This window comes from Rhizobium atlanticum, assembly GCF_030182485.1.
Lineage (GTDB): Bacteria > Pseudomonadota > Alphaproteobacteria > Rhizobiales > Rhizobiaceae > Rhizobium.
In genome coordinates, this window is sequence record NZ_JAQJCJ010000001.1 from 1 (window position 1) to 226300 (window position 226300).

210 protein-coding genes, 1 tRNA gene and 7 pseudogenes (1 of these 218 cut by a window edge) are annotated in these 226300 nt (G+C 61.2%); 119 read left to right on the forward strand and 99 right to left on the reverse strand.

Features of this window, described 5'->3' with window-relative positions:
* Positions 1-34 precede the first annotated feature (34 nt).
* The 3 genes from xdhB to PH551_RS00015 form a co-directional block, all read right to left on the reverse strand.
* Positions 35-2374 carry a xanthine dehydrogenase molybdopterin binding subunit gene (xdhB, locus tag PH551_RS00005; protein ID WP_285191376.1) on the reverse strand — a complete coding sequence of 780 codons (2340 nt, stop codon included), beginning with the start codon at positions 2372-2374 and terminating at the stop codon, positions 35-37.
* Between the two features lie 196 nt (positions 2375-2570).
* Positions 2571-4034, reverse strand: coding sequence for a xanthine dehydrogenase small subunit (gene xdhA / locus PH551_RS00010; protein ID WP_085778985.1), 1464 nt, complete (start codon positions 4032-4034; stop codon positions 2571-2573).
* Positions 4035-4062: 28 nt separating this feature from the next.
* Positions 4063-4839, reverse strand: coding sequence for a 3-hydroxybutyrate dehydrogenase (locus tag PH551_RS00015; RefSeq protein WP_285191377.1), 777 nt, complete (start codon positions 4837-4839; stop codon positions 4063-4065).
* Between the two features lie 249 nt (positions 4840-5088).
* Between PH551_RS00015 and glpK the strand changes: the two genes are divergently transcribed.
* The 9 genes and pseudogenes from glpK (at position 5089) to sbmA (ending at position 14376) form a co-directional block, all read left to right on the forward strand.
* Entirely contained in the window at positions 5089-6582 is a 1494-nt protein-coding gene (glpK, locus tag PH551_RS00020; protein ID WP_285191378.1) for a glycerol kinase GlpK, read from the forward strand.
* Positions 6583-6692: 110 nt separating this feature from the next.
* Positions 6693-7067, forward strand: a complete 375-nt coding sequence (locus tag PH551_RS00025; RefSeq protein ID WP_008530596.1) for a YciI family protein — start codon at positions 6693-6695, stop codon at positions 7065-7067.
* On the forward strand, positions 7064-8323 hold the full coding sequence (locus PH551_RS00030) for an RNA polymerase sigma factor (RefSeq protein WP_285191379.1): 1260 nt from the start codon (positions 7064-7066) through the stop codon (positions 8321-8323). The genes PH551_RS00025 and PH551_RS00030 overlap by 4 nt, the downstream gene beginning before the upstream one ends.
* A 90-nt stretch (positions 8324-8413) precedes the next feature.
* A complete protein-coding gene (locus PH551_RS00035; RefSeq protein ID WP_085778981.1) occupies positions 8414-8881 on the forward strand; it encodes an SRPBCC family protein in 468 nt (155 codons plus the stop codon).
* 177 nt (positions 8882-9058) lie between these two features.
* Positions 9059-9344 (forward strand): annotated as a pseudogene (locus tag PH551_RS00040) (GIY-YIG nuclease family protein).
* Between the two features lie 258 nt (positions 9345-9602).
* On the forward strand, positions 9603-10664 hold the full coding sequence (locus PH551_RS00045; RefSeq protein ID WP_285191380.1) for an LLM class flavin-dependent oxidoreductase: 1062 nt from the start codon (positions 9603-9605) through the stop codon (positions 10662-10664).
* Between the two features lie 81 nt (positions 10665-10745).
* Positions 10746-11504 carry a type I methionyl aminopeptidase gene (gene map / locus PH551_RS00050; protein WP_285191381.1) on the forward strand — a complete coding sequence of 253 codons (759 nt, stop codon included), beginning with the start codon at positions 10746-10748 and terminating at the stop codon, positions 11502-11504.
* A 268-nt stretch (positions 11505-11772) separates the two neighbouring features.
* Positions 11773-12987, forward strand: coding sequence for a YbfB/YjiJ family MFS transporter (locus PH551_RS00055; RefSeq protein ID WP_285191382.1), 1215 nt, complete (start codon positions 11773-11775; stop codon positions 12985-12987).
* 123 nt (positions 12988-13110) lie between these two features.
* Positions 13111-14376: a peptide antibiotic transporter SbmA gene (gene sbmA / locus PH551_RS00060; protein ID WP_085778978.1), complete on the forward strand. Its 1266-nt coding sequence runs from the start codon at positions 13111-13113 to the stop codon at positions 14374-14376.
* A gap of 235 nt (positions 14377-14611) precedes the next feature.
* On the opposite strand, the gene PH551_RS00065 is transcribed toward sbmA, so the two are convergent.
* The gene (locus tag PH551_RS00065; protein ID WP_285191383.1) at positions 14612-15598 is read right to left on the reverse strand and encodes a polysaccharide deacetylase family protein; all 987 of its coding nucleotides are present in this window, start codon (positions 15596-15598) and stop codon (positions 14612-14614) included.
* 121 nt (positions 15599-15719) lie between these two features.
* Between PH551_RS00065 and PH551_RS00070 the strand changes: the two genes are divergently transcribed.
* From PH551_RS00070 to der, 3 genes are all read left to right on the forward strand, one after another.
* Complete coding sequence (locus tag PH551_RS00070; RefSeq protein WP_285191384.1) at positions 15720-16304, forward strand: NnrU family protein; 585 nt, start codon at positions 15720-15722, stop codon at positions 16302-16304.
* A gap of 104 nt (positions 16305-16408) precedes the next feature.
* Positions 16409-17092, forward strand: coding sequence for a tetratricopeptide repeat protein (locus PH551_RS00075; protein ID WP_221112107.1), 684 nt, complete (start codon positions 16409-16411; stop codon positions 17090-17092).
* A 16-nt stretch (positions 17093-17108) separates the two neighbouring features.
* On the forward strand, positions 17109-18530 hold the full coding sequence (gene der / locus PH551_RS00080; RefSeq protein WP_064804199.1) for a ribosome biogenesis GTPase Der: 1422 nt from the start codon (positions 17109-17111) through the stop codon (positions 18528-18530).
* Positions 18531-18961: 431 nt separating this feature from the next.
* Here the strand turns inward: der and PH551_RS00085 are convergent, their stop codons facing one another.
* The gene (locus PH551_RS00085; RefSeq protein WP_285191385.1) at positions 18962-20143 is read right to left on the reverse strand and encodes a glycosyltransferase family 4 protein; all 1182 of its coding nucleotides are present in this window, start codon (positions 20141-20143) and stop codon (positions 18962-18964) included.
* A 236-nt stretch (positions 20144-20379) separates the two neighbouring features.
* Positions 20380-21420, reverse strand: a complete 1041-nt coding sequence (locus PH551_RS00090; RefSeq protein WP_011426340.1) for a glutamine synthetase beta-grasp domain-containing protein — start codon at positions 21418-21420, stop codon at positions 20380-20382.
* A 432-nt stretch (positions 21421-21852) separates the two neighbouring features.
* On the opposite strand from PH551_RS00090, the gene gstI reads away from it, so the two are divergent.
* Positions 21853-22044, forward strand: a complete 192-nt coding sequence (gstI, locus tag PH551_RS00095; RefSeq protein WP_285191386.1) for a glutamine synthetase translation inhibitor GstI — start codon at positions 21853-21855, stop codon at positions 22042-22044.
* 83 nt (positions 22045-22127) lie between these two features.
* Here gstI and PH551_RS00100 read toward each other — a convergent pair whose 3' ends face one another.
* From PH551_RS00100 to PH551_RS00130, 7 genes are all read right to left on the reverse strand, one after another.
* A complete protein-coding gene (locus tag PH551_RS00100; protein WP_285191387.1) occupies positions 22128-23051 on the reverse strand; it encodes a sugar kinase in 924 nt (307 codons plus the stop codon).
* Positions 23052-23235: 184 nt separating this feature from the next.
* Complete coding sequence (locus tag PH551_RS00105; RefSeq protein ID WP_011426337.1) at positions 23236-23577, reverse strand: hypothetical protein; 342 nt, start codon at positions 23575-23577, stop codon at positions 23236-23238.
* Between the two features lie 167 nt (positions 23578-23744).
* Complete coding sequence (locus PH551_RS00110) at positions 23745-24731, reverse strand: ABC transporter ATP-binding protein (protein WP_285191388.1); 987 nt, start codon at positions 24729-24731, stop codon at positions 23745-23747.
* Positions 24724-25725 (reverse strand): ABC transporter ATP-binding protein, encoded by a 1002-nt coding sequence (locus PH551_RS00115; protein ID WP_285191389.1) that lies wholly within the window; start codon positions 25723-25725, stop codon positions 24724-24726. The genes PH551_RS00110 and PH551_RS00115 overlap by 8 nt, the downstream gene beginning before the upstream one ends.
* A 1-nt stretch (position 25726) precedes the next feature.
* Positions 25727-26644 (reverse strand): ABC transporter permease, encoded by a 918-nt coding sequence (locus PH551_RS00120; RefSeq protein WP_085778968.1) that lies wholly within the window; start codon positions 26642-26644, stop codon positions 25727-25729.
* Positions 26641-27564: an oligopeptide ABC transporter permease OppB gene (oppB, locus tag PH551_RS00125; RefSeq protein WP_285191390.1), complete on the reverse strand. Its 924-nt coding sequence runs from the start codon at positions 27562-27564 to the stop codon at positions 26641-26643. Before oppB ends, PH551_RS00120 begins: the two co-directional genes overlap by 4 nt.
* Before the next feature lie 48 nt (positions 27565-27612).
* Positions 27613-29193, reverse strand: coding sequence for a peptide ABC transporter substrate-binding protein (locus PH551_RS00130; protein WP_285191697.1), 1581 nt, complete (start codon positions 29191-29193; stop codon positions 27613-27615).
* 286 nt (positions 29194-29479) lie between these two features.
* Here PH551_RS00130 and bglA point away from each other — a divergent pair, with 286 nt between their 5' ends.
* Positions 29480-31201, forward strand: a complete 1722-nt coding sequence (bglA, locus tag PH551_RS00135; protein ID WP_285191391.1) for a beta-galactosidase BglA — start codon at positions 29480-29482, stop codon at positions 31199-31201.
* A 21-nt stretch (positions 31202-31222) separates the two neighbouring features.
* Here bglA and ade read toward each other — a convergent pair whose 3' ends face one another.
* Positions 31223-32920, reverse strand: coding sequence for an adenine deaminase (ade, locus tag PH551_RS00140; RefSeq protein ID WP_285191392.1), 1698 nt, complete (start codon positions 32918-32920; stop codon positions 31223-31225).
* A gap of 116 nt (positions 32921-33036) precedes the next feature.
* The gene (locus PH551_RS00145) at positions 33037-34140 is read right to left on the reverse strand and encodes a branched-chain amino acid ABC transporter substrate-binding protein (protein ID WP_285191393.1); all 1104 of its coding nucleotides are present in this window, start codon (positions 34138-34140) and stop codon (positions 33037-33039) included.
* Between the two features lie 174 nt (positions 34141-34314).
* Here PH551_RS00145 and PH551_RS00150 point away from each other — a divergent pair, with 174 nt between their 5' ends.
* Together PH551_RS00150 and PH551_RS00155 are read left to right on the forward strand one after the other, a co-directional pair.
* Positions 34315-34599, forward strand: a complete 285-nt coding sequence (locus tag PH551_RS00150; RefSeq protein ID WP_285191394.1) for a hypothetical protein — start codon at positions 34315-34317, stop codon at positions 34597-34599.
* A complete protein-coding gene (locus PH551_RS00155) occupies positions 34599-35513 on the forward strand; it encodes an HD-GYP domain-containing protein (protein WP_285191395.1) in 915 nt (304 codons plus the stop codon). The genes PH551_RS00150 and PH551_RS00155 overlap by 1 nt, the downstream gene beginning before the upstream one ends.
* Positions 35514-35591: 78 nt before the next feature.
* Here the strand turns inward: PH551_RS00155 and aptA are convergent, their stop codons facing one another.
* The 6 genes from aptA to PH551_RS00185 all read right to left on the reverse strand — a co-directional run bounded on the left by aptA (position 35592) and on the right by PH551_RS00185 (position 41389).
* Complete coding sequence (aptA, locus tag PH551_RS00160) at positions 35592-36917, reverse strand: omega-aminotransferase AptA (RefSeq protein WP_285191396.1); 1326 nt, start codon at positions 36915-36917, stop codon at positions 35592-35594.
* Positions 36918-37257: 340 nt separating this feature from the next.
* Positions 37258-37575, reverse strand: a complete 318-nt coding sequence (locus PH551_RS00165; RefSeq protein WP_085778959.1) for an ArsR/SmtB family transcription factor — start codon at positions 37573-37575, stop codon at positions 37258-37260.
* A 107-nt stretch (positions 37576-37682) separates the two neighbouring features.
* A complete protein-coding gene (locus tag PH551_RS00170) occupies positions 37683-38432 on the reverse strand; it encodes a HugZ family pyridoxamine 5'-phosphate oxidase (protein ID WP_221156114.1) in 750 nt (249 codons plus the stop codon).
* A gap of 31 nt (positions 38433-38463) precedes the next feature.
* Positions 38464-39516, reverse strand: coding sequence for a choline ABC transporter ATP-binding protein (gene choV / locus PH551_RS00175; protein ID WP_064804161.1), 1053 nt, complete (start codon positions 39514-39516; stop codon positions 38464-38466).
* On the reverse strand, positions 39513-40358 hold the full coding sequence (gene choW / locus PH551_RS00180; protein WP_085778957.1) for a choline ABC transporter permease subunit: 846 nt from the start codon (positions 40356-40358) through the stop codon (positions 39513-39515). Before choW ends, choV begins: the two co-directional genes overlap by 4 nt.
* Before the next feature lie 74 nt (positions 40359-40432).
* On the reverse strand, positions 40433-41389 hold the full coding sequence (locus PH551_RS00185; RefSeq protein WP_285191397.1) for a choline ABC transporter substrate-binding protein: 957 nt from the start codon (positions 41387-41389) through the stop codon (positions 40433-40435).
* Between the two features lie 234 nt (positions 41390-41623).
* Between PH551_RS00185 and PH551_RS00190 the strand changes: the two genes are divergently transcribed.
* The 3 genes from PH551_RS00190 to PH551_RS00200 all read left to right on the forward strand — a co-directional run bounded on the left by PH551_RS00190 (position 41624) and on the right by PH551_RS00200 (position 44889).
* Positions 41624-42226, forward strand: coding sequence for a thymidine kinase (locus PH551_RS00190; RefSeq protein ID WP_285191398.1), 603 nt, complete (start codon positions 41624-41626; stop codon positions 42224-42226).
* A gap of 227 nt (positions 42227-42453) precedes the next feature.
* On the forward strand, positions 42454-43527 hold the full coding sequence (locus PH551_RS00195; protein WP_285191399.1) for a hypothetical protein: 1074 nt from the start codon (positions 42454-42456) through the stop codon (positions 43525-43527).
* A 231-nt stretch (positions 43528-43758) separates the two neighbouring features.
* On the forward strand, positions 43759-44889 hold the full coding sequence (locus PH551_RS00200; protein ID WP_285191400.1) for a DUF2333 family protein: 1131 nt from the start codon (positions 43759-43761) through the stop codon (positions 44887-44889).
* Between the two features lie 11 nt (positions 44890-44900).
* Here PH551_RS00200 and PH551_RS00205 read toward each other — a convergent pair.
* A pseudogene (locus tag PH551_RS00205) lies at positions 44901-45359 on the reverse strand (PAS domain-containing protein).
* Positions 45360-45404: 45 nt separating this feature from the next.
* On the reverse strand, positions 45405-46130 hold the full coding sequence (locus tag PH551_RS00210; protein ID WP_085778952.1) for a helix-turn-helix transcriptional regulator: 726 nt from the start codon (positions 46128-46130) through the stop codon (positions 45405-45407).
* A gap of 332 nt (positions 46131-46462) precedes the next feature.
* On the opposite strand from PH551_RS00210, the gene PH551_RS00215 reads away from it, so the two are divergent.
* Entirely contained in the window at positions 46463-48088 is a 1626-nt protein-coding gene (locus PH551_RS00215; RefSeq protein WP_285191401.1) for a COG3904 family protein, read from the forward strand.
* Between the two features lie 67 nt (positions 48089-48155).
* Here PH551_RS00215 and PH551_RS00220 read toward each other — a convergent pair whose 3' ends face one another.
* Complete coding sequence (locus PH551_RS00220) at positions 48156-48686, reverse strand: TIGR00645 family protein (RefSeq protein ID WP_097596981.1); 531 nt, start codon at positions 48684-48686, stop codon at positions 48156-48158.
* Positions 48687-48841: 155 nt separating this feature from the next.
* On the opposite strand from PH551_RS00220, the gene PH551_RS00225 reads away from it, so the two are divergent.
* Positions 48842-50521 carry a formate--tetrahydrofolate ligase gene (locus PH551_RS00225; RefSeq protein WP_285191402.1) on the forward strand — a complete coding sequence of 560 codons (1680 nt, stop codon included), beginning with the start codon at positions 48842-48844 and terminating at the stop codon, positions 50519-50521.
* Positions 50522-50703: 182 nt separating this feature from the next.
* On the opposite strand, the gene PH551_RS00230 is transcribed toward PH551_RS00225, so the two are convergent.
* Positions 50704-51654, reverse strand: coding sequence for an extensin-like domain-containing protein (locus PH551_RS00230; protein WP_285191403.1), 951 nt, complete (start codon positions 51652-51654; stop codon positions 50704-50706).
* 96 nt (positions 51655-51750) lie between these two features.
* On the opposite strand from PH551_RS00230, the pseudogene PH551_RS00235 reads away from it, so the two are divergent.
* The 6 genes and pseudogenes from PH551_RS00235 to queF form a co-directional block, all read left to right on the forward strand.
* Positions 51751-53270, forward strand: a pseudogene (locus PH551_RS00235) (TonB-dependent receptor domain-containing protein); the annotation flags it as partial.
* Positions 53271-53536: 266 nt separating this feature from the next.
* Positions 53537-55726: an anthranilate synthase gene (locus tag PH551_RS00240; protein ID WP_285191404.1), complete on the forward strand. Its 2190-nt coding sequence runs from the start codon at positions 53537-53539 to the stop codon at positions 55724-55726.
* A gap of 103 nt (positions 55727-55829) precedes the next feature.
* Entirely contained in the window at positions 55830-56069 is a 240-nt protein-coding gene (locus tag PH551_RS00245; protein WP_085778946.1) for a hypothetical protein, read from the forward strand.
* 14 nt (positions 56070-56083) lie between these two features.
* The gene (locus PH551_RS00250; protein WP_183704779.1) at positions 56084-56740 is read left to right on the forward strand and encodes a DUF2161 domain-containing phosphodiesterase; all 657 of its coding nucleotides are present in this window, start codon (positions 56084-56086) and stop codon (positions 56738-56740) included.
* A 225-nt stretch (positions 56741-56965) separates the two neighbouring features.
* The gene (gene emfA / locus PH551_RS00255) at positions 56966-57880 is read left to right on the forward strand and encodes a CDF family cation efflux transporter EmfA (protein ID WP_285191405.1); all 915 of its coding nucleotides are present in this window, start codon (positions 56966-56968) and stop codon (positions 57878-57880) included.
* Complete coding sequence (gene queF, locus PH551_RS00260; RefSeq protein WP_285191406.1) at positions 57880-58344, forward strand: preQ(1) synthase; 465 nt, start codon at positions 57880-57882, stop codon at positions 58342-58344. Before emfA ends, queF begins: the two co-directional genes overlap by 1 nt.
* A gap of 135 nt (positions 58345-58479) precedes the next feature.
* On the opposite strand, the gene PH551_RS00265 is transcribed toward queF, so the two are convergent.
* A complete protein-coding gene (locus tag PH551_RS00265) occupies positions 58480-59235 on the reverse strand; it encodes a DUF2076 domain-containing protein (protein ID WP_285191407.1) in 756 nt (251 codons plus the stop codon).
* A 231-nt stretch (positions 59236-59466) separates the two neighbouring features.
* On the opposite strand from PH551_RS00265, the gene PH551_RS00270 reads away from it, so the two are divergent.
* The 3 genes from PH551_RS00270 (at position 59467) to leuA (ending at position 63491) form a co-directional block, all read left to right on the forward strand.
* Positions 59467-60051, forward strand: coding sequence for an ATP-dependent Clp protease proteolytic subunit (locus tag PH551_RS00270; RefSeq protein ID WP_011426306.1), 585 nt, complete (start codon positions 59467-59469; stop codon positions 60049-60051).
* Between the two features lie 148 nt (positions 60052-60199).
* Positions 60200-61429: a benzoate/H(+) symporter BenE family transporter gene (locus PH551_RS00275; RefSeq protein WP_285191408.1), complete on the forward strand. Its 1230-nt coding sequence runs from the start codon at positions 60200-60202 to the stop codon at positions 61427-61429.
* Between the two features lie 343 nt (positions 61430-61772).
* The gene (gene leuA, locus PH551_RS00280) at positions 61773-63491 is read left to right on the forward strand and encodes a 2-isopropylmalate synthase (RefSeq protein ID WP_285191409.1); all 1719 of its coding nucleotides are present in this window, start codon (positions 61773-61775) and stop codon (positions 63489-63491) included.
* Positions 63492-63836: 345 nt separating this feature from the next.
* On the opposite strand, the gene PH551_RS00285 is transcribed toward leuA, so the two are convergent.
* The 4 genes from PH551_RS00285 to PH551_RS00300 all read right to left on the reverse strand — a co-directional run bounded on the left by PH551_RS00285 (position 63837) and on the right by PH551_RS00300 (position 67000).
* Positions 63837-64676, reverse strand: coding sequence for an anti-sigma factor family protein (locus tag PH551_RS00285; RefSeq protein ID WP_285191410.1), 840 nt, complete (start codon positions 64674-64676; stop codon positions 63837-63839).
* 1 nt (position 64677) lies between these two features.
* Positions 64678-65187 carry an RNA polymerase sigma factor gene (locus tag PH551_RS00290; RefSeq protein ID WP_285191411.1) on the reverse strand — a complete coding sequence of 170 codons (510 nt, stop codon included), beginning with the start codon at positions 65185-65187 and terminating at the stop codon, positions 64678-64680.
* 185 nt (positions 65188-65372) lie between these two features.
* Positions 65373-65933 carry a tetratricopeptide repeat protein gene (locus PH551_RS00295; protein WP_285191412.1) on the reverse strand — a complete coding sequence of 187 codons (561 nt, stop codon included), beginning with the start codon at positions 65931-65933 and terminating at the stop codon, positions 65373-65375.
* Positions 65934-66091: 158 nt separating this feature from the next.
* Complete coding sequence (locus tag PH551_RS00300; protein ID WP_285191698.1) at positions 66092-67000, reverse strand: metallophosphoesterase family protein; 909 nt, start codon at positions 66998-67000, stop codon at positions 66092-66094.
* 70 nt (positions 67001-67070) lie between these two features.
* Here PH551_RS00300 and PH551_RS00305 point away from each other — a divergent pair, with 70 nt between their 5' ends.
* Positions 67071-67550, forward strand: a complete 480-nt coding sequence (locus tag PH551_RS00305; protein ID WP_085778936.1) for an NUDIX domain-containing protein — start codon at positions 67071-67073, stop codon at positions 67548-67550.
* Between the two features lie 84 nt (positions 67551-67634).
* On the opposite strand, the gene PH551_RS00310 is transcribed toward PH551_RS00305, so the two are convergent.
* Entirely contained in the window at positions 67635-68645 is a 1011-nt protein-coding gene (locus tag PH551_RS00310) for a glutathione S-transferase family protein (RefSeq protein ID WP_285191413.1), read from the reverse strand.
* A gap of 277 nt (positions 68646-68922) precedes the next feature.
* On the opposite strand from PH551_RS00310, the gene PH551_RS00315 reads away from it, so the two are divergent.
* Positions 68923-69423: a GNAT family N-acetyltransferase gene (locus PH551_RS00315; RefSeq protein ID WP_285191414.1), complete on the forward strand. Its 501-nt coding sequence runs from the start codon at positions 68923-68925 to the stop codon at positions 69421-69423.
* On the opposite strand, the gene PH551_RS00320 is transcribed toward PH551_RS00315, so the two are convergent.
* The 5 genes from PH551_RS00320 to PH551_RS00340 are packed head-to-tail and all read right to left on the reverse strand — an operon-like array spanning position 69424 to position 76673.
* Positions 69424-69840: a GNAT family N-acetyltransferase gene (locus PH551_RS00320; protein WP_285191415.1), complete on the reverse strand. Its 417-nt coding sequence runs from the start codon at positions 69838-69840 to the stop codon at positions 69424-69426.
* A 4-nt stretch (positions 69841-69844) separates the two neighbouring features.
* The gene (locus PH551_RS00325) at positions 69845-71917 is read right to left on the reverse strand and encodes a hypothetical protein (protein WP_285191416.1); all 2073 of its coding nucleotides are present in this window, start codon (positions 71915-71917) and stop codon (positions 69845-69847) included.
* Position 71918: 1 nt separating this feature from the next.
* Positions 71919-74732, reverse strand: coding sequence for a DUF4159 domain-containing protein (locus PH551_RS00330; protein WP_285191417.1), 2814 nt, complete (start codon positions 74730-74732; stop codon positions 71919-71921).
* On the reverse strand, positions 74729-75649 hold the full coding sequence (locus tag PH551_RS00335; RefSeq protein ID WP_285191418.1) for a DUF58 domain-containing protein: 921 nt from the start codon (positions 75647-75649) through the stop codon (positions 74729-74731). Before PH551_RS00335 ends, PH551_RS00330 begins: the two co-directional genes overlap by 4 nt.
* A gap of 13 nt (positions 75650-75662) precedes the next feature.
* The gene (locus PH551_RS00340; protein WP_183704720.1) at positions 75663-76673 is read right to left on the reverse strand and encodes an AAA family ATPase; all 1011 of its coding nucleotides are present in this window, start codon (positions 76671-76673) and stop codon (positions 75663-75665) included.
* Positions 76674-76831: 158 nt separating this feature from the next.
* Here PH551_RS00340 and PH551_RS00345 point away from each other — a divergent pair, with 158 nt between their 5' ends.
* From PH551_RS00345 to PH551_RS00355, 3 genes are read left to right on the forward strand one after another with little or no spacing between them, the layout of a single operon-like run.
* Complete coding sequence (locus tag PH551_RS00345) at positions 76832-77455, forward strand: DUF1285 domain-containing protein (RefSeq protein WP_285191419.1); 624 nt, start codon at positions 76832-76834, stop codon at positions 77453-77455.
* Positions 77452-78102 (forward strand): CoA pyrophosphatase, encoded by a 651-nt coding sequence (locus PH551_RS00350; RefSeq protein ID WP_097596961.1) that lies wholly within the window; start codon positions 77452-77454, stop codon positions 78100-78102. The genes PH551_RS00345 and PH551_RS00350 overlap by 4 nt, the downstream gene beginning before the upstream one ends.
* Positions 78099-79352: a CCA tRNA nucleotidyltransferase gene (locus PH551_RS00355; protein WP_285191420.1), complete on the forward strand. Its 1254-nt coding sequence runs from the start codon at positions 78099-78101 to the stop codon at positions 79350-79352. The genes PH551_RS00350 and PH551_RS00355 overlap by 4 nt, the downstream gene beginning before the upstream one ends.
* Positions 79353-79423: 71 nt before the next feature.
* Here the strand turns inward: PH551_RS00355 and PH551_RS00360 are convergent, their stop codons facing one another.
* From PH551_RS00360 to hemF, 3 genes are all read right to left on the reverse strand, one after another.
* Entirely contained in the window at positions 79424-79609 is a 186-nt protein-coding gene (locus tag PH551_RS00360; protein ID WP_064806262.1) for a DUF1059 domain-containing protein, read from the reverse strand.
* A gap of 113 nt (positions 79610-79722) precedes the next feature.
* The gene (locus tag PH551_RS00365) at positions 79723-79986 is read right to left on the reverse strand and encodes a hypothetical protein (protein WP_085778925.1); all 264 of its coding nucleotides are present in this window, start codon (positions 79984-79986) and stop codon (positions 79723-79725) included.
* 102 nt (positions 79987-80088) lie between these two features.
* Complete coding sequence (gene hemF / locus PH551_RS00370; RefSeq protein WP_285191421.1) at positions 80089-81000, reverse strand: oxygen-dependent coproporphyrinogen oxidase; 912 nt, start codon at positions 80998-81000, stop codon at positions 80089-80091.
* 177 nt (positions 81001-81177) lie between these two features.
* Here hemF and PH551_RS00375 point away from each other — a divergent pair, with 177 nt between their 5' ends.
* Positions 81178-81438, forward strand: a complete 261-nt coding sequence (locus PH551_RS00375) for a hypothetical protein (RefSeq protein ID WP_085778923.1) — start codon at positions 81178-81180, stop codon at positions 81436-81438.
* Between the two features lie 3 nt (positions 81439-81441).
* Here the strand turns inward: PH551_RS00375 and PH551_RS00380 are convergent, their stop codons facing one another.
* Together PH551_RS00380 and PH551_RS00385 are read right to left on the reverse strand one after the other, a co-directional pair.
* Positions 81442-83088, reverse strand: a complete 1647-nt coding sequence (locus PH551_RS00380) for a Na/Pi cotransporter family protein (RefSeq protein WP_285191422.1) — start codon at positions 83086-83088, stop codon at positions 81442-81444.
* Between the two features lie 200 nt (positions 83089-83288).
* Positions 83289-83750: a tRNA (cytidine(34)-2'-O)-methyltransferase gene (locus PH551_RS00385; protein WP_285191423.1), complete on the reverse strand. Its 462-nt coding sequence runs from the start codon at positions 83748-83750 to the stop codon at positions 83289-83291.
* 384 nt (positions 83751-84134) lie between these two features.
* Here PH551_RS00385 and PH551_RS00390 point away from each other — a divergent pair, with 384 nt between their 5' ends.
* On the forward strand, positions 84135-85991 hold the full coding sequence (locus PH551_RS00390) for an ABC transporter ATP-binding protein (RefSeq protein WP_097597124.1): 1857 nt from the start codon (positions 84135-84137) through the stop codon (positions 85989-85991).
* Positions 85992-86092: 101 nt separating this feature from the next.
* Here PH551_RS00390 and PH551_RS00395 read toward each other — a convergent pair whose 3' ends face one another.
* The gene (locus tag PH551_RS00395) at positions 86093-86323 is read right to left on the reverse strand and encodes a CopG family transcriptional regulator (protein ID WP_085778920.1); all 231 of its coding nucleotides are present in this window, start codon (positions 86321-86323) and stop codon (positions 86093-86095) included.
* Between the two features lie 120 nt (positions 86324-86443).
* Between PH551_RS00395 and PH551_RS00400 the strand changes: the two genes are divergently transcribed.
* Entirely contained in the window at positions 86444-88357 is a 1914-nt protein-coding gene (locus PH551_RS00400) for an ABC transporter ATP-binding protein (RefSeq protein ID WP_285191424.1), read from the forward strand.
* Here PH551_RS00400 and PH551_RS00405 read toward each other — a convergent pair.
* Positions 88313-89245, reverse strand: a complete 933-nt coding sequence (locus PH551_RS00405; protein ID WP_285191425.1) for an endonuclease/exonuclease/phosphatase family protein — start codon at positions 89243-89245, stop codon at positions 88313-88315. The two genes, PH551_RS00400 and PH551_RS00405, sit on opposite strands and share 45 nt — an antisense overlap.
* A gap of 286 nt (positions 89246-89531) precedes the next feature.
* Here PH551_RS00405 and petA point away from each other — a divergent pair, with 286 nt between their 5' ends.
* The 4 genes from petA to PH551_RS00425 all read left to right on the forward strand — a co-directional run bounded on the left by petA (position 89532) and on the right by PH551_RS00425 (position 92973).
* Positions 89532-90110, forward strand: coding sequence for a ubiquinol-cytochrome c reductase iron-sulfur subunit (gene petA / locus PH551_RS00410; protein ID WP_011426278.1), 579 nt, complete (start codon positions 89532-89534; stop codon positions 90108-90110).
* A 14-nt stretch (positions 90111-90124) separates the two neighbouring features.
* Positions 90125-91405: a cytochrome b gene (locus PH551_RS00415; protein WP_085778917.1), complete on the forward strand. Its 1281-nt coding sequence runs from the start codon at positions 90125-90127 to the stop codon at positions 91403-91405.
* Positions 91406-91430: 25 nt separating this feature from the next.
* Entirely contained in the window at positions 91431-92315 is an 885-nt protein-coding gene (locus PH551_RS00420; RefSeq protein ID WP_020921913.1) for a cytochrome c1, read from the forward strand.
* Between the two features lie 115 nt (positions 92316-92430).
* A complete protein-coding gene (locus PH551_RS00425; protein WP_020921912.1) occupies positions 92431-92973 on the forward strand; it encodes an adenine phosphoribosyltransferase in 543 nt (180 codons plus the stop codon).
* Between the two features lie 18 nt (positions 92974-92991).
* Here the strand turns inward: PH551_RS00425 and PH551_RS00430 are convergent, their stop codons facing one another.
* Both PH551_RS00430 and PH551_RS00435 read right to left on the reverse strand, forming a co-directional pair.
* A complete protein-coding gene (locus PH551_RS00430; RefSeq protein ID WP_285191426.1) occupies positions 92992-93459 on the reverse strand; it encodes a MaoC family dehydratase in 468 nt (155 codons plus the stop codon).
* Positions 93456-93947: a MaoC family dehydratase gene (locus tag PH551_RS00435; protein ID WP_285191427.1), complete on the reverse strand. Its 492-nt coding sequence runs from the start codon at positions 93945-93947 to the stop codon at positions 93456-93458. The genes PH551_RS00430 and PH551_RS00435 overlap by 4 nt, the downstream gene beginning before the upstream one ends.
* Positions 93948-94139: 192 nt before the next feature.
* Between PH551_RS00435 and PH551_RS00440 the strand changes: the two genes are divergently transcribed.
* Complete coding sequence (locus PH551_RS00440; RefSeq protein ID WP_285191428.1) at positions 94140-95213, forward strand: hypothetical protein; 1074 nt, start codon at positions 94140-94142, stop codon at positions 95211-95213.
* Between the two features lie 16 nt (positions 95214-95229).
* On the opposite strand, the gene ychF is transcribed toward PH551_RS00440, so the two are convergent.
* Positions 95230-96333: a redox-regulated ATPase YchF gene (gene ychF / locus PH551_RS00445; protein ID WP_285191429.1), complete on the reverse strand. Its 1104-nt coding sequence runs from the start codon at positions 96331-96333 to the stop codon at positions 95230-95232.
* Positions 96334-96487: 154 nt separating this feature from the next.
* Between ychF and PH551_RS00450 the strand changes: the two genes are divergently transcribed.
* From PH551_RS00450 to clpS, 3 genes are all read left to right on the forward strand, one after another.
* The gene (locus PH551_RS00450) at positions 96488-96766 is read left to right on the forward strand and encodes an AbrB/MazE/SpoVT family DNA-binding domain-containing protein (protein ID WP_285191430.1); all 279 of its coding nucleotides are present in this window, start codon (positions 96488-96490) and stop codon (positions 96764-96766) included.
* Positions 96756-97154, forward strand: a complete 399-nt coding sequence (locus tag PH551_RS00455) for a type II toxin-antitoxin system VapC family toxin (RefSeq protein ID WP_285191431.1) — start codon at positions 96756-96758, stop codon at positions 97152-97154. The genes PH551_RS00450 and PH551_RS00455 overlap by 11 nt, the downstream gene beginning before the upstream one ends.
* Positions 97155-97246: 92 nt before the next feature.
* On the forward strand, positions 97247-97558 hold the full coding sequence (gene clpS / locus PH551_RS00460) for an ATP-dependent Clp protease adapter ClpS (protein WP_085780144.1): 312 nt from the start codon (positions 97247-97249) through the stop codon (positions 97556-97558).
* A 9-nt stretch (positions 97559-97567) separates the two neighbouring features.
* On the opposite strand, the gene PH551_RS00465 is transcribed toward clpS, so the two are convergent.
* The 5 genes from PH551_RS00465 to PH551_RS00485 all read right to left on the reverse strand — a co-directional run bounded on the left by PH551_RS00465 (position 97568) and on the right by PH551_RS00485 (position 102788).
* On the reverse strand, positions 97568-98029 hold the full coding sequence (locus tag PH551_RS00465; protein ID WP_285191432.1) for a GNAT family N-acetyltransferase: 462 nt from the start codon (positions 98027-98029) through the stop codon (positions 97568-97570).
* Entirely contained in the window at positions 98026-98757 is a 732-nt protein-coding gene (gene pth, locus PH551_RS00470; RefSeq protein ID WP_285191433.1) for an aminoacyl-tRNA hydrolase, read from the reverse strand. The genes PH551_RS00465 and pth overlap by 4 nt, the downstream gene beginning before the upstream one ends.
* Before the next feature lie 92 nt (positions 98758-98849).
* Entirely contained in the window at positions 98850-99563 is a 714-nt protein-coding gene (locus tag PH551_RS00475; RefSeq protein WP_097596947.1) for a substrate-binding periplasmic protein, read from the reverse strand.
* A gap of 24 nt (positions 99564-99587) precedes the next feature.
* Positions 99588-101939, reverse strand: coding sequence for an EAL domain-containing protein (locus PH551_RS00480; RefSeq protein WP_285191434.1), 2352 nt, complete (start codon positions 101937-101939; stop codon positions 99588-99590).
* A 234-nt stretch (positions 101940-102173) separates the two neighbouring features.
* The gene (locus PH551_RS00485) at positions 102174-102788 is read right to left on the reverse strand and encodes a 50S ribosomal protein L25/general stress protein Ctc (RefSeq protein ID WP_085778907.1); all 615 of its coding nucleotides are present in this window, start codon (positions 102786-102788) and stop codon (positions 102174-102176) included.
* A gap of 402 nt (positions 102789-103190) precedes the next feature.
* Between PH551_RS00485 and PH551_RS00490 the strand changes: the two genes are divergently transcribed.
* Complete coding sequence (locus PH551_RS00490; protein WP_285191435.1) at positions 103191-104729, forward strand: hypothetical protein; 1539 nt, start codon at positions 103191-103193, stop codon at positions 104727-104729.
* A gap of 212 nt (positions 104730-104941) precedes the next feature.
* On the opposite strand, the gene PH551_RS00495 is transcribed toward PH551_RS00490, so the two are convergent.
* The 6 genes from PH551_RS00495 to lgt all read right to left on the reverse strand — a co-directional run bounded on the left by PH551_RS00495 (position 104942) and on the right by lgt (position 110933).
* Positions 104942-105874, reverse strand: a complete 933-nt coding sequence (locus tag PH551_RS00495) for a ribose-phosphate pyrophosphokinase (protein ID WP_011426263.1) — start codon at positions 105872-105874, stop codon at positions 104942-104944.
* Between the two features lie 105 nt (positions 105875-105979).
* A complete protein-coding gene (locus PH551_RS00500) occupies positions 105980-106801 on the reverse strand; it encodes a hypothetical protein (protein ID WP_285191436.1) in 822 nt (273 codons plus the stop codon).
* Positions 106802-106903: 102 nt separating this feature from the next.
* Positions 106904-108055 (reverse strand): M24 family metallopeptidase, encoded by a 1152-nt coding sequence (locus PH551_RS00505; RefSeq protein ID WP_285191437.1) that lies wholly within the window; start codon positions 108053-108055, stop codon positions 106904-106906.
* 5 nt (positions 108056-108060) lie between these two features.
* Positions 108061-108855 (reverse strand): peptidoglycan editing factor PgeF, encoded by a 795-nt coding sequence (gene pgeF / locus PH551_RS00510; RefSeq protein ID WP_285191438.1) that lies wholly within the window; start codon positions 108853-108855, stop codon positions 108061-108063.
* 110 nt (positions 108856-108965) lie between these two features.
* Positions 108966-110066, reverse strand: a complete 1101-nt coding sequence (locus PH551_RS00515) for a class I SAM-dependent methyltransferase (RefSeq protein WP_285191439.1) — start codon at positions 110064-110066, stop codon at positions 108966-108968.
* An 18-nt stretch (positions 110067-110084) separates the two neighbouring features.
* A complete protein-coding gene (lgt, locus tag PH551_RS00520) occupies positions 110085-110933 on the reverse strand; it encodes a prolipoprotein diacylglyceryl transferase (protein WP_285191440.1) in 849 nt (282 codons plus the stop codon).
* Positions 110934-111137: 204 nt separating this feature from the next.
* Here lgt and PH551_RS00525 point away from each other — a divergent pair, with 204 nt between their 5' ends.
* The 4 genes from PH551_RS00525 (at position 111138) to PH551_RS00540 (ending at position 113468) form a co-directional block, all read left to right on the forward strand.
* Positions 111138-111398 carry an accessory factor UbiK family protein gene (locus tag PH551_RS00525; RefSeq protein ID WP_285191441.1) on the forward strand — a complete coding sequence of 87 codons (261 nt, stop codon included), beginning with the start codon at positions 111138-111140 and terminating at the stop codon, positions 111396-111398.
* Positions 111399-111785: 387 nt separating this feature from the next.
* Positions 111786-112286 (forward strand): type III secretion system chaperone family protein, encoded by a 501-nt coding sequence (locus tag PH551_RS00530; RefSeq protein ID WP_004680153.1) that lies wholly within the window; start codon positions 111786-111788, stop codon positions 112284-112286.
* A 1-nt stretch (position 112287) separates the two neighbouring features.
* On the forward strand, positions 112288-113115 hold the full coding sequence (gene proC, locus PH551_RS00535; RefSeq protein ID WP_085778899.1) for a pyrroline-5-carboxylate reductase: 828 nt from the start codon (positions 112288-112290) through the stop codon (positions 113113-113115).
* 11 nt (positions 113116-113126) lie between these two features.
* Complete coding sequence (locus PH551_RS00540; RefSeq protein WP_085778898.1) at positions 113127-113468, forward strand: tRNA-binding protein; 342 nt, start codon at positions 113127-113129, stop codon at positions 113466-113468.
* 51 nt (positions 113469-113519) lie between these two features.
* Here the strand turns inward: PH551_RS00540 and PH551_RS00545 are convergent, their stop codons facing one another.
* On the reverse strand, positions 113520-114173 hold the full coding sequence (locus PH551_RS00545; RefSeq protein ID WP_097596936.1) for an MBL fold metallo-hydrolase: 654 nt from the start codon (positions 114171-114173) through the stop codon (positions 113520-113522).
* Between the two features lie 288 nt (positions 114174-114461).
* On the opposite strand from PH551_RS00545, the gene PH551_RS00550 reads away from it, so the two are divergent.
* The 4 genes from PH551_RS00550 (at position 114462) to PH551_RS00565 (ending at position 118068) form a co-directional block, all read left to right on the forward strand.
* Complete coding sequence (locus tag PH551_RS00550) at positions 114462-115079, forward strand: DUF1236 domain-containing protein (protein ID WP_011426253.1); 618 nt, start codon at positions 114462-114464, stop codon at positions 115077-115079.
* 343 nt (positions 115080-115422) lie between these two features.
* On the forward strand, positions 115423-115914 hold the full coding sequence (locus PH551_RS00555; RefSeq protein ID WP_085778896.1) for a MarR family winged helix-turn-helix transcriptional regulator: 492 nt from the start codon (positions 115423-115425) through the stop codon (positions 115912-115914).
* Complete coding sequence (locus PH551_RS00560) at positions 115915-116616, forward strand: response regulator (protein WP_285191443.1); 702 nt, start codon at positions 115915-115917, stop codon at positions 116614-116616.
* A 75-nt stretch (positions 116617-116691) separates the two neighbouring features.
* A complete protein-coding gene (locus tag PH551_RS00565) occupies positions 116692-118068 on the forward strand; it encodes an ATP-binding protein (protein ID WP_085778895.1) in 1377 nt (458 codons plus the stop codon).
* Here PH551_RS00565 and PH551_RS00570 read toward each other — a convergent pair.
* Positions 118065-118487 carry a winged helix-turn-helix transcriptional regulator gene (locus PH551_RS00570; RefSeq protein ID WP_285191444.1) on the reverse strand — a complete coding sequence of 141 codons (423 nt, stop codon included), beginning with the start codon at positions 118485-118487 and terminating at the stop codon, positions 118065-118067. The two genes, PH551_RS00565 and PH551_RS00570, sit on opposite strands and share 4 nt — an antisense overlap.
* A gap of 71 nt (positions 118488-118558) precedes the next feature.
* On the opposite strand from PH551_RS00570, the gene PH551_RS00575 reads away from it, so the two are divergent.
* Positions 118559-119431 carry an oxidoreductase gene (locus PH551_RS00575; protein WP_285191445.1) on the forward strand — a complete coding sequence of 291 codons (873 nt, stop codon included), beginning with the start codon at positions 118559-118561 and terminating at the stop codon, positions 119429-119431.
* 59 nt (positions 119432-119490) lie between these two features.
* On the opposite strand, the gene PH551_RS00580 is transcribed toward PH551_RS00575, so the two are convergent.
* The 3 genes from PH551_RS00580 to PH551_RS00590 all read right to left on the reverse strand — a co-directional run bounded on the left by PH551_RS00580 (position 119491) and on the right by PH551_RS00590 (position 121691).
* Entirely contained in the window at positions 119491-119952 is a 462-nt protein-coding gene (locus PH551_RS00580; RefSeq protein WP_285191446.1) for a BA14K family protein, read from the reverse strand.
* A gap of 147 nt (positions 119953-120099) precedes the next feature.
* Positions 120100-120315, reverse strand: coding sequence for a cold-shock protein (locus PH551_RS00585; RefSeq protein WP_003561293.1), 216 nt, complete (start codon positions 120313-120315; stop codon positions 120100-120102).
* 485 nt (positions 120316-120800) lie between these two features.
* Complete coding sequence (locus PH551_RS00590; RefSeq protein WP_285191457.1) at positions 120801-121691, reverse strand: DMT family transporter; 891 nt, start codon at positions 121689-121691, stop codon at positions 120801-120803.
* Positions 121692-121790: 99 nt separating this feature from the next.
* On the opposite strand from PH551_RS00590, the gene PH551_RS00595 reads away from it, so the two are divergent.
* Positions 121791-122261: a DUF3052 domain-containing protein gene (locus PH551_RS00595; RefSeq protein ID WP_285191458.1), complete on the forward strand. Its 471-nt coding sequence runs from the start codon at positions 121791-121793 to the stop codon at positions 122259-122261.
* 4 nt (positions 122262-122265) lie between these two features.
* On the opposite strand, the gene PH551_RS00600 is transcribed toward PH551_RS00595, so the two are convergent.
* Genes PH551_RS00600 through PH551_RS00610 form a run of 3 tightly spaced genes read right to left on the reverse strand, consistent with a single transcriptional unit; the run spans position 122266 to position 126599 of the window.
* Positions 122266-123408 carry a PQQ-dependent sugar dehydrogenase gene (locus tag PH551_RS00600; RefSeq protein ID WP_285191459.1) on the reverse strand — a complete coding sequence of 381 codons (1143 nt, stop codon included), beginning with the start codon at positions 123406-123408 and terminating at the stop codon, positions 122266-122268.
* A gap of 58 nt (positions 123409-123466) precedes the next feature.
* Positions 123467-124228: a class GN sortase gene (locus tag PH551_RS00605; RefSeq protein ID WP_285191460.1), complete on the reverse strand. Its 762-nt coding sequence runs from the start codon at positions 124226-124228 to the stop codon at positions 123467-123469.
* Positions 124218-126599: a marine proteobacterial sortase target protein gene (locus PH551_RS00610; RefSeq protein ID WP_285191461.1), complete on the reverse strand. Its 2382-nt coding sequence runs from the start codon at positions 126597-126599 to the stop codon at positions 124218-124220. The genes PH551_RS00605 and PH551_RS00610 overlap by 11 nt, the downstream gene beginning before the upstream one ends.
* A gap of 517 nt (positions 126600-127116) precedes the next feature.
* Here PH551_RS00610 and PH551_RS00615 point away from each other — a divergent pair.
* From PH551_RS00615 to PH551_RS00635, 5 genes and pseudogenes are all read left to right on the forward strand, one after another.
* Positions 127117-128319, forward strand: a complete 1203-nt coding sequence (locus tag PH551_RS00615) for a pyridoxal phosphate-dependent aminotransferase (protein ID WP_285191462.1) — start codon at positions 127117-127119, stop codon at positions 128317-128319.
* Between the two features lie 100 nt (positions 128320-128419).
* Positions 128420-128506 (forward strand): annotated as a pseudogene (locus PH551_RS33010) (type II toxin-antitoxin system Phd/YefM family antitoxin); the annotation flags it as partial.
* Positions 128507-128899: 393 nt separating this feature from the next.
* Complete coding sequence (locus tag PH551_RS00625) at positions 128900-129805, forward strand: glycosyltransferase family 8 protein (protein WP_285191464.1); 906 nt, start codon at positions 128900-128902, stop codon at positions 129803-129805.
* Between the two features lie 47 nt (positions 129806-129852).
* Positions 129853-130722, forward strand: a complete 870-nt coding sequence (locus PH551_RS00630) for a 3-deoxy-manno-octulosonate cytidylyltransferase (protein ID WP_285191465.1) — start codon at positions 129853-129855, stop codon at positions 130720-130722.
* A gap of 73 nt (positions 130723-130795) precedes the next feature.
* A complete protein-coding gene (locus tag PH551_RS00635; protein ID WP_285191466.1) occupies positions 130796-131485 on the forward strand; it encodes a glycosyltransferase family protein in 690 nt (229 codons plus the stop codon).
* A gap of 38 nt (positions 131486-131523) precedes the next feature.
* On the opposite strand, the gene PH551_RS00640 is transcribed toward PH551_RS00635, so the two are convergent.
* Positions 131524-132621, reverse strand: a complete 1098-nt coding sequence (locus tag PH551_RS00640) for a calcium:cation antiporter (protein ID WP_285191467.1) — start codon at positions 132619-132621, stop codon at positions 131524-131526.
* Between the two features lie 229 nt (positions 132622-132850).
* Here PH551_RS00640 and PH551_RS00645 point away from each other — a divergent pair, with 229 nt between their 5' ends.
* Positions 132851-133144 (forward strand): DUF2188 domain-containing protein, encoded by a 294-nt coding sequence (locus tag PH551_RS00645; protein WP_085778883.1) that lies wholly within the window; start codon positions 132851-132853, stop codon positions 133142-133144.
* 98 nt (positions 133145-133242) lie between these two features.
* Here the strand turns inward: PH551_RS00645 and PH551_RS00650 are convergent.
* Both PH551_RS00650 and PH551_RS00655 read right to left on the reverse strand, forming a co-directional pair.
* Positions 133243-133735, reverse strand: a pseudogene (locus tag PH551_RS00650) (GrpB family protein).
* A 60-nt stretch (positions 133736-133795) separates the two neighbouring features.
* Complete coding sequence (locus tag PH551_RS00655; RefSeq protein ID WP_285191468.1) at positions 133796-134698, reverse strand: LysR family transcriptional regulator; 903 nt, start codon at positions 134696-134698, stop codon at positions 133796-133798.
* Between the two features lie 94 nt (positions 134699-134792).
* On the opposite strand from PH551_RS00655, the gene PH551_RS00660 reads away from it, so the two are divergent.
* Complete coding sequence (locus PH551_RS00660; protein WP_285191469.1) at positions 134793-135815, forward strand: NAD-dependent epimerase/dehydratase family protein; 1023 nt, start codon at positions 134793-134795, stop codon at positions 135813-135815.
* On the opposite strand, the gene PH551_RS00665 is transcribed toward PH551_RS00660, so the two are convergent.
* From PH551_RS00665 to trxB, 5 genes are all read right to left on the reverse strand, one after another.
* The gene (locus tag PH551_RS00665) at positions 135812-136612 is read right to left on the reverse strand and encodes an aminoglycoside phosphotransferase family protein (protein ID WP_285191470.1); all 801 of its coding nucleotides are present in this window, start codon (positions 136610-136612) and stop codon (positions 135812-135814) included. The two genes, PH551_RS00660 and PH551_RS00665, sit on opposite strands and share 4 nt — an antisense overlap.
* Positions 136613-136882: 270 nt before the next feature.
* Positions 136883-138007: an alkene reductase gene (locus tag PH551_RS00670; RefSeq protein WP_285191471.1), complete on the reverse strand. Its 1125-nt coding sequence runs from the start codon at positions 138005-138007 to the stop codon at positions 136883-136885.
* A gap of 147 nt (positions 138008-138154) precedes the next feature.
* Positions 138155-138448, reverse strand: a complete 294-nt coding sequence (locus tag PH551_RS00675; protein WP_097596912.1) for an ArsR/SmtB family transcription factor — start codon at positions 138446-138448, stop codon at positions 138155-138157.
* Positions 138449-139001: 553 nt separating this feature from the next.
* A complete protein-coding gene (locus PH551_RS00680) occupies positions 139002-139898 on the reverse strand; it encodes a LysR family transcriptional regulator VtlR (RefSeq protein ID WP_285191472.1) in 897 nt (298 codons plus the stop codon).
* A 22-nt stretch (positions 139899-139920) separates the two neighbouring features.
* Positions 139921-140895 carry a thioredoxin-disulfide reductase gene (gene trxB / locus PH551_RS00685; protein WP_285191473.1) on the reverse strand — a complete coding sequence of 325 codons (975 nt, stop codon included), beginning with the start codon at positions 140893-140895 and terminating at the stop codon, positions 139921-139923.
* 231 nt (positions 140896-141126) lie between these two features.
* Between trxB and PH551_RS00690 the strand changes: the two genes are divergently transcribed.
* Positions 141127-141594, forward strand: a complete 468-nt coding sequence (locus PH551_RS00690; protein WP_285191474.1) for an Lrp/AsnC family transcriptional regulator — start codon at positions 141127-141129, stop codon at positions 141592-141594.
* A 6-nt stretch (positions 141595-141600) separates the two neighbouring features.
* On the opposite strand, the gene PH551_RS00695 is transcribed toward PH551_RS00690, so the two are convergent.
* Both PH551_RS00695 and PH551_RS00700 read right to left on the reverse strand, forming a co-directional pair.
* Positions 141601-142947 carry a sigma-54-dependent transcriptional regulator gene (locus tag PH551_RS00695; protein ID WP_285191475.1) on the reverse strand — a complete coding sequence of 449 codons (1347 nt, stop codon included), beginning with the start codon at positions 142945-142947 and terminating at the stop codon, positions 141601-141603.
* A 3-nt stretch (positions 142948-142950) separates the two neighbouring features.
* Complete coding sequence (locus tag PH551_RS00700; RefSeq protein WP_285191476.1) at positions 142951-144825, reverse strand: sensor histidine kinase; 1875 nt, start codon at positions 144823-144825, stop codon at positions 142951-142953.
* A 225-nt stretch (positions 144826-145050) separates the two neighbouring features.
* On the opposite strand from PH551_RS00700, the gene PH551_RS00705 reads away from it, so the two are divergent.
* The gene (locus PH551_RS00705; RefSeq protein WP_285191477.1) at positions 145051-146385 is read left to right on the forward strand and encodes a dicarboxylate/amino acid:cation symporter; all 1335 of its coding nucleotides are present in this window, start codon (positions 145051-145053) and stop codon (positions 146383-146385) included.
* A 243-nt stretch (positions 146386-146628) separates the two neighbouring features.
* Here PH551_RS00705 and PH551_RS00710 read toward each other — a convergent pair whose 3' ends face one another.
* The gene (locus PH551_RS00710; protein WP_285191478.1) at positions 146629-147687 is read right to left on the reverse strand and encodes a glycosyltransferase family 4 protein; all 1059 of its coding nucleotides are present in this window, start codon (positions 147685-147687) and stop codon (positions 146629-146631) included.
* Positions 147688-147713: 26 nt separating this feature from the next.
* A complete protein-coding gene (greA, locus tag PH551_RS00715) occupies positions 147714-148190 on the reverse strand; it encodes a transcription elongation factor GreA (RefSeq protein ID WP_085778873.1) in 477 nt (158 codons plus the stop codon).
* 266 nt (positions 148191-148456) lie between these two features.
* On the opposite strand from greA, the gene PH551_RS00720 reads away from it, so the two are divergent.
* Together PH551_RS00720 and PH551_RS00725 are read left to right on the forward strand one after the other, a co-directional pair.
* Positions 148457-149689, forward strand: a complete 1233-nt coding sequence (locus PH551_RS00720) for a putative DNA modification/repair radical SAM protein (protein ID WP_285191479.1) — start codon at positions 148457-148459, stop codon at positions 149687-149689.
* The gene (locus PH551_RS00725; RefSeq protein WP_285191480.1) at positions 149689-151143 is read left to right on the forward strand and encodes a UdgX family uracil-DNA binding protein; all 1455 of its coding nucleotides are present in this window, start codon (positions 149689-149691) and stop codon (positions 151141-151143) included. Before PH551_RS00720 ends, PH551_RS00725 begins: the two co-directional genes overlap by 1 nt.
* 109 nt (positions 151144-151252) lie before the next feature.
* On the opposite strand, the gene carB is transcribed toward PH551_RS00725, so the two are convergent.
* Together carB and PH551_RS00735 are read right to left on the reverse strand one after the other, a co-directional pair.
* A complete protein-coding gene (carB, locus tag PH551_RS00730) occupies positions 151253-154741 on the reverse strand; it encodes a carbamoyl-phosphate synthase large subunit (RefSeq protein ID WP_285191481.1) in 3489 nt (1162 codons plus the stop codon).
* A 169-nt stretch (positions 154742-154910) separates the two neighbouring features.
* Entirely contained in the window at positions 154911-155939 is a 1029-nt protein-coding gene (locus PH551_RS00735; RefSeq protein ID WP_285191699.1) for a zinc-dependent alcohol dehydrogenase family protein, read from the reverse strand.
* A gap of 265 nt (positions 155940-156204) precedes the next feature.
* Between PH551_RS00735 and ypfJ the strand changes: the two genes are divergently transcribed.
* A complete protein-coding gene (gene ypfJ, locus PH551_RS00740) occupies positions 156205-157122 on the forward strand; it encodes a KPN_02809 family neutral zinc metallopeptidase (protein ID WP_285191482.1) in 918 nt (305 codons plus the stop codon).
* Positions 157123-157306: 184 nt separating this feature from the next.
* On the opposite strand, the pseudogene PH551_RS00745 reads toward ypfJ, so the two are convergent.
* A pseudogene (locus tag PH551_RS00745) lies at positions 157307-157489 on the reverse strand (aldo/keto reductase); the annotation flags it as partial.
* 220 nt (positions 157490-157709) lie between these two features.
* On the opposite strand from PH551_RS00745, the gene PH551_RS00750 reads away from it, so the two are divergent.
* Positions 157710-158954, forward strand: coding sequence for a TCR/Tet family MFS transporter (locus tag PH551_RS00750; RefSeq protein ID WP_285191483.1), 1245 nt, complete (start codon positions 157710-157712; stop codon positions 158952-158954).
* 145 nt (positions 158955-159099) lie between these two features.
* The gene (locus tag PH551_RS00755; RefSeq protein ID WP_285191484.1) at positions 159100-160503 is read left to right on the forward strand and encodes an MATE family efflux transporter; all 1404 of its coding nucleotides are present in this window, start codon (positions 159100-159102) and stop codon (positions 160501-160503) included.
* A 16-nt stretch (positions 160504-160519) separates the two neighbouring features.
* Here PH551_RS00755 and PH551_RS00760 read toward each other — a convergent pair whose 3' ends face one another.
* A complete protein-coding gene (locus tag PH551_RS00760) occupies positions 160520-160840 on the reverse strand; it encodes an antibiotic biosynthesis monooxygenase family protein (RefSeq protein ID WP_285191485.1) in 321 nt (106 codons plus the stop codon).
* Positions 160841-160882: 42 nt separating this feature from the next.
* Positions 160883-161089, reverse strand: a complete 207-nt coding sequence (locus PH551_RS00765) for a hypothetical protein (protein ID WP_285191486.1) — start codon at positions 161087-161089, stop codon at positions 160883-160885.
* Between the two features lie 77 nt (positions 161090-161166).
* Here PH551_RS00765 and PH551_RS00770 point away from each other — a divergent pair, with 77 nt between their 5' ends.
* Positions 161167-162939 (forward strand): adenylate/guanylate cyclase domain-containing protein, encoded by a 1773-nt coding sequence (locus tag PH551_RS00770; RefSeq protein ID WP_285191487.1) that lies wholly within the window; start codon positions 161167-161169, stop codon positions 162937-162939.
* A 302-nt stretch (positions 162940-163241) separates the two neighbouring features.
* Here PH551_RS00770 and carA read toward each other — a convergent pair whose 3' ends face one another.
* The gene (gene carA, locus PH551_RS00775) at positions 163242-164447 is read right to left on the reverse strand and encodes a glutamine-hydrolyzing carbamoyl-phosphate synthase small subunit (protein WP_085780136.1); all 1206 of its coding nucleotides are present in this window, start codon (positions 164445-164447) and stop codon (positions 163242-163244) included.
* Between the two features lie 269 nt (positions 164448-164716).
* Between carA and PH551_RS00780 the strand changes: the two genes are divergently transcribed.
* Positions 164717-165172, forward strand: a complete 456-nt coding sequence (locus PH551_RS00780) for a GatB/YqeY domain-containing protein (RefSeq protein WP_285191488.1) — start codon at positions 164717-164719, stop codon at positions 165170-165172.
* A 3-nt stretch (positions 165173-165175) separates the two neighbouring features.
* Here PH551_RS00780 and PH551_RS00785 read toward each other — a convergent pair whose 3' ends face one another.
* Complete coding sequence (locus tag PH551_RS00785; protein ID WP_285191489.1) at positions 165176-166066, reverse strand: hypothetical protein; 891 nt, start codon at positions 166064-166066, stop codon at positions 165176-165178.
* 667 nt (positions 166067-166733) lie between these two features.
* Here PH551_RS00785 and dnaG point away from each other — a divergent pair.
* From dnaG to PH551_RS00860, 15 genes and pseudogenes are all read left to right on the forward strand, one after another.
* The gene (dnaG, locus tag PH551_RS00790; RefSeq protein ID WP_285191490.1) at positions 166734-168731 is read left to right on the forward strand and encodes a DNA primase; all 1998 of its coding nucleotides are present in this window, start codon (positions 166734-166736) and stop codon (positions 168729-168731) included.
* Positions 168731-170599, forward strand: coding sequence for a DNA helicase RecQ (gene recQ / locus PH551_RS00795; RefSeq protein WP_285191491.1), 1869 nt, complete (start codon positions 168731-168733; stop codon positions 170597-170599). The genes dnaG and recQ overlap by 1 nt, the downstream gene beginning before the upstream one ends.
* Positions 170600-170689: 90 nt before the next feature.
* Entirely contained in the window at positions 170690-171877 is a 1188-nt protein-coding gene (locus PH551_RS00800; protein WP_285191492.1) for a glycine C-acetyltransferase, read from the forward strand.
* A 216-nt stretch (positions 171878-172093) separates the two neighbouring features.
* Positions 172094-173131, forward strand: a complete 1038-nt coding sequence (tdh, locus tag PH551_RS00805) for an L-threonine 3-dehydrogenase (protein WP_183706160.1) — start codon at positions 172094-172096, stop codon at positions 173129-173131.
* A 25-nt stretch (positions 173132-173156) separates the two neighbouring features.
* Positions 173157-173300, forward strand: a pseudogene (locus PH551_RS00810) (GFA family protein); the annotation flags it as partial.
* A 468-nt stretch (positions 173301-173768) separates the two neighbouring features.
* Positions 173769-175826: an RNA polymerase sigma factor RpoD gene (rpoD, locus tag PH551_RS00815; protein WP_011426193.1), complete on the forward strand. Its 2058-nt coding sequence runs from the start codon at positions 173769-173771 to the stop codon at positions 175824-175826.
* Between the two features lie 243 nt (positions 175827-176069).
* The gene (locus tag PH551_RS00820) at positions 176070-176363 is read left to right on the forward strand and encodes a GYD domain-containing protein (RefSeq protein WP_011426192.1); all 294 of its coding nucleotides are present in this window, start codon (positions 176070-176072) and stop codon (positions 176361-176363) included.
* Between the two features lie 144 nt (positions 176364-176507).
* Positions 176508-177626, forward strand: a complete 1119-nt coding sequence (locus tag PH551_RS00825) for a DUF930 domain-containing protein (RefSeq protein ID WP_285191700.1) — start codon at positions 176508-176510, stop codon at positions 177624-177626.
* 96 nt (positions 177627-177722) lie between these two features.
* The gene (locus PH551_RS00830; protein WP_198175456.1) at positions 177723-177884 is read left to right on the forward strand and encodes a hypothetical protein; all 162 of its coding nucleotides are present in this window, start codon (positions 177723-177725) and stop codon (positions 177882-177884) included.
* On the forward strand, positions 177881-178669 hold the full coding sequence (locus tag PH551_RS00835) for an APH(3')-II family aminoglycoside O-phosphotransferase (RefSeq protein WP_285191493.1): 789 nt from the start codon (positions 177881-177883) through the stop codon (positions 178667-178669). The genes PH551_RS00830 and PH551_RS00835 overlap by 4 nt, the downstream gene beginning before the upstream one ends.
* A 60-nt stretch (positions 178670-178729) precedes the next feature.
* A complete protein-coding gene (locus PH551_RS00840) occupies positions 178730-179524 on the forward strand; it encodes an AraC family transcriptional regulator (RefSeq protein WP_285191494.1) in 795 nt (264 codons plus the stop codon).
* Positions 179525-179711: 187 nt separating this feature from the next.
* Complete coding sequence (locus PH551_RS00845; RefSeq protein WP_285191495.1) at positions 179712-180605, forward strand: DMT family transporter; 894 nt, start codon at positions 179712-179714, stop codon at positions 180603-180605.
* A 2-nt stretch (positions 180606-180607) separates the two neighbouring features.
* The gene (locus PH551_RS00850; RefSeq protein WP_285191496.1) at positions 180608-181306 is read left to right on the forward strand and encodes a B3/B4 domain-containing protein; all 699 of its coding nucleotides are present in this window, start codon (positions 180608-180610) and stop codon (positions 181304-181306) included.
* Between the two features lie 79 nt (positions 181307-181385).
* Positions 181386-181784 carry a DUF427 domain-containing protein gene (locus PH551_RS00855; protein ID WP_285191497.1) on the forward strand — a complete coding sequence of 133 codons (399 nt, stop codon included), beginning with the start codon at positions 181386-181388 and terminating at the stop codon, positions 181782-181784.
* Between the two features lie 87 nt (positions 181785-181871).
* Complete coding sequence (locus PH551_RS00860) at positions 181872-182102, forward strand: DUF6894 family protein (protein WP_020921849.1); 231 nt, start codon at positions 181872-181874, stop codon at positions 182100-182102.
* A gap of 215 nt (positions 182103-182317) precedes the next feature.
* Here the strand turns inward: PH551_RS00860 and PH551_RS00865 are convergent, their stop codons facing one another.
* A complete protein-coding gene (locus PH551_RS00865; protein ID WP_285191498.1) occupies positions 182318-182563 on the reverse strand; it encodes a DUF6894 family protein in 246 nt (81 codons plus the stop codon).
* Between the two features lie 132 nt (positions 182564-182695).
* On the opposite strand from PH551_RS00865, the gene PH551_RS00870 reads away from it, so the two are divergent.
* The 5 genes from PH551_RS00870 to PH551_RS00890 all read left to right on the forward strand — a co-directional run bounded on the left by PH551_RS00870 (position 182696) and on the right by PH551_RS00890 (position 185664).
* Positions 182696-183415, forward strand: coding sequence for a Crp/Fnr family transcriptional regulator (locus tag PH551_RS00870; protein WP_285191499.1), 720 nt, complete (start codon positions 182696-182698; stop codon positions 183413-183415).
* A gap of 78 nt (positions 183416-183493) precedes the next feature.
* The gene (locus PH551_RS00875) at positions 183494-184093 is read left to right on the forward strand and encodes a DUF922 domain-containing Zn-dependent protease (RefSeq protein WP_210630543.1); all 600 of its coding nucleotides are present in this window, start codon (positions 183494-183496) and stop codon (positions 184091-184093) included.
* Positions 184094-184191: 98 nt separating this feature from the next.
* Entirely contained in the window at positions 184192-184614 is a 423-nt protein-coding gene (locus PH551_RS00880; RefSeq protein ID WP_285191500.1) for a secondary thiamine-phosphate synthase enzyme YjbQ, read from the forward strand.
* Positions 184615-184838: 224 nt separating this feature from the next.
* Positions 184839-185144: a hypothetical protein gene (locus tag PH551_RS00885; protein WP_285191501.1), complete on the forward strand. Its 306-nt coding sequence runs from the start codon at positions 184839-184841 to the stop codon at positions 185142-185144.
* A 175-nt stretch (positions 185145-185319) separates the two neighbouring features.
* The gene (locus tag PH551_RS00890; RefSeq protein ID WP_285191502.1) at positions 185320-185664 is read left to right on the forward strand and encodes a hypothetical protein; all 345 of its coding nucleotides are present in this window, start codon (positions 185320-185322) and stop codon (positions 185662-185664) included.
* A 362-nt stretch (positions 185665-186026) separates the two neighbouring features.
* On the opposite strand, the gene PH551_RS00895 is transcribed toward PH551_RS00890, so the two are convergent.
* Positions 186027-186764 carry an SIMPL domain-containing protein gene (locus PH551_RS00895; RefSeq protein WP_285191503.1) on the reverse strand — a complete coding sequence of 246 codons (738 nt, stop codon included), beginning with the start codon at positions 186762-186764 and terminating at the stop codon, positions 186027-186029.
* A 420-nt stretch (positions 186765-187184) separates the two neighbouring features.
* On the opposite strand from PH551_RS00895, the gene PH551_RS00900 reads away from it, so the two are divergent.
* Positions 187185-187736, forward strand: a complete 552-nt coding sequence (locus PH551_RS00900; RefSeq protein ID WP_285191504.1) for a hypothetical protein — start codon at positions 187185-187187, stop codon at positions 187734-187736.
* A 157-nt stretch (positions 187737-187893) separates the two neighbouring features.
* Here PH551_RS00900 and PH551_RS00905 read toward each other — a convergent pair whose 3' ends face one another.
* Positions 187894-188037, reverse strand: a complete 144-nt coding sequence (locus PH551_RS00905; protein WP_168296739.1) for a hypothetical protein — start codon at positions 188035-188037, stop codon at positions 187894-187896.
* Positions 188038-188286: 249 nt separating this feature from the next.
* Here PH551_RS00905 and PH551_RS00910 point away from each other — a divergent pair, with 249 nt between their 5' ends.
* The 3 genes from PH551_RS00910 (at position 188287) to PH551_RS00920 (ending at position 190599) form a co-directional block, all read left to right on the forward strand.
* Positions 188287-188481 carry a hypothetical protein gene (locus tag PH551_RS00910; RefSeq protein ID WP_085778846.1) on the forward strand — a complete coding sequence of 65 codons (195 nt, stop codon included), beginning with the start codon at positions 188287-188289 and terminating at the stop codon, positions 188479-188481.
* Positions 188482-188620: 139 nt separating this feature from the next.
* Complete coding sequence (locus PH551_RS00915; RefSeq protein ID WP_285191505.1) at positions 188621-189247, forward strand: outer membrane protein; 627 nt, start codon at positions 188621-188623, stop codon at positions 189245-189247.
* A 146-nt stretch (positions 189248-189393) separates the two neighbouring features.
* On the forward strand, positions 189394-190599 hold the full coding sequence (locus PH551_RS00920) for a trypsin-like peptidase domain-containing protein (protein ID WP_285191506.1): 1206 nt from the start codon (positions 189394-189396) through the stop codon (positions 190597-190599).
* An 84-nt stretch (positions 190600-190683) separates the two neighbouring features.
* Here PH551_RS00920 and PH551_RS00925 read toward each other — a convergent pair.
* Positions 190684-190759, reverse strand: a tRNA-Ile gene (locus tag PH551_RS00925).
* Between the two features lie 221 nt (positions 190760-190980).
* On the opposite strand from PH551_RS00925, the gene PH551_RS00930 reads away from it, so the two are divergent.
* Positions 190981-191349 carry a response regulator gene (locus PH551_RS00930; protein WP_285191507.1) on the forward strand — a complete coding sequence of 123 codons (369 nt, stop codon included), beginning with the start codon at positions 190981-190983 and terminating at the stop codon, positions 191347-191349.
* A gap of 132 nt (positions 191350-191481) precedes the next feature.
* Here PH551_RS00930 and PH551_RS00935 read toward each other — a convergent pair whose 3' ends face one another.
* Together PH551_RS00935 and PH551_RS00940 are read right to left on the reverse strand one after the other, a co-directional pair.
* Positions 191482-191673: a hypothetical protein gene (locus tag PH551_RS00935; protein WP_020921840.1), complete on the reverse strand. Its 192-nt coding sequence runs from the start codon at positions 191671-191673 to the stop codon at positions 191482-191484.
* Positions 191670-192410 carry an acyl-homoserine-lactone synthase gene (locus tag PH551_RS00940; RefSeq protein ID WP_285191508.1) on the reverse strand — a complete coding sequence of 247 codons (741 nt, stop codon included), beginning with the start codon at positions 192408-192410 and terminating at the stop codon, positions 191670-191672. The genes PH551_RS00935 and PH551_RS00940 overlap by 4 nt, the downstream gene beginning before the upstream one ends.
* Before the next feature lie 349 nt (positions 192411-192759).
* On the opposite strand from PH551_RS00940, the gene PH551_RS00945 reads away from it, so the two are divergent.
* Both PH551_RS00945 and PH551_RS00950 read left to right on the forward strand, forming a co-directional pair.
* Entirely contained in the window at positions 192760-193143 is a 384-nt protein-coding gene (locus tag PH551_RS00945) for a BRA0787 family protein (protein WP_038690240.1), read from the forward strand.
* A gap of 219 nt (positions 193144-193362) precedes the next feature.
* Positions 193363-193773 carry a DUF4174 domain-containing protein gene (locus PH551_RS00950; protein ID WP_085778839.1) on the forward strand — a complete coding sequence of 137 codons (411 nt, stop codon included), beginning with the start codon at positions 193363-193365 and terminating at the stop codon, positions 193771-193773.
* A gap of 28 nt (positions 193774-193801) precedes the next feature.
* Here the strand turns inward: PH551_RS00950 and PH551_RS00955 are convergent, their stop codons facing one another.
* Positions 193802-194512 (reverse strand): GntR family transcriptional regulator, encoded by a 711-nt coding sequence (locus PH551_RS00955; protein ID WP_085778838.1) that lies wholly within the window; start codon positions 194510-194512, stop codon positions 193802-193804.
* A gap of 268 nt (positions 194513-194780) precedes the next feature.
* On the opposite strand from PH551_RS00955, the gene PH551_RS00960 reads away from it, so the two are divergent.
* The 7 genes from PH551_RS00960 to PH551_RS00990 all read left to right on the forward strand — a co-directional run bounded on the left by PH551_RS00960 (position 194781) and on the right by PH551_RS00990 (position 201193).
* Positions 194781-195869 carry an ABC transporter ATP-binding protein gene (locus PH551_RS00960; protein WP_085778837.1) on the forward strand — a complete coding sequence of 363 codons (1089 nt, stop codon included), beginning with the start codon at positions 194781-194783 and terminating at the stop codon, positions 195867-195869.
* Between the two features lie 45 nt (positions 195870-195914).
* Positions 195915-197213: an ABC transporter substrate-binding protein gene (locus PH551_RS00965; RefSeq protein WP_285191509.1), complete on the forward strand. Its 1299-nt coding sequence runs from the start codon at positions 195915-195917 to the stop codon at positions 197211-197213.
* A gap of 309 nt (positions 197214-197522) precedes the next feature.
* Positions 197523-198437 (forward strand): ABC transporter permease, encoded by a 915-nt coding sequence (locus PH551_RS00970; protein ID WP_285191510.1) that lies wholly within the window; start codon positions 197523-197525, stop codon positions 198435-198437.
* 1 nt (position 198438) lies between these two features.
* Positions 198439-199260, forward strand: coding sequence for an ABC transporter permease (locus PH551_RS00975; RefSeq protein WP_285191511.1), 822 nt, complete (start codon positions 198439-198441; stop codon positions 199258-199260).
* Position 199261: 1 nt separating this feature from the next.
* Positions 199262-200005: an aspartate/glutamate racemase family protein gene (locus tag PH551_RS00980; RefSeq protein WP_285191512.1), complete on the forward strand. Its 744-nt coding sequence runs from the start codon at positions 199262-199264 to the stop codon at positions 200003-200005.
* A gap of 3 nt (positions 200006-200008) precedes the next feature.
* Positions 200009-200620, forward strand: coding sequence for a flavin reductase family protein (locus PH551_RS00985; protein WP_285191513.1), 612 nt, complete (start codon positions 200009-200011; stop codon positions 200618-200620).
* Positions 200621-200698: 78 nt separating this feature from the next.
* The gene (locus PH551_RS00990; RefSeq protein ID WP_285191514.1) at positions 200699-201193 is read left to right on the forward strand and encodes a heme-degrading domain-containing protein; all 495 of its coding nucleotides are present in this window, start codon (positions 200699-200701) and stop codon (positions 201191-201193) included.
* A 64-nt stretch (positions 201194-201257) separates the two neighbouring features.
* Here the strand turns inward: PH551_RS00990 and PH551_RS00995 are convergent, their stop codons facing one another.
* Entirely contained in the window at positions 201258-202517 is a 1260-nt protein-coding gene (locus PH551_RS00995) for an AGE family epimerase/isomerase (RefSeq protein ID WP_285191515.1), read from the reverse strand.
* Between the two features lie 168 nt (positions 202518-202685).
* On the opposite strand from PH551_RS00995, the gene metH reads away from it, so the two are divergent.
* Positions 202686-206459, forward strand: a complete 3774-nt coding sequence (metH, locus tag PH551_RS01000) for a methionine synthase (RefSeq protein WP_285191516.1) — start codon at positions 202686-202688, stop codon at positions 206457-206459.
* A gap of 163 nt (positions 206460-206622) precedes the next feature.
* Positions 206623-206865 (forward strand): type II toxin-antitoxin system Phd/YefM family antitoxin, encoded by a 243-nt coding sequence (locus tag PH551_RS01005; RefSeq protein WP_285191517.1) that lies wholly within the window; start codon positions 206623-206625, stop codon positions 206863-206865.
* Between the two features lie 73 nt (positions 206866-206938).
* Here PH551_RS01005 and PH551_RS01010 read toward each other — a convergent pair whose 3' ends face one another.
* The gene (locus PH551_RS01010; protein WP_285191518.1) at positions 206939-207703 is read right to left on the reverse strand and encodes a GntR family transcriptional regulator; all 765 of its coding nucleotides are present in this window, start codon (positions 207701-207703) and stop codon (positions 206939-206941) included.
* Complete coding sequence (locus tag PH551_RS01015) at positions 207700-208584, reverse strand: glucosamine kinase nucleotide-binding domain-containing protein (protein WP_285191519.1); 885 nt, start codon at positions 208582-208584, stop codon at positions 207700-207702. The genes PH551_RS01010 and PH551_RS01015 overlap by 4 nt, the downstream gene beginning before the upstream one ends.
* A 519-nt stretch (positions 208585-209103) precedes the next feature.
* Between PH551_RS01015 and PH551_RS01020 the strand changes: the two genes are divergently transcribed.
* The 5 genes from PH551_RS01020 to PH551_RS01040 all read left to right on the forward strand — a co-directional run bounded on the left by PH551_RS01020 (position 209104) and on the right by PH551_RS01040 (position 214449).
* Positions 209104-210363 (forward strand): ABC transporter substrate-binding protein, encoded by a 1260-nt coding sequence (locus PH551_RS01020; protein ID WP_097597922.1) that lies wholly within the window; start codon positions 209104-209106, stop codon positions 210361-210363.
* 219 nt (positions 210364-210582) lie between these two features.
* Positions 210583-211530, forward strand: coding sequence for a carbohydrate ABC transporter permease (locus PH551_RS01025; RefSeq protein ID WP_097597923.1), 948 nt, complete (start codon positions 210583-210585; stop codon positions 211528-211530).
* Positions 211531-211539: 9 nt separating this feature from the next.
* Complete coding sequence (locus tag PH551_RS01030; protein WP_097597924.1) at positions 211540-212379, forward strand: carbohydrate ABC transporter permease; 840 nt, start codon at positions 211540-211542, stop codon at positions 212377-212379.
* Positions 212376-213437: a Gfo/Idh/MocA family protein gene (locus tag PH551_RS01035; RefSeq protein WP_285191520.1), complete on the forward strand. Its 1062-nt coding sequence runs from the start codon at positions 212376-212378 to the stop codon at positions 213435-213437. Before PH551_RS01030 ends, PH551_RS01035 begins: the two co-directional genes overlap by 4 nt.
* A 10-nt stretch (positions 213438-213447) precedes the next feature.
* Positions 213448-214449 carry an ABC transporter ATP-binding protein gene (locus PH551_RS01040; RefSeq protein WP_285191521.1) on the forward strand — a complete coding sequence of 334 codons (1002 nt, stop codon included), beginning with the start codon at positions 213448-213450 and terminating at the stop codon, positions 214447-214449.
* Positions 214450-214740: 291 nt separating this feature from the next.
* On the opposite strand, the gene PH551_RS01045 is transcribed toward PH551_RS01040, so the two are convergent.
* From PH551_RS01045 to PH551_RS01065, 5 genes are all read right to left on the reverse strand, one after another.
* Positions 214741-215802, reverse strand: a complete 1062-nt coding sequence (locus PH551_RS01045; RefSeq protein WP_085778822.1) for an ABC transporter ATP-binding protein — start codon at positions 215800-215802, stop codon at positions 214741-214743.
* Between the two features lie 12 nt (positions 215803-215814).
* Positions 215815-216603, reverse strand: coding sequence for an ABC transporter permease (locus PH551_RS01050; RefSeq protein WP_085778821.1), 789 nt, complete (start codon positions 216601-216603; stop codon positions 215815-215817).
* Complete coding sequence (locus PH551_RS01055) at positions 216600-217493, reverse strand: ABC transporter permease (RefSeq protein ID WP_285191522.1); 894 nt, start codon at positions 217491-217493, stop codon at positions 216600-216602. Before PH551_RS01055 ends, PH551_RS01050 begins: the two co-directional genes overlap by 4 nt.
* 70 nt (positions 217494-217563) lie before the next feature.
* The gene (locus PH551_RS01060; RefSeq protein ID WP_085778819.1) at positions 217564-218667 is read right to left on the reverse strand and encodes an ABC transporter substrate-binding protein; all 1104 of its coding nucleotides are present in this window, start codon (positions 218665-218667) and stop codon (positions 217564-217566) included.
* 190 nt (positions 218668-218857) lie between these two features.
* A complete protein-coding gene (locus PH551_RS01065) occupies positions 218858-219730 on the reverse strand; it encodes a MurR/RpiR family transcriptional regulator (protein ID WP_085778818.1) in 873 nt (290 codons plus the stop codon).
* Positions 219731-219907: 177 nt separating this feature from the next.
* On the opposite strand from PH551_RS01065, the gene PH551_RS01070 reads away from it, so the two are divergent.
* The 5 genes from PH551_RS01070 to PH551_RS01090 all read left to right on the forward strand — a co-directional run.
* Positions 219908-220678, forward strand: a complete 771-nt coding sequence (locus PH551_RS01070; protein WP_285191523.1) for an N-formylglutamate amidohydrolase — start codon at positions 219908-219910, stop codon at positions 220676-220678.
* 119 nt (positions 220679-220797) lie between these two features.
* Entirely contained in the window at positions 220798-222354 is a 1557-nt protein-coding gene (locus tag PH551_RS01075; protein WP_285191524.1) for an amino acid permease, read from the forward strand.
* A 148-nt stretch (positions 222355-222502) separates the two neighbouring features.
* The gene (locus PH551_RS01080; protein ID WP_285191525.1) at positions 222503-223870 is read left to right on the forward strand and encodes a glutamine synthetase family protein; all 1368 of its coding nucleotides are present in this window, start codon (positions 222503-222505) and stop codon (positions 223868-223870) included.
* Between the two features lie 205 nt (positions 223871-224075).
* The gene (locus PH551_RS01085; RefSeq protein WP_285191526.1) at positions 224076-225461 is read left to right on the forward strand and encodes an aldehyde dehydrogenase family protein; all 1386 of its coding nucleotides are present in this window, start codon (positions 224076-224078) and stop codon (positions 225459-225461) included.
* Positions 225458-226300 carry the 5' portion of an iron-containing alcohol dehydrogenase gene (locus tag PH551_RS01090; protein ID WP_085778813.1) on the forward strand. It continues 312 nt past the right edge of the window, so the window shows 843 of its 1155 coding nt (coding positions 1-843); its start codon is at positions 225458-225460; its stop codon lies beyond the right edge, outside the window. The genes PH551_RS01085 and PH551_RS01090 overlap by 4 nt, the downstream gene beginning before the upstream one ends.

Genomic DNA, 226300 nt, shown 5'->3' on the forward strand with positions numbered 1-226300 from the left:
GTCCTGCCCAAACAACAAATCAGCCGGACGCATCCTACACTCGCTTCATCCGCTCCACCGCCATCAGCACCCGTTCCGGTGTCGCCGGCGCATCGAGTCTCGGGCAGACCTTATAATCGGCGACGCTAGCGACCGCCATTGACAGGGCTTCCAGCGCTGAGATCGCCAGCATGAAGGGCGGTTCGCCGACGGCCTTGGAGCGGCCGATCGTCGCTTCGGCATTCTCCGACCATTCGGCAAGCCGCACGTTGAAGATCTTCGGGCGGTCGGAGGCGAGCGGGATCTTATAGGTCGACGGGGCATGGGTGCGCAGCCGGCCCTTATCGTCCCACCAAAGTTCTTCTGTCGTCAGCCAGCCCAGGCCCTGCACGAATCCGCCCTCGACTTGGCCCATGTCGATCGCCGGATTCAGCGAACGGCCGACATCGTGGAGAATGTCAGTGCGGTCGATCAAATATTCGCCGGTCAGCGTATCGATCGAGACCTCGGTGCAGGCGGCGCCATAGGCGAAATAGTAGAAGGGGGTGCCGCGGCCGGCCTTGCGGTCCCAGTGGATCTTCGGCGTCTTGTAGAAGCCGGCGGCGGAAAGCTGGACACGGGCGAAATAGGCCTGCTTTATGAAATCTGGGAAGGGGATCTCGCTCTCGCCGACGCGCACGCGGTTCGGCAGGAAGACGATCTCGGAAGGCGCCACTTCCCATTTCTCCGCAGCGAAGCCTACCAGACGTTCCTTGATCTGGCGGGCGGCATCGAAGGCGGCCATGCCGTTCAGATCCGAGCCGGAAGAGGCGGCGGTGGCCGAGGTATTCGGCACTTTCGCCGTTGTCGTCGCTGTGATCTTCACGCGGTCGATGTCGACCTGGAAACTGTCGGCCAGCACCTGCGCCACCTTGGTATAGAGGCCCTGGCCCATTTCGGTCCCGCCATGGTTCAGGTGGATCGAGCCGTCCTGATAGACATGGACGAGGGCGCCGGCCTGGTTGAAGGCGGTCATCGTAAAGGAGATGCCGAATTTGACCGGCGTCAGCGCGATGCCTTTTCTGATGTAGCGGCTGTCGCGGTTGAAGCCGATGATGGCGTTGCGCCGCGCCCGGTAGTCGGCCGTTTCCTCCAGCTCTTCGACGACGCGGGCGATGATATTGTCCTCGACCTCCTGATGGTAGGGGGTCAGCGTGCGCCCGGAACCCGGCTGTCCGTAGAAATTCAGCTTGCGGATATCGAGCGGATCCTTGCCGAGGGCATAGGCTATCTCCTCGATGATGCGTTCGGCGCCGAGCATGCCCTGTGGCCCGCCGAACCCGCGGAAGGCGGTGTTGGAGACAGTGTGCGTCTTCAAGGGTTTCGACTGCAGATGCACATGCGGATAGAAATAGCTGGAATCGGCGTGGAAAAGAGCTCTGTCGGTCACCGGGCCTGAGAGATCGGAGGAAAAGCCGCAGCGGGCCGCATAAGTCGCATCGACGGCGTGGATACGACCTTCGGCGTCGAAGCCCACCTCGTAATCAACGAGGAAATCGTGGCGCTTGCCGGTGGCGCTCATATCTTCGTCGCGATCCGGACGGAATTTGACGGCGCGACCGAGCTTCTTGGCGGCGATCGCCGCGAGTGCGGCGAACTGGTTGCCTTGGGTTTCCTTGCCGCCGAAGCCGCCGCCCATGCGGCGCACGTTGACGGTAACGGCGTTAGACGGGATATCCAGCACATGGCCAACGATGTGCTGGATCTCGCTCGGATGCTGTGTCGAGGACCAGACGGTGACCTCGTCATCTTCGCCGGGGATCGCCACGGCGATATGGCCTTCGAGATAAAAATGCTCCTGGCCGCCGATGCGCATCTGGCCCTTTAGCCGCATCGCGGCGTTCGACATTTCCGTTTCCGGCTCGCCGCGCTGCAGCGTCATCGGCGTGGTGACCAGCGGGCTGCCATTGGCAAGCGCGCCGTCGATATTGTGCCAGTGCGGCAGGTCACGATAGTCGATCTTGGCGAGCCGCGCGGCGCGGCGGGCGGCGTCGCGCGTTTCGGCGATGACGGCAAAGATCGGCTGGCCGTGGAACTGAACCAAAGTTTCGGCCAGCAGCGGTTCATCATGGCTGCCGTTGGAGCTGGTGTCGTTGACGCCGGGCACTTCCTTGTCGGTGAAGACCCAGACGACGCCGGGATAGGCGGCGACCGCGGAAAGATCGATGCTGAGGATTTCGGCATGCGCCCGGTCGGAGAGGCCGAGCGCGCCGTGCAGCAGGCCGGCGGGTTCGGGAATATCGTCGATGTAGTCGGCGGTTCCGGTGACGTGTTTGTGCGCGGAATCATGGCGCAGCGAGCCGTGCATGGGGCCTGAGATGACGACTTTAGGGTCCTCGAAGGTGGACTTGTCCATTAGATCAGTCCTCCGTGATCAGCCCTGTTCGCGCGGTGGACCCTCATCCGGCTGCCGCCACCTTCTCCCCGTTCTGACGGGGAGAAGGGATATGCCGCACCGCCTCTTGCTCTCGCAAACATTGCGCGAGGCACGTTCCCTCTCCCCGCAAGGGGGGAGAGGGTTAGGGCGAGGGGCCAATTTGCGAAACAACCCATCATGCCACCTCCTCGAACCGCTTCAGTTCGGCCGGCGCCCCTACCGTTTCCAGATAGAACCGCGTCAACAAATTCTTCGCCGTCAGCTGGCGATATTCCGCCGTGGCGCGCCAGTCGGTGAGCGGCTGGAAATCGGCGTCGAAGGCGGGGCGGGTCGCCTCGATCGTTGCTTCCGTCCAAGGTTTGCCGATCAGTTCTCCCTCCACGGTGCGAGCGCGTTTCGGCGTTGCAGCCATGCCACCGAAGGCGACACGGATGTCGGTGACCGTCTCGGCATCGTCAAGGGTCAGCAGGAAGGCGCCGAGAACGGCGGTGATGTCCTCGTCGCGGCGCTTGGTGATCTTGTAAGCCGCAAAGCGGCTGGCCTTGGGATAGGGCACGAAGACGCTTTCGACGAACTCGCCTGGCCTGCGGTCTTGTTTGCCATAGGCGATAAAGAAATCCTCGATCGGCATTTTGCGCTGGCCTTCCAGGGAGCGCAGCGTCAGCGTCGCACCGAGCGCGATCAGCGGCGGCGGGCTGTCGCCGATCGGCGAGCCGTTGGCGATGTTGCCGCCGATCGTGCCCATGTTGCGCACCTGCTCGCCACCGATACGGTCGATCAGCCGTCCGAGCGCCGGGATCTTTTTCGCGATCGCCGCAAAGGCGCCGGTATAGCTGACGCCGGCGCCGATGGTGACACCGTCCTCGTTTTCCGTGACCGACTGCAATTCGCTCAAGTGATTGATGAAAACGACGGGGCTCAGCCGGCGCATCTGCTTGGTCACCCAGAGGCCGACATCGGTCGAGCCGGCGACCACGATCGCATCAGGTTCCTGCGAGAGAACTTCAGCCAGCGCCTGGACCGAAGCAGGTACGATCAACCGGTCTTCGCCCTTGGCAATGCGGACGGTGTCGCTCGCCTGCATGGCCCAGAGCCGCGCGATGATTTCCGAACGCGCGCGCTCCAGCGGATCGAACAGCGCGCTCGGCCGCATCAGGCTCACCTGCTCGGCGGCCTTGACGATCGGCTCATAGCCAGTGCAGCGACAGAGATTGCCTTGCAATGCCTTTTCGATCTCGCGGCGGCTTGGTTTTTCCTTGGTCAGCCATAACCCGTAGAGCGACATGACGAAGCCCGGGGTGCAGAAGCCGCATTGCGAGCCGTGGCAATCGACCAGCGCCTGCTGCACCGGATGCAACGCGCCGTCCCGACCGGCCAGATGCTCGACCGTCACCACGTGCGTGGCGTGCAGCGAGCCGGTGAAACGGATGCAGGCATTGACGGATTCATAGGCAAGCTTGCCGTCGACGAGCCGGCCGACGAGCACGGTGCAGGCGCCGCAGTCGCCTTCCGCGCATCCCTCCTTGGTGCCGGTGAGGCGCCGCTTCAACCGCAGAAAATCGAGAAGCGTCTCGGTCGGCCCGACATCGGTGAGTTCGATGTCCTCGCCATTCAGGATGAAGCGAATGCTGTCGTTCATGGTATTCCCGGTTGTCTTTTCCAAATGGTTAGGCCGCCGTCCAGCCACCGTCAATCGAGATGTGGGTTCCCGTCACCTGGCGGGCGGCGTCACTGGCGAGGTAGAGCGACAGCGCGCCGATCTCCTCGGCCTTGACGAATTCACGCGTCGGCTGCGCCTTGAGGATGACTTCGCTTTTCACCTGCTCCTCGGTTATGCCGCGGGCCTTGGCGGTATCGGGTATCTGCTTTTCGACGAGCGGCGTCAGCACATAGCCCGGGCAGATGGCGTTGACTGTCACGCCGAATTCGGCAAGTTCCAGCGCCGCCGTCTTCGTCAGTCCCAATATACCATGTTTTGCCGCCACATAGGCGGATTTGAAGGGGGAGGCGACGAGGCCATGAGCCGAGGCGATGTTGATGATGCGGCCATGCTTCTTTCCCTTCATCAGTGGAATGGCGGCGCGCATGGTGTGAAAGGAGCTCGACAGGTTAATGGCGATGATCTGGTCCCATTTTTCGATCGGGAAATCCTCGATCTTCTCGACATGCTGAATGCCGGCATTGTTGACGAGGACATCGACGCTGCCGAAGGTTTTTGCGGCCGTTTCGATCAGCTCGGCGATCTCGGGGGGCTTGGTCATGTCGGCCGGATGATAGATCGCCCGGCCTTTCGATACCGATTCAAGTCGCTCGACGATCGCCTTGATTTCATCGGCATTTCCAAACCCGTTGATGACGACGTTGTCGCCGGTTTCGGCGAAGGCGGTGGCGATCGCAAGGCCGATGCCGCTGGTGGAACCGGTGACGACGACTGATCTGCTCATGCTGTTTCTCCCTGAATGCCGATGCTGCGTCGCAGCGTTAGCCGCGAGGTTATTCCTAAAGCCGGCTGGCTGGCAATTCCGCTTTATTGGCTTTTCTCGCCCGCATCCGTCTCCTTGTCATGATAATCAGCCTGGAGCATTTCCGTTTTTCTCCGAATCGCGGAAATGCTCTATTTCATTGTTCCACGCAATTCCGGGCGCAAAACCGCTGCGCACTTTTGCTGGAATTGCTCTAGGGAGAAGGATTTCATGAGCGGATATGTTCTGGCGATTGATCAGGGAACGACGTCGACACGGGCTATCGTTTTTGATGGCGACATGCAGGTCGTCGGCAAGGGCCAGAAGGAATTCACTCAGATCTATCCGCGCTCCGGCTGGGTGGAGCATGATCCCGAGGAGATCTGGGACTCGGTCGTCACCACCGTCACGATGGCGCTGAGCGAAGCCAAGCTGACGGCGAAGGACATCGCCGCGCTTGGCATCACGAACCAGCGCGAGACCGTGGTGGCCTGGGAGCGCGAGACCGGCCGGCCGATCCAGAACGCCATCGTCTGGCAGGACCGGCGCACGGCAAATTATTGCGACAACCTGAAACGGCAGGATCTGGAGCGGGTTTTCACAAAAAGGACCGGACTCATCCTCGATCCCTATTTCTCAGGCACCAAGCTCTCCTGGATGCTCGCCAATGTGAAGGGGGCGCGGACGCGCGCGGCCAGAGGCGATCTCTGCTTCGGTACGATCGACACCTTCCTGATCTGGCGGCTGACCGGCGGCAAGAGCTTCGTGACCGACGCCACCAACGCTTCACGCACACTGATGTACAACATTGCCGAAAATGCATGGGACGAGGATCTGCTCGACATTCTGAGAGTGCCGGCCGCTATGCTGCCGGAGGTCAAGGACTGCGCTGCCGATTTCGGCACGGTCGATCCGGAGATTTTCGGCGCGGCTATCCCGATCCTCGGCGTCGCCGGTGATCAGCAGGCGGCAACTATCGGTCAGGCCTGCTTTGCGCCCGGCATGCTGAAATCGACCTACGGCACCGGCTGTTTCGCGCTGCTCAATACCGGCGCCGATATGGTGCGTTCGAAAAACCGGCTGCTGACCACCATTGCCTACCGCCTGAACGGCGAGACGACCTATGCGCTCGAAGGTTCGATCTTCATCGCGGGTGCTGCCGTGCAATGGCTGCGGGACGGGCTTCGCATCATCGATAGTGCTGCCGAGACCAATGCGCTTGCCGAAAAGGCCGATCCCACGCAGGAGGTCTATCTCGTCCCGGCCTTCACCGGGCTTGGCGCGCCATATTGGGATGCCCAGGCGCGCGGCGCGATTTTCGGGCTGACGCGCAACAGCGGCCCTGCGGAGCTTTCCCGGGCGGCGCTCGAAGCCGTCTGTTACCAGACCCGGGACCTGCTCGATGCCATGCAGAAGGACTGGAAGAATGGTGCTGAGGATACGGTGCTCCGCGTCGACGGCGGCATGGTCGCCTCCGATTGGACGATGCAGCGCCTCGCCGACCTGCTCGACGCTCCTGTCGACCGCCCGGTGATCCTGGAGACCACCGCCTTGGGTGCGGCCTGGCTCGCCGGCAGCCGGGCGGGGGTGTGGCCGGATAGGGATGGGTTTTCGGCAACTTGGAAACGCGACCGGCGGTTCGAGCCCGACATGGACGAGAAGGTGCGGACGGCAAAGATCAAGGGCTGGAAGAATGCAGTCAGGCGGACATTGAGCGAAGGCTAGCCTTCGGTAAGAGCCGTGGTTCCTGCAATCGCCGCTGAGCTGGATAATTTTTTGATGCGGCCTGTCGGGTAAGCGGTTACTCCTTCGTCATTCGGAAAGAGGAGTGACCGATGCTTTATGCAATCCTTTGTTACGCCCATGAGGAAACCGTCTTCGCCTGGAGCAAGGAGGAAGAGGCTGCCGTCATGGAGAAGCTTTACGCTGTGCAGGAGCCGCTTGCCAAAGCCGGCAAGCTGGGCCCCGTCGGCCGGCTCATGCCGACGACGGCGGCGACGACCGTGCGCAAGGGCAAGGACGAAGCTCTGGTGATTGACGGGCCGTTCGCGGAAACGAAAGAGGCGCTTCTCGGCTTTTACGTGGTTGACTTCGATACGCTCGACGAGGCGGTCGCCTTCTCGAAACAGCTATCCTCGGTCAATCCCGGCTCCACCTCTTACGAAATTCGGCCTTTCTACGTGTTCCGGCCGGGAGATGCTGCATCATGACCGACATTGCCTGGATCGACCTCGCGCTTGCCTCTGCCCGGCCGAAGGCGCTCGGCGCGCTGCTACGCTATTTCCGCGATCTCGACACCGCGGAAGAGGCGTTCCAGGAGGCGTGCCTGAGGGCGATCCGGACCTGGCCGGAGAAAGGGCCGCCGCGCGATCCGACGGCCTGGCTCATCTTCGTCGGGCGCAACAGCGGTATCGATGCGGTGCGCAAACGCTCGAAGCTGCAGGCGCTGCCGGACGAGGACGTCATTTCCGATACCGAGGATGCCGAAAGCGACATTGTCGAGCGGCTGGATGATGCCAATTATCGCGACGATATCCTGCGGCTTCTCTTCATCTGCTGCCATCCCGATCTGCCGGCGACCCAGCAGATCGCACTGGCGCTGCGCATCGTCTCCGGCCTTTCGGTGACACAGATCGCGCGCGCATTCCTTGTCTCCGAAAGCGCCATGGAGCAGCGCATCACCCGGGCCAAGGCGCGTGTCGCGAAGGCCGGCGTGCCTTTCGAAACGCCGAGCCCTGAGGAGAGGGCCGAGCGTCTTTCGATCGTCAGCACGATGATCTATCTCATCTTCAACGAGGGCTACAGTCAGGCGGATCCCGAACATGAGGCGGCCGCCTTCAGCGACGAGGCGATCCGGTTGGGACGGCTGATGCTGCGCATCTTTCCGTCCGAACCGGAGTTGATGGGTTTGCTTGCGCTCATGCTTCTGCAGATATCGCGCCGCCCGGCGCGCTTCAGTCCCGAAGGCGAGATCGTGCTGCTCGAGGATCAGGACCGCTCTCTCTGGAACCAGCTTTTCATCAGTGAGGCCCTGGCGCTCCTCGACAAGGCGCTGCGCCATCGCCAACCTGGCCCCTACCAGCTTCAGGCTGCCATCGCCGCCATCCATTCCCGCGCGAAACGGGCCGAAGACACCGACTGGACGGAAATCGATCTGCTTTACCGCGCGCTGGAGCGTGTTCAGCCGTCGCCTGTCGTAACGCTTAATCGCGCGGTCGTCGTTTCCAAGCTGCACGGGCCGCAGGCGGCGCTGGATCTCATCGATCCGCTCGGCGAGAAACTCGGAGGCTATTTCTATTATCACGGTCTGCGGGGCGGGCTGCTGAAGCAGCTTGGCTTGAACAGCCAAGCGCGCGAAGCCTTCGACCATGCCATCGCGCTTGCCCATTCGGCGGCGGAAGCCGCCCATATCCGCCGGCAGATCGACAAGATGCAGGAAGAGGCGGCGCAGCCGATTGCAAATTAATTTCGGCGTGCTGTCGGAACGGCGAAGTTTGACACGTCCTTATAACCACCTGAGACCAAACGGGTTTCACTCAAACGGAGAGATGTTGAAATGACCGCCAGCACGCAACATGAACTCGTCCTTGTTCGCGAATTCGACGCTTCGCGCGAGAAGATTTACAAAGCCTGGACCGATCCGGACCTGCTGAAGCAATGGTTCGTGCCGCGCCCCTGGGGTGTGGCGGAAGCAACGCTCGACGTGCGGCCCGGCGGCTCCAGCGTCGTCGTCATGCAGGATCCCGAGGGCAATCAGTATCCGAACCGCGGCGTCTATCTGGAGGTGGTCGAGAACGAGAAGATCGTCTTCACCGACGCCTATAGCAGCGCCTGGGTGCCGGCTGACAAGCCTTTCTTCACCGGCGTCATCCTGCTGGAAGACCTCGGCAACGGCAGGACGAAATATACGGCCAGGGCGCTGCACTGGCGCGCCGAGGACAAGGAAGCGCACGAGAAGATGGGCTTCCATGAGGGATGGGGCAAGGCCGCGGACCAACTGGCGGAACTGCTGGCGACGATGTGATTGCTGCGGACGGCGAGGGGTAGGCCTCGCCTTTCCGACGCTTCAAGTGTGGCGTGAGGTTGCTTGGAAGATGATTCCGCTGGGGCTTAGAAGTCGTTGAATTCAGATTCGAATTGAGGATTCGGGCGCGTCGGTGTCTCTGTCGACGTGGGATCTATCCTGTGCCAATCTGCTGTTATGAAAGGGCACGTCTATATCCTCGCATCCGCACGCAACGGCACGCTCTATACCTGCGTGACGCGTTGCCGGCTGGCTATACGAGCATCAGAATGAGCTGACGCCGGGTTTTACGTCGGAGGATGGTGTCAAGACGCTGGTGTGGTTCGAAGAACATGATCTGCTGACGACAGCGATCACGCGTGAAAAGACGATTAAGAAATGGCCGCGACTGTGGAAGCTCAATCTGATCGAGCGGGAGAATCCCGAATGGGAGGACATTTCGTTTCATCTCTTGGGCTTGTGAGAGAATGAGTCTCCTGTCGCGCGGACGCGCGACTGCTGGATTCCTGTGACAAGCACAGGAATCCAGCAGCGCCGTGTCTACGGCCAAAGACTCTTTAAATCGTCCTGTCTTCACCCAATCATACCGCGCAGTTGGTGCCCGTCGAGCCCGTGAAAACTAACGCCTATCAAGATTCTCGAACGATCCGTTCCACAATTTGTGTTTGCGCTGCATCACCGCCATCCTTATCTCCGGATCGAGTTCAACAGGATGCCAATGATGGAACTGGGGCTTTACACATTCGCCGATGTCAATCCTAATCCCTCCCGCAGCAAGGGAGCTGAGGGGGCCGAGCGGCTGAAGCATCTGATCGAGGAGATCGAGCTTGCCGATCAAGTGGGGCTCGACGTCTTCGGACTCGGCGAACATCATCGGCCGGATTATGCGGTATCGGCCCCCGCCGTGGCGTTGGCGGCTGCGGCCGTCAAAACCAAAAACATCCGGCTGACCAGCGCCGTGACGGTGCTCTCCTCCGACGATCCCGTGCGGGTGTTCCAGCAGTTTTCGACACTTGATCTCATTTCCAACGGCCGTGCCGAGATCATGGCAGGGCGTGGCTCTTTCATCGAGTCCTTCCCGCTGTTCGGCTACAATCTCGAGGATTACGACCAGCTGTTCGAGGAGAAGCTCGATCTGCTGCTGGCGTTGCGCGACGACGAGACTATCACGTGGAAGGGGGAGCTTCGCGCGGCGATCAACGGACGCGGTGTCTATCCGAGGCCGCTGCAGGATCCGCTGCCGCTGTGGATCGCGGTTGGCGGCACACCGCAGTCGGTGGCGCGCGCCGGCGCGCTCGGACTGCCGGTCGCGCTCGCGATCATCGGCGGCGAGCCGCGCCGGTTTGCGCCGCTGTTCGATCTCTACCGCGAGGCGGCGCGCCGGGCGGGGCAGGATCAGGCGAAACTGAAGACCAGCATCAATGTCCATGGCTTCATCGCCGACACGACCGAGAGAGCGGCTGACCAGTTCTACGGCCCACAGGCCGAGGTAATGAACCGTATCGGCCGCGAGCGCGGCTGGGGACCGACGAGCCGTGCGCATTTCGATCTGTCGCGCGGGCCGAACGGCGCGCTCTTCGTCGGCGGTCCCGAAGCGGTTGCGGAAAAGATTATCGCCCATCGCGCGATATTCAAGAACGACCGCTTCCTGCTGCAGATGGCGATCGGCTTGATGCCGCATGATCAGATCATGCGCGGCATCGAGCTCTACGGGACAAAAGTCGCGCCGATCGTCAGAAAGGCATTGACTGAAAGGGGCGAAGGGGCGAAAGCCACGGCTTGATTAGCGCAATTCCTCAGCGCGTCCTGCCGGACGCGTGCTCTAAGGCGGCCGCGGCCGTCGCGTGCAGGCCGGATGAGACGAATGGTAATCGCAAACGACGATGAACTGACAAAGCTCAAAGAGATCGGCCGGATCTGCGCCAACGCCATCCAGGTGATGGCGGCGGCGATGGAGCCGGGCATGACGACGCTGGAGCTCGACCGGATCGGCCGCAAGGTGCTCGAGGATTCCGGCGCGCGCTCGGCGCCGGAGTACTGTTACCAGTTTCCCGGTGCCACCTGCATCAGCGTCAACGAAGAAATCGCCCACGGCATTCCAGGTGCGCGTGTCATCCAAGCCGGCGACCTGATCAATATCGACGTCTCGGCGGAAAAGGACGGCTTCTTCGCAGATACCGGCGCTTCCTTTGCGATGCCGCCGGTCAAGCCGAAGATCGAACGCCTCTGCCGCGACGGCAAGCGGGCGCTCTGGGTGGGGCTCAATCAGGTGAAAGCGGGCGAACCTTTGGCAAAGATCGGCACCGCCGTCGGCGCTTTCGCGCAGAAGAACCGCTATACGCTGGTCGCCAATCTGGCGAGCCACGGCGTCGGCCGCTCGCTGCACGAGGAGCCGGCCGAGCTCTCGACCTGGCCGGATCCGTCGGAAAAGCGAGTGACGACAGATGGCCTCGTCTTCACCGTCGAGCCGTTTCTTTCGCTCGGCGCGACCTGGGCCGAAGGCGGCGACGATGCGTGGACGCTTTATGCCGATCCGAAGGCGCCGACTGTGCAATTCGAGCACACGGTGGTTGCGACGCGGAATGGGCCGGTGATTTTGACGCTGCCGGATGGGCGGGTGTAGGGTTTCATCGTCAGCGCGCCCGCCTGGTCCTTCGAGGCCCCTGCGGGCGCTCAGGATGAGGCTCTCTTGGAGGCTGTGCCCATATTCCTGCGCCCGCGGTCATAAGCGCGGCATCCTCCAAAGCCGCTCATGCTGAGGTGCGCAGCCCATAGGGCGAAGCCTCGAAGCACGCCGCAACGCCGCTCCTTGCATTCATCGAACTCGGAGCGCTCACCTCATCCATCGACTTTCGCAGAATTGATCAATCAATCAGAAATAGTCGTTTGCGATGCCGGTGCTGCAGGGCGATAAGCGCTGCATGCTTTCTCGCCCACCCCATTCTTTACCAAACTTAGTTTCGACGGCCACCGCCGGCGCCGTAGCCATGGCGGCGGCCATGGGCTTCGGGCGCTTCTCCTACACGCCGATCCTGCCCGGCATGATGAGCGGTGTGCCGCTTTCTGCGGCCGATGCCGGTTTTATCGCGTCGGCGAATTTCGTCGGCTATCTCGTCGGCGCCGTGCTGGCGGCCTATGGCTGGGCGGCGGGGCACGAACGGCTGGTGGCGCTTGCGGCATTGCTGGCCAACGCCATCCTGCTCGCCGCAATGGCCGCCACCGATTCCGTTGCGGTCTTTGCCGTCATCCGGTTCCTCGCCGGTCTCGCCAGCGCTTTTGCGATGGTCTTCACTTCGTCGATCGTGCTGAGCCACGGTGCTGCTGCCGGCAACGACCATGTGCAGGCGGCGCATTTCGGCGGGCCTGGAGCGGGCATTGCGCTTTCGTCAGTCATGGTGCTCCTGATTGGGCTTGGCTTTCACGATGAGCCGGGCGGCTGGCGCGCCGATTGGATCGGCGGAGCGCTCTATTGCGCGGCAAGTCTCGCCGTCGTCTGGTGGCTCTTGCCCACGGCGCCGGCACAAACAGCGCGAACGGGCAAGGAACCGGCGCTCAACTGGAGCCGGCCGATGTTGCTTGTCACGCTCTCCTACGGCCTGTTCGGCTTCGGCTACGTCATCACGGCGACCTTCCTAGTCACCATCGCCCGCATGGCGGCGACGGGAGCTTTCGTCGAATTTCTCTGCTGGTTCATTGCCGGTGTGACAGCGGCGGTGGCACTGTTTGCCTGGAAGCCGCTTGTCAGGCCGATCGGGCTCGGCGGCGTCTATGTCGCGGCGCTTCTCATCGAGGCCGCCGGTGTGCTCGCCACCGTAGCGCTGCCGCCCTCGGTCGCGCCGCTGATCGGCGGGGCGCTGTTCGGGGCGACGTTCCTTGCGATCACTGCCTACGGGCTGCAGATCGGCCGCAAGCTTTCCCCGGAGAGTCCGCGGCGGATCCTGGCGATGATGACGGCTGCCTTCGGCGTCGGCCAGATCGTCGGGCCGATTGTTGCCGGCTGGATTGCCGAACGCTCGGGCAGCTTTACCCTGCCGACGGTGATCGCTGCCGCAGCACTTCTTGTCTGTGCGGCGCTCGTAATGCCCGTCGTCAGGAAAATCGCCTAACCGGTTACATCTGCGTAACAATCGGCCAAACCCATTGCTGCTTCCTTCGAACTGCCGTAGTTTCCGGCACAATCAGTGTTCCGACACTCCCGAGACTCACAGTTCAGGAAAGCAAAGCCCCCCGTGTTTCATTCCTTCTTTCCCCAGCCGAAACCTTTCTTCATTTCGCTTGTCGTCTGGACGCTGATTTCAATATTGGGCTGGTATTTCTTCGCGGCCGGTCTCGGCGCGTCGCTCGGCTTTGCGCCGGTTCCCGAAGAGCAGCAGCCGATCGATCTTTCCTTCTTCTTGCTGCCCGAAAATGTCTGGTTCTACAGCTATTTCTTTCTCTCAGCGCTGATCTTCTGCGGCGCCTGGCATCTGATAGCGCGCAATCATCCCTGGAAGCTCTGGTCGATCTGGGGTTCGGCGCTCATTATTTTCGTGACCTATTTCGGCGTGCAGATCACGGTCGTGATCAACAATTGGCGCCGGCCGTTCGGCGATCTTCTGCAGAACGCCTTGTCGAAGCAGCCGGGCATTTCAGTGGATAATTTCTACAGCCTGATGTGGGTCTTTTGTCAGATCGCGTTCCTCAGCATGTTCGTGTCGATCATGACCGACTTCTTCACGAGCCACTACATCTTCCGCTGGCGCGCCGCGATGAACGATTTCTATATGTCGAAGTGGGAAAAGCTGCGGCACATCGAAGGCGCTTCACAGCGCGTGCAGGAAGACACTATGCGTTTTTCGAGTACGCTCGAAGGTCTCGGCATCAGCCTCATCAATTCGGTGATGACGCTTGTGGTCTTCCTTCCGATCCTTCTGGCGCTGTCGCATTATGTGACCGAACTACCGGTCATCGGACCGCTGGCGAATTCGCTCTTCTGGTTGGCGCTCTTCTGGTCGGCATTCGGCACGTTGCTTCTGGCGGTCGCCGGTATCAAGCTGCCGGGCCTGAACTTCCGCAATCAGCGCGTCGAAGCCGCCTATCGCAAGGAACTCGTCTACGGCGAGGATCATGCGGACCGGGCGCAGCCGCTGACGGTGAGGGAGCTTTTCAACAACGTACGGCGCAACTATTTCCGCATGTATTTCCACTACATGTATTTCAATGTCGCCCGCTATTTCTACATTCAGGCGGACGCGCTCTTCGTGATCTTCATGCTGGTGCCGACGATCGTGGCCGGGACGATCACTTACGGTATCTTCCAGCAGATCTCGACGGCCTTCGGCCAAGTCAGCAACTCGTTCCAGTATCTGGTCAATTCTTGGACGACGATCATCGAGCTGCTCTCCATTCACAAGCGCCTCAAGGCATTCGAGGCGGCCATCGACGACGAGCCGTTGCCGGCCATCGATCGGCACTATCTGGAACGCGAGGCGGGTGTCGTGCATGCGGATGGTTGATGGGTAGAGCCTGCCCCTGATCGAAACGTCGGCGTGTGCGGCCCCCTCATCCGCCTGCCGGCACCTACTCCCCGGCGGGCAGAAGGGACTCGAGGCAGCCCCTCGTGATTATCCATTGCTTGAGAACATATCCGGCGACATCTCGATACCCCCTTCTCCCCAGCGGCGAGAAGGTGCCCGTTAGGGCGGATGAGGGGGCTACACGGCACCCCCGGTCGTTCTCAAAAGGCGCCCGTCACAGCCCCGACGTCCGCTCCAGCTTCCCGCGCGCCTCGATCGGAATCGCTTCGGAATAACTGACGCAAGCCACATCCGCCCGATGGCAGACGTCGCTGACCAGTCGGTCGAGCGCGCGCCAGTAGGCGCCGCCGTTCATTTCGACGAAATGGAAGCCGAGCTGGAGTGGGATGCGGTCGCCGTTATATTGGCGGTCGAAAGCTTGGGAGAAGGCGGCGTAGGCGCGGTCCTCGAATGCCTTCGAATCCGCGCTGTCCTCCTCACCCTTGGAATGGCGAACGAAGAGGTTGTAGTCCATGCCGATGATCGGCTTTTGGCTGGGGCCTTCGGGAATCAGGGGGAGGCCGAAGCGGAGGATGCCGTTTTCCTCGACAGGCATCGCCGGGCCTTTGGTCACGAGGCTTGCGTCATAGGTGAAGCCCGCCTTCTTTTCGGCGGCGATCATGTCGGCGCCCGCCGTCGCCGAGAGATAGGGGGCGCGAAAGCCTTTGATGCCATGGTCGACCAGATCCTGCCAGCCGGCGGGTTCTTCGAGGCCGACGCTCTTCCAGGCATTTTTCAACGTAGCATGGAAGGTCGCGTATTCGGCTGACCAGTCGGCTGCGCTCCAGAGGCGGCCGTCAAAATGGCCGCAGGCATGGCTTGCTATGTCGTGCCCTTCAAGATGTGCATGCCAGATATTGCCGAGGCGCTCGCGGATCTCGTCGTCACTCTGGGCAAAACCGACATTGGATTTTCCGCGTTTCTGGTGCGGCGCCTGGTAGGCCCTTTTCGCCGCGTCGTTCATCAGGAAGGTGCAGGAAAGGAAATAGGTGAAGTGGGCGCTGTTCTTCGCCGCCATCTCGCGGCTCTTCAGCCAGAGCGCGTTGTCGTGGGCGCCGTCGAAGGAGATGATGACGAGCTGCTTCGGCCGGTCGGCCGCCTTTGCCGCCGCGGGAAGAACGAGGGAGGCGACCAGACAGGTGGCGAGGAGAGGACGAGACATGGGCACCGCGACAATTTGTTCGCGGTTTCCCTCCGATAGAATTGCGGCGAAGCTGCGGTCACAACTGGCATTTTTTCCCGCCAGCCGCTAAGCAATGTCAAACTGCACGGAAGGGACCGGAATGGCACTGCTTATCATCGGCATCATACTTTTTCTCGGTGTGCATCTGGTGCGGGTGGTGGCTCCTGGCCTGCGCCGCTCGATGATCGCAAGCCTCGGCGACAAGGGTTGGCGGGCCGGGTATTCGATCGCGAGCATTCTCACGCTGATCCTCCTGATCTACGGTTTCGGCCAGGCGCGGCAGGTGACCGGCATGCTTTACAATCCGCCGGTGTGGACGGCGCATATCGCCGTCGCGCTGATGCTGATCGCGATGATCTGTCTCGTCGCCTCGCTGCTGCCGGCGGGGCATATAGCTACCAAGACCAAACATCCGATGGTGCTGTCGGTGAAGATCTGGGCGCTGGCGCATCTGCTCGCCAATGGCGAGACGTCGTCGGTCCTGCTGTTTGGGGCGTTTCTTGCCTGGGGCGTGATCGTGCGCATATCGCTCAAGCGCCGCGAGCGGGCGGGCGAAATCACGCTTCGGCCCTTCGTCTCGGCCAAGTACGACCTCTATGCTGCCGTCATCGGTATCCTCGTCTGGGCGCTGATCATCTGGAAGCTGCACGAATGGCTGATCGGCGTTTCACCGCTCGCTACGTGACGAATCTTTCACATCCCCCTTACAACGGCGGCAAAATGGAGTAGAAGGCCGGGCAATGCGCATTTTGCGCAAAGTTATGGGTATTTCCGCGGCCGGAGACGAGAATGGCATTTAACGACGACAGCTTCATCCGTGAGGTCAATGAGGAATTGCGGTCCGACCAGATGAAGGGCGCCTGGCGCCGGTTCGGCCGCTATATTATTGTCGTCGCCATCCTGATCGTCGCCGGCACCGCCGGCAAGGTTCTCTATGAATATTGGGACGATACCCGCTCCTCCGGCGCCGGCGACCAGTTTCTGGCGGCGATGAAGCTTGCCGACGAGAACAAGAACGACGAGGCGCTGGCCGCGCTTGAAAAGCTGGAAAAGGAAGGCCATGGCGCCTATCCGGTGCTGGCGCGCATGCGGGCTGCGACCGTCCAGGCGCAGAAGGGCGATGCTGCTGCTGCAATCGCCGCCTTCAACGAGATCGGCAAAGACAACGGCGTGCCGGCTGCCGTGCGCGATGTCGCCAAAATGCGTGCGGGCTGGCTGCTGATCGAGAACGGTTCCTATGAGCAGGTTTCAGCCGCGATCGAAGAAATGGCCGTGCCGAGTAACGCCTTCCGTCATTCGGCGCGCGAAGCACTCGGTCTGGCCGCCTACAAGGCCGGCAACATGGCGCAAGCGCGGCAATGGTTCCAATCGATCATCGACGACACCGGCAGCCCACGTCCTGTTGCCAATCGGGCTCAGATGATGCTTGATCTCATTACCGCATCCGGCAAGGCGCCCGCCGCGCAGGGCTGAGTTTTAAGGAAAAAGAATGAGTTTCACGGTCGCCATCGTCGGTCGTCCGAATGTCGGCAAGTCGACGCTTTTCAACCGTCTGGTGGGCAAGAAGCTTGCGCTCGTCGATGATACACCCGGCGTGACGCGCGACCGCCGGCCGGGTGATGCGCGGCTGATGGGGCTGACCTTTACGATTATTGACACGGCCGGTCTGGAAGAAGCCGACGAGGAGAGCCTGCAGGGCCGCATGCGCGCTCAGACCGAAGCGGCGATCGACGAGGCCGATCTATCGCTTTTCGTCGTCGACGCCAAGAACGGGCTGACGCCTGTGGATACCGCGCTTGCCGAAATGCTGCGCCGGCGCGGCAAGCCGGTCGTGCTCGTCGCCAACAAATCCGAAGCGCGCGGCTCCGATAGCGGCTTCTATGACGCCTATACGCTGGGGCTGGGCGAGCCGACGCCGATTTCGGCCGAGCACGGGCAAGGCATGCTGGATCTGCGCGACGCGATCGTCGAGGCGATTGGCAAGGACAGGGCCTATGCCAAGGAGGATGTTGCCGTCACGGACGTCGATATTCCCCACTCGGCTGATGAGGGTGAGGACGAGGACGAAGAGCCAGCTTATGACGAGACCAAGCCGCTGCGAGTGGCAATCGTCGGCCGGCCAAATGCGGGCAAATCGACGCTGATCAATCGCTTTCTCGGCGAGGATCGGCTTTTGACCGGCCCGGAAGCAGGCATCACCCGCGACTCCATCTCGGTCGAATGGGACTGGCGCGGCCGCACCATCAAGATGTTCGATACGGCTGGCATGCGCCGCAAAGCGCGGGTGACGGAGAAGCTGGAAAAACTTTCGGTCGCCGATGCGCTGCGCGCCATCCGTTTTGCCGAAACCGTCGTCATCGTTTTCGATGCGACAATCCCGTTCGAGAAGCAGGACCTGCAGATTGTCGACCTGGTGCTGCGTGAGGGCCGCGCGGCCGTGCTTGCCTTCAACAAATGGGACATGATCGAGGACCGCCAGGCGGTGCTTGCGGATCTGCGCGAAAAGACCGACCGGTTGCTGCCGCAGGCGCGCGGCATTCGCGCCGTGCCGATCTCCGGCCAGACCGGCTGGGGACTCGACAAGCTGATGCAGTCGATCATTGATACGGACAGGGTCTGGAACAAGCGTATTTCGACGGCGCGGCTCAATCGCTGGCTGGAGACGCAGCAGATCCAGCATCCGCCACCGGCTGTTTCCGGCCGCCGCATCAAGCTGAAATACATGACACAGGTCAAGGCCCGTCCGCCGGCCTTCATGATTTCCTGCACCCGCTCGGACGCGCTGCCGGAATCCTATACGCGCTACCTGATCAATGGGTTACGCGCCGATTTCGACATGCCGAGCGTGCCGATCCGCATCCATTTCCGTTCGCCTGATAATCCGTACGAGTCGAAGAAGAGGCGGACGTAGGGCGCGCTTGCAATGATTGGTGGCCCATTAGGCCTGCGCCATGCGGCAGCCATCTGCAGGTGCCAAGCCGCGCTTCTATTCAGCGCCTCGCTCAGCGCTAAGATCTCGGATAGCAGCCCGCTGAGATCGACTGCATCACGGCCGATCTCGGCGGCGATGCAGTCGGAGATGACGGCTCTTTCTTGTTGGTGCTTGCCTTCCCCGTCGGCCGAAGCGCGACCACGCGTTGGTCATCCTCGCGCCTCATGTAGCCGGCACTTTTCCAGGCGTTCGAGCAATGGGGCCCGGATGTGATTCCAGTAAGAGCTTTTCGCAGAGGCTGCCGACGCTCTGGCCGTCCTCGCCTCACAGCGCGACCCTGACGCCGCCCGTCCGCAGCACGATTGTGGTCGCGAACGATACGCTTCTAGACCTGCACAAAATGGGAACGATCAATCTCCAGAAGGGAGAGGCCCGGCGTTTTCGCCGGGCTTTCTGCTTCTTGGAAGCGACTTGGCAAATTGCCACGCCTTCTTCCATTTCGGCGTGATCACGCCGTTGGCGGCGCGAATGTTGTTGATGAACTGCTGCGTCGCCGCTTCCCAGGAATATTGCATGGCGAGCGCATGCGCCTTCTCGCGCGAAGCCGAGAGGGCAGCAAGGCAGGCGGCGCGCAGGTCCGTGTCGAGCGCGCCGACTTCGCTGTCTTCACCGATGATGTCGAGAGGGCCGGTCACCGGGTAGGCGGCGACCGGCACGCCCGAGGCCAACGCTTCGAGAATGGTGTTGCCGAAGGTGTCGGTGAGCGAGGGGAAGACGAAGACGTCGGCCTGGGCATAGGCTTGCGCCAGCTCCTCGCCGAACTTCACGCCGGCGAAGAAAACATCGGGATATTGCTTTTCGAGCTCGGCGCGCGCCGGCCCATCGCCGACGACTACCTTCGAGCCCGGCAGATCGAGCTCAAGGAAGGCCGGCAGATTCTTTTCTAATGCCACGCGACCGACGGTCATGAAGATCGGGCGCGCCAAGCCGAACGGCCTTTCCTCGAGCGCCATAGGGCGGAACTGCGCGGCGTTGATGCCGCGGCTCCAGGGCATGAGATTGCGGATGCCTTTTTCCGACAGTTCACGCGCAAGGCTCGGTGTCGCCACCATGCAGCCGGCGCCGCCATTGTGGAACCAGCGGATGAAGGAATAGAGCCAGCTCTTCGGGATCGGCAGGCGGGCCGCGACATATTCCGGGAAGCGGGTGTGGTAGCTCGTCGAAAACGGCATGCGGTTCTTCAGGCACCAGCGGCGGGCAGTGAGCCCCAGCGGCCCTTCGGTGGCGATATGCACGTAGGAGGGATTGTGCTTTGCGATCTCGCGGGCAATGCGGCGATAACTGGCGATCGACAGACGGATCTCGGGATAGGTGGGGCAGGGGATGCTGTTGAAACGCTCCGGCGTCACCATCCCAACCTCGACGCCCATCTTTGCCAGTTCGCGATTGGTGTTCTCGATCGAGCGCACCACGCCGTTGACCTGCGGATGCCAGGCATCGGTGACGATCACCAGCCGTTCCGGCAGTTTGCCGGCCGAGGTGGCATTGGCCCAGCTCTCGCCGCTGTAAGTGTTTGCCGGACGTTGCAGCATATCGCGATTTCCATCCGCGTTGCAGTGATCTGTCAACGCTCAACCCCAAAGCGGGGTTCCGGAACGGCGATTCCCGCTTGCCTATTTTGAGGCATGACCATGATGGAAATATTACAGCCGCTTGCCAGTCTTTTGAGGCGTTTAGCGGTCCGATCGGCGCGAATATGTCAGCGGCCGATCATCATTTCAGGCAGAAGAATGACGGCGCCGGTCGAGGACCGACGCCGCTTGGGAGGTTAGGCGGCAGCGGAAGCCGAACCGGCGAGCGGAACTTCCGAGATCGTCTTCAGAACCTGGGAAGCGATCTGGTAGGGGCAGCCCTGCGAGTTCGGGCGGCGATCTTCTAGATAGCCCTTGTAGTCGTTCTTGATGAAGGAGTGCGGCACGCGGATCGAAGCGCCACGATCGGCAACGCCGTAGGAGAACTTGTTCCACGGAGCCGTCTCGTGCTTGCCGGTCAGGCGCTTGTCGTTGTCAGGACCGTAAACGTTGATGTGGTCCATCAGGTTCTTTTCGAACTGCGCCATCAGCGCTTCGAAGTAGGCCTTGCCGCCGACTTCGCGCATGTACTTAGTCGAGAAGTTGCAATGCATGCCCGAGCCATTCCAGTCGGTGTCGCCGAGGGGCTTGCAGTGATACTCGATGTCGATGCCGTATTTTTCGGTCAGACGCTGCAGCAGGTAGCGTGCCATCCAGATCTGGTCGGCAGCCTTCTTGGAGCCCTTGCCGAAAATCTGGAATTCCCACTGGCCCTTGGCCACTTCGGCGTTGATGCCTTCGTGGTTGATGCCGGCAGCGAGGCAGAGATCGAGATGCTCTTCGACGATTTCACGGGCGACGTCGCCGACATTCGAATAGCCGACGCCGGTGTAGTAGGGGCCCTGCGGAGCCGGATAGCCCTGCTCGGGGAAGCCGAGCGGGCGGCCGTTCTGGTAGAAGAAATATTCCTGCTCGAAGCCGAACCAGGCATCTTCGTCGTCGAGGATGGTGGCACGGGCGTTGCTCGGGTGCGGCGTGACGCCATCGGGCATCATGACTTCGCACATGACGAGAACGCCGTTGGTGCGGGCCGGGTCGGGATAGATGGCGACGGGCTTCAGCACGCAATCGGAGCTGCGGCCTTCGGCCTGCATCGTCGACGATCCGTCAAAGCCCCAGAGCGGAAGCTGTTCCAGCGTCGGGAAGGCGTCGAATTCCTTGATCTGCGTCTTGCCACGCAGGTTCGGTACCGGGGTGTACCCATCGAGCCAAATATACTCGAGCTTATATTTTGTCATCGTGACTCTCTCAATACGACGAAGGTGAGCAAACCCGGAGACGATCTGGGCGCGCAAACGCATCCGACCGCCAGGGGATGCACCTATTTAAGCACGTAGCGTGCCAGTTTGATCGCGGGCGAAAGAAAAATTGTAAATCAGCCGGTCAATCCGCGCTTTTCCTTTCTCGAAGGAAGCCCGTTTGGACGATCGAAGATTGATTCATCAGGAGGATAGAGAGGTTTTCTGCCTCGGAACCGGATGAAAAATTGGGCGTTAGTCTGAAACGGTGAAGTGTTGAACAAATAGGCGGAAGCTTCAGCCATAAACAGCATATGGATCAATCATTAGTTAGATCATGCATTTATTTTGTGCAATTTGCATAAAGGATGTGCATCATGCTATGGTCGCGGTCCTGATGCCGATGCGCCGAACGGAATGGAGGCGAGTCTCATGCCCACCGGTTTCCATCGTGAATCCGCGACGATCTACCAGTTTCCCGTCAAGCCGACGCGGGCCGCAAGCCGGCTCGAACGCGCCAGGCTGATGGAGCGCGAGGCGGCTGATGTCTGCGACGCCGCGCTCGATAGCTGCTGGTATCATGACGAGGCCGTTCGCGAGACAGATCGGCCGACGAAGTCCTGATTTTATGCCCTTAACCGGGGAGGCATGCCGACAAGGCGGGGAGCGCCCGCCCATGGCATATGTACGGTCGTCATGCGCGGGCTTCAGGCGCCGCTCAACCCGAGCTTCTCTCTTGCAATCAACGCCCCATGCTCACTGACGACGCGAGCCGCAACGCCTGCGGCGAAGCGCGCAGCGGCCGGCGCGTCTTGACTCTCGAGATATCGTGCGAGAAAGGCACCATTGAAACTGTCGCCGGCGCTGGTGGTGTCGACGACGTTCTCGACCTTTTCGGCCGGCACGAAGGTCTCCTCGCCGCCGAAATTCAAGGTAACGCCGTCTGCGCCATTTTTGACCACGACATCGAGAGCGCCCAGCGCGCGGTACCGATGGATGGTCGCCTCGATGGAATCGTCGCCGAAATGGGCGGCCTCGTCGTCAAAGCTCGGCATGACGAACACGGAGGAGCGGGCGCCTTCGCTAATCGTCGCATGCATCACGTCGTAGCTCGACCAGAGGCGTGGACGGATGTTGGGGTCGAAAACCACGAGCTTGCCGGCTGCCTTGGCGCGACGGATTTCGGCGAGCAGCGTTGCGGCATCCTCCTGCGGCAGGATGGCAAGGGTGATGCCGGAGAAATAAACGACGTCAGCGCTTTCCACCGCCTCGCGTAGATGATCCGGATCGGCAGCCAGGCTGCGGGCGGCCGAACTGTCGCGCCAATAGCTGAAGGAGCGTTCGCCGTTCTTCAGATTGATCATGTAGAGGCCCGGCGTCTTGCCCTTGACGCGGCGGATGAGGTTCGTGCCGATACCCGCTCCGGCGATAAAAGCAGCCATCTCGTCCGACATGGCGTCGTCTCCGAGCGCGGTGAAATAATCGACCGACCAATCGGGGCCGAGGCAAGCGCGGGCATACCATGCGGTATTGAAGGTATCGCCGGCAAAACCCTTGCGCAGCAGGCCGTCGCCGGCCTGCGAGAGCTCCACCATGCATTCACCGATCGACAGAAACCGTCTTCCGTTCACCTTGTCCTCCCGGCATCGGAGCGCCGCTGATGCAACAGGCCGCTCTATCGCTTCGAATTAACGCTTCATTCGCTGATACGCGGAGCCGGGCGGAGTGACAAGCGTCGATATTGCAAGCGCCATTGCGACAAGGAACCGAAAGCCGCCTTCGCGGGCAAGCGAAGGCGGCGAGCGCGAAAGGTGTTTATTCGTGGATGGTGTAGCTGCCGAGCGCGCAAAGATCCTGCGTGTCTTCGGTGGTGTCGAGGTCCGAGTCTTCGTCGAATTCGAAGCGCATGTCGTATTTGCAGACAGTGCGGCCGTCGGCGATGGTGATGTTCACGGTCTCGCCTGGATTGAGGACATCCTCGCCGAACACGTCTTCTTCCCAGCTGTTCACGCCTGTCGGCGAACTGTAGAAGCGTGTCAGGACGGACTTGGTCCCGTTGGTGAGCTGGAATTTCAGATCTTCGGCATGTGACGATACGGCGGAGGTGGCGATGATCGCAGCGGCAAGCGCGATCAATCCTGATAGTTTCGATTTCATATTGCGTTCCCCAAGCCCATGATTGGGCGGAGGCAGGGATAGCATGCGCGCATCTAAATCTTTGTTATCGGAGATTATAGATTCCGACGCATGTGTGTTTTGGCCGATTCACCGCGAAGGGGACGTGACAAGTGTTACGAGCGAAGGCCGCTTCATGCGGCCTCCACTCACGGCCGGTCCATATGATAGCAGGCCGCCTTCTGACCGGGACGAACCTCTTCGGTCGGCGGCATTTCCGTGCGGCAGATGTCGGTCGCCTTCCAGCAGCGGGGAGAGAAGACGCAGCCTTTCGGCGGGCTGAGCGGCGAGGGCGGATCGCCCTGCAGGCGGATGCGGGTGCGCAGGCGCGCAAGCTTCGGATCCGGGATCGGTGCGGCGGAAAACAGCGCCTGTGTATAGGGGTGAGCGGGATGATCGAAGACAGTGGCGCAGTCGCCTGATTCCACCACGCGGCCGAGATAGAGTACCAGCACATCATCGGAGATCAGGCGCACGACCGAGAGGTCGTGGCTGATGAAGATCAGCGTCAGGCCGAACTCCCTACGCAGCCTGCGCAGAAGCGTGATGACCTGGCCCTGGATTGAAACGTCGAGGGCCGAAACGGGTTCGTCACAGACAATGAGCTTCGGTTTGGTGATGATCGCACGCGCAATGCCGATGCGTTGCGCCTGGCCTCCGGAGAATTCGTGCGGATAGCGGTTGATCATCTCCGGCACCAGGCCGACGGCGCCCATGATTTCGCGCACGCGCTGGGTACGCTCGGCCTTCGCAAGCTTCGGTTCGAAAACAGTGAGCGGTTCGGCGATGATGTCTCCAACCGTCATGCGCGGGTCGAGCGAGGCGATCGGATCCTGGAAGATGATCTGCATGTCGCGGCGAGCGGCACGCATTTCCTCCTCCGTGAGGTCGAGAAGATTGCGGCCCTGCCAGAGGATGCGGCCCTTCTGCGATTTCAAGAGCCGCAGAATGGACCGGCCGAGTGTGGATTTGCCGCAGCCGGATTCGCCGACAACACCGAGCGTGCCGCCTTCGGCGAGATCGAAGCTGACATTGTTGACGGCGGTGAGGAAGACCGGCGGCTTGAAGAGGCCTTTCGCCGGCAGTTCGAACTGGGTCGTCAGGTTCTCGACCCTCAGAAGCGAGCGATCAGCCATGGTTCAGCAACTCCTCACGGCGCGGAAACGGATGGTAACAGGCCGCACAGTGGCGCGGCGCCAACGGTTCGAGGGAAGGCGGACGGTCGATGCAATCATCCTGGACCTGCGAACAGCGCGGCGAAAAATTGCAGCCCTTCGGCAGGTGCTGCAGGTTCGGTGGGCGGCCGGGGATGACGACGAGATCATCGACATCCTGGTCCGGGCGCGGGATCGAGGCATGCAGCGCGGCCGTATAAGGATGGGCGGGACTATCGAAGAGTTCGTCGACCGGCGCCTCCTCGACGATGCGGCCGGCATACATGACGGCGACGCGGTCGGCGAGACCGGCAACGACGCCAAGATCGTGGGTGATCATGACAAGCGCCGTGTTCATCTCCGCCGTCAGATCGTTGAAAAGGTCGAGGATCTGCGCCTGGATGGTCACGTCGAGCGCCGTCGTCGGCTCGTCGGCGATCAGGAGCTTCGGCTTGGTGAGCAGCGCCATGGCGATGACGATGCGCTGACGCATGCCACCTGACAGTTCGTGCGGATAGAGGTGGAAGCGCCGCGTCGGGTCGGGGATGCCGACGCGTTTCAGCATGTCGAGGGCAGCGTCCGAAGCGGCGCGCGACGTCAGGCCGCGGTGAACCTCCAACTGTTCCGTCAGCTGCCGCGAAATCTTCAGCGACGGGTTCAGCGCTGTCATCGGGTCCTGAAAGACCATGGCCATGTCCTTGCCGCGGATCTGGTCGAGCTCGCGCGGTTTCAGCGACAGCACGTCCTTGCCTTCGAGCAGCGCCTGACCCGCCGTCCGGCCGTTCTTGGCAAGCAGGCCCATGATGCCGAGGAAGGTCTGGCTCTTGCCGGAGCCGGACTCGCCGACGATCGCGATGCGCTCGCCGCGCCGCACCGTGAGGTTCATGTTGGAGACCGCCTTCACCTCGCCGTCGGGAGTTGCGAAGGTGATCGAGTAATCCTTGAGTTCGAGCAGGATGTCTTTTTCTTGGAGCATTCTATCGATCCTTCGGGTCGAACGCGTCACGCAGGCCGTCTCCGATGAAGAGCAGGCTGAGCAGCAGGGCGACGAGGAAGCTTGCCGGGAAGATCAGCAGCCAGGGCATGCTTTCCATCGCATCGGTCCCTTCCGCGATCAGCGTGCCGAGCGAGGTCAGCGGTTCCTGTACGCCGAAGCCGAGATAGGAAAGGAAGCTTTCCGTGGCGATGATCTCAGGCACTGTCAGAGCCGCAAAAATGACCACCGGCCCGACGAGGTTCGGGATGATGTGCTTGACGATGATCTTGAACGGCCGCTGCCCGGATGCGCGGGCCGCTTCGATGAATTCGCGATGTTTGATCGACAGCGTCTGGCCGCGCACGATGCGGGCCATTGTCAGCCATTCCAGCGCGCCGATCGCGGCAAAGAGCAGATAGACGTTGCGGCCGAAGATCACCATCAGCAGGATGACGAAGAGGATGTAGGGAAGCGCGTACATGATGTCGACGAAGCGCATCATGATTGCATCCAGCCTCCCGCCGATATAGCCCGATATCGCGCCGTAGAGTACGCCGATGACGACCGAGACGACAGTCGCCGTCAGCGCCACGGCCAGGGAGACGCGGGTGCCGTAGAGCACGCGGGCGAGAAGGTCGCGGCCGTTCGGGTCGGTGCCGAAATAATGGCCGGTCTCGATCGAGGGCGGGATGCGGAACGCGGCCCAATCCGGGTCCTCGTAGTTGAAGGGAATGAACCAGGGACCGAGGAAGGCGGCGAGGATCAGGAGGCCGAGGACGGCGATCGACAGAACGGCCGCCTTGTTGCGCCCGAGGCGGCGAAGCGCATCCCTGGTGAGCGAACGGCCTTCGGGCGCCAGGCCTTCGGCCTGCAGAAGCTCCTCTGCGAGCAGCTCGCGTTTTGCGGGATTGAGGATCATCGGTTTCTCACTTTCGGATCGAGCCACGCATAGGCGATATCGACGAGAAGGTTCAGGAACACGATCAGCACCATGTAGAAGATGACCGTTCCGAGAACCATGCCGTAGTCGCGGTTCAACGCCGCATTGACGAAGTAGCGGCCGATGCCGGGCAATCCGAAGATGCTCTCGACAACCAGCGAGCCGGTGAGAAGGTAGCTTGCCGCCGGTCCGAGATAGGAGACGACCGGCATCATGGCGGGCTTCAGCGCGTGGCGCATCACCGTCAGCCGCGGGCCGATGCCCTTGGCCTTGGCGGTGCGGATGAAGTTCTGGTTCATCACTTCGATCATCGAGCCGCGGGTTATGCGCGAGATACGCCCGGCATGGGGAAGGGCTAGAACGACGATCGGCAGGACAAGGAATTTGAGCGAGCCGTCACCCCAGCCGCCGACCGGAAACCAGGCAAGATGGATGCCGAAGATCAATTGCAGAATCGGCGCGATCAGGAAGTTCGGCAGCACGACGCCGATCAGGATCAGGCTACCGAGAATGTAGTCCGGCGTCTTGTTCTGATAGAGCGCCCCGAGACAGCCGACGGTCACGCCGATGATGATGGCGAGCAGGAAGGCGGCCGTGCCGATCGTGAAGGTATAGGGCAGACCGATCATGATCTGCTGAGCGACGCTGAAATCCTCACTGGAGAAGGAGGGGCCGAGATCGCCCTTGAGCAGATCTCCGACGTAGAGCAGGTATTGCTGGATCAGCGGCTTGTCGAGATTGTAGTGGGCCGCAAGATTCTTGAGGATGACCGGCGGCAATGGCCTTTCGCCATCGAAGGGGCCGCCGGGAGCGAGGCGCAGGACGAAAAACGAGGCTGTCACGGCGATCCACATGACGGGGATCGTCGACAGCAGGCGACGGAGAGCGTATTTGATCATGGTCGTGGGCCGGTCCTTCCCGCAGTGTGCGGGAAGGACCGTTTTCCCTTACTCTTTCATCGACAGCCAGCGCGTGCGGTGGATGTCCTGGATGTTGTCGACGAAGCCTTCGATCTTTGGCGAAACGACATTCTTCGAGACGTAATAGTAGATCGGCAGGGCGGCGGATTCATCAAGCGCCAGCTGCTCGGCCTTCTTGAAGATTTCGGCGCGCTTGGTGAGGTCCGTCTGAGCATTGCCGTCCTTGATCAGCTTGTCATATTCAGGATTGGACCAGCGGCCGTAATTCATCTGCACGCCCGTCACCAGGAGGTTTAGGAAATTGTCCGGGTCGTTGTAATCGGCAAGCCAGCCCGCACGGCCGATTTCCACCTGGCCCCGCTGCATCTGGTCGTAATGCACCTTGGTTTCGGCGTTGACGAGCTCGACATCGACGCCGAGCGGCTTCCACATCGAAGCGATCGCGACGGCGATGCGCTTGTGGTTGTCATTGGTATTGTAGCTGAGGACCGCGTGGAGCGGCTTATCTGGGCCGAATCCGGCGTCGGCAAGCAGCTTCTTGGCCTCGGCGACCTTGTCCTTGTAAGGCAGGTCCTTCCAGCTGACATAGGCCGGCTCGCCGTAATTGGCAGTGCCTGGCGGAACCCAGGAATAGGCCGGAAGCTCGCCCGTGCCGAGGATCTGCGGGCCGATCACTTCGCGGTTGATCGCCATGGAGAGAGCCTGGCGGACGCGCTTGTCGCTGAAAGGAGGCTTCTGCGAGTTGACGACGTAATAATAGAGGCCGGAGAAGGGGGCGACATGCGCCTGGCCCGGCAGGTTCTTCTTCATCCATTCGTACTGGTCTGTGGGAAAGTCGGTGAGGATGTCGAATTCGCCGGCGCGGTAGCGTTTCAGCGCCGCTTCCTGGTCTTCGAGCACGAAGAACTTGGCGCCGTCGATCTTCAGGTCTTTGGTGCCATACCACTGGTCGTTCTTGACTGTTGTGACGTGCGAGCCGGGAACCCATTCGACCGGCTTATATGGGCCGTTGGTGACGATGTTGCCGATCTTAACCCAATCCTGGCCCTTCGCCTCGACGACATGCTTCGGCAGCGGATAGGCCGTGTAGTGCATCAGCGCATTGAGGAAATAGGGAGTCGGATTTTCCAGGGTGATTTCGAGTGTCTTGTCGTCGATCGCCTTGACGCCAAGCTGGCTGAGATCGGTGATCTCGCCCTTATTGATCTTTTCGGCGTTCTTGATGGTGAACTGCAAATAGGCGTAGTCGGCGGCGTTCTTCGGATCGACGAGGCGCTGGAAGGCGAAGACGAAGTCTCCTGCCGTTACCGGCTGGCCATCGGACCACTTGATGCCGTCGCGGAGCTTGAAGGTGTAGACCTTGCCGTCAGGCGAAATGGTCCAGCTTTCGGCCTGGCCAGGGACCGGATTGTCCTTGGCGTCTTCGGTGACGAGGCCTTCGAAAATGTCGCCGGCAATACGATTCTCCCAGTCGCCGGAAAGTTTCTGCGGATCGAGCGACTGCGGATCGCCACCATTGTGGATGTTGAGCGTCGCCGCGTGCGCCGAAAACGCCAGCAATGTGCCAAGCATTGCGGAGGCGATAAATTTTTTCGTGAACTTGTTCATCATGGGTCCACCTTTCTAGGCTTTGCGCCTTTATTAGACATCTGTTCCCGGTTTTCGACCTCTTACGTGCAGGTCAGTGCGCACCTTATCGCAAAGGCTTTGCGTTGCAACCCCAAATCCGGAGGCTGGTTTGCGGTTGTGGACAAGCCTATATACGTCTCCCTCTTGCGGGATCGCGACGAAGCGTCGCAGCGGTTTCGGCTCCATTCATAACGGCTTCACATGGTTGTCTTTTGTTTCGTCCGCTTTAGTGTGGCGAGCGCGAACAAGGCAGGAGACGTAGCCGATGGCATTGCAGGCAGGCGGGAATGCGGACTGGTGGCGCGGAGCGGTGATCTATCAGGTCTACCCGCGCTCGTTTCAGGACACCAACAGCGATGGGCTCGGCGATCTCAAGGGGATCACCCGCCGGCTGCCACATATCGCCAGCCTCGGTGTCGATGCGATCTGGCTTTCGCCCTTCTTCAAGTCTCCGATGGCCGACATGGGTTACGACGTTTCCGATTATTGCGACGTAGACCCGATTTTCGGCACGCTCGCCGATTTCGACGAGATGATGGCCGAGGCGCACAGGCTCGGCATCAAAGTGATCATCGACCAGGTGATCTCGCACACCTCCGACCGACATCCCTGGTTCGTCGAGAGCCGGGCGAGCCGGAGCAATCCGAAGGCGGACTGGTATGTCTGGGCCGATCCGAAGCCCGATGGGACGGCGCCGAACAACTGGCTGTCGATCTTCGGCGGCCCGGGCTGGGAATGGGACGGCGTGCGCCGGCAATATTACCAACACAATTTCCTGACTTCGCAGCCTGACCTCAATTTCCACAGCGAAGAAGTGCAGGAGGCGGTGCTGCAGACGGTGAAGTTCTGGCTCGACCGCGGCGTCGACGGCTTCCGGCTGGACACGGTCAACTATTATTTCTGCGATAAGCAGCTCCGAAGCAATCCGCCGCATGAGCCCGATACCAGTGACGGGGGCCTCGATGCGCCCGACACCAATCCTTACGGCATGCAGAACCACCTCTACGACAAGACGCAGCCGGAAAATATCAGCTTTCTCAAGCGCTTTCGGGCGCTGCTCGACCGCTATGAAGATCGCACCACCGTCGGCGAAGTCGGCGACGGCGCTCGCTCGCTGAAGACGGTGGCCGCCTATACGAGTGGCGACGACAAGCTGCACATGTGCTACACCTTCGATCTGCTGGGGCCTGATTTCACCGCCGCGCATATCCGCGGCTGCGTCGAAGCCTTCCAGAAATCGGTGACCGACGGTTGGGTCTGCTGGGCTTTCTCCAATCATGACGTCATGCGCCATGTCAGCCGGTTCGCGCTGACGGAGGAGGAGCGGCCTGTTATCGCCAAGCTCGCGATCTCCGTACTTGCGGCGCTGCGCGGTTCGATTTGCCTTTATCAAGGCGAGGAGCTCGGATTGCCGGAGGCGGAGCTTGCCTTCGAGGATCTGCGCGATCCCTACGGCATCCGCTTCTGGCCGGCCTTCAAGGGCCGCGACGGATGCCGCACGCCGATGCCATGGGAAGCCGGAAAGGCGCATGCAGGCTTCACCTCGGCTGAAAAGAGCTGGCTGCCGGTGCCTTACGAGCAGGCTGCGCTTTCCGTGGATACACAGGAGGACAGCGACAGCTCGGTGCTGCACCACTACCGCCGGACGCTCGCCTTCCGGAAGAGCCACCCTGCGCTTGTTGACGGCGAGATGACCTTCATCGGCACCAATCCGGACCTGCTCGCCTTCACCCGCGAAAAGGACGGAGAGAAACTGCTGTTCGTTTTCAACCTGACGCGCAAACCGGCGGAATTCCGCCTGCCTGACGGCATGGTATTCGGAGAGCCCTTGGCCATGCCGGGCTACGAGGCTGTGGACGGTGCCGGGACGGTGGCGCTTGCGGCACTGGACGGATTTTGTGCGCGGGTTGGCGGCCTCTCGAAGCTGCTCGGGAAGGTGCCCGTTGCGAAACCTGTTGAGGGTGAATTGCCGGAGGCCTGGCAGTAAGCCCACCCAACCCGGCGCTACTCACCCGATCAGCGCGAACTTGTCCACGTCGACCATGCCACGGTCGGAAATCTTCAGATGCGGGATGACGGGCAGCGGCAGGAAGGCCAGCTGGAGGAAGGGCTCTTCCAGCGTGGCGCCGAGTGCCAAGGCGGCCTGGCGCAGATGGTGCAGCGTGTCGCGCACTTTCTCGTAAGGCTCGATGCTCATCAGGCCGGCGACGGGTAGCGCGATTTCGCCGGTGATCTTGCCATCCTCAACAACGACGAAGCCGCCCTTGATCTCTCCGAGGCGATTTGCGGCGAGCGCCATGTCGTCCTCATCGACCCCGACGACGCAGATGTTGTGGCTGTCATGGCCGACAGTGGAGGCGATCGCACCCTTCTTCAGGCCGAAGCCCTGGACGAAGCCATTGGCATGATTTCCGTTCTTGCCGTGGCGCTCGATGACGGCGACCTTGATGATGTCGTTGGTTAGATCGACCGTCGCTTCGTTGCCCTTGGCCGGCAGGCGGTAGCGGCGATGCTCGGTGATGATCTTGCCCGGCATGACGCCGATGACCGATGTTTCGCCCTCGGTGACCGGTACTCCAAAATGGGCGGCATTGACCCGCCGGGCCTTGACGCTGTCGAGGCCGATCGGGGCGACCGGTTTGCGCGTGGCAAAAAGCTCGTCGGTGACGCGGCGGCCGGCGGAAAAAACCATCTCTGCACGGCAGCTTTGCAGGCTGTCGAGAACAACGAGATCGGCGCGCCAGCCCGGGGCCACCAGGCCGCGGTCTCTAAGGCCGAAGGCCTGTGCGGCAGAGATCGAGGCGGCGCGGTAGATGGCGAGCGGCTCGACGCCGCTCGCGATCGCCGTGCGGATCATATGATCGAGATGGCCCTGTTCGGCGATATCGAGCGGATTGCGGTCGTCGGTGCAGAGCGCGAGGTAGGGTGAAAGCCGCTCGGTGATGATGGGGATCAGCGCGGCGAGGTCCTTGGAGACAGAGCCCTCGCGCACCAGGATGTGCATGCCCTTGCGAATCTTTTCCAGCGCCTCGGTGGCGCTCGTGCACTCATGCTCGGTGCGGATGCCGGCCGCGAGATAGCCATTGAGGTCCTTGCCGGAGAGAAGCGGCGCGTGGCCATCGATATGGCCGCCCTGGAAGGCGTCGAGCTTAGCCATGCAGACGGGATCCTTGTGGATCACGCCGGGGAAATTCATGAATTCGGCAAGGCCGATGACTTTCGGATGTTCGCGGAATGGCAGCAGGCTTTCGATCGGCAGGTCGGCGCCCGCAGTTTCAAGATGTGTGGCCGGCACGCAGGAGGAGAGCTGGACGCGGATGTCCATGATCGTCTCCAGCGCGGATTTAAGGAAGAATTCGATGCCCTCGGCGCCGAGCACATTAGCGATCTCGTGCGGATCGCAGATAACGGTCGTGACGCCATAGGGCAGGACGCAGCGGTCGAATTCATGCGGCGTCACCAGCGAGGATTCGATGTGCAGATGCGTGTCGATGAAGCCCGGAACGACTATTCTGCCCGAGATGTCGATCTCGGTCTCGCCCGCATAATCGCCCGCAGTGCCAACAATGCGGTCAGCGCCGATGGCGATGTCCGAGCGGACGATTTCGCCGGTGACGAGATCGAAGAAGCTGCCGCCCTTCAGCACGATGTCGGCGGGGACACGGCCCACACCCTGGTCGATGAGACGTTCGAGTCTGTTGGTCATGGCACCGCTCACATTGCAAACCGATTCCGGAACTTATAACCGATCTGCCGCGACATGCGATGCCACAAACGAAACCGGGCGCTTATAGCGCCCGGTCGCAATCTGCAAATCTGGGATTATTCCGCAGCGACGATCTTCCCGCCTTCCCACTTATAGAGCGAGAAGCTCTGCGAGGTCAGGTCGCCGGTCTCGCCGTAGGTGAGCTTGCCGATGGCGGTCCGAACCTCCATGCCGCCCTTCAGTGCAGCCGCGACGGCTTCCGCATCCTCAGCGCTGCCGGCCTTTTCGATACCGGCTTTCAGGACTTCGACCGCGGCGTAGGCATTGAGCGTAAACGCCTCGGCCGGAATGTTCTTAGTGTTAAGCGCTTCGGCGGCAGTCTTTGAGTCCGGGTTCTTGGTGGCGTCGGAAGCGTTGGTGAACAGCGTGCCTCCCGCCGCATCGGTTCCGATCGCCCAGAATTCCGTATTGGAGAGGCCGTCGCCGCCGATGATCATCGCGTTGGCGGAGAGGTCATGCAGTTGGCGGGCGAGCAGGCCGCCTTCCGGGTGGTAGCCGCCAAAATAGACGATGTCGACCTTTTCGGCCTTGATGCGGGTGGTGAGGGCGCTGAAATCCTTGTCGCCTGGTGTGATTGCGTCATTGACGACTTCGGTGACGCCGCCGGCATTCAGCGTCGCCTTGAAGGCGTCGGCAAGACCCTTGCCGTAGGCGCCCTTGTCGTTGACGATGGCAATGCGTTTGTCCTTGAAATTCTTCAGCACGAATTTGGCGGCGACTTCGGCCTGCTGATCGTCGCGGCCGCAGGTGCGCAGCACGTTGGCGAGGCCGCGCTTGGTGAGGTCGGGAGCTGTCGCGGTCGGGGTGACCATCAGCACGCCGTTTTCAGCCAAAACGTCCGACACGGGGATCGCTACGCCCGATGTCACCGGGCCGACGACGAAGCGGATGCCGTCGCCGACAAGCTTGTTGGCGGCGGAAACGCCCTGCTTCGGTTCGCCGGCATCGTCGGCCAGTTCCAGCACGACTTTTTCACCGAGAATGCCGCCCTTCTTGTTGATCTCATCGACGGCAGTCTGAGCGCCGTTCTTCACCTGATCGCCATAGGCGGCGACGGGACCGGTCAGGGGCGCGATCAGGCCGACGGTGATATCGGCATGGGCAAGCGGCGCAAAGGCGAGTGACGCGACGAGGGTCGTCGTCAATGTCTTGAGGGTCATTGTCTGTCTCCTTGGATGGGGTCGTCGACCCGCGATGATGTGCCGCGCCGGCTTTCCCGATCATTCAACAGCCTTCAGAGGCTGTGCCAAGGACGACCGGTAACGGTGCGATCAGCGAACCCGCCGGCCATGTTTGACTCGGTGAGGGCTCTGGCGAGATTTCTAGAAATTTTGATGAGATTGCGCAAGTTCATAACAAAATGGAAAGAAAATTCGGCCCATCCGGCCGAGAATTCAGTCGAAACCGATCATTTCCTTCGATTTTCCATGATTTTCAGAGGCGAGGCGGCGAATGGTCACGACCTGCCTCCGGACAAAATCACCTCCATAAGGTTGTCTTTAGCTTTCCTATTAACCGTTAGTTTGGCCAAGGGCAGTAGTATCAAGGAGACCCCGAATACCGCCGCATTGAAAAAGAGTCCTGTACAAAGAATTAGCTATCGGGAAACAGAGATCTGATGCTCAAGCGTATCGACGCCGGTCAGGTGTGTATCGGAATGTTTGTGGAGGTTGTCGAGGGCCTGTGGCAGGATCCGTTTTTGTCCAAGCGCAGATTTTCCCTGCGACGCGAAGTTGATGCTGCAAAAATTCGTAAATGCGGCACTGCCGGCGTCGTCATCAATACCAGCAAGGGGCTCGATACCAACGGCCTGCCGGGCCGTGACGTCGAGATCGACATTCAGGCCGCGCGCGACACCGTCCAGAGATCCATGCCGTTGTTGGAACAGGCTTTCGCAAAGCTGCGGAACGGCGATGGCGTCAGCATAGATCATGTGGCGCCGGTGATCTCGTCCGTCTCCAAGTCGATGGATGAGAACCCTGCGGTGTTCCTGAGCGTCACGCGCCTGAAATCAAAGGACGAGGTAACCTTCCTGCATTCCATTTCGGTGAGCGCGCTGATGATCCTTTTCGGCCGCCATCTCGCACTTGACGAGCATACGATTCGGATGCTCGGCACTGCGGGTTTGCTGCACGATGTCGGTAAGCTTGAAGTTCCAATTGAGGTGCTGAACAAGGCAGGGCCTCTGGAAAAGGATGAGATCGGCTTGCTTCGGGGCCATCCGGAGAAGGGGCACGCGATCCTGTCGCGGCAGGAGGGCATGTCGGACATCGTTCTCGACGTTTGCCTCAATCATCACGAACGCATCGACGGCAAGGGCTATCCGCGCAGCTTGCCCGCCAGCGAGGTGAGCCTCCACGCGCGGATGGCCACGATCTGCGATGTTTATGACGCCATTACCTCTGTGCGGCCATACAAGGCGCCGTGGAGTGCCAGCCAGGCACTGAAATGGATGTTCGGTGCCGAGGGGCATTTCGATCGCCAGCTCCTGAAAAAGTTCGCCCTCTGCCTCTCCGTCGCCTCTGTGAGCTGAGGTCTCCATTTTCAGACGAAAAGACCCGCGAGAACATTGTCCATCGCGGGTCTTTGGCACTGACCTTCGTGAGCCTCTTCAGATGTTGTTCTGAAGGATGGTCCTCAGCTTGCCGAAGAGCTCGTCGATATGCTGCTTCTCGATGATCAGCGGTGGTGAGAGCGCGATGATGTCACCGGTGGTGCGGATCAGAAGCCCGCTCTCATAGGCCTTCAGGAAGGCGGTGAAGGCGCGCTTCGTCGGCTCGCCGGCGATCGGGTCAAGTTCGATTGCGCCGATCAGACCGGTGTTCCTGATGTCGATGACGTTGGGGCAGTCCCTGAGCGAATGCAGTGCATCGGCCCAATAATCGGAAAGCTCAGCGGCGCGGGTGAGCAGACCTTCTTCCTTGTAGGTGTCGAGCGTGGCGAGGGCTGCGGCGGAAGCGATCGGGTTCCCGGAATAGGTATAGCCGTGGAAGAACTCAATCATGTGCTCCGGGCCGTTCATGAAGGCGTCATGGATTTCGGAGGTGACGAAGACGGCGCCCATCGGAATGACGCCGTTGGTCAGCCCCTTGGCGGTGGTGATCATGTCGGGCCTGACGTCGTAATATTGCGCGGCGAAGGGGGCGCCGAGACGGCCGAAGCCGGTGATGACTTCGTCGAAGATCAGAAGGATGCCGTGTTTGGTGCAGATTTCGCGCAGCTTCTGCAGGTAGCCCTTCGGCGGAATCAGGACGCCCGTGGAGCCGGCCACCGGCTCGACGATGACGGCCGCGATGGTGGAGGCATCATGCAGCGTGACGATGCGCTCGAGTTCGGTGGCGATGTCGCCGCCATGCTCAGGTTCGCCGCGGGTGAAGTTGTTCTTGCCGGGCTGGTGGGTGTGCGGCATGTGATCGACACCGGTCAGGAGCGTGCCGAACATCTTTCGGTTGGCGACGATGCCGCCGACGGAGATGCCGCCGAAATTGACGCCGTGATAGCCGCGCTCGCGGCCGATCAGGCGGAAACGCGAACCGTTACCCTTCACGCGGTGATAGGCAAGCGCGACTTTGAGGGCAGTCTCGACGGATTCGGAACCGGAATTGGTGTAGAGGACGTGGTTCATGCCTTCCGGAGCGATATCGACCAGGCGGTTCGCCAGTTCGAACGCCTTGGGATGGCCGAGCTGGAAAGCCGGCGCGTAATCGAGTTCGCCCGCCTGCTGGCGGATCGCTTCGGTGATCTTCGGGCGGCAGTGGCCGGCGTTGACGCACCAGAGGCCAGCCGTGCCGTCCAACACCTGACGACCGTCATGGGTGGTATAATACATGTCCTTGGCGCCGACGAATAACCGCGGCTCCTTCTTGAACTGGCGATTGGCCGTAAAGGGCATCCAGAAGGCACGAAGATCATTCGGTGCATTGAGGCGGTTGGACATGCTGTTCTCCTGGCCGTTGGCGGCCCATTCCCGAGGGGTTTTTCGTCCGAATTTTTACTGCCCGGTCAAATTATCAGCGCTTCCCAACGCGTCAACGAGAAAAGTCCCAACGCTTCCCTTCTGTTCAGCATCCGATGTTGCGTCGCCGGCAAGAAGTCGGCGGTTGGGCTGATGACAGGCATCAGACGAAGGTCACACAGAATCCTGAAAAAAACGACCGGCAAATCGCGTGATTTGCCGGTCGTGTCTTTAAGGTTTAGGTGCTGAAATACGTTGCCGATGCTCCCAGGGGTATTCCCATGCGGCGCGGCACCGGCCGACTGTTATGTCAGCGCTATCATCAGGCTGCGGATCTATTTCGGCTCGGAACGAGGTAGATGTCTTCGAGCGTCGCCAAGATCTTCATGACAGGCTCGGATGTGCTCGAATAGTAGATGGTCTGGGCGTCGCGGCGGGTCTTGACAAGCTTCTGCGCGCGCAGTTTCGAAAGGTGCTGTGAAAGCGCCGACTGGCTGAGGCCGACTTGTGTGGCAAGTACGCCGACGGCGACTTCGCCCTTCACCAGGCTGCACAGGATCAGCAATCTTTTGGGGTTGGCCATGGCTGACAATAGTGCTGCCGCCACATTCGTGTGGTCAGCCAAATCAGGGGTTTCCATATTCTTATCTTCCTAATGCGAAACGTACATCATCTATTGGTAAGGGCTGTCTGCCGGAGCCCGCGGCAAAATTAGCAACTGGGCTCGAAGATTGTATATACCTAAAATTAAGGTATCGAGTATGCTATTTTAGATATGTTTGAACAAATGTGATCGGAATCCACAGCGGGCGTTTCGAATTCGTATCGCAGCAAAAAGTCGCCGGAAATGATTTCAAAGCCCGCCGGATCGATGCCGCAGATGCGCCAAGAAGCCGATTTCGGGGCTTTTAAGCGCGCTGCAAGGGTTTCCGCCACATCGGGATGGCGCTCTACTAAATCTCGCACTGTTTCGGCCGCTTTGGCGGCAATCTCTTCGATTGCCGGCGATTGGATGATGAGATCCCCGCCGTCGAGATGGTAGGCGCGGCCGAAGCCGGCGTTGAGGCTCGCCTGCTCCGGTTTGAGACGGAAGAACAGAAAATCGGGGAAATCGATATAGAGATTTGCCTTGGGATGGCGATCGAGAAAACGCGTGCGAATGCGCTCGTGGAACCGATGACCATGCTCAATCGGCTCCGCCGTGCATTGGGTCGTCAGCCGGCTATGGGCAAGCGGATCGCCTTTGCCCGGCTCACCGGTCAGCAACGAGGCGCGCGGGTCTCGTACTAGCGCTTTCGTGTGAGCCGAAAGCTTCGAAACGAGGATAACGGGCGCGCCGTCGACATCGGTAGCGAGAAGGACACGGCTGGCAAAGGGAAAACCAGTGTCGGGATCGAGAACGGCAATTGCCGCGTACCGTGCGGAGCGCAGCAGCACGCGGGCGAGCCTACGGGCCTCGTCGTCGGTTTCGCGTAAGGGCGAGGGCTGATCTTTCATGTCCGCTTTGTGGCAAAGCGGATCGAAAACATCAAGCGTCCTCCTTGCGGCGATGGCGCGTGAGGCCGGCGACGATATCCTGGGCGGTGATGGTGCCGATGACGGTGCCGTTTTCCACGATGCCGATGCTGCCCGGCTGGCGGGCGAGTACGTCGAGGACATCGACGAGCGGGGTCGCGGCGCGGGCCGTGGCGCTGACGCTCATACCGGCAGCGGTCTGGCCCAGGCCGGGCTGCATAACGTCGGCAGCCGTCAGCATGTTGATCGGGTTGAGGTTCTGCACGAAGTCGGCGACATACTGGTCCGCGGGGTTCTTGACGATGTCGTGCGGCGTTCCGCACTGAATGATCCGACCGCCCTCCATGATGGCGATGCGGTTGCCTATGCGGAAGGCCTCGTCGAGATCGTGGCTGACGAAGAGAATGGTCTTCTTCAGCCGCCGCTGGAACTCCAGGAGTTCGTCCTGGAGGCGGGTGCGGATCAGCGGGTCGAGCGCAGAGAAGGGCTCATCCATGAGCAGGATCGGGGCGCCGGTGGCAAAGGCTCGGGCAAGGCCGACACGCTGCTGCATGCCGCCTGACAGCTCGTTGACCTTACGGTTCGCCCATTTCGTCAGGTTGACGAGTTCGAGCTGCTCGCCGACGCGGGCCTTGCGTTCGGCCTCCGGCATGCCGGCGAGTTCGAGACCGAAGCCGACATTTTCGGCGACGGTGCGCCAGGGCAGGAGGGCGAACTGCTGGAACACCATGGAGACGGTGTGGGTGCGCAGTTCGCGCAGCGCCTTGGCATTGCATTTGTAAGGGTTGACGAGGCCGGTGGTCGTGGAGACCGCGACGTCACCGCGCACCACGGGAGCGAGCCCGTTGACGGCGCGCAGCAAAGTCGACTTGCCCGAACCGGAAAGGCCCATCAGCACGAGGATCTCGCCTTCCTCGATCGTCAGCGAGGCATTGGCGACGCCCAGCACCAGGCCGGTCGCGGCGCCGATCTCGTCGCGCGTTTTGCCCTGGTCGGCCATGGCAAGGGCGGCTTCCGGCCGATCGCCGAAGATAATGCTGACATCCTTGAAGCTTACCGCGGTCATGCGCCCTCTCCTTCACCCGCCGTGCGGAACATGCGGTCGAGAATGATCGCCAGGATGACGATACAGAGACCGGCTTCGAAGCCTTTTGCGACATTGACAGTGTTCAGCGCACGCACGACGGGCACGCCGAGACCATCGGCGCCGACGAGTGCGGCGATGACCACCATCGACAGCGACAGCATGATGGTCTGGGTGAGACCCGCCATAATCTGCGGCGCGGCGAAGGGAAGCTCGACCTTGCGCAGCACCTGCATCGGCCGCGCGCCGAAGGCGACCGCGGCTTCGACGAGGGAGGGTGGCGTCGAGATGATACCGAGACGCGTCAATCGGATGGGAGCGGGGATCGCAAAGATGACAGTCGCGATCAAGCCCGGAACCATTCCGAGGCCGAACAGGATCAGCGCCGGGATCAGGTAGACGAATGTCGGAATGGTCTGCATCAAATCGAGTACGGGGCGCATGGCTGCATAGACCCAGGCGCGGCGGGCGGCCGCGATACCCAGTGGAATACCGATCACCATGCTGACGAAGGTGGAGGCGAGCACAAGCGCGAGCGTCTCCGTAGTCTCCTTCCAGTATCCTTGATTCATGATGAGCAGCAGCCCAACACAGGTAAAGAGCGTAATCGCGATCGACCGCCGCAGCCAAAAAGCGAGGGCGGAAATGACCGCAATGACGATCAGCGGATGCGGCTTTTGCAACACGAAGAGCAGGCCGTCGATGACGTGCGACAGCAGAAAGGCAAGTTGGTTGAAGAACCATTCGCCATTCGAGGTCAGCCAGTCCACGAAGGATTTGGCCAATGGGCCGATGGGAATCTTAGAGTCGGTGATCCAATTCAAGAGCGCGCCTATCCCGAAAAAATTAACAATCGGACAAAAATGAAACGGGGCGGCGAGCCGCCCCGTTCATGTGATCAAAGGCCCAGGCTGGTCTTGGCGGCCGCCAGCGCGTCGCCCTTGCCGTCGCGGGTCTTGACGCCGGCGAGCCAGGGCGCGAGCGCCGACGGGTTGGCCTTCAGCCATTCGGTAGCCGCAGCTTCCGGCTCCTTGCCGTCGTCGAGGATCTTACCCATGATCTGGTTCTCCATGTCGAGGGAGAACGTCAGGTTCTTCAGCATGGAGCCGACATTCGGGCATTCGCCGAGGTAACCGGCGCGGACATTTGTGTAGACCTTGGCACCGCCGAAGTCGGGACCGAAGACGTCGTCGCCGCCTGTGAGGTAGGTCAGTTTGAAGTTGGTGTTCATCGGATGGGGTTCCCAGCCGAGGAAGACGACGGGCTTCCCTGCTTTCTCGGCCCGAGCGACCTGGGCGAGCATCCCCTGTTCGGAGGATTCGACGACTTCCATATCCTTCATTCCGAAGGTGTTCTTTTCGATCAGATCCATGACGAGGCGGTTGCCGTCATTGCCGGGCTCGATGCCGTAGATCTTGCCGTCGAGATCGTCCTTGTGGGCGGCGATATCCTTGAAATCCTTGATACCGAGCTCGGCACCCTTGGCGTTGGTGGCGAGCGTGTACTTGGCGCCGACGAGGTTCGGGCCGAAGGATTCGACCGACTTGTCATCGATGTAGGGGCGAACGTCCTTTTCCTGCGTCGGCATCCAGTTGCCGAGGAAGATGTCGATGTCCTTGTTCTTCAGCGAGGTATAGGTGACCGGCACCGAGAGGACCTTGATGTCGGTCTGGTAGCCGATGCTTTTCAGGACGACGGAGGCGGTCGCCGTCGTAGCGGTGATATCAGTCCAGCCGACGTCGGAGAAGCGGACGGTGGAGCAGCTGTCGGGATCGGCGGCGAAGGCGGCGGTCGCAACGGAGAGGGCGGCGACGGCAGTTGCAGTGACGAGTTTGAATGTGCTTGTTGTTTTCATTTTAGACTCCCAGTCTTTAGGTCCCCAAGCCAATCACCAATAACCCAGTTTGACAAGCGACCTCAGTGCGTTTGCGTCGTATCGGAGGGTGCGATTGCGACGTTTGCGGTTTTTCCGATGTGCCCGGTTTTCGAGGCTTTCGACGGAGTTCAGACGGCGATTCCTGTGATTATTGCCCTTGCGGGTCTTTTCTTTGCCACTCCGAGCTTTCAATAACCGATCAAGGAGACTCTGATGGCAAAGCTCTATTTCAACTATTCGACGATGAATGCCGGCAAATCGACGATGCTGCTGCAGGCCTCCTATAATTACCAGGAGCGCGGCATGCGCACGGTGCAGCTGATCGCCGCCTTCGACGAGCGCGCCGGCCGGGGCGTGATCGGCTCGCGGATCGGGCTGGAGGCGAGCGCCATTCCCTTCGAACCGGACGAGGATCTGTTCCGACTGGTCATGACGCTGAGCGGTGAAGGGGCGCCGATCTCTTGCGTCTTCGTCGACGAGGCGCATTTCATGACGCCTCTCCATGTCTGGCAGCTTGCCCGCATCGTCGACCGGCTCGGCATCCCCGTGATGGTCTACGGGCTAAGGACGGATTTTCAGGGCAAGCTGTTTCCAGCCTCACAGGAGCTTTTGGCGATTGCCGACGAAATGCGCGAGGTGCGGACGATCTGCCATTGCGGGCGTAAGGCGACGATGGTGGTGCGGCTGGACGCGCAGGGAAAGGTGCTGCACGAAGGCGCGCAGATCGATGTCGGCGGCAATGAGAAATATGTCTCGCTCTGCCGCAGGCACTGGGACGACGAAATGAATGGGGCCTGGATGGCCGAGCCGGTCTGAGACCGTCTATGAAGAGAGCGCCCTGGAGCTCGAATTCGTTAGACGGGAATGCGTCGAAGGCAAGCTAGCGGGGAACCTACGGAGGTCGAGCCCGTGGCGTTCCTTGAGGAGCTGAAAGCCGAGCGGCGCTCCGAGCGCGTCTAGTTAGAAGCTCCCTCGATGCTAACCGCTCACACTTTTCGGCGTTATGCTCTAGCTTGAGGCAGAAGATTCCCTGGAGAGATTAGGTGCGCAGAGCCCCGCCATTCGATAGCCTGTACGAATCCGCAGGCGGCCTTGCCGAAAAGATTGCGGCCGAGGGAGCCTATTGCGAAGCCTGCATCCGCGGCTTTGACAGCGACGAAACGCGGTCGGCCGACCAGGTTTTTCTCGAACAGAACGCGCGCTTCCAGGCCCATATTGCCGATGGCACGGCGCTCGATGCGTTGCTTGCCGAACTGGTCTTCACATTGGACCGGATGACGGCGGAGGTTTCGGCCGATCTCGATAGTTTCCGCGGATTGACGCTGCGCGAGAAAATGGCAGGCTGGACGTCGCGCCAGAGAATGTGGCGCATGTATACCGAACGCGTGCGCGAGGCGCCGGTCATCGAGCGGCTACTCGATCTCTTGGCGAAATCGGACGCGCTCGCCAGGCTGATCGTGAGCCAGCGCACCTCGATCATCGAACGCCACAAGATAGCCGAGCACGGGCTCGTGGGCATTGTCGAGCAACGGCGCCGGCTGGTCGATTCCATCGATATCGCCCGCCTGAAGATGAAGGAGCTCAACGCCAAAGCACTGACGACGCAGGGCCGTATCGGCGTCTATGGCAACAGGGCGCACTGGGAGCAGATGGAGGCAGAGCGGCGGGCGTTGAAGGCAGAGGCCGAACGAATTTCGGCCGAGGAGCACGAGATGCGGGACGACAGCCAGCGGCGCGAGCGCTTCATCGGCCTGTTCCAGGCTTTCGTCGATTCGCTGAATGGCCGGATCGGTGCCTGCAACGTCTTGCTGCGCAAGCTGATGATCGATGTCGAGGAGCGGCTGATCATCTATCAGGCGCAGGTCGATACCGACCGGCCAGGCATGAAGGTCAGGATCAAGCCGGAACTGTTCCCCGATATTGCAACCCCGATCAGGCTGTTTGAGAAGGATATGCTGGTCGCCCAGGATCTGGAGCGGCGCAAGAGCCGGGCCGACCTCGACGTCGCCGGAAAATTTCCGGCTTACGCCGAGCTGGCACCGGAAACGTCGGGAGCGCCGCTCATCGATACGGCGCGCAGATCCTTCCGCTTCAGGTTGCCGTTCCTGCGTTCCTGAGCCGTGACGCGCGCGGTTCGCGCTGCTTCATTCGTAAAAATCGAGGGCTCTTGTTGTGCTCGGGCTGGCGAGCGCATATGTGGATGCAGCGGGGCGGCGATGTCCTCCTGCATAATTCCTTAGATTGGAACCATTTAAGGAATTATGCAGTGACTCAAAGTGCTACAGCGTCCTTAGCGCGTCTAAAACGCGCGGCGCGGTAGTGTTCGCCTCGCCTGACAGGAGACGACGATGCTTGACCGGATTGCCGGTTTTTTCAGGCGGATCGGCCAGACGATCGGCCGCTGGGCCCGCCTGTTTTCCGCCTGGGCCTTTTGGCCCTTTCTTGGCGCGCATGGCTGGTACCAGCGCCGGAGCTGGTTGATCCGGCTGCCGATCATCGCATTCGTGGCGCTCTTCGCCGTACTTTACGGCTATTTCTTCTGGCAGACGCAGGTCTGGTCGAACTTCAACACTGCCTTCGTCGACCAATACCGCTTTTCGGAACGCAAGATTGCCGCCGGGCAGGAACTGCCGTCCGCCGAGGGCGCGAGCGGCGCGGCCATCAAGACCTGTCAGCGCTCAGCCATTGTCGATGTCACGGCTGACCTTACCGATTTCAACGTCAACCAGAACGCATGGATTTCTTCCATGCTGCTCTACAAAATGGGCTTCTTCGGGATCGACTGGGATCACACGCCCTTCCTCGACAACAAGGCCTCGTTCCAGCGTGGCATCAACCAGGCAGTCCGGCGTACCTCGGCGGAACTTGTCGATACACTCGGGCGCGTGCGCGGCACGTCTGGCATCAACAACGATCTGCAGAGCGCGCGCGGCAATCTGCAGTTCGACGAATATAGCTGGTATTTCGGGCTCAATCCGTTCGGGCCTAAAACGCCAACGCCTTCCTACTACCGCTCGGCGATCGGCAGCCTGCGCAAGTTCAATACTGATCTGTCCGCCTGCAACGTTATTTTCGACGGCCGCGCCGACAATCTGATGCAGTTCATCGACCGCATCGCCAACGATCTCGGCGCCACTTCCGACATGCTCGCCGAGCGTTCGGAACACCATAATCGCGGCTGGTTCGATACGCGTGCCGACGACCGGTTCTGGTTCGCCTACGGCCAGCTTTATGCCTATTACGCCATCCTGACGGCTGCACAGGCGGATTTCTCGCAGGTGGTGCAGGAACGCAATCTCGGCGCGATTTGGAGCGGCACTACGCGGCAGTTCCAGGCGGCACTGCGCATCCAGCCCTCGATCATCTCGAACGGCCGCGAAGATGGCTGGATCATGCCGAGCCACCTCGCGACCATGGGCTTCTATATTCTGAGGGTGCGCTCGAACCTCGTCGAGATCCGGTCGGTGCTCGATCGTTAGAGCGTTGCGCGTCAGCGGCGCCCCGTATGATCCTCGCAGCCAACGACGCGCAGCCTCTCGACGAATTCATAGGTGACGCCGACGATGCCGCCGCCGCTGGCATCGTCACGGAAGCGGCCGATGCTGCGCACCAATTTGTAACGCCGAGCCGGTTGTGGACGCGATAGACGAATGGAAGCCGACGCCGTGACGGCTTGCCTCCTCGGAGGTCTGGGCGATCAGGCTGCGGTCTTCGGCGTGAATTCGAGACATCAGTTCGGCCAGATTGACCGGCCCGTCGCTATAGGGAAGATCGAAGATCGTGTGCACATCCTCGCTTGCAAAGAAATGTCCGGTTTCGATGTCGATGCGCCAGAAGCCAAAAGGCGATAGGCCGCAACCATCTGGACGATTTCCGCATCCATGATGCCGATATGGACGCGGGACTGTGCTATCTTGTCGACGACAGGCTGTTCGAAACGAAGAGACACGATTCTCCCAATCACGGGACGACGTGCTGACCCTCTTCTGATTTTTCAGCTGATCAGCTTCAATCGAATTGCTTTTGCTACCAACTGGGTGCGATTGACGCAATCGAGTTTCTTGATCGCGTTGGTCATGTAGGCGTTTACCGTGTGATCGGAGAGCGCCAGGATCTGGCCGATTTCGATCGAAGTCTTGCCCTGTGCCGTCCAGCGCACGACTTCAAGTTCACGCGCCGACAGCGCATTGTGCGCGTTTTCCTCGTTGCGCCTGACGGCATTGTATGCGTCGAGGGCATGCAGGATGATGATCGCCAGCTCGTTGACCTCGCTCTGGCCGAGCGCCGCACGCTCGCCGCAGAACCAGAAGACCAGGCGCTGCCCATCGAGTGCAATCGTCGGCATGGCAACACCCGCAGGTATCGCATGGCGCAGCATCAAGGCGCGCAGTTCGGCTGGAAAAGCCTGTCCATTGACCGTATCGTCGAGGTGCCAGGCCTGCGGCACGGCCGACTCCCTCAGCCGTACGCCGAAAGGGCAACCCCGCATCATGTTGGCGCGATCGAAGTCTCTGATATAGGCCGCGGGAAGCGAGCTTTCGATCAGTAGCGGTTTCAGGAGGAGGTCTTCCGGCGAGGGAGCGTGCATCAGCGTCGCATAGGACAGTCCGAAAGCCGCAGAGACCCTGCCGAGCCCTTGTGCAAACAGGCCGCGCGTTCCTGCAACAGCAAGTTCCGCCGCAAGCAACGACTGTCTTTCAGAGGTGGTCATATAAGACATTTGTACGCCTCCGGCAGCCCCAATGTTAACGCTATCAAATACACAAACACTGCTGGATGCTAGTCCCAATCGCCTTATCTCAAGCCGATTAGTACGAAACGCGCAGAAATAGTCACGACTGCGCGCGCCTCGGTTGAGTTGGGGCTTGTGCAAATAGCGTTGTGGTATCTTTGACTTCTTCCGCGGCGGGATAGCTGCGGATCTCGCCTGCTCCGGGGGCGAAGAGAATCACGCCGGAAGAGCTTGAGCAGCGAGAGGCGTCGAAATCTGGCTTGCTGCGGCACGATGCAATTGATAGGCGTATTATCATGTATAACTGAGGCGATTTAATCGTGCGCTTTGCACCTGCTCTGGCTTTTAAGCATCTGTTTTCTCTGGCAGTACTTGTTTTTCTTTTGTTGAACTTGTCGATCGGTGCCGCGCCTTCGCAGGCGGCTGGGCAGAAGAAGCCGGCAGGGCAGCCCCCGATGCGTTTCATCATCGTACACAGCCTCCTCTGTATAGAAGACTGTCCTGAATGGATATCGGCGGAGGGCCGCATAACCGCCGATACTCCCGCCCAGCTTAGAAGAGTTCTGAAGAAAATCGGGGACCGCAAACTGCCCGTCGTCTTCCAGTCAGAAGGCGGTGAGGTGGATGCCGCCTATGCAATGGGCCGGATGATCCGCAAGGCAGGCCTGGAAACAGCCATAGGGGGCACGCGACTGAAGGATTGCCCGGAGGATGATGCGCGTTGCGCCGCAGCTATCGCCAAGGATGGCAGCTCGGTCGGCGTCACCTATTCGGATGGTGCATACTGCTTTTCCGCATGTCCGCTGGCCTTCGCCGGCGGCATCTCACGCGTCTCGTCGCAATGGGCCTTCATCGGCGTCCACCAGATCACGACTGTCTACAACAGGGTGCGTATCTCCTATCGGATCGAATATAAGATCGTGAACGGCAAGAAGACGGAAATTTCCCGCAAAGAGGTTGGACGCAAGGCGGTGGGACAGAGCAGCTCCACCAAGCTCGGCAAGAAGGCGACTGCTGCCCTGACGACCTATTTGAAGGAGATGGGCGTTAGCGGCGATCTGATCGCCTTGATGATGAGTACGGCTCCTGATCGTATCACGATCATACCGCCCGCAGATGCACTTCGCATGGGGCTGAACACCGACATGCTGTCTTACAATGAGTGGCCGGGCATGCCGCTCTGCGTGCCGGATGCCGCCACTGATGCCGTCTGCCACGGCCATTCTGCAGTCGCAGACACAAGCGAGAAACTGCCGACAACCCAGCCGATGGACTTTCTGCTGATGCATCATGGCAATTGTCAGGAGGAGTGCACGCAGTGGATTTCTGCGGAAGGAGACATCACGCCGGATACCCCGGTTCGGCTGAAGGCGATCTTGGAGACGCTCGGCCAAAGAAAGCTGCCGGTCGTGCTTCAGTCCAATGGCGGGGACATGGATGCGGCTTTCGCGATGGGACGTATAATCCGTGCTGCAGGCCTGGAGACCTCGGTTGGCAGAACGCGGTTGCCGAACTGCCCGACGCTAAATCCGCGTTGCAAGGCGAGCATGGCCAAAAGCGGCCCAACTGAGGGGGAGGTCTCCGCCGGCGGGGCATACTGCCTTTCGACCTGTGCTCTCGTCTTGATGAGCGGAACGCCGCGAATTGTCGGATATTCCGATATTGGCCTCGTGAGACCCACCACGGCTGAATCTGCGAAATTCTTCGCCTATTTCGACGAGATGGGTGTCAATTCCGAGTCTTTCGAGGCGATGATGATCGCGACCTCGATTGAGCGAAAAGAAATTCCTCGTGCTCAGGCGCTCGAACTTGGGATCGTCAATGGCATCATCCCTGATGGCGATGAGCCCGGCGACCGCCTGTGTGGACCCGATGCCAAGGAAAGTCTTCGATGCCCCAGAAAAGCTGAGGCAGAGATCATTCCTGCTGCTGGGGCCTCGAACTGACGCGGAAAGGAAGGCCTCGACTGCCGGCCTGCCCGCGCATCGACCTGACAAGCGGTTCGTCGTCTCTCTATCCCTCGTCCTTCAAATCGTTCTTCGACGTCACACTCATGAGCTTCTCCAGGAAGCCGAGCATGACGGCGGAGGCGACGAAGGTGAGGTGCATGAGCGTCAGCCACATGATCTTGCCGTCTTCGTATTGGTCGGCATTGAGGAAGACCTGCAGCAGATGAATAGAGGAGATGGCGACGATCGAGGAGGCGACCTTGATCTTCAGGCTGCCTGAATCGAGCTTGCCGAGGAAAGAGACCTCGTTGTCGGCGCCGTCGGCTTCATCGAAGCGGCTGACAAAATTCTCGTAGCCTGAAATCATCACCATGACGATCAGGCTTGCGACGAGGGCCGCATCGATCAGGCTGAGCATGGCAAGGATCATGCCCGCCTCGTCGAGAATGAAGACGTTGGCGGTGATCTTCAAGAGCTTATAGCCGAAGGAAACGGCATAGGCGGCGAGCGCCAACACCAAGCCCATGTAGAAGGCGACGAGGAGCCAGCGGCTCGACAGGATGATACGCTCGACGAGGAGTTCCAATGCTTTCATGTCTTCACCTTCAAAATCCGCGACGGTTGAGCGCCCCATAACCGTCCAGCGTGGCGGCTGCAAGGCGAGCGCTATTCACAGCTTGGCGATATTTCGATATCCCACTGACGAGGGAAACGCCTTCGCGCCCGCGCAGGCCGCAATGGGGAGCATCCATGCCAGCAATCAAATCGGATATCGAGATTGCGCGTGCCGCGGCCAAGAGGCCGATCTTTGAGATAGGGGCAAAGCTCGGCATCGGGGCCGAGCAGCTCGTCCCCTATGGTCACGACAAGGCAAAGGTCAGTGCCGAGTTCATCGCGGCGCAGGCTGGCAAGAAGGACGGCAAGCTGATCCTTGTCACGGCGATCAATCCGACCCCGGCCGGCGAAGGCAAGACGACGACGACTGTCGGCCTCGGCGACGGTCTGAATCGGATCGGCAAGAAGGCGATCGTCTGCATACGCGAGGCTTCTCTCGGCCCCTGCTTCGGCGTCAAGGGCGGTGCGGCCGGCGGCGGTTATGCGCAGGTCGTGCCGATGGAAGATATCAATCTGCATTTCACCGGCGATTTCCATGCGATCACCTCGGCGCACAATCTACTGGCGGCGATGATCGACAACCACATCTACTGGGGCAACGAAGAGAATATCGACATTCGCCGCATCACCTGGCGGCGGGTCATGGACATGAACGACCGGGCGCTCAGAAGCATGGTCTCGTCGCTCGGCGGCGTTGCGAACGGTTTTCCGCGCCAGGGCGGCTTTGACATCACCGTCGCCTCGGAAGTGATGGCGATCCTCTGCCTTGCTGCCGACCTCAAGGATCTGGAGCGGCGGCTCGGCGACATCATCATCGGCTACCGCTTTGATAGGACGCCGGTGCGTGCGCGCGACCTGAAAGCCGATGGCGCGATGGCGGTGCTGCTCAAGGATGCGATGCAGCCGAACCTCGTACAGACGCTGGAGAACAATCCGGCCTTCGTGCATGGCGGCCCGTTCGCCAATATCGCCCATGGCTGCAATTCGGTGACGGCGACGAAGACGGCGCTGAAGCTCGGCGACTATGTGGTGACGGAAGCGGGATTCGGGGCCGATCTCGGGGCTGAAAAATTCTTCGACATCAAATGCCGCAAGGCCGGGCTGAAACCGGATGCGGCAGTTATCGTCGCGACCATCCGGGCGCTGAAGATGAATGGCGGCGTGAAGAAGGAGAATCTCGGCACGGAGGACGTCGCGGCGCTGCAGAAGGGCTGCGCCAATCTCGGCCGGCACGTTGCCAATGTGCGCCGCTTCGGCGTGCCCGTCGTCGTCGCGATCAATCATTTCGTCATGGATACCGATGCGGAGATCGCGGCGGTGAAGGAATTCGTCTCGCGGCTCGGCGCCGAAGCGATCCTCTGCCAGCACTGGGCCAAAGGTTCGGCCGGCATCGAGGAACTGGCGCATAAGGTGGTGGAGCTGGCCGAATCGGGCCAGGCGAAATTCCAGCCACTCTACGGCGACGACATTTCGCTGTTCGAGAAGATCGAGATCGTCGCCTCGAAGATCTACCATGCCGGCGAGGTGACCGCGGACAAGGCGGTGCGCGATCAGCTGCAGACATGGGAGGAGCAGGGCTACGGCAAGCTGCCAGTCTGCATGGCGAAGACGCAGTATTCCTTCTCCACCGATCCGAACCTGCGCGGCGCGCCGGAAGGCCATATCGTCTCGGTGCGGGAGGTGCGGCTTTCAGCCGGAGCCGGCTTCGTCGTCGCCATCACCGGTGAGATCATGACGATGCCCGGCCTGCCGAAATCGCCGTCGGCGGAGCGGATTTTTTTGAATGAGCAGGGTTATATTGAAGGGTTGTTCTGATCAGAGGCGGACTTCCCGAAACGCTCGACCAGACGGTGCTCCCGACGCTTTTCAAAGTCTGGATCGATAAACAAACGGATAAGGCTTTGCATCGTGCCGAGGAACAACGGTCCGATGGCGAAGGCCCAATGGAACTCACCGGTAAATATGAAGTCGACAGCGATGATCAGGAAACTGGTTCATCAGTGACAATAGCGATAGCCGCCCTTCCTTTCAATGACGTCGAGATGAAAATGGGTCTCGTGGGCGGCGTCACTTTCGGGGTCGAGGACAGTGGTGAAATAGAGACAGCCGGCGGCGCTGACGGTTCGCTGAAAGGCGCCGGTCAGTGTGGAGTCCTCGCGGCGGGAGCGGACGGCGACGTCCTCGCCTTTCTCGAAATGGAAGCTTGCAATGTCGATAGCGTTGCCGCGAGCATGTTCGGAGATCTTGCCGGTTCCGGCGCCGTTGCGCAGGCGGCACATATAGGACGTTGCCTGGTTAACTGATGTGATGCGGCCCTGTCCAGGCAGGGCAGCGGCGGCGGCGGGGATGACGCTCTCCTTTATCCAGCGGGCAAGCGCGAGGGCGGCCGGGCAGCGCATTGTCGCTTCCGGCTTGAGCGCAACGCCGGGCAGGGCTTCGGAGACGATGATCGGCTTGTCGATGCCGCAGCCATTGCCGTCGTCGATGCGCGGCGCTTCCTTAAAGACAACGCCCAGAGCCTGAAGGGCGGCGGTGCATTCTGCATGTTCAGCATCGCTCTCGGGCTCGATTGTCAGTTGCTGCTCTTCGAGCGTCTGCTCGCCCTGCGGCTTGTTTTCTTCCGGCGACTGGGGGCGACCGGCAGTACCCGGCGGCAGCGGCGGACCTTGCATCGGTTCCGTCGGCTCCGGTTTTGCCGGGGCGGCCTGTGGCGCGGGCGTCTGGCCAGATGCCGGCGCCTCCGGCTCCTTCACGTCAGGTTTCGGCTGAGGGGCGGGAACTTCCTCCGGTGCGGGCGGTTCCGCCTTTTCCGCGGGCGGGGTAGACGGGCTGGTCGTTTGTCCGGTATCGGGCCGAGGTTCTGGCAAGGGGCCCTGCGCAGGCAGGCGGGCGCCGGCAAGAAAGACGCTAGCGGCGAAAAGGATCGCCAGTGTCGAAAGTTTCCTCAATGGGCAGAGATCCTAGTATCGTCGCGGGTAACAACGCATGAGGGCGTTTTTCGTTGCAATTGTGCAACGCCCTACGAGATCGTTGAAACTTGATGAGAGGCGAACCCGGCTGATTTCGACCAACACAACCTGCTCTTCAAACTGCGCCAGGAGCGGGAAGGCGGTCATCGCATCGGCTTGACGGCGGAACGCTTCCGCAGCGACCTGGAAACCGACCTGCACCATCTTCAGGGAGGAACCAGCCCTCGCAACTTCATGATCGACAATTATGACGGCCGCGAACAGCGTGACCGCGATCGCGTATCGCTCGACTACGATTATGAAGCGCAGTCTTCCGACGCGGTCTTCAGCAGTGCGCGCGCCACGCTTTATTGGCAGGATTTGAAGAAGGAGGCCGGCAGCGGGGGCCGTACGACCGCCAACGTTGCCTCTGGCCGCAACAACGAGGTCGAAAACGAAACCTGGGGCTTCAGCGGCACCGCGACCAGGGACTTCGAATATTCCGGCCTCAGCCACTCCGTTCGCGTCGGGCTCGACGTCGGCGTCTCCAGCTGGAGCCAATATAGCTGGGCCCTGTGCCCGACATTGACGACGTGCCCGGCGCTGAACAACCAGGCGGAAGTGCCGAATGTGGACAGTCAGATCCTTGGGCTTGTTGTCGAAGACAAGATCGAGATCGGCAACACCGGTTTCACGATGACGCCCGGCTTCCGCTTTGACCGGTTCAACTACGATCCCTCCACCGGCGGCGGTTTTAACAACAATACCGGCCTTACCCGTTTCGGCGATCTTCGCGACCGAACGGAAGCCGTCATGTCGCCGAAGATCCTTGCGACAGACGACCTGAGGCCTGATGTAGAGCTCTATATGCAGCTGGCGGTCGGCTTCCGCGCGCCAACCGTCGATGAACTCTATAGCCGCTTCTATAACCCCACCGGCCGCTACGCCCAGCTCGGCAATCCTGATCTGGAACCGGAAATCGGCCGCGGCATCGAAGTCGGCGCCAATTTCGACACGGGCGATTTTACCGGCAGGGTCGCGGCTTTCCATACCCGTTATCAGAACTTCATCGAGACGGTGACGAGCGTCGACGCGACAGGCTTTACTGAGTTCAATTACACGAACGTGGCTGCGGCGACGATCTCGGGTATTGAAGCCAGCACCGTCAAGACCTTCAATAACGGCATCAATCTGCATGCTTCGCTTGCCTGTGCCCATGGCAGGAACGAAGAGACCACCCAGCGCCTGCGCTCGGTGGCGCCGTTCAAGGCGATCATCGGCGGCGGCTGGAGCAATGCGACCTTCGGCTTCGACCTTTCCTCGACGCTTGCGGCCGGCATGCTCACGGACCATCTCAATACACCGGTCACGAACACCAACGACACGACCTTTGATGCGCCCGGTTACGCAATCGTCGACTTGACCGGTTGGTGGACGCCGAACAGTTGCCGGGCCTGCGCGTCCAAGCTGGTGTCTGCAATATGTTCGACCAGGAGCACTACAACGCGCTCGCCGTGCGCAACGTCAATCTCAGCTCGGCGACGGCGTCGCAGCCGCGGGAGTGGTATTCCGAGCCGGGTCGCACATTCAAGGTCTCGCTCACCAAGACTTTCTGAGCCAGTCATGCCTTCAAGGCTGGAGAGGGGCGGCTTTCGGGCCGCCCTTTTCATTCGTGCGATCGCCTCTTGCGTGGCGGCTGATCTCAGGCTAACAATTTTCGCATGATCAAGTCTTTGAACATTGCTGTTTGGTGGTGGGCTCGCTGAGGCGGCCTCGACCAATCGTGTCCAAAGACGACGACGAGTGAGCCGCCCGAAACTTCGAGGCGGCTTTTTTGTTTTATCGCCGCCTGTCGTCCGGGCCCCGATAACGGAGTGGAACTATGGTAACGATCCTGCGGGATGATGGTGCGGAAATCTACGAGACCAAGGGTGGCATCACCGTCACCCGGCAGCGGCGGGCGATCCCTTATGCCGATGCGGTCTCCTCCTATGTCGACAAGCTCGACGAGCGCCGCGGCGCGGTCTTCTCGTCGAACTACGAATATCCGGGCCGTTATACGCGCTGGGATACCGCCGTCGTCGATCCGCCGCTCGGCATCTCCTCCTTCGGCCGCGACGTCTGGATCGAGGCCTATAATGAGCGCGGGGAGGTGCTTCTCGGCTTTGTGACCGAGCGGCTGAAGACGGTGCCCGAGCTTGTGCTCGGTGCCTCCTCCGGCCGCCGTCTCGACCTTTCCGTCAAGGCGCCGGATCGGGTGTTTACCGAGGAAGAGCGTTCGAAGATGCCGACGGTTTTCACGGTGCTGCGCGCTGTGACCGACCTTTTCTATTCGCAGGCGGATGCGAGCCTTGGCCTCTACGGCGCCTTCGGCTACGACATCGCCTTCCAGTTCGACGCGATCGATTTGAAGCTGACGCGGCCCTCTGATCAGCGCGACATGGTGCTCTACCTGCCGGACGAGATCCTGGTCGTCGATAACTATGCCGCGAAAGCCTGGATCGACCGCTACGATTTCGAGAAAGGCGGCGTGACGACCGAGGGCAAGGCTGAGCAGATCGCGCCGGAACCCTTCAAGCAGACGGATGCCATTCCGCCGAAGAGCGACCATCGACCGGGCGAGTATGCCGAACTCGTCGTCAAGGCGAAGGAGAGCTTCCGCAAGGGCGATCTGTTTGAAGTCGTGCCCGGGCAGAAATTCATGGAGCGCTGCGACAGCAAGCCTTCCGACATTTCCAAGCGGCTGAAGGCAATTAATCCATCGCCCTATTCCTTCTTTATTAATCTCGGCAATCAGGAATATCTGGTCGGCGCCTCGCCCGAGATGTTCGTGCGCGTCTCCGGCCGGCGCATCGAGACCTGCCCGATCTCGGGCACGATCAAGCGCGGCGACGATCCGATCGCCGACAGCGAACAGATCCTGAAGCTCCTGAACTCCAAAAAGGACGAATCCGAACTCACGATGTGCTCGGATGTCGACCGCAATGACAAGAGCCGCGTCTGCGAGCCTGGCTCGGTCAAGGTGATCGGCCGCCGGCAGATCGAGATGTATTCGCGCCTCATCCATACGGTCGACCACATCGAGGGGCGGCTGCGCGACGACATGGACGCCTTTGACGGGTTCCTCAGCCACGCCTGGGCCGTGACCGTCACCGGTGCGCCGAAGCTCTGGGCGATGCGCTTCATCGAGAGCCATGAAAAGAGCCCGCGTGCATGGTATGGTGGAGCGATCGGCATGGTCGGCTTCAATGGCGACATGAATACCGGCCTGACGCTGCGCACCGTGCGCATCAAGGACGGCATCGCCGAAGTGCGCGCCGGGGCGACGCTGCTCAACGATTCCATTCCTGAGGAAGAAGAAGCCGAAACCGAATTGAAGGCCTCTGCCATGCTTTCCGCCATCCGAGACGCCAAGACCGGCAATTCCGGCAAGATCCAGCGCGACGTTGCCAGCGTCGGCAAGGGCGTCAACATCCTGCTCATCGATCATGAGGACAGCTTCGTCCACACGCTGGCCAATTATTTCCGCCAGACCGGGGCAACGGTTTCAACCGTGCGCACGCCGGTGCCGGAAGAAATCTTCGACCGGTTGAACCCGGATCTAGTCGTGCTGTCGCCAGGTCCCGGCAATCCCAAGGATTTCGATTGCAAGGCGACGATCAAGAAGGCACGGGCGCGCAGCCTGCCGATCTTCGGCGTCTGCCTTGGCCTGCAGGCACTCGCCGAAGCCTATGGCGGGGAATTGCGCCATCTGGCGCTGCCGATGCACGGCAAGCCTTCGCGCATCCGCGTGCTGGAACCCGGCATCGTCTTCTCCGGCCTTTCGAGGGAAGTGACGGTCGGCCGCTACCACTCGATCTTTGCCGATCCCTCGACGCTGCCGCGGGAGTTCATCATCACGGCGGAAAGCGAGGACGGCACGATCATGGGCATCGAACATGCCAAGGAGCCGATCGCTGCGGTGCAGTTCCATCCCGAATCGATCATGACGCTCGGCGGTGATGCCGGCATGCGGATGATCGAGAATGTCGTGGCGCATCTGGCGCGCAAGGTGAAGACGAAGGCGGCCTGAGCCTAGCTCTATCCCGCCCCTTTCCATGTGCGGATAGGGGCGAGGGTTGACTCCGTTAGGCAAATCAGAACATTTCCGGAACGATCAACCGGGAACTATCGCCGTGGCCAGTGCCGAGAAGTTCATCGTCCTTCCCTACCGCAAGAACCGCGGCAGTCTCGTGCCTGGCGAAATGCGTCAGGCCTCGAATGCCGTCAGCGCGGAAAAGATCGCTTCGGCGATGGCCGAGCGTTTCGTCGGCGTTGCGGCCTATGCCGTCATGGTCGACGAGGAGACCGGCGACATGACCTCGCCGCGACTGCTCGCACGATATGGCGAGATTGCCGATCTCAACGCCGCCTGAGGCGCGATTTTCTGATGGAGACATCGCTCTACCTGCCGGTCAAAGCCTTCCTGGAAGCGGCCGGTTATGTGGTCAAGGGTGAGGTCGGCGGATGCGATCTCGTCGGGTTGAGCGATGGCGAGCCGCCGGTCGTGGTGATCTGCGAGCTCAAGCTCTCCTTCAATCTGGAACTGCTGCTTCAGGCGGTCGACCGGGCTGCCGTGAGCGACGAAGTCTGGATCGCGGCGCGCGTTTCGGCCAAGGGGCGCGGGCGGGAGACGGACAAGCGCTACCGCGACCTCTGCCGGCGCCTCGGCATCGGTATGCTCGGCGTCTCGGATGGCGGCGAGGTCAGCGTCATCGTCAGTTCGATCTCGCCGATGCCGCGCACCAATCCCAAGCGGCGCTCACGCCTCGTCAAGGAGCATCAGCGCCGTCGCGGCGATCCTGCCGTCGGCGGCGGCTCGCGGGCGCCGGTGATGACGGCCTATCGCCAGCAGGCGCTGCTCTGCGCGGCCGCACTCGACCGCGGAATTGTGCGTCCGCGAGATATGAAGGCGCTGACGCCAAAGGCCGGTCCGATCCTGCGCGACAACGTCTATGGATGGTTCGAGCGCCGGGAAAAGGGCGTCTACGCCCTGACGACGGCAGGCCAGGCCGCGCTTCTGCGGTGGCCGCAATCTCTCGGGTAAGATTCCGCTCCCCCGGCGCTGTAGAGGATCGCGTATCGGGTGCCGGCACTGCTTCCCATCGGGAAGCGACCACTGGCTGTGAAGAGACCCCTCATTCTCTTTGACAAATCCTCCATCATCGCCCATATCAGCCGCAACTGGGCCGCCTGCGCGACATTCGCGTGGGCGGTTTTGCATTTCAATGGCTTGGACCCTGCAATTCATTCGCAACCGCAGGAGGACGATATGAGCGACAACGGCGATCTTACTGTTCAAAAGCTGGCGATGTGGGGTATTCCGCTGTCCCTCGGCGTCATGGGCCTGAAGATGGTGGCCTGGTGGGTGACCGGATCGGTGGCGTTGCTGTCGGACGGGCTCGAATCGACGGTCAACGTCGTGGCCGCCTTCATCGCCTTCTTCGTCATCCGCTACGCGCAGAAGCCGGCCGATCACGACCATCCTTTCGGCCATCACAAGGCGGAATATCTCTCCGCCGTGACCGAAGGCGTGCTGATCGTCGTCGCCGCGTTGCTGATCGTCAAGGAGGCGATCAGTTATCTCGCGGAACCGCGCATGCTCGATGCGCCGGTGCTGGGTCTTGCGATCAATATTGCCGCCGGCCTCATCAATGCGGTCTGGGCGCGGCTGTTGATTCGGACCGGACGCAAACATCGCTCGGCGGCGCTGGCGGCGGATGGGCAGCATATCATGTCGGATGTGGTGACATCCGTCGGCGTGCTTGTCGGCCTGCTACTGGCGCTGGCGACGGGGTATGCGATCTTTGACCCGGTGCTTGCCATCCTCGTTGCGATCAACATTCTGTATCAAGGCTGGAAGGTGATCTCGCAATCGATCAGCGGTCTGATGGACCAGGCGGTCGAGCCGCAGGAGGAGGAAGCTATCAAGCAGGCGATTGCCACCCATGCGGCGGGTTCGATCGGCGTGCATGACCTGAAGACGAGGCGGGCAGGCACCGTCACTTTCATCGATTTTCACATGGTGGTGCCCGGCACTATGTCCGTGCGGCAGGCGCATGATATATGCGACCGCCTTGAGGATGCCATCAGAGCGGTGCATGAGGGCGCCAAAATAGCCATTCATGTGGAGCCCGAGGGCGAAAAGGCCCATGGCATCCGCGTTAAAGTCATCAAGGAGGCATGATGCCGAATACCGATGTTTCCAGCCTGTCGATGCTGGGTCAGCAAACCGAAACCGCGAAATCGCCGGAAGAGGCGGTGCTGGAAAAAGTGCCGGCCAACCATGCCGGCACCGACTATGTCGTGCGCTTCACCGCGCCGGAGTTCACCTCTCTCTGCCCGATGACGGGGCAGCCGGATTTCGCCCATATCGTCATCGACTACATCCCCGGCGAATGGCTGGTGGAATCGAAGTCGCTGAAACTCTTCCTGTTTTCCTTCCGCAATCACGGCGCCTTCCACGAGGATTGCTCGATCTACATCGCCAAGCGCATCGTCGAACTGCTCGACCCCAAGTGGCTGAGGATCGGCGCTTACTGGTATCCGCGCGGTGGCATTCCGATCGACGTCTTCTGGCAGACGGGCAAGCCACCGGAAGATGTGTGGCTGCCGGAGCAGGGTGTCGCCACCTATCGTGGACGTGGGTGAGGAGCGTCGGGCAAAGCCCGAGCAATCGATCCAGTGAATCGATTGCAGCGACGAACGCCCTGAGCTTAAAGCGAAGGGCGGGGATACGGTGCGGCAATTGATTACAAACTGCCGCTCATTTCTGCTCGTTAGACCTCAAACATCCGTCACGTCGTCGGCGGACGAATCATCACTATAATCATCGCCGTCATCGTAATCGGCCTGCTGCAGGTTGTCGTCATTGTCATTGCCGGCAATATCCGCGGCCTGACGGACGTCGTCATTGCCGTAATAATTGTTGATGATGGTTTCCTCGGTCGGGGCGGCTGCATTGCCGAAGGGGTTGGCGCCGAAGGGTGAGCCCCAGCCGAGCGAGGACATGTGGTTGCCGAAAATGCCGCTCAGGGAGTTGGCAAGCAGCATGCCGCCGGCAACGCCCGCGGCCGTGCCGAGTGCACCTCGCAGAAAGCTGCCGCCGGCAGACGGCGCGTAGGCCTGCTGACTCCAGGGGCCGGTGGGCTGCTGCGGCGTCTGGCGATCGCGCGGCTCGTCATAGGCGCGGGACGGTTGCCCCCAGGGGCCGGGGTTGGAGGGGACAGGCGCGGGCTGCTGCGTCTGGGTATTGCCGAAGATTGAGCTCAGGAAACCGCCGCCCTGTTCGGCCTGTCGGTGCTCGCTGGCTCCGGCTTCAAACTGCCGGACGCGCTCCTCAAGTTCCTTGATGTGGTTGGCGGCCGCTTCCAGCCCCTTTTCCTGCACGATGACGGCCTGGGCGAGATAATAAGTGGCGGACGGCTGCTCGCGCGTCGCCTGGTCGATCAGAGCTTCGGCCTCGCGGTCGCGCGGCTGGGCTTGCGCGGTGCGCACGCGATCGAAGAGGGCGGTCAGCAATTGGCGTTCTTCCGGTGACATGTCCGGTCTCCTGTTGATCTCTTTTGGCGATTGCCATGTGAGAGGTGAGGTAGGAACCGATTCCGGCTTTTCAAAGCCTTCCACCGTTACATTTCAGTAAGGCTTGCGGAACAGTGCGCGGCTTCTTAAGGATATCTCCACCGCTTCGGTGCCTTGTGTTTTTCCCGCATTGTTTTAGGCATTGAGTCGCACTATGTGCGAGGAACCCGAATTCATCTCCGAGAGGTTCGAATGAACGACGAAGAACAGGACGACAAGACGAAGGAACTGCCGCTCGGCAAGGAAACGGAGGCGAATCTTTTCAAGTCGCGTTCGATCTTCATCTATGGACCGATCAACCAGGAACTGGCGCAGAAGGTCTGCTCGCAACTCGTTGCACTTGCTGCGGCCAGCGACGAAGACATTCGCATCTATGTCAATTCGCCCGGCGGTCACGTCGAATCCGGCGATTCCATCCATGACATGGTCAAGTTCATCAAGCCGAAGGTCTGGATGATCGGCACCGGCTGGGTCGCTTCGGCCGGCGCGCTGATCTATGTCGCGGCTCCCAGGGAGAGACGCCTGTGCCTGCCGAACACGCGCTTCCTGCTGCACCAACCGTCGGGCGGCACACGCGGCATGGCATCCGACATCGAGATCCAGGCACGCGAGATCATCAAGATGAACGAGCGCCTGAACAAGATCATGGCGGAGGCCACCGGCCAGCCGCTCGAGAAAATTGCCAAGGACACGGATCGCGACTACTGGCTCTCAGCCGAAGAGGCGAAGGACTATGGCCTTGTCTCGCGCATCGTGACGTCGCAAGCCGACATCTGAGTTTCTCGACCGAAACCTTCGAAACGCCCTTGCCTGCCGACCGCAGGTGAGGGCGTCTTGATTTCGGTTATGCTTGCGGTCATTGACCGGTAGGGCTGGACGGAAAGCCCTCCATCTGGACTTGCGCGGGCGCCAACCATCATGCTCCATGCGCCATTCCAGCAGCTCAGAGTCCGCCATGCTCAAAGATTTTTCCGTCCAGCCCCTGTTCATGGGTCTGCTTACCGCTTTCGTCGGCTCCGCCAGTTCCTTCGCCGTCGTGCTGCATGGGCTGCAGGCGGTGGGTGCAACGGATGCGCAGGCCGCTTCGGGGCTGATGGCGTTGTCGATCTCCATGGGCGTCTGCGCGATCGTGCTCAGCGCCGGGACTCGACTGCCGATCAGCATCGCCTGGTCGACGCCGGGGGCGGCGCTGCTCGCAAGCACTGGCGCAATCGAGGGCGGCTTCAATGCAGCGGTCGGCGCATTCCTGATCTGCGCCGTGCTGATCATCATTGCCGGGTTGTTCAAGCCGCTCGGCCGGGCGGTCGCCGCCATTCCCGCGCCGCTCGCGAATGCGATGCTATCAGGTGTGCTGATCGGCCTCTGCTTTGCGCCGGTAAAGGCGATCGGCTTCAATCCGCTGCTCGGTCTGCCGATCGTCATTTCCTGGATCGTCGTCGGCGCCTTCAAGCGGCTCTGGGCGGTGCCGGCCGCACTCGCCGCCTTCGTGCTGGTGCTCGCCTTCGGCGTCGACATTCCCGACGGCGCTTTCGCCTCGCTCGAACGATCGCTGGTGCCGACGGCGGAACTCGTGCGGCCGGTATTCACCCTGGCGGCCTTCATCTCGATCGCGCTGCCGCTTTTCATCGTCACCATGGCCTCGCAGAACATTCCCGGCATCGCCGTCCTAAAAGTCAATCACTATGTTCCGAAGCCGGGTCCGCTCTTCGCCGTCACCGGCTTCTTTTCGTTGCTGTCGGCGCCTTTCGGCGGCCATGCCGTCAACTTGGCGGCGATCACCGCGGCAATGTGCGCCGGGCATGACGCGCATGCCGATCCCAAGCGACGCTATTGGGCATCGCTGATCGCCGGCGTCGGTTACGTGATCCTCGGGCTGCTCGCCGGCGCGGTCACGGCCTTCGTCGCCTTGGCGCCGCCCATTCTGATCGAGGCGGTGGCGGGGCTGGCGCTGGTCGGGGCCTTCTCATCCTCGGCGATGTCGGCCTTCCAGGCGCAGGAATCGCGCGAGGCGGCGGCGATCACCTTCCTCGTCACTGCATCCGGCGTTTCCTTCGCCGGCATCTCGGGTGCCTTTTGGGGACTGATCGCCGGCGGGCTGATGCTGGCGCTGTCGCGGCTGGTGAAGATGTCGAAAGATCGCGCTCGGCAGAAGTAACGGAAAGCCGGCAGGCTGAGAGGGCTTGCCAGGTTCACCGCCCAACGCTATAAGCGCGGCCATGAAGACCTCTGGCGCTAAGATTTCTGATACGATTGCACGCGGCCGCATCGCCCTGCGTGACGTCTCGAGCGCCGTGACCTCGCTTCTTCTCCTCGGCCTTACGCGCGGTTGCCGGGTCCGTTGAGGAGCGCCCGGCGGCCGAAAGCCCGCCCGGCATCGCTCCTCGCGATTCACTTTCAAAATTGACCTAACGACCGACGAAGGTCCGCATTTGTTTATCGCCAAGGCCGATGCGATCGGCTAAGAGGCGGGGCAAATGCCGGGACGAGGAGACAAGATAATGGATAACACCACCAGCCGATCCTCCGCAAAAGGCATGCCTGATGCCGCGGTGAAATACCGGCCCTATCCGCAGGTAAACATTCCCGACCGCACCTGGCCGACGAAGACTATCACCAAGGCGCCGGTCTGGTGCTCGGTGGACCTGCGCGACGGCAATCAGGCATTGGTCGACCCGATGGGCCACGACCGCAAGGCCCGCATGTTCCATCTGCTGCTCGAGATGGGCTTCAAGGAAATCGAGATCGGTTTCCCTTCCGCCTCGCAGACGGATTTCGATTTCGCCCGCTGGTGCGTGGAAGAGGGCAACGTGCCCGCCGACGTGTCGCTGCAGGTGCTGGTACAGTGCCGCCCGGAGCTCATCACCCGCACCTTCGAAGCGTTGGAAGGCGCAAACCGGCCGATCGTGCATTTCTATAACTCGACCAGCGAGCTGCAGCGTCGTGTCGTTTTCGCCAAGGATGTGCAGGGCATCAAACAGATCGCCGTCGATGCCGCCAAGATGATCACCGACATGGGGGCCAAGGCCGGCGGCGGCTACCGTTTCGAATATTCGCCCGAGAGCTTCACCGGCACGGAGCTGGAAGTGGCGCTGGAGATCTGCAACGCCGTCATCGAGGTGGTGAAGCCGACGCCGGACAACAAGCTCATCATCAACCTGCCGTCCACCGTCGAGATGGCCACGCCGAACGTCTATGCCGACCAGATCGAATGGATGTGCCGCAATCTCGACAATCGCGAGAACCTGATCGTCTCGCTGCATCCGCATAACGACCGCGGCACCGGCATCGCCGCCGCCGAACTGGCCTTGCTGGCAGGCGCCGACCGCGTCGAAGGCACGTTGTTCGGGAATGGCGAGCGCACCGGCAATGTCGACGTCGTGACGATGGCGCTCAACATGTTCACGCAGGGCGTCGATCCGGGGATCGACTGCTCGAACATCGAGCGCATCAAGGAAGTGTTCGAATATTCGAACCAGATGACGATTGCCGAGCGTCACCCTTATGTCGGCGAGCTGGTCTATACGGCGTTCTCCGGCTCGCATCAGGATGCGATCAACAAGGGCATGAAGGCGGCACAGGTCGCCAACCATCCGGTCTGGGAGGTGCCGTACCTGCCGATCGATCCGCGCGACGTCGGCCGTTCCTACGAGGCGATCATCCGCATCAACTCGCAGTCGGGCAAGGGCGGCATCGCCTATATCCTGCAGCAGGATTATGGGCTCAACCTGCCGCGCAACCTGCAGGTCGAATTTCGTGAGGATATCCAGCGCATCACCGACGTGGAGGGCAAGGAGCTTCCCTCGAAGCGCATCTACGACCGCTTCATCGAGCGCTACGTGACGCAGCCCGAGGCGCGCCTCAAGTTCGTCGACCACCACACCTATCCCGACACCGAGCGCAAGGGCCAGCGGATCGTTGCAGCTGAAATCACCGACAATGGCGAGATCAAGCGCATCGAAGGGCGCGGCAACGGTCCGATCGACGGCTTCATCAACGCACTGTCGCATTATCTCGGCATCGAGATGTCGGTCGAGGATTATTCCGAGCATTCGCTACAGCACGGCTCGAATGCGGCGGCGATCTCCTATGTCGAGACCTCCTATCCCGGCGGCAAGCTCTTCGGCGCCGGCATCAATACCAACATCGTCGCGGCATCGCTGGAGGCGATCGTGTCGGCTGCGAACCGGGTGCTCGAAGTGAAGGCTGGCAGGGCTTGATCTGCGAAGGGTTCAGGCCGCGATCGTTTTGGTACGGCGCGGCCTGACGATTCGGTTGATTTCGTTGCGTCTTCGCTAAGCGAAAGCAGCGAATGGCCGTGTGGCCCCCTCATCCGCCCTACGGGCACATTCTCCCCGCTGGGGAGAAGAGGGAGCGAGTGGCGGCCTAACGTCCTTCGGCGCCCTCTTACGAATGAGAGGGAGCGAGACGTTGCGGCATATCCCTTCTCCCTAGCGGAGAAGGTGCCGGCAGGCGGATGAGGGGCGGCTGATGCTGATGGTCGATTTTGCCATTTACCGCCTCAGCTCCGCTGGCAGTCGTTCACCTCATACGACAGGCGGCAATCAAATCGCCGTGGCAATCTTCATGGCGAGCTGGCCGAGGGTGGCTTCGGCGGAGGGGCCGGCGAGAACGTAGGAGGTGCCGGCATTGTGCCAGGTGACCAGGCCAATCTCGTCCTTGATGGTTTCCTTGAAGTCGTCGGTCTCAGGCGGCTGCGCGTCCTTCCGGAAGCAGATGGAGATTATATCGCCGTCGCTGTTGGAATAGACGAGCTGACCGACGGGGCGATTGTCGCCGAGAATTATGCGGGCACCCTGGAAGGTCCAGGATTCGGCGCTGAGATCCGGCACACGGAAAGGCACGCCGATGACGGTCGTCAGCCAGCTGGAGATTTCTTCGGCCTGCGATGCCGGCACTTCGACGAGGTGACGGGGTTGGCGGATCAGCAGGCGTTGATAGGCTGTGACGTCGCCGAGCCAGTTGTTGGTATTGGCGGGCGCCGTGGCGGTCGTGGTGGCGATCTCGTCGGCATCCGGGGTGGCGCCGGCAAAATAGCCGATGCCGCAACCGACGACGAAGAGGATAAGAGTCGCTGCCAGCGCCTGCGGGCCGCTCGGGGCCAGTTTCACCTGGGGGCGCATGGCGCGCTGGGCGATCGGCGTCTTTGGCGGCTGCGTGCTCTTGATCGAGCGGACGAGGGCGAGCGGCACTGGCTCCTTCAGGACATCGTCCAGGCGGCGGCGGCCGAAATCGGCGCCATGACGCAGCTTTTCATGCAGACGGCGCGCATTCTCGTCGGTTGCCAGGCGCTGTTCCAGTTCGTGCCGTTGTTCGGGAGAGACCTCGCCGTCGAGAAGGGCGGTGAGCTGGGCTTCGAGCGGCAATTTCCTAAGATCGAGCAATTCAGTACCTGTGGATGGGGTGGGTGCCGGCAAGCCCGGCGAAATGCAGCCTTGCGGTGGCAAGCTGGGAGACGACGCTTGCTGTCGAAATGCCCATGATCTCGGCCGCCTGCTGATAGCTGTGGCCTTCGACATCGACGAGCAGGAAGATCGAGGAAACACCGTCCGGCATTTCGGCGATCATGCGATGGATGGCGTCGGGATCGACCGAGGCCGAGCGTTCACGGGCAGCCTCTCTGATGTCGGTGACGTTGCCGCGTGCCGACGCCTTCGGCTTCCGCTTGCGGCTGTCCTCCGTCCACTGCTGGCGGGCAAGCGTATATACCCAGCTTTCCAGTCTGCCCTCGCCACTCCACTGATGCCCCTTGGCAATGGCACGCAGACAAACGGCTTGGACAAGTTCATCGGCCACGCCAGCCTCGCCTGCGAGCGTGATCGCGAAGCGGCGAAGGTGGGGCAGAAGGCCGACGAGATCACGCCGGAGGTCGATGGTCGTTGCGGGCTGACGCATTGTCTATCCAAGAAGCATTCACAATGGTTTCGCGGACGAAAGCTTCGGCATCGGACGCGAAACCGGCTTTGTCGGCACCGGAGATGCAGATGCTTTATGAAGCAAATCCACTGCGCTTCGCAAGCATCCGGTCATCTTATCCCCTTTCCCAAGGGGTTTTCCTAATCTAGCCCGCAAAGCTTGCGTCAATATGTCCTGTAACCGTTCAAGCTTTGCAGCAGAGCGCGGTAGGCCCAGGTGTCTTCGCCGCCGCGGTCGCGAATTTCGACGAGCTGAACGCGCGCCCCCTGGATGTCTCCTTGTTCCACCAGCGCCATACCCATGTAGGAGCGGGCGAGAATATAATTCTCATCCGCCTGCAATGCCTTGCGGTAATAGGACATGCCGAGCTCCATGCGACCGGCCTTGCGGTTGGCATAGCCAAGATAGTTCAGAATGCGCGGATCGTTCTGATTATAGGCAAGGTTGAGCACGGCGATGGCATTCTCATACTGGCCGGCGTAGGCGAATTCGCGGGCGAACTTATAGAGATCGTCGTCGTTGAAGCTGTTCTTCTTCGGAGTGACGCATTCCTTCTTCTGCTTGTCCCAGACCTTGCCGCCGGTGCAGGTTTTGGTCGTCTGGGTCTTCGGCGGCGGATTGGTGTCGTCGTTGCTGTCGCCGACCGCGAAGGCGGCGCTCGCCATGCCGAGTACAAAGCCGGCGGCAAGTGTTGTTCTGCACAGGCGATGGAAGGGGGAAGTCATTGGCGGCTCCGTTCTGAGGCGATGCAGTCGGTCGGATTGTACGCTTACCGGTAAAAATACCAAGAGGGTAGGCCGCCTCCATGACAAATGTTGCGACGGTGGCGAAGCGCTTTCCGAGATTGATTCAAGTGCCGCATCAAAAGAGTCGGAAGTCAGCGCTAAGGGGCGAAAATATCGACGCTTTCCGACATCACCGCATCGCCTGTCCTGTTCAGGCTGAAGCGCTCGCCGGTGAGTTCCCAGGCGCCCGGAGAGCCGTCGATGGAGAAGAGGTTGTAGGCGGCCGGCGGCTTAATGCTGCCCGGTCCCTGCGAGGCCGACGCGATGCCGACGACCGGCACCGGCTGCACCTGGCCGCGCAGCCAGTGGAGCGTGTTCAGATGCGTGTGGCCGTGCAACACGAGCTCGGCGCCGCCGGTCGAAATCACGGCCGCGAAGCGACGGATGCCGATCATGCGTTTGTGAAAGGCGGTGGCGCCGCGGATCGGCGGATGATGGATCATGACGACGCGGAAGAGACCGGCTTCGCCGGCCGCGCGCAGCATGTTCACCGTATCGCGGGCCTGGCGAGCGCTGAAAAAGCCGGAGGCGGCGAAGGGGGGCGTGGCGACTGCCGTAGAGCATCCGACGATCGCAACTTTGTCGCGGACACGCAGATAGGGAAAGATGTGGCGGTCTTCCTGCCATTGCGGAGAGGCCAAATCGCCGCGAACATAGTCGTACCAGGCGCGCATCGATTTCTCATAGGCACCCGGCACATAGGCGTCGTGATTGCCGGGAACGACCGATGTGTCGGCGGGATCGCCGAGCGCGCGCAGCCAAGCGGCGGCGGCCCGGATCTCGATGCCGCTGGCCAAGTTGACGAGGTCGCCGGTGACAGCCAAATGATCAGCCTGATGGGCACGGATGTCATCGAGCAGCAGATCGAGCGTGCCGCCGAAAAGGTGCTTGCTTCGATTTCGATGCCAGTTCACAAAGCCGGTTATGCGTTTTGAAAACAGCTCTTGTATGGAAAGACGGGGCAGTGGTCCGAGATGGACGTCGGAAATATGCGCGAGCTTGAACATGCTACGAGACATAGACCAGCTTATTGACAAATCAAACACATCCGGAGCGATGAACAGCCGAAACGGAACGATGGTGGATAAAGAGAAGCGGCCTCCTCACATCAGGCTGGCCTTGCGCCTCCTGCATGTCTATTTCTCCTTCGCCCGCGGGATGACCATGGGCGTCAGGGCCGCCTGTTTCGATAAGGACGGGCGGATTTTCCTCGTGCGCCACAGCTATGTCGGTGGTTGGCATATGCCCGGCGGCGGACTGGAGCGCAATGAGACGGCCGAAGAAGCGCTGGTCAAGGAACTGCGCGAGGAGGGCAACCTCAGAATCATCGGAAAACCGCAGCTGGTCCAAGTCTATTTCAACACCACGACCACCCGGCGCGACCATGTCGTCTTCTACCGGGTCACCGTCGAGCAGACGGCGCCGCGGCCGCCGGATTGGGAGATTTCCGACAGCGGGTTCTTTTCGCTCGATAGCCTGCCCGAGGGCACGACCGAGGCGACGTATCGCCGCCTCGCCGAGCTTCGGGGCGAGCAGGAGCCTGATCATCGTTGGTGAGAAGCTTCAGGCTGCATTCAGCCCGCTGCATAATTTCTTAAATCGGAATCGATTTAAGAGTAAATTATGCAGCAATTTAAAGTTCTACAGCGTCCTTTGCGCCTCTAAAAAGACGCGCGGCGCTGCAGCGCCGCCATGCGGGCTGTCGAGATCGAGCGCCGGGCCGGCGGGGACGATGCCGGTCGGGTTGATCGCCTTGTGACTGCGGTAGTAGTGCTGCTTGATGTGCTGCAGGTTTACCGTCTCGGCAACGCCTGCCGTTTGATAGAGATCCCTGAGATAGCCGGGCAGATTGCGATAATCGGCGATGCGGCGGATGTTGCACTTGAAGTGGCCGACATAGACCGGATCGAAACGCACCAGCGTGGTGAAGAGGCGCCAATCGGCCTCGGTCAATCTGTCGCCGAAAAGGTAACGGCCCCTGCCCAGGCGTTCGTCGAGAATGTCGAGTGTTTCGAACAATTTGACGACATTTTCCTCGTAAGCTTCTTGAGTTGTGGCAAAGCCCGCCTTGTAGACGCCGTTATTGACCGTGTCGTAGACGGTGGCGTTCAGCGCGTCGATCTCGGCACGCAGATCCTCCGGGTAGAAATCGGCCTTCGAGCCCGTCAGCCCGTCGAAGGCGCTGTTGAACATGCGGATGATCTCGGCCGACTCGTTGTTGACGATCGTGCCGGTCTGCGTGTCCCAGAGGACGGGAACCGTGACACGGCCGGAATAATGTGGATCGGCCTTGGCATAGATTTGCCAGAGGGTGGCCGCGCCGTAGAGGTGATCGCCGGTAGCTCCGTCGCCCACTTTGAATTCCCAACCGTTTTCGGCCATTAGTGGGTCGACGACAGAAACCGAGACCAGGTCCTCCAGTTTCTTCAGCTTGCGGAAGATCAGGGTGCGATGCGCCCAGGGGCAGGCGAGAGAGACATAAAGATGATACCGCCCGGCCTCGGCCCTGAAGCCGCCGCTTCCGGAAGGTCCAGCCTCGCCGTCTGCCGTCACCCAGTTGCGAAATTGCGAGGGCTGACGTTTGAAGTGGCCCTTGCTTTCCTTCGTGTCGTACCAGACGTCATGCCAGACGCCGTCCACAAGCATTCCCATGATTCATTCCCTGGTTGCCATGTTGGAATTGATGTTAGCTGAGATAGTGGGGCTTTGCAGGCGGTAAAGATCGAACAGTGCGTCACGCCCCCGACGCCAGCAGGCTCTGGTGTGCATTTTGCGTTGGACGGCGGAAATTTTTCCTGCTATCGGCCTTTTCACGATTTGAGGAACACCTGCCTGATGTTCATTTCCAGAAACCTGCGACGACGCTGATGCTCCGAACGCCAAGGGCGTGTTCGAGACCCATCAATCTGTCCAACCGGTTTCTGTCATCATGTACAAGCACGATCTCGTCTACCTCACCGAAGACGCGTCCCACGACGCCGCCATCGAACACATCAATGAAGAAGCCTTCGGTCCGGGCCGCTTCGCGCGGGCTGCCGCGCGTATCCGCGAGCAGGGGCCGCATGACCTGTCGCTCTCCTTCATCTGTGCTGACGACGGCGAGACGATCGCCTCCGTGCGCATGACGCCGGTGCTGGCCGGCACGGTGAAGGGGCATCTTCTTGGCCCGCTTGCCGTTCGACCCTCGCACAAAAATATAGGTATCGGCCGGGAACTGGTGCGGATCGCGGTGGAAGCTGCGCGGCGCAAGGGTTCGGAAGCCGTCATCCTCGTCGGCGATCCGCCCTATTACGGTCCGCTTGGCTTCGAGAAGGTGGCCTATAACGCGCTTGCCTTTCCAGGCCCCGTCGATCCGGGCCGGGTGCTGGTCGTTCCGATCGCCGAGGGCGTGCACGAGCGGCTGAAAGGTATGATCGCCTGGCGCGGATGATCAGAGCTTTTTCCGGAGGAAGCTGCGCGTGCGACCTTCCGGGAAATTTTCAAGCTCGCCGAAGACTTCATAACCCTGGCGCAGATAGGCGCGGAGAGCCTGCGGGTTGAAGGTATCGATCCAGGCGCCACGGCATCCTCGCGTCTTGGCCTCGTCTTCCGCTTTTGCGAGAATCCTGCCGGCTATGCCCGTTCCGCGTAGCGTATCGGGGATATAAAGCAACTGGATGAAGAGCCAGCCCCAGGCGGTAAAGCCCGACAGGCCGCCGGTCACCTTGCCGTCGGTATCGCGGATGAGGACGGCGAGCGGCTGGCGGTCCGAAGGGCCGACATCGCTGTTATTGAAGGCCGAGAGCGCATCGGTAATTGCCGCGAGTTCCACAGCCGAAGGCGATGCCGTGAGCTCGAACTCCGGCATGCGACTATCGCCCTTCGCGCCACCACATGGCGCCGAAAGCGAGCAGCAGGATGCCGACGCCGGCGAAACCGGCAAAGAGCGGCAGCGTGTTGATTCCCTTCAGGACCGTTTCGTTGGTCATGCGGATCATCATTCGCTCGTTATCGGAGACGCGGACCTGGCCGCGCACCGGCAGGATAGGCGGAACGCTGATTGCGCCCTTTTCGCTTGCGACGCGGGTCACGAGACCTTTGCTCCTGTCGACGACAGGCTTCAGCACATCGGTCGTCGAGATCATCGCCTTGAATTCCGGCGCATCGACAGCGCCGATGTGCACAAGCGTCGATAACTTGCCGTTACGGATTTCGAAGAGGCCGACCTCGTTCATGCGTTTCTCGGCCTTGTAAAGCCCGGGTTCTGTCTGGGTGAGCGGCAAGGTTTCGGTCTTGCCGGAGGGATAACGCACGGTGGCGTTACCAGGATTGTCGCCGATTGTCTGGCGGGTGACTTCAAGGGTTCGGCCGGAGGCGCGCGCCGTCAACGCTTCTTCCTCGAGCGCTGGTTCCTTCATCAGCCAATGAGCGATGCGGCGATACAGCGAGACATTTGGACCGCCGCCTTCGAAGCCGCGCGCCCAGAGCCAGCCCTGATCGGAAAGCAGCATGGCGACACGGCCCTGGCCGGCACGGTTCAGCACCAGCAGCGGATGGTTGTCGGCGCCAACCATGATCGTTTCGCCCTGCGGCCGTTCGACATCGACGCTGCGGAACCAGCGGCCCCAATGCGGCGGGTCCTCGCCGGAGCCGTCCAAGCCGCGCGTGACCGGATGCTTACGCCCTTCCTCGGAGAGTCGAGGATAGAAGGCCTTCTCGATCATCCGGCCCGTCGGCTCTGCCGGCAGCACGGAGGCGAGCGGCGTCATCGCGATCGACTCTGGGCTCGCATGTTCCGGGCCGGCGGCAATCAGCAGCGCGCCGCCATTCTCCACGTATTGGGCGATGTTGTCATAATAAAGCATCGGCAGCACGTTGGCGCGATCCTGATAGCGATCGAAGATGATCAGGTCGAAATCCTTGATCTTGTCGATGAAGAGTTCACGCGTCGGGAAGGCGATCAGCGACAGCTCGTTGATCGGCGTGCCGTCCTGCTTTTCCGGCGGACGCAGGATGGTGAAGTGAACGAGATCGACCGAGGCGTCGGATTTCAGGAGGTTGCGCCATGCGCGCTCGCCGGCATGCGGCTCGCCGGAGACCAGCAGAACACGCAGATTCTGGCGGATGCCGTCGATGACATGAACGGCACGGTTATTGGCGGCGGTGACTTCGCCGGGAAGCTCGGCGACGGAAAATTCGAGCACATTGCTGCCGCCACCCGGAACCTTGAAGGAGAAGGGCGTATCCTGACCGGGCGTCGCCTGCAAGGTAGCGATCTCGTCGCCGTTCAGCTTCACCATGACGTCGGCCGTGCCGCCGGGGCTCGGACCATCGTCAAAGACGCGCAGGACGACCTGCTGCTCCTCGTTGACGATGCCGAAGCGCGGTCCCTTGATGACTTCGATGCGACGGTCGAATTCCTTGGGCTTGCCGGTGACGAGACCATGGATCGGCGCATCGAAGCCAAGCGCCTGATTGGCGGCCGGGACATCATGGACTTCGCCGTCTGTCAGTATAATGGCGCCGCCGATGCGGGCGGAAGGGACGTCAGCGATGTTGGCTGCCAGCGCCTCGAAGAGGCGGGTGGACGGAACGTCGGAATTGATGTCGCCTTCGACATCGATGAAGCGGGGTTCTATCTGGGGGAAGCGGGCAAGCTGCCCTTTCAACGCCGCAAGCGCGTCATCGGTCATCTTCGTGCGCTCGGGCGTCTGCTGGCTCTGGCTCCGGTCGACGATGACGGGGACGATCGTCGACAGCTGATCCCGATCCTCCTGCAGCAGTACGGGATTGGCAAGAGCGGTCAGCAGGGCGAGGGCGGCCAGTATCCTGATCCAGGCGCCGCGAATGCCGCGCCAGATCGCAAAGGCGGCGATGAGAGCACTGGCGGCGGCCAGTGCGGCCAGAACCGGCCAGGGCAGGAAGGGTGAAAAATCGAAGGTCATCTCATTGCCCTAACCGTTCGAGGAGGTCGGGAACGTGGACCTGGTCGGTCTTGTAGTTGCCGGTCAGCATGTACATCATGATATTGACGCCGGCCCGGTAGGCATATTCACGTTGCCCTTCATCCGAGGGCACAGTCGGCAGCATCGGCGTGCCGTTTTCGTCGACTGCCCAGGCGCCGGCGAAATCATTGCCGGTGATCAGGATCGGCGAAACCCCGTCGGCCGTCGCCGCCGATTTTTCGGTCGCTTCGCGGCCACCTTGCCGGGCCTCGATCCAAAGCGGGCTGCCGGCATAGCGGCCGGGAAAGCTCGACAGGAGATAGAAGGATTTGGTCAGCACGTGATCTGAGGGTACCGGTTCGAGCGGCGGGATATCGAGGTTGGCGAGGATTTCCTGCAGCCGCTGACCGTTGGCGCCGACATTGCCGCCATTGTCCAACGCGCTTATCTGGTCGCGCGTATCGAAGAGCACGGTGCCGCCGTTGCGCATATAGGCGTCGATGCGGCTGATGGCGGCCGATGACGGCATCGGCGCCGTTGCCGAAACCGGCCAATAGATGATCGGATAGAAGGTGAGTTCGTCCTTGGTGAGGTCGAGCCCGACGGGCGGCGCCGGCTCCAGCGTCGTGCGGAAGGTCAGGAACTGGGTCAAGCCCTCAAGGCCGCGCTCGGATATATTGTCGACTTCCTGCTCGCCGGTGACGACATAGGCGAGATGCGTGTTGTCAAGCCGCTCCAGAATGAGGTCGTCGCCGGGCCGGGAGTCGTTGGCGTGAAGTGTGCCGGGCTGCACCAGGAAGCCGGCGCCCACCGCGACTGCGATCACGCCCAGGGTGCTGGCGGCCGGGCGCAATCGCGAAAAAGCGCCGTTCATGAAGAGAACGACCACGCTGTCGGCGAGCAGCAGCAGAAAGGCGACCAGGAAAAGAACCGGCTTTGCCGACCAGCTTTCGCCGCCAATCAAGCCTTCGCGCATGGCATTGGTTCCAGCGGTATCGAGCGGCTTCAGTTCGGCATTCTCGGGCAGCACGTTCAATGAGGTGAAACCGTCTTCCGAACCGTAGAGGCCAGGCGGATTGTCGAAATCCGCCGTCGGTTCGGCTCCGGCCCTGGGGATCAGAGGTCGCGCCGAGCCAGTCTCGGAGACGAGCACACCCTTGGCCGTCAGCATGCGGTAGGGCGGAAGGGTCTCGGAGACACGAGCGCTGCTGCGCGCCTCAGACGTCACACCGCCTGAGCGCGATATCTGCAGGAGGTGACGCAGCATATCGACGAAAGTGCCCGAGATCGGCAGATCGGACCAGGTCGCTTCCGCGGTGACGTGGAAGAGGACGATCTGGCCGGATGCCAGCTGCTTCATCGTCACCAGCGGCGTGCCGTCGGCGAGGCTTGCCCAGGTGCGTTCGGCAAGGTCGGGTGTCGGCTCGGCAAGCACCTGCCGTTTGACGACCACATCGGCGGGACGTGGTATGCCCGCGAAAGGCCCGATGCTCGGAAATTCGGCCAGCGACTGCGGTTCGCTCCAGGACAAGGTGCCGCCCAGCGCCCGTTCTCCCTGGCGCAGGATGACGGGAATGAGCGGATCGTCGGCAGGTGCCGCCGCCATGCGCGGGCCGGCGAAACGCAGGAGCATGCCACCGTTCGATATCCAGCGTGTCAGAGGTTCGTAGGTCTCCTCCGGCAGGCGGCCGATATCGGCCATGATGATGATCGAAGGATTGCTGGCGAGAAGCTTCGGTATGGCGACGGCCAGATCGGAGTCGGTGGGCTGGATGATATCCGCATAGGGCTGCAGCGCCCGCTGGATGTAGTAGAGCGGCGAGAGCAGCGGCTGGAATTCATCGGCTCCGGTACCGGACAACAGGACGACCCGGCGGCGCTTGAACGCATCGTCGAGAAGGTGGACCGCGCCTGCCGTCGCGCCGTCGTCGACGCTGATGCGGGCGAAATCGTTGCGCATCTCGAAGGGAGCGGTGATCGAACTCGTGGCGACGCTCTGGCCGGGACGGAAATCCACCCTGCCGTTGGCAATCGAGCGGCCCTGGGCATCGACGGCGTTTAGCGCCACGGATGCGGGGCGCGAACTGTCGAGCCGCGTGACCTTGACGGTCATGGCATCGGCCGCATTGCTGGCCGCGGTGACGGCAACCGTCTTCGTGGCATCGCCCTCGATCAGGCGCAGATCAGCGGGCTGGAGCTCGGCGAGCCTGCGCACCGTCGGATCATCGGCTTTGGCGGCGGCACCGTCGGTCAGGAAGGCGAGGGTGCCGGGCTTGACGCCGTTGAGCGCCGCGCGCAGCGCCTGGAAGGCGCGCTCGCGATCGGGGACCAGCGGCCGCGGCTCGGCAGCCCGCAGCTTGTCGCGGGCACTCGCTGCCGTGCCGGGCACCGCATCATTGGTCGGATCGGCGGTGAAGGCGATCGCTACCGGCGTGCCGGCGGATTCGGCATCGTCCACCAGCGCGTCGGCGGTCTGGACGCGCCGCTCCCAATCGGGCGATGCCGCCCAGCTGTTGTCGACGAAGAGGACGAGCGGGCCGCCCGAGGCCAGAGAATTGGTGCGCGGGTTGAAGACCGGATCAGCAATCGCAAGGATAATGATGGCGGCGAGCAGCATGCGCAGCAGCGTCAACCACCAGGGGCTTTGCGCCGGCGTTTCCTCGCGTTTCAGCACCGACGCAAGGATTTTAAGCGGTGGAAAGACTTCCGTTTTCGGACGTGGTGGTGTCAGCCGCAACAGCCACCAGATGACCGGCAGGGCGATCAGGGCGCCGAGAATGGCGGGATAGGCGAAAGCGAAGGGAAGGGCGTTCATAGCAGCCCTCCATGCGTTGCCTTGGCCGGCATGCCGGACAGGTACATGTGGACCGCAACCAGCGCCTCCGAGGCAAGATGATCGGTGCGGTGGGTCGTAAAGGTCCAGCCGAGATGCCGCAGCGACTGACCGAGGCTCTCCCTGCGGGCGAGGTAGGCGTTGCGATAGGTCTCGCGGATGTGTTCGGCGCGGCCGGAGATGAGCTTGGCGCCGGTCTCCGGGTCGATGAATTCGGTGCGGCCGCTATAGGGAAAGATCTCTTCAGCGGGATCTGCTATCTCGACCACATGGCCGTGCAGGCCGCGGCGGGCAAGCGGGCCGAGCCGCTCCATGATATCAGGAGCGTCGTCGAGGAAATCGCCGATGAGCACGAGGTCGCTCCAACCGCGGATCATTCCGGTTTCCGGCAGTCCGCCGGTCAGCGGCGCGTGCATGAGCGCGGCTGCGAGGCGTTCGGCGGCATTGCGGGTGGAGGCGGGTTCCATGATACCGGGGCAGCCGATGCGTTCGCCGGAGCGGGCGAGGATTTCGGCAAGCGCCAGCATGACAACAAGCGCCCGGCTTTCCTTGGAGACGCTGCCGAAGCTCGACTTGTACATCATCGAGGGCGACATGTCGCACCAGAGCCAGATGGTGTGCGCTGCCTCCCATTCGCGCTCGCGCACATAGGTATGATCGTCGCGGGCGGAGCGGCGCCAATCGATGCGCGACAGGCTTTCACCTTCGGCATAGGGACGAAACTGCCAGAAATTCTCGCCGATGCCGCGCTTGCGGCGGCCGTGCCAGCCGGCAATCACCGTATTGGCGATGCGCTTGGCTTCCACCAGGCAGTCCGGCATCAGGGCGGCCCGCTGCCTGGCGCGGGAAAGGGCATCGCTGCCTGACGTCGGGTTAACGGTCTGTCCGATAGATGCCACGCGTCCGGCTTCCTTATCCCTTTGCCTGCCTGACCAGTCCGGCGATGACGTCGCGCACCGACATGCCTTCGGCGCGGGCGGCGAAAGTCAGCGCCATGCGGTGCTGGAGAATGGGTTCGGCGAGCGCGAAGATATCGTCGAGAGACGGGGCGAGGCGGCCCTCGTAGAGCGCGCGGGCGCGGGCGCAGAGCATCATCGCCTGGCCGGCGCGCGGGCCCGGACCCCAGGCGACGTTCTTGTCGGTCGAGGCATTCCCCTGGCCGGGGCGGGCGGATCGCACCAGCGAAAGGATGGCGTCGACGACCGTCTCGCTCACCGGCATCTGGCGCACCAGGGTCTGGATTTCGATCAGCCGCTGCGCATCGATGATGGCTTCCGGCCGGGTTTCACCGAGGCCTGTGGTCTCGAGCAGGATCTGTCGCTCGGCGGCGAGCTCGGGATAGTTGACGTCGACCTGCAGCAGGAAGCGGTCGAGCTGGGCCTCGGGCAGGGGATAGGTGCCTTCCTGCTCCAGCGGATTCTGGGTGGCGAGCACGTGGAAGGGAGCCGGCAGATCATAGCGCTGGCCGGCGATGGTGATGTGATATTCCTGCATCGCCTGCAGAAGCGCCGACTGGGTGCGGGGCGAGGCGCGGTTGATTTCGTCGGCCATCAGGAGCTGGGCGAAGACCGGGCCTTTGATGAAACGGAAGGAACGGCGGCCGCTGTCGTCCTGATCCATCACCTCGGAGCCGAGAATATCCGAAGGCATCAGGTCGGGTGTGAACTGGATGCGGTTGGCAGCAAGGCCCAGCACCTCGCCGAGCGTCGTCACCAGCCTGGTCTTGGCAAGGCCGGGAACGCCGACGAGCAGGGCATGGCCGCCTGACAGCACAGCGAGGACGGTGTTCTCGACGACGCTCTCCTGACCGAAGATCACTTTCGAGACTTCCCCGCGGATGGCGGCGATATCGGAGAGCGCCCTTTCAGCGGCGGCGACGATCGCCTTTTCATCGAGGCTGGCTTCGGTCTTCATCATACCCACGGGCATCTCCAACGGCTGAAATCATTCGGCAGCGAATCGGCGGACTTATACATCCGCCTCATACTCGATAGAGTTATGGAGATGCGACGGGCTGACAAGTTCGTTACGAATGACTATCTCGTGACTTCACTTCGTTAAGGACAAACCGGGACGGAAGAATGGCAGCCGAAGAAATCAGCGGACAGGCGGATGCGGCGGGGCTTGCCGCGCTGATCTCGCGCGCCTCTGCTGAAAACAGCGGTAAAAAACGCGGGTTACCACCGGTCGAGCGGTGGAATCCGCCTTTCTGCGGTGATATCGACATGGAGATCGGGGCCGACGGCACCTGGTTCTACATGGGTACGCCGATCGGCCGGCCGGCGCTGGTGCGGCTGTTTTCGACGGTCCTGCGCAAAGAGGAGGACGAAAAGACTTACCTCGTAACTCCTGTGGAAAAGGTCGGGATCAGGGTCATCGACGCGCCGTTCATCGCTGTGGAGATGAGCGTGACTGTGCGCGAGGGTCGCCAGGTGCTCACATTCCGCACCAATGTCGGTGATGTGATCGAGGCGGGTGGAGAGCATCGGCTGCGCTTTTCCATTGCGGGCGAGAATGCCGAACTGAAACCCTACCTGCATGTGCGCGGGCGGCTGGAGGCGCTGGTGTCACGCGCGGTGATGTATGAACTGGTCGCGCTCGGCGAGACGGTCGAAGTGGAAGGGCAGACGATGTTTGCAATCTGCTCCGCCGGCGAGGTCTTCCCCGTCATGCCGGCCGATGAATTGGATGCGCTTAGCCGATGAACGATGCGATCACCCAACGTTATCCGCTGTTTTCAGCAGCCGAATTCCGCCGCCGTGCGTTCAATCAGAATGGCGGGCCGGTGGACCATGCCTGGCGCGATCATGGCGACCATGTTCTCAATCCGGATATCGTGGAGGAGGTGGCGACCTTCAAGCTGCGCGACGCCGCCGTGCTCGTGCCTGTTATCGACGACGGCGAGGAAGCGCGTGTGATCTTCACCAAGCGCACGGCGACGCTGCGCAAACATTCCGGCCAGATCGCCTTTCCCGGCGGCTCGATCGATCCGGCCGATATCTCGCCCGAAATGGCGGCGATCCGCGAGACGGAGGAGGAGATCGGCTTGGCCGGTTCTTTCGTCGAAACGGTCGGTAGGTTGCCGAACTATCTCGCCTCGACCGGTTTCCGCATTACTCCCGTGCTCGGCGTCGTCGAGCGGGGTTTCGCGCTGAGGCTCAACCCGGCCGAGGTGGACGACGTGTTCGAGGTTCCGCTTTCCTTCCTGATGAACCCGGCCAATCACCGCCGCGATAGGCGCGTGATCGACGGCATCGACCGGCATTTCTACCGCATGCCCTATGAAACCCGGATGATTTGGGGCATCACCGCCGGCATCGTCCGTACACTCTATGAAAGGCTTTATGCATGACCGGCGTTGCCGACCAGGCATGGTTCCGCGATCCGGCTCTCGCCCGGGTCCTTGGGCTTCTCAATGCCGATAAGGGGGAAGGTCGAGTGGTCGGCGGTGCGGTGCGCAACAGCCTGATGGGCCTGCCGGTCAGCGATATCGACATCGCCACGACGCTGAGGCCTGAAATCGTCATGGAGCGGGCGGCGGCGGCTGGCGTCAAGGCGGTGCCGACAGGACTGCAGCACGGCACGGTGACGCTCGTCATCGATGGCAAGCCTTTCGAGGTGACGACGCTGCGCACCGACGTCGAGACCGACGGGCGCCACGCCAAGGTTGCCTTCAGCACCGACTGGAAGGCCGATGCCGAACGCCGGGACCTGACAATCAACGCGCTCTACGCAGATGCCGAGGGCGAAGTGGTCGATCTCGTCGGCGGACTGGCCGATATCGAAACGCGCAACATCCGCTTCATCGGCGATGCGGCAAGGCGTATTGCCGAGGACCATCTGCGCATTCTGCGCTTCTTCCGTTTTTTTGCCTATTACGGCTCCGGGCGGCCCGATGCGGAGGGTCTGAAGGCCTGTGCGGCGGCGCGTTCGAAACTGAAGACGCTGTCGGCCGAACGCGTCTGGTCGGAGCTCAGAAAACTGCTCGGTGCTGCCGATCCCGGCCGGGCACTTCTCTGGATGCGGCAGGTGGCGGTGTTGACGGAAATTCTGCCGGAATCGGAACGCTGGGGGATCGATGCCATCCCTTCGCTTGTCGCCACCGAGAGGGCGCTCGGCTGGGCGCCTGATCCGCTGCTGCGCCTGATGGCGATCGTACCGCCCGATGCGGCGCGGCTGGAGGCGCTTGCGGCCCGGCTGAAACTCTCCAATGCGGAAGCGGCCACTCTCAAGGCCTGGGCGATGGCGGCGCCGGTCAACGATGAAATCTCGCCGGCTGCTTTCGAAAGGCTGCTTTACCGTAACGGCCTCGACGGCATCGTGACCCGGTTGAAGCTTGCTCTTGCTGTTGCGCGTGGCAAGGCTGAGGGCGATCTAGCCGAGATGGCGCGTTCAGCGCGGCTCGGCAAGCTCATGGATCAGGCCGCGAACTGGAAGAAGCCGCAGTTTCCTCTAAATGGCGGCGACGTGCTCGCGGCGGGCGTCGCCTCCGGCCCTCGTGTCGGCGAACTGCTTGCGGTGCTGGAAAACCAGTGGGTGGAAGAAAATTTTACGTCCGACCGAACGGCCCTGCTCGCCCGGCTGAAGGAAAGCGCGCAATAGCCGACATCGCGCCGCATCGGATGGATGCGGCGCAGCTTCAATGATTGTTGCCAGGGCTCGCTCACCGGCCGTCAGGCGGCGGTGGCTTCGTCACGGATGCGTGCCTTGATGTTATCAACCATGTTTTCGCGTATGATCGTTTCGCCGTGAGCAGTCTTCAAGTGCTCAACGGCGCGGCGAACCACTTCTGCGTCATTATCCGCCCGGGTGTGCCAGGCGCAGCCGGGAACGAGCGTGCCGCATTCGAACAGTCGCATGGTTTTCTCCTCTGTCTGGAACGCAACGGCCATCGCGCTTTCACGCGATTGATGAAATGTACGTGCGAAGAGAAGGTTCCGGCCGGCAGGAGGTGGCGACCGGACAAGGTGGTTCAGTCGGGCATCGCCCAGGCTTTGTAGGTCTCCGAGAGATGGCCGGGCGTGTTGCTGTTGGCTGCGTCCTTCTGCAGATCCTCCGGCGACTTTCCGCCGGCCAGTTGCAACTTGACCTGCTCGATGAAGCAGCACAGTGGCAGATCGGAGCCACTCTTGGCCCGCAGTTTCTCGGCAATGCGGACAAGGAACTCGGGTGTGTCGATGGCACGGAATGTTTCCTGGGCATCCGTGGACGCAGGCGAGCCGCTTTCTGTCGTCATGACAATCCTCCTCCGATTGTTACGCACGTACATATAAAGTTAGGACTCACTGAATTTTTATGAAGGTCCCTCAGCTCGAATAATCGATGAGATTTTACAGTCTCACGGCCATCGCACGACAGGCGGCAGCGACGAGAGAATGGATTCGACGTTGCCGCCGGTCTTCAGGCCGAAGATGGTGCCGCGATCATACAGCAGATTGAATTCGACGTAACGGCCTCGGCGGATCAACTGTTCGTCACGATCGGCTTCCGTCCATAGCTTGTTGAAGTTGGAGCGAACGATTTTCGGATAGACCATGGCGAAAGCCCTGCCGACATCCCGCGTGAAGGCGAAATCGGCGTCCCAGCCGCCGGCTTCCTCGCTCGAATGCAGCCAGTCATAGAAGATGCCGCCGATGCCGCGGGGCTCATTGCGGTGCTTGAGGAAGAAGTAGTCGTCGCACCAAGCCTTGTAGACTCCGTAATCGGCGACGGCGTGATTGCGGCAGGCGATCTCCATGGCCTTATGGAAGAGCTGGCTGTCCTCGTCCTCCTGGGTGCGGCGGCGCGACAGCACCGGCGTCAGGTCGGCCCCTCCGCCGAACCATCGGCTTGTCGTGACCACCATGCGGGTGTTCATATGGACAGCCGGAACGTTGGGGTTGACGGGATGGGCGATCAGAGAGATGCCCGAGGCCCAGAAACGCGGATCGTCCTTGGCGCCCGGAATCTGGGCCCGGAACTCCGGAGAGAATTCGCCATGGACCGTTGATGTATGGACACCGACCTTTTCAAAGACGCGGCCTTCCATCATCGACATGCGGCCACCGCCGCCGGCGCCGTTTTCACGCGACCAGTCTTTGGCGACGAAGCGGCCTGGTTCCTGATCGGATAGGGGGCCTTGCAATTCGTCTTCGAGAGCTTCGAAGGAGGCGCAGATCGTATCGCGCAGCGCTTCAAACCACCTGCGCGCGGTCTCCTTCTTTTCCACTATGTCGTCAGGCAAGCCGATCGGCAGTTCGGGTCTTTCCATGTCACGCCTCCGCGGTCGGCATCCTGTGTGGGCACGACTCGCTCGATTCCTCGTTGCCCTCCCATCTAGCAGGCGGTGGCGCCCGCCGCCAAGCCGAGGCGGGTTCTGGCGCCGCATTCAAGATTCGACTCGCAAATCAACTATTTCGATACTACCTTTTCCTAAGAGGTAGGTTTAATGGCAAAAATTCCAGGACCTCCGTCATTCGACGGCCTGAAGCGCAGAATGGCGAGACACCGGGCGGAAAATCCCCCCCGTAAGAAAGATCATTTCGTGCGGGAGACATATTGCCTCGGCCTGATTGATGCCCGCGCCAAGGCGCGTGAATGGTTCGACGAATATCCGAAAGCCGCCTATTGGACGGAAGTGGAAAGCTGGCGCCAGCTGGACGGTGACCGGATCGAATTCACCATGCGCCGCCTGCCTTCGGCGGACTGACCGTTACTCCGCGACGGCGCGCACTCGGCTTTCGATCAGAAGGCCGCTTTCATCCAGGATCGGATGCGCCACCGAGACGATGTGGGCGTTGATCCTCTTCAGGTCGCGCAGCATATCGAGATGCAGCGAGCTTGTCTGCAGACTGTCGGCGCGTCCGTCGCGCAGGCGTTCCAGATGGTGTTCGGCCGACTGTTTCTCCATGCGCCGGACCTCCACCTTTGTCTCCATCATCTGACGCGCAAGATTGAAATCGCGAGTGACGAAGATCGTCTGGGCGACACGAAGATTGTCGATCGTCAGGTCGAACAGCTTGCGTAGTTCCTGATGACCATCGTCGGAAAATCTGAGCCCGAGGGAGATCTTCTTCCTCACCTGTTCCAGCAGGCCCTTTTCGATGATGTCGCCCATGTGTTCGAGGTTGATGGCATAGTCAATGACGACGATCGAGCGGCGGGCATTTTCGTCGCTGAGCCCCTCGCGGCCGAGCTTCGACAGATAGACCTTCACCGCCTGCTGCAGCTTGTCAACGCGCTCTTCGAGGGTCGCGATTTCGGAAAGCTTGGAAGAGTCATTGCCTTCGAAGGCCTCGGAGACCCGGATCAGCATGCGCTCGATGAGGTCGCCAATGCCGAGCACTTCGCGGGTGGCGCTGGCTAGAGCAATGACGGGCGTCGAAAGCTCATGCGCGTCCAGATATTTCGGCGCGGTGTCCGGCTCGGCCTGGTCCGGGACCAGCCGGGTCATCAGGGTGGCGAGCGGTCGGGAGAAGGGCCAGGCGAGTGCGGCGAGCAGAAGATTGAAGAGCAGATGCGCGTCGACGGGCAGCTTGGACGGGCCGAAGGGCAACATCTGAATGAGCTCCGCACCGTAGCCGGCAAGCGGCATGGCGATGACGCAGCCGAGCGTGCGGACGGCGAGATTGCCGAGAGTGACGCGTCGCGCCGAAACCGGCCCGGACATCGTCGCGACGACGGGCGGTATCGCGCCGCCGAGATTGGCGCCGAGCACGAGCACGATGACCAGTTCGGCAGAGATCAGACCGGCCGAGGCAAGCGACAGGATGAGCACCACCACCGCCAGGCTTGACGATGAGACGAAGGCGAGCGCTGCCGAGAAAAGGAGAGCCACGGGCAAAGCGCCATCGAGCAGGCTGATGAAAGCGGCGAGCGCGGGGGAGGCGCGCATCGGCTCCGTCGCAAAGCTCAGGAGATGCAGCGACAACAACATCAGGCCGATGCCGATCAGCGCTGCGCCGCCGCCTTGCCGGGTGCTGGAACGGCCGCGGTAAAGCACGATGCCGCAGAGGATCAGGAGCGGAGAGAGCCATTCGATGCCGGTCGCGACGATCCACGCGGTGATCGCGGTGCCGACATTGGCGCCGAGCAAGACGATCTGGGCCATGCGCGGTCTTATCAGATCACGTTCGACGAAAGAGGCGGTCATCAGCGCCGTCGCCGTGGAGCTCTGCAGCGCGATGGTCGCGACCAGTCCCGACAGGAATGAGCGAAGGCCGCCGCGCGTCCCGGTCGCCAGCCCGGTTCTCAGCCGGGCGCCGAAGGCCCTGGATACGCCGTCCTTAACCTGCGCGAGGCCGAACAGCAGCAGCGCCACGGCTCCGAACAGGTTGATCATGATGATCGTAGAATCCATCTTCTTGTTTTAGTCTGCTTTCATCGGTTTGGAGGGGTCTTGGCCTGAGGACTCATCTTATCAAGCTATTGAAATTGTGCCAATCCTTCGATATTTTTGATTGCCCGGCTAATAGATATACTCCGCTTTGAAGGATTCACAATGTTCGATTTCCGACACTTCAGCAATATATCAGACAATCTTTTCCAAGCCGGGGCTGATCAAGTCCAGCCGGTCTGCCGCATCGCCTCGCCGACGATCATAGCTGCCGAAATTGCGACATTGATCGAGCGCTGACCCTCGACCATCGGGATGAGGATACGGGCGTCAGCTCTTTCGTGCACGTGATCCGGCACACCGGCGCTTTCGCGGCCGAAAAGCAGCACATCGTCCGGCCGGAAGGCGAAGTCGGTATAGTGATCGGCAGCCTTGGTGGAGGCGAGGATCAGGCGCCGGTCGGTCGTGGCGCGCCAGGCCTCGAAGCTGTCCCAGTTGACGTGGCGGGTCAGCGCGGCGGCGGCGACATAATCCATGCCCGATCGTTTCAGGTTACGATGGGAGACGTCGAAGCCGGCGGGCTCGATCAGATCCACGGTGAAGCCGAGGCAGGCGGCAAGGCGCAGGATCGTGCCTGTATTGCCGGGAATGTCCGGCTGGTAGAGTGCCAGTCTGAGATTCGTCATTCAGGCGCCGCCCGTTCGTTTCGACGCGGGAGGCCTAATACAACTGTGATTTCAGCGCAACAGGGCGCAGTTTGGCCCAGAAACGTTCTATTCGCGCCAGTTCGGGCTGGAAATTGCGCATTTTTCGCGTTATGCATGCACATCTTCGAACGCCAGCAGGGAGGGCCTCATGAATATTTTGCTCATTATGCGCTTTCCCGCCGTGATGCCGACCAAGGCGACATGGCGCCGCTAGAGCGGGCTTCCTTCTAAAACTTCCCTTTTGATCGATCGTGCGGCTGTTTCAGCCTCGCCCCTTGAACGTCCGGTTCCCATATGTGCTTGCATAGCGCCGGGATGGCGCGAAGCCGGGGAGCCGGAATGCTGATGTTTCGGAGCAATTTCATGTTTGGCTGGTTCGAACAGCGACTCAATCCCTTTCCGAGCGAGGAGCCCGTCGCGCCCCCGAAAGGTCTCTTTGCCTTCTGCTGGCATTACAGCAAACCGGCAGCGCCGTGGCTCGGCCTGATGGCCCTACTGACGGCGTCGATTGCCGTTGGCGAAGTGGCGCTCTTCCAGTTCCTCGGCGACATCGTCGACTGGCTGACCAATGCCGACCGCGCCACCTTCCTGCAGACGGAAGGCCACAAGCTGTTCTGGATGGCGGCGCTGGTGCTGGTCGGCTTGCCGCTGGCGGCCGGGCTCGATTCCCTCATCATGCACCAGATGCTGCTCGGCAACTATCCGATGATGGCGCGCTGGCAGATGCACCGCTTCCTGCTGCGCCACAGCATGACATTCTTCGCCAATGAGTTTGCCGGGCGCGTCGCGACCAAGGTGATGCAGACATCCCTTGCCGTGCGCGAAACTGTCATGAAGATCCTCGACGTCTTCGTCTATGTCGTCAGTTATTTCCTGACGATGATCATCGTGATTGCCGCTGCCGACTGGCGGCTGATGATCCCGATCCTCATCTGGCTCGCCATCTATATCAGCATCGTGTCGTACTTCGTGCCGCGGCTTCGCAAGATCGCGGCCCAGCAGGCGGATGCGCGTTCGATGATGACGGGCCGCGTAGTCGACAGCTATACGAACATCGCCACCGTCAAGCTGTTCTCGCATGCGGGACGTGAGGAGATCTATGCCAAACAGGGCATGGACGAGTTCCTGCAGACCGTGCACAAGCAGATGCGCAAGGTGACGCTGTTCCATATCAGCGTCTACCTGAACAACTGCGTCGCGCTCTTCGTCGTCTCGGGCCTGTCGATCTGGTTTTGGCTGAATGGGGCGATCTCGGTCGGCGCGATCGCTATCGCCATCGGTCTTGCCATGCGCGTCAACGGCATGTCGCAATGGATCATGTGGGAAGTCTCGGCGCTATTCGAGAATATCGGCACCGTCTATGACGGCATGGAGATGATGAGCAAGCAGCACGACATCATCGACAAGCCGAATGCGCCAGACATGACGGCGAAGAAGGGGGCGATCCATTACGATCGCATCCGCTTCCACTATGGCCAGGGCAAGGGTGTCATCGACAATCTGTCGCTCGACATCAAGGCAGGTGAGAAAGTCGGTCTGGTCGGTCGTTCCGGCGCCGGCAAGACGACGCTGATGAACCTGCTCTTACGCTTCTACGATCTGGAAGCCGGCCGCATCACCATCGACGGGCAGGATATATCAGGCGTCTCGCAGGAGAGCCTGCGTTCACTGATCGGCGTCGTGACACAGGATACGTCGCTGCTGCATCGCTCGATCCGCGACAACATCGCCTACGGCCGGCCGGAGGCGACTGACGCCGAGGTGATCGAAGCCGCCAAGCGGGCCAATGCCTGGGAGTTCATCGAAGGGCTCGTCGACATGCAGGGGCGCCAGGGGCTTGACGCGCAGGTCGGCGAACGCGGCGTCAAGCTCTCCGGCGGCCAGCGCCAGCGCATTGCGATCGCTCGCGTCTTCCTGAAGGATGCGCCGATCCTGGTGCTCGACGAGGCGACCTCGGCGCTCGATTCGGAAGTGGAAGCGGCGATCCAGGAAAACCTCTTCGCCCTGATGGAAGGCAAGACCGTGATCGCGATCGCCCACCGGCTTTCGACGCTGACGGAGATGGACCGGTTGATCGTGCTCGACAAGGGCCGGATCGTAGAGGCCGGTTCGCACGGCGAACTGATCGAAAGCGGCGGCATTTATGCCGACCTCTGGAACCGCCAGTCCGGCGGCTTCCTCTCCGATCACGCCGAGGAGGCGGAAGAGGCCGCGGAATAAAAATCGACCCTCCCGGCGTGAGCGGGGAGGGCATTTTCGTGATTGCGATGATTTGACCTCGCAAGGCGATTGTCGAAGACCGGCTGCGGTCGGGCGTGCTTTCAAAGACTGTCGGCCCAGTCGATCACGCGGTCCTGTTCGACCACAACGATGGTGTTGGCGGCTGCGATCGTGCGCAGTGCCACGATGCGGCGGCGTTCCTCGCTGTCGAGCCAGGCGGCGATAGCCTCGATGACGATCTCGTCGCGCGGCAGCGCCAGGTCGAGAGCCAGGGCATCCAACCTTTCTGCAAGCGGAAGCGGAATATGCGCATTGAGCATTTTCGTTTCCATGACCTTCTCTCCGGTGAAGCGCGATTCTGCCGCCGATGTTATCGTTTATTACCAAAATATTAGGTTGCGTCCGCTTTCCATTCCCTTTGCCGCTCCCCTCAATCCGCCTATATCGCTTCCATGTTTCTGCGACCCGTCTTCCGCCTGTTCGAAACCTGGATCGATCCGTTCCGTCCGCGCGACGACTTGCAGCCGCCACGCGCGACGATCGGTTTCATCTGGTTCTACATCGGCCAGGCGAAGATGCCGTTCATCGCCATGCTCATTCTCGGCGGCACGTCGGCGGCAATCGAGGCTGCGCTCTTCTGGTTCGTCGGACGCCTCGTCGATATTCTCGCTAGTATTACGCCGGGCGCCGGCTGGAGCGGTCTTATCGCGGCCCATGGCGGCGAGCTGTTCGGCATGCTCGCTCTCATCGGGCTCGTGCGCTTCGTCGTCGCCTTCCTGATTGCCCTCGTCGATCAGCAGGTGATCACGCCGGGCTTCTACAATCTAGCACGTTGGCAATCTTATCTCCACGTCTCAAGGCAATCATTGTCGTTCTTTCAGAGCGATTTCTCCGGGCGTATCGTCACCAAGGTCTGGTCTGCCGGCCAGGCAACCGGCGATCTCGTCACGTCTCTGATGGAAAGCGTCTGGTTTGTCGGCATTTATGCGGTAACGACGCTCGTGCTCGTCGCCAGGCTGGACTTTACACTCGCCGCCGTCGTGCTGTTCTGGCTTGGCGCCTTCAGCCTGCTTGCCCGCCACTTCGTCCCGCGGATCCGCCATCACTCCCGCGAAACGGCGGAGGCCGGGTCGATGCTGAACGGCCGGATGGTCGACTCCTACAGCAATATGCAGACGCTGAAGCTGTTCGCACGCGATGAAGAGAGCGATCGCTACATGCGCCAAGGTTTCGATATCTATCAGGACACGGTGCTGCGCTTCACGCGGTTCATCACTGGCGTGCGGGCCTCCATGGCCCTGCTCTCCGGCCTGATGATCGTGACGATGGCGGGCTTGAGCGTCGATCTCTGGCTGCGCGGCTTGATCACTTCCGGCGCGGTGGCATTTTCGCTGGCGCTGGTGCTCCGGCTGAATTTCCTGCTCGGCAGGCTGATGACGCAGTTCAACGGCATCATGCGCAATCTCGGCACCATCCAGAACTCCGCGGAACTGATTTCACAACCGCTCGGGCTCGTCGATCGGCCCGATGCGAAGAGCCTGGTGATCCGCCATCCCGGCATTTGCTTCGAGAATGTCTCCTTTCGCTACGGCAAGGGTCAGCAGCCCGTCGTCGAGAATTTCTCCCTGACCATCCGCCCGGGCGAGAAGGTCGGGATCGTCGGGCGTTCGGGCGCCGGCAAATCAACACTGATCAACCTGCTGCTGCGTCTCTATGACATCCAGGATGGCCGTATCCTGGTCGATGGTCAGGATATATCGGCGGTGACCCAGGAATCACTCAGGATGCAGATCGGCGTCGTCAGCCAGGATACGTCGCTGCTGCATCGTTCCGTGCGCGACAACATACTCTTCGGACGACCGGATGCCGGCGAGGGGCGGCTGATTGAGGCGGCCCGGCGCGCCGAAGCCTTCGACTTCATCGCCCGCCTGCAGGATCAGCAGGGCCGTAGAGGTTTCGATGCGCATGTCGGCGAACGCGGCGTCAAACTGTCGGGTGGGCAGCGGCAGCGCATTGCTATTGCACGGGTCATGCTGAAGGACGCGCCGATCCTGGTTCTCGATGAAGCGACGTCGGCGCTCGATTCCGAAGTGGAGGAAGCGATCCAGTCCAACCTCCATCGGATCATGGAGGGCAAGACGGTGCTCGCCATCGCCCATCGGCTGTCGACGATCGCCGCGCTCGACCGGCTGATTGTCGTCGACCTCGGCCGGATCATCGAGGAGGGCGGCCACGACGAGCTGCTTCGCCGCGGCGGGCTCTATGCCGAGCTTTGGGCTCGTCAATCCGGCGGCTTCCTCGCGACCGACGAGAATGCAGGCTCACGGATCGAGGACGAATTCCGCCATGAGGCCAAAATGGTTTGATCCGAAATTGTTCTCGATGCGGCGGACCGATTTCAGCCGCAGGGGCGCTTTGCTGAAGACGTGATCGATCGAAATGCCGAAGGGGCCGGCGGCGATCGGCCATGTCGCAGGCTCCAGCGATGCTGTGCCCAAGCCCTGGTTGCGCATGAGATACTGCACATCCGGCGCCAGAATCGACGTATTGAAATCACCGGCAAGCACGAGCGGTCCCGGCAGCGAAGGGATAATCTCGGCGAGATCTTCGACTTCCAGGCCGTGGAATTCGTCATAATACGGTTTGGTCAGGTGCGCGGCGAGGAAGTTGATCTTCTGGCCGTCGAAATCGATCGTCGAGATCGTCAGCCGATTGCGCCACAGCAGGCCGAGGCTGCGGATGCGAGGCTCGATCAGCGGGCGCTTCGACAGGACGAGCGTATCGCATTGCTCCATGCCGACGCCGCAGCCGACGTAATAGGGGTAGGTCTTCAGCAGTCGCGGCAATTCGGACAATACCGGTTCGGCCTCGAGGATGTTGACGACATCGGCGCCCGAGCCGATCGCCATGTCGGCAATATCAGCGCCATTTGCGAAATTGTCGTTCTCTATATTGAAGGACATCAGCTTGAAGAGAGCAGGACGGCTCTCGTCTACCGCAGGCTCGACAAATTCACGCGTCATGACGATCCCGTGGACAACGAGAACCATCGATGCGCCGAGTGTCAGCAACGCGTACCAATGCCGCTTAAAGAGGAGGGCTATGCCGGAGGCCACTGCTGCGGCCGCGGCCAGATGGATCTGGAAGCTGTAAAAAAGAGAAAGCAGATAGAAATCTTTGACATAGCGCAGCGAGATAATGGCGAGGACGAGGGTTGTGAGAACGCTCACTACGCAAAAGATCGTGTCTCTCATCCGCTCGGGTCCGGCTGGCTGGCATCGTTGCGGTTGCGCCTAACACGGTCGCTTTTTTGTTGCAATGCAACATACGGGCAAGCGGGTGTTTGCCGTAAAAAATTCATCTGAAATTTCCCGCGACATTGTGCCCTCATCCCCCTGTCAAGGCTGGACATAATTTGCGATCAAGCTTAGAACGCGCCGGATTGCCGGGGAATCTATGGCCGAAATGTGTCCAGATCGATTCGCCAGCAGAGGGGGCGGGGCGGAATTCCGCGATAACTGCGCAGAGGATGGTTAAGCCGTGAGCGAACACGTAACGACAAGCGAGGCTTCAGCAGAGCCCACTCGCCGTGATTTCCTTTATCTCACCACTGGTATGGCGGGCGCTGTCGGCGCCGTTGCTGTCGCATGGCCGTTCATCGACCAGATGCGTCCGGATGCGTCAACGCTGGCGCTTGCCTCCATCGAAGTCGACGTTGCGAGCCTCGAGCCCGGCATGTCACTGACGGTCAAGTGGCGCGGCAAGCCGATCTTCATCCGCAACCGCACGCCGGAGGAAGTGAAGGCGGCTGCCGATGTTCCGCTGGCGGATCTCAAGGATCCGATCGCGCGCAACGCGAACCTTCCGCCTGAAGCGCAGGCAACCGGTGTTGACCGTTCGGGCGGCAAGGACAAGGAAAACTGGATCGTCATGATCGGCACGTGCACCCATCTCGGTTGCGTTCCGCTCGGTCAGGCCGGTGAGTACAATGGTTGGTTCTGTCCCTGCCATGGCTCGGTCTACGACACGGCCGGCCGCATTCGCAAAGGCCCTGCGCCGCAGAACCTGGCGATTCCGACCTTTTCATTTGTGTCCGATACCAAAATCAAGATCGGTTGAGGGGAGACTGATTTATGAGTGGCCATTCCAGCTACGAACCATCAACCGGCTTCGAAAAATGGGTCGATGCGCGCCTGCCGCTGCCGCGCATGGTCTATGACAGCTTCGTGGCATATCCGGTTCCCAGAAACCTGAACTATGCCTATACCTTCGGCGCGATGCTTTCCGTCATGCTGATCGTGCAGATCCTGACGGGTGTCGTGCTCGCCATGCACTATGCCGCCGACACGACGATCGCTTTCAACTCCGTTGAAAAGATCATGCGCGACGTCAACCACGGCTGGCTGCTGCGTTACCTGCATGCCAACGGCGCCTCCTTCTTCTTCGTCGCCGTCTACCTGCACATTGCCCGGGGCCTCTACTATGGCTCCTACAAGGCGCCGCGCGAAATCCTCTGGATCCTCGGCGTGGTCATCTACCTGCTGATGATGGCGACGGGCTTCATGGGCTACGTCCTGCCCTGGGGGCAGATGTCTTTCTGGGGCGCGACCGTCATCACCGGCTTCTTTTCGGCCTTCCCGCTGGTCGGCGAATGGGTGCAGCAGTTCCTGCTCGGCGGCTTTGCCGTCGATCAGCCGACGCTGAACCGCTTCTTCTCGCTGCACTACCTGCTGCCTTTCATGATTGCAGGCGTCGTCGTCCTGCATATCTGGGCGCTGCATGTGACCGGCCAGACCAACCCGACTGGCGTCGAGGTCAAGACGAAGACCGACACCGTGCGTTTCACGCCCTATGCAACGATGAAGGATGCCCTCGGCGTCTCCGTCTTCCTGCTCGTTTACGCCTATTTCGTCTTCTACCTGCCGAACTTCCTCGGTCACGCCGATAACTACATCCCGGCCGATCCGTTGAAGACGCCCGCCCACATCGTTCCTGAATGGTACTTCCTGCCGTTCTACGCGATGTTGCGTTCGATCACCTTCAACATCGGCCCGATCGACTCCAAACTCGGCGGCGTGCTCGTGATGTTCGGCGCGATCATCGTGCTCTTCTTCCTGCCGTGGCTTGACACCTCGAAGGTCCGCTCGGCGGTCTACCGTCCCTGGTACAAGCTGTTCTTCTGGCTGTTCGTGCTCAACGCGATCATCCTAGGCTGGCTCGGTTCGCAGCCGGCGGAAGGCAGCTACGTCATCGTGTCGCAGATCTGCACGCTTCTCTACTTCGCCTTCTTCCTGGTCGCGATGCCAGTTCTGGGTCTGGTGGAAACGCCGCGCCGCATCCCGAACTCGATCACTGAGGCGGTGCTTGAAAAGCGCAACAAGACCACTGGCGCCGCCGCGGCGGCCAATGCGTAAGCGAGCGACGGAAGGGAATAGAACTATGAAAACGCTTGTTGCAAGCATTCTGCCGCTTGCCGTCGCCGCTCTCCTTGGCAGCGCCGCTTTCGCCGAGGAAGCGACGCCCGCGAATGGTGCAGCTCCCGCGCATCACGAGGAAGGCGCGACGCCGCACTATCCGCTAAAGGAGCCAAAGGAGCAGGAATGGAGCTTTGCCGGCCCCTTCGGCCACTACGACAAGGCTCAGCTCCAGCGCGGCCTCAAGGTCTACACCGAAGTCTGTTCTGCCTGCCATTCGATGAGCCTCGTGCCTTTCCGCACGCTCGACGAACTCGGTTATTCCGAGGCACAGGTGAAGGCATTCGCTGCCAATTACGAAGTTCAGGACGGGCCGGACTCGGCCGGCGAAATGTTCACCCGCAAGGCAGTCCCTTCGGATCATTTCCCATCGCCCTTCGCCAATGCTGAAGCCGCGGCTGCGTCCAACAACGGTGCGGCTCCGCCCGATTTTTCGCTGATCGCCAAGGCCCGTGAAGTCGAGCGCGGCTTCCCGCAATTCGTCTTCGACATCTTTACGCAGTATCAGGAAAGCGGCCCGGACTACATCTACTCGCTGCTGACCGGCTATGAAGAGCCGCCAGCCGGCTTCCAGGTGGCGCAGGGCGCGCATTATAACCCGTATTTCCATGCTGCCGCCGTTCTCGCTATGCCGAAGCCGCTTTCCGACGGCCAGGTAACCTATGACGACGGCGCGCCGGCGACCGTCGACCAATACGCCAAGGACGTTTCCGCCTTCCTGATGTGGGCCGCCGAACCGCATCTCGAGGAGCGCAAGCGCACCGGCTTCATGGTGATGGTGTTCCTGGCGATCTTTACCGTGCTGATCTACCTGACGAAGCGCTCGGTTTACGCCAACAAGGAACATTAAGCGTTCCGTGCCTGAATTCGAAAAGGCGGCTTGCGAGCCGCCTTTTTTGTTGGTTCCACCCTCGGCAATTGATAGGGTGCGGCCGATTTTATGCGCTCGCAGATACGGACGTTCCATGGGCAATACAATTTCGGAGCTCGCAGCCAGCATTCGCTCCATCCCCGACTATCCCAATCCCGGCATCATCTTCCGCGACATCACCACGCTGCTCGGCAACCCCCGTGCTTTCCGCCGGGCGGTCGACGAGTTGGTGCAACCCTACGCCGGCACGAAGGTCGACAAGATCGCCGGCATGGAGGCGCGCGGCTTCATCCTCGGCGGTGCGGTGGCGCATCAGCTTTCCTCGGGCTTCGTGCCGATCCGCAAGAAGGGCAAGTTGCCGCACGACACCGTGCGCATCGCCTACAGCCTGGAATATGGCGTCGATGAAATGGAGATGCATCGTGATGCGGTCCAGCCCGGCGAGAAGGTGATCCTGGTCGACGATCTCATCGCCACCGGCGGCACGGCCGTGGGCGCGACGCAGCTTCTGCGCCAGATCGGCGCGGAGGTGGTCGGCGCCTGCTTCGTCATCGACCTGCCCGACCTTGGCGGCCGCAGGAAGCTGGAAGAACTCGGCGTCGTCGTACACACGCTGGTCGAATTCTCCGGGCATTGAGCCCGTATTGCGGCGGCGTCAGTCGAATTCCAGCACACCGCTTTCAAAGCGCATGACGGGATCGCCGTTCTGATTGACGCCCTCGCAGAGGATGGTGTTGAGATGCCAGCCCGGCCGTGATGCCAGCGGTCGGCTGGAGAGCAGGGCGACGGAATAGGTCACGACGTCACCCGCAAAGACCGGCCGCAGCCATTGCAGCTTCTGAAAGCCGGGTGAGGGGCCGAGGTTCGGCGCCGTCAGGCCCTGCTCGGCGAGTGCGACGCGCTGCCCTTCCCAGAAGGCGAGGAAGGTTCGCATCCAGGCGGCCGTGGTGTGCCAGCCCGAGGCGCAAAGCCCGCCGAAAAGCGTGTCTTTCGCGGCTTCCTTGTCGACGTGAAAAAGCTGCGGATCGTGGCGGGTTGCGAAGCGGATGATGTTTTCCTCGGTGAAGGTGTAGGTGCCGATCTCGGCTTTCTGACCGACGGCGCAAAGCTCGGACATTCTCATGCTGACGGCTCCGAGCTCACGTTGGCATCCTCCGGAGTGGGGCGCATGCGGATCATCACGGAATTCTCCGAGAGGCAGACGAGTTCGCCGCGCTGGTTTTCCACCGCGTGGCGGAATTTGACGATGCCCATGCCGGGGCGCGAGCGCATCGGCCGGGCCTCGAGAACGGTCGAATGGCCCTGCAGCGTATCGCCTGCAAGCACCGGCTTTCGCCATTCCATCAGATCGATGCCCGGCGCACCTTCGCAAAGCGCGTCCAGCACGTAGCTGTCTGCCATCATGCGCATGAGCATTGCGGAGGTATGCCAGCCGGAGGCGGCAAGCCCGCCGAGGATGCTGGCGCGACCGGCGGCTTCGTCGAGATGCATCGGCTGCGGGTCGAATTCGCTGGCGAACTCGATGATTTCTTCGGTGAGCACCAGTTTCGGGCCGAGGGCGAAACGGCGGCCGGGTTCAAAATCCTCGAAAGACAGCTTTTCTGCCGGCATTCTCTCCTCCGCCATATCAAGCGCCTAGAACAGGATGTTTTTAGGCCGGTCGGCCTAAAATCTGAATCCTGTTCAACATTAAAGAGTTAGAGCATGATGTCGTCCGAAAACCGCTTACACTTTTCGGCATCATGCTCTAGTGCTTACAATAGCATCTGCGCGGGCTCAATGATTCCCGGGAGATAAACCGGTATGACGGAACTGAGGTCGATACTAGACGAGGCGGCGCGCCAGGGGCTGATTTCGTCGGAAGCGGGCGGGCGGCTTCTGCCATTTCTGACCGAGCGTGGCGTGTCTGTTGTTGAGACGCAGAAGGCAATCGCAGCCGAGGAGCGGGCCTGGTCGGACACCGAGACGCCGCGCTTCGTGCGCGGCTTTCACGACGTGCTGATCACCATCGGTGTTATCGTCGCGCTCGTCGGCCTCTGGGGCCTGGCGCCGCTTTACGCCGTGCCGGTCGCTATCATCGTGCTTTCGGAAATCCTGGTGCGCCGCCAGCGGCTCGCCTTGCCGGCTGTCAGCCTGACAATCGCGCTGTTCTGCTGGACATTTTTGCTGATGTCCCGCGTCTTCACGCCATGGACCTCCGAAATCGGGGCGGATCTGACCCAGTTCCTCGCCGGCTTTCCGATCCTGCTCGGCGTCTATTATGCCCGTTATCGCGTGCCCCTGTCGCTGGCGCTCACTATCATGTCGACGCTTGCCTTGGTGCTCACGCTGCTTTTGCGCCTGGTGCAATGGCTAAGCGGCAATCCCGCGTTTTTCGTCGATCATCTTGGCGTGCTGGCCGCGGTCGCTTTCGTCTGCGCGCTCGGCCTGTTCGCGACGGCGCTATATTTCGATCTCGGCGACCGGCTGCGTCGGACGACGCGTTCGGATATCGCCTTCTGGCTGCATCTCGGCGCAGCGCCGGCGCTGCTCTACAGTGCCGTCTCCCTACTGTCGTTCGGGGAAGCCGGCCGTATCTTCGATCCGGCGAACATGTCGGCCCGGACTCCCGTGGTCGTCGCGACCGTGGCGGCGCTGATGCTGATCGGCCTGGTCATTGATCGTCGCGCCTTCGTCACGTCGGGGCTGCTGTCTCTCGGCGTTGCGATCTTCAGCGTCGTTCGCAAGGGAAATGCGACCGTCGATACCTACATCTTCACGACGCTGATCGTTGTCGGCGCGATCGTGCTCATTATCGGAACGGGTTGGATGCCGCTTCGGCGGCTGGTGCTCAGGGCACTGCCGCCGGCAATCGCAAACAGGCTGCCGCCGGGTTAAGGCGGCAGCTATTTTATCAGGTATTGAAACGGAAGTGGATGACGTCGCCGTCCTGGACGACGTATTCTTTGCCTTCGTCGCGCGCCTTGCCGGCATCCTTGGCGCCAACTTCGCCGTTGTACTTGATGTAATCGTCGTAGGCGATGGTGTTGGCACGGATGAAGCCGCGTTCGAAATCCGAGTGGATGACGCCGGCGGCCTGCGGCGCCTTGGTGCCGCGCTCGATCGTCCAAGCGCGCGTTTCCTTCGGGCCGACGGTGAAATAGGTGATGAGGTCGAGCAGCTTGTAGCCGGCGCGGATCAGCCGGTCGAGGCCCGCCTCGTCAAGGCCGAGGGCAGAGAGGAATTCCTTGGCTTCCTCTTCGGCAAGCTGGGCGACCTCAGCTTCGATCGCCGCCGAGATAATGACGGTTTCGGCGCCCTGCTCCTTCGCCATGGCGACGACGGCGGCGGTGAATTCGTTGCCGGTCGAGGCATCGCCTTCGGCGACGTTGCAGACATAGAGCACCGGATGCGAGGTGAGAAGGTTGAGCCCCTTGAGGATGGCAATCTCCTCGGCATCGAGCTTCGACAGCAGCGTGCGCACCGGCTTGCCTTCGTTGAGTAGCTTCAGCGAGGCTTCCATGATCGGCAGCATCGCCATCGACTCCTTGTCCTTGCCGGTGGCGCGCTTGCGCGTCTGCTCGGTTCGGCGCTCCAGGCTCTCGAGATCGGCGAGCATCAGCTCGGTCTCGATCGTCTCGGCATCGGCGACCGGATTGATGCGGCCCTCGACATGGGTGATGTCGCTGTCTTCGAAGCAGCGCAGCACATGCACGATCGCATCGACTTCGCGGATATTGGCGAGGAACTGGTTGCCGAGGCCTTCACCCTTCGAGGCACCGCGCACCAGGCCGGCGATATCGACGAAAGAAATGCGGGTCGGGATCAGTTCCTTGGATTTGGCGATGTCGGCCAGCTTGCGCATGCGCGGATCGGGCACGGCGACTTCGCCGGTGTTCGGCTCGATGGTGCAGAAGGGGTAGTTCGCCGCCTGTGCAGCCGCCGTCTTGGTGAGCGCATTGAAGAGGGTCGATTTGCCGACGTTCGGCAGACCGACGATGCCGCATTTGAAGCCCATGGCTTGATCCATATCTATTGGTAACTTTGCCCTGCCTATGCGGGAATGGCCGGCTCGGGTCAAGGGTTTGCGGCACGAATCGAAAAAGCAAGGCCAGCCGGCTTGAAGGTAAGGCGGTTTAGCCTTACCTTTTGGCGGAAAGGATACAGCTGACATGGCAACCCTGACAGTGACGGCAAAAGGACAGGTCACCTTGAGAAAAGAAGTGCTTCGGCACCTCGGGATCAAGCCCGGCGATAAAATCGACGTTGATCTCCTGCCTGGTGGCAAGCTTGAGGTCGTTGCGGTCAAAACGCAGCCGGCCAGCGGTTCCATCGAGAATTTCTTCGGAAGTCTCGAGAACAAGGGCAATATTCATGCGACGCTCAAGGAGATCGATGAGGCCATAAAGGCGGGCTGGGCTGGCGAGGTCGGCATCGCTGATGATCGTTGATACGAACGTGCTCGTGCGGGCGGCCGTGGATGACGATCCGAAGCAAACGGAACAAGCAAGGATATTGATGCGCGAGGCTGAGCGGCTGTTCGTCTCCAACCTGACGTTCTGCGAGTTCGTCTGGGTCGTCGGCCGGATTTATCGTAAAAGCGCCTCCGAGATCGCTGCGACCATCCGGCTGCTGATAGCCGACAGGAAGATCGTCTACGACAGAGCAGCTGTCGAGGCTGGATTGTCCTTCCTCGATGCCGGCGGTGATTTCGCCGATGGCGTCATTGTCTTCGAAGGCCGCAGGCTTGGCGGGGAAGTATTCGCGACCTTCGACAGGAAGGCTGCCGCCATCGTCGAAAGCGCCGGGCGAGCCTGCCTGCTGCTCTCGTCGGAATGATATTCCGTCATTGAACTGCCGTGCTGACGATGCAATATAGTCCGGCGGATGTTTCTTCCGCCTTTTCATGTCATCAACGGGTGGATTTTCCGATGACTGACAATGACGTTGCCCTGAAACCGAAGACCAAGGTGAAGCCGAAGCTGGACAAGCCGAAGCTCTACAAGGTCATTCTCGTCAACGACGATTACACGCCGCGCGAATTCGTCATTGTGATCCTGAAGGTCGTCTTCCGTATGAGCGAGGAGACGGGTTACCGAGTGATGATGACGGCGCACAAGCTCGGCTCCTGCGTGGTCGTGGTCTGCGCCAAGGACATTGCCGAGACCAAGGCCAAGGAGGGTATCGACCTTGCCAAAGAGATGGGTTTCCCGCTGATGTTCACCACAGAGCCCGAGGAATAGCCTTTCAGCTCACGGTCGGCGGATCTGATAGCCGGTCTTGTCCTGCAGGAAGCCGCAATTTTCGTACAACCGCAGCGTCACCGGGTTCTTCGAGCCGGTGAGCAACATCACCTTATAGCAGCCGGCCTTCCAGGCCTCATTCACCGCATGGCCGACGACGGCGCCTGCATAGCCGCGCCGGCGGTGCTCGGCGTGGGCGACGACGTTTTCGATCAGCGCATAAGAGGCACCGCCGCGCGTCAAGTTCGGCACGATGATCAGCGTGACGGTGGCGGCGGCGTGAGGGCCGGCAAAGCCGATGAATACAGTCATGCCGGGCTGGGCGAGAATGGCGGAAAAGCGCTCCTCGGCCATGGTCCCGTCGAGAATGGGATCGGTCGGATTCAGATGCCGGTAGAGGACGGTCAACCCATTGAGATCGTCGGGAGCGGCACTGCGGATGGTAAAATCCCGGTCTGGCAGCGGCCTCATTCCCCCTTGTTGCCGAACATCTTTTTCAGCATCTCTGCCATCGGGCCGCTGGTCGGCAGCTTCGGCTGATTGCTGTTGCGGGCCTGGCGGATATGCGACTGGCCGGCCGGCTTCTTGTCGCTATCCTTGCTTTCCTTTCGCGGCTTCTCTTCCTCGGCCTTGCCACCCACCGCCAGGGCGATCTTGTTCATCAGCTGTGAATCCTCGTTTCGCACCAGCATGTCGGCATTGTCGGCCAGCGTTTCGAGAAGCGGCTCCAGCCACGCCCTGTCGGCCTTGGCGAAATCGCCGAGCACGTGGTTCTGCACCATCTCCTTGACGCCGGGATGGCCGATGCCGAGGCGCAGCCGCCGGTATTCCTTGCCGCAATGGGCGTCCAGCGACCTGATGCCGTTGTGGCCGCCATGGCCACCGCCGGTTTTCAGCCGCGCCTTGCCAGGGGGCAGGTCGAGTTCGTCATAGATCGCGACGAGCTCGGCGGGCTGGAGCTTGTAGAAGCGCATCGCCTCGCCGACGGCCTCGCCGGAGAGGTTCATGTAGGTCTGCGGCTTGATCAGCAGGACCTTGTCGCCGCAAAGTTCTCCCTCCGCAATTTCGGCCTTGAACTTCTTCGACCAGGGCGAGAAGCCGTGGCGCCGATGGATGGCGTCGACGGCCATGAAGCCGATATTGTGGCGGTTGCCGGCGTATTTGCCGCCGGGATTGCCGAGACCCGCGATGATCAGCATGGCCTGTCGTCCTCGCTTAAGCTTTTCCGACGTTCACCACCCGGAAACGGGAGCAAAGTCAAGCGGAAAGGGCAGTGGCGAACCGGGCGGTATCAGTCCGACAGGTTCATACCGTATTTCTGGAAGATCTGCTTCTGGTCGCCATCGGCAATCAGCTTGTTGAGCGCAGCCTGCATCTTGGCGAGCAGATCGTCGGGAAAGCTCTTCTCGCAGGCGATACCCATGGGCTGGGAGGAGAGCACGGTTACGATCTCCACCGGCTGATCGGCCTTCAGCTTTTCGAAATAGAGTTCGGAGATCGGCATCATGTCGATGCGACCGCTGAGCAGCTTGCGCAGCGTGGCGTTGAAGTCACTGGCGACGTCCAGCTTGGTGAAACCCTTCTCCTTCAGGATCGTCTCGGTGTAGTCCTCGCGCTGGGTGCCGATCGTATATTTCTTTGCTTCGTCGAGATTGCTGGCGGTGACGCCCGAACCCTTGCGGGTGATCAGGATGTTTCGGTCGATGAGCAGCGGCTCGACCCATTTGAACAGCGGATCGCGCGCGCTATTGTGGGCGGTGGCGAAAACACATGTCATCGGCGCAGTGCGGGCAAGGCCGAAAGCACGCGCCCAAGGCATGACTTCGATCGTATAGTCGACGCCGATCGCGGCCATCACCTTTTCGACCTGCTCGACCGTCGCGCCTTTGATCTCTTTGCCTTCGCGATAGTTAAAGGGGGCGTAATCCTCGGTCGTGAAAGCAACCGTCTGTGCGTGAGCGGCGCAAGGCAGCGCCAGCCATGCGAGAAGCAGGAGCTTTTTCATCGTGTCGTCTCCTTCGTTCTTCGTTTACGAGGCGCGGGCGACGGCTGATTGCGGGGCCATCAGTTCCTCAATGAGTGCGGCTGCGTGCTGTGGACGATGGAAGAGATAGCCCTGGCCATAGTCCAGACCCATCTGGTGAAGCGTGCGGCATTCCTCTTCCGTCTCGATGCCCTCGGCGATGACGGTGCAGTTCATCTTGTGGGACAAGGTGGTGATGCCTTCGATCAGCATGCGGCTCTTCTGGCGCACGTCGTCATCGCCGTCGTTGATCGCGCGGGTGAAGGACTGATCGATCTTGATGATATCGACAGGGAAACGGTTGAGGTAGCTGAGCGACGAGTAGCCGGTGCCGAAATCGTCGAGCGCGATGCGGCAGCCGAAGCGGCGAAGCTCGGTGACGATCATGCGAATCTGCGGGTTGTCGTGCATCAGCACGGCTTCCGTGATCTCGACCACGATGCGCTCGGGGCGGATGCCGTGGCGACCGACGATCGCGGCTAGACGGGCCGGCAGTGCCGGCTCGAACTGCAGCGGCGAGAAGTTGATGGCCAGGTAGGTATCCTGCATCCCCGATATGCGAGAGATTTTCGCGAGATTGGAAATCGCCTTTTCCATGATGACGTTGCCGACGCGGACGATCTTGCCCGTCTCCTCGGCGACGCTGATAATTTCGGCCGGCGGCATCAGACCTTTCTGCGGATGGTTAAGACGCATCAGCGCCTCGAAACCGGCAATGCCGCGGCGGTTGAGATTGACGATCGGCTGCAGGAAGGCTTCAAACCAATTGTCGACGAGGCCGGCTTCGATATTGGCCTCGATTTCGGCGCGGCTGCGGGCGCGGTCGAGCATGGCTTTGTCGAAGAGCTGTGCGCCGTTCTTGCCGTCCCGTTTCTTGGCATACATCGCCATGTCGGATTTCTGCAGCAGCTCGGCCGCGGTCGCGGCGTGATGTGGGTAGATGGCGATGCCGATGGACGCGCTCAGATGCATGTCCGGGGCAAATGGCGTTTCGAAGATTGAGGCGATCTGCTCGCACATCGCCTTTGCGCGCGTTTCGGCGTCCTTCGCAGGCAGCAGGATGGCGAACTCGTCGCCGCCGAGACGGGCCGCCTCGTCGGAGGGGGCAAGATGGGTCTTCAGGCGCTCGACGAGTTCGATCAGCGCCGTGTCGCCGGCAGCGTGCCCCATATTGTCGTTGATCCACTTGAAGCGGTCGAGATCGACGAAGAGGCAGGCGAGTTCCTGGCCGGCGGCGTCTGCGGCAGCGATCTTGTTATCAAGCACCGCCTCGAAGCCTTGGCGGTTGAGAAGCCCGGTCAGATGGTCGGTGATTGCCTGGCGATGGTTGCGGTCCTCCGAAGCCTTGAGCTCGGTCACATCCGTCATGACGGACAGCGAGAGGCGATCGTGAGCGCCGGCGGCCGCTTCCGATTCCATGATGAGGACGTCCATGGTGCGGCCGTCGCGGCAGACGAATTTGACGGTGACCGTCATGCCGTTTTCAGCGTAGCGGCGCTTGACGAATTTATTGCGGCTGTTCGGCGTGACCAGATCTGCAAAATTGCGGCCAATGACGTCCGCGCGACTATAACCGGTGGCGAGCAGCCAATAGTCGCTGACGGCAGTGATGCGGTCTTCCTCATCGAGCGAGAAGAGCATGGCGGGCGTCAGATTGTAGATGTCGGTGGCGCGGCGATGGGCGAGCTTCAGCTCCTTCTCCTCGCTTTCCAGCTTGGTTTGCATCTCGTTGAAGCTGTGGGCAAGCCGTCCCATCTCGTCGTTCGACTGCCAGTCGACATGATGGCGCGAGCCGAGCTGCCGGGTGGCCTCGATTGCCGCCGTCAGACGCATCAGCGGCTGGATGACGAAGAACCGGTTGCCGATCAACGCTGTGCCGAAAACGGTCAGAACCGCGAAGATGAAGATCGAAATGAAGACGACCTCTTCCTGCTTCAGACCGGAAAAAAGCCCGAGGGCGGGATAATAGACGCTGATGCTGCCGAGGTTCTTCGGACCGTCGACGGTGTTGTAGATGATGGCACGCGACACCTGCACGAGCTTGCCGTCAAAGGAACGCGGAATGGTGGATTGGCTGACGTCGAGCTGACCCGACTGATCCCGCACCTCGACCTTGACGATGGCGCCCTGGGAAACGACCGTCGCGCTGATCTGGGTGACGCTTTCCTCATCGAGGTCCCAGAGCGGTTTTGCCAGGGCTTGAGCATTGGCGACAAGAAGAACAGAGATATGGTCGCGTATTTCTTTATCGGCGCGTTCCGAGGAAAGAAAAAGGAAAAGAACAAAAAGGGGAGCGACAAAAACAAGCAGCGCTCCGCAAACAATCCCAAAAAACCTGTTCTCAACGGAATTGTTCATGGTTCCGTCTACTCCCCCAGGCCGGCATATTTGCTGTCGCGCGTTCAGGCCGGCTTCTTCGCAGCTGACGGCCCATGCTTTCATGAATATGTTAAATGTTGCTGAAACGGAGGCTTGGCAGGCAATGAAAAGCCCGCCTTCCCCGTGAACTGGTTCTCGAAAGTTGGATGACGACTTTCGGGAGCCACTTCACCGGGGAAAGCGGGCCATATGCTTTGCAACTGGTCGAAGCGATCAGGCTTCGGCTTCGCCTTCAGCTTCCGCGGCGCTCTCATCGACGCCGGCAGCCGGAGCGACGATGGTCGCGACCGTGAAGTCGCGGTCGATGACCGGGCTGACGCCCTTCGGCAGGGTGACTTCCGAAATATGGATGCTGTCGCCGATCTTCTTGCCGCTAAGGTCGATGTTGAAGAATTCCGGGATCGCATCGGCCGGGCAGTGAACTTCAACTGCGTGGCGGACGATGTTCAGAACGCCGCCGACCTTGAGGCCCGGAGACTTCGCTTCATTGATGAAGTGAACCGGGATTTCGACGGTCACCTGTGTGTTGCCGGAGACGCGCAGGAAATCGACATGCAGCGTGAAGTCGCGGACCGGATCGAGCTGGTAGTCCTTCGGCAGAACCTTGTACTTCTTGCCGTCGACTTCGATGGTCGCCACGGTGGTCATGAAGCCACCGGCGTGAATGCGCTTCGTCACCTCATTGGTGTTGAGAGCGATGGCAATGGGGGCCTGCTTGTCACCATAGATGACAGCGGGAATCAAACCGTTGCGGCGAAGTTCACGGGCGGACCCCTTACCAACCCGTTCGCGCGCCTCGGCCTTGAGCTCGTAAGTTTCCTGGCTCATGGCTATTCCTTTCGAGGTTATTTGGAGAGTTCGGCGGCAGGCAAAAGCCCAGTTCCGTCGAACCGGAGGCGGGTTTTCCCATCCTCATCCGCGTTGCCTCCAAGGGTGTCTACGCGGACCGGTGGCCTATAGTATAAGTCGCCCGGAAACGCAAGTTGCCGATTGCGCCGGTTTTTCGCCGATGGAGGGGCTTTCGCCGGGGCGCTTCATCATCGGAGAGAGCGAACTCGCCCAGATTGCATCCGCACCCATCCCAATGCGAGAACCCTGTTGAAATCACTCGCGATCTGCACCTGGTCAAAGGCAAAATTGCCAGTGCTTTTCGCCACTTGGCTTGACATTGCCGCGCTTCGCATCTTTGGATGGCCGCAATCAAAAAGTGGCTGAGGAGAAAACCAGACCATGCGTCTCAAACTTGTCACGGCAACGAGTATGCTTGCCCTTTGCCTTTTCACCGGGGCCGAGGGCGCGGAGATCAACCAGGAGGGCGCCAACGCGGTCAAGGAGACCCTGACGAAGCTGCTTCCGCAGGATTTGGCAAAAAGCGGCTTCATCACCGTCAATCCGGCCGGCGCACGCTATGAGGTCATCTACGATCTGGCGAAGCTGCTTACCAAGGCGGATCCGGCGACGTTTACGATCACAGGGTTGACACCGTTTTCGATGTTCGCCACGCCGCTCGACAGTGGCCTCTGGAACATCGAAGGCGACAACAGGCTCAACGTCTCGGGCCATTTCAAGGGTCCAGACCAGAAGCCGACGGATTTCACCTATTCTATCGCGTCGCTTGTTTATTCCGGCGTCTTCGACCCGGCGATCAGCTATCTGCGCTCCGGCACCTTCGCGGCCAAAGACATCAAGGTGGCCAGCAAGTCCGAAACGGAGGAGGTCCATGCCAGCATCGCCAGCATGGATCAGAAGCTGAGTTCGACCGACAGCGCAGGCGGCCACGGACGGATCGATTTCGCCGGCAGCGGCTCGATGTCCGATTTCGTCGAGCAGGTTTCCGGCCTGCAAATGCCGCCCATCGAACTTCGTGCCGGCTCGATCAATGTCGACGCCAAGGTAAACGGCCTGCCGGCCAAGCAGATTCGCGAGATGGTCTTCTTCGTGCTCGACCATGTCGATGAGAAGGAATTGAGCCCGGAAAACAGCGACAAGATAAAGGGAATAGTGAAGGAAGCCTTCCCGCTTCTGACCTTGTTCAGCGAGACGATCGGGGTCAACGACCTGACCGTCAGCAGCGAGATGGGCAAGGGCGGCGCCAAGGCATTCGGCTACAACCTCGCCATCGACGGGCCGAGTGACGCCATGCGTTTCGGCTTCGGCATGAATGCGCAGGAGATCAGCCTCGACACGCCGCTGATGCCGGCAAACTATTCGGCCTTCATGCCGAGCGACTTGGATTTCCAGCTCGCGCTTCCGAATCTGGATTTCACAAGCTTCGGCGACGCCCTCATGGCGATGGATTTCAAAGATTCGGCGTCCGAGAAGACCGGCGAGGAGATGGCGAAGAAGCTCTTCCGCGACGGCCGGCTTGCCGTCGAGTTTCCGAAGATCAGTGCCAAATCGCAGGTCTATGACGTCGATATAACCGGCAGGATCGAAGGTCGCGTCGATACCGAGAAGGACTATTCGATGGAAGCGACGATCCTTGCCCGCGATCTCGACAAGACGATCGCGGCGGTTCAGGAGCTTGCCAAGACGGACCCCGACCTCAACCAGGTCTCCTTCGGCATCATGATGGTGAAGGGCTTTGCCAAGACCGATCCGGATGGCCGTTCGCGCTGGGACGTCAGCATCAGCCGCGACGGTTCCGTGGCGGTCAATGGCCAGCAGATCAAGGGACCGGATGGTCCGGATCAGGGGCTGGAGCCGGACGAGCGGCAGGAACCGGATCAAGGTCAGGACGGAGTCCCTGCGCCGCCGCAGCAGCCTTGAACGTTCTCGATTGGAATTGAACAAGAAAAAGGCCGGCTTGTACCGGCCTTCAGGCTGCTGACAAACCACTGCAGAAGCCGTGACGCCATCCTCGGCCTTGCGTGCCCAGGATCTGCGCCGGCCGATTAAATATCTGAAAATAATGCTTTCCTGCCAAGGAATTGCCGTGGTCAGATGCTCGGCACAAGGCTCGGCATGACGGAGGAGGCTTTTTAATCGAAGAGACTGGAGACGGACTCTTCCTGGCTCGTGCGGCTGATGGCTTCGCCGATCAGCGGGGCCGTCGTCACGACGCGGATATTGTGCGCTGAAAGCACCGCCGTTGTCGGCTGGATCGAATCGGTGATGACGAGCTCACGCAGCTTCGAGGAGGTGACGCGGGTGACCGCGCCGCCCGAGAGAACGCCGTGCGTGATATAGGCGGTGACGCTGGAGGCACCCTGGGCGAGCAGTGCGTCGGCCGCATTGCAGAGGGTGCCGCCGGAATCGACGATGTCGTCGATCAGCAGGCAGTCCTTGCCGGTGACGTCGCCGATGATGTTCATGACTTCGGATTCACCCGGCCGATCGCGACGCTTGTCGACGATGGCCAGAAGACAGTCCAGCCGTTTGGCGAGCGCGCGGGCGCGCACCACGCCGCCGACGTCGGGCGAGACGACCATGACATTGCTGAGGTCATAATGGCTCTTGATGTCGCGCGTCAGCACGGGCAGGGCGAAGAGGTTGTCCGTCGGTATATCGAAGAAGCCTTGGATCTGACCGGCATGGAGATCGAGCGTCATGACGCGATCGGCCCCGGCTTCGGTAATCAGGTTGGCAACCAGCTTGGCGGAGATCGGCGTGCGGCCGGATGCGCGGCGGTCCTGACGGGCATAGCCGAAATAGGGAAGAACTGCGGTGATGCGGCGTGCCGACGAACGACGCATGGCGTCGATCATGATCAGCAGTTCCATCAGGTGGTCGTTGGCGGGAAAGGCGGTGGGCTGCACGAGAAAAACGTCCTCGCCGCGCACGTTTTCCTGGATTTCCACGAAGATTTCCTGGTCGGCAAACCTTCGGACACTGGCTCTTCCCAAAGGAACATTGAGATAGTTGCAGATCGCTTCGGCGAGTTGCCGGTTCGAATTGCCTGCGAAAACCTTCATTTTGGTCCGCCTGTTATGCGCTGATAGCCGCGCTTTTTAGTCAGCTTCCCAGTGAATGCAAGGGCAAAGGCGCCACAGACTTTCATATTTGCAAAAAGTTTGTGACTAACCGCCCTGAGTTTGCCGCCAGGAGGTGAATTCCGCGATGGTTTTCGAGCCGATCTGCTGCATCACCGAAGCCGGGACACCCGCCCAAGGGTCGGCGGCGGCCGTCGGTACGCTTTCCTGCCCCTGGATGCGGTGCAGGCGGGCGCCGCCACCGTCGAGAATGTCCCAGACGTAGACCACGGTGACCTTGCCGTCGTCACTGAAGGCAGAGAGATAACCTTTGAGAATGTAATCGCTGCTCGTGTCGTTCGAGCTCTTGATGGAAAGGCCATGGGCGCGCGCCTCGGCGCCGAGCTGGCGCGAGAGCGGAGTCACGGCTTGCACCGGCGCCCCGATGATCGGCAGGAAGCGCACGGTATAGCCGCGCGCGGATGATGTCCCGGGGGTGAGGGCGGCGGTCTGCTGCGGTAGCTGCGCGTCAAGCCCCTGGCCGGGCTGTGTTGGCGATCCGGCGCCGGCGGCAGCCGGCGGCAGCGCCTGTCCCTTGATCGGAGCGGAGGCGGCGGGCGAGGAGCCGTTCCTCGACAGCGCGTCTGCCTGCTCCTGCATCGTCGTCGGGGGCGCGCCGCTGCCGGGTCGATAGGTTCTTTGCGACTGATCATAGGCCGGATGATAGCCACTCGGCTGTGTGCTCCCGGCAAAAACCGGCTGGCGGGTGCCGGCCAGACGTTCTGCCTCGCCCTGCGTCACCGGACTTGACGGCGGAGTTCCGGAGGATTCGCCAATTCCGACTTGCGGCGTCAGCGCGTCGGTGGTGTTGCAGGCGGTCAGCAGAGCCATGACGAACAGGAGCGTGGGCACAGTCGCAGCTCGCGTCATCCCGTGATCCGTCCTTCCCACAATCGTATCAGCCCGCCCGGATTTATGCGGGCGGGGATGGTCCTCTGTCAATTCCGGATTCTCACCGGTCAGTCCCGGTCTTCAAAGGCCGATGAAATCGAGCGAATGACGGGAAAGTGTGCGCGGCGCATCCGCCGTCGTCAGGTAGGTCTGTCCGAGCGTCATTGCCGTGCCGGTATCGGAATCGGCAATGATCATGTGCACGAAGAGCGACATGTTCGGCTCGATCGGCTGCGGATTGCCGACATGGAACATCTGGTGCTCCATCCAGGAGGGCGAGAAGCGGGCGCCAAGCGAATAACCGCAAGCATTCAGCCGGTGTCGGGCAAGGCCGCGCTCGTCCATGATCCTGGCATGGATGTCGAAGACGTCGCCGAAGGTGTGGCCGGGCTTCAGCACGGTCTCGATCGCCTCAATGGTTTCGCGGCAGGCATTGTAGAGCTCTCGATGGCGTTGCATCGGCTCGCCGATGACGATCGTGCGCATCATGGCGGCATGATAATGCGCATAGGTGCCGGCCCATTCCAGCGTCAGCTGGTCGTTGGCGTCGAGCTTGCGGCGGCCGGCCTTGTAGCGGCAGAGCAGGGCGTCGGCAGAGGAGCCGATGATGAACTCGTTGGCGGGATAATCGCCGCCGCCGGAAAAAACCGCACCCTGCATGGCGGCGAGGATATCGGCCTCGTCGGCGCCCGGTTTCGTTAGCCGGATTGCGGCGTCGAGCGCGTCGTCCGCGAGAGCGGCAGCGCGCTCGACATAGGCGACCTCCGTCGGGCTCTTGACGAGACGAAGACGGCTGACGAGATAGGACGCGTCGACGATCTGGCCGAAAGTGGTCAACTGCGCGTCGAGCAGGCGGGCGATGCGGCCGGTCATCCCGTGCGTATCATATTCCACGCCGATGCGTGCGCCGAGCAGATCCATCTCGACCAGGAGGTTCTTCAGGTCGAGCGTCGGATCGGCATTGACCCTGTCGACCCAGATGTGGATGTCTTGGAGGATCGAGGTGTGTTTAGCCTGGCGGAGATCGGCCGAGCGGGTGATCAGCGCCATCGTGCCGTCGCTCTTGACGACCAGCGTCTGGAAAAAGCAGTAGCCGAAGGTGTCATAGCCGGTCAGCCAATACATGCTTTCCTGGGCGAAGAGCAGCAGGGCATCGAGCTTTTCTTCCTTCATCTTCTCGGTGAGGCGTGCCAGCCGGCTTGCGAACTCGGCCTTTTCGAAATGCAGTGCCATTCTGCTCAAGTCTCCCTGATTGATATCGCTGAAATCTGGCGGCCGTAGTCCGGCTCGTTGCGATGTGTCGTCCTGCGATAGGAAAAGAAGCGCTCGCTATCCGGATAGGTGCAGAGCCCGAGGTTTTCGGCCTGCACACCAGCCCGCGTCAGCCTGTCGATCGTCAGCGCCGGTAGATCGAACATGGCGCGGCCCGGCGTTGCGGACGGCTTGAAAAAGCGTTCGTAGTCCGGATTTTCGGCGACGAAGCGATCGACGAATTCCGGTCCGACCTCGTAACTCGCCTGACTGATCGAGGGGCCGAGGCAGGCCAGTAGGCTGGCGCGATCGGCCCCCAGGGCTTCCATGGCCGCAATGGTGTTTTCGAGAACACCGGTCAGCGCGCCCTTCCAGCCGGCATGGGCGGCGCCGATGACGCGATTTTCGGGATCGGCAAAGAGGACCGGACCGCAATCGGCGGCCAGCACGCCAAGCGCAATGCCGGGAACTGCCGTCACCATCGCGTCGGCGTCGGGGCGGGCGCCATCGTAATCGGCGCCAATCGTCACGACGTCGGGCGAATGCACCTGATGAACAGTTGCCAGCCGCTCGAGCGGCAGGTCGAACCAGGCGGCGACGCGGCGGCGGTTTTCCATGACGTTCCCGCGCTCGTCGTTGGAGCCGAGGCCGACATTGAGACCGCGATAGATCCCTTCGGAAACACCGCCGGCCCGGGTGAAATAACCGTGGCGGATGGTGCCGCCCGTCGCTTCGTTCAGCAGCGGGCTTTGGATCGGTGCGGGAGAGGCCGCGTCCTGCATCTGTAATTCCGGGTTTTTCGAGGGGGTTGTTTTGTCCCGAGCGCATCGCATCTGCGGCGCGCTTCAAGTTCCTGTTTCGCGCGGATGTTGGCTCAGCCGCGTGCGCCCTGTCAATCCACCGGGCGAAAGGGCATGAGATCGACGGCAGGATGGGAGACCGCCATCACCTTGAAGAGTTCGCCCATCCGGCCCTCACCGGCGCCGGCAAGCCTGTCGACCGCCGATTGAATGACCTGCTGGGTCTGCGGCTCGCGGTCACGCCCGAGGGCTGCGGCGCGTTCGAGAATGCCGAGGCCGGTCAGAAAGTCACCCTGGTGCAGGGCGCCGTTCAGATGGAGGCCGGCCGTCAGTGCCGTCTCGGCGAGCTGCTGGAAATCGACATGGCTCGTCAGGTCAGCTTCGCCGGGATGGGCGAGCGGCGGGTCGAATTCATGCATGCGCACCGCCTGCAGCGTATCGCCGAAGCCGGTGACGAGATGGCCGTAGTCAACGACCAGCGCCGTGCCGCCGAAGGCGCGCAGCCGCTCGCAGATCGCCATCATCACGGCCTGGCGGGCGGGTGAGATCTCGAAGAGCGTGCCGAGCGGCAGGTTCTGCGCCGGTTCCGGCAGTAGGGCAGGATCGAGGCCCGCGACACCTGCGGCAAAGGTCAGTTCGCCATCGGCGTCAAGCCCGACCATGCGCTCGCGGAAACCCGTTTGCGTGCGGACGAACTGCCGGATCGGGATTGCGTCGAACAATTCGTTGGCGGCAATCAGCGTGAAGCCGGGCGGGACCTCATCGAAGCCACCGTGCCACGCGATCCTTTCGCCATAAGCTTCGAGTGTCTGGCTCTGGACGTCGCGCAGGCGCTCGCTGGTTTCGACGAGATGCACGCTCATCGTGTCAAACAGCGGCGGGGCGATGCGGGCGATGACACGCAGCATATCCGCCATCATCGTGCCGCGGCCAGGCCCGATCTCGACAAGGCGCACATCTGCCGGCGTGCCGTGGCGCTGCCAGGCATGGACGACGAAGACGCCGATCATCTCGCCGAAGATCTGGCTGACTTCGGGCGCGGTGACAAAATCGCCGGACCGGCCGAAGGGTTCTCGGGTGCGGTAATAGCCGTGCTCGGGATCGGCGAGGCAGAGCGAGAAATAGTCGGTGACGCTGATCGGGCCGTTGGTCTGGATGATCGCCTTGATCTTTTCGCCTAGAGCGGTGGTCATGTCGCGCGTCCTGCCGGTTTAGAGCTGCGGCGCGGCCTGGCGGCGGGCCCGCAGGATCGCCCAGAGGCCGAGCAGGATCATCGGGGAGGAGAGGACCATACCCATGGTCAGCCAGTTCGTGCCGAGGAGGTAACCGAGCTGGGCGTCCGGCTCTCGGAAGAACTCGACGAAGATGCGCGACAGTGCATAACCGCAGACGAAGACGCCCGTGATGAAGCCTGGGCTTTTCAGCGTACGCATGCCGTAGACGAGGGCGGCAAGCACCAGGAGCAGAACAATGCCCTCAAGGCCGGCCTCGTAGAGCTGGCTCGGATGGCGGGCGAAGGGGCCGCCGGTCGGGAAAACCACGGCCCAGGGGACGTCGGTCAGCCGGCCCCAGAGCTCACCGTTGATGAAATTGGCGATGCGGCCGAAGAACAGGCCGAAGGGAACGACGGCGGCGACGATATCGAACAGGCTCCAGATCGGAATGGCATTGCGGCGAGCAAAGATGATCATGGCGATCGTCGTGCCGGTCAGGCCGCCGTGGAAGGACATGCCGCCGTTCCAGATTTCGACTGCGCGGATGGGATCGCGCAGGACAGCGGAGAGGTCATAGAAGAAGATATAGCCGAGACGGCCACCGAGCACGACGCCGAGGGCGGCCCAGACGATGAAATCGTCGAGCTGCGTCTTCGTCATCGGCGATCTATTGCCCGGCCAGAGACTGTCGTTGGCGGCGAGGCGGCGCGCATAGGCCCAGCCAAGCAGGATGCCGGCGACGTATGCCAGGCCGTACCAGTGAATCGCCAACGGACCGATCGAAAAAGCGATCGGATCGATGTCCGGGAAAGGCATGATCGCAAGGAGATTGGCTGCTGTCGGCAAGGTTTTCCCATCCGTTGAGGTCGGCGGAACATGCCGCCGCGATCCCGGACGGTCAAGTGCATTGTTCGTGATCGCGCCTCGGCTGCTCGCTTCCGGATAAGGCTATCCCGCGCAAAGCGCTTGCATCGCGGGTGGCGAAGCCCTACCTCAATCTTCGAGGCCCCGAAGGGCTGAATTCACCTTATACGAAGGGAGAAAAACGCCATGACGACCGGAACGAACCGCATCATGGACGAGTTCGCCAAGCTGATGACCGATGCGGCAGGTGCCGCGCAGGGAGTCCGCAAGGAGATCGAGACGGCTTTCAACGCCCAGGCCGAGCGTTGGCTGAACAGCATGGACGTCGTCAAGCGCGAGGAATTCGAGGCCGTGCGAGAGATGGCGATCAAGGCGCGCGATGAAAACGAGGCGCTTGCCGCCCGTATCGCGGTGTTGGAGGCCAAGCTCGCCAGCGAGGGCCACTAAATCCAGCTAGGTGCAGATGCGGCGTTGCCTTCATGCCACACGCCGCATCTGTCACAAAAAATTCCAGGTGAGTTTTCCACCTGTGGACACTGCCAAAAAAGCCAATACGCAGAGTCGCTTATTCTCCCTTCTGAATTGAGTTTCGAAGTGCTTTCCACAGCAGGCCTGCCCTATTTTCCCTTCTGGGGGCTGGCAGGTGGCAAGGGTCATTATACACTGATTTTAAATGATGATTCGAAGCGACTTGGTAAGCTCCGGGCAGGTTATCTGCGTTAAGTCTGGCAGCGGTTCAACGATCATCCGATGGTGGTTTCCGGTATTGCGTGTGTCTTTCTTGTGTTCGTATCCCAAGCTAAGCCGCATTCGTTCCGGTCAAGAAGGTGCTGCATGAACCTGATGGAATTGGAAGTCGAGCGTCAGTCGAACCCGGTCGATATGATCGAGTACGTGGCCTCCAACAACGACTGGTCGTTCGAGCGGTCCGGCGAGGACGAGATCGCGATGACGGTCGAGGGACGCTGGGCGGACTATCATGTTTCCTTTTCCTGGATGGAGGAATTCGAGGCGCTGCATCTTGGCTGCGCTTTCGATATCAAAGTCCCCGACATCAGGGTCAACGAGGTGGTTAAACTGCTCTCGGCGATCAACGGGCAGGTCCTGATGGGTCATTTCGATCTCTGGCGTCAGGAAGATGTCGTCATCTTCAGGCAGTCGCTGCTGCTTGCAGGCGGCGCGGAGCCGACCAATCGCCAGGTAGAGGTGCTGCTTTCCAGTGCGCTCGACACATGCGAAGCCTATTTCCAGGCATTCCAGTTCGTTGTCTGGTCCGGCATGGACGCGGCTAAGGCGATGGAAGCCGTGCTGTTCGAAACGGTAGGCGAGGCATAAGATGCCGGCGAAGGCGTTCTCCCCGGCAAATCCCGTCGTACTGATCGGCGCCGGAAACATGGGCGGAGCCATGCTCTCCGGCTGGCTGAAGAGCGGCGTTCCGGGCTCCGCCGTCATTGTTGTGGATCCAGGCCCTTCATCGGCGATGCTGGCGACGATCAAGGAAGCCGGCGCGACGCATCTGACCGCGATCCCTACGGAATTGAAGGCGAGCGTTTTGTTTCTCGCAGTCAAGCCGCAGGTGATGGAGACGGTGTTGCCTGATGTGAAGAGCGCCGTCGGGCCGGCGACGGTCGTCGTCTCGGTGGCAGCCGGCAAGACGCTCGGTTTTCTCGAAAAACATCTCGGCAAAGCCGCCATGGTGCGAGCCATGCCGAACACGCCGGCTATGGTCGGCCGCGGTGTGACCGGGGCCTTTGCCAATTCAGGAGTCAGCGATCCGCAACGCAAACGCGTCCATGCCCTTCTCAGCGTCTCCGGCCCGGTCGAATGGGTGCCTGCGGAGGCAGATATCGATGCCGTGACGGCGCTTTCCGGCAGCGGTCCGGCTTATGTATTCTATCTCGTCGAATGTATGGCGGAGGCAGGCCGAAAGCTCGGCCTGCAGGCGGACCTCGCCATGCGTCTTGCGCGGGAAACGGTCGCGGGGGCTGGTGAACTCTTGCACCAGTCCCCCGACGATGCTTCGCGGCTGCGGCAGAATGTGACGTCTCCCGGCGGCACGACGGCGGCGGCGCTCGCCGTGCTGATGGCGGAGAACGGCATGCAGCCCCTGTTCGATAAGGCGCTTGCGGCAGCGCGCAAGCGGGCCGAGGAACTGGCCGGCTGACGGAGATCCACATGGCGGAAGAGATCAGCTACGCCGATTTCGAGCGTGTCGACATCCGTGTCGGTACGATCATCGAAGCCAGCCCTTTTCCGGAGGCGCGCAAGCCGGCTTTCAAGCTGCTCATCGATTTTGGCCCTCAGATCGGTATTAAGAAATCCTCGGCGCAGATCACCGTGCATTATACGCCGGAAACCCTGATCGGCCGGCAGGTGTTCGGTGTCGTCAATTTCCCGCCCCGGCAGATCGGTCCGTTCCGTTCGGAAGTGCTGACGCTGGGATTCGAGGACGAGAATGGCGCGATCGTGCTTGCGGCGGTCGAACAGCCGGTGCCGAACGGCAGGAAGATGATGTGAGAATGGGCTCACACCATTTTTCCGGGTGCCTGATGTGTCTGCATCGGATGCTCAACGAGGCCTGATCTCCTGCAGATACGGATTGCTTCGCCGTTCGTCACCGATGCGGCTGCCAGGCCCATGGCCGCAGATAAAGCCGACGTCGTCGCCAAGCGGCAGGACCTTGTCGCGGATCGAATCCAACAGCTGCTGATGATTGCCGCCCGGCAGGTCGGTGCGGCCGATCGAGCCGTTGAAGAGCACGTCGCCGAGATGGGCGAAATTCTGTGCGCGGTTGAAATAGATCACGTGGCCGGGGGCATGGCCCGGCGTGTGATAGACCTCGAATTCGTGGGCGCCGAAGGAGACCTTGTCGCCGTTCTTCAGCCAGCGGTCCGGCAGAACATTGCGCAATCCTGATATGCCGTACGTCGCGGCCTGGGTCTCGATGCGCTGCAGCAGCGGCAGGTCATCCTGATGCGGGCCGACTATGTCGACGCCGAGGGCTTCCTTCAACTCCCCGGCGCCACCGGCATGGTCGAGATGACCGTGCGTCAGCCAGATTTCCTTGATGGTCAGGCCGCTTTTCTCAATCGCCTGAAGGATGAGCGGCACGTCGCCCCCCGGATCGACGACAACGCCTTCCTGGGTATCGGGATCGAAGAAGACCGTGCAGTTCTGCTGAAAGGGTGTCACCGGAATGATGCCGGCCTGGAGCATGCCCATAAGTGCCTCGCTTGGGTGTCTTGGGTGCTCAGGGTATAGTCCGAAACGGCGGCGAGGGCAGCCCAAATCTTCTGCTTTGACGCGTGTTTCACGGCAGCAAGACCGACTGCAACACAAGTTTATAGGTCTCTTCCGCCGTTCGACGCGTCGACGAAATCAAATTTTATTCTAACTTTTCAATTGCTTGGGAGGGCGTATCTGTAGGGGCCGTTTTGCCCCGGCGGGGCGCGTCGGAACATCGTGGAACGCTGCGCGTTGTCCGGCCATCGAAACCAAGGAGACGCTCACATGACCTTGAAGAGAAACATCCTGTTGGCTGGAGCCGTGCTCCTGGCGAGCGGCGGTCTGGCGCAGGCGGAGATGGTGGCGACCACGGTCAACGATCTCAACGTCCGCGCAGGTCCAGGCCCGCAATATCCGGCAGTCGGCCTTGCCACCCGCGGTTCGACCGCGGTGCTCGACGGCTGCATCGAAGGTAGCCGCTGGTGCCGTGTCGACGTCAACGGCATGCGCGGCTGGGTCTATGCGGATTATCTGCAGATGGACTACGGCGGCAACCAGGTTATCGTCGAGCAGCATCGCGCCGAGATCGGCGTTCCCGTGGTGACCTACGAGTCGACCGCCAGCGTTGTCCCGGCCGACCCGCAACCGGCGCCGGGCGATGAATTGATCGGGCCGGTTGGAGCCGTCGAAACGATCACTCCGCCGGAGACGGTGCGGACCTATATCGAGACCAATCCGACCGAGACGGTGCGGCTTGGCGGCGATGTGGTCGTCGGCGCGGAAGTGCCTGCCGACGTGACTTTCCAGACCATTCCGGATTACGAATATCGCTACACAAGGATCAACGACCGGCCCGTCCTCGTCGATCCAGGTACGCGCCGGATTGTCTACGTCTATCAATAAGATCATCGGCAACTATGAAAGGAGGCGGTCGGCAGGCCGCCTCGTTCGCGCAATCCTCCTCCCGCCTTTGAAGCCATTCCTAATCTCCGCCGGGGCTTCACTCGCCATGCCTGTTGATTGTTGTCCCCATTACGTTTTATCCAAGACGTCGGGGGAGTTGCTTATTGCGTCAGAAGTTCCGGGCGGGCCTTGGTTACCCAAGAAATATCAGGGAAATTGCGGAATAAGCTCGGGCTCCCACGAAGTTCGGTGAAGCTGGCAGCCGCGTAAATTTAGGTCAATGATACTGACCTATGTATGCGGAAGTTTCCCGCAACGCGCGCAACGAGAAAGGAAATGTGGAGTGTCACGACAGACCGGTCCCAAAGCAGGCAAGCCGGAGCCGTTGGCCACGCCAATGGAGGATACAGGCGGTATCGATTTCGAGATGATCGAACTATTCTTCTTCGCCTATCGCGACTTCGTTTCTGATCCTGACGCCATCCTCGAAAAGAGCGGCTTCGGACGGGCGCATCACCGCGTCGTGCATTTCGTCAACCGCAATCCCGGCATGACGGTTGCTGATCTTCTCGACACACTGAAGATCACCAAGCAGAGTCTTGCAAGGGTGCTGAAACAGCTGATCGATTCGGGCTATATTCGCCAGGTGGCCGGTCCTGAGGATCGGCGGCAGCGCAAGCTTTATCCGACGAAATCGGGGCGCGAGCTGGCGCTTGCCCTTGCAGAGCCGCAATCGCGCCGCATTGAGCGGGCATTCGAAGGAGCCTCTGCGCAGGTGCGGGAGGGCGTGAAGGCCTTCCTTGGAGGCATGCGGGATAGAAAGAAGGCGGATTGAATGGCGGTCAAGACAGGTATTTCCGACGATGCGGCGCATCTGCTGGTGGTCGACGATGACTCCCGTATCCGCGCGCTGCTCAATCGCTATCTCGCGGAGAACGGCTTTCGCGTCACTGTCGCGGCCGACGGCGCCGAGGCGCAGCGCAAACTTGCCGGTCTCGATTTCGATCTCATCATCATGGATGTGATGATGCCGGGCGAATCCGGCATCGACGTCACCCGCGGGCTTCGCGCCATCAAGAACGTGCCGATTATCATGCTGACGGCGCTGGCGGAATCGGGCAATCGCATCGAAGGCCTTGAGGCCGGCGCCGACGATTATCTCTCCAAACCCTTCGATCCGCGCGAGCTGGTCCTGCGCATCAACAATATCCTGCGCCGCACCGCCAACGGTGAGGGGCTGAAGATCGAACAGGTCATGTTTGGGCCCTACACTTTCTCCCTGACCCGCAAGGAGCTGAAGAAAGCCAGCGAGGTGATCCGGCTTACCGATCGCGAACAGGAAATCATGCTGCTCTTTGCGCGGCGCGCCGGTGACACCATCCCCCGTCACGAACTGATCGGCAATGACACAGAGGTCGGCGAGCGGACGATCGACGTGCAGATCAACCGGCTCAGGCGCAAGATCGAGGAGGATCCGGCCAATCCCGTCTGGCTGCAGACGGTGCGCGGCATCGGATACAGGCTGAGCATCGACTAGATTTGAGAAGTGGAGCATGATGCGGAGGACGGTTCACACTTTCCCGTATCGCGCTCTGAACGGCCGGGACCGACGATGGTGACAATGGACAGTTTGCGGCGGGAAGACCGCGCTCCGGCGGCGGGCTGGCGCTGGATCGTCCGCTGGCTGCGGCGCCGATTGCCCACCGGGCTCTACGCGCGCTCGCTGCTGATCATCATCATCCCGATGGTGCTGCTGCAATCCGTCGTCGCCGCCGTCTTCATGGAGCGTCACTGGCAAATGGTGACCGAGCGCCTGTCGCTCGCCGTCACCCGCGACATCGCCGCCATCATCGAGATCGTCGAGACCTATCCGCAGAATTCCGACTATAGCGAGATCATCCGCATCGCGCGCGATCAGCTTAACCTGCAGATTTCGATTGAGCCGGACGGCGATCTGCCGCCGCCGCGCGTCAAGCCCTTCTTCTCGATCCTTGACGGCATCCTCAGCGATGAGATCACCGACGAGATTCACCGGCCTTTCTGGATCGACACGGTTGGCAACTCGAACCTCGTCGAAATCCGGATCAAGCTCGAGAACAAGATCCTGCGGGTGCTGGCCAAACGCAGTCAGACCTATGCCTCCAACACCCACATCTTCATCGTCTGGATGGTCGGCACATCGCTGGTGCTAATCGGCATTTCGATTCTCTTCCTGCGCGGGCAGATCCGGCCGATCCTGATGCTGGCGCGGGCTGCCGAAAGCTTCGGCAAAGGGCAGAAGCCCGACAATTTCTATCCGCGCGGCGCCGACGAGGTCAGGCGCGCCGGCCTTGCCTTCATTCTGATGCGTGAACGCATCGAGCGGCAGATCGAGCAGCGTACGGCGATGCTTTCCGGCGTCAGCCATGATCTGCGCACCATTCTCACCCGCTTCAAGCTGCAACTGGCGCTCGCCGGCGACAATCCCGACCTGCATGGCCTGAACGACGACGTCAATGATATGCAGACGATGCTGGAGGCCTACATGGCCTTCGCCCGCGGCGAGGTCGAAGAGGATGTCGGCGAACTGAAGCTCAGCGAGATCTTCGCCAAGCTGGAATCCGATTTCGTCCTGCATCGTAAGCAGTTCAGCTATTCGATCGAAGGCGACGACGACATTTCCGTCAGGCCGAATGCGTTCACGCGTCTCGTCACCAACCTTGCCTCGAACGCGCGCCGTTATGCCAATAGGCTCGACATCGAGGCCAAGCACAATGCCAAGTGGCTGACTGTTATCTTCGACGATGACGGGCCGGGCATTCCGGAAAAGAATCGCGAGGACGTGTTCAAGCCGTTCTTCCGGCTGGACGCAGCGCGCAACCTGGATGCATCCGGCACCGGCCTCGGTCTTGCGATTGCCCGCGATATTGCTCGCAGCCATGGCGGCAACGTCACGCTGGGCGACAGCCCGCTCGGGGGCTTACGGGCAACGATCCGTATTCCGGCCTAATTGTCCGTTGCCGTCAGTTTCACGGCCTTGCGCGAATCGAACTCATCCAGGCGCTCCACGATCCAACGCCAGAGAGTGACGACCTGCATGAGGAGGTCGCGGCCAAGCGGCGTCAATTCATATTCAACGCGCGGTGGAATCTCGGGATAGAGGGTGCGAATAATGAGGCCGTCGCTTTCGAGGGTGCGCAGCGTCTGCGTCAGCACTTTCTGGCTGATGCCCTCGATCCGCTCCATGAGGCGCGAGAAGCGTAAGGGTGCGCCGGCATCCGATAGTGCGTGCAGGATGCGCAGTGGCCATTTCGCCGCCGCCCGTTCTATCAAGGCGCGCGCCCGTGCATCCTGCTCTTCAGTCATGTTGCAGCAGAAATCGAATATGTCGCCGGCCACTTCAGTTACCTCGAGGTGTGAATAGATCATTCTGGTACCTTCTTTCGATCGGGAACAATAGGACCTACATGCTCGGGGAACCAATCAAGGAGAGGTTTCCGATGTCGAAGGTGTGGTTGATTACAGGCAGTTCGCGTGGTCTCGGCCGGGCGCTGGCGGAGGCGGTTCTGGCCGCCGGCGATAATCTGGTGGCGACGGCGCGCGATCCTGCCCGGCTTGCGGATCTTTCCGAACAATATGGCAATCAGGTGCTGACGCTGGCGCTCGACGTGACCGACGAGGAAGCGGCAGCTGCCGCGGTGGAAGCTGGCGTGAAGCGGTTCGGCCGTATCGACGTGCTTGTCAACAATGCCGGCTACGGCAATGTCAGTCCGATCGAGGATACCAGCCTCGTCGATTTCCGAGCCCAGGTCGAGACCAACCTCTTCGGTACTGTTATCATGACCAAGGCGGTGATCGCCCTGATGCGCGAACAGGGTGCGGGCCATATCATCCAGTTCTCATCCGTCGGCGGCCGTATCGGACCGGCCGGACGTGGCGCCTATTCGGCAGCCAAATTTGCAGTCGAGGGCTTTTCGGAGGTGTTGTCGAAGGAAGTCGCGCCATTCGGCATCAAGGTGACAGTGGTCGAACCCGGCGGTTTCAGAACTGATTTTGCCGGTGCCTCGACGGTGCTGGCCGAGGGGCGCGCGGACTATGCGGAAACGGTCGGCGCCACGGTGCGCTTCCAACGTGAATATGACGGCCGTCAACCTGGCGATCCTGCCAAAGCGGCCGCCGTCGTCATTCACATTGCCGGTCTCGACCAGCCGCCGCTCCGGTTGCTGCTCGGCAGCGATGCTGTGCGCAATGTCGAGAAGGCGGATGCGGCACGCATCGAGGCCGATCGGGCATGGCGCGCGGTCAGCGTCTCGACCGATTTCGAGCCGGATGCCGAGATGCGGGCGATGCCCTGGGAGAAGAAGGCGGGCTGAACGAGGCAAAAACAAAAGCGCCGCTGGAGAGCGGCGCTTCGCGATGACGTGTTGGCAGATCAGCCGGCGGTGCAGAAGTGACTGCGGCCATCATTGCCGATATAGGTGCCGCTGCGCGGATCGAAGGAGCGGTAGCGGTAGGAGCAATAACGCTCCCATTGCGGTGACCAGGGCTCCACCGACGCGCGCGTAGGCGCATAATATCTAGGCTGTTCAACATATTGCGGCTGCTCGACATAGACGCGGCGCGGAGCGCGATAGACCGGAGCCGGCTCGTAATATTCTGGCTCGTACGGCGGGTCGATGTAGCGGGGTTCGTCATAAACAGGGCCATTATTGGCGTTGGCGATAGCCGAGCCGACAATCAAACCGGTGGCGAGACCGACAGCGCCACCGACGAGGGCATCGTTGTTGTGATGATGGCGCCAGTGGTGGTCACCGGCCGAGGCCTCGCCGATGACGGAGAGAGAAAGCGCGGCAGCCGTTGCCGTCAGCAGAAGAGTTTTGGCGAGCCTGTTCATAAGCATCAAGTCCTAATCTCGGAAACCGAACGCCGGTTCCTTCTCGATGGTGTCAGTCCTAAAGATTTCTGGCTGAACGAAGGCTGAACGACAAAACCCGGCATTGCTGCCGGGCTTCAACTCGAATTCGACAGCCTTGTTAAGGGCTCAGCCGGCAATCTGCAGATTGACGGCCTTGGGGCCCTTGCCGCGGCGATCCGGCTCCGTGTCGAAGCTTACCTTCTGGTTTTCCGTCAAACCGGCCAGCCCGGAGGCCTGTACGGCAGAAATGTGAACGAAGATATCGGCGCCGCCCCGGTCCGGCTTGATGAAGCCGAAGCCCTTGTCGGTATTGAAGAATTTTACAGTGCCAGTCTCGGCCATGCGTCAGGTCCTTTTCTCTCTGCCCGCCATCCACACGGGCAGCATCATAGCATTGCCTCCTTGCGGGAGGCGTTGGCAGGCAAGTCTTGAAATTTGAGAAAAAGGTCCCCTCTACCTCGGCCTGCTCCAAGCAGGACTTTCGCCTGCTTTGTTTGGAACCGGCTGACCGGAATATTAGCGTTCCCGGCGCGCAAATACTTAAGGACTTCCCATGCTCGCAAAATGCCCGAACGCGCTGAGAGTGCTGCGTTTAAGGGATTTTGGCAAGCAAAAGTTTTTTAACGTGTCCTTCAGGGCACACTGCTGCCCACGTCTGGTTTGCGCAAAAACGCAAAATTTCCGTCGCGAATGGGAGATGATTAACGATTTATATCGCCCGCAATGTAAGTTTCGGGCAGATTTTGCCAAAAATACAACGTAAACGGGCTAGCGAGTTCCCTAAAAATTTTTTTGAATCCGGCGTCCACCCATATTTGGGCGCATGTTCAGGCGGCTGACAGGCGGCGGCGAGCAAAGCCGGGCACGATCTCGACTACAAGCATAGCGATAAACATTAGCGCACAACCTGTATATCCGGTGGCCGGCATCGACTCACCGAGAATCAGGGCTGCGAGCGATGCGCCGAAGAGCGCTTCGGACGAAAGGAAGATCGCCGCCTGCGACGGAGTCGTGTAGCGCTGGGCAATCACCTGCAGCACGAAGGCCAAGCCGGACGAGAAGATGCCGACATAAAGGATCTCAGGTCCTGCGGCCAAAATCGCCGAAATGCTGATCGGTTCCACCGCTGCGGCAACGGCCAACGCGCAGGCCGTGGTGACGGCAAATTGCGTGGCGGCCAGCGCGAGCGGCCTTCCGCTCTCGGAGACGGTCATGCCGGCAAGGGTGATCTGGATCGCCCAGAAGGCGGCGCAGGCCACGGTCAGGAGATCGCCTGAGGTGAGCGCCGAGAGATGACCGCCGGACAGGAGATAGATGCCGGCGAGCGCCATCAGCGCGCCCGGCCAGATGATCCAATGCGGCGCACGGCGCAGGAAGAACACGGCAATGAGCGGCACGAAGACGACATAGAGGCCGGTGATAAAGCTGGAATTCGTCACCGTCGTCGTCTGCAGGCCGACCTGCTGGGTGGCGGCGCCGCTGAAAAGGGCAAGGCCGGTGAGGATATAGAGCTTGGCATGGCGCGCGCTGGTTTTCACCTCTGCCTTGCGCGCTTCCAGAAGAACGAAAGGCAAGACGGCCAATGTGGCGACGGCAAAACGTAAGGCGATGAACCAGAAGGGGCCGATCGCCTTCATCGCCGTCGACTGCGCGACGAAGCCGCCGCCCCAGATGGCGGCTGCAAGCAACAGGAGGAGGTTCGCCTGAATGCGCGTCATGTCGTCCTCGATGAGGAAGGGAGATCTGTTCGAGCGGTTAGCAGTTGCCTTTCCTCTAGGCAAGGGCGAAGACTTGGCGCTGATGGCGGAGGTGGAGGCATGCAACGCGAAAAACAGACGCCGGCGAGCGGTATGGCGGTATCCGGAATGGCAGGCTATTCCGGTACGCCGCTGGCCAGGAAGCTCGGGCTTGCGCATGGGCAGGCTGCCGCTCTTCTCGGTGTTCCCGAAACGATCGACGACATCAACGGTTTCGGCGGTTTTGCTTCGGTCATCCGCCTGCTTCCCGAGACTCTTTTGCCGGCGCTCGATTATGTCCATCTATTTGTGACTGACCGCGTAGTGTTGGAAGCGGCGGCGCCGACGCTGTTCCGGGTCCTGAAGCCCGACGGCATGATCTGGATCTCCTGGCCGAAGAAGAGCTCACGCGTGCCCACCGATATCACCGAGGATGTGCTGCGCGAGATCCTGCTGCCAACGGGCCTGGTCGATGTCAAGGTCTGCGCAGTCGACGAGATCTGGTCCGGGCTGAAATTCGTCATTCGCAAGGAATTGCGCGGCGCGCTGTGACCGCTCAACCGTTGTTGGCCTGAGCGCGCGAGACCCTGAGCAGCGCGCCGTCGTCCTCGTCCGTCAGCATCAGCAGCGCGCCGTCGGGCGCTACAATGACGTCGCGAATGCGGCCGTAGTCGCCCTCGAACAAGCGCTCCTCGGCGATGAAGGCGCCGCTCTCGTCGCGCTGCATGCGCGAGAGCAGCTGGAATTTCAGCGCCGCGACGAGGAAGTCGCCGTCCCATTCCGGGAACATGGCGCCGCGATAGACAGCGAGCGCGCCGGGCGCGATCGAAGGATCCCAATAGTGCAGCGGCTGCTCCAGCCCTTTTTTGGCGGTGCCTTCGCCGATCTCGGCGCCTGAATAGTCACGGCCGTAGGTGATGATCGGCCAACCATAATTCTTGCCCGCTTCGATCTGATTGATTTCGTCGCCGCCGCGTGCGCCATGTTCGACGGTGTAGAGGTTGCCGTCCTTCGCATCGAAGGTGATGCCTTGCGGGTTGCGGTGGCCCTTCGACCAGATCTCCGGCAGCGCCTTGCCGCCGTCCTTGAACGGATTGTCGGCGGGGATGCTGCCGTCGGCATTGATGTGGACGATCGAGCCGGCATCGTCCTGCCAATCCTGCGAGCGGTCGCGGTCGCCGCGGTCGCCGACGCTGATGAACAGCGTGCCATCGCGGGCGATCGCGATGCGCGCGCCATATTGGATGTTGCCTGACGTGAAGCGCCGCATGGTGAAGATGGGCGTAACCGCCTGAAGCCTCTTTTCGTCGGGAGACAGCGTTGCGCTGAAGGCCTCGGTGCCGGAGCCCTGCCTGTTGGCGATGGCGGCGGTGAAATAGAGTTTTCTGCTCTTGGCAAAATCCGGGGCAAGCGCCACGTCCATAAGACCGCCCTGGCCGCGGGCATTGACCTTGGGCACGTTGCCGATCGGCTCGGAAGGCTTGCCATTGCGGATGATACGTATGCGGCCCGGCCGCTCGGTGACGAGATAGGCGCCGTCGGGCAATACTTCGACCGCCCAGGGGTGTTCGAGACCATCGGCCAGTTTTTCGACGCGAACCGTAGGACCCTGCGTGTTGACGCTATTGGCCGCATTGGTCGATGTGGCGCCAAACAGAATCAGCGTCGCGGCGAAATGGAAGGCGGATATTCTCGTCATTTGCTTCCCCTCGTCTCTCCATCCGGAACGTGGAGTGGGCAGGGCAGAGCTTCAAGCCTCAGTCTGTCTGTAATAACGGCTTTGTGTTTGCCGGGTGAACGGAGCCGGTCGCGTTACCATCGACCAGTTCGGCTTCGAGGATGTAGCGCAGCGGCCCGCGTTCGGTCGCATCGAAGGGCCAGCAGGTGGCTAGTACGAGGTGTCGGCCATCGGAGGCGGGGTCGATGCCGCTCGCGTCCCAGGGGGCAATGCGGCCTTGGCCGGCCTTGAAGGTCAATAGCTTACCGTCGCGGCGGGTAACTTCGATCGTATCGCCCGGCCTTATATACTGCAGCCAGCGAAAATGGGTATCGCGATGGGCGGCGATGACGGAGGTGCCCTCGTCGCCCGGCTGCGGTGTATTGGCGAGCCAGGCCGGGCCGAAGGCGAGCGCCTCGCCGGATGCGCCGGAAAGCACGATCGCGTCCTTGCCGAGGCGCGGCGCACGCACCCTGGCCATCGTGGTGAAATCGGCCCAGGGCCAGGGTTTCGTCTCCTTGCCGCTCAGTTCGGCGGCAAAGGCACGCTTCAGCAGGATTTGCGAGATTTCCGCCTTCGCCTTCAGCAGGAAGCCGTCGCCGATCAGCGCCAAGCCGTAAAAGGCAAGACCGGCAATGGCGAAGGCGATCGTCTTTTCGATCGGCGAAAGACGCCAGAGGAAGAAACCCTTTCTCCTCCGTGCCTTCGGCATGTCGTGGGCCGTGGCGGCGGCCATGGCGAGTTCCAGATAGGTCGGAAGCGGCTCGAATTCGACCGCTTCCTGATTGTTGCTAGAAACCATTGCGCTTGGCTCCGGCCATGATGAGACCCTTCAGGCGGCGGCGCCAGATGGCGAGCCCGCTCGCCGCCGCCAGGGCCAGCAGCAGCATGGTCAGCCCGCGCATGATCTGCTCGTCGGCGCGCGTCGCCGTCTGCGGCAGGTTCACGGTTGAACTCTTCAGTGCGATCAGCGTGGCGGCTTTCGCCGTTGGTGCAGCAGCCATCAGGTTGGCGATCTCTGGCGACGCGGCGAAAGCCTGTGTTGCGGCTGCGGCCTCTCGCGGTTCGGCGCTTCCATCAAGCGCAGCCGCGCCGTGGCGCTCTGCGCCGCCGGGTGGGACAGAATTTTCGCCGAAAACCTTCCTGAAGTCCCAGCCCTCGGGCAGGTTGAGCGGCAGCTTCGCCGAGCCGAGCGGCTCGTTTGCCGGACGCGACGGCGTGACGTCCACGGCGACCAGGCTGGTGACGCGCGAGACGAGGTGGTGGGCAAGCGCCACCGTTTCGATGTCCTTGTCGAGCGCGGCGGGATCCTGGCGCTCATAGGCGCGGGCCTCGAAATCGTCGATCTTGCGTCGCGCCCAGAGCCTGGAAATGCCGTTGCCGTCTGCGGCATTGGCGATATCCATCTCGACGCGCCAGGGCTGGTTGGCTGTCTTGCCGACGATCTGCAGCTCTCCGGCAGCCTTGTCCTGCGGCAGTTCCGCTGTCAGAACCACAGGCTCGCCGCTATAGAGGTCGGGCATCGGGTTCGGCGTGATATCCTCGGCTTCGATGCCTTCGAAGGCCGCGGCGATATCGGTCATGGCGGGGTTCTGCAGCTTGGCGAAGAGTTCGCTCATGCGGCTTGCCACCTGATCGGTCGAGCCGATCTGGGTGAAGGTGCCGCGGCCGACCTCGGCGGCTTTGGTCATGAAATAAGTGTTCGGCGCCGAGCCGATGCCGACGGTGAAGACGCGGGCATCGCCGCGGCTCGCGGTGATTTCCTGGAAGAGCTGCTGTTCGTTGCCGATCGCGCCATCCGTCAGGAATACGACCTGGCGCAGCGCTCCGCTTGCGATCGGGCCTTGGTTGCGCAGCGCGTCCTCGAGCGCCGGCAGCATTTCCGTGCCGCCATCGGCGTTCAGGCTCCTGATATAAGCGATGGCCTTTTCGCGGTTATCGGGGGTGGCGGCGACGAGGCCGTTGAAATAATCGGTCATCGTATCGTCGAAACGGATGACGTTGAAGCGGTCCTCGGGGTTGAGCCGGGAGATGGCAAGCGCCAGGCTCTGTCTTGCTTGTTCGATCGACTGGCCGGACATGGAGCCGGAATTGTCGATGACGAAGACCACCTCGCGTTTCGGCGGCGCCGCCGCATCCGGTGCCGTGGGCGGGGTGACGAAAGCGAGCAGGTAGGTCTTGCCATCAATGACTTCGCGGAAGAGGCCGGCGCTCGGCATCTTGCCGGGGGCTGCCTTCCAGGTGAGCTCGAAATCCTTGTCGGCGGGTACAGCATCGCCGTTCAGGCTGATCGTCCTTGCCTGGTCGCCGTCCTGCCGGATATCGACCTCGTGGAAGGACGACTTCACGTCACCGAGCGGGAAGCCGGCCTTGAGATTGACGGTTAGCGAGATCGGATTGATTTTGGCATTCTCGCGCGGACCGAGCACCGGGGCTTCGATCTTCTCACGATTTTCCACCGGGTCGCTCGGCGTTGCGAAGCCGGCGCCGTTGTTGAACTCGACGGTTTGGACGATCGGCGCCGGATTATAGCGCGGCGCGACGACCATCGGGAAACGCAGCGAGAATTCACCGCCGGACTGATGGACCGTTTGCTGATATTCGATCTGCACGACGATCTCTTCACCGGGGCCGATATTGGCGACCTGATTGGTGAAGATGTTCGGCCGCTGCTGTTCGAGCAGCGCCGTCTTCTTGCCCTCGGCCTTGGCCTGCTCATAGATCTCGCGGGCTTCCTGGCGCGGCTTGATCTGGCCTTCGATGAAGCGTTCGCCGATCTGCATCTTCAGCGCGTCAACGGCCGAATTGTCGGGCAGCGGGAAGACGTAGGTGCCCTCGACCCAGCCCTGGCTCGGGTTCTGGAAGCGCTGGGTCACCTTCACCCTGGCGATCGGGCCGGAGACATCGATTGCTACGTCGGTCTTCAGCCGCGGCGCTTCGACATAAAAGCCCGGTTCCTTCGAAGGAAAGAGCAGCGAACCGCTATTGACGTCGTTCGGCCGCACAAAGGCCGCGAGCTGACCGGATGCCTGCCGCGTCTCGGCGCGGGCGGCGGAGGCAAGTCCCAGCATCGCGGCGATGCAGGCGACAAAGGCGGTGATGGCGACAAGACATGACATGGAGATTCGGCGCATGCGCATGCGCCCGATGGCGAACTCATCTTCCAGAAACATTGGCCTACCCTCAATAACCAATTTTGGATGAGCGAATGATGCAGCTTCGATCTCGGCGCCCTCGCGACCGAATTGCGGCGGCGGGCCGCATTTGTTACGGCTTATTCGTGGCGGCAGGATCGCCGTACCGAGGCTCAGGTAGTTGCGGCGAGCGATGTCCTGGCCTGTCGTCTCTACTGATATTGCCGAGCTTCGCCTGGTTCAATTCCCGGACGTCCGTCATTTCTAACCGTGCCCTCCCTGACGCCCGATACGCGCCGGCATCGGATCGGGAGGAAGATTAGGCTGAGCTAAATCCCGCCGCAAGCGCGCTTGGCTGCGGAGCGCTTCGACCGTGCGCCGCAAGCCGCGCCGAAATGGAGAGCGGGTCGGTTTGCCAGTGCGGCAAAACGATCAATAAGAATCATTGCCGCCATCACGCCTTTGCGCTTGAAATGCCGTCATACATTGGACATAGAGCTAACCGCAGAACTCCGGTCCCGGCTTTCTGCCCGTTTCAACCAATAGGACCGATATCATGGCCTTCCTTGCCGATGCTCTTTCCCGTGTGAAGCCTTCAGCCACCATCGCCGTCTCCCAGAAAGCGCGTGAGCTGAAAGCGAAAGGACGCGACGTCATTGGCCTCGGCGCAGGCGAGCCGGATTTCGATACGCCAGACAATATCAAGACAGCTGCCATCGACGCGATCAACCGTGGCGAGACGAAGTATACGCCGGTTTCCGGCATCCCTGAGCTGCGCAAGGCGATCGCCGCCAAGTTCAAGCGCGAGAACGGCCTTGAATATTCCTGGGAACAGACGATCGTTGGCACCGGCGGCAAGCAGATCCTGTTCAACGCCTTCATGGCGACTCTGAACCCGGGCGATGAGGTCGTCATTCCGGCGCCCTACTGGGTGTCCTATCCGGAGATGGTGGCGCTCTGCGGCGGCACGCCGGTGTTCGTTTCGGCTACCCAGGAGCATAACTTCAAACTCCAGCCTGCCGATCTCGAAAAGGCGATCACCCCGAAGACGAAGTGGTTCATTTTCAACTCGCCGTCCAACCCGACGGGCGCGGCCTATACGCATGCCGAGCTGAAGGCCCTGACCGATGTGCTGATGAAGCATCCGCATGTCTGGGTGCTGACCGACGACATGTACGAGCACCTGACCTATGGCGACTTCAAATTCGTCACGCCCGTGGAGGTCGAGCCCAGCCTGTATGACCGCACGCTGACAATGAACGGCGTCTCCAAGGCCTATGCGATGACCGGCTGGCGTATCGGCTATGCCGCAGGCCCGCTCCAGCTCATCAAGGCCATGGACATGATCCAGGGTCAGCAGACCTCGGGTGCCACGTCGATCGCCCAGTGGGCGGCTGTCGAAGCGCTGAACGGCACCCAGGACTTCATCCCGGCGAACAAGAAGATCTTCGAAGGTCGCCGCGACCTCGTCGTCTCCATGCTGAACCAGGCCAAGGGTATCGTCTGCCCAGTGCCGGAAGGCGCCTTCTACGTCTATCCGTCCTGCGCCGGCCTGATCGGCAAAACGGCACCGTCGGGCAAGGTCATCGAGACGGACGAAGATTTCGTTTCCGAGCTTCTGGAATCGGAAGGCGTCGCCGTCGTTCACGGCTCCGCCTTCGGCCTCGGCCCGAATTTCCGCATCTCCTATGCGACATCGGAAGATCTGCTTGAGGAAGCCTGCCGCCGCATCCAGCGCTTCTGCGGCGCTTGCAAGTAAAGTGAACCGCGACAACATCGATTCAAGGCCTGCCGGTGATGGTAGGTCTTTTATTTATCCGGCGTTGATGGTGTAGCTGCATGTGGCTACATTTGGCATCATGAAGACCGTTTCGATCCGTGACGCGAAGAACCGCCTGACCGAGCTTGCCCGCGAGGTCGAGGCAGGCGAGACCATTGTCATCACCGCTTCGCCGTGGCGAAGCGATAAGTGCGTCCGGCGATTCTGAAGTCTTGCAGATTTGCCAGGCAAATCTGCGGGAGGGTTGGCCTAAACGGGCCGGCTGATCGACCGGCCGGCTTAGCCGTAGATCTGGGCTACGACGCGCGCCGGCCGGTCGACCATCCAACTCCGTTTGAGCCAACAGAATGCTGCAATCTGACCAGGAAAGGCTCTAAGCTCACATCCCGATTCAACACGTTGCCGCATTGAATCCGCTTCGCCTCGCAAGTCGTTGAATTCCGATTCAAAAAGGTGACGCGGGGTGCCGGTAGGGCGGGTGATCTGCGGTTGCGGGCGGACGCCAAACCAACTAGATATCCGGCATCAAGTTCAATTTGCCGCTTCGGGGGGCCGGATTTTGCAGCAGAGTGCCGTCATCGTCTGTTCTGACGTTAACATGCTTCCGGCCGCCTGCTGCACTCTGCTTTCCGTCAAGCGCAATCTTACGAATGCCGGTGTAGAGTTCCTGCTTCTCGGCATCGACCTCAAGCCGCACGAGGTCGCGGAGGTCGATAATTTTGGGCGGCTTCACGATATGGCGATCAGGGTGTTGCCCTATAAGACGCCAGATCCCGGCCTCCAGGCGCGAGGCCGCTGGTCCGCCGCCACGCTGGCGCGGCTCTATATGGATCGGGATATACCAGGCCATGTCGAGCGCCTGCTTTATCTCGATGCCGACGTACTGGCGGTTGCGCCGGTCGATGAACTCTTCACCCTTGATTTTCAAGGCAAGGCGCTTGCCGCCGTTGACGACTATGTCATGGCCTTTCCCGAGAAATCAGGCGCGCGCCAGCGCAAGATCGGCATGGGCGAGGGGGGCCGCTACTTCAATGCCGGCGTATTGCTGTTCGACTGGTCGGCTTGCCGGGCGAGGGGGCTCTTCCCCAGAACCCGGGAAATCTTCGAGCAGCGGTCGCACCTGTTCGAGAACAACGACCAGGATGCGCTGAACGTCACTTTCGACGGCGACTGGCTGGTGCTCCATCCGCGCTGGAATACCCAGACGGGCCTGCTGCCTTTCGTTGATCGGCCGGCCATCTTTCATTTTACCGGCCGCAAGAAGCCGTGGCAGGCGAACGTTCCCTGGGTGCACCGGCGGATGGCTAATCGTTATGCCGAAGATCTTCGCAACACAGCCTGGACGTCCTTCTGCAGGCAACCGTCGACGACGGACCGAGTGGCGGGCTTCCTCTCGCATGTGGGAAAGCAGATCGGCGGCTTGACGCGGCTTGCCCGGATGCGCGCCTATTTCAGCAACAGCTAGTCGGGCGGGCCGAGCGCATCGTCTTTGGAAAGTGCATGTGAGCCGATATGGAATCAATCCCCAGCGATAACAAGGCTACGACCGCTCCGGATGGCGGCTTCGATTTCCTGACGCCGGACGCTTGGAAGGCGCTGTTGTCGGGCTACTCCCATATCGTGCTGGTAGCAAATAGCGAGGCGGTCGATCTCGAACGGCTGCGGAGCGAATTGCCGGAGACGGCGCTCTACGTCTTCTTCAACAAGGTCTATAAGGTGCTCGACGCACCCTTCGTCGGCCATTCCATGCTGGTTGCCCGCAGCGACGTGATGGGCGCCCATATCGTCCACAGGCGCGAAACGGGGGATGTCTTGCGCTTTTTTGGCGGCGACGATTTCCTCGGCGTCGTCAATATCCGGGTCTCCGTCGAGGAAAATTTCAGCGAAACGAGCTGCTTCGAAGGCGCTAAAGCCCGTCACCTCGATCTGACGCAAATGCTCGCCGATCTCTATCCGATCGGCAAGATCGCGACGAGCGGCTTTGCGGTCGCGTTGTGGCTCGCCGATCTGCAGTTGCCGGGCAAGATCCTGCTTGCCGGCTTTTCGGCGAAGCGGAGCGAGAAGTGGAAGGTGTTCGACGTTCACGATTGGACATTCGAGCAGATTTTCCTGCGTCTCTTTGCGCGAATGGGTTCGATCTCGATGATGGGCGGCGTCGATGCCAGCCCCTATTCGGCGCTTGCCAAACGGTTTCCCGAGGTGCCGCCGATCGAGATCGCGATGACCGCGGCTGAAGTCTTGTCGGAGCGGCTCGACAATACGAACAGCCAGATCGACAGGCTGATGTCCGTCACTAAATTCATCCGCGCCGTCGATAATTTCTTTCGGCGGTTCAAACCGAAAACCCGCAAGCAGCGTTTTCTCGAAAAGTCGAAGGGATGACTATCGCAGGCCTTAGCTAACAGGCGTGGGTGGCGAAGAAAGCTGTTGCCGATGCTGGCGATCAAGGTGGACAATGGAACAACAGAACGTCCGAATATTTGTGGGATTCGATCCCAAGGAAGTGGTTGCCTACCACGTTCTCGTGCAGAGCATCATCGAGAAGTCGTCGATCCCGGTCGAGTTCTCGCCCATTGCGCTCTCCAATCTTGGCAGGATTTTCACCCGCCAGCGCAACGCGCTGCAATCCACGGAGTTCTCCTTCTCGCGTTTCCTGACGCCATATCTCAGTGGTTATGAGGGCTGGAGCATCTTCATGGATTGCGACATGCTGATGCGTGCCGATATTGCTGAGCTTTGGGCATTGCGCGACGAGCGTTACGCCGTCATGTGCGTCAAACACGATTACCGGCCGAAGATCGACACCAAGTTCCTCGGCCAGACGCAGACCAAGTACGAAAAGAAGAACTGGTCGAGCCTCATCCTCTTCAACAATGACGAATGCCGCGCGCTGACGCCGGAATACGTCAATACCGCGACCGGGCTGCAACTGCATCAGTTCAAATGGCTGGAGAATGAAGACCTCATCGGCGAATTACCGGTGACGTGGAATTACCTCGTCAATGAATACGACTACCGCGAAGATGCCAAGAACGTCCATTTTACCGATGGCGGGCCATATTTCGAGGAATACAAGAACGACGATTACGCCGAGGAATGGTTCGCAGCCCGTGAACGCCTGCTCTTCGCCCAACAGCCTGCCTAAACAGCCTGTTCCGTCCCTTCTCCGCGGGGAGGGAGGCCTCAGAGCCCCAGCGCCGTCAGCATGACGAAGGTGGCGAAGAGGATGAAATGTGTCATGCCCTCGATGGCGTTTGTCTCGCCGTCGTTGAGGTTGATCGCGGCGGCAATCAAGGTGATCGTCACCATCACCGTCTGCACCGGGGTCATCGCCATGATGAAGGGCTGGCCGGTATAGAGTGCGATCGCCTCCATCACGGGCACCGTCAGGATCACCGTCGATAGCGAGGCGCCCATGGCGATGTTGACGGTCGCCTGCATTCGATTCTTGAGCGCCGCCCGCAAGGCGGTCAGGATTTCGGGGGCGGCCGAAATCGCCGCGACGACGACGGCCGTGACCGCGATCGGCGTGCCGCTGTCGCGCAGGCCTTCGGTCATGAAGGCCGACATGAATTCCGCCAGCATGCCGATAATGACGACTCCGACGAGAATGGTGGCGATCGAGACGGCCGCCGGTCCGTCGGCGCCGTGTCCGTGGTGACTTTCCTTCTTCAGCTCGGAGCGCGGGTAGCTGTAGCTGAAGAAATAGCTGTGCTGGCCGACCTGCATGCGCAGGAAGAGGCCGTAGAGAGCGATCATCGCGATGATGGTGAAGGCGGAATAATAGTGCCACTTATCGCTCGGCACGAATTCCGGCACGATCATCGAAATGCCCATGGCGGTGAGGATCATCACGCCGTAGGTCTTGCCCGAATTGTCGTTGTAGGGCTGCTCCCCATGCTTGAGGCCGCCGAGGAGAGCTGCGAGACCGAGGATGCCGTTGATATCCAACATCAGGGCCGAGTAGATCGTGTCGCGCACGAGGGTTGGCGAGCTCTCGCCCCTCATCATGATAGCGAGAATGATGACTTCGACGGCGAGGGCTGAAAGTGTCAGGATCATTGTGCCGTAGGGATCACCGACCTTGACGGCGAGCAGTTCGGCATGATGGGCGACGCGGATCGAGGCGAGTACGATGGTGGCGACGAGTGCTGCGGCGGCGACGAGCGCCAAGCCGCGCCCCATTTCCATAACCGCATGCTCCAGAAGGTGGGCGGTCAGCGCGACGACGAGTGCGGTGACCAGGAACTTCTCCTCTTTAAGGCGTGACGCGATGCCCAAATCTCAGCTCCCGTTGCGATTCACGCTTTTAAGTAAGTCACTGATTTCGGATGGGAAGCAAGCGGCGGCACTCTGCTATTTGCAGTCTTGGGCGTTTAATGGAATACTGACGCCCTCGGGGCCGGAAAGCAGATCGCGGCGTCCTCGAATTCTCGTCACGCGGCCGCGATGATCCGGACCCTGTCCGGAAGCATGCGAATGCGCAACAAGATGATGAGGAGACGGATGCATGATCAAGGTGGTCTATGAAGTCGTGCCACATGACGGCGGTTGGGCCTACAGGCTGGGAGGCGTCTATTCCGAGGCATTCCCGACCCATGCCGAGGCGCTCGAAGCTGCGCGCATCGTCGCGGCCGAACAGCAGGTCGGGGGCGATTCCGCCGAGATCAGCTGGCAGGACGAAAACGGCAAATGGCATGAGGAATATGCCGAGGGCGGCGACCGACCGGAAACCGAGGTGGTCGACGGCTTATGGCAGGAGCGTATGGCCGGAGCCTCGCAGAGCGCGGGACGTCAACCCTAAAGCGCGTCGCGATCTTTCAAATTCGCTTGCTGCGTTTTGGGCCTTTGTTTCGCGCATGCCGTTATCGCAAAATCGCGCACACTTTTGCGCGACATGATCTATCCCTTCAATGCCCGCGTGACGATCGTGTCGACAAATTCGCGCTTCGCCGTCCATTCTGAATTCGGCTGCCAGCCTGCGTTTGAGCGCGGCATAATCGGCCGCCGCCTCCGGATGTGCGATGAGATAATCCCGGAAAGCCACCCTGTTTCGATGCGTGCCGTTGCCGGCCGGGCAAAGGTAGACCCGCTCCGCCGGCGACGAATCTCTCGACAAAAATGCCCAAACCTCGTCGTCGTAGCGATTGCCGCGCGGCTCGTAATTTTCCGAGAGAAGCACCTGCGTCGCAGGTTCGATATGCTCCAGACCGGGAAGAACGATGTCGATATCGATGAGCGACTTGGCGGTCATATCAGGTATGGCGGTGCTGCCGACGTGATCAATGGCGAGCGCCTGCGGAAGCAAGGCCAGCAGCCTGGCTCGGATGCGCTGGAAAGCTTCCGGCCATTCCCTGTCATAACTCACGAGTTCAACCGGCTTGTGCATCGTCATCTCCATAGGAGCTGCGAGATTGCCATTGATTCTCACCAAAAATCGATCTCGTTTTTCTACTTACGCGCCGGTCGAGTGATGATGGTAGGCCCGGAGGCCCTCGACCAGCGCGTCGAACGTGGCGCGGCAGCGCGGTGAGGTCTTCAAGCTTTCGTGCATGACCACCCATGTGCCGAGCGGAATTTCGAACGCATCGGGAAGGACATGCACGAGGTCGGGGTTTTCCCGTGCCAGTCCGATCTGGCAGAGACCGATGCCGACGCCAGCGCGGATTGCAGAGAGCTGGGCAAGATTGCTGTCGGTCCTGTAGGCGAATTTGATGCCTTCGGGCGCCGGATAGCGTTTCATCACCATGCGGACGTAGGCCGTCTGCCGGTCGAAGCCGATGAGCCGGTGAGTGGCGAGGTCCGCCATGGTTTGCGGAATGCCATGCCGTTCGAGATACCGTCGGTGGGCGTGGAAGCCGATCGGGAAGTCGCCGATGCGGCGCACGATAAGAGTACGCTGCTGTGGCTCGGCCATGCGCACGGCGATATCGGCCTCGCGATTTACCAGATCTTCAATCGCATCGGATGCCGAGAGCTCGATGTGGAGTTCGGGATAGGCTTCCTGCAGCGGCCCAAGAATCCGAGGCAAGACTTCGACGGCGACGACCTCGCTGGCGCTGACTCTGACCGTTCCGGCTACCTTCTCTCGCTCACCGGATGCCGTGCGCAAAAGGGCAGCGACGGTTGCCGACAGCGTTTCGGCATAGGGTTTCAGCGCCTGTGCGGCGTCGGTCGGCAGGAGGCCGTTCGGCGACCGGATGAAGAGCTCGGCGCCGATCGCCTGTTCCAGAGCATCGACATGACGGCCTATGGTCGGCTGGGTCAGCCCCAGTTCGCGCGCAGCCGCCGAAAGCGACCCCTGCTGGAGCACGGTCAGGAAACTGCGGTAGAAATCCCAGCTTGGTTCGAGCGTCATATTTTTTTGTATAGCTAAGCCAAGTATTTCGTCAATTTCGTTTATCTGGAAGCAGGAGCATAGTCATCTCGTGCAATTAAGGGAGATGATTGCGATGAATGGAGAGATGAAGATCACCGCACTGGTTCTCGGCGCGACCGGCGGCATCGGCGGCGCGATCGCGCGCAAGCTTCTGGCCCGTGGCTGGCGCATCAGGGCGCTCAACCGTGACGCCGCCAAGGCGTCGAAGAACGAGCCGGCATTCGAATGGGTGGAGGGTGACGCGATGAATGCCGGCGATGTGCTGGAGGCGGCTGAAGGTGTTGGCCTGATTGTCCACGCGGTCAATCCGCCCGGCTATCGCGATTGGGAAAGGCTGGTGCTGCCGATGCTCGACAATACGATCGCTGCCGCTCGCATCGCCGGTGCCCGCATCGTGCTGCCGGGCAACGTCTATAATTTCGGTCCCGATGCCCTGCAGTCGCCGACGGAGGAAAGCCCGCAGCGTCCCCTTACAAAGAAGGGAGCGATCCGGGTCGAGATGGAAAAGAGACTGAAGGCGGCTGCGCAATCGGGCACCGGTGCCATCATCGTCCGTGCCGGCGATTTCTTCGGTCCGGGCGCAACGGCCAATAGCTGGTTCTCATCGGGGCTGGTGACGCCGGGCAAGCCGATCGGCACCATCAAGAATCCGGGGCGACGCGGCATCGGCCATCAGTGGACCTATCTGCCGGATATGGCGGAAACCATCGCCCAACTCATCGAGCGGGCCGATCGGCTGCCGTCCTTCGCCATCTATCACATGGATGGCTTCTGGGATGCGGATGGCATGCAGATGGCAGAAGCGATCAAGCGTGTCGCCGGCGGCAAGGCGAAGATCAGGCGGTTTCCCTGGTGGATCGTGCCGCTCGCCGCGCCCTTCATTCCGTTGATGCGGGAGATCAACGAGATGCGCTATCTCTGGAAAGTGCCGCTCAGGATGAACAACGCGAAGCTTGTGGCCGAACTTGGCGAGGAGCCGCGCACACCCATCGACGAGGCGGTAAGAGCCTCACTCGTGGCGCTCGGCTGCCTGCCCGAAGCGCATCGTGAGACCGCGGCCGCCTTTATCGGGCATACACTGCAGAAGGCGCCTTAGGCCGCCAGCTCGGCCAGCGCGATGCGCGCGACCGTCAAGGCAGTCTCCGCCTGTTCGATATTGGGGTCGCCAAGAAACCAGGCGGCGGAAAGGCCCGAATAGGCGGCGATCCATTGCAGCAGCCGCTTCGGCTCCAGCCCCGCCTCCGCAGAGACGATGGCGAGCTGGCGGCGAAAGCGGGCGAGGTCGGTGATCGACCGCAATTCCTCGTTGGCGAAGATATTGGCGAAATCGAAACCGCGCTCGCCGTGGAGCCGTTTCGGATCGATCGCCAGCCAACCGCGCTCCTCGAAATCGAGAATGTTGCCGTGGTGGATATCGCCGTGGAGGACGGCGAGATCGCGCGGATCGGCAAGGAGGGCGTTGGCGATCGCAGAGCAATCGGCAAGCGTGCCGCCATGTTTGCCGGCGGCCGGCTCGAGATCACGGAACCAGCGGGTGAGGGGAATGGGATCGGGGAGCGGTCTTTCGCGCGGCGCATGCAGCCGCGCGGCGGTGCGGCAGAGAATGCGGCTCGCTTCGTCGTCTTCTCCGTCCATGGCCATGACAAGCAGGGAGCGTTTCCCGGTTGCCCTTTCCAGCAACACAGCGTCGCCTTCGTGTGCGTAGACATGAGCCGCGCCGTCGCCCTCCCACCACTGCATCAACAGTGCGCCGTATCGTTCGTCGATATCCGTCGCCACTTTCAGCATGGCGGGTCTCTCCTGCCAGAGGACCGGCAGCAGGCGGCTGGAATGGGTGATGATGGGCTCGCCGTCCGATATGAGCGACCAGCGATCAAGGTAGGGAGCAAACATGCATCCTATATAGGGATATTGAACGCAGAAATTCCACCTATCGATGGGATTTCTGCGTTTGCAGACAAAGTCTCTGCCGTCATGCGCGGCCTTGTGCCGAGCATCTGACCACCGCTATTGCTTGACAAGGAAACGCCCGTTTTCCAATCAATTAACTTGACCGGCGCAGATCCTTGGCACATGGCGGAGGATGACGTCGCGGGGTTTGCGACGGTTGTCGGCAGCCTCAGGAAACCCCGCGTTCGGCCCGAATTTCTTGAAGCAGAAACCTCAGGCGACCCTTTCGAGGGCGGGATAGTCGAGGTAGCCCTTGGCGGTGCCGCCGTAGAAGGTCGATTGGTCGGGCGTGTTGAGCGGCAGGTTCTTTGCCAGCCTTTCGACGAGATCGGGATTGGCGATGAAGGGTTTGCCGAAGGCGATCAGATCGGCGCGGCCGCTTTCGGCGGCGTCCATTGCGAGATCGCGGTCATAGCCGTTATTGACCATCCAGCTGGCCTTGCCGCCGGCCTTCTCATAAGCCTGGCGCAGCGCCTTGTAATCGAAGGAGGGGTTGTCGCCCTGCCGGTAATCACGGTCGCCGCCGGTCTGGCCTTCGATGACGTGGATATAGGCGAGGCCGTATCTGGCCAGCCCCTCGACGACATGGGTGAAGGTCGCCTGCGGATTGGAATCGTAGCTTTCGCCAGAGGGCGTTACCGGCGAAATGCGGATTGCGGTGCGGCCTGCGCCGATTTCCTTCACGATCGCATCGACGACCTCGAAGGTGAGGCGGGTGCGGTTTTCGATCGAGCCGCCATATTGGTCGGTGCGGTCGTTGACGCCATCGCGGATGAACTGATCGAGCAGATAACCATTGGCGCCATGGATCTCGACACCGTCGAAGCCTGCATCGATGGCGGCGCGGGCTGCCTTGCGGTAATCCTCGATGATGCCGGGGATTTCGGAAGTTTCGAGCGCACGCGGCTCAGAGGTATCGGCAAAGCTGCCGCTGCCGTCAGCATTGACCAGATAGGTCTTGGCCTTGGCGATACGATTGGTCGAGGAGACCGGCTTGCCGCCGTCCGGCTGCAGCGTCGTGTGCGATATGCGGCCGACATGCCACATCTGGACGACGATCCTGCCGCCGGCTGCGTGGACGGCGTCGGTCACCCGCTTCCAGCCGTCGAGCGCTTCCTTGCTGTAAAGGCCAGGCACGTTGGCGTAACCCTGGCCCTGATGGGTGATCGCGGTCGCTTCGGTGATGATCAGACCCGCGGTGGCGCGCTGGCGGTAATATTCGACATTGAGGTCATTGGGGATAGCACCCGGCGAGCGGTTGCGGGTGAGCGGCGCCATGACGATGCGGTTCTTGACTGAGATGTCGCCAACCTTGGTGGGTTCAAAAAGCTTGGCCATGATGGTCCTTTCTTTTGCGGGAGGATCACTCTGCGGGGCGAGGGCGGCCCGGCCCTTAGCGGAGAGATAGGTGAACGCCGTCGCACCCAGGCTGATGAGGGCCATCAGGGCTGCGGCGAGTGGAACGCGGGTGACGAGAAGGGCATTCTAGAGATCCTGTGTCAGCTGCTTGAGGAAAGCAGCGATCGCTTCTTCGTTGCGCTTGTAGAAGATCCACTGGCCGACGCGTCTGGTGGTGACGAGGCCGGCGCGCTGCAGGGTTCCGAGATGAGCCGAGACGGTGGATTGAGATAGGCCGCAGCGCTCGAACTGGCTGGCGCAGACGCCCATTTCAAAGGGATGCTCCTGCGTGGGGAAATGTTCCTCGGGATTCTTCAGCCAGCTCAGAATGTCCATCCGGGTGGGGTGGGCGAGGGCCTTGATAATCTCGTCTTTGTCCATCGTTGTTTGCCGAACTATAAATCGTGTTTGAACGATATATTGATCGTTGAATGCCGATATGCAAATCACGGACACGTGATGCGGCGGCTTTTGTCGATTGAGCAAATTTTGGGCAAAAAAAGAGGGCCACCGGAAAACCAGGGCCCTTTGAATTGTGAAGGTCAATAACCTCCAGAGGGGAACAGCTAATGCGGTGGAACTGGGAGAGAAACCACGAAATGCATCAGCTGAGTTGGATATGGTGCTTCCTTAGGCAGGTTTCAATGCTTTTTTGTGCATGCCTGCTATGCGCCGCACAATTTTTTTGCGGCGCGGCATTTATCGAGGCGGCAAGGCAAAAAAAGAGGGCCGCTGGAAAACCAGGGCCCTTATAAGTGTGAAGGTTCAAAAACCTCCAGAGGGGAACAGCTAATGCGGTGGAACTGGGAGGAAAAGCCACCATGTGCATCAGCTATGTGCGATATGGTGGTTTAATGGGCAAACGGCAACCCTCATTTGTGCATGCCAGTCATGCGCTCACCGCATAGTATGGAAATCATTCCATAAATCTGGCTTAAAAATTCCAGTTTCTGGCTTTGCTGACAATGAAATCGCGGAAAGCCTTCAACTTGGCGGCATTCTTGATTTCGTCAGGATAGCAAAAATACGTGTCGAACGACGGTACGTCGGCATTGATCGGCAGCTGAATAAGGCCAGGATCGCGGCCAACGATATAGTCCGGCAGGCAGGCAACGCCGATTCCGAGCAGGCAAGCGCGCTTGATCGAAGTCTGGCTGTTGATTTGGAGATGCGGGATCCGCTTGTTGTCGGACGAACGGCCAGCCACTTCGAGCCAGTTGACATCGAGCAGGTAACTCGGCGCCGGTTCGCCGAAGGTGATAATGCGGTGATTGTCGAGGTCCTCGATCTTCTGAGGTTCGCCATGGCGGTTGATGTAGGAAGGTGCTGCATAGACGTGCATGTGCACGGTGAAGAGCTTGCGCTGGATGAGGTCGGACTGCTGCGGTTGACGAAGGCGGATTGCGCAGTCGGCGTGGCGCATGTTCACATCCACTTCCTCATTGTCGAGGATGAGCTGGATCTGCATATCGGGATAAAGCTGCAGGAATTCCTGAATCTTGTCGGTCAGCCAGCCCTGGCCGAGGCCGACAGTCGTGGTGACGCGCAGCTTGCCGGACGGCGTCTCGGTCGTCTCCGTCAACTGCATCTTGACGGTTTCGAGCTTCAGCAGCACGTCATGGGCAGTGCGGTAGAGCAGTTCGCCCTGTTCCGTCAGGATCAGGCCGCGCGCATGGCGGTGAAACAGCTTGGTGCCGACATCCTGCTCCAGCGCGCTCACCTGGCGGCTGATGGCGGATTGGGACAGATGCAGTTTATCAGCCGCATGCGTGAACGAACCCGCCTCGGCAGCTGCGTGGAAGATACGCAGCTTGTCCCAATCCAATGGCATTCCCCCACCCCTCATGCCGGTTTTACTCCGCGGCCACGGCGACGGGCATGTGGCCCGTCAGGTAGCGCTCGGCTTCGAGTGCTGCCATGCATCCCATGCCGGCGGCGGTAATCGCCTGGCGGAACGTATCGTCGGTCACGTCGCCGGCGGCATAGACCCCTTCCAGGCTGGTCGCGGTCGAATCAGGCGCCGTCCAGAGATAGCCATTGTCCTTGAGCTTCAGCTTGCCCTTGAACAGCTCGGTTGCCGGGGCATGACCTATGGCGACGAAGACGCCGTCGACCGGCATTTCGGTGATCGCGCCGGTCCTGACGTCGCGCAGGCGAGCACCGGATACGGATTGCGGCATCGGTGGCTTGGCCGGCGTGCCAGTGATCTCGGCCACTTCGGTGTTCCACAACACCTTGACGTTTTCTTTCGCGAACAGGCGCTCCTGCAGGATCTTTTCGGCGCGGAAAGAATCGCGGCGGTGAACGACGGTTACCGACTTGGCGATGTTGGAGAGGTACAGCGCCTCTTCGACGGCGCTGTTGCCGCCGCCGACCACGATGACATCCTTGTTGCGATAGAAGAAGCCGTCGCAGGTGGCGCAGGCCGAAACGCCGAAGCCCTGGAAATGCTGTTCGCTCTCGATGCCGAGCCACTTGGCCTTGGCGCCGGTGGCGACGATCAGCGTATCGGCGGTCCAGACCTGGCCGCTGTCGGTGCGGGCGAGGAAGGGGCGCTGGTTGGTGTCGACTTCGGTCACTAGATCGTTGACGATCTCGGCGCCGACATGTTTTGCCTGCTGCAGCATCTGGTCCATCAGCCACGGACCCTGGATCGGATCGGCAAAGCCGGGATAGTTCTCGACATCGGTGGTGATCATCAACTGGCCGCCCTGTTCGAGGCCGGCGATCAGAACCGGCTTCAGCATGGCGCGCGCGGCATAGACCGCGGCAGTATAGCCCGCAGGTCCGGAACCGATGATGAGCACCTTTGTGTGGCGGGCGGGCATGTCATTTCCTTTCGACTGGCAGGAGGGCGGCGGCTAAAGTGCGATTACGGCCGTTTCGCGGTCCATGCGCCATTTATGAACGTCCAATGCTTTTATTCAAGGGCAGCCTTGCATTACCAACAAGGCAAATCCCCTTGCTGTGCAAGAATCCGTCATCGGCTTGAAACTTTCTTGCGTATTCCGCCGCTTTATATAGAAGCTCGCCGCGAAGAATTAAAGAAAGGCCATGATGTGGGTCGCACGGAACTCGACGTCATCGACATAAAGATCCTGCGGGAGCTGCAGGCCGACGGCCGCATGACCAATGTCGAACTCGCCGACCGTGTCGGCATATCGGCGCCGCCCTGCCTGCGCCGGGTGCGCAAGCTCGAAGAAGCCGGCATCATCGAGGGCTATCACGCCATGCTGAACAGCCCGAAGCTCGGCTTCGATCTGGTGGCTTTCTGTATGGTCGGCCTCAAACACCAGTCGGAAGGCAACCTCAAGGCGTTTGCCGCCGCCACCACCGAATGGCCGCTGGTGCGCCAGGCCTGGATGGTCTCGGGCGACAGCGATTTTCTGCTGCATTGCGTGGCGGAAAATCTCACCCGTTTCCAGGATTTCGTCATCGAGATTCTGACGGCGAACGAACATGTCGACACCGTACGCACCATGCTGACGATCCGGCAGGTGAAGAAGCTGGGACTGGTCGAAGTCTGACACAGTCTATTTGCGCGAGGCATAGCCGCCCCGGTTGATGCCGTGGCGCTGCAGCTTGTCGTAAAAGGTTTTTCTCGGAATGCCGAGCGCTTCGATGGTGCGGCGCACGTCGCCGTCATTCGCCGAAAGCGCGTCGCGGATGATCTCCGCCTCGTAGCGTTCCAGCCGTTCGGGCAATGTGCCGCCGGTCGGCTGCGGGGGAACGAGCGTCGCTCCGCCGCCCTCAACGCCCAGCACCACCCGTTCGGCATAGTGGGAGAGCTCGCGGACGTTCCCCGGCCATGCGTGGGTGACAAGATGCCGCCGAACATTCTCGGAAACCTGCGGGACATCGCGGCGGAAGCGCTCGGCCGCGCGGGCGGCGAAATGGGAAAACAGCAGCGGAATATCGTCGCGGCGCTCCCTCAGCGGCGGAATTGAAATCGTCACGACATTCAGCCGGTAATAGAGATCCTCGCGAAAATCGCCGCGCACCTCGGGATCGCCGAGGTCGATCTTGGCGGCTGCGACGACGCGCAGATCCACCGGGCGCACCTCGTTGGTGCCGAGCGGGGTGATTTCGCGCATCTCCAGCACTCTCAGCATCTTGACCTGCGTGGCCAGAGGCATGCTCTCGATCTCGTCGAGGAAAAGCGTGCCGCCGCTTGCATGTTCGATGCGGCCGGTGCGGCGCTTCTGCGCGCCGGTAAAGGCGCCGGCCTCGTGGCCGAACAGCTCGCTTTCGATGACGGTTTCGGGTAGCGCCCCACAGTTCAGCGCCACGAAATTGCCTTTCCGGCGGTGGCTCCACTGGTGCAGGATCTGCGCGACCACTTCCTTGCCGCTGCCGGTCTCGCCGGCAACGAGCACGTCGACGTCGGTATCGGCGATGTGGCGAAGAATCTTTCTGAGATTCTCCATGACGGGCGTCTGGCCGATCAGCGGCAAAGTCTCCTGCGCATCTTCGGCTGCTTTGCGCAGCACGCGGTTTTCCAGAACGAGCCGACGTTTTTCGCTGGCGCGGCGCACGCTCTGGACGAGCCTGTCGGCAGGGAAGGGCTTGGCGATGAAATCATAGGCGCCATCCTGAATGGCCTGTACGGCCATCGGAATATCGCCGTGGCCGGTCATCAATATCACCGGCAGGTCGGCATCCATGCCTTGCAGCATGGCGAAGAGTTGCAGCCCGTCGATCTCGGGCATGCGAATATCGGTGACGACGGGGCCGGCGAAATCCGCCGGCAGGTCCGCCAGCGCCGCCTTGGCGCCATCATAGGCGAAAACGGAGAAGCCGGCGAGCTCCAGCGTCTGGGCTGTGGCGCGGCGCAGGTCCCTGTCGTCGTCGATCAGCGCAACCGGGCTCCGTGTGTCCATGACCTAAGCCTTCCTCAGATGAACGATGAACCGGCTTCCTTCGCCGTTGCTCTCAACCTCCATCCGGCCGCCGTAATCGCCGACAATATCCTTGGAGATGACGAGCCCGAGGCCGAGACCACTCTCCTTCGATGTGTTGAACGGCGTGAACAGGCCCTTGCGTATTTCAGGCGAAATGCCGGGGCCGTTGTCGACGACCGTCAGGGTCACCATGTCCGCATCGGTTGATGTTCTGACCTCGACGCGCCCCGCCTCAGCCTTCGGCGCCACTGCCTCCAGGGCGTTCTGAAGCAAATTGATGAGCACCTGCTCGAGGCGGATCCGATTTCCCATGACCTGCAGCGCGGCCGGCGGCAGCTCGATGTCAAGCGTATCCATGCGGCCGGCAAAGCGGCTGCGCAACAGCATCACCGCACCCTCGATGACTTCCCTCACGCCAGTCGGCTCGGCACTGCTGCGGCCCTTGCGGGCGAAGGTCTTCAGCTCCTCGGTGATCGTGCCGATGCGCTCTGTCAGCGCTGCGATGTTCTGAAGATTTTCGCAGGCAGGCGCGGTTTGGCCGCGCTCGAGGAAGGTGCGGGCATTATCGGCATAGGCGCGGATGGTCGCCACCGGCTGGTTGATCTCGTGGGCGACGCCGGCGGCCACCTGACCCAGGATTGCCAGCCGGTTGGCCTGCACCAGATCCTGCTGTACCGCCTGGAGCTTCTGCTCCGTGCTGCGGTGACCGGTGATCTCGGCCTGCAGGCGATCCCGCGCCTGGCTGAGATCGAGCGTCCGCTCGGCTACGCGCCGTTCCAGTTCTCCGCGCGCCTGCTGTTCGCTGAAGATCCTGAGCGTGATCGTCTGGCGGCGGCGCAGGAGGAAGGCGGCGCCTGCCAGAACCGGCAAAAGCAAGAGCAGCGCCAGCATGCGCGTTTCGCGGACCGCCGCATCGACGGACGGCCCCAGCGCTACAAGATGCTGCAGATGCCACCTGGTTGCGGGGACTGGCATAGCGACCCCAAGGAAGCTGGTTTTTCCTGCGCCGCCGGGCATGACGATCTCGACGACGTCAAGCCGGTCGCCCAGATGTCGGACGATATCGAGCGGCAATGGCTGAAGCGGCGCATCACCAAATTGCAGGCTCTCGCGGATCGCCGTCAGCCGATCCTCGGCGATCCGGCCGATCGTCATGAACCGCCATGAGGGAACGCTTGTTATGAGGACGATGCCGCGATCGTCGATGACGTAGGACGGTGCGCCCGAGGCATTCCAATCCGCCTCGACATCGTCGAATTCCACCTTGACGACGACGACGCCCAGAAGACCGCTGCTGCCTGATATCCGCTGGGAAATATAAAGGCCCGGCTTCTTGCTGACCGTCCCGAGCGCGAAATGCTCGGCCTGTCCTTCCGTGACCGCGCCCTGGAAGTATTCGCGAAAACGATAGTCATTGCCGACGAAGCTCGTCGGTTCGCGCCAATTGCTGGCCGAAACCGCGATGCCGTTCTTGTCTATGACGTAGATGACGGCAGCCTTCGTGCCGGCGGCCAGCGTCTCCAGCTTCCGGCTGAGCTCATTGAACGTGGCGGCGTCGCGCCCCGCCAAGGCGGCGGCGAGCGCGGTATCCTGCGAAAGAACGAAGGGCAGCGCCCGGTATTTTTCGAGGACCGTGCGCAGCAGCGCTACATTCATTCTCGCATCGGTGCGTGCTTGTTCCTCCAGGGCCGCCTCTGCCCGGCGCCGGCCGATCTCGCCGCTGACCCAGAGGCATGCGACGACGGCTGAGAGGGCGAGCACTGCATAGGCCCACCACATCCGGCGGATGCGGTGCTGCAAGGGCAAGGAGGGCCAAGGCCTTTGCGAGACTGACAAGGACATGGGGGATTTGTGCATCTTTCCGCACGAGACGCAAATAGATTTGTGTGGTTTTTCGCATCTCCTGAAAGACCCAAGGGCCTATGGAAAGTTTTTACCCAGGAAATACAACGCTCTAGAAAGGCTACCCGAAACTGGCACGGCGCTTGCGAAAAGAGATGGCAACAACGGCTGAGCTGTTGGAGTGAAGCGAACGGCTCGGGAGGCCGGAGTTCGTTCCGGACGAGCCTTTAGGAGGACATCATGATCGCAGCACCATTCGATGCAGTCGCGGACAGCAAGCGCAGAAAACCCTTTTATGCCCATCTTTACGTTCAGGTTCTCGCCGCCATCGCCGCGGGTATCCTGCTCGGCCATTTCTACCCCGAACTCGGCACGCAGCTGAAGCCGCTCGGCGATGCCTTCATCAAACTCGTCAAGATGATCATCGCGCCGGTCATCTTCCTGACGGTTGCGACCGGTATTGCCGGCATGAGCGACTTGAAGAAGGTCGGCCGCGTCGCCGGCAAGGCAATGCTCTACTTCCTGACCTTCTCGACCTTGGCGCTCGTCATCGGCATGGTCGTCGCCAATGTCATTCAGCCCGGCGCCGGCATGAATATCGATCCGGCTTCGCTCGACCCGAAGGCCGTCGCCACCTTTGCCGAGAAGGCGCATGAGCAGAGCATCGTCGGCTTCCTCACGAACATCATCCCCACGACGATTGTCGGCGCCTTTGCCGATGGCGATATTCTGCAGGTATTGTTCTTCTCGGTGCTGTTCGGCATTGCGCTCACCATGGTCGGCGAAAAGGGTGAGCAGGTCGTGACCTTCCTCAATGCGCTGACGGCTCCTGTCTTCAAACTTGTCGCCATCCTGATGAAGGCTGCCCCGATCGGCGCCTTCGGCGCCATGGCATTCACCATCGGCAAGTACGGCATCGGATCGATTGCCAACCTCGCCATGCTGATCGGCACCTTCTACATTACCTCGCTGCTCTTCGTTCTGGTCGTGCTCGGCGCCGTCGCCCGCTATAACGGCTTCTCGATCCTGGCGCTGCTGCGCTACATCAAGGAAGAGCTGCTGCTGGTTCTCGGCACCTCGTCGTCCGAGGCCGCACTGCCAGGGCTGATGAACAAGATGGAAAAGGCCGGCTGCAAGCGCTCGGTCGTCGGCCTCGTCATCCCGACAGGCTATTCCTTCAATCTCGACGGCACCAATATCTACATGACGCTGGCCGCCCTTTTCATTGCCCAGGCAACCGGCATCCAGCTCTCCTGGGGTGATCAGATCCTGCTGCTGCTCGTGGCGATGCTGAGCTCGAAGGGGGCTGCTGGAATCACCGGCGCCGGCTTCATCACGCTTGCCGCGACGCTCTCCGTCGTGCCCTCCGTGCCAGTCGCCGGCATGGCGCTTATCCTCGGCATCGACCGCTTCATGTCGGAATGCCGGGCGCTGACCAACCTCGTCGGCAATGCGGTCGCGACGATCGTCGTGGCACGCTGGGAAAAGGAACTGGATACCGCGCAGCTCGCAGCAGCTCTCGGCGGCCAGACGGAAGAGGGCGTCCCGGCCGGCGGACTTCAGCCCGCCGAATAGACCAGCCGATCGTCGGTAATCCTTGCAGCGGCCCGTTCCACAAGGGGCCGTTCGCGTATCGAGAATTTCATTCTCTCGTCGTCATTCCCGGCCATTATGCAGCCTTGTGCCCAGGATCTGCTACCGACCCGAGGCAGATGCTCCGGACAACCGGGGGACAAGCCCGAGCATGATGAAGGAGGGTCGGCGGACTTTCTTCAGCGGCCCCAGGTCCGTTATCCAACGAGCCCGGTTCCGTTCCGCTCAGCCGCGATTATCGCCGAGTAGGCGATCGTAGACGGCGCCGATCGCGTTTGCTTCCTTCTCCAGAGCGAAATTCGACCTGACGTGGCGCAACGCATTCTCGCCATGGGCAATCGCGAGAGTTGGATTTGCGATGTAAGGGGCGATGGCCCGCGTCAGCGCCTCACCATCGCCGGCGGCCACCACCGAGCCGGTCTCGCCTTCGGCGATGAGTTCGGCATAGGCGCCGGCGTCCGATGCCACCACCGCGGTCCGCGACGCCATGGCTTCGAGCGGCGTCAGACCGAAGCCCTCATTGCGGGAAGGGGCTACGTAAAGCGTCAAACGGCGATACCAGATTTTGATATCGGGCACTTCACCGAGGAAAAGGATACGGTCGGCGAGGCCCGCGGCGGCGACATCGGCCTTGAGCTTTTCGCCGAAGGCGGTGTGCTCCGCCGTCACGCGGCCGGAGACGACGGCCGTCCATTCGGGGTGCTGCGGCAAGAGGTCGATCATCGCTTGGACGAAGAGATCGGTGCCTTTCTGATGACGCACGCGGCCGAAGCAGCCGACGAGATAGCGTCCGCGCAGCCCGGTGGCGCCAATGCCATCGTCGGCCGTTTCCGGCGGGTGGAACAAGGAAAGGTCGACGCCGTGCTGGATGACCGTGTGAGGCACCTCGAGAAAGGAGCCGGAACGGTCGCTGGTCGCGATTACCGCATCCATGCGGCGGATCAGCCATTTCGTATAGGCGGTGTGACGGCGTTGCGCGGCCGAGGTGAAGAGCAGCTTCAGCGGCATGCGCAGGACATGACGAAGCAGGATGCCGACGGCCATCTCATTGTTGCGGCGGGCGTGCCAGACGCGGTGACGGCGCCGGGCCGGCGGGCGCCAGAGCCCGAAAAGCTGCGCCCAACTCAGTTTTGGCAGGCCCTCCGGCAGGCCCGGCCCGAGCGTTGCTATGCGCATGCCAAGCCGAATCTGACATGGGATGAGCTGGACGATGGTCGAGGTGACGCCGGAGAGCCGGCGCTTGAAATTGGGCGCGATGATCTCGACGTCACGAATGTCCGGCAAGGATGGATCTCATGTCTGGCGGGCGATCAGCCCCAGGAAACCTGGAGGATTTCGTAGGCCTTGGAGCCACCGGGCGCGTTGACCTCGATGGAATCGCCGACTTCCTTGCCGATCAGCGCACGGGCGATCGGGGAGGAGATGGAGATGCGGCCGGCCTTGACGTCGGCTTCCTGGTCGCCGACGATCTGGTAGGTCTTTTCTTCCTCGGTGTCCTCGTCGACGAGCTTCACCCTGGCGCCGAACTTGATCTTGTCGCCCGACATCTTGGTGAGATCGATAACCTCGGCGCGCGCCGTCAGGTCTTCCAGCTCGGTGATGCGGCCCTCGTTGTGGCTCTGGGCTTCCTTGGCGGCGTGGTATTCGGCATTTTCGGAAAGGTCGCCATGGGCACGGGCTTCGGCGATCGCCTCGATGATTCGGGGACGCTCTTCCTGCTGACGCCAGCGCAGTTCTTCCTGCAGCTTGACGAAACCACCCTGTGTCATCGGTACCTTATCAACCATTTTTCTGTCCTTCACTCCTTGCGGCCGCCCGTCTTGCGTCAGCACAGTCAGGCACACACAAAAGAAAACAGGTCCCGAAGGGGAGCTTCGGAACCGTGCCACAATCATAGTTGCATGCTTATAGCAGATCGCCACGGCTGATTTCCAGAAAATTCGCATAAATGAAACGCAACCCGCTGGTACGTCAGGTAATGTGCGCCAAAACGGGGCAGAAGCGGGGACGTCGGGATTGACTTTGCGGCCGAGAACATATAGTGAACATACTAATGAAGAAGTCGCTAACCGAACGCTTGGCCATCCTTTCAGACGCTGCGAAATACGATGCTTCCTGTGCTTCTAGCGGCACGGTGAAACGCGATTCGAGCAGAAGCGGCGGACTGGGTTCGACCGAGGGATCCGGCATCTGCCATGCCTATGCTCCGGATGGGCGGTGCATTTCCCTTCTGAAGATCCTGCTGACCAATTTCTGCATCTATGACTGCGCCTATTGCGTCAATCGCTCCTCCAGCAATGTCGAGCGGGCACGCTTCACGGCGGAGGAAGTCGTCTGGCTGACGCTGGAATTCTACCGCCGCAACTATATCGAAGGCCTCTTCCTTTCCTCCGGCATCATCCGCTCTTCCGATTATACGATGGAGGAGATGGTCCGCATCGTCCGCGAACTGCGGGTGACGCATAGTTTCCGGGGCTACATCCATCTCAAGGCGATTCCCGAGGCGTCGCCGCATCTGATCGAGGAGGCGGGGCTTCATGCCGACAGGCTGTCGCTCAATATCGAGCTGCCGACCGATAGGGGGATTACCCGTTTCGCACCGGAGAAGAAGCCTGCCAGTATCAGGCGATCGATGGGGGACCTCCGGCTCAAGATCGAGGCGGCCAGTGAGCCGACATTAAAGACGAGGAAACGACAGCGTTTCGTCCCGGCCGGCCAGAGCACGCAGATGATCGTGGGCGCGGACGGGGCCAATGACGCCACTATCCTTGCGAGCAGCGGCCGGCTTTACAGCAGCTATGGCCTGAAGCGCGTCTATTACTCCGCCTTCAGCCCCATCCCCGACGCTTCGAAAAACCTGCCGCTGATCAAACCGCCGCTGATGCGAGAACACCGGCTCTACCAAGCAGACTGGCTGTATCGGTTCTACGGTTTCGGCATCGAGGAAATCACCGCAAGCCAGGCGGACGGCATGCTTGATCTCAATCTCGATCCAAAGCTTGCCTGGGCCCTTGCCAACCGGGGCGAGTTTCCGGTCGACATCAACAAGTCTGAGCGTGAGCGACTGCTGCGTGTGCCGGGCCTCGGCACCAAAACTGTGAAGGCGATCGTTTCGGCGCGCCGTTTTCGTCGCCTGCGGCTCGATGATCTCTCCCGGCTCGGCGTTTCGATCAAGAAGGTCCAGCCCTTTATCGCCGCGGAAGGCTGGTCGCCAAGGCGGCTGATCGACCGCCCGGACCTGCGGGCCATGTTCGAGCCGCAGCCCGAACAATTATCGTTGCTATGATGCGCCGGGTGGTTCTCGCAGGACGCGGAGATCTTGCCGAATGGCGTGACGCGGCACGCGCCCTGGCGGCCGCCGGCATATTGCCGGAGGAGATCGATTGGCGCGAAAGGAGCGCCGAGGCCGATCTGTCCTTTCAGCGGGACGCCATGCCGCCGGCGCCCGCGACGACACGCAAGCCGATGACGGTGCCGCCCGCCTTCATAGGGCTTGCTGAGACGGTTCTCTGCCATTCCGATCCGGCGCGATTCTCTCTGCTGTACCGTCTGCTCTGGCGGCTGCAGATGGACCGGCAACTGCTGGAGGTGACGTCCGATGAGGATGTCGTGCGGGCCAAGCTGATGGCGAAGAGCGTTCGGCGCGACGCTCACAAGATGACGGCCTTCGTCCGTTTCAAGGAAGTTGGTGCGGTATCGGCAGCACGTCGGAAATTCCTAGCCTGGTTCGAGCCCGACCATCATATCGTCAGGCGCACGGCTCCGTTTTTCCAGCGCCGTTTTAACGACATGGACTGGCTGATTGCTACGCCCAAGGGGTCGGCCGCCTGGGAGGGCGAGCGCCTGACAATTGCCGACGAGCCATGCGACAGACCTAATCTCAGCGATGCCACCGACGAGCTCTGGCGTACCTACTACGCCAACATCTTCAACCCGGCGCGATTGAAGGTGAAGGCGATGCAGACGGAGATGCCGAAGAAGTACTGGAAGAACCTGCCGGAGGCCGATCTCATTCCTGGCTTGATTGCATCGGCCGAAAGCAAGGTGCGGGAGATGGCAGCGCGGGAGGCGACGCAATCGCTGCCGTTCCACGACCGCTTGCAGCAGGCGGCACGCAATCTCCCCGCAGAACCTGAGGCTCCAGCGGGCACGCTGGAAGCACTGCGCGCGGAAGCCGCCATCTGCACGCGCTGTCCGCTGCATGCCAATGCCACCCAGACCGTGTTCGGGGAGGGGCCGCGCGATGCGCAGGTGATGTTTGTCGGCGAGCAGCCGGGCGACCAGGAGGATATTGCCGGCCGCCCCTTCGTCGGACCTGCCGGCAGGCTTCTCGATCAGGTGATAGCAGAGGCCGGCATCGACCGATCGAGGCTCTACGTCACCAATGCGGTCAAACATTTCAAGTATGAGCCGCGTGGCAAGCGGCGCATCCACCAGAAGCCCAATATCAGCGAGGTGAAGCATTGCCGCTGGTGGCTCGATCGGGAGCTGGCGCTGATCAAGCCGAAACTGATCGTCGCAATGGGGGCGACGGCGCTTGCGGCGCTGACCGATGTGAAAGAACGGCTGCAGGATGTCAGGGGAAGGGCGATGGCGATCGAAGGAGGGCGTACGCTCTTCGTCACCGTGCATCCATCCTATCTGCTGCGCATTCCTGACGAGCGGCTGAAGGCAGAGGAACTGGCGCGGTTTCGCGAGGATATGATGGAAATTCAGCGGTTTATGGTCTTAGCCGGATAAATTGATTCCGGCGAGATAGCGCCAACGCCCATTAAGCGATGGCGCTATCTCCTTGTTTTTACGCAATCCAGCAAGACTGCAGCACAGTTCTGCTGGAATTGCTCCCATGTCAGGCGAAGTAGCTCTGCAGCGGCCGGACTTCGAGATTGCCCGCCCTCAGCGCCTTGATCGCCTGAGCGGCGGCTTCGGCGCCGGCCATCGTCGTGTAATAGGGCACCTTCTGCATCAACGTCGCGCGGCGCAGTGACTTGGAATCCGAGATCGCCTTGTTGCCGTCCGTGGTGTTGATGACGAGCTGGACCTGGCGGTTGCGGATCGCGTCCTCGATGTGCGGACGGCCTTCCAGGACCTTGTTGATCTTGGTGGCGGTGATGCCGTTTTCGCCAAGGAAGCGGGCGGTGCCGCCGGTTGCCAGCACCTTGAAGCCTTCTTCGACGAGGATGCGGATCGCCGGCAGCACGCGCGCCTTGTCCTCATCACGCACGGAGACGAAGACTGTTCCATCACGCGGCAACTCGACGCCGGCGCCGAGCTGCGACTTGGCGAAGGCCAGGGCAAAATCGGTGTCGAGGCCGATCACTTCGCCGGTCGAGCGCATTTCCGGGCCGAGCAGCGTGTCGACGCCGGGGAAGCGGGCGAAGGGGAAGACGGCTTCCTTGACGGCGATGTGGGTGAGCTTACGCGGATCGGGCTTCTGCCCATAGGCGGCGAAGGTCGCGTCGAGCGTCTCGCCGGCCATGACGCGGGCGGCGATCTTGGCGATTGGCGCACCAATGGTTTTGGCGACAAAGGGCACGGTGCGCGAGGCGCGCGGATTGACTTCGAGCACGTAGACAGTGCCGTCCTTGATGGCGAACTGGACGTTCATCAGGCCGCCGACATTGAGCGCCTTGGCCATGGCTTTGGCCTGGCGCTCCAACTCGTCGAGCAGTTCGACCGGCAGCGAACGCGGCGGCAGCGAACAAGCGCTATCGCCGGAGTGGATGCCGGCTTCCTCGATATGCTCCATGATGCCGGCGACATAGACGTCGGTGCCATCGGAGAGGCAGTCGACGTCGACTTCGATCGCGTGAGTGAGGTAGCTGTCGAAGAGCAGCGGATTCTTGCCGAGCAACGTGTTGATCTGGCCGGTCTTGTCGTTGGGATAACGCTGCTTGATATCCTCAGGCACCAGTTCCGGAACCGTATCGAGAAGGTAGGTCTGCAACTGGCCTTCCGAATGCAGGATCTGCATGGCGCGGCCGCCGAGCACGTAAGACGGGCGAACGACCAGCGGGAAGCCGATCTCGGCGGCGACCAGGCGGGCCTGCTCGACCGAATAGGCGATGCCGTTGTTCGGCTGGTTGAGATCGAGTTTCATCAGAAGCTTCTGGAAGCGGTCGCGGTCTTCGGCAAGGTCGATCGCGTCAGGTGCTGTGCCGAGGATCGGAATACCGTTCTTCTCGAGCGCCTCGGCAAGCTTCAGCGGCGTCTGGCCGCCGAACTGGACGATGACGCCGACGACTTCGCCCTTCTCCTGTTCGGCGCGCAGGATCTCGATCACGTCTTCGGCCGTCAGCGGCTCGAAGTAGAGGCGATCCGACGTGTCATAGTCGGTCGAGACGGTTTCGGGGTTGCAGTTGATCATGATCGCTTCATAGCCAGCATCCTTCAGCGCGAAGGCGGCATGGCAGCAGCAATAGTCGAACTCGATGCCTTGGCCGATGCGGTTCGGGCCGCCGCCGAGGATGACGACCTTCTTGCGGTCGGAGACTTGAGCTTCCGAGCGGGCGGCGCCGACGAAGGGCGTCTCGTAGGTCGAATACATATAGGCCGTAGGCGAAGCGAATTCGGCCGCACAGGTGTCGATACGCTTGAAAACCGGACGCACGTTCAGGCTGTTGCGGAGTTCCGCGACTTCCTTCGGGCGCTTGCCGGTCAGGGTCGCCAGCCTCGCGTCGGAGAAACCCATGGCCTTCAGCATGCGCAGGTTCGCGGCATCGCCGGGCAGGCCATGCTCGCGGATGCGGGCTTCCATGTCGACGATATTCTTGAGTTCGGCAATGAACCAGGGATCGATCTTGCAGCCTTCATGCACCTCTTCGATGCTGAGGCCCTGGCGCAGCGCCTGGGCGACCATGCGCAGGCGGTCCGGCGTCGGCGTGCCGATGGCTGCGCGGATGGCGTTCTGGCTGGATTCGCCTTCTTCGAAATCGGGGATCTCGATTTCGTCGAGGCCGGTCAGGCCGGTTTCGAGGCCGCGCAGCGCCTTCTGCAGCGATTCGGCAAAGGTACGGCCGATCGCCATGACTTCGCCGACCGATTTCATCGCCGTCGTCAGGACCGGCGAGGCGCCGGGGAATTTCTCGAAGGCGAAACGGGGGATCTTGGTGACGACATAGTCGATCGACGGCTCGAAGGAAGCCGGCGTTGCGCCGCCGGTGATGTCGTTTTCCAACTCGTCGAGCGTGTAGCCGATGGCGAGCTTCGCGGCGACCTTGGCGATCGGGAAGCCGGTGGCCTTGGAAGCGAGTGCCGAGGAGCGCGAGACGCGCGGGTTCATTTCGATGACGACGAGGCGGCCGTCCTTTGGATTGACAGCGAACTGGACGTTCGAGCCGCCGGTCTCGACGCCGATCTCGCGCAGCACCGCGATCGAGGCGTTGCGCATGATCTGGTATTCCTTGTCGGTCAGCGTCAGCGCCGGAGCGACGGTGATGGAATCGCCGGTATGAACGCCCATCGGATCGATGTTCTCGATCGAGCAGATGATGATGCAGTTGTCCGCCTTGTCGCGGACCACTTCCATTTCATACTCCTTCCAACCGAGCACCGATTCTTCGATCAGCACTTCGGTGGTCGGCGAAGCATCGAGACCGCCGCCGACGATCTCGAAGAATTCCGAGCGGTTGTAGGCAATGCCGCCGCCGGTGCCGCCGAGGGTGAAGGAGGGGCGGATGATGGCGGGCAGGCCGACATGGTCGAGTGCCTGGGCGGCGATCGCCATGGCATGGTTCAGGTAGCGCTGCTTGCGGTCGCTCTCGCCAAGATTCCACTGGTTTTCCAGCTCGTCCAGCGCCTTGTCGAGGTCGGGACCGGAGAGGCTTTCGCGCAGTTTGGTGCGCTCGGCCTCGTGCGTCTTGCGGTCGAGATCCTTGATGTCGGTGGCGTTCGCCAGCATCGAGCGCGGCGTTTCAAGGCCGATGCGTGCCATCGCCTCGCGGAACAGCGCGCGGTCTTCGGCCATGTCGATGGCCGCCGGCTTGGCGCCGATCATCTCGACATTGTAGCGGTCGAGCACGCCCATGCGCTTCAGGGATAGGGCGGTATTCAATGCCGTCTGGCCGCCCATGGTCGGCAGCAGCGCGTCCGGGCGCTCCTTGGCGATGATCTTCGCGACGACTTCCGGGGTGATCGGCTCTACGTAAGTTGCGTCTGCCAGCCCGGGGTCGGTCATGATCGTCGCCGGGTTGGAGTTGACGAGGATGACGCGGTAGCCTTCCTCTCTCAAAGCCTTGCAGGCCTGGGTGCCGGAATAGTCGAATTCGCAAGCCTGGCCAATGACGATCGGTCCCGCGCCGATGATGAGAATCGATTTGATGTCTTGGCGCTTCGGCATGGCGATATCCATTTTCTGGCTGCGCAGAAAACCGGCCAGGGTGGGAGATCACCGGGTCGGTTGCGCATGCTGGGTCTTTTCAGGCTAGAAGCGGCTTATAGGCAAATGTATTTGCAAACGGAACCCCATAAATCGCGGAATCGACAGGAATTCGAACCGGCGCGGACGCCTATTCCCGGCCGGGGATGACGAGTGCCCGGATTTCGCCGCTGCGCGCCGGATTGACGATCGCGTCTGGGGCTTCTGCAAGCCCAATCCTGCGGGAGATCAACGGCTCGACCTTGATCCTGCCGGAGGCGATCAGATCGGCGGCGCGGCCATGGGTGAAGGGGTTGACGAAGGAGCTTATCAGCCTGACTTCGCGAAACAGCAGGTCAAAGGGCTCGATCTCGATTTTTGCCCCCTGCGGCATCACGCCGAGAATGACGGCAGTGCCGCCGCGGCGGGCAAGCCGCGGCGCCTGTTCCATGGTCTCAGCGACGCCGGCGCATTCGAAGACAACGTCGGCGCCGCGGGGCAGCAATCCGTCTGCGGCGGTGATGCGGGCAACGATATCGCCGTCGCCTGGATCGGCCGTTGCCGTGGCGCCGAGGATTTCGGCCAAGCGTCGTTTTTTGGCGCTGCGCGTCACCAGAATGACACGGGTGGCGCCGGCGAGCCTTGCCAGTTGAACCGTGAGCAGGCCGATCACGCCGCCGCCGAGTACGATGACTGAAGCGCCAGTATGCAGCCCGGCGAGATCGACGCCGTGGATGCAGCAGGCGAGCGGTTCGCAGAAGGCGCCGTGGAGCGGATCAAGATCGGTCGGCAGCGCGAAGGCCTGGCTTTGCGGCATGCAGACATAATCGGCAAAGCCGCCGTCGCGGTGAATGCCGATCGCCTGCAGGTTCCGGCAGAGATTGACTCGGCCGCGCCGGCATTCCCCGCAGCCGCCGCAGGAAATGTTCGGATCGCCGGTCACGCGCATGCCGGGGCGGAAATCGGTCACATCAGGTCCGACGGTCTCGACGATGCCGGCGAATTCATGGCCGAGCGTCACCGGCGGCTTTGACGGAAATTCGCCGTTGAAGATATGGCGGTCGGTGCCGCAGATGCCGCAGGCCTCGATCCGGACGAGCAATTCACCCGGACCTGGTGCCGGCTTTCCGACTTCGCAAAGTTGCAACTGTCCTGTCGCTTGCAGACGCACCGCCTTCATCGCCATCTCCTCCTGCATTCTCCCCTTCTAACAGGAAGGGCGAAAGCAGGAGTTGCGTCAAGCGGTTGACGCATCTTCTTTACGCGATGGGGACGCATGGCTGGGGCCGATGGGCTGAGGGAACAATATCCCGTCCGTCAAGTTTGCAGCCGAGGAGCCGTGCAGCCGCCGATTTTGCATGCGGTTGAAGCCGCTGGAATTCCTCCTGCTGACGGTTATATAAATTCATTGATGACAAGCATCTGGATTGGCGGGGAGAACGAAGATGGAATGGAGAGGCCGGCGTCAGTCCGACAATGTCGAGGATCGTCGCGGCGAGCCCACCGGCGGCGGTTTTGGCCGCGGCGGTGGTTTCAGCTTTCCCTCAGGCGGCGGTGTTCGCCGCGCCGGCGGTGGCTTGAGCATCGGCACGATCATCTTCCTCGTCGTCATCTATCTGATCTTCAAGGCGATGGGCATCGACCTGATGCAGGTGCTGGACACCGGGGGCATGTCCAGCGGCCCCGGCTACGAGCAGAGCGAATCCGGCGCCCGCACCCCCGCCAATGACGAAATGACTGCTTTCGTGCGGACCGTCCTTGCCGAGACCGAGGATACCTGGAACGGCATTTTCCAGGCACAGGGCCGGGATTACGAGGAGCCTCGGCTCGTACTCTTCTCCGACCAGACGCAGTCGGCCTGCGGCTTCGCCTCTGCAGCGAGCGGTCCGTTCTATTGCCCTGGAGATCATAAGGTCTATCTCGATACGGCCTTCTTCCAGGAGCTGTCCGATCGGTTCGGCGCATCGGGCGATTTTGCCGAAGCCTATGTCGTTGCGCATGAGGTCGGCCATCACGTGCAGAACCTGCTCGGCATCCTGCCGAAGTTCAACCAGGCCCGTCAGCGCATGAGCGAGGAGGAGGCCAACAAGATGTCGGTCCGCGTCGAGCTGCAGGCCGATTGCTTCGCCGGCATCTGGGGCAAGTATACCCAGCAGAAGGGTATCCTGGAGGCGGGCGATCTCGAGGAGGCGCTGAATGCCGCACAGCAGATCGGCGACGATACGCTGCAGAAGCGCTCGCAAGGTTACGTCGTGCCCGAGAGTTTCAACCACGGCACCTCGGCGCAGCGCGTCAGATGGTTCAAGCGCGGTTTCGACAGCGGACAGCTGACGGCGTGTGATACGTTTTCGGGGCCAGTTTGAGGTTTCCAGAGTCCCTGCGTGTGGCCCCTCATCCGACCCTTGGGGTCCCCATCTACCCGAGGGGAGAAGGGGACTTTCCGCGACGTCTCGATTCCCTCTTCTCCCCTCGGGAGAAGGTGCTCGTAGGTCGGATGAGGGGGCTACACGGCCGGACGTTTGAGCCCCTTTGACCTAACACCTAACCTCACTTCTCACTATCCATGCGCTGCAGCATATGCTCGGGATAGCGCCCGCCGGCCGCAGCATCCTTCGGCACGACGCGTTTAATGGCGGCGAAATCTTCTGCCGACAGATCCACCGCAAGTGAACCGAGCGCCTCAGTCAACCGGTCGCGGCGGCGGGCGCCGATGAGGGGAACAATGTTCTGCTTGATCTGGATGCCGTCGCGGCGATTGCAAGGGAGTTTTATCGCTACGATTCCCCGGAACGACGGCGCGCGTCTACCGGTTGAGGCCCTGACGATTTTCCCGTAGAACTCCTGGGATGCTTCCAGATGTTCACCGATTGTTTCAGTTTCTTTTCTGAGCTATGTCACTTTCCGGCGACGGAGATCGTCTTTTCAGAAACAGCTGCTGTAGAGATGCCTCATGCTTGATCCGAGATTCGTTCGCCGCGGCCTTTTCCTGGTCTTCGTCATCCTCTTCCTCGACATTATCGGCATCGCCATCATCATGCCGGTGCTGCCCGCCTATCTGGAGCAGCTGACCGGCGGCAGCGTCAGCGATGCGGCGATCGACGGCGGCTGGCTGATGCTCGTCTATGCCGGCATGCAGTTCCTGTTCGCGCCGTTGCTCGGAAACCTGTCCGACCGCTTCGGCCGCCGGCCGATCCTTCTGCTTTCGGTGCTGACCTTCGCCATCGACAACTTCATCTGCGGCATCGCCACCAGCTTCTGGATGCTGTTCGTCGGCCGCGTGCTTGCCGGCATCAGCGGCGGCAGCTTCGCCACCTGCTCGGCCTATATCGCCGATATCAGCACGGAGGAGAACCGCGCGAAGAACTTCGGACTGATCGGCATCGCCTTCGGCGTCGGCTTTACCATCGGCCCTGTCATTGGCGGATTCCTCGGGGAATTCGGCCCACGCGTACCCTTCCTCGGCGCTGCCGCTTTGTCGCTTCTCAATTTCATCGCCGCCTGCTTTCTGCTGCCGGAAACGCTGGAGGCGAAGAACCGTCGCCGCTTCGAGTGGAAACGCGCCAACCCCCTCGGCGCGCTGCGCCAGATGCGCCATTATCCTGGCATCGGCGGGGTCAGCCTCGTCATGTTCCTGTTCTTCCTGGCGCACGCCGTCTATCCCTCGGTCTGGTCGTTCGTTTCGACCTATCGCTATGGCTGGAGCGAGGGGCAGATCGGCCTGTCGCTCGGCATTTACGGCATCGGTGCTGCGCTCGTCATGGGGTTGGTCCTGCCGCGCGTCGTGCCTCTTCTCGGCGAGTGGAAGACCGCGCTTCTCGGCCTCTGTTTCTCAGCTGCAGGTTTGACCGGCTATGCCTTCGCCTGGGAGGGCTGGGTGGTCTATGTCGTCATCGTGGCGACCGTCATCGAAAACGTCGCCGATCCGGCGCTGCGCAGCATTGCCGCCGGGAAGGTGCCGCCTTCGGCGCAGGGCGAGTTGCAGGGCGCGCTGACCAGCCTCAGCAGCATCACCACCATTGTCGGGCCATTGATCTTCACGCAAATGTTCGGCTATTTCACGCGGCCTGAGGCGCCCGTCACCTTTGCCGGTGCGCCTTATCTCACGGCTGCCTTGCTCATTGTTCTGGCCGCCGGGATATTCCTCACGAGGGTTCGAGCCGGGGAGCCGGCCGAGGCGCTGGAAGGTATGGGCTGAACCGATCAGAAATGGTGATGGTATGATGAATTTTTCATCATCTGCCTGTTTTGGGGTAGTTCTTTGCGGGGCTTTGATTTAAGCCCGAGTGATATTTTTGCGCCAACTACGCGGCGTTGCAGATCTCAATCACAGGACTGGTGTCATGGACACGCCGATCGACGCGCGCAGCCTTGCGCCGACAAACGATAATCGTTGGGGTGCGCATTTTCGTGCAACACTGGCGCTCGGTATTCCGCTGATCGGCGCACAGCTCGCTCAGCTCGGCATCAATACCACCGACGTGATGATCGTCGGCCGCCTCGGCGCCGAGCATCTGGCGGCGATGGTGCTGTCGGCTCAATTCCTCTTCACCATCCTGATCTTCGGTTCGGGTTTTGCCATCGCCGTCATTCCGATGGTGGCGCAGGCCTATGGTCGCGGCGACGTCATCTCTGTGCGCCGATCGCTGCGCATGGGTCTGTGGGTGGTGCTTGGATATTGGGCCGTCATGCAGCCCGCCTTCTTCTATTCCGAGCAAATCCTGCTCTTCGCGCAGCAGAAGCCGGAGGTAGCCGAGCTCGCGCATGGCTATATCATGATCGGTCAGTTCGGCGTGCTGCCGGCACTGCTCTTCAACGTGATGCGCGCGCTGGTCAGCGCCATCGGCAAGGCAGGCATCATCCTCAACGTCACCATAGTCACGCTGGTGATGAACGCGTTCTTCGCCTATGCCCTCGTGCTCGGCCATTTCGGCTTTCCGGCGATGGGGCTCGAGGGTGCGGCGATCGTGTCGGTCGTCGTGCAGACGGCTGGTTTCCTCTTCATCCTTGCCTTTGTGCAGAGGCGGGAGGAGACGCGCCGATACGAGATCTTCGTGCGGTTCTGGAAGCCCGACTGGCATGCGCTGCTGGAAGTCATCCGGCTCGGTTTCCCGATCAGCGTCACCATCCTTGCCGAGGTCAGCCTGTTCACGGTGGCCTCGCTGCTGATGGGCTATATCGGCACGATCGAACTTGCCGCCCACGGCATCGCCCTGCAATGGGCTTCGATCGCCTTCATGATCCCGCTCGGCCTCAGCCAGGCGGCGACGGTGCGGGTGGGCGTCGCCCACGGGCAGGGCGACTATGACGGGCTGGTGCGGGCTTCGATCATGGTGTTCATCCTCGGCTGCGCCATTTCGGCGGTGGGCTCGGTGCTCTTTGCCACCATGCCGCAATTCCTCGGCAGCTGGTTTCTCGACGTCAGTTCGCCCGAGGCGCCCGAGGTGCTCGCCTATGCCGGGCCGTTGATCGTCGTTGCCGGGCTTTTCCAACTGGTCGATGGGCTGCAGGTGATCGCCAACGGATTGCTGCGCGGCCTGAAGGACGCGCGCGTGCCGATGATCATGGCGCTGATCGCTTACTGGCCGATTGGCTTCTTCCTGGCCTGGGCCTTCGCTTTTCCGTTGGGTCTGGGCGGCATCGGCATCTGGTTCGGCTTCCTTGTCGGGTTGGCGGCGGCGGCCGCCATGCTCTGCGGACGCTTCTATCTTCTTGTTCGCCGGGAGGGCGCAATCGCCGGCGTCTGAGCCGGCGTCCTTGCCCTCAGGCCGCGACAGGCTTGTAACTGCCGATATCGGCTCGAATGCCGAGACGCGAGAACATTTCCTGCGGATCGAAATTTGAGGCCTTGTGGGCGGCCGTCACGGCTGCCCGCGCACGCTCGACGACCTCGGTATTTTCCCATTCGGCGATGGTAACGAAATTGAATTCGCCGGGACCTGAGACCTGCTCCAGCACCCGGTGATCGATGAAGCCCTCCTGTGCCTCCAGCAGCTTGTGGGTCATCATCACTTTGACAAGAAATTCCTCACGCGCCGCCGCCGGCACGATGAACTTGTCGACACGATAGAAAGCTCCGCTCATCTATATCTCCTGCATCGGATCTGCGGGCAGTTCTGTAATTCCTCAAGCATGGTTGAGGTCAATAGTGAAAGGGCAGAGGCCGGTCGAATGTCCATTGCTTTCCTGTTTCGGCGACATTGTCGAAGCTTGATGCAACGGTGCGCCAGAAGCAGTTGCTGGCTCGGCGTCAAGGAACGACAGAGCAGTCATTGCGTGCAGCTTCAACGTTGAGTGCGTCGATGAGCCATTAGACAAGTCGATCTCAGCCAAGATCGCTCCAAGCCGCGGCTAGAAGTTCTTTCTTGCCTTCTGTCTCCCTGCTATCCTGGAAGTGAGGAGACCGCGCCATGAGCGAGAACCGAAAGCTGGCTGCAATCCTGGCCGCAGACGTGGTCGGGTACAGCCGGCTTGCCGGCGCCGATGAGGACCGCACCTTGGCGAGGTTACGGGCACTGCGCAGCGATCTCATCGATCCGACGATCGCCGTGCACCATGGCCGGGTGGTGAAGCGCACCGGCGATGGTGCGCTGGTCGAGTTCCGCAGCGTCGTGGACGCCGTGCGCTGTGCCATTGAGGTGCAGAACGGTATGCTGGAGCGCAATGACGGCGTGCCGCAGGACCGTCGCATCGAGTTTCGGATCGGTATCCATCTGGGCGACGTCGTGGAGGAAAGCGATGGCGATCTGATGGGCGACGGCGTCAACATCGCCTCGCGATTGGAGGGCGTCGCCGCGGCAGGCGCGATCTGCCTGTCCGAGGATGCCTATCGCCAAGTCAAGGCGAGGCTCGACCTCTCGGTCAGCGATCTCGGCAACACGCAACTCAAGAACATCACCGAACCGATCCGCGTCTATTCGCTGCAAGTCGGCAGCGTCGGGACCAAGGCAGCCGCCACCTCGGAAACCGCAACGAGTCCACCTGCGAGGGCAACGTCGCCGAAGCTGTCGATCGCCGTCCTGCCCTTCGCCAACATGAGCGGTGACGCCGAACAGGACTACTTCGCCGACGGCATCTCGGAAGACATCATCACGGCGCTATCGAAGTTGTCGCAGCTCTTCGTCATCGCCCGCAATTCGTCATTTACCTTCAAAGGCAGGAACGTCCACGTGCAGGAGGTGGGCACGAAGCTCGGGGTGCGGCATGTTCTTGAGGGCAGTGTGCGCAAATCAGGCAACAGGGTACGCATCACCGCGCAGCTCATCGACGCGACCACCGGCGGGCATCTATGGGCGGAGCGGTTCGATCGAGACCTGACCGACATTTTCGCGGTTCAGGACGATGTCACGCAGCGGATCGTCGACGCACTGGCGGTCAACCTGACAGAAGGTGATCGGAAAAGGCTGGTGCCGGGCCAGACCGGTCACCCCGAGGCCTATGACTGCTTCCTGCGTGGCCGGGAGCTGTGGCACCGGCTGACGAAGCAAACGAACAGCGACGCCCGCGATCTTTTGCAACATGCCGTCGAACTGGACCCCAACTTCGCCTCGGCACATGCCTTTCTCGCCCTTACCCATGGGCTCGACTACCTGAACCGGTGGAGCGCGTCGCCGCAACGCTCGCTCCAGCAGGCCGAAGAGGCTGCGATGCTGGCGGTGGCGCGGGATGAGAGCGACCCCGTGGCGCACTGGGCATTGAGTGTCGTCAGGCTTTACTCACGGCAGCACGATAGAGCCATCGGCGAGGCCGAGCGTGCGATAGGCCTCAACCCGAACTTCGCCGAAGGGCAGGTCAGCCTCGGCGAGGCACTTCTCTATTCAGGCAGATCCCACGAGGCACTCGCCTGTTTCGATCGGGCGAGGATCTTGAACCCGTATTTTCCGGATGTCGTTCTCCACTTTCAGGCCTGGGCCTGGTTTCAACTGCGAAGGTACGAAGAGGCCGTTGAATTGTTGGTGCAGCGCGTGAGCCGCAATCCCGTCACCGACGTCTCGCGCGCGCTTCTGGCCGCCTGTTACGGACACCTCGGCCGGTTCGAAGAGGCTCGGGCGACGTGGCAAGAGGTGCTGCGCGTCAATCCCGACTTCTCCTTGGAATACCGTCGCAAAGTCTTGCCCTTCAAGAACCCCGCCGATTTCGACCTCGCCATGGAGGGGCTACGCAAGGCCGGTGTCGTACAATGATGAGTGATCAATGCCCGATCTTGAACCTGTTAGCCATTTCGGCGGAAGATCAACAACAGCCGGTGCCGGCGTAACCACGACCTCCAGCGCAATCTGCCATCAATGTCTGCTTTCAGGAAGCTGCGAAGTCGCCCTCTACTTGCGGCGCAAAGCAGCCCTATCCTTCCACAAAGAAAAAAGGCCGCTATAGGCAAGCAGATAGCGGTCCTTTCTCTGATAGCTGTCTTTCAAGTTTCAAGAGATGCCACATTACGCTGGTGGCTGCCGGTTTGGCAGAGTTTGCGAAACCGGCACTTCTTGAACTAGCGCTCTGCAAGCGCCGGTTCGCCCTTCTTCTCGCGCACCATGTTGACGAAGCGGCGGAAGAGATAATGGCTGTCCTGCGGGCCGGGAGAGGCTTCCGGATGGTGCTGGACGGAGAAGACCTGCTTGCCGAGCACGCGCAGGCCGCAATTGGTGCCGTCGAAAAGGGAAATATGAGTCTCTTCAACGCCGTCGGGCAGCGACTTCGAGTCGACCGCGAAGCCGTGGTTCATCGAGACGATCTCGACCTTGCCCGTCGTGTGATCCTTGACCGGATGATTGGCGCCGTGATGGCCCTGGTGCATCTTTTCGGTCTTGGCGCCCAAGGCGAGGCCGAGCATCTGATGGCCGAGGCAGATGCCGAAGACCGGGATATCGGTTTTAACAAGCGTCTTGATGACAGGCACGGCATATTCGCCGGTTGCCGCTGGATCGCCGGGACCGTTCGACAGGAAGATCCCGTCCGGCTGCAAGGCGAGCACGTCTTCGGCGCTCGTTGTTGCCGGCACGACAGTCACCTTGCAGTCGAGGCCGGCAAACAGGCGCAGGATGTTGCGCTTGACGCCGTAATCGAGGCAGACGACGTGATATTTCGCATCCGCCGCACCGAGTTCGCCGTAACCTTCGTTCCAGACCCACGGCGTCTGCGCCCATTGTGAGGACTGGCCGGACGAGGCGATCTTGGCAAGATCGAGACCTTCCAGGCCGCTCCAGGCCTTGGCTTCGGCCTTCAGCGCCTCGATGTCGAAGACGCCGTTGGCGTCGTGGGCGATCACCGCGTTCGGGGCGCCGTTCTCGCGGATCCAGGCGGTGAGCGCACGCGTGTCGATGCCGCAAAGGCCGATGATGCCGCGGGCCTTGAGCCACTGGTCGAGATGTTTGGCGGCGCGGTAGTTCGAGGGGTCGGTGATGTCGGCCTTGAAGATGACGCCGACGGCGCCGTGGCGGGCGGCAGGGGTCAGGTCCTCGATATCTTCGTCGTTGGTGCCGATATTGCCGATGTGCGGAAAGGTGAAGGTGACGATCTGGCCGAGATAGGAGGGGTCGGTCATGATCTCTTCATAGCCGGTCAGCGCCGTGTTGAAGACGACTTCAGCCTGGACCTTGCCGGTGGCGCCGATGCCCTTGCCTTCGATCACCGTGCCGTCGGCAAGAACGAGCAGGGCGGTGGGCTTTTCGGTTGTCCAGGGTGCTGTTGCGGTCATCTTCATCCCGTTTCCGGCGGCTGATGCGCTTAGCCGCGCTCGTCGCCATTTGATCTCGCAGACGTGTGGGCACGGCAATGCCGCGCGCTTCAGGCCTGATCACGAATTTTGGTGCAGGTGGCGGTAAATAGCCACGCAATCGCTGAGCGTCAATCTTTGTAGCCGGGATTGCGGCCGTTTTCCTGCGCTTTATCGTGCCGATCGCGCAATTTATTTGATCCGTCGCATCGGCGTGGTTTATGAAGCGGCATCAAAAAAGGAGTGAAGACATGCTGCGCGATCAACTCGCCACCCAGCTGAAAGAGGCGATGAAGGCCAAGGATTCGGAGCGGCTGTCGACCGTTCGGCTGATTCAGGCGGCGATCAAGGACCGCGACATTGCCAATCGCGGTACCGGCAAGGAGCAGGCGAGCGACGACGAGATCCTGCAGATCCTCGCCAAGATGGTGAAGCAGCGCGACGAATCGGCAAAGATCTATGAGGAGAATTCCCGACCGGAGCTCGCTGCCAAGGAGCGTGCGGAAATCGCCGTCATTCAGGACTTCATGCCCAAGCAGCTTTCTGAGGGCGAAGTGCGCGCCAATATCTCGGCGATCATCATCGAGACGGGTGCTTCCGGCGTCAAGGACATGGGCAAGGTGATGGCGTCGCTCAAGGAGCGTTATGCCGGCCAGATGGATTTCGCCAAGGCATCGGCAACCGTCAAGGAGCTTTTGAACGGATAAGCCTCAGATGGCCCGTCTCGCCTGCGGCTCTTCACGGACCTCAGGTCCGAGCACGGCCTCGGCGGCGGCATCGACGATCGCAAACTTCGCCGCCTGGTAGTTCCAATATTCGAGGATAAAGCGCCGGGACAGCCAGAAGTCGCCCTTGCGCGAAGGTTCTGTCCAGCCGACGCTTTCCATGGTCGTGGCCTGGGTCAGAAGCCGCTTCAGGTGGGTATTGGAAATCATGAATTGCTCGCGGAGCTCCCGGAGCGACAGTGGGCCGATAACGACGCGCTCGGCCGCCCGAGGAAATTGCGGAAGGCGGGAGATCAGGTAATCCATCACCAGTCCGCCGGAATTCGCCCAGTTGAAGAGGTTGAAGGTGGGGCCCGGATTGCGCACGGACTCACTGCCGATGATCGCCCTTGCGATCCGCGGCTGAATCGCACCCATTGTCGCGGAGGGGTCGGCGGTGATCTGGTCGGCGCGTTCGCCGCCGTCGAGGCTGTCGAGGATCATCATATGGGTGACGAGCCATCGGATGAAATGCTGTTCGGCGATTTCGGTCGGTTCCAGATAGCGTGTGCGCTTGTCAGGTCCAGGCACCACACGCAGGAAACGATAGGCCAGCATTTCCTGCATGAAGGCCGCGGCCGTGTTGCGGCTGGCGATGTCATTCTTGACTGCGAAATCGACAAAGCGGCCGGAATAAAGGCCACCGCTCTGGCCGTCGTCGGGATGACCGTAATGAAGTGCGAAGCCGGCATGGGCCATCAACCAGCGCTGCTGCGCGGCGAAAATCGATGCGATGCGCGGGCTCTCGCGATAGATCGCAAGCAGTTGATTGGCGCAATGGAGGATCGCAGCGAGAAAGCGATCGTCTGCTGCAAGATTTTCCGCGGTGAAAGCCATTGGGAAGGGTCCAGGAGTTCGGCGCAACATCTTTCATTCACGCGCCGTCCGTCAACGGTTCCGTCGATAAGCGGTTAATTTCAAAGGGAGAGTTGGCAACAGAGCCTAAAATTTAAGAAGGCAGGAGCTGGGGGCGCTCCTGCCTTCTTGCTCTTTGCTTCCGCCGGCAACGCAGGGCTGAGGCCCAAGCCGGAGGGTATTTGCAAAGGCACCCTTGCGAAGCGGCGCCGGGGGTAGGGATGGTGCTTCGCTCGGGGATCGCTTTGTTGAGATCAAATCTATTGCGGTGCGGCCGTCTGTTCAAATTACAAAAAAATAATGATTGCCGGAAAAGGCGCTTCGAGAGGCTTCGAAGCGAAGGTTCGACAAGCGCCGCGAGGATGAGGGCGCACAAGCGGCGGCTGCGATAAGTGACTGTTTTTGAAAGATTTAATTCAACTCGGCCGAACGATCTCGCTCATGCCGAAGCACCTGCAGTGCCCGGCTTCACAGACGTTCGGCGACAATAATGTCGCACCCTGTCGCAGGGGTCGGTCACGAGTTGTTGATTGGATAACTGGCGCCGCGGACGTCGGGTGCACTTGCCTGTGAATAGCGGGTTTTCCTGACGAGTTTCGTGGCATGGTGCGGCAAAGCAGCTTATATGGAGCTTGGCCAAGAGGGATAAATGCGCTTTTCGAACACCTTTCTCGATGAGATCCGCGACCGCGTTCCGATTTCGAACGTGATTGCGCGCCGCGTCAGCTGGGACAAGCGCAAGACCAACGTCTCGCGGGGCGACTACTGGGCCTGCTGCCCCTTCCATGGCGAGAAATCGCCGAGCTTCCACTGCGAGGACCGAAAGGGTCGGTATCACTGCTTCGGCTGCGGCGTCACCGGCGATCACTTTCGCTTTCTGACGGAGCTGGAGGGCTTGAGTTTTCCCGAGGCGGTGCAGCAGATCGCCGACATGGCCGGCGTGCCGATGCCGCTTGCCGATGCCGCGATGGAGAAGCGCGAGAAGGAGCGCGGCTCGCTGATCGACGTCATGGAAATGGCGACCAGCTTCTTCCAGGACCAGCTGCAGACGGCCAATGGCGCAAAGGCGCGCGCCTATTTGCGCGATCGCGGGCTGACGGGGCGTACCATCGAGACCTTCCGTCTCGGTTATGCGCCTGACAGCCGCAATGCGCTGAAGGAATTCCTCGCGGGCAAGGGCGTCTCCAAGGAGCAGATCGAAGCCTGCGGCCTTGTCGTTCATGAAAACGTGCCGCTCTCCTACGACCGTTTCCGCGACCGCATCATGTTCCCGATTCTTTCGTCCCGGGAAAAGGTGATCGCCTTCGGCGGCCGCGCCATGTCATCAGATGCGCCGGCGAAATATCTGAACTCCAACGAGACTGAGCTCTTCCACAAGGGTAATGTCCTTTACAATTTCGCCCGCGCGCGCCGCGCCATACAGGGTCCCGGCCGCGGCGATCAGGATGACAATGCGAGCGGCACCATCATCGCCGTCGAAGGCTATATGGACGTAATCGCGCTCTATCAGGCGGGTATCGAAAACGCCGTCGCGCCGCTCGGCACAGCGCTCACCGAAAACCAGCTCGAGCTGCTCTGGAAGATGGTGCCGCAGCCGGTGCTTTGCTTCGATGGCGACGGCGCCGGCATTCGCGCCGCCAATCGCGCCGCCGAGCTGGCGCTGCCGCATCTGAAGCCCGGCCGTTCCGTCCGCTTCGCGCTTCTGCCTGATGGCAAGGATCCGGACGACCTCGTGCGCGACGAGGGCCGCGCGCCTTTCGACAAGGTGATGAGTCAGGCAAAGCCGCTTTCGGAGATGCTGTGGAGCCGGGAGATCAACACCGGCAAGTTCGATACGCCCGAGGCGCGCGCCGAGCTCGAAGCGCGGCTGAAGCAGCTCGTTGCCGTCATCGCCGACGAGAATGTGCGCCGTCATTACCAGCAGGATATTCGCGACCGGCTGAATGCCTTCTTCCAGCCGCAGTTCCAGAACCGCAACAGCGGCGGGCGGCGCGGTTTCAGCAGCAGCCCCCGGAACGCCCGCGACAATACGGCCAAGGCAGGACCGAAAAGCCCCAGCCTGATTTCCGATCGGCTCGCCCGCTCGGGCCCCGTCCGCGGACACCGGGACAATACGGCGTTGCGCGAAAGCGTGCTTGCGCTCACCATCGTCAATCATCCGGCCCTGATGATCGATGATTATGATGAAATCGCCGCGATCGAATATGACAGCCGTGAGCTGCAGCGGCTCTGGTCGGCGATGCTTGGCGCAGCCGCTGCCGTCGCCGGTCCGCATCTGACGCGCGAATATCTGACTGAGCGGCTGGAATTCGAAGGTTTCGGTCCGCTCATCAAGAGTCTCGACCAGCAGGTGCGCAATGCGAGGCTCTGGACGGCGACCGAGGAGGCGGCGATGGAGGATGCTCGTGAAGGCTATCGTCAGGCGCTCGCCTTCCACAAACGGGCGAAGGCGCTGCGCCGGCAGAAGATGGAACTCGAACGCGAGATTGCGCTGGCGACCGAAGCCGGCGACGGCGAGGCGATCATTCAGCTGATACGGGCGCAGCAGGAAGTGCATCTCGAAGGCGTACGCCTGGAGAACCAGGAGGCGATTATCGACGGCTTCGGCGTGCTTTCCGGCCGTGTCAAAGGGGCGGCGAACCACTGATGCCGCTCAGCGAACGCAAGGAGCCCGGTTTTTTCGTTTCCGATGCGCTGTTTTCCGCCGGCCGCTCGCCTCTCGACGTCCTGAAGCAGGTCTATGGTTATTCCTCCTTCCGCGGCAAGCAGCAGGAGGTGGTCGAGCACGTGGTTTCAGGCGGCGATGCCGTGGTGCTCTTTCCGACAGGTGCAGGCAAATCGCTCTGCTTCCAGATCCCGGCGCTTTGCCGTGACGGCGTCGGCATCGTCGTTTCGCCGCTGATTGCGCTGATGCGCGATCAGGTGGAGGCGATGAAGCAGCTCGGCATCAGGGCTGCGGCACTCAATTCGTCGCTGTCGCGCGAAGAGTTCGTCGAGGTTCGCCGTGCGCTTTCGGCGCGAAAGCTCGACCTTCTCTACGTCACGCCCGAGCGCATCCTGACGGAGGGTTTTCGCGAGCTGATCGCCAGTGATAAGATTGCGCTGTTTGCGATCGACGAGGCCCATTGCGTCTCGCAATGGGGCCATGATTTCCGCCCGGAATATCGCGAGCTCGGCCGCCTCGGTGAACAGTATCCCGGCGTTCCCCGCGTGGCATTGACGGCAACGGCCGACCCGCACACGCGTGACGATATCATCGAGCGGCTGGGGCTCGGCAAGGCCGAAATCTTCACCACCAGCTTCGACCGGCCGAATATTGCCTATGAAATCGTCGAGCGCGACCAGCCGCGCCAGCAGCTGCTGCGCTTCCTCTCCGGCCATAAGGGCAACAGCGGCATCGTCTATTGCCTGTCGCGCGCCAAGGTCGAGGATACGGCCGATTGGCTGAACGGGCAGGGCATCCGCGCACTGCCCTATCACGCCGGCATGGACCGGGCGCTGCGCGACGCCAATCAGGATGCTTTCCTGAAAGAAGAGAATCTCTGCTTGGTCGCCACCGTCGCCTTCGGCATGGGCATCGACAAGCCGAATGTGCGCTATGTCGCCCATCTCGACCTGCCGGGTTCGGTGGAGGCCTATTATCAGGAAACCGGGCGCGCCGGCCGAGACGGGTTGCCGTCCGAGGTCTGGATGGCCTATGGCATGGCCGACGTTATCCAGCGCCGCCGCATGATCGATGAGGGCAACGCCGCAGACGAAATCAAGCGGGTTGAGCGCGCCAAGCTCAATTCTTTGCTCGCGATCTGCGAAACCGCCTCCTGCCGCCGGCAGGCGATCCTTGCCCATTTCGGCGAGGCGCATGCCGGCCAATGCGGCAATTGCGACACCTGCCTGAAGCCAGTCGAGACCTGGGATGGCACGGAAGCGGCGATCAAGGCGCTGGCCGCGGTCTACCGCACCGGCGAGCGGTTCGGCGCCGGTCATGTCATCGATGTGCTGGTCGGTAACGTCAACGAAAAGACCGAGCGTTTCGGTCATGTCGATATGCCGATCTTCGGCGCCGGCAAGGACATTCCGGCGCGGACTTGGCAATCCGTCTATCGCCAGCTGCTCGCCATGGGGCTGATCCGTATCGATCATGAGGCCTATGGGGCGCTGAAGCTGGAGCCGGAGGCGCGCGCCGTCTTCAAGCATGAACGGCAGGTCTTCTTCCGCAAGGACCGGCCGGCATCGGAACGGCGTACGAAGAAGGCCGAGCGCAGCGAGCGCAAGTCAGGCCTGTTGGGCGCTGACGGCACGCTTTTCGCGGCGCTAAGAGCCGAGCGCATGGCGATCGCCAAATCGCTCGGCGTGCCGCCTTACGTCGTCTTTCCCGATACGACGCTGATTGCCTTTGCGACGGAACGGCCGCGCAGCCGCAAGGAATTGCTCGGCATATCGGGCGTCGGGCAATCGAAGCTCGAGCGTTATGGCGACGCTTTCCTGGAGATCATTCTCTCGCACGACAAGGATTGAACGGGCTCGCTGATTTTGGCGCAGCGAGAAGACAAGCAAGCAGCGATATGCTAACCCGATTGCTATAAAAAACGTCAGGAAGGGCCGCCTATGACCTCGCCATTTCTTTCTCATCTCCGGGCCGAGATTTCGGCGCTCAGAGATGGCGGCCTGTACAAGTCAGAGAGGGTCATCCGTTCCAAGCAGGCGGGCGAGATTGCGATTTCCACCGGCGAGCGGGTGCTGAATTTCTGCGCCAACAACTATCTCGGCCTTGCTGACAACGAAGAGCTGGCCGAGGCCGGCAAGAAGGCGCTCGACCGCTATGGCTATGGCATGGCCTCGGTGCGCTTCATCTGCGGCACGCAGGAGGAGCACAAGCAACTTGAAGCACGCATTTCCTCCTTCCTCGGCATGGAAGACACGATCCTCTATTCCTCCTGCTTCGACGCCAATGGCGGCCTGTTCGAAACGCTGCTTGGCGAAGAGGATGCGATCATTTCCGACGCGCTGAACCATGCCTCGATCATCGATGGCGTGCGTCTCTCCAAGGCCAGGCGCTTCCGCTACGCCAACAACGACATGGCAGCGCTGGAAGAAGAGCTGAAAAAAGCCGAAGGCAGCCGCTTCAAGATGATTGCGACCGACGGCGTCTTCTCCATGGACGGTATCATCGCCAATCTGCAGGGGGTGTGCGATCTCGCCGAGAAATACGGCGCCATGGTCATGGTCGACGACAGCCATGCCGTCGGCTTCGTCGGCAAGAACGGCCGCGGCTCGCCGGAACATTGCGGCGTCGAGGGCCGCATCGACATTATCACCGGCACGCTCGGTAAGGCGCTCGGCGGCGCTTCAGGCGGTTATACCTCAGCCAGGGCGGAGGTCGTCGAATGGCTGCGGCAGCGCTCGCGGCCCTATCTGTTCTCGAATACGCTGGCCCCCGTCATCGCCGCTGCCTCGCTGAGAGTGTTCGACCTGATCGAAAACGGTGATGCCCTTCGCAAGCGCCTTTCCGACAATGCCGATCTCTTTCGTATTGAAATGACCAAGCTCGGCTTCAAGCTTGCCGGCGAAGGCCATCCGATCATCCCGGTCATGCTTGGCGATGCCAAGCTCGCGCAGGACATGGCAAGTCTGATGCTGAAGAAGGGGATCTATGTGATCGGCTTCTCTTTCCCTGTGGTGCCGAAAGGCCAGGCCCGCATCCGCACGCAGATGTCGGCGGCGCATTCGAGGGCGGATGTGGAGCGGGCGATTGCAGCCTTTGCCGAGGCCGGGCGGGAGTTGGGGGTGGTTTGAGCGGGGCTTGCTTCCACTTCTCCCCAGTGGGGAGAAGATGTCCGTCAGGACAGATGAGGAGGTGAGCGAAGCGAGGTTTCGAGCGGTAAGCGAGAAACAATATTGGATTTGAGCGGTGTGCCGTGTGGCCCCCTCATCCGCCCTACGGGCACCTTCTCCCCGCTGGGGAGAAGAGGGAATAGCGAAGTCTGCGCCAAGCAAAGGTGGGATAGTTGAATGTCGAACATGATGAAGGCGCTGGTTAAGTCGAAGCCCGAGGTCGGGCTTTGGATGGAGAATGTGCCGGTGCCGGAGGTCGGGCCGAACGATGTGCTGATCCGGGTGAAGAAATCGGCAATCTGCGGCACCGACGTGCATATCTGGAACTGGGACCAGTGGGCGCAGAAGACAATTCCGGTGCCGATGGTGGTTGGCCATGAATTTTCCGGCGAGATCGCCGAGATCGGTTCGGCGGTCACCCGCTATCATGTCGGCGAGCGCGTTTCCGGCGAGGGGCATATCGTCTGCGGCAAGTGCCGCAACTGCCGGGCGGGCAGGGGGCATCTCTGCCGCAACACGCTCGGCGTCGGCGTCAACCGGCCGGGCTCGTTCGGCGAGTTCGTCTGCATTCCCGAAAGCAATGTCGTGCCGATCCCGGACGATATTTCAGACGAGATCGCCGCGATCTTCGATCCGTTCGGCAATGCCGTGCATACCGCACTTTCCTTCGATCTTGTCGGCGAGGACGTGCTCGTCACCGGTGCCGGGCCGATCGGCATCATGGGAGCACTGGTCGCCAAGCGTTCCGGCGCCCGCAAGGTTGTTATCACCGACATCAATCCGCACCGCCTGGATCTGGCGCGCAAGCTCGGCATCGACCATGTCGTCGACGCATCGACGGAAAATCTCGCCGACGTCATGAAGGCGATCGGCATGACGGAAGGGTTTGACGTCGGGCTCGAAATGTCGGGCGCAGCACCCGCCTTCCGCGACATGATCGACAAGATGAACAATGGCGGCAAAATCGCCATTCTCGGCATCGCGCCGGCTGGTTTCGAGATCGACTGGAACAAGGTGATCTTCAAGATGCTCAATCTCAAGGGCATCTATGGCCGCGAGATGTTCGAGACCTGGTACAAGATGATCGCCTTCGTGCAAGGCGGCCTCGACCTTTCGCCCATCATCACGCATCGCATCAAGATCGACGATTTCCGCGATGGTTTTGAGGCGATGCGGTCGGGCAATTCCGGCAAGGTCGTGATGGACTGGATGTGAGGGAAGACGACATGCTTTCATCATTTTCTGCGCCAATTGCGGCATCGCCCCCTTCGGCGAGGGCGTGGCGCCGAACGGTGCCGCGATGGCTTCGATCAATCTGCGCTGCATTCCCGCGATCGATCTCGGCGCGCTGAAGGTGACGCCTTACGACGGCCAGGCTCGTTAGCCAATATTTGCCCGGATCGGGCGAATATACCGTCGGCACAATTACAGGAAATGGCCGGAACAACTGGGGCGGCGGGCAAAATTCGGGCCGCCCTTGTCTTTTGTTTGCTGCTTCTTAAATAAGGTTCGCAATCGCAGCCGCGGTTCAAAGCCTGTGGATAAGGCTTTTTCCGAGTTTTCGCGGGCTTTTTTGCTGGAAAAGCTTGACGAGAACAAAAAATGTGGGAATCACCGTTCGACTTGTTGAAACGGTGAACAGGGTCAAGGCGGATCGCGCAACCATGGCCGGAAATCCAGAGGCAAGAAAGCTTTGCTGTCCGGTACCGGCGATCGTGGTTAATCAGACTTTAAATGTCATCCCGTTAGGTGGGCTCAGGTGATTCAAGGGCGACGCGAGCGGCGCGTCAGGCCCTGAGACGGCCCATTCACCGTAGCGAGATTGGATAGCGTCAGGAAGGCGACGATATAAATGGCAACCAAGGTCAAAGAGAACGAAGACGCGGAAGTCGAACGCGACGGCGCAAGCGACGGCCCTCTTCTCGATCTTTCCGACGACGCGGTCAAGAAGATGATCAAGGCCGCCAAGAAGCGCGGCTACGTGACGATGGACGAGCTGAACGCCGTCCTGCCGTCCGAAGAAGTGACCTCCGAGCAGATCGAAGACACGATGTCGATGCTGTCGGACATGGGCATCAACGTCATCGAGGACGAGGAAGCCGAAGAGGCCGGTGCTTCCGGCGGTGGCGATGACGACGACGCCGGCGGCGATGAGGACAGCGAAGGCGGCGAACTCGCGCCTTCGGCCGGCACCGCGCTTGCGACCGCCAAGAAGAAAGAGCCGACCGACCGTACCGACGACCCGGTGCGCATGTATCTGCGCGAGATGGGCTCGGTGGAGCTTCTGTCGCGCGAAGGCGAAATCGCAATCGCCAAGCGCATCGAAGCCGGCCGCGAGACGATGATCGCGGGCCTCTGTGAGAGCCCGCTGACCTTCCAGGCCCTGATCATCTGGCGCGACGAACTCAACGAGGGCACGACGCTGCTGCGCGAGATCATCGATCTCGAGACGACCTATTCCGGTCCGGAAGCCAAGGCCGCGCCGCAGTTCCAGAGCCCCGAGAAGATCGAGGCCGACCGCAAGGCGGCGGAAGAGAAGGAAAAGACCCGGCGCGCCCGTTCCGGCGACGACGACATTACCGATGTCGGCGGCGAAGGCCTGCCTCCCGAAGAGGAGGAAGAGGACGAGGACGAATCCAACCTGTCTCTCGCCGCGATGGAAGCCGAGCTGCGCCCGCAGGTCATGGAAACGCTGGACATCATCGCCGAGACTTACAAGAAGCTGCGCAAGCTGCAGGACCAGCAGGTCGAGCAGCGCCTTGCCGCCACCGGCACGCTGTCGTCCGCGCAGGAGCGCCGCTACAAGGAGCTCAAGGACGAACTGATCAAGGCAGTCAAGTCGCTGTCGCTCAACCAGAACCGCATCGATGCACTGGTCGAGCAGCTCTACGACATCAACAAGCGCCTCGTGCAGAACGAAGGCCGCCTGCTGCGTCTGGCCGAATCCTACGGCGTCAAGCGCGACTCCTTCCTGGAGCAGTATCAGGGCGCCGAGCTCGATCCGAATTGGATGAAGTCGATCGGCAATCTGGCCGCTCGCGGCTGGAAGGAATTCGCCAAGGCCGAGAATACGACGATCCGCGACATCCGCCAGGAGATCCAGAATCTCGCGACGGAAACCGGCATCTCGATCTCGGAATTCCGCCGCATCGTGCACATGGTGCAGAAGGGCGAGCGCGAAGCGCGCATCGCCAAGAAGGAAATGGTCGAAGCGAACCTGCGCCTCGTCATCTCGATCGCCAAGAAGTACACGAACCGCGGCCTGCAGTTCCTCGACCTCATTCAGGAAGGCAATATCGGCCTGATGAAGGCGGTGGACAAGTTCGAATACCGCCGCGGTTACAAGTTCTCGACCTATGCAACATGGTGGATCCGTCAGGCGATCACCCGCTCGATCGCCGACCAGGCCCGCACGATCCGCATTCCGGTGCACATGATCGAGACGATCAACAAGATCGTCCGGACCTCGCGCCAGATGCTGCACGAGATCGGCCGCGAGCCGACGCCGGAAGAACTGGCCGAAAAGCTCGCCATGCCGCTCGAAAAGGTCCGCAAGGTCCTGAAGATCGCCAAGGAGCCGATCTCGCTCGAAACCCCGGTGGGCGACGAAGAGGATTCGCATCTCGGCGATTTCATAGAGGACAAGAACGCGCTGCTGCCGATCGACGCCGCCATCCAGGCGAACCTGCGCGAGACGACGACCCGCGTTCTCGCTTCGCTGACGCCGCGCGAAGAGCGCGTGCTGCGCATGCGCTTCGGCATCGGCATGAACACCGATCACACGCTCGAAGAAGTCGGCCAGCAGTTCTCGGTCACCCGCGAACGTATCCGCCAGATCGAAGCGAAGGCGCTGCGTAAGCTGAAGCATCCGAGCCGATCGAGAAAGCTGAGAAGTTTTCTGGACAGCTAAGAAACTCCAAGCTGCGCTCGATCCTCGACAGCTGAGGTTTCGACAATTGCCGTGATGATTGGAAAGCCGGGCGTCGTGCCCGGCTTTTGCTTTTGTGATTAATACCAATGATCCCGGCGGCTTTCTTGTCGCTTAGTGGTGACAAGATTATAGTCCGGCCACGGGGGAAGAAATCGATCGCGGTGCGCGAGCGAGGACCGACGCATACCCGTGTCGGGCGAATCCTCCGTTCGGAGGTGCAAGATGACCACTTACATTGTGTTGATCAACTGGACGGACCAAGGCGTGCGCACTGTTCGCGACTCGTCAAAACGGCTGGATGCGGCGAAGAAACTGCTAGGCGACATGGGCGGCTCCTTCAACCAGTTCTTTCTGACGATGGGCGGCCACGACATGGTGGCTGTCTGCGAAGCGCCTGACGATGCCGTCATGGCGCGATTTGGCCTTTCGCTGGCGATGGCCGGCAATGTCCGCACCCAGACACTGAAGGCATTCCCGGAGGCTGCCTATCGAGAGATCATCGGCTCGCTCAGCTAACGCATGCAGAATTTCAGCGCCTCTCCCCATCAAGGGCGCGGACTCGGCCCCGCTCGTGGGTGGCCCGTTGCCCAGGTCCGAGAAGAGAACGGATGGCGCACCGGCCAGCGGATGGCTTCGGCACGATCACGAGGTTTTTTGCTTTTGCGGCTTGATGCTGCCGGCTTTAAAGGCCACATCGCTGCTGTGACAGACGAAGTGGACTTGGCGGAGACGAATCACGAAACGGCAAAACGGCGGCCCGAAATCCGCTGGGGTATCGGTGTGTCCGTGCTTCTGCACGTGCCGGTCGTTGCGCTTCTGATTTTCGGCTTGCCGAAGATCGAACCGAAGCCCCCGGAGGACGAGAGCGTGAAGGTCGAGCTCGTCCCGCCGCCGGAGGAGAAGAAGCCGGAGGAGAAAAAGGCGGAGGAAAAGCCGCCGGAGCCGAAGCCGCCGCAAGAGGCCAAGAAGGAACCTCCGCCGCCACCTCCTCCTCCTGCGAAAGCTGCAGAGCTGGAAGCACGCGGCGCTTCCCGGCCGCAACGTACCGCGCGCCCGGTCTTCGAATTTGCCGAGAAAGATTCAGCGCCGGAACAGAGAGAGCGCGGGATACTCCGAAAGGCAGAAGCACCAAAACCGTCAGTCGTTGGAGTACCCCACGAAGCATCGCCTGTTGAATCGCCGCGACTTGAAAAGCCGGAGATTCCTGAGACTATGTCTGCGGCGAATCCGTTGCCTCAGGACATTGACCTTCCCGAGGTGGAGACTGCTGAGGCCAATCCTGAAAAGAATGGGCCGGCTGCCACGGGACGCGACGAGGCAAAGACGAATTTCGAGCAGGCAAAGCCGCCGATCAATTCAACGGCAGCTATCCCCTTATTGCCACCAGATGCAGAGGCAAAGGAATCGAACAAGCTCACCAAAGCGAAGACCCTGTTTACCGACAACTTTGTCTCAGACCGTACAGTCAAGACGGCGATGAAAAACTTGCCACGTCAAATGCGAGGTGGTGAGCTTTGCTGGACCGAGCTTCGAGAGCAGCTCCTTCATTCATCCGCGGCGTACGATCCTAATGTTATCGAGGTGCCTAAATACAATCTCCCGACCGGAAATATCCTCGCGCTTAAAAGAAGTGCGTTTTACGACGGCAAGGAACTGCACCAATTGGAGTTTAGTTGCGAAGTGAACGACAACGCGACCAAGGTCGTGTCGTTTGAGTTTGGCGTCGGGGACGTCATCCCTAAAAGTGAATGGGCGCGTTATCATTATCCGGGACAATGATAAGCATCATCAGCCGTCGACAACCAGCCACGCGCAAGGAACCTTGTCTAACCTCTCCGCATTGGCCGTGATGGTACGGTGAAGAAGGACAATGATATGTCGAACGAGATCGAGCGTTTGCTTGAGCGCCAGGACGAAGCCGTCAGCGTGCTGTTCCTGGAAAACAAAGGCGACGAGCTGACCGATATCCTGGTGGCGGCGCTCGAAGAGGCGTTCGATATCCTGCTCGAAGCAGCCCCAGCCGAAACAATTCATTGACATCTTTCAAGACATTGCCGGCAGGACCTTTCGGCGCCCGCCTGTCCGGCTACCGGATGGAGCGGGATGCGCTCGGCCGTTCGGCCGCGAGCGTCTTTCGCCTGGAAGGCGAGGGCCTTCCGGCGCTCTATCTGAAGGTCGAGGCGGCGGGGCCGTTCGGCGAACTTGCCGATGAGGCGGCCCGGCTCGCCTGGCTCAAGGCCTCCGGCCTGCCTTGCCCGGAGGTGATCGCCCGTGAAAGCGACGACGAACGTAACTGGCTGCTGCTCAGCGCGCTGCCGGGAACCGATCTCGCCAGTGCTTCGGCGCTGGCGCCCCTGGCGCGCATCGAATTGCTGGCGGAGGCACTGCTCGATCTTCATCGCCTGCCGATCACTTCCTGTCCGTTCGATCACCGCCTGGAAAAGCGCCTGCCGGTAGCCAAGGCGCGCATGGAAGCAGGAATCGTCGATGAGGAGGATTTCGATCCGGCCCGGCTGGGAAAGAGCGCCGCCGAATTGTTCGCTGAGCTCAAGAGCTTAAGGCCGGCCAGCGAGGATCTCGTCGTCACCCATGGCGACGCCTGCCTGCCGAACTTCGTCGCTCTACACGGCCAATTCTCAGGCTATATCGATTGCAGCCGCCTCGGCGTCGCCGACCGCTATCAGGATATCGCGCTCGCCTGCCGCAGCATCGCCGATAATTTCGGCAAGGCGCTGGTGCAGCCATTTCTCCATCGTTACGGCCTTCCGGCGCCCGATCCGGCGAGGCTCAGTTACTATCAGCTGCTCGACGAGTTCTTTTAGACGGTTGCGTCATCAAGGCGCGGCTGGCAGAGTTGCCGGCATCGGACCTGCGGATGTCAAATGCCGAAAAACCAATTCAGGATGCTGCGCTCGGCGCTTCCAGGCGTCGAAGCGGTGGAAGCCGAAACGCCTCACAGCTTCGCCAGGCACACGCATGAGCAGTTCGGCATCGGCCTCGTGTCGTCGGGGGCGCAGAAATCGCTCAGCGGCCGCGGCATGGTGGAGGCGGAGGCTGGCGATATCATCACCGTCAATCCGAATGAGGTGCATGATGGCGCGCCGATCGGCGAGCGCCGATCGTGGCGCATCCTCTATTTCGATCCCGAGATCGTCACCGGCCTCTCACAAGAGATCGGCGCAAGGCGCTCGGAAATCTCCCATCCCGTCATTCGCGATGCGGCGATCGCCAGCCACTTCGGAACGCTGTTTCGCGCGGTGACCGCGAGTGCTGCCGACGGGCTGCTCTGCGAGGAACTGCTTCTGCAACTCGTCGCCGATGTCATGCGGGAAGACGACGGCAGCGAGGCGAGGCCGCCGGTGCCGTCATCCATCCGCGCGGCGCGGGATCTGATCGACGACGATCCTCTTGCCGCCGTCTCGCTCGCCGATCTTTCCCGGGAAAGCGGCCTTAGCCGCTTCCAGCTGCTGCGCGGCTTCGCCAGGGCGACGGGACTGACGCCGCACGCCTATCTCGTCCAGGCCCGCATCCACATCGCCCGGCGGCTGATTGCTCAGGGCACGCCGCTTGCCGAAGCCGCCTTTGCCAGCGGCTTTGCCGACCAGAGCAACATGACGCGCGTCTTCGTGCGCAAATACGGCCTGTCGCCGCGGCTTTATGCCGGGGCATTTCTCTGAGCGGTGGAAGGCTGATTCGTGCTGCCGCAGGCTGCGACCTCTCTCCAGCGTCCGGCTAGACGTGCCCCTCAAGGGGCCTCGAAGGACGGCGCTGGCCGCCTTGCTTCGATTCATACGCCCTGCAATTTCGTTCAAGACCCCGACCGGCCGCTGCTGTTTCTTCGGCGCATCCAATCGGAGGCGCGGAATGTCGAGACAGGTTCAAGGTTATTTCAATCTGGCGCTCGCCATGCTGACGGTCGGCAGCACTGTCATCGCGAGCAAGATCATTGCTTCGGGACTGCCGCCGTTTACCGCCACCGCCTTGCGCTTCGCCCTCGCTCTTCCCGTCTTCTTCCTGCTGATGCGGGCAAGCGGAACCCGGTTGCCGAAGCTCTCCAGGTATGACCGTCTCATCCTCGTCATTCAGGCCGGCGTCGGCAGTGTCGGTTATACGACGCTGCTGATATCGGGCCTCAGCCTGACCTCGGCCGCCGATTCGGGCGTCATTATCGGCACGCTGCCGGTGGTCTCGGCGGCGGTTTCGATCCTGCTGCTGCGAGAACGGCCGGGACGCGCGCTGCTTCTGGCGGTGGCGCTGGCGAGCGCCGGCGTGTTTTCGATCGCCTTCACACCGGAGGCGACCGGCGGTTCGCTTGCCGGAAATCTGCTGATTTTTCTCGCGGTGATCTGCGAGGGCTTGTTCATTCTGTTGAACAAGCGGCTGACCGTCGACATTCCGCCGCTTGCCCAGTCGACGCTGATGACCGGCATCGGCTTCGCCGTCTCGATCGTTCCGGCCATTTTCGAGGCGCCCCTCACGCATGGGTTTTCAGCCAGTGCTGCCGCTGCCGTCGTCTATTATGCTCTGGTGCCGACCGTCGGCGGCTTCCTGCTGTGGTATGCGGGGGCAGAGAGGGTGAGCGGCACGGAAGCCGCGCTCTTCATCGCGCTTGCGCCGGTTTCGGCCGTCATGCTCGCCTTCGTCCTCCTCGGCGAGCCGGTCGGCTTCAACCAGATTGCCGGCATTGCCTGCGTGCTGGCGGCCGTGTCCGGGCTTGCCATTGCAGGAAGCCACAGGAAATTCATCGAAGGGAAATGACCATGCAATTCAGCCATTCCAACGCGATATGGCAGGTTTTTCCGGAGCTTCGCGCCGGCGCGCTTCATGCCGATGGGATTGATGCGGCGGCAGACGTCGAAGAGGCGGTTGCAAGTTTCAGCGCGATCGCCGCGGCCCGGCTCGCTGAAGCCCAAGAAAGCGAATTCCCGGAGATCCAGGCGTGGCGGCGCGGCTTTTCCCGCATGGGCTTGAAGCCGACGCAGTATCGCGCGGCATCCGAGGCGCTTCTGCGTCGCTTCCGCCAGGAGCACGCGCTGCCGCGCCTTCATCCGCTCATCGATCTCTGCAATGCGATTTCGCTCGCCTTTGCCATTCCTGTCGCCGTCTTCGATACGGAAAAAATTGCCGGCGATCTCCAGGTCCGGCATGCAACGGGGCATGAGACCTATCTCACCTTCAGCGGTCAAAGCGAATATCCGGAGCCGGACGAGGTGATCTTCGCGGATGACGAAGGCAGAGCACATGCCCGCCGCTGGACGAACCGGCAGGGCGGCCTGTCAGCGGTGCGGGAGACGACGCGGTCGGTGCTGATCGTCGCCGAGGCGCTGCATGCCGGCGCCGGCGAGGATAGCGCCAGGCTGATCGCGACGCTCGCGGATGCGCTCGCGCGTCACTGGTCGGTGACAGCGGCGACCGCCGCACTCAGTCAGGCATCGCCGCGTTTCGCATTTCAGGTGTAAGGGAAGGAAACGCTCGGGGGGTGGGCCGGCGGCATGCGCGCCCTATCTCAGGGGCATCGTATCTTCTGGAGACGAACCCATGTTGGACAAGTCGATCAAGATTCCGGGGCCGGACCATCCGATCACCGTCGAGCACAATCCCTGTCGCGTCGTCGTCACCATCGCCGGCAGGACGGTTGCCAATAGCCGCAACGCGCTGACGCTGCGCGAGGCTTCCTATCCGCCGGTCCAGTATATCCCTCGCAGGGATGTCGATATGTCGCTGCTTCAGCGCACCGATCACGCCACACATTGCCCCTACAAGGGCGATGCCTCCTATTACAGCATTGCTTTGGGCGGCAAACGCTCCGAGAACGCGGTTTGGACCTACGAAGCCCCGCATGCCGCCGTCAGCAACATCAAAGACCATCTCGCCTTCTATCCCGACCGTGTCGACGCAATCGAGGAAATGGCTTCGCCCGAGGCCGGCGCCTTCTGAGGATCGCCGGACGGCGGGCGCTGAAAATCGTTCGGGCGGAACCTGTCGCCTTCAGCATCGTTAGGGGCATCATCGAAGGAGCATGCTGTGCCGAAATTCCACTTCCAGCTCTTCGATCGCGATGGTGTCGGCACCGAGACCGGATACGAATTCGAGTCCGTCGAGGCTGCCAAGGCAGAGGCGCGAAGGGTCCTCGCGGAAATGGCAGCCGAAGGCCTGCCGACTGCGCCTTTGAACATGCTTTCGGTCGAACTTTTCGACGAAAGCCGCAAACCGCTTGCGGAAATTCGGCTGATTCTGGAAGAGATCGCGAAATAGAAGCGACCGGAACTCCACCGGAGAAATGCCTGTCGACGCTTCCCGGCAATCGCGGAACTATGTCAAATTTAATTGCCGCCCCCCGGGGCGGGGTCTTAATGCATGTCGCCCGGAAGTGTGCGGATGACGACATGCATGAGAGCAAGGAGCTAGAGCGCATCCATCGACCGAGTCGAATTGATGCCTATATGGGACCCGGCGGCAATCAGAGGCCGTCATCGGATGACGTCGAGCCATTCATTGCTGAAGACGAGACTGGCGACTGTGATAGGATCGCCGCGCTCGTCGCGGACGGTAACGGCAATCGTCATGCGGTCACCCGCCGGCAATTCGTCTCGCGCCACGTCCAGCAGGATGCGGGTCACCTCTTTGGGGATGTCTTCACGAGATTTGAGCTCGGTGCCGTGCTCGTCGCGGGTCGGACCTTCCCCGTTGTGTAGATCGAAATAATAGCGAGCCATGTTCTTTCCTGCGCGTCAGAGAGGAAATAACCAATGAAGACAATTGTTCCCGAGGCTGGGCCTTGATTCCTATAGAAAATACAGCTCGCACCGAGACGGCCCCGAGCCCTTGCGATAGCGGGAGACAGGACCGTGATTGAACCCTTGTTGCTGAACCTTGGAAGCCGTGATGTGCTGTCGAACGAGGAGGAAAACCTTCTTCGGTCGATCCTCGTCAAGGACAGGCAATTCGCCGTCGGAGAAGATCTCGTTTCCCAAGGCAGCCGGCCGCCCTTCAGCACGCTGCTGCTCGATGGGTTCGCGGCGCGCTACAAGGTGATGGCGGACGGCAGTCGGCAGATCACCGCACTTCATGTTGCCGGCGACTTTGTCGACCTCCATGCTTTTCCCGTCAAGGTAATGGATCATGGCATCGTTGCGCTGTCACCCTGCCACGTCGCTTTGGCCGATCATGCCGACTTGAGGGCGATCACCGAGCGCATGCCGCATTTGACGCGGCTGCTTTGGCTCGACACGCTGGTCGACGGCGCTATTCACCGGGAATGGATCGTCGCCATGGGGCGGCGCTCCAAACGCGCTCAGATCGCCCATCTCGTCTGCGAACTCTTCATGCGGCTGAAGGTCGTCAGGCGCACCCGGGGTGAAAGCTTTCAGTTTCCGCTGACGCAGATCGAGATGGCGGACGTGCTCGGCATATCGGTGGTCCACCTCAACAAGACGCTGCAGGCGCTCAGGCGCGAGGGCGTCTTCACCTGGGAGAACCGAACGATCACCATCGTCGATTGGGAACGCCTGCAGGAGATCGCCGAATTCGACCCCGCTTATCTCAGCATCTCCAGCGAGCCGCGCTGATATCTGCCGCATCGCATGCGCGTTGAAAGGGAGGAACGGCGCCGTTAGGGTGGCGGGAATCACTTGACGGGACGATGCGTGACGAAGACTTTTCTACCCTACCTATTGGCGGCAGTTTTCGCCGCATTACCGGCCGCGGCGCAGAGCGAATGGCAGGCGATCGAGGAGGTGCGGCCCTATTCGATTTCAGGCAAGACCGGCGCCGAACTTTATCAATCGATCGGGGCACAAGGCCCCAAGGCCGGCGTCACCGGCCGGGTCATCGCGCATACGACGTTCAAGCTCACCTGGACCCGCAAATACGAGCCACAGGGCAATGCCTGCGCCATCGTCACCAATCGGCCGAAGCTCATCATCACCTACACACTGCCGCAGCCCTCGGCCGGGCTGCCGCCAGCCGTCAAGAGCAGCTGGGATGGCTTCATTTCAGGCGTTGCCGCGCATGAGCGAGTGCACGGCGAAACCATCAAGGACATGGTTAGGGAAATCGAGGCGATGAGCGTCGGCTTTACCGTTGCCGACGACCCCGACTGCAAGAAGATCAGGGTCGAGCTGACCCGGCGCCTCGGCGAGATTTCCGCAAAGCAGCGCCAGCGCGGCCGCGACTTCGACAAGGTCGAAATGGGCGACGGCGGCAACATCCAGCAGCTCATCCTCAAGCTCGTGAATGGGCCTTAACCGATGGCGGGCATCGATCTGCCGATTCGTGGGCCATTGACTTGGCCGTCACGGCGCGCCAACTCGCGGGCAATGTCATTGCGAGACGGAGACCGCCCGTGCCCCAGACTATTCTCACCCTGTCCACACGCGGCCAGGGACTTTACGAATTCACCGATCAGGCGGAGGCCTTCGTCAGCGCCGCGGGACGGGAGGAGGGGCTTCTCACTGTCTTAGTGCGCCACACATCCTGTTCACTGCTGATCCAGGAAAATGCCGATCCCGACGTGCGCACCGATCTTCTCACCTTCTTCCGTCGGCTCGTGCCGCCGGCCTCCGACCCATCGATGGGCTGGATCGTGCACAGGGCCGAGGGGCCGGACGACATGCCGGCGCATATCAAAGCGGCGCTGACGCAGGTGTCGATCGGCATTCCGGTCGCCAGGGGACGCTTGACGCTCGGCACCTGGCAGGGACTCTATCTCTTCGAACACCGCGACCGGCCGCACCGGCGCGAAGTTGTGCTGCATCTCGGGGGCTGAGAGCGCCGCGCGCTCCTGCGTGGCTATGGCACATCGATCAACCCACCAGTCACACGGCACGCGATCAGCCCCTCAGCCGATCGAAAGAAGAGCCGTCAAAAACCGCTCATCTTCTTGTGAATGCAAACTGAATGGCCGGTTCGAACAGCATTCAGCTTGCCGCATTTAGTGTCGAGGCAATCCCTGAAGGGAGAGCTTAAAAGACCAATCGACGGAGACACTCCATGACGCATTTCCTCACCAAGGCTTGCCTTGCCGCAGTGCTCGCCCTCTCATCCGTTCCGGCCACTGTTTCCACGGCGGCAGCCGCGGGGCCCCAGACGAACTTCATCGTCGGGGCGCAATATTATCGTCCAATCCGCGGCTGCTCGCCGATGCACGCCGTGAACAAGGCGCGCGATTTCGGCCTGCGCAGAGCCCACATCACCCGCATGTCGCCGCGTGTCGTCGTCGTCGCCGGGCGCGACCGTCGCGGCTGGGACAGGATGGTCTTCGCCAATGTCCGCGGCTGCCCGCTGATCCGGCGCTGAACACCGGAACGGCAAGCGCCGACATGCGCTTGCCGCCCCTTTTGCCTTGACGGCGACACTTTCAGCCGTCTCTTCTCCGATTTGTATAAGTGATTCCACTGACGCTTCGGCGTGATGCGGAGAGTGGGGAGGGCGGCTCGACCGCACCGACGACTATAGAACGAAAGGTTTTTCGATGATGCAGTTTCTGGCAAAGGCGGGTCTTGCCGCTATGCTGATCGCCGGCACTCTTGCCGGCACGGTGGTCCCGGCGGCCGCCCAGTTTAGTATCATTATCGGCGATCAGGATCGTGATCCGCCGCGCGATTATCGCCGTCCGCCTCCGCCGCCGGGCTTCGGCCGGCGTCCGCGCGGCTGCGACCCGCGTCTGGCGGAAGATCTCGCCCGCGATTGGGGCTTCCGCCGCCCGCGCGTCGTCGACATCACCCCGCGCCGCGTCATCGTTCAGGGCTGGACCCGCCGCGGCCCTGATGAAATGAGCTTCGCCAACGTCCGCGGCTGCCCCGCTTTGCGCCGCTGATTGTCCTGCGCCCGTCTCGCTGAACCGGCACGGCGTTTCTTTGTGAGATTCCAAAGCCGCGCGCCTGGAAGGGCGCGCGGCGTTCAGTTTAGAGGCAGGAGCTCCGTTTCCTGGGCCTTGTGCCGCGGCTGTCCTGTCGATGAAAATAACGAGATCAGCCCTTATCCGCCTGCCGGCACCTCTCCCCGCTCCGGCGGGGCGAAGGGGATATCTCGCTAGCTCTCTGTTCCCCGCTGAGCTCTCGTAGGGCACGTCCCCTCTCCCCGTCAGAACGGGGAGAGGGTTAGGGTGAGGGGCATCGGCGCTAGCAGGCGGCCGCCAGCAGTCAGCACACGGCGTCAAAAGACGCGCCGCGCTTCCGTTTACTGCTCGATGGCGAAGGTTACGGTGACGCTGACAGTGTAATTGTTCTCGCCGCCCTGGACGGGAACGGCAGCGTCGGCTTCCTTCATCATCGTGGCGCGATAAACGGGCTGCGGCAGCGGGCGCGGCTCATTCTCGTTGATTTCGATGATGCGGCCGAGCTTGACGCCGGCGGCTTCGCTCAGCGTTTTCGCCTTCTTGACGGCTTCGGCGACGGCGTTCTTGCGCGCCTCTTCGAGCGCCGCATCCGGCTTGTCGTTGGTAAACTGGATGTCGCCGCCCTGGTTGATGCCGAGTGTCACCGATTGGTCGATCACCTGGCCGAGCTTGGAAAGATCGCGCAGGCGCACAGTGACCGAATTGATAGTCTGGTAGCCGATCAGCTGCGGCTGCTGCTGCTGGCCATCGACCGGCTGCGGATAATTAAACTGCGGCTGGATGGAGAAGCCCGAGGTCTGCAGGTCGCGCTCGGCGATGCCGCCGTCCTTCAGCGCCTTCAGCACGTCATTCATCGCCTTGTTGTTCTCGTCGAGCGCTTCACGGGCGGTCTTCGCCTGCTTGACGACGGCGAGATTGACGACGGCCATATCGGGCGCCAAGGACGATTCGCCATCGCCCGTCACCGAAATCACCGCCTCACGCGGCTTTGTTTCCTGCGCCAATACAGGCGCGGCACTGCCGAGCGGCAGGGCCAGAAGGGCAGTCATCACAAGTGTCTTGGACAGAATCGGCGCCATGTTTCATTCCCTAGTTGTCGTTTCCCGATGAGCTTTCTGTCGGTTGATTGTGAAGCTATTGCGGCGGAAGGGAAGGGGGCGGTGACGGATCGGGAGAAAAATGTGAGCGTGGGAGGAGTAGGCGTTCCGTGGCCGCCCGCTCTGGCCGGCCATCTACCCCACAAGCGGGGCTGGGTGCGATCGCCCGCCAAACGATCAGCGTTCAGCCCGGCGAAACGCTGGAGAGACGCGAAGATTTCGCCACTAGTGATCTCCCCACCTGTGGGGGGATGCCCGGCAGGGCAAAGGGGCGTGGCACGGAAGGCCTACATTCCTGCATCTTCCAACGCTCACCTTCCCAAATCCCGCAAAGCTGCTAGCAATGACGGCGGGTTAAGCAACAGGGGCTTCCGGACACGCCATGTCCGGCAAGGGGGCAGCATGCGCTTTATGACAATTCTTTCGATCGGCCTCGCCATCTGTTTGACGGGCTGCAGCCAAGTGGCAGAAAAGGCCGAAAACGCCGCCAACCGCTCATACACCAGCTATGCGCTGGGCAAACCCTATATGGAGGTCGCCAATCTCGGTCAATCGCCGATGGCGCGGCTCTCCGGCTCCGAAGCAACCTTCGGACCGATGATCGGCGCAACACCGTTGAAGAACGGCATGACGATCTACCGACATATGGCGCCCGCCGCCAGGACCGAGACCGGCACGAACTTCGTCGGCCTGGTCGGCAGCTCCACGATTTCCGAGAATAACCGGCTTTCCTATTTCCTGGTCGGCGCCGACGGGATCGTCAAGGATTGGGCCACGGGCTCGGTGCAGGGCAGCGCCAGCGACTGCGTGCAATATATCGGCGGCATCATCAACCGCTGCAACGATATGCGCCAGCTCCAGGCTTCGCTGGCACTCTACGACGCCAGGGTGGCGACCAAGGCCGGTCAACCCATTTCCAGCTGGGGCGAACCGTCTGCACCTGCGATCAACTGAGAATGCGCGGCAGCCCAGGCGAGGTCTTGTACCTCACCCGGCGGCCGGGACATTGGGCGGCTGACGCTGTCGCGCAGATCTGTGAAATGGTCTTGGGATAAAATCCTGCAAGACCAGAGGCCGAAGCCCGGGAGCGGATCGAAGGACCCGCCGCGCCTCAGGCGCCGAAATCATCCATGAAGGAGGGATGGATCGCGGGCTTACGCTCTTCGCGGGCTTCGCGAATGCGCTGGGGAACCGCACCGAGACCGGCAACAAAACGGGTCAGGAGATTGCGATTGAAAAGTTTCTGTAGGCTCATGGCAGTTCACTCATTCTTTTTTTTGTTAGCTGGCGGCATATATTTTGCGCAGGCTGCCTTAACAACGGGCAATTTTGCATGACAGTTATGTGACAGCGCATGGTCATGAAAAAGCGGGTAGAAAAGCGATCACTTTAGCGTGACAAGAACCCGCCGAAGGCAGTCGATTGCCGCAGATCAATGCTCTCTGCACCGCGGCGTGTAAATTGTACGGTTTGGGTGGAAGCCATGCCCCGAGGAGAAGCTCAGATGAACCGATTTTTCGCATTGATCGCGACCGGAACGCTGATCAGCCTTGCCACGCTCATTTCGGCCTGCACATCATCAGGATACATCGACCAGACTTCGTCGATCGACGGCGGTTACTACTACGAGAGTCAGCCGCTCAACCCGGCCTGCGGTGGTGGGTTCAGGCCAAGCGATGGGCGTTCGTGCAGTTATTAGAGGGTGCGATACTTGCCATGATGGCTTCGGCGGATATGTTCTCTACCGTGCAGTTATGCGAGTGTGTCTTTGGCGTTACAGCTATTTGTTGAACGAGGCTGTATCCTCCAGTTGTGTTGCAAGACATGGGGTCACGAACATGAAGCTCACGATCGCCACCACTTTTCTAGCACTCGTCGCAACGAGCGCCTTTGCAGCGGATGCAGTGCAGGACGTCCCAGTCGCCCCTGTTGCGGCTGCGCCAGTTTTCACCTGGTCAGGCCCGTATCTCGGCATCGATGGCGGCGCCAGTTGGCTAAACGGTGACTTCAGCGCCGGCGGCGCCAGCGATTCCCAGGATTTCAACGGCGGCGTCTTCGGTGCATTTGCGGGTTACAATTTCCAGTTCGACAACAACATCGTTGTCGGCATCGAGGGCAACCTCGAATACAACTGGAACGAAGAGGAAGCGCTGGGGGCGGATGTCGGCACCGATTGGGCCGGCGCTGTTCGTGGTCGTGTCGGCTACGCCTTTGACAGAGCGCTGCTTTATGGCGCGGCTGGCTGGACCGCTACGCGTGGATACGTTGACCTGCCGGGGTTAGACAAGGAAACGGAGACCTTCAACGGCTACACCGTCGGCGCGGGCGTCGACTTTGCCATCACCAACAACATCTTCGCCCGCGGGGAGTATCGGTATAATGACTTCGGCGAGAAAGACATTCTCGGTGTCGATGTCGATCTCAACCAGCACGAACTCAAGTTCGGCATCGGCGTGAAGTTCTAGGCACTGTCGGTTGGTCGGTGAAAAGAAGCCCCGCCAGGATAGCGGGGCTTTTGCGTTTCATGGCAATGCCATTAAGCCTGCCTGCAAGAGATGGTTGAAATGCGCTCGCTCAAGGGTCTAATCTCCAGACAACTGGGGATATACTAATGACAACCGTGCGCCGCTCAATCTTGAGCGCCTTCTTTTCCGCTGCCCTTGCTCCCATATGTCTTGCCGACGGTCCGACGTCGTCAGGTACCGGCTTCGCAGTAACCACGGATGGCTGGCTGCTGACCAATGCGCATGTCGTGCAGGCATGCAAGCGCATCGAAATAAAGGGCAGGGGTGACGCCGCCGACCCCCGGATTGATGCCACCAACGATCTAGCTCTGGTGAGGGTCGACGCGGCGAAGCCGTTGCAACCACTTGTCTTTCGTCGTGCGCCGACGCGGCTCGGCGAAGATATTCTAGCCATAGGCTTCCCGCTGGCAACGCTGCTGTCGGATTCGGTTAAGGTCACCACAGGCAATGTCAACGCGCTTGCGGGGCTTCGAAACGACACCCGATACATCCAAATTTCGACACCGATCCAGCCTGGCAATTCCGGCGGACCGGTCGTCGACCGCGATGGCTTTCTTATGGGCATCACCAGTGCGACGTTGTCGAAAGGCATTGCAGACGAAATCGGCATCACGGCACAGAACGTGAACTTCGCTATCCGCGCCTCGGTTGCGGATCTCTTCCTGCAGTCTCAGGGCATCGCTGGGCAATCCGGCGACAGGGCGGCAGACCAGCAGCCGCTGTCGACAGCCGACCTAGCGGACAAAATCACCCCTTCGGTGTTCCAAATTCTCTGCTACGGCGAGAAAGAGGAACAGGTGTCAGCCACCATGCCAAGCGCGGCGACCAATCTGCCCGCACAGCCAACGACTTCATTCATCGATGCTCGAGGCTACGACGCGATCGGCTTCGATTACCGCGCCGTCAAGGACGTCACTTATGCGGGGTGCCACGAGATTTGTGAAGGCGACAGCCAGTGTAAGGCGATTACCTACAACACCAAGCACGGCGTTTGCTTTCTAAAGGATAACGTCGTGGCCCTGATACGCAATGCGGATGCAGTCGCCGCTTATGCATCGTCGAAGTCAGCCGATGTGATCGTATCAGATTTCACCAGCTATTCTGGCATGGATCTTCCCGGCGGTGACTACAAGCGCCTACGAGGCAGCAACTATTTGCAGTGTTTCACCGCTTGTATCAGCGACAACGCTTGCAAGGCATTCTCCTATGTTCCCAAAAAGTCCGAATGTTGGCTCAAGAACACAATCGGTCGGCCCAAGGCGACTAAAGGTGTGGAGTTAGGGGTTAAGTAAACGAAGGCACCTCATCCAGCACACACACCTCCGAGCCTGTTCGGCGCGAAGTTCTCACTTAAGCCATCGGCGAGGGCAAGAATATGGTGGGCCCGGAGGGACTCGAACCCCCAACCAAGCGGTTATGAGCCGCCGGCTCTAACCATTGAGCTACAGGCCCTCCGCGTCGGATGTCCGACGCCGTGATGCCGGAGGCCGGCACCTGGATGCCGGGGCAATGGTTCCCACGACATTGGTTCGCTCTAGCCCAAATTGCAGGGAGCCACAAGCGGGCAGGGCAACATCTGTGGATGATGCATATTTCGTGGGCAGAGGCACTGGAACCTTCGCACAGCGGAAACACTTATTCGAATCATATTCCGCTGAAAAGGGCGATTGCAGATGGTGGCTTCGAGCAGTGCCGTGGTGCTCATCGTGGAGGATGAGCCGCTGATCCGGTTCAATATCCTCGATGTGCTGGAGGATGTCGGCCATGTGGCGTTGGAGGCGGCGAGTGCGGATGAGGCGCTGGTGGTGCTGAAGGGTCGGCAGGATGTCGATATCCTTTTCACCGACGTCAACATGGCCGGATCGATGGATGGCATCCAGCTTGCCAAGCGGGTGAGGGCGATGCGGCCGAATATCGGCATCATCATCACCTCGGGCATGGTGCGGCTCGATCCGATGGCCCTGCCTGCCAATACCGCCTTCCTGCCCAAGCCCTATCTGCACGATACGCTGATTTCAACGATCGATTCCCTGATGGCTTGACGTCCTTGAGGCGTTGACGACCCGAGGTGACCGGGGGGCGCGCAGCCGCAAAACGGGGACAGGTTTTGCGGCTGCGCGCGAGGCGCTGCGAGGCGTGCCCCTCTTCAGGCGCGGCGGAGGGGACCCGCGCCCTCAGCCGAAGCTGCTCTTCAGCGCCTCATTCTCATGCTGAGCCTTCTTTTCGTAGATTGTGAACAGCGCCATCGAAAGCAGATAGGAGAGGAAGGGATCCCCTATCTGCGTGGCGATGTCGCGGGATGCGAGGACATGGCGCTCCAGCGCGGAGATGTCTTTCGGTGTTGCGGTTTCAACGAGGCGTTTCATGCTGCCATCTCCAGGAATTGCGTCACGACCGAGCGGGCCGGAACATGTCTGACATAAAGGGGTAGGGTCAGGCCGAGGGCGGCGCGCATCTTGCGCAGCACGCGGTCAGATACTTCGAAGGCGCCGCAGCAGACGGGATACTTGCCGTAGCCGTCTGCCCGGCCGAGTTCTTCCACTTCGGCGCCTGCGCGTTTGTAGACACGCTTGAGATAGGGTTCGTAGTTGGAAATCATCGTGTGGATGCCGTGGTCGAGCGCGCATTCGCAGAGCGCCAGCAGCATCATCGAGAAGGCGCGGCCGGCATCGATGTTGGGGAAATCCCTGGCGATCGCCTCTTCGTCGATGCACATGCGCGTGCCTTCCCAGATACCCGGAGCGACGAGATCGGCGGCGGCCGGAAAGGTCTCACGGAAGACGTCGTAGAGAAGCGTCGGACCGGTCGTCGGCATCAGGCGCATGCCGCCATAAAGGCGCGTGCGGCTGTCGTTGCACCAGACGAGGTAGGCCGGAGAAAGCGAATCGTAGCTGTCGCGTTCGTAGGGCCCGATGACGGGAACGTCCCAGCCGAGCTGGTCGGCGAAGACCTTCTTGCGCAGGCGGAACATCTGCTCGAGTACGGCGGCGTATTTCTGATACTCATGTGCCTGAATGATAACTTTGGAGGCGAATTCATCAAGGCTGTAAGGACGGCCGCGCAGGACTTTGGCCCGCCGCTCCGGTTCACGGATCTGCGTCATTGGTGGTAACCCCATCTGCTTTTACGAAGTGCGCGAACAAAACAGATTACAGCCGCAAAAGTTCCGTGATTTTTCAGGGTTTTTCCCGCCTCCCGCACAATCACACGCGGCAGGCATGGATTTTCACTAATCCGACTCATTGAGAAATTTTCGCCTAAAACATGCAGGAATTTCATGCGTTTAGGAAAACGGGTGCCGCCTCGGCCGAGAAATGGGCTTTATTCACGAAAGATTACTCTATAGAATCAATCGTGTTATTCGGTCCGCAGGGGCAAAAAACGCTGTGTTCCCCGCGTTCATGCTGACCGAGCCAGGAGGATTTGGCTTAATCCATCAAGAGGAGACAGACATGATGAATGCCCTGCCGCCACTTCATAACGGCCACGCGCCGTTTACCCTCCAGCAGCTATTTCGCGAAGCACTTTACGCCTTCGAGGAATGGGACAGCGAATTGACCGAACCGATCGTGACCCATGAAGGAAGGGTCATCCCGATCAGCTTCGTTTTCGAAGCCATGCGCGAATGCACCGACATCGTGCCGATGAATATCGTCGGTGCCGTCACCGAGCGGCTGACCAAGCCCTGGGAGGGCGAAGGTCCGCTTGACCAGATGACCTTCTCGACGGCCGCACGCGTCATGCGCGTGCTGGTGCGCAAACGCCTGCTTGCCAACGGCACAGCGGACCTTGTCGCCGTCTCGGCGCATGCGGCCGAGGACCAGAGCCGCGACTGACGGGAAAGGGATCGCGGCTAACGGATGTTGAGCTGCGATCCTTTTCCGCTTCGTCGGAACCTCCCCCATTTCCAGCCGTTTACTGAATGATCCCAGTTCGTACCGGATTTGGGAATTATTCAGTTATTCAGCGCTTTACAGCGTTCTCGCGCGTCTTGAATGCGCCGGCGCTGGAATGGCGCAGTCACAGCCCGTAGATGACGGGCGAGGAATAGCACCATGCTGAGATCCATCGTTCATGAAATCATCGGCACGCCGCGACGTGAGCCGGAACTTCCGCAATCGCTCGAGCAGTTTCGAGACAGCAAACGGGTGCTGATCATCTTCGCCGATGCGCAGGACGACCGCGCGGCAACCCAGGACGAATGGTTGCGGAACGCGCAGATGCGCCTCATCGAGGAAGACGTCGAAGTGTTCATCATCGCCGGCGGCGGCGCTTTCTCGCTGTTCGACGATGGCTGGGAACTTGATGCGGACGATATTCGCGAGCGGCTGCAAGGGCCATCTTACAGTGAGTTCGGGCTGATCCTGATCGGGCGTGACGGCGCGGTGAAGCTACGTTCAAGCGAGCCGCGGACGGCGGAAGAGATTTTCGCCGCGCTGGACAAGCTGCCGAAGAAGGCGTCGTGATAGCTGCTGGCGACGTGCGCCCAACCGCTCAGAGTTCGAAGGCTTCCTTGAGGCCGAGGCTCTTGCGTTCGCGCAGGTCGAGATCGGACTCGATATGGGCGATATGATGCAGCATCAGCTGGCAGGCGCGGTCGAGTTCCTTGCCTTCGATCGCCGAGATGATATCGCCATGTTCGGAATGGCCGCAGCTGGAAGCGGTCGACTGGCCGTAGAGCGCGATGACGAGGGATGAGCGGGCGACGAGCTCCTCCATGAAGCGCTGCATGATGGCGTTGCCCGAAATTTCCGCCAGCATCAGGTGGAAATCGCCGGATGCCTTGATCTCGGCGCGCCGGGCCGTCTGGCCGCGCTCGCTCATCAGGCGGCCTTCTTCCTGCAAAAGCTCTCGCAGATTCCCGATGTCATCAGGGGTGATCCGCGCCGCCGCCTCCCGCAATATGCCGGGCTCGACGAGGCGCCGGGCAGAAAAGATCTGGCGGGCCTCATCAGGGGAGGGATAGGCGACGAAGGCGCCGCGGTTCTTCTCGACGCTGACGAGGCCCTCATAGGAAAGCGCCTGCAGCGCCGCGCGGGCAAGTGTGCGGCTGACGTTGAAGAGATTGCCGACGTCGCTTTCGGAAAGCTTGGTGCCGGGGGAAAGCCTGCGCTCGACGATTGCCTCGCGAATGGCATCGCGGATCTGATGCGCGCCGGTTTCGGCGACTTCTTCGGCCTGCATGGCCTTGGCGGCGGATTTCATGAAAACTATTCCCTGATGGCGGGCAAACCATACCCGGCTTCGCGGCAAAAGTTAAACGGAATTTGTCATCGAAATGGCGGCTAAATTGTATACGATTTTTTGAGTAAATTGCAGACGATAGCCTAAATCCTGTGCAGGCGATGCGGTGCTTATAAAATGGGCCTGCACGGCTTTGAGTGTTAAAATCCTTTCCCGCTAAGGGCTTAGTTGGCGTTGGAAGCGATTGGCACGGCAGATGCATCATCTTTCCCGAACAGGGGAAGGCATGATGTCGAAAGCGGCAGAGATCGATATAGTATCCGTTTCGAAGGTCTACGGAGCGACGACGGCCGTGCACGGGATCAGCCTGAAGATTCCGGCCGGTTCCTATTGCTGCTTCCTCGGCCCGTCGGGCTGCGGCAAGACCTCGACGCTGCGCATGATCGCCGGCCATGAGAGCATTTCTTCCGGCGACATCAGGCTCGGCAAAACGGTCGTCACCGATCTTCCGCCTGCCAGGCGCGGCACGGCTATGATGTTCCAGTCCTATGCGCTCTTCCCGCATCTCGACCTGGTCGACAATGTCGCCTTCAGCCTGAAGATGAAGGGCGTCGACAAGGCGGAGCGGCGGGCCAAGGCGCTTGAGATGCTGAAGCTGATGCAGATGGAGCCCTATGCCAACAGGCGTCCGGCTCAGCTTTCGGGCGGCCAGCAGCAGCGTGTGGCGCTGGCCCGCGCCTTGATTACCGATCCGGAGGCGCTGCTGCTCGACGAGCCACTGTCGGCGCTCGATCCCTTCCTGAAGATCCGTATGCGCGCAGAGCTCAAGAAGCTGCAGAAGTCGCTCGGCATCACCTTCGTCCATGTCACCCACAGCCAGGAAGAGGCGATGGCGCTCGCTGACGTCATCGTCATCATGAATGACGGCCGGATCGAGCAGGCGGCGGCACCCCGCGAGGTTTTCGAGAAGCCGGCAACCGCCTTCGTCGCGCGGTTCATGGGTGATCACAACGTCTTGTCCGGCCGCGTGACGTCGAGCGCGGACGGCATGCTCGTCATGACCGTGCCGGAGGGGCAGAGCTTTTCCGTGCGGGGCGAGGGCAGGGAAGTCGGCGAACCTGTCGATATCGGCATCCGCACCGATCGCGTGCGTCTGCAGGTGGCGACAGAGTGGACGCTCGGCTTCAACGGCATAGTCTCCAACGTCGAATATCGCGGCTCCTCGGTGAAGATCACCGTTTTCGGCGCCGGCAGCGACGACTTCACCGTCATTGCTGACGATAGCGACTATTTCGCCCGTCCGGTCGCCGTAGGCGACGCGGTCTCGCTCAGCTGGGAGCGTGAGGATGCGGTGCTTCTCGGCCGCGCCTCTGCATGAACAATCAAAAACATCAACTTCCACATCAAGAAAAGGGGAACTGACATGACGACTGAAACGACATCGACCAAGGCGGAAAAGGGTCTTTCCCGCCGCACGCTCTTGAAGACGGGTGCTGCCGCCGTCGGCGCCATCGCCGGCTCCGGAGCAATCACCGGCTTTCCCACGATCTGGGCGAAGACGAACATCACGCTTCGCCAGTTCGGCACTGGCGTTTCGAACATCAACGCCATCGCCGAGAAGTGCAAAGCCGATCTCGGCATCACGCTGGAGATGACCGCGACTGATTCCGACGCTGCCGCCCAGCGTGCCGTCACCCAGCCCGACAGCTACGACATCGCCGACATCGAATACTGGATCGCCAAGAAGGTATTTCCAACGGGCGTGCTGCAGCCGATGGACGTCAAGAAGCTCAAATATTACGACAAGATCGTGCCGCTCTTCATCAACGGCAAGATGAAGCCGGACAGCGTCATCGCCCAGGGCACTGCACCACACACCGTCGGCTTCGTCGAGGCGCAGGGCGCAAAGAAGTTCGCCAAGGAGCCGACGCAGTGGATGACGATGGTTCCCACCATCTACAATGCCGATACGCTCGGCATTCGTCCCGATCTCGTCGGCCGCGATATTACGAGCTGGGCCGACATCATGGATCCGAAGTTCAAGGGCAAGACCTCGATCCTCAACATCCCGTCGATCGGCATCATGGATGCGGCAATGATCATGGAAGCCTTGGGCAACATCAAATATGCCGACAAGGGCAACATGACGAAGGAAGAGATCGACAAGACGATCGAATTCCTCATCAAGGCCAAGAGCGACGGCCAGTTCCGTGCCTTCTGGAAGAGCTTCGACGAGTCGGTCAACCTGATGGCTTCGGGCGAGGTCGTCATCCAGTCGATGTGGTCGCCGGCCGTCGCCGCCGTCCGCTCCAAGGGCATCGCCTGCAAATACCAGCCGCTCAAGGAAGGTTATCGCGCCTGGGGCGGCGGCCTCGGCCTTGCCTCGCATCTGAAGGGCGCACAGCTCGATGCGGCGTACGAATACATCAACTGGTATACGTCGGGCTGGGTCGGCGGTTATCTCAACCGCCAGGGCTACTACTCCGCCTGCATGGAGACGGCCAAGAACTTCATGACGGCAGACGAATGGGGTTACTGGATCGAGGGCAAGCCGGCGCAGGGCGATATCCTCTCTCCCGAAGGCAAGGTCATGGAAAAGGCCGGTGCGGTGCGCGACGGCGGTTCCTTCGAAGCCCGCATGGGTGCGGTCGCCTGCTGGAACTCGGTCATGGACGAGGACCGCTACATGGTCCGCCGCTGGAACGAGTTCATCGCGGCTTGATCCCTCCTGGAGGGCGGGGAGCTGCTGTCTTTCGCTGATGCTCAAGACGTCGGTTCGCTCCGCCCCCTCATCTGCCCTTCGGGCATCTTCTCCCCCGCTGGGGAGAAGCGGGAGTTTTGCGGGCGGGCCGCATGACGACAGGTTGAGTTGTGGTAGCGGAGACGCTGCCACGATTCTCTTCTCCCAAGCGGGGGTCCGAAGGACGGGTCGAGACCGGTGGCTCGACCCAGGCACAGGTGCCGGCAGGCGGATGAGGGGGGCCGCACCCACCTTTGTTCCGCTTGATGTAATCAGAACGGAGAACCGGATATGGCGACCATTGCAGTGGAAACGGAGGAAGGCAGCCGCGGCGCAGGCGGCAGACGTTCTTTCCGCCTCTCCCCCTCAGCCATCTCCTATCTCCAGGCGACGCCGCTGATCGCCATCCTCGGCTTCTTCTTCCTGCTGCCGATCGCCATGACCGCTGTCGTCAGCTTCTGGGATTATGACTTCGCCGGCCTCTATCCTGATTTCCTCACCATGAACTACGCCGACACGCTCGGCTCATGGGTGACGTGGAAGACCTATCTCAACACACTGAAATTCACCGCCATCGTCTGGGGGCTGACGCTCGTCATCGGGTTCTGGGTCGCCTATTTCCTGGCATTCCACATCCGCAAGACTTCGACGCAGATGATCCTCTTCCTCGTCTGCACCGTCCCGTTCATGACGTCGAACATCATTCGCATGATCTCCTGGATTCCGGTGCTCGGACGCAACGGCCTGGTCAACTCGGCGCTGATCAAGATGGGCATCATTCCGCAGCCGATCGAATGGCTGCTCTATTCCGATTTCGCCGTCGTGCTCGCCATGGTGCATCTCTATACCTTGTTCATGGTGACGCCGATCTTCAACACGCTGATGCGCATCGACCGGTCGCTGTTCGAGGCGGCGCGCGATGCCGGCGCATCGGGCTGGCAGGTGCTGTGGAACGTCGTCATTCCGCTTGCCAAACCCGGCATGGCGATCGGCACGATCTTCGTCGTCACGCTTGTCATGGCGGATTTTTCTACGGTGCAGGTGATGTCCGGCGGCCAGAGCGCATCGGTAGCGCTGATGATGAAAAACCAGATGTCGCTGCTGCAATATCCGGCGGCCGCCGCCAATGCGGTGGTGCTGCTTGCGGTCGTGCTGCTGATGGTCGCCGCCATCCTGCGGGTCGTTGATATCCGCAAGGAGCTTTGAGATGAATCACGAAAAACGCGGCCTCGAATTCTATCTGCTGGCGATCTTCTTCGTCGTCTTCGTGCTGTTCCTCTACGGTCCGCTCTCGGCGATCCTGATCCTCTCCTTCCAGGGACCGGATGGTGGCCTGACCTTCCCGATGAACGGCGTTTCCACGCACTGGTTCTTCAACTTGTTCGAAAAGCAGGCGGTCGGCGATTTCGGTGCCTCGTTCCGTCGCTCCTTCACCCTCGGGCTGATGGTGATGGTTGTGACCGTCGTCGTGTCGCTGCTGGCCGGCCTTGCCTTCCGCCGCCGTTTCCGCGGTTCGACTGTGCTGTTCTACGCCACGGTCGCCAGCCTGGTCGTGCCGTCGATAATCATTTCGCTCGGCATCGGCGTGGTTTTTCAGGAGGGCGGTCTCAAGCCCGCATGGTATTCCTCGGCGTTCGGCGCACATCTGACCTGGACGCTGCCCTTCGGCGTATTGATCATGTTTGCCGTCTTCAACCGCTTCTCGCCCGCTTACGAGGAGGCGGCCCGCGATCTCGGCGCCACCTCCTGGCAGACCTTCCGCCACGTCGTGCTGCCGATGATCGCACCGAGCCTGATCGGCGTCGGGCTGTTCGGCTTCACGCTGTCTTATGACGAATTCGCGCGCACATTGATGACATCGGGCAGCTACAATACGCTGCCGCTCGAAATCTACGGTATGACCACCAACGTCACGACGCCGGTGCTCTACGCTCTCGGCACGGTGACGACGCTGTTTTCTTTCACCATCATTCTCGTCGCGCTCGGCATCATGACGGTGCTGGGGCGTCGGCAGGCAAAGATAGACTGATATGCGCATCCTCATCGTCAATCCGAATACCACGGCCTCCATGACCGAGAAGGCTGCGGCCGCCGCGCGTGCGGTGGCGGCATCCGGCACGGAGATCGTCGCCGCGACATCCAGCATGGGGCCGGTCTCCATCGAGGGACATTATGACGGGGCGCTCGCGATTCCTGGCCTGCTCTTGGAACTTAAGGAGCGGCAGGCGGCGGGTTACGACGCGGCGGTGATTGCCTGCTTCGACGATACCGGGCTCGAAGCGGCGCGGAGTTTTGCCGATGTACCGATTCTCGGTCTCTGCGAATCCGCCGTGGTCACGGCGGGCTTCCTGGCGCAGCGTTTCACCGTGGTGACGACGCTGGAGCGGTCGCGGGTGCTGATCGACAATCTGGTACGCCGGTACGGCATGGGCGACCGGGCGAAGGTGCGTGCCTCTGATATTCCGGTGCTGGAGTTGGAAAACGCGGCCTCGGGCGCGATCGGCAAGCTGAGGGCCGAGATTGAGCGGGCGCTTGTCGAAGACGGGGCCGAAGCGATCGTGCTCGGCTGCGCCGGCATGACCGATCTGGCCAGGGAATTGCAGGCGATTTACGGCGTGCCCGTCGTCGACGGTGTCGCGGCCGCCGTCAAGCAAGCCGAGGCGCTGGTGTCGCTCGGGCTTTCCACCAGCAAGCGCGGCTCCTACGCCTCGCCGCTGCCGAAACCCTTTATGGGCGCGATGAGCGGTTTCTCGCCGGCCCCGAAAATCGGCTGAACCATGGCGGTCTCTTTCGATTTCAAAGAGCTCAGCGAGCGCGAGCGTTACAAGCTGATGATCGGCACGATCATCCCGCGGCCGATCGCGCTGGTGACGACGGTCGACGAACATGGCCGGATCAACGCCGCGCCCTTCAGCTTCTTCAACTGCCTGTCGGCCGATCCGCCGATCCTGGCGATCGGCGTCGAGAACAATGCCGACATGTCATTCAAGGACACCGGCCACAATATTCGCCTGACCGAGGTCTTCACGGTCAACATCGTCTCCTTCGCCATCGCCGAGGCCATGCATGTCTGCGGCAGCAAATATCCGCGTGGTGTCGACGAGTTGAAGCAGGCGGGGTTGACGGCGATACCTGGCGCGAAGGTGGCGTCGCCCTTTATCGCAGAGGCGCCGGCCGCCTTCGAATGCCGGCGGCACGTGACGCTGGAGCTCGGCCGCTCACGGCAGATTATCCTCGGTGAGATCGTCTATGCGCATTACCGCGACGGCGTCGTCGATCCGGAACGGCTGCATGTCGATCCGGCCGCGGTCGATGCCATTGCTCGATTGGGCGGCGATACCTGCGCCACCATCCGCGATCGTTTTGAGATGCTGACGCCGAAGCTCTGAAGACCAAGTTTTGCTTTACTTTTTCTCTTCTGATGAGAATGGTCTGCAGCGGATCATTGCAGCAGAGGAGCGCCTATCATGACAATCGACAACGATCTCAGTCGGATCGCCGAGCAGGAAAAGGCGCTGAGCTTCGATGCCTTCGATCTCACCACTGCCTGGCAGCTCGGCAAGCTTCTGCAGGAGCTCGCCAGCGAGCGCGGCCTCGGCATCGCAATCGACGTGACGCTGCATTCGATGCCGGTCTTCTATGCCGCGCTCCCGGGCGTGACGCCGGACAACGTCAATTGGGTCAGGCGCAAGCGCAACATGGTGCTGCGTTATTTCCGCAGCAGCTATGCCTCCGGCCTGAAGCTCAGCAAGGATAGCAAGACGGTCGAGGACAACGGGCTTGATGGCGCCGATTATGCGCCGCATGGCGGCAGTTTTCCGATCAATGTCAAAGGCACGGGTTGCATCGGCGCCGTCACAGTCTCCGGTCTGCCGCAGCGCGACGACCACAATCTTGTGGTCGAGGCCCTGGCGCTGATGCTGGCGAAGGATCTCGATACGTTGCGGCTCTCTCCGCTGTGACGCCGCCGCATCTGCCGGAACAATCCGAACGACGGAGGGTCGGCGCCGGCCGCTGAAACAGCCGTCAGAGCCTGCCGCCGGCCTCGGCGATGCCCTTCGTCAGGCTGCCCGTTGCCGGGAAAAGCGGGATGAGGCAAGCCTGCAGGGCGTGATAAATGTCGCCCTTGCCGGGGAAGAGCGCGTGCGAGGGAACGAGATCCTCCGTCAGTTCCTCGTGCCAGCCTCCGTTCCTGTGGTCGATGAAGGCGCGTTCGATCACGTTCCAGATCTTGCGGTAGCATTCCTCGTGATAGTCGCTCGGCAGGTGCTCATTGAGGAAATGCGCGGCAGCCACACCCTCGCAGGCCGGCCACCAGAGCTTGTTGCGCTTGGCCGGTTTGTCGTCCCAGTCGAGCGTGTAGAAGAAGCCGCCCTTGTCATTGTCCCAGCCGAGGGCCATGGATTGTTCGAAAAGGGCTTTCGCCGCATCCGGCATCCATTCGATGCGTTTGCCGCCGAGGGCCCAGAGCTGCAGGATGAGGCGCGCCCATTCTAACCAGTGGCCTGGCGTCGTGCCGGCCGGGCGGAACATTTCGTTTGGATGATAGTAATCCTTGTCGAGGTTCCATTCGGCGTCGAAATGTTCGGCGACGCGCCAGTCGACCGAACCGGCCGCACGGCGGATGACGAGATCGGCGATGCTTTCGGCCTTGGCGAGGTAATCCCTGTCGCCGGTGGCTTCAAAGGCCGCCATCAGCGCCTCGGTCAGGTGCATGTTGGAATTCTGGCCGCGATAGGCGCCGCCGTCGAGCGGCTGCCAGTCGGCGGTGAATTCCTCGGCGATCGCGCCGTGCCGCGGTTCCCAGAACTTCTTGTTCAGGATCTCGGTGATATCGGCCAGCATACCGTCGGCCAGCGGATGCCCGATTGTCTTTGCCGAGGAGGCGGCGAGCAGGACGAAAGCGTGGCCGTAGCCCTGCTTGTTGGAATCGACCGGACCGTCATTGTCGAGCGACCAGAAGTAGCCGCCGTTCTTGCGGTCGCGATGGTGGTTCCAGAGATAGTCCATGCCATGGTCGACGACGTCGCCGGCGCCGGCACGGCCGAGCAGGGCGCCGATCGAGAAACAATGGACCGCGCGCGCCGCAATATGGATGCCGCGCACCTGGCCCTCGGCATCGAGCGGCCTACCGGTGCTGTCGAGATCGTAGAAGCCACCCTTGGGATTGATCGAATCGTGCTGAAAGAAATCGAAGAGGCCATTTGCCTGCGTCAGCAGCCAGCTGCGGTGATAGGCGCGGCTTGTCCAGTTTCCAAGCGCGGCGTTGCCGGTTGCGGGTGCCATGATACTCCTCCGATTTCGTGCACAAGCCTAGCAAAGGCCTATATAGAGCTCGGGCGAGCCTGTCATCGGCGAAGCTTTGCAAAGCATGAAATCGATAGCCATATATTGACATAAAGATATCTTTATGTGATCTGGAAGTCTGGTCTTACGACGTCAAGGAGCCCTCCCGTGTTTGATACTCTCTTTGGTCCGGAAACGGGCAAGCGTGACGGCAGTGAAGTTTTCGCCGCTTTGAAGAAAGCCGCGAGCGAGCGCATCCTTGTTCTCGACGGCGCCATGGGCACGCAGATCCAGGGCCTCGGTTACGACGAAGACCAGTTCCGCGGCACTCGCTTCATCGGCTGCGCCTGCCATCAGAAGGGCAATAACGATCTTCTGATCCTGACCCAGCCGGATGCGATCGAAGAGATCCATTACAAATATGCCAAGGCCGGCGCCGATATTCTGGAGACCAACACCTTCTCCTCGACCCGCATCGCCCAGGCCGATTACCAGATGGAAGGCGCCGTCTACGACCTCAACAAGGAAGGTGCCGAAATCGTGCGCCGGGCAGCAATCCGCGCCGAGCGCGAGGACGGCCGCCGCCGCTTCGTCGCCGGCGCCATCGGTCCGACCAACCGCACCGCATCGATCTCGCCCGACGTCAACAATCCCGGTTTCCGTGCCGTCACCTTCGACGATCTGCGCGACGCCTATGGCGAGCAGATCGACGGGCTGATCGACGGCGGCGCCGACATCATCCTGATCGAGACGATCTTCGACACGCTGAATGCCAAGGCGGCGATCTTCGCCTGCGAGGAACGCTTCGAGGCCAAGGGCGTGCGCCTACCGGTGATGATCTCGGGCACGATCACAGATCTTTCCGGCCGCACGCTCTCCGGCCAGACGCCGTCAGCCTTCTGGAACTCGGTGCGCCACGCCAATCCTTTTACGATCGGGTTGAACTGCGCCCTCGGGGCGAACGCGATGCGCCCGCACCTGCAGGAGCTTTCGGGCGTTGCCGATACTTTCATCTGCGCCTATCCGAATGCCGGCCTGCCGAACGAGTTCGGCCAGTATGACGAAACGCCGGAGCTGATGGCCGCACAGATCGACAGTTTCGCGCGTGAAGGCCTGGTCAATATCGTCGGCGGCTGCTGCGGCTCGACGCCGGAGCATATCCGGGCGATCGCCGAGACTGTCGCCAAATACAAGCCGCGGCCGATCCCGGAGCATCGTCCTTTCATGTCGTTGTCGGGCCTCGAGCCCTTCGAGCTGACCAAGGACATTCCGTTCGTCAATGTCGGCGAGCGCACCAACGTCACCGGCTCGGCGAAGTTCCGCAAGCTGATCACCAATGCCGATTACACGGCAGCCCTAGATGTCGCCCGCGACCAGGTGGAAAACGGCGCCCAGGTGATCGACATCAACATGGACGAGGGCCTGATCGATTCCGAGAAGGCGATGGTCGAGTTCCTCAACCTGATCGCCGCCGAGCCCGACATCGCTCGCGTGCCCGTGATGATCGACTCGTCGAAATTCTCGATCATCGAATCCGGCCTGAAGCGGGTGCAGGGCAAGCCGATCGTCAACTCGATCTCGCTGAAGGAAGGCGAGGAAAATTTCCTCGCACAGGCGCGGCTTTTGCGCAATTACGGCGCCGCCGTCGTCGTCATGGCCTTTGACGAAACGGGACAAGCCGACAGTTATGAGCGCAAGGTGGAAATCTGCGAGCGCGCCTATAAGCTGCTGACCGAGAAGATCGGGTTCCCGCCCGAGGACATTATCTTCGACCCGAACATCTTCGCGGTCGCGACCGGCATCGAAGAGCACAATAATTACGGCGTCGACTTCATCGAGGCGACGCGGACGATCCGTGAGCGCATGCCGCTCGTGCATATCTCGGGCGGCGTCTCCAACCTGTCCTTCTCCTTCCGCGGCAACGAGCCGGTGCGCGAGGCGATGCATGCCGTGTTCCTCTACCACGCCATCCAGGCGGGCATGGACATGGGCATCGTCAATGCCGGCCAACTCGCGGTCTATGACAACATCGATCCCGAGCTGCGCGAAGCCTGCGAGGACGTCGTGCTGAACCGCCGTCCCGACAGCACCGAGCGGCTGCTCGAAGTGGCCGAGCGTTTCCGTGGCGCCGGGGCAAAGGAGGGTCGTGTCCAGGATCTCTCCTGGCGCGAATGGAGCGTGGAGAAGCGTCTCGAACATGCGCTTGTCAACGGCATCACCGAATATATCGAGGCCGATACCGAAGAAGCGCGCCGGCAGGCGGCCCGTCCGCTGCACGTCATCGAAGGGCCGCTGATGGCCGGCATGAATGTCGTCGGCGACCTGTTCGGCTCGGGCAAGATGTTCCTGCCGCAGGTGGTCAAGTCGGCGCGGGTCATGAAGCAGGCCGTCGCCGTCCTGCTTCCCTACATGGAAGAGGAAAAGCGCCTCAACGGCGGCGACGACCGACAGTCGGCCGGCAAGATCCTGATGGCGACCGTCAAGGGCGACGTGCACGATATCGGCAAGAACATCGTCGGCGTCGTGCTCGCCTGCAACAACTATGAGATCGTCGATCTCGGCGTCATGGTGCCGGCAACGAAGATCCTCGAAACGGCGATCGCCGAAAAGGTCGATGTCATCGGTCTTTCCGGCCTGATCACGCCGTCGCTGGACGAGATGGTGCATGTCGCGGCGGAGATGGAGCGGCAGGGCTTCGAAATTCCGCTGCTGATCGGCGGCGCCACGACCAGCCGCGTGCATACGGCCGTGAAGATCCACCCCGGTTACAACAAGGGGCAGGCCGTCTACGTCACCGATGCGAGCCGCGCTGTCGGCGTCGTCTCGGCGCTGCTCTCGCCGGAAACCCGGCAGGGCTATGTCGACGATGTCAGAGCCGAATATGCCAAGGTGGCGGCCGCGCATGCCCGCAGCGAAGCGGAGAAGGTGCGCCTGCCTTTGGCGCGGGCTCGCGAAAACGCGCACAAGACCGACTGGTCGGCCTATCAGCCGACGAAGCCGCAATTCTTCGGCACGCGGGTGTTCGAGGATTACGATCTGGCGGAGCTTGCCAGATACATCGACTGGACGCCGTTCTTCCAGACTTGGGAATTGCGCGGCCGTTTCCCCGCCATTCTCGAAGACGAGAAGCAGGGCGAGGCGGCGCGTGCGCTCTGGGCCGATGCCCAGGCCATGCTGAAGAAGATCATCGATGAGAAGTGGTTCCGCCCGCGAGCCGTCATCGGCTTCTGGCCGGCCGGCGCCGTCGGCGACGATATCCGCCTCTTCACCGACGAAAGCCGCAGCAAGGAGCTTGCCACCTTCTACACCTTGCGACAGCAGCTTTCGAAGCGGGACGGACGGGCGAATGTCGCGCTTTCGGACTTCGTCGCACCTGTCACGAGCGGGGTCCAGGATTATGTCGGCGGTTTCGTGGTGACAGCCGGAATCGAGGAAATCGCTATCGCCGAACGCTTCGAACGGTCGAACGACGACTATTCCTCGATCCTCGTCAAGGCGTTGGCCGACCGCTTCGCCGAAGCTTTCGCCGAGCGCATGCACGAGCAGGTGCGGCGCGAACATTGGGGCTATGCGAGGGATGAGCAGCTCAGTAACGAGGATCTCATCGGCGAAGCCTATGCCGGAATCCGCCCGGCGCCCGGTTATCCCGCTCAGCCCGACCACACGGAAAAGGCAACGCTCTTCAAGCTGCTCGATGCGGAAAAGGCGGCTGGCGTGAAGCTGACGGAGAGCTACGCGATGTGGCCCGGCTCGTCCGTATCCGGCCTCTATATCGGCCATCCCGACTCCTATTATTTCGGCGTCGCCAAGGTGGAGCGGGACCAGGTGGAAGACTATGCCAAGCGCAAGGGCATGGAGATTTCCGAGGTCGAGCGTTGGCTTGGGCCGGTGCTGAACTACGTGCCGCGGAAGGCGGACGAGGAGATCGACGACGCGGCGTAGAGGTGCGCTCGTTGCCGTTCTTAATGAGATGAATCAACAGATGATGAAGCCGGAAAATGATTCACTTTCCGGCTTCATGCTTTTGATGTGGCGCGATAATTTGCCGTGGTCAGGCGGTTTGAATTCGATAGCGGAAGTGATGATGGAATGCATCCTTAGGTAGGTGAGGGAAGCCCAAGTAACCATCCGAGCCGCACAGGCCAGTCTGTCGAAATTGATCGATGCCGCTCTTTCCGGTGAGGAAGTGGTGATCACCAAAGGGCGCAAGCCCGTGGTGAAGCTTGTTCCGGTTGTACGATCCTCCTTCAAAATTGGCCTGCTCAAAGGACAAGTCTTTGGAGACGGGCCGGATTTCTTTGAGCCGATCGACGAGGGCGCCCTCGCTGTCTGGAAAGGGATCGGTTGAGTTTGCTTCTGCTTGATAGGTTTCCAGCCTTCGATCCCCGAATTATCCGTATAATTTGGATAGCCTCAAGCCGTCAGCTCACGCCGATCGTCAGCTCGGCCACGAAGTCATAGGCATCGCCGCGATAGAGCGAGCGGGTGAATTCCACGGCGCGGCCGGAGCCGAGGTAGGAGATACGCTCGATCGACAGGCCGGCCGCACCGACAGGAACGCCGAGAAGCTGGGCGTCGGCCTCCTTCATGTTAGTCGCCGAAATGCGCTGTACGGCGCGTACCGGGCGTACGTTGAGGCGCTCCAGTTCGGCATAGAGCGAATTGGTGACGGCGGAGGGGTCCGGCAGGAATTCGCCGGAGACGCTGGCGTTTTCGATTGCCAAGGGCTGGTCGTCGGCGATGCGCAGGCGCGAGAGTCGCGACACCTTCATGCCGGCGGGTAGGCCAAGGATCATCATTTCGTCGGGCGAGGGGGTATGCACGCCCTTGTGCAGCCATTCGGAGCGGGAGGACATGCCGCGGCGCGCCATGTCCTCGGTGAAAGAGGTGAGCTGCGACAGGCGCTGCTCGACCTTGGAGACTGGTTTGGCGACGAAGGTGCCCGAGCCGTGGCGGCGCACCAGCAGGCCATCGGCGACGAGCTCGTCGATCGCCTTGCGGACGGTGACGCGGCTGACGGCGGCAAATTCGGCGATGTCGCGTTCCGGCGGCAGCGCATCGCCCTGGCCGAGCGTGCCGGTGCGCACGGCTTCTTCGAGCGTGCGGCGCAGCTTGACATAGAGGGGTCCGGTACCCGCCGCCTGCAGGCGCTGCAAAGACAGGAGGGTGGCGAGATCGTCGGTCATGCCGCACCTCTCTGCTGATCGTTGAGGAGCTTGACCGCGAGTTCCACCGCGCCCTGCAGGGCATCGTTCTTCGGCCTGGCGAGCAGCGGCTTGTAGCGTTCGGAAAGCCAGGGCTCGTAAGCTTCCGCAAGACCGCCGAGCAGGCAGATCGACGGGCATTCCGGCCAGAGCAGCGCGTCGAGGCTTTCGCCGATCGCCGTTGCGGCGTCCCTGACGATACCGACCGCGACGACGTCGCCTTCTGACGCATGCTTGAAGACCATGGGCGCGTAACGGGCAAAATCCGTTGGCCGGGCCGTATGGGCGAAATTGACGATCTGCTCCGGGTCGTTGCCGTATTCGATCATGACCGCTTCGGTGATCGGCGATGCCGGGCGCACCCCGTCACGGGCGAGTAGCGACCGTTCCATGAGGTCACGGCCGAGGCGGGCGCCGCTTGCCTGGTCGCCGACAACGAAGCCCCAGCCGCCGATGCCCTTCAGCCGGCCATCCCTTCGCGCATTGTAGACCGAACCGGTGCCGAAGGCGCCGACGATGCCGTCGGCATCGCCGAGCGCGCCCTGTAGGGAGATCAAGGCATCGGTGACGACACAGCCTTGGGCAAAGGGCAGGGCTCTTTCGATTCGTTTGCCGTAGTCCAAGACGTTGGCGCCCGCGACGCCGACGACCGATACAACGGAGGATAGGGCTTCAGCGTTGAGACCAGCGTCGCTGAGCGCCTGCCGGACGGATTGGACGATGTTGAGCAGGGAGTTTTCCAGGTCGGACAGAATATTGGCAGGGCCTGCCTTACCGCGGCCAAGGACGTTGCCGTTTCTATCCGCGACCGCTGCCCGGCAGCTCGTCCCGCCGCCGTCTATGCCGATTGCAAGCTCCGTCATCGGGCCTCCGATACGCCGTTCCCCTTGGATTTTCTTACAATACCAAAAAAATACCATTTACCAAGTGGGGGCGGCAGCGAAAATTTATCTTTTTATCGCATTGATTTTGCTCAACAAAATTTTTTAACGAATTTTTGAAGGCCGAAAAGTTAAATTTCATCTGGACAATTGGTATTTTTTTGGCCTTAATTCGGAAAAAGGGAACAGCATTTCGAAGCCCACGAAACCCGGCAGCAAAGCCAAGCCGGACCCGCTTCGAAGATGATCGGAGAATGATCCGCCGGCTTGGTAGGCTCGCGGATAATTTGGGATCCATAGCTTTCCCCCTCAGTCATCGCGCGGTGCAGATTATCTGCAGGGTGCGCAGCCGGACCGCAGGCGATCGCCTTCGGCCTATCGAGCTTTCGGGGCCGGCAGTTGCTGGCGGCCCTCCAAGGGGCATTGGGCGTTTCCTCAGGCGCGCCAATTGCTTGTTTCAGATCGAAAACGGCGCCTCGGCGCTAAAAACAGGAGAGGGAAATGAAAAACACTGCTCTGAAAAGCCTGCTGCTTGCCTCAAGCCTGCTGACCTCGGCAGGTCTCGTCCATGCGGCCGATGTCACGCTGACCGTCGAAAGCTGGCGTAACGACGACCTGCAGATCTGGCAGGAGAAGATCATTCCGGCGTTCGAAGCGAAAAACCCGGGCATCAAGATCGTCTTCTCGCCGACAGCGCCGACCGAATACAACGCTTCGCTGAACGCCAAGCTCGATGCCGGCTCCGCAGGCGATATTATTACCTGCCGTCCGTTCGACGCCTCGCTCGAACTCTTCAACAAGAAGCAGCTCGTCGACATCACCAGCCTGTCGGGTATGGAGAACTTCTCGCCGGTCGCCAAGGCTGCCTGGACGACCGACGACGGCAAGTCCACCTTCTGCGTGCCGATGGCTTCGGTCATCCACGGCTTCATCTACAACAAGGATGCCTTCGACAAGCTCGGCATCTCCGTGCCGAAGACGCAGGACGAGTTCTACGCAGCCCTCGACAAGATCAAGGCCGATGGCACCTATATTCCGCTCGCCATGGGCACGAAGGATCTCTGGGAAGCCGCTACCATGGGCTACCAGAACATCGGCCCGAACTACTGGAAGGGTGAAGAGGGCCGCCTAGCCCTGATCGCAGGCAAGCAGAAACTGACCGATCCCGCATGGGTCAAGCCCTTTGAAGAGCTTGCCAAGTGGAAGCCTTATCTCGGCGATGGTTTCGAAGCCCAGACCTATTCGGACAGCCAGAACCTCTTCACGCTGGGCCGCGCCGCCATCTACCCGGCCGGTTCGTGGGAGATCGCGCTCTTCAACACGCAGGCGCAGTTCAAGATGGGCGCTTTCCCGCCGCCGGTTCCGAAGGCAGGCGACCAGGGCTATATTTCCGATCATCCTGATATCGGCGTCGCCCTGAACGCGAAGAGCACGCATCCTGAGGAAGCCAAGAAGTTCCTCAGCTGGGTCGCTTCGCCCGAATTCGCCGATATCTATGCGAACGCGCTGCCGGGCTTCTTCAGCCTGAACTCCAGCCCGGTGAAGATGTCCGATCCGCTCGCTCAGGAGTTCGTTTCCTGGCGCGGCCCCTACAAGTCGACCGTCCGCTCGACCTACCAGATCCTGTCGCGCGGCACGCCGAACCTCGAGAACGAGACCTGGGTCGAATCGGCCAATGTGATCAACGGCACCGATACGCCGCAGGTCGCCGCCGAGAAGCTGCAGAAGGGCCTCGATAGCTGGTACAAGCCGGCCAAGTGAATGCGATCAGGGGTGGCGTTTGCGGCCCCTCATCCGGCCTGCCGGCCACCTTCTCCCCGCTTGCGGGGAGAAGGAGACTCGCAGCGACCTCCCAGCCCGTTATTGCATCCCCAGCGGGGCGTTCCCTCTCTTGCCAACCGCAGAGAGTTCGGGTGAGGCGCAACATTTTCCATCTGCGCCAGCAAGATTGCGGCGAGGCGACAAGAACAGGCAAAAGCCATGAGCGAAACCGACAACGCGGCCGATATCGTCCCGATCAAGCGCCCGGTGCGCTGGCACATCTTCATCTTCATGCTGCCTGCGGTGATCGTCTACTCCGCTGTCATGGTGCTGCCGCTGATCGAAACGCTGAGGCTCTCGCTCTATAACACTGTCGACGGGCAGCCGGCCTTCGTCGGGCTTGCGAATTTCAAGGTGCTGTTCGGCGATCCGCGCTGGGCGCATGATTTCTGGAATGCCCTCGTCAACAACGTGATCTTCTTCGCCATCCACATGTGCGTGCAGAACCCGATCGGCATTGCGCTCGCAGCCCTTCTTTCGGTACCGAAGCTGCGAGGCGTCGCCTTCTACCGCACGGCGATATTCCTGCCGACGCTGCTCTCCTTCGTCATCGTCGGCTTCATCTGGAAGCTGATCCTGTCGCCGATCTGGGGTGTGGCGCCCTGGATGCTCGACCTCATCGGCTTGAAATTCCTGTTCGCGCCGTGGCTCGGCAAGCCCGGTTCGGCGCTGATCGCCGTGTCGCTGATCTCCAATTGGCAGTACATCGGCATTCCGATGATGCTGATCTATGCAGCGCTGCTTAGCATTCCCGAAGAGGTGATCGAGGCGGCCGAATGTGACGGCGTCACCGGCTGGGCCCAGTTCTGGAAGATCAAGCTGCCGCTCATCCTGCCGGCGATCGGCATTATCTCGATCCTGACCTTCGTCGGCAATTTCAACGCCTTCGACCTGATCTACACGGTGCAGGGCGCGCTTGCCGGACCCGACATGTCGACCGACATTCTCGGCACACTGCTTTACCGCACCTTCTTCGGTTTCCAGCTGCAGCTCGGTGACCGCTCGATGGGTGCGACGATCGCGACCGTGATGTTCCTCATCATTCTCGCCGGCGTCTCGCTGTATCTCTTCGTCATCCAGCGGCGCATGCGTCGCTACCAGTTCTGAGGAGCGCGCATGTCCAAGGCACGCACATCTCCGATCCGCACCGGCCTCGTGCACTTGGCGCTCGGCGCCTATACGCTGGTCGCGCTGTTTCCGGTGTTCCTGACCATCGTCAACTCGTTCAAGGATCGCAACTCGATCTTCCGCGAACCGCTGATGATCCCGACGCCGTCGACCTTCAGCCTCGTCGGCTACCAGACGGTGCTGGGGCAGGGCGATTTCGCCACCTATTTCCAGAACAGTTTCGTTGTGACTGTTGTTTCGATCCTGCTGGTGCTGCTGTTCGGCGCCATGGCTGCCTTCGCTCTGTCTGAATACCGCTTCCGCGGCAATCTGCTGCTCGGGCTCTACATGGCGATTGGCATCATGATCCCGATCCGCCTCGGCACGGTGGCGATCCTGCAGGGCATGGTGGCGGCCGGTCTCGTCAATACGCTGACGGCGCTCGTCCTCGTCTATACCGCGCAGGGCATACCGCTGGCGATCTTCATCCTGTCGGAATTCATGCGCACGGTTTCGGACGATCTGAAGAACGCCGGGCGCATCGATGGGCTTTCCGAATATGCGATCTTCTTCCGCCTGGTGCTGCCGCTGGTGCGCCCGGCCATGGCGACAGTCGCCGTCTTCACCATGATTCCGATCTGGAACGACCTCTGGTTTCCGCTGATCCTGGCGCCTGCCGAAAGCACCAAGACGGTGACGCTCGGTTCGCAGATCTTCATCGGCCAGTTCGTCACCAACTGGAATGCGGTGCTGGCGGCCCTGTCGCTAGCCATCCTACCGATCCTGATCCTTTACGTCATCTTCTCGCGGCAGCTGATCCGCGGCATCACGTCGGGAGCAGTCAAATGAACCAGGAGAAACCGATCCGCGTCGTCGTTGCGGGCCTCGGCAACATGGGCCGCAGCCACGCGCTCGCCTATCACAACAATCCCGGCTTCGAAATCGTCGGTCTCGTCAATCGCTCGACACCGGAGCTGGAGCCCGCGCTGCAGGGCTATACTGTTCATCCCGACTTCGCGACGGCGCTTGCGGAGCTGAAGCCGGATCTCTGCTCGATCAACACCTATTCCGACAGCCATGCCGATTATGCCGTCGCCGCCTTCGAGGCCGGTTGTCATGTCTTCGTGGAAAAGCCGCTGGCGACCACCGTCGCCGATGCCGAGCGGGTCGTTGCGGCAGCGGAGAAGGCGGGGCGCAAGCTGGTGATAGGCTATATCCTTCGCCATCATCCGTCCTGGATGAAGCTGATAGCGGAAGCGCGCAAGCTCGGCCCGCCTTACGTCTTCCGCATGAACCTCAACCAGCAGTCCAGCGGTCCGACCTGGGCGACGCACAAGTCGCTGATGCGCACGACCCCGCCGATCGTCGATTGCGGCGTGCATTATGTCGACGTCATGTGCCAGATCACCGATGCGAGAGCCGTCGAGGTGCGCGGCATGGGGCTGCGTCTCTCCGATGAAATCGCCGCCGACATGTATAATTACGGCCACCTACAGGTGCTTTTCGAGGACGGTTCGGTCGGCTGGTATGAGGCCGGCTGGGGACCGATGATCTCGGAGACAGCCTTTTTCGTGAAGGATGTAATGTCGCCGAAGGGCGCAGTGTCGATCGTCATGGATCCGAATGCCAAGTCCGACGATATAGACACGCACACCAAGACCTCGGTGATCCGTCTGCACACGGCTGAAACCGGCCCGGACGGCAAATTCATCAGGCCCGACCAGGATATGAGGATGACAGGCGAGCCCGGTCATCAGGCGCTCTGCGACTTGGAACAGGCCTTCATGCTGAGGGCGATCCGCGAGGATCTGAACCTCGATCGCCATATGGCGGATGCGGTGGCGTCGCTGCGCATCTGCCTTGCCGCCGACGAGAGCGTGCGTACCGGCCAGCCGGTCAGATTGTAAGGGAAACACAGTGGGATCGCTTCAACTCAAATCCATCCGCAAGACCTATGGCACGCATGAGGTGCTGAAAGGCATCGATCTCGAAGTCGAGGATGGCGAATTCGTCATCTTCGTCGGGCCGTCCGGCTGCGGAAAATCAACGCTGTTGCGCAGCATCGCCGGCCTCGAGGACGTGACCTCGGGCGCCGTCGTCATCAACGGCCGCGACGAGACGCTGACGCCGCCGGCCAAGCGCGGCATCGCCATGGTGTTCCAGTCCTATGCGCTGTATCCGCACCTGACGGTCAAGGACAATATGGGGCTCGGCCTCAAACAGGCGGGAACGGCCAAGGACGAGATCGACAAGCGGGTCGGCAAGGCGTCCGGCATGCTCTCGCTTGCGCCTTATCTGGGGCGGCGGCCAGCCGAGCTCTCCGGCGGCCAGCGGCAGCGCGTCGCCATCGGCCGCGCCATCGTGCGCGAGCCGGAACTCTTCCTGTTCGATGAGCCGCTGTCCAACCTTGACGCGGCGCTGCGCGTCCAGACCCGGCTCGAAATCGCCCGGCTGCACCGCGGCCTGAAGGCGACGATGATCTACGTCACCCACGACCAGGTCGAGGCGATGACGCTTGCCGACAAGATCGTCGTGCTGAATGCCGGCTCGATCGAGCAGATCGGCTCGCCGATGGAGCTTTACAACCGCCCGGCCAACGTCTTCGTCGCCGGCTTCATCGGCTCGCCGCAGATGAATTTCGTCCCCGGCGAAAAGGTGGGCGATCATAGCGCCAAGACGATCGGCGTGCGTCCCGAACACATGACGCTGTCGCGCGAGCAGGGGACGTGGCGTGCGAAGGTAGTGCATGTCGAGCATCTCGGCGCCGACACGATCATCTATCTGGAATCCGAGCAGTGCGGCCTGCTGACGGCGCGCCTTTTCGGCGAGCACCAGTATGAGCCCGATGAGATCGTCTATGCGACGCCGGACCAAGCGCGTGTGCATCGCTTTGACGCGGACGACCGGGCGATTCGGTGAGAGGGGCATTGTCAATTGTTTGGCGATAGGCCGGCATTGTGGGTTCACTGGCAGATGGCATTCCTGACATGAGGGTCTGCGCGCGATTGTTCCACCAGCCAACCCCACACTCCGGCATGCTCGGCCTTTCAAGGCCTGGGATGACCGAGAGTGGTCAAGCTAAACTTGCCCCTGGCGTAGAGAGGCACACCGCGCCGGGTGTTTCAGGCGGTCACGACCTCTCCTCGATCATTCCTAACAATGAAAAGGCGCCGTTTCGCGGCGCCTTTTGCGTGAGCTATATTGGTGAACTCAGTCGCGGATGATCAGCAAATCGGCAGCCATGAAGCGCAGCGTCACGGTTTCTCCGGCCTGCGGCGGGGTGACGCCGGGGCTGTTGAACATGTCGAAGGAAATGACGTTGCCGCCGACATTCATGCGGGTGCGAATGACCGAACCGAGGAAGTGAGCCGAGACGACCTGGCCGGTCAGCGCCGTATCGCTTCTGGCGGTGTCGGAGAGCGAGCCTGCTTCCGGGCGCAGCGCCAGCGAGATGATTTCGCCGGCCTTGTGAGCTGCGACCGACTGCTTCAGGGTGATCTTCTGATCGCCGATCCGAATGACATTGGCGTCGGGGTCCACGACTTCGGCTTCGATCAGGTTCAGCGTGCCGACGAAGGAGGCGACGAAGCGTGTGGCCGGCTTGTTGTAGATCTCGAAGGGCGAGCCGATCTGGTCGGCCTTGCCGGCATTCATGACGACGATGCGATCGGAAATCGACAGCGCCTCTTCCTGGTCGTGGGTGACGAAGACAGTGGTGATGCCGAGCTGCTGCTGGATCTGGCGGATTTCCTCGCGCAGTGACACGCGAATTTTGGCATCGAGGGCGGAGAGGGGTTCGTCGAGCAGCAGCACTTGCGGTTTAACGGCGAGCGCGCGGGCAAGTGCCACGCGCTGTTGCTGACCGCCCGACAGCTGATAGGGGTAACGGTCGGCGAGATGATCGAGCTTGATCAGGCCGAGCATTTCCTTGACACGGGCGTCGATCTCCGGCTTCGGCGCGCCGGCAACCTTGAGCCCGAAGGCGACATTGTCATGCACCGACATGTTGGGGAACAGGGCATAAGCCTGGAAGACCATGCCGATATTGCGCTGGTTCGGCTTCAGCGCGCTCTGATCCTTGCCGTTGATGGTCAGCGTGCCGCCGGTCGGGGTTTCGAAGCCGGCGATCATGCGCAGGACGGTGGTCTTGCCGCAGCCTGACGGGCCGAGGAAGGAGATGAATTCGCCCTTCTCGATGTTCATGTTGAAATTCTTGACGACCTGAACCGGGCCGAAGGATTTCTGGATGTTATTCAGAGTGAGGAAAGACATGAGCCGGTTACCTTAAGCCTTTGCCGGGCGGGCTTTGCCGAAGCGGGAAACGAGATTGAGCAGGCCCATGCTGAGCCAGGTGATCGAGAAAGCGATGACGGCGAGCGCCGAAGGTTCATAGGCCTTGTTGGCGCCGACGAGCTGCAAATAGGGGCCGAAGGCCGGACGGTTGAGCAATGCGGCGAAGGTGAACTCGCCCATGACGATCGCCAATGTGATGAAGGCGCCGGAGAGTACGCCGCTCATGACGTTCGGGAAGATGCAGCGGAACATGATGGTCGTCCAGCGGGCGCCGAGGCTTTCGGCCGCTTCCGTCAACGTACGGACATCGATGGCGCGCATGGCAGTATCGACGGCGCGGTACATGTATGGCAGGGACAGCGTGATATAGGAGAAGACCAGCAGGGCGTTGGTCCCCGTCGTCGAACCCGTCAGCGGCAAGTAGGATGACGAATTGTACATTCTGAGGTAGCCGAAGACGATGACGATCGCCGGAATGACGAGCGGCAGCAGCGTGATGAACTCGACAACAGGACGCATCTGCGGCAGGCGCAGCCGCACCCAGTAGGCCGTCGGCACCACGAGCAGCATGCCGAAGACGATGGTGAGCAACGCCATCAGCATGGAGTAGCCGAAGGTCTCGCGAAATTGTATGTCCGAGAAAACCGACTGATAGGCGTCGAGGCTGTATTCGCCGCGGCGCATGCGCAGCGAAAATTCGATTGTGCCGATCAGCGGGATGATGAAATAGGATGCGCCGAGAATGATGGCGATCCAGGCTCCAAGACGTTGTGTTTTCATTTCTGCCACCGCTCGGCGCGCATGCGCAGCATGAGGTAAAGGACGTTGGAGACGCCTGTGATGACGATCATGCCGAGCGCAATGGCGTAACCAAGATTGGCATTGTGCAGAACGTCGCCCCGGATCTGCGCGTAGAGCAGGATCGGCACGATGTTGAGCGAGCTGCCAGTCAGCGCGAAGGCGGTGGCAATGGCGCCGAAGGCGTTGGCGAAGAGAAGCAGCGTGGTGCCGAGCAGGCTCGGCCACAGGATCGGCAGGGCGACCATCATCCAATATTGGCGGTTGGTGGCGCCTAGAATCTCGGAGGCCTCGCGCCATTCCTTCTTCATGCCGTCGAGCGCCGGCGTCAGGATCAGCACCATCAGCGGGATCTGAAAATACATATAGGTGATGGTTAGGCCGAAGAAGGACAGAAGGTTGAAGCCGGTGCCGTAGAGATTGAAGCCAAACCATTCCCGCAGGAATACCGTCAAGAGGCCGGTGCGGCCGAGCGTCGCCAGGAAGGCGAAGGCAAGCGGCACGCCGGCGAAATTCGAGGCTACGCCGGAAAAGGTCAAAAGCGTCGAGCGCACCGAGGCGGGCAGACCACCGAGCACGACGGCCCAGGCGAGAAAAAATCCGATCAGCGCGCCGCCAAGGGCGGATGCCACCGAGACCTTGATACTGATCCAGTAGGCGCTCATGATCGATGGAGTAAAAAGATCGCCGATATTCTTCAGCGTGAAATCGCCCTCGGGCGTCAGGAATGCGCCCGCCACAAGATAGAGTGTGGGGATGATCAGGAACAGCAGAGAAAAAATGATGAAGGGCGCAATGCCCAGCCAGTCGATCACGCGGTCTTTGTTGATCAAGGGGGCGCTGCTCACCATCGGCGTTGAAACGGTACTCATGAAAAGCTCATCCTGGGCATCGGAGTGAGAAGACCTCCCCGCCCTTGGGGCGGGGAGGCCGGATCGGAGTTTACTTAACGTTGGCGCCGACGACGGAATCCCAGTTCTTGGTGATGGTTTCCTTGCCTGCCGCTTGCTCTTCGAGCGTCGGGAAGACGGCCTTTTCATAGGCTGCTGCCGGCGGCAGCTTATCGAGCAGTTCCTTCGGGATCTTGTTGTTCTTGGCAAGATCGTTGAAGCGGATCGGGTGGCAATAGCCCTTCAGCCAGCCGAGCTGACCTTCGTCGGAATAGAGGTATTCCATCCAGAGCTTGGCGGCGTTCGGGTGCGGAGCGAAGGCGGAAATCGCCTGCACGTATACGCCGGCGACGACACCCGTCTTCGGAACGACGACTTCGAACGGAGGGTTGCCCTTCAGGCCTTCACCCCAAGACAACGCGTTATAGTCCCAGGCGATGATGATCGGTGTGGATCCCTGCGCGAAGGGAGCGGCCTTGCCGACGACGGGCACGAAGTTGCCGGCCTTGTTCAGCTCGGCAAAGAACTTCAGGCCTTCTTCGCCTGCCTTGGCAGCGTCACCGCCGGATGCGGAAAGACCGGCGGCGTAGACGCCCTGGACAGCCTGGTTGGCGGTGCGCGGATCGCCTGCCAGCGCGACGCTGTTTGCGTAATCGCTCTTCTTCAGGTCGGGCCAATCAGCCGGCGATTCCTTGACGAGATCCTTGTTCACGAGGAACGAGAGAACGCCGTAGTAGTCGCCGTACCAGTAGCCTTCCGGATCCTTTGCTGTGTCCGGGATCGAATCCCAGGTGGAGACCTTGTAAGGCTGGATCAGACCGTCCTTCTTGGCGGACGGGCCGAAGGAGAGGCCGACGTCGATGACGTCGGGGGCCTGCGGGCCGGTGTTGCCCTTGTTGGCCTTGATCGCTTCGATTTCGTCACCCGAGCCGGCATCCGGGTTCAGCTCGTTGACCTCGAGGCCGTACTTGGCCTTGAAGCCCGCAATGACCTCGCCGTAGCCGCACCAGTCGTGCGGGAGAGCGATCGTGGTCAGCGTGCCTTCCTTTTTGGCGGCGGCGATCAGTTCTGCGCTCGGTTCTGCGGCGGCAATCGCGGTCGAAGCCACGATCATCGCAGTAGAAAGCGACAGGAGTCGAGAAATGTTAGAGATCACTGTTGTTCTCCTTCGGGTTTTCAGTGTCTGGCGATGCTGTTAATCAGCTTACATGAAGCTTGTGTGACGGTTGGATGACGTTAGTTTTGCCGGAATAGCAGGCGCTTGTGACTGATGTTTCATTTGCGACGGCATCGTTCACTTCCGCCAAGTCCGCGTTTGTTTTTCCCTCTCTTTTAGCCTTGCCCTCTTAACCCGGTTTGCGGAAAAGCCTGCTCTGCTCGAACAGCCCTTCCAGCGTCTTCATGCGCTCCTTCGTCTCGTCCCAGGTGGAATTCTGGACGGCCTCGATCAGAGCCTCGACGATGAAAAGAGTGACGACCGACGAATCCCAGGCCGATGGCGCTTCGATGCGGACGCGGAAAGCGTGCCGTGCGAGTTTGGCAGCGGGCGAGGCCCATTGGTCGGTGAAGACGACGATTTCGGCACCGCGCTTGCGGGCGGCGGTGGCAAGGCTGACCATTTCCTGCTCATAGCGGCGGATATCGAAGATGATCAGGATGTCGCCGGCGTTCATGTTGAGGGCATATTGCGGCCAGCTGCTGGAATTGGACGACAGCAGTGTCGTGGCCGGCCGGATGACCTGCATATGGGTGAAGAAATACTCGGCCAGCGCGCCGGTGATGCGGCCGCCGACGAAATAGAGGCCGCGCTTGCGATCCGACAGCAGCGAGGCGACGCTGTCGAAGGTCGCCGTATCGAGATCGGTCAGTGTCTGGCGCAGATTGCCCATGATGGCATCGGCGAAACGGTTGAGGATATGAGTGCCCGGCGCGTTTTGCGCCCAGCGATCGTGCTTGGTGATGGGATTGGAAATCGTCGCTTCGACCTCCTGATGCAGGCGCGCCTGAAAATCGGGATAGCCCTTGAAACCGAGCTTCTGCACCATCCGCACGACGGTCGGTGTAGAAACGCCGGCGTTCTCTGCGATGGTGGTGATGCTGCCGAGGCCGGAAACCGGATAATTGTCGAGAAGGCTTTCCGCCAATTGTTTCTCGGCACGTGTCAACACGCCGAGATGCGAATGTATGACGTCCGAAACCGTCTTCGACGCAGTGGTCACTTGATCTTGCTCCCCGGGGGTGGTCTGGCGCCACTCCTCCGACCAAAGTTAACAACGCTGTCACAATCCATGTCAACCACTGTCATGAAAAGAAATTTTCAGCGACTGCTTGACAGTCGCCAAAAGCTGAAGAATTCTTTTCTATAAAGCTTTTATTAAGGGATAGGAGTGGCGCCGTTGGTGCTGGCCCGGCCAAAAATCCTCAGCGAGGCGGATGGCGATTGCGTCGGGATCGAACGCGTCGACGGCCGGAGCCCAGTGTTGCTCGTCTGCGAACACGCTTCGAAGACGCTTCCCGCCCGGTTCGGCGATCTAGGCCTGCCCAACGAAGCGCTGTCGAGCCATATCGCCTGGGATCCGGGTGCGCTCGCGGTTGCCCGCGGCGTGTCGCAGGCACTCGACGCGACTCTCGTCTTCCAGCGCTTCTCCCGGCTGATCTACGACTGCAACCGGCCGCCAAGTTCATTGGGCGCCATGCCGGAAACCAGCGAGATCTATGCCATTCCCGGCAACAAGGATTTGAGCGCCGAGGAGCGTCTGGCGCGCACCGATGCGCTTTACGTGCCTTTCCATGATGCCATCCGCGGACTGATCCGCGATCGTCGGGCGAGGGGGCAGGATACCGTCATCGTGACGATGCACAGCTTCACGCCGATCTATCATGGACGGCAACGCGCCGTCGAACTCGGCATATTGCACGATGAGGACAGCCGGCTTGCCGACCGCATGTTGGACGCTGCGGCCGAAGCGCCGCTTTACAGGACTGAACGCAACCAGCCTTACGGGCCGGAGGATGGCGTGACCCACACGCTGATCCTGCATGGGCTTTCGAACGGCTTGCGCAATGTGATGATCGAGGTCCGTAACGACCTCATCGCAGACGATGGCGGCCAAGGGGTCATGGCCGACTATCTGACAGGGCTTCTCCAGCACAGCTTGGAAGCCTGAATAAAAAACAAGACCCGAGGGAGCAGTTTATCTGCGGACGTCCGCACGGCGAAAATGCCGCGGGCAATTGGCACTGAACCGGCCGCAATTCCGCGGCCGATCGTGAACAGGGGGAAGTCATGTCGGATTATACCGAACTTGATAAAAAGCAGGATGTGCACATCCTGCATTCGATGGGCTATGCCCAGGAACTCGAACGGCGAATGAGCTCATTCTCGAATTTCGCCGTATCATTCTCCATCATCTGCATTCTTTCCGGCGGCATCAATTCGCTGGCTCAGGCAACCTCGGGCGCCGGCGGTGCGGCGATCGGCATCGGCTGGCCGGTCGGTTGCTTCGTCTCGCTCGTCTTCGCCGTCGCCATGGCGCAGATCAGCTCCGCCTATCCGACGGCTGGCGGCCTCTATCACTGGGGCTCGATTCTCGGCAACCGCTTCACCGGCTGGCTGACCGCCTGGTTCAACCTGCTTGGTCTCGTCACCGTGCTCGGCGCCATCAATGTCGGCACCTATTATTTCTTCATGGGCTCCTTCGGCACAACTTACCTCGGCCTGACGGATTCCACGACGGTGCGCATCCTCTTCCTGGTGATCATCACCGGCGCTCAGGCCCTGGTGAACCACATGGGCATCGGATTGACTGCGAAGCTGACCGACTTTTCGGGCTACCTGATCTTCGCGACTTCGATCGCGCTGGCGGTCGTATGCCTTCTCGCGGCGCCCTCCTATGAATTCGGCCGTCTCTTCACCTTCGCCAATTATTCCGGCGAAGTCGGTGGCAACGTCTGGCCGTCCACCTCGGGCGCCTGGGTTTTCCTTCTCGGTCTGCTGCTGCCGATCTACACCATCACCGGCTATGACGCCTCGGCGCATACATCTGAGGAGACGGTCAAGGCCGCCCATTCGGTCCCGCGCGGCATGGTGGCCTCGGTTCTATGGTCGGCGCTGTTCGGCTATATCATGCTGTGCGCCTTCGTGCTGATGCTGCCGAACATGGACGAGGCGGCAAAACAGGGCTGGAACGTGTTCTTCTGGGCGATGGACAGCCAGGTGAACCCGGTCGTCAAGGACCTCCTTTATCTTGCGATTTTCGTCAGCCAATGGCTGTGCGGCCTTGCGACCGTCACCTCGGTGTCCCGCATGATCTTCGCCTTCTCGCGTGACGGCGGTCTGCCGGCCTCCAAGGCGCTGTCGAAGGTCAGCCCGCAGTATCGTACCCCGGTAGCCGCGATCTGGACGGGATCGATCCTGTCGGTGCTGTTCGTCTGGGGCTCGTCGCTCGTTACGATCGGGGATACGCCGGTTTACACGATCGTCGTCTCGTGCACGGTCATCTTCCTATTCTTCTCCTTCGCGATCCCGATCACGCTCGGCCTCTTCGCCTGGGGCACCTCGAAGTGGGACAAAATGGGCCCGTGGAACCTCGGAGAGGGCGTCTTCAAGCTGTTCGCGGTGCTGTCGATCATAGCGATGATGCTGATCTTCATTCTAGGCATCCAGCCGCCGAACGAATGGGCGCTCTACATCACCGTCGGCTTCCTCGTGGTCACCGGCATCGTCTGGTTCGGCTTCGAGAGCCGTCGCTTCAAGGGGCCGCCGATCGGCGCCGACGTGGCGAAGCGCCAGGCCGAGATCGCGGCGGCCGAGGCGGCCGTCGGCGAAAGCGGCGAACGTTAAGCATCGAGGCTTCCCTCTCAAGTGGCGGGGCCGCATCCTGCGGCCCCATCACCGGATCAACGAAAAGGCATCGGGCCGTGATACCAGGTCGAGCGCATGCGATTTCGTTGCCCCGATTTTCTTCAATTCCAGTTCAGGCGGATCAATCATGAGCAGCAGCTACACAATCGACGACCTCAGGAAGGATGTTGCCGAAGGGCGCATCGATACGGTTCTGGCTTGCCAAGTGGATATGCAGGGCCGGCTGATGGGCAAGCGTTTCCAGGCGGAATATTTCGTCGAGAGCGCCTGGAAGGAAACGCATAGCTGCAACTATCTGCAGGCGACCGACATAGAGATGGAAACCGTCTCCGGCTACAAGGCGACGAGCTGGGAGAAGGGTTACGGCGACTATACGATGAAGCCGGATCTTTCGACGCTGCGCCGCATTCCCTGGCTCGAAGGTACGGCCCTGGTACTCTGCGACGTGCTCGACCATCACACCCATGAAGAGGTTGCCCATTCGCCGCGCGCGATCCTGAAGAAGCAGGTGAAGCGGCTCGAAGACATGGGCATGAAGGCCTATATGGCTTCCGAGCTCGAATTCTTCCTGTTCGACCAGAGCTACGAGGCGGCGCATGCCTCGGGCTACCGCAATCTCAAGCTCGCCAGCGCCTATAACGAGGACTACCACATCTTCCAGACCACCAAGGAAGAAGAGGTGATGCGGGCGATCCGCACCGGACTGCAGGGCGCAGGCATTCCGGTCGAGAACTCCAAGGGCGAGGCCTCCGCCGGCCAGGAGGAGATCAACGTGCGCTATGCCGATGCGCTCGCCATGGCCGATCGGCATGCGATTATCAAGAACGGCTGCAAGGAGATCGCCTGGTCGAAGGGCAAGGCCATCACCTTCCTGGCGAAGTGGAACTACAATGCGGCCGGCAGCTCTTCGCACATCCACCAGTCGCTCTGGAGCCTCGAGGAAAAGCCGCTGTTCTTCGACCATGCCGGCAAATACGGCATGTCGCCGCTGATGCACAATTACGTTGCCGGGCTTCTTGCCCATGCGAGCGAGATCACCTATTTCCTGGCGCCCTACATCAATTCCTACAAGCGCTTCATGGCCGGCACCTTTGCGCCGACCAAGGCGATCTGGAGCAAGGACAACCGCACTGCCGGCTACCGTCTCTGCGGCGAGGAGACAAAGGGTATCCGCATCGAATGCCGGGTCGGAGGCTCCGATCTCAATCCCTATCTCGCCTTCGCCGCGCTGCTTGCCGCCGGTATCGACGGGATCGAGAACAAGCTGGAGCTCGAAGCCCCCTTCGTCGGCGACGCCTATGGCGGCAAGGACATTCGCGAAATACCGCGCACGCTACGCGCGGCAACAACCGAAATGACGGAATCGGCGATGCTGCGCAAAGCCTTCGGCGACGACGTCATCGACCATTACACTCGTGCTGCCGAATGGGAGCAGGAAGAATACGACCGCCGCATCACCGATTGGGAAGTGGCGCGGGGGTTCGAAAGAGCCTAATACGGATTTCGCGGCTTTGCCCCTCACCCTAACCCTCTCCCCGTAAAAAACGGGGAGAGGGGACTTGCCACACGGATCGCTTGAGAGTTCGGAAAACGGTGCGGCATACCCCCTTCGCCCCGCGAGCGGGAGAAGGTGCCGGCAGGCGGATGAGGGGCTATGCCCTCGACGAAATTTTTGATCAATACGAGGACAGGAACCGATCATGGCAATGATCCAATGCATTTCACCGGTCGACGGATCGGTTTACGCGGAGCGCGCAGCACTTTCGCTCGACGCCGCCAAGGACGTGGTGGCGCGCGCCCGCAAGGCGCAGAAGGCCTGGGCGAAACGGCCGCTTGAAGAGCGTGTCCAGCTTGTCCTGAAGGGCGCCGCACGGCTGAATGAGATGTCCGACGTCGTCGTGCCGGAGCTTGCCTGGCAGATGGGCAGGCCGATCAAGTATGGCGGCGAATATAAGGGCTTTAACGAGCGCTCCAACTATGTCGCATCGATTGCGGCGGATGCGCTGGCCCCGCTCGTCGTCGAAGAGAGCGATCGTTTCGAACGCCGTATCGAGCGCGAGCCGCACGGCGTCGTCTTCGTCGTCGCACCTTGGAACTATCCCTATATGACGGCGATCAACACGATCGCTCCGGCGCTGATGGCCGGCAATACGGTGGTGCTGAAACATGCCTCGCAGACATTGCTCGTCGGTGAACGGCTGGTGCAGGCCTTCATCGAGGCCGGCGTTCCCGAAGACGTGTTCCAGAACGTCTTCCTCGATCATGAAACCACGTCGGCGCTGATTGCCATCGGCAGCTTCAACTTCGTCAACTTCACCGGATCGGTCGAAGGCGGCCGCTCTATGGAGCGGGCCGCAGCCGGCACCTTTACCGGCCTCGGCCTCGAACTCGGCGGCAAGGATCCGGGGTACGTCATGGAAGACGCCGATCTCGATGCGGCCGTCGACACCCTGATGGACGGCGCGACCTACAATTCCGGCCAGTGCTGCTGCGGCATCGAGCGCATTTATGTGCATGAATCGCTCTATGACGCCTTCGTCGAGAAATCGGTCGCCTGGGTGTCGAACTACAAGCTCGGCAATCCGCTCGATCCGGAAACGTCGCTCGGGCCGATGGCGAACAAGCGTTTCGCGAAGGTGGTGCGCGAGCAGATCGCCGAGGCGGTTTCCAAGGGCGCCAAGGCGCTTGTCGATCCCAAGCTTTTTCCCCAGGACGACGGCGGCGCCTATCTCGCGCCGCAGGTCCTCGTCGATGTCGACCATTCCATGGCCTTCATGCGCGAGGAGACCTTCGGCCCGGCAGTCGGCATCATGAAGGTGAAGAGCGACGAGGAAGCGCTGGCTTTGATGAACGACAGCCAGTATGGGCTGACCGCCTCGCTCTGGACCAAAGATGCCGAGCGGGCGGCGCGGCTTGGCCGCGAGATCGAAACCGGCACCGTCTTCATGAACCGCGCGGATTATCTTGATCCGGCGCTCTGCTGGACCGGCGTCAAGGAGACCGGCCGCGGCGGCTCGCTGTCGATCATCGGCTTCCAGAATCTGACGCGTCCGAAATCCTTCCACCTGAAGAAAGTCACAGCATGAGCAGCAGCAACATCACCGCAAACTGGAGCTATCCGACATCGGTCAAGCTCGGCCGGGGCCGCATCAAGGAGCTGGCCGACGCCTGCAAGAGCCTCGGCATCAAAAAGCCGCTGCTCGTCACTGACCGCGGCCTGGCCTCGATGGCGATCACCAAAACCGCGCTTGATATCCTCGAAGATGCCGGCCTCGGCCGGGCGATCTTCGCTGACGTCGACCCGAACCCGAACGAGAAGAACCTCGATGCCGGCGTCAAGGCCTTCAAGGACGGCGGCCATGACGGCGTCGTCGCCTTCGGCGGCGGCTCAGGTCTCGATCTCGGCAAGTGCGTTGCGTTCATGGCCGGCCAGACGCGGCCGGTCTGGGATTTCGAGGATATCGGCGACTGGTGGACGCGTGCGAGCCTCGAAGGCATCGCCCCGATCGTCGCGGTGCCGACGACGGCGGGCACCGGTTCGGAGGTCGGGCGCGCCAGCGTCATCACCAATTCCGTCACGCATGTGAAGAAGATCATCTTCCATCCGAAGTTCCTGCCGGGTGTGGTCATTTCCGATCCGGAACTGACCGTCGGCATGCCGAAGATCATCACCGCCGGCACCGGCATGGACGCTTTCGCGCATTGCCTGGAGGCCTATTCCTCGCCCTTCTATCATCCCATGTCGGCCGGCATCGCGCTCGAAGGCATGCGGCTCGTCAAGGAATTCCTGCCGCGCGCCTATCGGGAAGGTACCGATCTCGAAGCCCGCGCCAACATGATGTCGGCCGCCGCCATGGGCGCGGTCGCTTTTCAGAAAGGGCTCGGCGCCATCCATGCGCTCTCGCACCCGATCGGAGCCGTCTAC

Bases quoted from the DNA above. Each gene is read 5' to 3' on its own strand.
- PH551_RS00405 (WP_285191425.1), bottom strand. From the start codon at position 89,245: ATGAGAGACACGATCTTTTGCGTAGTGAGCGTTCTCACAACCCTCGTC.
- PH551_RS00055 (WP_285191382.1), top strand. From the start codon at position 11,773: ATGCCGGTGCTGCAGGGCGATAAGCGCTGCATGCTTTCTCGCCCACCC.
- PH551_RS01025 (WP_097597923.1), top strand. From the start codon at position 210,583: ATGAGCGAAACCGACAACGCGGCCGATATCGTCCCGATCAAGCGCCCG.
- PH551_RS00655 (WP_285191468.1), bottom strand. From the start codon at position 134,698: ATGACGCTCGAACCAAGCTGGGATTTCTACCGCAGTTTCCTGACCGTG.
- PH551_RS00500 (WP_285191436.1), bottom strand. From the start codon at position 106,801: ATGACGCGAGCTGCGACTGTGCCCACGCTCCTGTTCGTCATGGCTCTG.
- PH551_RS00310 (WP_285191413.1), bottom strand. From the start codon at position 68,645: ATGGGAATGCTTGTGGACGGCGTCTGGCATGACGTCTGGTACGACACG.
- PH551_RS00995 (WP_285191515.1), bottom strand. From the start codon at position 202,517: ATGGCACCCGCAACCGGCAACGCCGCGCTTGGAAACTGGACAAGCCGC.
- PH551_RS00250 (WP_183704779.1), top strand. From the start codon at position 56,084: ATGGAGACATCGCTCTACCTGCCGGTCAAAGCCTTCCTGGAAGCGGCC.
- PH551_RS00375 (WP_085778923.1), top strand. From the start codon at position 81,178: ATGGCAAAAATTCCAGGACCTCCGTCATTCGACGGCCTGAAGCGCAGA.
- PH551_RS00965 (WP_285191509.1), top strand. From the start codon at position 195,915: ATGACGACTGAAACGACATCGACCAAGGCGGAAAAGGGTCTTTCCCGC.
- PH551_RS00760 (WP_285191485.1), bottom strand. From the start codon at position 160,840: ATGAGCGGAGCTTTCTATCGTGTCGACAAGTTCATCGTGCCGGCGGCG.
- PH551_RS00695 (WP_285191475.1), bottom strand. From the start codon at position 142,947: ATGGACACACGGAGCCCGGTTGCGCTGATCGACGACGACAGGGACCTG.
- PH551_RS00920 (WP_285191506.1), top strand. From the start codon at position 189,394: ATGACAACCGTGCGCCGCTCAATCTTGAGCGCCTTCTTTTCCGCTGCC.
- PH551_RS00365 (WP_085778925.1), bottom strand. From the start codon at position 79,986: ATGACGACAGAAAGCGGCTCGCCTGCGTCCACGGATGCCCAGGAAACA.
- PH551_RS00770 (WP_285191487.1), top strand. From the start codon at position 161,167: ATGAGCGAGAACCGAAAGCTGGCTGCAATCCTGGCCGCAGACGTGGTC.
- PH551_RS00905 (WP_168296739.1), bottom strand. From the start codon at position 188,037: ATGAGCCTACAGAAACTTTTCAATCGCAATCTCCTGACCCGTTTTGTT.
- PH551_RS00605 (WP_285191460.1), bottom strand. From the start codon at position 124,228: ATGGTTTCTAGCAACAATCAGGAAGCGGTCGAATTCGAGCCGCTTCCG.
- PH551_RS01035 (WP_285191520.1), top strand. From the start codon at position 212,376: ATGAACCAGGAGAAACCGATCCGCGTCGTCGTTGCGGGCCTCGGCAAC.
- PH551_RS00950 (WP_085778839.1), top strand. From the start codon at position 193,363: ATGCTGAGATCCATCGTTCATGAAATCATCGGCACGCCGCGACGTGAG.
- PH551_RS00120 (WP_085778968.1), bottom strand. From the start codon at position 26,644: ATGATCCTCAATCCCGCAAAACGCGAGCTGCTCGCAGAGGAGCTTCTG.
- recQ (WP_285191491.1), top strand. From the start codon at position 168,731: ATGCCGCTCAGCGAACGCAAGGAGCCCGGTTTTTTCGTTTCCGATGCG.
- PH551_RS00785 (WP_285191489.1), bottom strand. From the start codon at position 166,066: ATGGCTTTCACCGCGGAAAATCTTGCAGCAGACGATCGCTTTCTCGCT.
- choV (WP_064804161.1), bottom strand. From the start codon at position 39,516: ATGACCGCGGTAAGCTTCAAGGATGTCAGCATTATCTTCGGCGATCGG.
- PH551_RS00390 (WP_097597124.1), top strand. From the start codon at position 84,135: ATGTTTGGCTGGTTCGAACAGCGACTCAATCCCTTTCCGAGCGAGGAG.
- PH551_RS00540 (WP_085778898.1), top strand. From the start codon at position 113,127: ATGGCGGAAGAGATCAGCTACGCCGATTTCGAGCGTGTCGACATCCGT.
- PH551_RS00450 (WP_285191430.1), top strand. From the start codon at position 96,488: ATGGCAACCCTGACAGTGACGGCAAAAGGACAGGTCACCTTGAGAAAA.
- dnaG (WP_285191490.1), top strand. From the start codon at position 166,734: ATGCGCTTTTCGAACACCTTTCTCGATGAGATCCGCGACCGCGTTCCG.
- tdh (WP_183706160.1), top strand. From the start codon at position 172,094: ATGTCGAACATGATGAAGGCGCTGGTTAAGTCGAAGCCCGAGGTCGGG.
- PH551_RS00220 (WP_097596981.1), bottom strand. From the start codon at position 48,686: ATGAAAGCATTGGAACTCCTCGTCGAGCGTATCATCCTGTCGAGCCGC.
- PH551_RS00750 (WP_285191483.1), top strand. From the start codon at position 157,710: ATGCTTGATCCGAGATTCGTTCGCCGCGGCCTTTTCCTGGTCTTCGTC.
- PH551_RS00530 (WP_004680153.1), top strand. From the start codon at position 111,786: ATGAACCTGATGGAATTGGAAGTCGAGCGTCAGTCGAACCCGGTCGAT.
- PH551_RS00930 (WP_285191507.1), top strand. From the start codon at position 190,981: ATGGTGGCTTCGAGCAGTGCCGTGGTGCTCATCGTGGAGGATGAGCCG.
- PH551_RS00225 (WP_285191402.1), top strand. From the start codon at position 48,842: ATGCCAGCAATCAAATCGGATATCGAGATTGCGCGTGCCGCGGCCAAG.
- PH551_RS00575 (WP_285191445.1), top strand. From the start codon at position 118,559: ATGTCGAAGGTGTGGTTGATTACAGGCAGTTCGCGTGGTCTCGGCCGG.
- emfA (WP_285191405.1), top strand. From the start codon at position 56,966: ATGAGCGACAACGGCGATCTTACTGTTCAAAAGCTGGCGATGTGGGGT.
- PH551_RS00735 (WP_285191699.1), bottom strand. From the start codon at position 155,939: ATGAAGGCGGTGCGTCTGCAAGCGACAGGACAGTTGCAACTTTGCGAA.
- PH551_RS00045 (WP_285191380.1), top strand. From the start codon at position 9,603: ATGGAACTGGGGCTTTACACATTCGCCGATGTCAATCCTAATCCCTCC.
- aptA (WP_285191396.1), bottom strand. From the start codon at position 36,917: ATGTCCAACCGCCTCAATGCACCGAATGATCTTCGTGCCTTCTGGATG.
- PH551_RS00890 (WP_285191502.1), top strand. From the start codon at position 185,320: ATGATGCAGTTTCTGGCAAAGGCGGGTCTTGCCGCTATGCTGATCGCC.
- PH551_RS00115 (WP_285191389.1), bottom strand. From the start codon at position 25,725: ATGCTCCAAGAAAAAGACATCCTGCTCGAACTCAAGGATTACTCGATC.
- bglA (WP_285191391.1), top strand. From the start codon at position 29,480: ATGGCATTGCAGGCAGGCGGGAATGCGGACTGGTGGCGCGGAGCGGTG.
- PH551_RS00705 (WP_285191477.1), top strand. From the start codon at position 145,051: ATGATCGCAGCACCATTCGATGCAGTCGCGGACAGCAAGCGCAGAAAA.
- PH551_RS00850 (WP_285191496.1), top strand. From the start codon at position 180,608: ATGCAATTCAGCCATTCCAACGCGATATGGCAGGTTTTTCCGGAGCTT.
- PH551_RS00960 (WP_085778837.1), top strand. From the start codon at position 194,781: ATGTCGAAAGCGGCAGAGATCGATATAGTATCCGTTTCGAAGGTCTAC.
- PH551_RS00475 (WP_097596947.1), bottom strand. From the start codon at position 99,563: ATGAAAAAGCTCCTGCTTCTCGCATGGCTGGCGCTGCCTTGCGCCGCT.
- PH551_RS00150 (WP_285191394.1), top strand. From the start codon at position 34,315: ATGAGATTGCGCAAGTTCATAACAAAATGGAAAGAAAATTCGGCCCAT.
- PH551_RS00265 (WP_285191407.1), bottom strand. From the start codon at position 59,235: ATGTCACCGGAAGAACGCCAATTGCTGACCGCCCTCTTCGATCGCGTG.
- greA (WP_085778873.1), bottom strand. From the start codon at position 148,190: ATGGTTGATAAGGTACCGATGACACAGGGTGGTTTCGTCAAGCTGCAG.
- PH551_RS00330 (WP_285191417.1), bottom strand. From the start codon at position 74,732: ATGAACGCCCTTCCCTTCGCTTTCGCCTATCCCGCCATTCTCGGCGCC.
- ade (WP_285191392.1), bottom strand. From the start codon at position 32,920: ATGACCAACAGACTCGAACGTCTCATCGACCAGGGTGTGGGCCGTGTC.
- PH551_RS00595 (WP_285191458.1), top strand. From the start codon at position 121,791: ATGCAACGCGAAAAACAGACGCCGGCGAGCGGTATGGCGGTATCCGGA.
- PH551_RS00325 (WP_285191416.1), bottom strand. From the start codon at position 71,917: ATGACCTTCGATTTTTCACCCTTCCTGCCCTGGCCGGTTCTGGCCGCA.
- PH551_RS00615 (WP_285191462.1), top strand. From the start codon at position 127,117: ATGGCCTTCCTTGCCGATGCTCTTTCCCGTGTGAAGCCTTCAGCCACC.
- PH551_RS00635 (WP_285191466.1), top strand. From the start codon at position 130,796: ATGGAACAACAGAACGTCCGAATATTTGTGGGATTCGATCCCAAGGAA.
- map (WP_285191381.1), top strand. From the start codon at position 10,746: ATGGTAATCGCAAACGACGATGAACTGACAAAGCTCAAAGAGATCGGC.
- PH551_RS00900 (WP_285191504.1), top strand. From the start codon at position 187,185: ATGCGCTTTATGACAATTCTTTCGATCGGCCTCGCCATCTGTTTGACG.
- PH551_RS00970 (WP_285191510.1), top strand. From the start codon at position 197,523: ATGGCGACCATTGCAGTGGAAACGGAGGAAGGCAGCCGCGGCGCAGGC.
- PH551_RS00990 (WP_285191514.1), top strand. From the start codon at position 200,699: ATGACAATCGACAACGATCTCAGTCGGATCGCCGAGCAGGAAAAGGCG.
- PH551_RS00065 (WP_285191383.1), bottom strand. From the start codon at position 15,598: ATGTCTCGTCCTCTCCTCGCCACCTGTCTGGTCGCCTCCCTCGTTCTT.
- PH551_RS00240 (WP_285191404.1), top strand. From the start codon at position 53,537: ATGGTAACGATCCTGCGGGATGATGGTGCGGAAATCTACGAGACCAAG.
- PH551_RS00070 (WP_285191384.1), top strand. From the start codon at position 15,720: ATGGCACTGCTTATCATCGGCATCATACTTTTTCTCGGTGTGCATCTG.
- PH551_RS00865 (WP_285191498.1), bottom strand. From the start codon at position 182,563: ATGGCTCGCTATTATTTCGATCTACACAACGGGGAAGGTCCGACCCGC.
- PH551_RS00505 (WP_285191437.1), bottom strand. From the start codon at position 108,055: ATGGCACTGCATTTCGAAAAGGCCGAGTTCGCAAGCCGGCTGGCACGC.
- PH551_RS00170 (WP_221156114.1), bottom strand. From the start codon at position 38,432: ATGAAAGATCAGCCCTCGCCCTTACGCGAAACCGACGACGAGGCCCGT.
- PH551_RS01020 (WP_097597922.1), top strand. From the start codon at position 209,104: ATGAAAAACACTGCTCTGAAAAGCCTGCTGCTTGCCTCAAGCCTGCTG.
- PH551_RS00570 (WP_285191444.1), bottom strand. From the start codon at position 118,487: ATGATCTATTCACACCTCGAGGTAACTGAAGTGGCCGGCGACATATTC.
- PH551_RS00720 (WP_285191479.1), top strand. From the start codon at position 148,457: ATGAAGAAGTCGCTAACCGAACGCTTGGCCATCCTTTCAGACGCTGCG.
- PH551_RS00780 (WP_285191488.1), top strand. From the start codon at position 164,717: ATGCTGCGCGATCAACTCGCCACCCAGCTGAAAGAGGCGATGAAGGCC.
- xdhB (WP_285191376.1), bottom strand. From the start codon at position 2,374: ATGGACAAGTCCACCTTCGAGGACCCTAAAGTCGTCATCTCAGGCCCC.
- PH551_RS01030 (WP_097597924.1), top strand. From the start codon at position 211,540: ATGTCCAAGGCACGCACATCTCCGATCCGCACCGGCCTCGTGCACTTG.
- PH551_RS00980 (WP_285191512.1), top strand. From the start codon at position 199,262: ATGCGCATCCTCATCGTCAATCCGAATACCACGGCCTCCATGACCGAG.
- PH551_RS00550 (WP_011426253.1), top strand. From the start codon at position 114,462: ATGACCTTGAAGAGAAACATCCTGTTGGCTGGAGCCGTGCTCCTGGCG.
- PH551_RS00670 (WP_285191471.1), bottom strand. From the start codon at position 138,007: ATGGCCAAGCTTTTTGAACCCACCAAGGTTGGCGACATCTCAGTCAAG.
- PH551_RS00935 (WP_020921840.1), bottom strand. From the start codon at position 191,673: ATGAAACGCCTCGTTGAAACCGCAACACCGAAAGACATCTCCGCGCTG.
- PH551_RS00515 (WP_285191439.1), bottom strand. From the start codon at position 110,066: ATGACCACCGCTCTAGGCGAAAAGATCAAGGCGATCATCCAGACCAAC.
- PH551_RS00085 (WP_285191385.1), bottom strand. From the start codon at position 20,143: ATGCTGCAACGTCCGGCAAACACTTACAGCGGCGAGAGCTGGGCCAAT.
- clpS (WP_085780144.1), top strand. From the start codon at position 97,247: ATGACTGACAATGACGTTGCCCTGAAACCGAAGACCAAGGTGAAGCCG.
- PH551_RS00465 (WP_285191432.1), bottom strand. From the start codon at position 98,029: ATGAGGCCGCTGCCAGACCGGGATTTTACCATCCGCAGTGCCGCTCCC.
- PH551_RS00190 (WP_285191398.1), top strand. From the start codon at position 41,624: ATGGCAAAGCTCTATTTCAACTATTCGACGATGAATGCCGGCAAATCG.
- PH551_RS00565 (WP_085778895.1), top strand. From the start codon at position 116,692: ATGGTGACAATGGACAGTTTGCGGCGGGAAGACCGCGCTCCGGCGGCG.
- xdhA (WP_085778985.1), bottom strand. From the start codon at position 4,034: ATGAACGACAGCATTCGCTTCATCCTGAATGGCGAGGACATCGAACTC.
- PH551_RS00320 (WP_285191415.1), bottom strand. From the start codon at position 69,840: ATGCCGGAGTTCGAGCTCACGGCATCGCCTTCGGCTGTGGAACTCGCG.
- PH551_RS00455 (WP_285191431.1), top strand. From the start codon at position 96,756: ATGATCGTTGATACGAACGTGCTCGTGCGGGCGGCCGTGGATGACGAT.
- PH551_RS00025 (WP_008530596.1), top strand. From the start codon at position 6,693: ATGCTTTATGCAATCCTTTGTTACGCCCATGAGGAAACCGTCTTCGCC.
- PH551_RS00110 (WP_285191388.1), bottom strand. From the start codon at position 24,731: ATGGCTGATCGCTCGCTTCTGAGGGTCGAGAACCTGACGACCCAGTTC.
- PH551_RS00755 (WP_285191484.1), top strand. From the start codon at position 159,100: ATGGACACGCCGATCGACGCGCGCAGCCTTGCGCCGACAAACGATAAT.
- PH551_RS01010 (WP_285191518.1), bottom strand. From the start codon at position 207,703: ATGACCGACGATCTCGCCACCCTCCTGTCTTTGCAGCGCCTGCAGGCG.
- PH551_RS00845 (WP_285191495.1), top strand. From the start codon at position 179,712: ATGTCGAGACAGGTTCAAGGTTATTTCAATCTGGCGCTCGCCATGCTG.
- PH551_RS00885 (WP_285191501.1), top strand. From the start codon at position 184,839: ATGACGCATTTCCTCACCAAGGCTTGCCTTGCCGCAGTGCTCGCCCTC.
- PH551_RS00355 (WP_285191420.1), top strand. From the start codon at position 78,099: ATGACCGGCGTTGCCGACCAGGCATGGTTCCGCGATCCGGCTCTCGCC.
- PH551_RS00035 (WP_085778981.1), top strand. From the start codon at position 8,414: ATGACCGCCAGCACGCAACATGAACTCGTCCTTGTTCGCGAATTCGAC.
- PH551_RS00440 (WP_285191428.1), top strand. From the start codon at position 94,140: ATGACGGAACTGAGGTCGATACTAGACGAGGCGGCGCGCCAGGGGCTG.
- ypfJ (WP_285191482.1), top strand. From the start codon at position 156,205: ATGGAATGGAGAGGCCGGCGTCAGTCCGACAATGTCGAGGATCGTCGC.
- proC (WP_085778899.1), top strand. From the start codon at position 112,288: ATGCCGGCGAAGGCGTTCTCCCCGGCAAATCCCGTCGTACTGATCGGC.
- ychF (WP_285191429.1), bottom strand. From the start codon at position 96,333: ATGGGCTTCAAATGCGGCATCGTCGGTCTGCCGAACGTCGGCAAATCG.
- der (WP_064804199.1), top strand. From the start codon at position 17,109: ATGAGTTTCACGGTCGCCATCGTCGGTCGTCCGAATGTCGGCAAGTCG.
- PH551_RS00840 (WP_285191494.1), top strand. From the start codon at position 178,730: ATGCCGAAAAACCAATTCAGGATGCTGCGCTCGGCGCTTCCAGGCGTC.
- PH551_RS00275 (WP_285191408.1), top strand. From the start codon at position 60,200: ATGCGCCATTCCAGCAGCTCAGAGTCCGCCATGCTCAAAGATTTTTCC.
- PH551_RS00645 (WP_085778883.1), top strand. From the start codon at position 132,851: ATGATCAAGGTGGTCTATGAAGTCGTGCCACATGACGGCGGTTGGGCC.
- PH551_RS00480 (WP_285191434.1), bottom strand. From the start codon at position 101,939: ATGAACAATTCCGTTGAGAACAGGTTTTTTGGGATTGTTTGCGGAGCG.
- PH551_RS00305 (WP_085778936.1), top strand. From the start codon at position 67,071: ATGGTGGATAAAGAGAAGCGGCCTCCTCACATCAGGCTGGCCTTGCGC.
- PH551_RS00955 (WP_085778838.1), bottom strand. From the start codon at position 194,512: ATGAAATCCGCCGCCAAGGCCATGCAGGCCGAAGAAGTCGCCGAAACC.
- PH551_RS01045 (WP_085778822.1), bottom strand. From the start codon at position 215,802: ATGTCTTTCCTCACTCTGAATAACATCCAGAAATCCTTCGGCCCGGTT.
- PH551_RS00945 (WP_038690240.1), top strand. From the start codon at position 192,760: ATGATGAATGCCCTGCCGCCACTTCATAACGGCCACGCGCCGTTTACC.
- PH551_RS00820 (WP_011426192.1), top strand. From the start codon at position 176,070: ATGACCACTTACATTGTGTTGATCAACTGGACGGACCAAGGCGTGCGC.
- PH551_RS00090 (WP_011426340.1), bottom strand. From the start codon at position 21,420: ATGACAAAATATAAGCTCGAGTATATTTGGCTCGATGGGTACACCCCG.
- PH551_RS00485 (WP_085778907.1), bottom strand. From the start codon at position 102,788: ATGAGCCAGGAAACTTACGAGCTCAAGGCCGAGGCGCGCGAACGGGTT.
- PH551_RS00185 (WP_285191397.1), bottom strand. From the start codon at position 41,389: ATGAAAACAACAAGCACATTCAAACTCGTCACTGCAACTGCCGTCGCC.
- PH551_RS00915 (WP_285191505.1), top strand. From the start codon at position 188,621: ATGAAGCTCACGATCGCCACCACTTTTCTAGCACTCGTCGCAACGAGC.
- PH551_RS00145 (WP_285191393.1), bottom strand. From the start codon at position 34,140: ATGACCCTCAAGACATTGACGACGACCCTCGTCGCGTCACTCGCCTTT.
- PH551_RS00425 (WP_020921912.1), top strand. From the start codon at position 92,431: ATGGGCAATACAATTTCGGAGCTCGCAGCCAGCATTCGCTCCATCCCC.
- PH551_RS00400 (WP_285191424.1), top strand. From the start codon at position 86,444: ATGTTTCTGCGACCCGTCTTCCGCCTGTTCGAAACCTGGATCGATCCG.
- PH551_RS00165 (WP_085778959.1), bottom strand. From the start codon at position 37,575: ATGGAAACCCCTGATTTGGCTGACCACACGAATGTGGCGGCAGCACTA.
- PH551_RS00430 (WP_285191426.1), bottom strand. From the start codon at position 93,459: ATGAGAATGTCCGAGCTTTGCGCCGTCGGTCAGAAAGCCGAGATCGGC.
- PH551_RS00975 (WP_285191511.1), top strand. From the start codon at position 198,439: ATGAATCACGAAAAACGCGGCCTCGAATTCTATCTGCTGGCGATCTTC.
- PH551_RS01055 (WP_285191522.1), bottom strand. From the start codon at position 217,493: ATGAGTACCGTTTCAACGCCGATGGTGAGCAGCGCCCCCTTGATCAAC.
- PH551_RS00345 (WP_285191419.1), top strand. From the start codon at position 76,832: ATGGCAGCCGAAGAAATCAGCGGACAGGCGGATGCGGCGGGGCTTGCC.
- PH551_RS00030 (WP_285191379.1), top strand. From the start codon at position 7,064: ATGACCGACATTGCCTGGATCGACCTCGCGCTTGCCTCTGCCCGGCCG.
- PH551_RS00895 (WP_285191503.1), bottom strand. From the start codon at position 186,764: ATGGCGCCGATTCTGTCCAAGACACTTGTGATGACTGCCCTTCTGGCC.
- PH551_RS00910 (WP_085778846.1), top strand. From the start codon at position 188,287: ATGAACCGATTTTTCGCATTGATCGCGACCGGAACGCTGATCAGCCTT.
- hemF (WP_285191421.1), bottom strand. From the start codon at position 81,000: ATGGAAAGACCCGAACTGCCGATCGGCTTGCCTGACGACATAGTGGAA.
- PH551_RS00435 (WP_285191427.1), bottom strand. From the start codon at position 93,947: ATGCCGGCAGAAAAGCTGTCTTTCGAGGATTTTGAACCCGGCCGCCGT.
- oppB (WP_285191390.1), bottom strand. From the start codon at position 27,564: ATGATCAAATACGCTCTCCGTCGCCTGCTGTCGACGATCCCCGTCATG.
- PH551_RS00830 (WP_198175456.1), top strand. From the start codon at position 177,723: ATGTCGAACGAGATCGAGCGTTTGCTTGAGCGCCAGGACGAAGCCGTC.
- PH551_RS01050 (WP_085778821.1), bottom strand. From the start codon at position 216,603: ATGAAAACACAACGTCTTGGAGCCTGGATCGCCATCATTCTCGGCGCA.
- PH551_RS00545 (WP_097596936.1), bottom strand. From the start codon at position 114,173: ATGGGCATGCTCCAGGCCGGCATCATTCCGGTGACACCCTTTCAGCAG.
- PH551_RS00560 (WP_285191443.1), top strand. From the start codon at position 115,915: ATGGCGGTCAAGACAGGTATTTCCGACGATGCGGCGCATCTGCTGGTG.
- pth (WP_285191433.1), bottom strand. From the start codon at position 98,757: ATGCTGATCATCGCGGGTCTCGGCAATCCCGGCGGCAAATACGCCGGC.
- PH551_RS01075 (WP_285191524.1), top strand. From the start codon at position 220,798: ATGTCGGATTATACCGAACTTGATAAAAAGCAGGATGTGCACATCCTG.
- PH551_RS01015 (WP_285191519.1), bottom strand. From the start codon at position 208,584: ATGACGGAGCTTGCAATCGGCATAGACGGCGGCGGGACGAGCTGCCGG.
- PH551_RS00200 (WP_285191400.1), top strand. From the start codon at position 43,759: ATGCTTGACCGGATTGCCGGTTTTTTCAGGCGGATCGGCCAGACGATC.
- PH551_RS00290 (WP_285191411.1), bottom strand. From the start codon at position 65,187: ATGCGTCAGCCCGCAACGACCATCGACCTCCGGCGTGATCTCGTCGGC.
- PH551_RS00610 (WP_285191461.1), bottom strand. From the start codon at position 126,599: ATGTTTCTGGAAGATGAGTTCGCCATCGGGCGCATGCGCATGCGCCGA.
- PH551_RS00420 (WP_020921913.1), top strand. From the start codon at position 91,431: ATGAAAACGCTTGTTGCAAGCATTCTGCCGCTTGCCGTCGCCGCTCTC.
- PH551_RS00590 (WP_285191457.1), bottom strand. From the start codon at position 121,691: ATGACGCGCATTCAGGCGAACCTCCTCCTGTTGCTTGCAGCCGCCATC.
- PH551_RS00315 (WP_285191414.1), top strand. From the start codon at position 68,923: ATGTACAAGCACGATCTCGTCTACCTCACCGAAGACGCGTCCCACGAC.
- PH551_RS00105 (WP_011426337.1), bottom strand. From the start codon at position 23,577: ATGAAATCGAAACTATCAGGATTGATCGCGCTTGCCGCTGCGATCATC.
- leuA (WP_285191409.1), top strand. From the start codon at position 61,773: ATGGATAACACCACCAGCCGATCCTCCGCAAAAGGCATGCCTGATGCC.
- pgeF (WP_285191438.1), bottom strand. From the start codon at position 108,855: ATGCAGGACGCGGCCTCTCCCGCACCGATCCAAAGCCCGCTGCTGAAC.
- carB (WP_285191481.1), bottom strand. From the start codon at position 154,741: ATGCCGAAGCGCCAAGACATCAAATCGATTCTCATCATCGGCGCGGGA.
- PH551_RS00630 (WP_285191465.1), top strand. From the start codon at position 129,853: ATGGAATCAATCCCCAGCGATAACAAGGCTACGACCGCTCCGGATGGC.
- PH551_RS00985 (WP_285191513.1), top strand. From the start codon at position 200,009: ATGGCGGTCTCTTTCGATTTCAAAGAGCTCAGCGAGCGCGAGCGTTAC.
- PH551_RS00855 (WP_285191497.1), top strand. From the start codon at position 181,386: ATGTTGGACAAGTCGATCAAGATTCCGGGGCCGGACCATCCGATCACC.
- rpoD (WP_011426193.1), top strand. From the start codon at position 173,769: ATGGCAACCAAGGTCAAAGAGAACGAAGACGCGGAAGTCGAACGCGAC.
- PH551_RS00155 (WP_285191395.1), top strand. From the start codon at position 34,599: ATGCTCAAGCGTATCGACGCCGGTCAGGTGTGTATCGGAATGTTTGTG.
- PH551_RS00525 (WP_285191441.1), top strand. From the start codon at position 111,138: ATGACGACCGGAACGAACCGCATCATGGACGAGTTCGCCAAGCTGATG.
- PH551_RS00015 (WP_285191377.1), bottom strand. From the start codon at position 4,839: ATGAGCAGATCAGTCGTCGTCACCGGTTCCACCAGCGGCATCGGCCTT.
- PH551_RS00490 (WP_285191435.1), top strand. From the start codon at position 103,191: ATGCGTCTCAAACTTGTCACGGCAACGAGTATGCTTGCCCTTTGCCTT.
- PH551_RS00380 (WP_285191422.1), bottom strand. From the start codon at position 83,088: ATGGATTCTACGATCATCATGATCAACCTGTTCGGAGCCGTGGCGCTG.
- PH551_RS00495 (WP_011426263.1), bottom strand. From the start codon at position 105,874: ATGAAGGTTTTCGCAGGCAATTCGAACCGGCAACTCGCCGAAGCGATC.
- queF (WP_285191406.1), top strand. From the start codon at position 57,880: ATGCCGAATACCGATGTTTCCAGCCTGTCGATGCTGGGTCAGCAAACC.
- gstI (WP_285191386.1), top strand. From the start codon at position 21,853: ATGCCCACCGGTTTCCATCGTGAATCCGCGACGATCTACCAGTTTCCC.
- PH551_RS00210 (WP_085778952.1), bottom strand. From the start codon at position 46,130: ATGTCTTATATGACCACCTCTGAAAGACAGTCGTTGCTTGCGGCGGAA.
- PH551_RS00360 (WP_064806262.1), bottom strand. From the start codon at position 79,609: ATGCGACTGTTCGAATGCGGCACGCTCGTTCCCGGCTGCGCCTGGCAC.
- PH551_RS00075 (WP_221112107.1), top strand. From the start codon at position 16,409: ATGGCATTTAACGACGACAGCTTCATCCGTGAGGTCAATGAGGAATTG.
- PH551_RS00385 (WP_285191423.1), bottom strand. From the start codon at position 83,750: ATGACGAATCTCAGACTGGCACTCTACCAGCCGGACATTCCCGGCAAT.
- PH551_RS00600 (WP_285191459.1), bottom strand. From the start codon at position 123,408: ATGACGAGAATATCCGCCTTCCATTTCGCCGCGACGCTGATTCTGTTT.
- PH551_RS00130 (WP_285191697.1), bottom strand. From the start codon at position 29,193: ATGAACAAGTTCACGAAAAAATTTATCGCCTCCGCAATGCTTGGCACA.
- PH551_RS00585 (WP_003561293.1), bottom strand. From the start codon at position 120,315: ATGGCCGAGACTGGCACTGTAAAATTCTTCAATACCGACAAGGGCTTC.
- PH551_RS00580 (WP_285191446.1), bottom strand. From the start codon at position 119,952: ATGAACAGGCTCGCCAAAACTCTTCTGCTGACGGCAACGGCTGCCGCG.
- PH551_RS01080 (WP_285191525.1), top strand. From the start codon at position 222,503: ATGAGCAGCAGCTACACAATCGACGACCTCAGGAAGGATGTTGCCGAA.
- trxB (WP_285191473.1), bottom strand. From the start codon at position 140,895: ATGCCCGCCCGCCACACAAAGGTGCTCATCATCGGTTCCGGACCTGCG.
- glpK (WP_285191378.1), top strand. From the start codon at position 5,089: ATGAGCGGATATGTTCTGGCGATTGATCAGGGAACGACGTCGACACGG.
- PH551_RS00295 (WP_285191412.1), bottom strand. From the start codon at position 65,933: ATGACTTCCCCCTTCCATCGCCTGTGCAGAACAACACTTGCCGCCGGC.
- PH551_RS00415 (WP_085778917.1), top strand. From the start codon at position 90,125: ATGAGTGGCCATTCCAGCTACGAACCATCAACCGGCTTCGAAAAATGG.
- PH551_RS00300 (WP_285191698.1), bottom strand. From the start codon at position 67,000: ATGTTCAAGCTCGCGCATATTTCCGACGTCCATCTCGGACCACTGCCC.
- PH551_RS00700 (WP_285191476.1), bottom strand. From the start codon at position 144,825: ATGCACAAATCCCCCATGTCCTTGTCAGTCTCGCAAAGGCCTTGGCCC.
- PH551_RS00660 (WP_285191469.1), top strand. From the start codon at position 134,793: ATGAATGGAGAGATGAAGATCACCGCACTGGTTCTCGGCGCGACCGGC.
- PH551_RS00665 (WP_285191470.1), bottom strand. From the start codon at position 136,612: ATGTTTGCTCCCTACCTTGATCGCTGGTCGCTCATATCGGACGGCGAG.
- PH551_RS00350 (WP_097596961.1), top strand. From the start codon at position 77,452: ATGAACGATGCGATCACCCAACGTTATCCGCTGTTTTCAGCAGCCGAA.
- PH551_RS00800 (WP_285191492.1), top strand. From the start codon at position 170,690: ATGACCTCGCCATTTCTTTCTCATCTCCGGGCCGAGATTTCGGCGCTC.
- PH551_RS00395 (WP_085778920.1), bottom strand. From the start codon at position 86,323: ATGGAAACGAAAATGCTCAATGCGCATATTCCGCTTCCGCTTGCAGAA.
- PH551_RS00725 (WP_285191480.1), top strand. From the start codon at position 149,689: ATGCGCCGGGTGGTTCTCGCAGGACGCGGAGATCTTGCCGAATGGCGT.
- PH551_RS00940 (WP_285191508.1), bottom strand. From the start codon at position 192,410: ATGACGCAGATCCGTGAACCGGAGCGGCGGGCCAAAGTCCTGCGCGGC.
- PH551_RS00270 (WP_011426306.1), top strand. From the start codon at position 59,467: ATGAACGACGAAGAACAGGACGACAAGACGAAGGAACTGCCGCTCGGC.
- carA (WP_085780136.1), bottom strand. From the start codon at position 164,447: ATGACCGCAACAGCACCCTGGACAACCGAAAAGCCCACCGCCCTGCTC.
- PH551_RS00675 (WP_097596912.1), bottom strand. From the start codon at position 138,448: ATGGACAAAGACGAGATTATCAAGGCCCTCGCCCACCCCACCCGGATG.
- PH551_RS00680 (WP_285191472.1), bottom strand. From the start codon at position 139,898: ATGCCATTGGATTGGGACAAGCTGCGTATCTTCCACGCAGCTGCCGAG.
- PH551_RS01085 (WP_285191526.1), top strand. From the start codon at position 224,076: ATGGCAATGATCCAATGCATTTCACCGGTCGACGGATCGGTTTACGCG.